Source organism: Roseateles sp. UC29_93 (genome assembly GCF_042695725.1).
In the GTDB taxonomy this organism is placed as follows: domain Bacteria; phylum Pseudomonadota; class Gammaproteobacteria; order Burkholderiales; family Burkholderiaceae_C; genus Roseateles; species Roseateles noduli_A.
The window spans coordinates 2,955,035-3,182,586 of sequence record NZ_CP170545.1; the positions used below are offsets into that span (position 1 = coordinate 2,955,035).

General features: G+C 68.8%; 195 protein-coding genes, 5 tRNA genes and 2 pseudogenes (1 of these 202 cut by a window edge). 111 read left to right on the forward strand and 91 right to left on the reverse strand.

Going from position 1 to position 227,552, the window contains the following annotated elements; translation table 11 throughout:
* The first annotated feature begins 19 nt into the window (after positions 1-19).
* The 5 genes from ACFJIX_RS13745 to ACFJIX_RS13765 all read left to right on the forward strand — a co-directional run bounded on the left by ACFJIX_RS13745 (position 20) and on the right by ACFJIX_RS13765 (position 5,486).
* Entirely contained in the window at positions 20-580 is a 561-nt protein-coding gene (locus ACFJIX_RS13745) for an acyltransferase (protein ID WP_377160910.1), read from the forward strand.
* Between the two features lie 31 nt (positions 581-611).
* Entirely contained in the window at positions 612-1,691 is a 1,080-nt protein-coding gene (locus tag ACFJIX_RS13750) for an acyltransferase family protein (protein ID WP_377160912.1), read from the forward strand.
* A 200-nt stretch (positions 1,692-1,891) separates the two neighbouring features.
* Positions 1,892-2,992, forward strand: coding sequence for a glycosyltransferase family 2 protein (locus ACFJIX_RS13755; protein WP_377160914.1), 1,101 nt, complete (start codon positions 1,892-1,894; stop codon positions 2,990-2,992).
* A gap of 86 nt (positions 2,993-3,078) precedes the next feature.
* Complete coding sequence (locus ACFJIX_RS13760) at positions 3,079-4,086, forward strand: NAD-dependent epimerase (protein WP_377160916.1); 1,008 nt, start codon at positions 3,079-3,081, stop codon at positions 4,084-4,086.
* 59 nt (positions 4,087-4,145) lie between these two features.
* Positions 4,146-5,486, forward strand: a complete 1,341-nt coding sequence (locus ACFJIX_RS13765) for a UDP-glucose dehydrogenase family protein (RefSeq protein WP_377160918.1) — start codon at positions 4,146-4,148, stop codon at positions 5,484-5,486.
* 92 nt (positions 5,487-5,578) lie between these two features.
* Here ACFJIX_RS13765 and ACFJIX_RS13770 read toward each other — a convergent pair whose 3' ends face one another.
* Positions 5,579-7,210: an Atrophin-1 multi-domain protein gene (locus ACFJIX_RS13770; protein WP_377160920.1), complete on the reverse strand. Its 1,632-nt coding sequence runs from the start codon at positions 7,208-7,210 to the stop codon at positions 5,579-5,581.
* A 562-nt stretch (positions 7,211-7,772) separates the two neighbouring features.
* Here ACFJIX_RS13770 and kdsA point away from each other — a divergent pair.
* Positions 7,773-8,612, forward strand: a complete 840-nt coding sequence (kdsA, locus tag ACFJIX_RS13775; protein ID WP_377160922.1) for a 3-deoxy-8-phosphooctulonate synthase — start codon at positions 7,773-7,775, stop codon at positions 8,610-8,612.
* Between the two features lie 24 nt (positions 8,613-8,636).
* On the opposite strand, the gene ACFJIX_RS13780 is transcribed toward kdsA, so the two are convergent.
* From ACFJIX_RS13780 to ACFJIX_RS13830, 11 genes are all read right to left on the reverse strand, one after another.
* Positions 8,637-9,941, reverse strand: coding sequence for an acyltransferase family protein (locus ACFJIX_RS13780; RefSeq protein WP_377160924.1), 1,305 nt, complete (start codon positions 9,939-9,941; stop codon positions 8,637-8,639).
* 231 nt (positions 9,942-10,172) lie between these two features.
* A complete protein-coding gene (gene wecB, locus ACFJIX_RS13785) occupies positions 10,173-11,324 on the reverse strand; it encodes a non-hydrolyzing UDP-N-acetylglucosamine 2-epimerase (RefSeq protein ID WP_377160926.1) in 1,152 nt (383 codons plus the stop codon).
* Positions 11,325-11,331: 7 nt separating this feature from the next.
* Positions 11,332-11,883, reverse strand: coding sequence for a dTDP-4-dehydrorhamnose 3,5-epimerase (rfbC, locus tag ACFJIX_RS13790; protein WP_377160928.1), 552 nt, complete (start codon positions 11,881-11,883; stop codon positions 11,332-11,334).
* Positions 11,883-12,773 carry a glucose-1-phosphate thymidylyltransferase RfbA gene (gene rfbA, locus ACFJIX_RS13795; protein WP_377160930.1) on the reverse strand — a complete coding sequence of 297 codons (891 nt, stop codon included), beginning with the start codon at positions 12,771-12,773 and terminating at the stop codon, positions 11,883-11,885. The genes rfbC and rfbA overlap by 1 nt, the downstream gene beginning before the upstream one ends.
* Positions 12,774-12,787: 14 nt before the next feature.
* Positions 12,788-13,669 carry a dTDP-4-dehydrorhamnose reductase gene (rfbD, locus tag ACFJIX_RS13800; protein ID WP_377160932.1) on the reverse strand — a complete coding sequence of 294 codons (882 nt, stop codon included), beginning with the start codon at positions 13,667-13,669 and terminating at the stop codon, positions 12,788-12,790.
* Positions 13,670-13,756: 87 nt separating this feature from the next.
* Positions 13,757-14,821: a dTDP-glucose 4,6-dehydratase gene (gene rfbB, locus ACFJIX_RS13805; protein WP_377160934.1), complete on the reverse strand. Its 1,065-nt coding sequence runs from the start codon at positions 14,819-14,821 to the stop codon at positions 13,757-13,759.
* A gap of 85 nt (positions 14,822-14,906) precedes the next feature.
* Positions 14,907-16,187 (reverse strand): nucleotide sugar dehydrogenase, encoded by a 1,281-nt coding sequence (locus ACFJIX_RS13810; protein ID WP_377160936.1) that lies wholly within the window; start codon positions 16,185-16,187, stop codon positions 14,907-14,909.
* 106 nt (positions 16,188-16,293) lie between these two features.
* Positions 16,294-17,703: a mannose-1-phosphate guanylyltransferase/mannose-6-phosphate isomerase gene (locus ACFJIX_RS13815; RefSeq protein WP_377161772.1), complete on the reverse strand. Its 1,410-nt coding sequence runs from the start codon at positions 17,701-17,703 to the stop codon at positions 16,294-16,296.
* A 128-nt stretch (positions 17,704-17,831) separates the two neighbouring features.
* The gene (gene galE, locus ACFJIX_RS13820) at positions 17,832-18,854 is read right to left on the reverse strand and encodes a UDP-glucose 4-epimerase GalE (RefSeq protein WP_377160938.1); all 1,023 of its coding nucleotides are present in this window, start codon (positions 18,852-18,854) and stop codon (positions 17,832-17,834) included.
* Between the two features lie 16 nt (positions 18,855-18,870).
* Complete coding sequence (locus tag ACFJIX_RS13825) at positions 18,871-20,043, reverse strand: hypothetical protein (RefSeq protein WP_377160940.1); 1,173 nt, start codon at positions 20,041-20,043, stop codon at positions 18,871-18,873.
* Positions 20,044-20,084: 41 nt separating this feature from the next.
* Positions 20,085-21,479, reverse strand: a complete 1,395-nt coding sequence (locus tag ACFJIX_RS13830; RefSeq protein ID WP_377160942.1) for an undecaprenyl-phosphate glucose phosphotransferase — start codon at positions 21,477-21,479, stop codon at positions 20,085-20,087.
* A gap of 135 nt (positions 21,480-21,614) precedes the next feature.
* On the opposite strand from ACFJIX_RS13830, the gene ACFJIX_RS13835 reads away from it, so the two are divergent.
* Together ACFJIX_RS13835 and ubiB are read left to right on the forward strand one after the other, a co-directional pair.
* Complete coding sequence (locus ACFJIX_RS13835; protein ID WP_377160944.1) at positions 21,615-22,148, forward strand: hypothetical protein; 534 nt, start codon at positions 21,615-21,617, stop codon at positions 22,146-22,148.
* A gap of 22 nt (positions 22,149-22,170) precedes the next feature.
* Positions 22,171-23,724 carry a ubiquinone biosynthesis regulatory protein kinase UbiB gene (gene ubiB / locus ACFJIX_RS13840; protein ID WP_377160946.1) on the forward strand — a complete coding sequence of 518 codons (1,554 nt, stop codon included), beginning with the start codon at positions 22,171-22,173 and terminating at the stop codon, positions 23,722-23,724.
* A gap of 152 nt (positions 23,725-23,876) precedes the next feature.
* On the opposite strand, the gene ACFJIX_RS13845 is transcribed toward ubiB, so the two are convergent.
* The 3 genes from ACFJIX_RS13845 to ACFJIX_RS13855 all read right to left on the reverse strand — a co-directional run bounded on the left by ACFJIX_RS13845 (position 23,877) and on the right by ACFJIX_RS13855 (position 24,836).
* Positions 23,877-24,155: a sigma factor-like helix-turn-helix DNA-binding protein gene (locus tag ACFJIX_RS13845; protein ID WP_377160948.1), complete on the reverse strand. Its 279-nt coding sequence runs from the start codon at positions 24,153-24,155 to the stop codon at positions 23,877-23,879.
* 181 nt (positions 24,156-24,336) lie between these two features.
* Positions 24,337-24,540, reverse strand: coding sequence for a hypothetical protein (locus tag ACFJIX_RS13850; RefSeq protein WP_377160950.1), 204 nt, complete (start codon positions 24,538-24,540; stop codon positions 24,337-24,339).
* Positions 24,541-24,629: 89 nt separating this feature from the next.
* Positions 24,630-24,836 (reverse strand): hypothetical protein, encoded by a 207-nt coding sequence (locus ACFJIX_RS13855; protein WP_377160952.1) that lies wholly within the window; start codon positions 24,834-24,836, stop codon positions 24,630-24,632.
* Between the two features lie 180 nt (positions 24,837-25,016).
* On the opposite strand from ACFJIX_RS13855, the gene ACFJIX_RS13860 reads away from it, so the two are divergent.
* The 4 genes from ACFJIX_RS13860 to aspS all read left to right on the forward strand — a co-directional run bounded on the left by ACFJIX_RS13860 (position 25,017) and on the right by aspS (position 29,593).
* Positions 25,017-26,462 (forward strand): sodium:solute symporter family protein, encoded by a 1,446-nt coding sequence (locus tag ACFJIX_RS13860; RefSeq protein ID WP_377160954.1) that lies wholly within the window; start codon positions 25,017-25,019, stop codon positions 26,460-26,462.
* Between the two features lie 136 nt (positions 26,463-26,598).
* Positions 26,599-26,937 carry an FmdB family zinc ribbon protein gene (locus tag ACFJIX_RS13865; RefSeq protein WP_377160956.1) on the forward strand — a complete coding sequence of 113 codons (339 nt, stop codon included), beginning with the start codon at positions 26,599-26,601 and terminating at the stop codon, positions 26,935-26,937.
* 21 nt (positions 26,938-26,958) lie between these two features.
* Entirely contained in the window at positions 26,959-27,633 is a 675-nt protein-coding gene (locus ACFJIX_RS13870; protein WP_377160958.1) for a DUF502 domain-containing protein, read from the forward strand.
* Between the two features lie 166 nt (positions 27,634-27,799).
* Positions 27,800-29,593 (forward strand): aspartate--tRNA ligase, encoded by a 1,794-nt coding sequence (aspS, locus tag ACFJIX_RS13875; RefSeq protein WP_377160960.1) that lies wholly within the window; start codon positions 27,800-27,802, stop codon positions 29,591-29,593.
* 95 nt (positions 29,594-29,688) lie between these two features.
* Here the strand turns inward: aspS and ACFJIX_RS13880 are convergent, their stop codons facing one another.
* On the reverse strand, positions 29,689-30,141 hold the full coding sequence (locus ACFJIX_RS13880; protein WP_377160962.1) for a hypothetical protein: 453 nt from the start codon (positions 30,139-30,141) through the stop codon (positions 29,689-29,691).
* Positions 30,142-30,419: 278 nt separating this feature from the next.
* On the opposite strand from ACFJIX_RS13880, the gene ACFJIX_RS13885 reads away from it, so the two are divergent.
* Positions 30,420-32,012, forward strand: a complete 1,593-nt coding sequence (locus tag ACFJIX_RS13885) for a hypothetical protein (protein WP_377160964.1) — start codon at positions 30,420-30,422, stop codon at positions 32,010-32,012.
* A gap of 46 nt (positions 32,013-32,058) precedes the next feature.
* Here the strand turns inward: ACFJIX_RS13885 and ACFJIX_RS13890 are convergent, their stop codons facing one another.
* From ACFJIX_RS13890 to ACFJIX_RS13900, 3 genes are all read right to left on the reverse strand, one after another.
* Positions 32,059-32,586: a flagellar basal body L-ring protein FlgH gene (locus tag ACFJIX_RS13890; protein ID WP_377160966.1), complete on the reverse strand. Its 528-nt coding sequence runs from the start codon at positions 32,584-32,586 to the stop codon at positions 32,059-32,061.
* Between the two features lie 286 nt (positions 32,587-32,872).
* A complete protein-coding gene (locus ACFJIX_RS13895) occupies positions 32,873-33,502 on the reverse strand; it encodes a cell division protein FtsI (RefSeq protein ID WP_377160968.1) in 630 nt (209 codons plus the stop codon).
* 2 nt (positions 33,503-33,504) lie between these two features.
* Entirely contained in the window at positions 33,505-33,918 is a 414-nt protein-coding gene (locus ACFJIX_RS13900; protein WP_377160970.1) for a hypothetical protein, read from the reverse strand.
* Between the two features lie 303 nt (positions 33,919-34,221).
* Between ACFJIX_RS13900 and nudB the strand changes: the two genes are divergently transcribed.
* The 3 genes from nudB (at position 34,222) to clsB (ending at position 36,895) form a co-directional block, all read left to right on the forward strand.
* Positions 34,222-34,800, forward strand: a complete 579-nt coding sequence (gene nudB, locus ACFJIX_RS13905) for a dihydroneopterin triphosphate diphosphatase (RefSeq protein WP_377160972.1) — start codon at positions 34,222-34,224, stop codon at positions 34,798-34,800.
* A 119-nt stretch (positions 34,801-34,919) separates the two neighbouring features.
* Complete coding sequence (locus ACFJIX_RS13910) at positions 34,920-35,624, forward strand: endonuclease/exonuclease/phosphatase family protein (RefSeq protein WP_377161774.1); 705 nt, start codon at positions 34,920-34,922, stop codon at positions 35,622-35,624.
* On the forward strand, positions 35,621-36,895 hold the full coding sequence (clsB, locus tag ACFJIX_RS13915) for a cardiolipin synthase ClsB (RefSeq protein WP_377160974.1): 1,275 nt from the start codon (positions 35,621-35,623) through the stop codon (positions 36,893-36,895). The genes ACFJIX_RS13910 and clsB overlap by 4 nt, the downstream gene beginning before the upstream one ends.
* Before the next feature lie 208 nt (positions 36,896-37,103).
* Here clsB and ACFJIX_RS13920 read toward each other — a convergent pair whose 3' ends face one another.
* From ACFJIX_RS13920 to hutU, 3 genes are all read right to left on the reverse strand, one after another.
* Positions 37,104-38,477 carry an alpha/beta hydrolase gene (locus ACFJIX_RS13920; RefSeq protein ID WP_377160976.1) on the reverse strand — a complete coding sequence of 458 codons (1,374 nt, stop codon included), beginning with the start codon at positions 38,475-38,477 and terminating at the stop codon, positions 37,104-37,106.
* A 49-nt stretch (positions 38,478-38,526) separates the two neighbouring features.
* On the reverse strand, positions 38,527-40,086 hold the full coding sequence (gene hutH / locus ACFJIX_RS13925) for a histidine ammonia-lyase (RefSeq protein WP_377160978.1): 1,560 nt from the start codon (positions 40,084-40,086) through the stop codon (positions 38,527-38,529).
* 75 nt (positions 40,087-40,161) lie between these two features.
* Positions 40,162-41,877: a urocanate hydratase gene (hutU, locus tag ACFJIX_RS13930; protein WP_377160983.1), complete on the reverse strand. Its 1,716-nt coding sequence runs from the start codon at positions 41,875-41,877 to the stop codon at positions 40,162-40,164.
* Positions 41,878-42,018: 141 nt separating this feature from the next.
* Between hutU and hutC the strand changes: the two genes are divergently transcribed.
* The 7 genes from hutC to ACFJIX_RS13965 all read left to right on the forward strand — a co-directional run bounded on the left by hutC (position 42,019) and on the right by ACFJIX_RS13965 (position 50,384).
* A complete protein-coding gene (gene hutC, locus ACFJIX_RS13935) occupies positions 42,019-42,753 on the forward strand; it encodes a histidine utilization repressor (protein ID WP_377160985.1) in 735 nt (244 codons plus the stop codon).
* 122 nt (positions 42,754-42,875) lie between these two features.
* A complete protein-coding gene (locus ACFJIX_RS13940; protein ID WP_377160987.1) occupies positions 42,876-43,430 on the forward strand; it encodes a HutD family protein in 555 nt (184 codons plus the stop codon).
* Entirely contained in the window at positions 43,427-44,680 is a 1,254-nt protein-coding gene (gene hutI, locus ACFJIX_RS13945; RefSeq protein ID WP_377160989.1) for an imidazolonepropionase, read from the forward strand. The genes ACFJIX_RS13940 and hutI overlap by 4 nt, the downstream gene beginning before the upstream one ends.
* A 69-nt stretch (positions 44,681-44,749) precedes the next feature.
* Positions 44,750-45,574, forward strand: a complete 825-nt coding sequence (hutG, locus tag ACFJIX_RS13950; RefSeq protein ID WP_377160991.1) for an N-formylglutamate deformylase — start codon at positions 44,750-44,752, stop codon at positions 45,572-45,574.
* Positions 45,571-46,926 (forward strand): formimidoylglutamate deiminase, encoded by a 1,356-nt coding sequence (hutF, locus tag ACFJIX_RS13955; RefSeq protein ID WP_377160993.1) that lies wholly within the window; start codon positions 45,571-45,573, stop codon positions 46,924-46,926. Before hutG ends, hutF begins: the two co-directional genes overlap by 4 nt.
* Positions 46,927-47,005: 79 nt before the next feature.
* Complete coding sequence (locus ACFJIX_RS13960; protein WP_377160995.1) at positions 47,006-48,562, forward strand: methyl-accepting chemotaxis protein; 1,557 nt, start codon at positions 47,006-47,008, stop codon at positions 48,560-48,562.
* Positions 48,563-48,827: 265 nt separating this feature from the next.
* Positions 48,828-50,384: a methyl-accepting chemotaxis protein gene (locus ACFJIX_RS13965; RefSeq protein ID WP_377160997.1), complete on the forward strand. Its 1,557-nt coding sequence runs from the start codon at positions 48,828-48,830 to the stop codon at positions 50,382-50,384.
* Between the two features lies 1 nt (position 50,385).
* Here the strand turns inward: ACFJIX_RS13965 and ACFJIX_RS13970 are convergent, their stop codons facing one another.
* Positions 50,386-52,068, reverse strand: a complete 1,683-nt coding sequence (locus ACFJIX_RS13970; protein WP_377160999.1) for a diguanylate cyclase — start codon at positions 52,066-52,068, stop codon at positions 50,386-50,388.
* 110 nt (positions 52,069-52,178) lie between these two features.
* Here ACFJIX_RS13970 and ACFJIX_RS13975 point away from each other — a divergent pair, with 110 nt between their 5' ends.
* Together ACFJIX_RS13975 and ACFJIX_RS13980 are read left to right on the forward strand one after the other, a co-directional pair.
* On the forward strand, positions 52,179-53,063 hold the full coding sequence (locus ACFJIX_RS13975) for a DUF429 domain-containing protein (protein WP_377161001.1): 885 nt from the start codon (positions 52,179-52,181) through the stop codon (positions 53,061-53,063).
* A 78-nt stretch (positions 53,064-53,141) separates the two neighbouring features.
* Complete coding sequence (locus tag ACFJIX_RS13980; protein ID WP_377161003.1) at positions 53,142-54,074, forward strand: ketopantoate reductase family protein; 933 nt, start codon at positions 53,142-53,144, stop codon at positions 54,072-54,074.
* Positions 54,075-54,149: 75 nt separating this feature from the next.
* Here ACFJIX_RS13980 and rocF read toward each other — a convergent pair whose 3' ends face one another.
* The 4 genes from rocF to ACFJIX_RS14000 form a co-directional block, all read right to left on the reverse strand.
* On the reverse strand, positions 54,150-55,070 hold the full coding sequence (rocF, locus tag ACFJIX_RS13985; protein ID WP_377161005.1) for an arginase: 921 nt from the start codon (positions 55,068-55,070) through the stop codon (positions 54,150-54,152).
* A 44-nt stretch (positions 55,071-55,114) separates the two neighbouring features.
* A complete protein-coding gene (locus tag ACFJIX_RS13990; RefSeq protein ID WP_377161007.1) occupies positions 55,115-56,062 on the reverse strand; it encodes an LOG family protein in 948 nt (315 codons plus the stop codon).
* Between the two features lie 120 nt (positions 56,063-56,182).
* On the reverse strand, positions 56,183-56,932 hold the full coding sequence (locus ACFJIX_RS13995) for a HesA/MoeB/ThiF family protein (RefSeq protein ID WP_377161009.1): 750 nt from the start codon (positions 56,930-56,932) through the stop codon (positions 56,183-56,185).
* A 14-nt stretch (positions 56,933-56,946) separates the two neighbouring features.
* Positions 56,947-58,107, reverse strand: coding sequence for a trypsin-like peptidase domain-containing protein (locus ACFJIX_RS14000; RefSeq protein WP_377161011.1), 1,161 nt, complete (start codon positions 58,105-58,107; stop codon positions 56,947-56,949).
* A gap of 13 nt (positions 58,108-58,120) precedes the next feature.
* Here ACFJIX_RS14000 and ACFJIX_RS14005 point away from each other — a divergent pair, with 13 nt between their 5' ends.
* Together ACFJIX_RS14005 and pdxA are read left to right on the forward strand one after the other, a co-directional pair.
* Positions 58,121-58,873, forward strand: coding sequence for a Nif3-like dinuclear metal center hexameric protein (locus ACFJIX_RS14005; protein ID WP_377161013.1), 753 nt, complete (start codon positions 58,121-58,123; stop codon positions 58,871-58,873).
* Positions 58,870-59,898 (forward strand): 4-hydroxythreonine-4-phosphate dehydrogenase PdxA, encoded by a 1,029-nt coding sequence (gene pdxA, locus ACFJIX_RS14010; protein ID WP_377161016.1) that lies wholly within the window; start codon positions 58,870-58,872, stop codon positions 59,896-59,898. The genes ACFJIX_RS14005 and pdxA overlap by 4 nt, the downstream gene beginning before the upstream one ends.
* A gap of 47 nt (positions 59,899-59,945) precedes the next feature.
* On the opposite strand, the gene ACFJIX_RS14015 is transcribed toward pdxA, so the two are convergent.
* Positions 59,946-62,363, reverse strand: coding sequence for a DUF1631 family protein (locus tag ACFJIX_RS14015; protein WP_377161018.1), 2,418 nt, complete (start codon positions 62,361-62,363; stop codon positions 59,946-59,948).
* A 117-nt stretch (positions 62,364-62,480) separates the two neighbouring features.
* The gene (gene mscL / locus ACFJIX_RS14020) at positions 62,481-62,924 is read right to left on the reverse strand and encodes a large conductance mechanosensitive channel protein MscL (RefSeq protein ID WP_377161020.1); all 444 of its coding nucleotides are present in this window, start codon (positions 62,922-62,924) and stop codon (positions 62,481-62,483) included.
* Positions 62,925-63,145: 221 nt separating this feature from the next.
* Between mscL and petA the strand changes: the two genes are divergently transcribed.
* The 7 genes from petA (at position 63,146) to ACFJIX_RS14055 (ending at position 68,476) form a co-directional block, all read left to right on the forward strand.
* A complete protein-coding gene (gene petA, locus ACFJIX_RS14025) occupies positions 63,146-63,742 on the forward strand; it encodes a ubiquinol-cytochrome c reductase iron-sulfur subunit (protein ID WP_297529861.1) in 597 nt (198 codons plus the stop codon).
* Between the two features lie 32 nt (positions 63,743-63,774).
* Positions 63,775-65,175, forward strand: a complete 1,401-nt coding sequence (locus ACFJIX_RS14030) for a cytochrome bc complex cytochrome b subunit (RefSeq protein WP_377161023.1) — start codon at positions 63,775-63,777, stop codon at positions 65,173-65,175.
* 26 nt (positions 65,176-65,201) lie between these two features.
* Entirely contained in the window at positions 65,202-65,984 is a 783-nt protein-coding gene (locus ACFJIX_RS14035; RefSeq protein WP_377161776.1) for a cytochrome c1, read from the forward strand.
* A gap of 166 nt (positions 65,985-66,150) precedes the next feature.
* Complete coding sequence (locus ACFJIX_RS14040) at positions 66,151-66,768, forward strand: glutathione S-transferase N-terminal domain-containing protein (RefSeq protein ID WP_067276593.1); 618 nt, start codon at positions 66,151-66,153, stop codon at positions 66,766-66,768.
* A 13-nt stretch (positions 66,769-66,781) separates the two neighbouring features.
* A complete protein-coding gene (locus ACFJIX_RS14045) occupies positions 66,782-67,321 on the forward strand; it encodes a ClpXP protease specificity-enhancing factor (RefSeq protein ID WP_377161026.1) in 540 nt (179 codons plus the stop codon).
* Between the two features lie 130 nt (positions 67,322-67,451).
* A tRNA-Thr gene (locus ACFJIX_RS14050) sits at positions 67,452-67,527 on the forward strand.
* 268 nt (positions 67,528-67,795) lie between these two features.
* Positions 67,796-68,476: a DVUA0089 family protein gene (locus ACFJIX_RS14055; RefSeq protein ID WP_377161028.1), complete on the forward strand. Its 681-nt coding sequence runs from the start codon at positions 67,796-67,798 to the stop codon at positions 68,474-68,476.
* Between the two features lie 100 nt (positions 68,477-68,576).
* On the opposite strand, the gene ACFJIX_RS14060 is transcribed toward ACFJIX_RS14055, so the two are convergent.
* Positions 68,577-68,912: a hypothetical protein gene (locus ACFJIX_RS14060; protein ID WP_088403237.1), complete on the reverse strand. Its 336-nt coding sequence runs from the start codon at positions 68,910-68,912 to the stop codon at positions 68,577-68,579.
* 256 nt (positions 68,913-69,168) lie between these two features.
* Here ACFJIX_RS14060 and secA point away from each other — a divergent pair, with 256 nt between their 5' ends.
* Positions 69,169-71,928, forward strand: coding sequence for a preprotein translocase subunit SecA (gene secA / locus ACFJIX_RS14065; RefSeq protein ID WP_377161031.1), 2,760 nt, complete (start codon positions 69,169-69,171; stop codon positions 71,926-71,928).
* A 348-nt stretch (positions 71,929-72,276) separates the two neighbouring features.
* Positions 72,277-73,374: an FxDxF family double-cut PEP-CTERM protein gene (locus ACFJIX_RS14070; protein WP_377161033.1), complete on the forward strand. Its 1,098-nt coding sequence runs from the start codon at positions 72,277-72,279 to the stop codon at positions 73,372-73,374.
* Here ACFJIX_RS14070 and ACFJIX_RS14075 read toward each other — a convergent pair whose 3' ends face one another.
* Positions 73,375-74,643 carry a hypothetical protein gene (locus ACFJIX_RS14075; protein ID WP_377161035.1) on the reverse strand — a complete coding sequence of 423 codons (1,269 nt, stop codon included), beginning with the start codon at positions 74,641-74,643 and terminating at the stop codon, positions 73,375-73,377. It lies immediately after the preceding gene.
* A gap of 138 nt (positions 74,644-74,781) precedes the next feature.
* Here ACFJIX_RS14075 and argJ point away from each other — a divergent pair, with 138 nt between their 5' ends.
* Complete coding sequence (gene argJ / locus ACFJIX_RS14080) at positions 74,782-76,011, forward strand: bifunctional glutamate N-acetyltransferase/amino-acid acetyltransferase ArgJ (RefSeq protein WP_377161037.1); 1,230 nt, start codon at positions 74,782-74,784, stop codon at positions 76,009-76,011.
* Between the two features lie 81 nt (positions 76,012-76,092).
* Here the strand turns inward: argJ and ACFJIX_RS14085 are convergent, their stop codons facing one another.
* A complete protein-coding gene (locus ACFJIX_RS14085; protein WP_377161039.1) occupies positions 76,093-77,502 on the reverse strand; it encodes a hypothetical protein in 1,410 nt (469 codons plus the stop codon).
* Positions 77,503-77,648: 146 nt separating this feature from the next.
* On the opposite strand from ACFJIX_RS14085, the gene ACFJIX_RS14090 reads away from it, so the two are divergent.
* A complete protein-coding gene (locus ACFJIX_RS14090; protein ID WP_377161041.1) occupies positions 77,649-78,626 on the forward strand; it encodes a response regulator in 978 nt (325 codons plus the stop codon).
* A gap of 49 nt (positions 78,627-78,675) precedes the next feature.
* Here the strand turns inward: ACFJIX_RS14090 and ACFJIX_RS14095 are convergent, their stop codons facing one another.
* Positions 78,676-81,735: a hypothetical protein gene (locus ACFJIX_RS14095; protein WP_377161043.1), complete on the reverse strand. Its 3,060-nt coding sequence runs from the start codon at positions 81,733-81,735 to the stop codon at positions 78,676-78,678.
* 750 nt (positions 81,736-82,485) lie between these two features.
* On the opposite strand from ACFJIX_RS14095, the gene ACFJIX_RS14100 reads away from it, so the two are divergent.
* Positions 82,486-83,793 (forward strand): class I SAM-dependent methyltransferase, encoded by a 1,308-nt coding sequence (locus tag ACFJIX_RS14100; protein WP_377161045.1) that lies wholly within the window; start codon positions 82,486-82,488, stop codon positions 83,791-83,793.
* Here the strand turns inward: ACFJIX_RS14100 and ACFJIX_RS14105 are convergent.
* Complete coding sequence (locus ACFJIX_RS14105) at positions 83,742-85,355, reverse strand: hypothetical protein (RefSeq protein WP_377161047.1); 1,614 nt, start codon at positions 85,353-85,355, stop codon at positions 83,742-83,744. The two genes, ACFJIX_RS14100 and ACFJIX_RS14105, sit on opposite strands and share 52 nt — an antisense overlap.
* Positions 85,356-85,362: 7 nt before the next feature.
* On the opposite strand from ACFJIX_RS14105, the gene ACFJIX_RS14110 reads away from it, so the two are divergent.
* Together ACFJIX_RS14110 and ACFJIX_RS14115 are read left to right on the forward strand one after the other, a co-directional pair.
* Complete coding sequence (locus ACFJIX_RS14110; protein WP_377161049.1) at positions 85,363-86,319, forward strand: hypothetical protein; 957 nt, start codon at positions 85,363-85,365, stop codon at positions 86,317-86,319.
* A 50-nt stretch (positions 86,320-86,369) separates the two neighbouring features.
* On the forward strand, positions 86,370-88,802 hold the full coding sequence (locus ACFJIX_RS14115; protein WP_377161051.1) for a membrane-bound PQQ-dependent dehydrogenase, glucose/quinate/shikimate family: 2,433 nt from the start codon (positions 86,370-86,372) through the stop codon (positions 88,800-88,802).
* 11 nt (positions 88,803-88,813) lie between these two features.
* Here the strand turns inward: ACFJIX_RS14115 and ACFJIX_RS14120 are convergent, their stop codons facing one another.
* Both ACFJIX_RS14120 and ACFJIX_RS14125 read right to left on the reverse strand, forming a co-directional pair.
* The gene (locus ACFJIX_RS14120) at positions 88,814-89,290 is read right to left on the reverse strand and encodes a hypothetical protein (protein ID WP_377161053.1); all 477 of its coding nucleotides are present in this window, start codon (positions 89,288-89,290) and stop codon (positions 88,814-88,816) included.
* Positions 89,291-90,217: 927 nt separating this feature from the next.
* A complete protein-coding gene (locus tag ACFJIX_RS14125; RefSeq protein ID WP_377161055.1) occupies positions 90,218-92,419 on the reverse strand; it encodes a prolyl oligopeptidase family protein in 2,202 nt (733 codons plus the stop codon).
* A gap of 323 nt (positions 92,420-92,742) precedes the next feature.
* Between ACFJIX_RS14125 and ACFJIX_RS14130 the strand changes: the two genes are divergently transcribed.
* Positions 92,743-93,051, forward strand: coding sequence for a hypothetical protein (locus ACFJIX_RS14130; protein WP_377161057.1), 309 nt, complete (start codon positions 92,743-92,745; stop codon positions 93,049-93,051).
* An 11-nt stretch (positions 93,052-93,062) separates the two neighbouring features.
* Positions 93,063-93,335, forward strand: a complete 273-nt coding sequence (locus ACFJIX_RS14135; RefSeq protein ID WP_377161778.1) for a type II toxin-antitoxin system RelE/ParE family toxin — start codon at positions 93,063-93,065, stop codon at positions 93,333-93,335.
* Here the strand turns inward: ACFJIX_RS14135 and ACFJIX_RS14140 are convergent.
* The 6 genes from ACFJIX_RS14140 to ACFJIX_RS14165 form a co-directional block, all read right to left on the reverse strand.
* Entirely contained in the window at positions 93,332-95,656 is a 2,325-nt protein-coding gene (locus ACFJIX_RS14140) for a TonB-dependent receptor (RefSeq protein WP_377161059.1), read from the reverse strand. The genes ACFJIX_RS14135 and ACFJIX_RS14140 overlap by 4 nt on opposite strands.
* Positions 95,657-95,711: 55 nt before the next feature.
* Positions 95,712-96,074, reverse strand: a complete 363-nt coding sequence (locus ACFJIX_RS14145) for a DUF2946 domain-containing protein (RefSeq protein ID WP_377161061.1) — start codon at positions 96,072-96,074, stop codon at positions 95,712-95,714.
* Between the two features lie 233 nt (positions 96,075-96,307).
* Positions 96,308-97,582 (reverse strand): M20 family metallopeptidase, encoded by a 1,275-nt coding sequence (locus ACFJIX_RS14150; protein WP_377161063.1) that lies wholly within the window; start codon positions 97,580-97,582, stop codon positions 96,308-96,310.
* Positions 97,583-97,613: 31 nt separating this feature from the next.
* Positions 97,614-99,434 (reverse strand): 2-oxo-4-hydroxy-4-carboxy-5-ureidoimidazoline decarboxylase, encoded by a 1,821-nt coding sequence (uraD, locus tag ACFJIX_RS14155; RefSeq protein WP_377161065.1) that lies wholly within the window; start codon positions 99,432-99,434, stop codon positions 97,614-97,616.
* Between the two features lie 15 nt (positions 99,435-99,449).
* Complete coding sequence (gene puuE / locus ACFJIX_RS14160; protein WP_377161067.1) at positions 99,450-100,406, reverse strand: allantoinase PuuE; 957 nt, start codon at positions 100,404-100,406, stop codon at positions 99,450-99,452.
* Between the two features lie 61 nt (positions 100,407-100,467).
* Positions 100,468-101,151, reverse strand: coding sequence for a GntR family transcriptional regulator (locus ACFJIX_RS14165; protein ID WP_067276517.1), 684 nt, complete (start codon positions 101,149-101,151; stop codon positions 100,468-100,470).
* A 57-nt stretch (positions 101,152-101,208) separates the two neighbouring features.
* Here ACFJIX_RS14165 and uraH point away from each other — a divergent pair, with 57 nt between their 5' ends.
* The 3 genes from uraH (at position 101,209) to ACFJIX_RS14180 (ending at position 103,819) form a co-directional block, all read left to right on the forward strand.
* Positions 101,209-101,562 (forward strand): hydroxyisourate hydrolase, encoded by a 354-nt coding sequence (uraH, locus tag ACFJIX_RS14170; RefSeq protein WP_377161070.1) that lies wholly within the window; start codon positions 101,209-101,211, stop codon positions 101,560-101,562.
* 9 nt (positions 101,563-101,571) lie between these two features.
* Positions 101,572-102,390 carry a xanthine dehydrogenase accessory protein XdhC gene (gene xdhC / locus ACFJIX_RS14175; protein WP_377161072.1) on the forward strand — a complete coding sequence of 273 codons (819 nt, stop codon included), beginning with the start codon at positions 101,572-101,574 and terminating at the stop codon, positions 102,388-102,390.
* Between the two features lie 178 nt (positions 102,391-102,568).
* Positions 102,569-103,819 carry a urate hydroxylase PuuD gene (locus tag ACFJIX_RS14180; protein WP_377161074.1) on the forward strand — a complete coding sequence of 417 codons (1,251 nt, stop codon included), beginning with the start codon at positions 102,569-102,571 and terminating at the stop codon, positions 103,817-103,819.
* A 61-nt stretch (positions 103,820-103,880) separates the two neighbouring features.
* Here ACFJIX_RS14180 and ACFJIX_RS14185 read toward each other — a convergent pair whose 3' ends face one another.
* Both ACFJIX_RS14185 and ACFJIX_RS14190 read right to left on the reverse strand, forming a co-directional pair.
* Entirely contained in the window at positions 103,881-104,666 is a 786-nt protein-coding gene (locus tag ACFJIX_RS14185; protein WP_377161076.1) for a hypothetical protein, read from the reverse strand.
* A 45-nt stretch (positions 104,667-104,711) separates the two neighbouring features.
* The gene (locus ACFJIX_RS14190; protein ID WP_377161078.1) at positions 104,712-105,080 is read right to left on the reverse strand and encodes a hypothetical protein; all 369 of its coding nucleotides are present in this window, start codon (positions 105,078-105,080) and stop codon (positions 104,712-104,714) included.
* Between the two features lie 517 nt (positions 105,081-105,597).
* On the opposite strand from ACFJIX_RS14190, the gene ACFJIX_RS14195 reads away from it, so the two are divergent.
* The 4 genes from ACFJIX_RS14195 (at position 105,598) to ACFJIX_RS14210 (ending at position 107,544) form a co-directional block, all read left to right on the forward strand.
* Positions 105,598-105,683: transfer RNA gene (locus ACFJIX_RS14195), tRNA-Cys, on the forward strand.
* A gap of 8 nt (positions 105,684-105,691) precedes the next feature.
* A tRNA-His gene (locus ACFJIX_RS14200) sits at positions 105,692-105,768 on the forward strand.
* 113 nt (positions 105,769-105,881) lie between these two features.
* Positions 105,882-106,385: a hypothetical protein gene (locus ACFJIX_RS14205; RefSeq protein ID WP_377161080.1), complete on the forward strand. Its 504-nt coding sequence runs from the start codon at positions 105,882-105,884 to the stop codon at positions 106,383-106,385.
* Between the two features lie 154 nt (positions 106,386-106,539).
* On the forward strand, positions 106,540-107,544 hold the full coding sequence (locus ACFJIX_RS14210; protein ID WP_377161082.1) for a sugar kinase: 1,005 nt from the start codon (positions 106,540-106,542) through the stop codon (positions 107,542-107,544).
* A gap of 73 nt (positions 107,545-107,617) precedes the next feature.
* Here the strand turns inward: ACFJIX_RS14210 and ACFJIX_RS14215 are convergent, their stop codons facing one another.
* The 3 genes from ACFJIX_RS14215 to ACFJIX_RS14225 form a co-directional block, all read right to left on the reverse strand.
* On the reverse strand, positions 107,618-108,382 hold the full coding sequence (locus ACFJIX_RS14215; RefSeq protein ID WP_377161084.1) for a rhamnogalacturonan acetylesterase: 765 nt from the start codon (positions 108,380-108,382) through the stop codon (positions 107,618-107,620).
* A gap of 174 nt (positions 108,383-108,556) precedes the next feature.
* Entirely contained in the window at positions 108,557-111,643 is a 3,087-nt protein-coding gene (locus ACFJIX_RS14220; protein WP_377161086.1) for a TonB-dependent receptor, read from the reverse strand.
* 197 nt (positions 111,644-111,840) lie between these two features.
* On the reverse strand, positions 111,841-112,176 hold the full coding sequence (locus ACFJIX_RS14225; protein WP_377161088.1) for a cupin domain-containing protein: 336 nt from the start codon (positions 112,174-112,176) through the stop codon (positions 111,841-111,843).
* A 192-nt stretch (positions 112,177-112,368) separates the two neighbouring features.
* On the opposite strand from ACFJIX_RS14225, the gene kduI reads away from it, so the two are divergent.
* The 10 genes from kduI (at position 112,369) to ACFJIX_RS14275 (ending at position 123,997) form a co-directional block, all read left to right on the forward strand.
* Complete coding sequence (kduI, locus tag ACFJIX_RS14230; RefSeq protein ID WP_377161090.1) at positions 112,369-113,205, forward strand: 5-dehydro-4-deoxy-D-glucuronate isomerase; 837 nt, start codon at positions 112,369-112,371, stop codon at positions 113,203-113,205.
* A gap of 41 nt (positions 113,206-113,246) precedes the next feature.
* The gene (gene kduD, locus ACFJIX_RS14235) at positions 113,247-114,008 is read left to right on the forward strand and encodes a 2-dehydro-3-deoxy-D-gluconate 5-dehydrogenase KduD (RefSeq protein WP_377161092.1); all 762 of its coding nucleotides are present in this window, start codon (positions 113,247-113,249) and stop codon (positions 114,006-114,008) included.
* A gap of 140 nt (positions 114,009-114,148) precedes the next feature.
* On the forward strand, positions 114,149-115,036 hold the full coding sequence (locus ACFJIX_RS14240; RefSeq protein ID WP_377161094.1) for a carbohydrate ABC transporter permease: 888 nt from the start codon (positions 114,149-114,151) through the stop codon (positions 115,034-115,036).
* Complete coding sequence (locus ACFJIX_RS14245) at positions 115,033-115,980, forward strand: carbohydrate ABC transporter permease (RefSeq protein WP_377161096.1); 948 nt, start codon at positions 115,033-115,035, stop codon at positions 115,978-115,980. The genes ACFJIX_RS14240 and ACFJIX_RS14245 overlap by 4 nt, the downstream gene beginning before the upstream one ends.
* 157 nt (positions 115,981-116,137) lie before the next feature.
* Positions 116,138-117,307, forward strand: a complete 1,170-nt coding sequence (locus ACFJIX_RS14250; RefSeq protein WP_377161098.1) for an ABC transporter ATP-binding protein — start codon at positions 116,138-116,140, stop codon at positions 117,305-117,307.
* A complete protein-coding gene (locus ACFJIX_RS14255; protein WP_377161100.1) occupies positions 117,304-118,641 on the forward strand; it encodes an ABC transporter substrate-binding protein in 1,338 nt (445 codons plus the stop codon). The genes ACFJIX_RS14250 and ACFJIX_RS14255 overlap by 4 nt, the downstream gene beginning before the upstream one ends.
* A 9-nt stretch (positions 118,642-118,650) precedes the next feature.
* Positions 118,651-119,802, forward strand: coding sequence for an oligogalacturonate lyase family protein (locus ACFJIX_RS14260; RefSeq protein ID WP_377161102.1), 1,152 nt, complete (start codon positions 118,651-118,653; stop codon positions 119,800-119,802).
* Complete coding sequence (locus ACFJIX_RS14265; RefSeq protein WP_377161104.1) at positions 119,802-122,249, forward strand: pectinesterase family protein; 2,448 nt, start codon at positions 119,802-119,804, stop codon at positions 122,247-122,249. Before ACFJIX_RS14260 ends, ACFJIX_RS14265 begins: the two co-directional genes overlap by 1 nt.
* 29 nt (positions 122,250-122,278) lie before the next feature.
* Positions 122,279-123,085 (forward strand): DNA-binding transcriptional regulator KdgR, encoded by an 807-nt coding sequence (gene kdgR / locus ACFJIX_RS14270; RefSeq protein ID WP_377161106.1) that lies wholly within the window; start codon positions 122,279-122,281, stop codon positions 123,083-123,085.
* A 165-nt stretch (positions 123,086-123,250) separates the two neighbouring features.
* Positions 123,251-123,997, forward strand: a complete 747-nt coding sequence (locus ACFJIX_RS14275; protein ID WP_377161108.1) for a FadR/GntR family transcriptional regulator — start codon at positions 123,251-123,253, stop codon at positions 123,995-123,997.
* Between the two features lie 23 nt (positions 123,998-124,020).
* Here the strand turns inward: ACFJIX_RS14275 and ACFJIX_RS14280 are convergent, their stop codons facing one another.
* Together ACFJIX_RS14280 and ACFJIX_RS14285 are read right to left on the reverse strand one after the other, a co-directional pair.
* Positions 124,021-124,407, reverse strand: coding sequence for a helix-turn-helix domain-containing protein (locus ACFJIX_RS14280; protein WP_377161110.1), 387 nt, complete (start codon positions 124,405-124,407; stop codon positions 124,021-124,023).
* A gap of 102 nt (positions 124,408-124,509) precedes the next feature.
* Positions 124,510-124,812 (reverse strand): DUF4258 domain-containing protein, encoded by a 303-nt coding sequence (locus tag ACFJIX_RS14285; RefSeq protein ID WP_377161112.1) that lies wholly within the window; start codon positions 124,810-124,812, stop codon positions 124,510-124,512.
* A 472-nt stretch (positions 124,813-125,284) separates the two neighbouring features.
* On the opposite strand from ACFJIX_RS14285, the pseudogene ACFJIX_RS14290 reads away from it, so the two are divergent.
* The 9 genes and pseudogenes from ACFJIX_RS14290 to ACFJIX_RS14330 form a co-directional block, all read left to right on the forward strand.
* Positions 125,285-125,899: pseudogene (locus tag ACFJIX_RS14290) on the forward strand (Bug family tripartite tricarboxylate transporter substrate binding protein); the annotation flags it as partial.
* 327 nt (positions 125,900-126,226) lie between these two features.
* Positions 126,227-127,513: an enolase C-terminal domain-like protein gene (locus ACFJIX_RS14295; RefSeq protein WP_377161780.1), complete on the forward strand. Its 1,287-nt coding sequence runs from the start codon at positions 126,227-126,229 to the stop codon at positions 127,511-127,513.
* A 32-nt stretch (positions 127,514-127,545) separates the two neighbouring features.
* The gene (locus ACFJIX_RS14300) at positions 127,546-128,541 is read left to right on the forward strand and encodes a Bug family tripartite tricarboxylate transporter substrate binding protein (RefSeq protein WP_377161114.1); all 996 of its coding nucleotides are present in this window, start codon (positions 127,546-127,548) and stop codon (positions 128,539-128,541) included.
* Positions 128,542-128,640: 99 nt separating this feature from the next.
* Positions 128,641-129,426: a 2-dehydro-3-deoxyglucarate aldolase gene (gene garL, locus ACFJIX_RS14305; protein ID WP_377161116.1), complete on the forward strand. Its 786-nt coding sequence runs from the start codon at positions 128,641-128,643 to the stop codon at positions 129,424-129,426.
* 10 nt (positions 129,427-129,436) lie between these two features.
* The gene (gene glxR / locus ACFJIX_RS14310; protein WP_377161118.1) at positions 129,437-130,357 is read left to right on the forward strand and encodes a 2-hydroxy-3-oxopropionate reductase; all 921 of its coding nucleotides are present in this window, start codon (positions 129,437-129,439) and stop codon (positions 130,355-130,357) included.
* A 27-nt stretch (positions 130,358-130,384) separates the two neighbouring features.
* A complete protein-coding gene (locus ACFJIX_RS14315; protein WP_377161120.1) occupies positions 130,385-131,797 on the forward strand; it encodes a glycerate kinase in 1,413 nt (470 codons plus the stop codon).
* A 240-nt stretch (positions 131,798-132,037) separates the two neighbouring features.
* On the forward strand, positions 132,038-132,649 hold the full coding sequence (locus tag ACFJIX_RS14320) for a Crp/Fnr family transcriptional regulator (protein WP_377161122.1): 612 nt from the start codon (positions 132,038-132,040) through the stop codon (positions 132,647-132,649).
* A gap of 83 nt (positions 132,650-132,732) precedes the next feature.
* A complete protein-coding gene (locus tag ACFJIX_RS14325; protein ID WP_377161124.1) occupies positions 132,733-133,572 on the forward strand; it encodes an HDOD domain-containing protein in 840 nt (279 codons plus the stop codon).
* A 57-nt stretch (positions 133,573-133,629) separates the two neighbouring features.
* The gene (locus tag ACFJIX_RS14330; protein ID WP_377161126.1) at positions 133,630-133,980 is read left to right on the forward strand and encodes a GFA family protein; all 351 of its coding nucleotides are present in this window, start codon (positions 133,630-133,632) and stop codon (positions 133,978-133,980) included.
* A gap of 90 nt (positions 133,981-134,070) precedes the next feature.
* Here the strand turns inward: ACFJIX_RS14330 and ACFJIX_RS14335 are convergent, their stop codons facing one another.
* The gene (locus ACFJIX_RS14335; protein WP_377161128.1) at positions 134,071-135,477 is read right to left on the reverse strand and encodes a carbohydrate-binding protein; all 1,407 of its coding nucleotides are present in this window, start codon (positions 135,475-135,477) and stop codon (positions 134,071-134,073) included.
* 311 nt (positions 135,478-135,788) lie between these two features.
* On the opposite strand from ACFJIX_RS14335, the gene ACFJIX_RS14340 reads away from it, so the two are divergent.
* From ACFJIX_RS14340 to ACFJIX_RS14355, 4 genes are all read left to right on the forward strand, one after another.
* The gene (locus ACFJIX_RS14340; RefSeq protein ID WP_377161130.1) at positions 135,789-137,804 is read left to right on the forward strand and encodes a peptidase inhibitor family I36 protein; all 2,016 of its coding nucleotides are present in this window, start codon (positions 135,789-135,791) and stop codon (positions 137,802-137,804) included.
* Positions 137,805-137,943: 139 nt separating this feature from the next.
* Entirely contained in the window at positions 137,944-138,177 is a 234-nt protein-coding gene (locus ACFJIX_RS14345) for a hypothetical protein (protein WP_377161132.1), read from the forward strand.
* Positions 138,178-138,202: 25 nt separating this feature from the next.
* A complete protein-coding gene (locus tag ACFJIX_RS14350; protein WP_377161134.1) occupies positions 138,203-138,610 on the forward strand; it encodes a hypothetical protein in 408 nt (135 codons plus the stop codon).
* Positions 138,611-138,720: 110 nt separating this feature from the next.
* A complete protein-coding gene (locus ACFJIX_RS14355; protein WP_377161136.1) occupies positions 138,721-141,357 on the forward strand; it encodes a DUF2339 domain-containing protein in 2,637 nt (878 codons plus the stop codon).
* Between the two features lie 23 nt (positions 141,358-141,380).
* Here the strand turns inward: ACFJIX_RS14355 and ACFJIX_RS14360 are convergent, their stop codons facing one another.
* Positions 141,381-142,331 carry a GlxA family transcriptional regulator gene (locus tag ACFJIX_RS14360; protein WP_377161138.1) on the reverse strand — a complete coding sequence of 317 codons (951 nt, stop codon included), beginning with the start codon at positions 142,329-142,331 and terminating at the stop codon, positions 141,381-141,383.
* A gap of 140 nt (positions 142,332-142,471) precedes the next feature.
* Between ACFJIX_RS14360 and ACFJIX_RS14365 the strand changes: the two genes are divergently transcribed.
* From ACFJIX_RS14365 to ACFJIX_RS14380, 4 genes are all read left to right on the forward strand, one after another.
* Positions 142,472-143,479, forward strand: a complete 1,008-nt coding sequence (locus ACFJIX_RS14365) for an SLAC1 anion channel family protein (RefSeq protein ID WP_377161140.1) — start codon at positions 142,472-142,474, stop codon at positions 143,477-143,479.
* 164 nt (positions 143,480-143,643) lie between these two features.
* On the forward strand, positions 143,644-147,780 hold the full coding sequence (locus tag ACFJIX_RS14370; protein WP_377161142.1) for an RHS repeat-associated core domain-containing protein: 4,137 nt from the start codon (positions 143,644-143,646) through the stop codon (positions 147,778-147,780).
* 18 nt (positions 147,781-147,798) lie between these two features.
* Positions 147,799-148,170, forward strand: a complete 372-nt coding sequence (locus tag ACFJIX_RS14375) for a hypothetical protein (protein WP_377161144.1) — start codon at positions 147,799-147,801, stop codon at positions 148,168-148,170.
* A 46-nt stretch (positions 148,171-148,216) separates the two neighbouring features.
* Positions 148,217-148,510 carry a hypothetical protein gene (locus tag ACFJIX_RS14380; protein WP_377161146.1) on the forward strand — a complete coding sequence of 98 codons (294 nt, stop codon included), beginning with the start codon at positions 148,217-148,219 and terminating at the stop codon, positions 148,508-148,510.
* A gap of 159 nt (positions 148,511-148,669) precedes the next feature.
* Here ACFJIX_RS14380 and xdhB read toward each other — a convergent pair whose 3' ends face one another.
* Both xdhB and xdhA read right to left on the reverse strand, forming a co-directional pair.
* Positions 148,670-151,093 carry a xanthine dehydrogenase molybdopterin binding subunit gene (gene xdhB, locus ACFJIX_RS14385; RefSeq protein WP_377161148.1) on the reverse strand — a complete coding sequence of 808 codons (2,424 nt, stop codon included), beginning with the start codon at positions 151,091-151,093 and terminating at the stop codon, positions 148,670-148,672.
* Positions 151,090-152,613: a xanthine dehydrogenase small subunit gene (gene xdhA / locus ACFJIX_RS14390; protein ID WP_377161150.1), complete on the reverse strand. Its 1,524-nt coding sequence runs from the start codon at positions 152,611-152,613 to the stop codon at positions 151,090-151,092. Before xdhA ends, xdhB begins: the two co-directional genes overlap by 4 nt.
* 162 nt (positions 152,614-152,775) lie before the next feature.
* On the opposite strand from xdhA, the gene ACFJIX_RS14395 reads away from it, so the two are divergent.
* The 4 genes from ACFJIX_RS14395 to ACFJIX_RS14410 all read left to right on the forward strand — a co-directional run bounded on the left by ACFJIX_RS14395 (position 152,776) and on the right by ACFJIX_RS14410 (position 157,833).
* On the forward strand, positions 152,776-153,723 hold the full coding sequence (locus ACFJIX_RS14395) for a LysR family transcriptional regulator (protein WP_377161152.1): 948 nt from the start codon (positions 152,776-152,778) through the stop codon (positions 153,721-153,723).
* Positions 153,724-153,751: 28 nt separating this feature from the next.
* On the forward strand, positions 153,752-155,065 hold the full coding sequence (gene guaD, locus ACFJIX_RS14400) for a guanine deaminase (protein ID WP_377161154.1): 1,314 nt from the start codon (positions 153,752-153,754) through the stop codon (positions 155,063-155,065).
* 352 nt (positions 155,066-155,417) lie between these two features.
* Positions 155,418-157,208: a prolyl oligopeptidase family serine peptidase gene (locus ACFJIX_RS14405; protein WP_377161156.1), complete on the forward strand. Its 1,791-nt coding sequence runs from the start codon at positions 155,418-155,420 to the stop codon at positions 157,206-157,208.
* A gap of 202 nt (positions 157,209-157,410) precedes the next feature.
* Entirely contained in the window at positions 157,411-157,833 is a 423-nt protein-coding gene (locus ACFJIX_RS14410) for a cold-shock protein (protein ID WP_377161158.1), read from the forward strand.
* A 105-nt stretch (positions 157,834-157,938) separates the two neighbouring features.
* Here the strand turns inward: ACFJIX_RS14410 and ACFJIX_RS14415 are convergent, their stop codons facing one another.
* Together ACFJIX_RS14415 and ACFJIX_RS14420 are read right to left on the reverse strand one after the other, a co-directional pair.
* The gene (locus ACFJIX_RS14415) at positions 157,939-160,260 is read right to left on the reverse strand and encodes a TonB-dependent receptor plug domain-containing protein (protein WP_377161782.1); all 2,322 of its coding nucleotides are present in this window, start codon (positions 160,258-160,260) and stop codon (positions 157,939-157,941) included.
* Between the two features lie 522 nt (positions 160,261-160,782).
* Positions 160,783-161,832: a LacI family DNA-binding transcriptional regulator gene (locus ACFJIX_RS14420; protein ID WP_377161160.1), complete on the reverse strand. Its 1,050-nt coding sequence runs from the start codon at positions 161,830-161,832 to the stop codon at positions 160,783-160,785.
* A gap of 122 nt (positions 161,833-161,954) precedes the next feature.
* Here ACFJIX_RS14420 and ACFJIX_RS14425 point away from each other — a divergent pair, with 122 nt between their 5' ends.
* From ACFJIX_RS14425 to ACFJIX_RS14440, 4 genes are all read left to right on the forward strand, one after another.
* The gene (locus ACFJIX_RS14425) at positions 161,955-162,701 is read left to right on the forward strand and encodes a sulfite exporter TauE/SafE family protein (RefSeq protein WP_377161162.1); all 747 of its coding nucleotides are present in this window, start codon (positions 161,955-161,957) and stop codon (positions 162,699-162,701) included.
* Positions 162,702-162,753: 52 nt separating this feature from the next.
* The gene (locus tag ACFJIX_RS14430; RefSeq protein WP_377161164.1) at positions 162,754-163,146 is read left to right on the forward strand and encodes a response regulator; all 393 of its coding nucleotides are present in this window, start codon (positions 162,754-162,756) and stop codon (positions 163,144-163,146) included.
* A gap of 74 nt (positions 163,147-163,220) precedes the next feature.
* A complete protein-coding gene (locus ACFJIX_RS14435) occupies positions 163,221-163,982 on the forward strand; it encodes a YoaK family protein (protein ID WP_377161166.1) in 762 nt (253 codons plus the stop codon).
* Between the two features lie 35 nt (positions 163,983-164,017).
* Positions 164,018-164,647: a hypothetical protein gene (locus tag ACFJIX_RS14440; protein ID WP_377161168.1), complete on the forward strand. Its 630-nt coding sequence runs from the start codon at positions 164,018-164,020 to the stop codon at positions 164,645-164,647.
* A gap of 4 nt (positions 164,648-164,651) precedes the next feature.
* Here the strand turns inward: ACFJIX_RS14440 and ACFJIX_RS14445 are convergent, their stop codons facing one another.
* Together ACFJIX_RS14445 and ACFJIX_RS14450 are read right to left on the reverse strand one after the other, a co-directional pair.
* Entirely contained in the window at positions 164,652-165,407 is a 756-nt protein-coding gene (locus tag ACFJIX_RS14445; RefSeq protein ID WP_377161170.1) for an NYN domain-containing protein, read from the reverse strand.
* A 39-nt stretch (positions 165,408-165,446) separates the two neighbouring features.
* Positions 165,447-166,061 (reverse strand): DUF4124 domain-containing protein, encoded by a 615-nt coding sequence (locus ACFJIX_RS14450; RefSeq protein ID WP_377161172.1) that lies wholly within the window; start codon positions 166,059-166,061, stop codon positions 165,447-165,449.
* Positions 166,062-166,263: 202 nt separating this feature from the next.
* Here ACFJIX_RS14450 and ACFJIX_RS14455 point away from each other — a divergent pair, with 202 nt between their 5' ends.
* A complete protein-coding gene (locus ACFJIX_RS14455; protein ID WP_377161174.1) occupies positions 166,264-166,929 on the forward strand; it encodes a PEP-CTERM sorting domain-containing protein in 666 nt (221 codons plus the stop codon).
* On the opposite strand, the gene ACFJIX_RS14460 is transcribed toward ACFJIX_RS14455, so the two are convergent.
* Entirely contained in the window at positions 166,905-168,011 is a 1,107-nt protein-coding gene (locus ACFJIX_RS14460) for a type I restriction endonuclease (RefSeq protein ID WP_377161176.1), read from the reverse strand. The genes ACFJIX_RS14455 and ACFJIX_RS14460 overlap by 25 nt on opposite strands.
* Positions 168,012-168,187: 176 nt before the next feature.
* On the opposite strand from ACFJIX_RS14460, the gene ACFJIX_RS14465 reads away from it, so the two are divergent.
* Complete coding sequence (locus ACFJIX_RS14465) at positions 168,188-169,252, forward strand: alpha/beta fold hydrolase (RefSeq protein WP_377161178.1); 1,065 nt, start codon at positions 168,188-168,190, stop codon at positions 169,250-169,252.
* 68 nt (positions 169,253-169,320) lie between these two features.
* Here the strand turns inward: ACFJIX_RS14465 and ACFJIX_RS14470 are convergent.
* The 3 genes from ACFJIX_RS14470 to ACFJIX_RS14480 all read right to left on the reverse strand — a co-directional run bounded on the left by ACFJIX_RS14470 (position 169,321) and on the right by ACFJIX_RS14480 (position 171,855).
* Positions 169,321-169,396: transfer RNA gene (locus ACFJIX_RS14470), tRNA-Asn, on the reverse strand.
* A 103-nt stretch (positions 169,397-169,499) separates the two neighbouring features.
* Positions 169,500-169,575: transfer RNA gene (locus ACFJIX_RS14475), tRNA-Asn, on the reverse strand.
* Positions 169,576-169,611: 36 nt separating this feature from the next.
* The gene (locus tag ACFJIX_RS14480) at positions 169,612-171,855 is read right to left on the reverse strand and encodes a TonB-dependent siderophore receptor (protein ID WP_377161180.1); all 2,244 of its coding nucleotides are present in this window, start codon (positions 171,853-171,855) and stop codon (positions 169,612-169,614) included.
* Positions 171,856-172,304: 449 nt separating this feature from the next.
* Here ACFJIX_RS14480 and ACFJIX_RS14485 point away from each other — a divergent pair, with 449 nt between their 5' ends.
* From ACFJIX_RS14485 to ACFJIX_RS14495, 3 genes are all read left to right on the forward strand, one after another.
* Positions 172,305-172,556, forward strand: a complete 252-nt coding sequence (locus tag ACFJIX_RS14485; protein WP_331615332.1) for a hypothetical protein — start codon at positions 172,305-172,307, stop codon at positions 172,554-172,556.
* Positions 172,557-172,807: 251 nt separating this feature from the next.
* On the forward strand, positions 172,808-173,137 hold the full coding sequence (locus ACFJIX_RS14490; protein ID WP_377161182.1) for a DUF4148 domain-containing protein: 330 nt from the start codon (positions 172,808-172,810) through the stop codon (positions 173,135-173,137).
* A 206-nt stretch (positions 173,138-173,343) separates the two neighbouring features.
* On the forward strand, positions 173,344-173,595 hold the full coding sequence (locus ACFJIX_RS14495) for a hypothetical protein (protein WP_377161184.1): 252 nt from the start codon (positions 173,344-173,346) through the stop codon (positions 173,593-173,595).
* A 116-nt stretch (positions 173,596-173,711) separates the two neighbouring features.
* Here ACFJIX_RS14495 and ACFJIX_RS14500 read toward each other — a convergent pair whose 3' ends face one another.
* Both ACFJIX_RS14500 and ACFJIX_RS14505 read right to left on the reverse strand, forming a co-directional pair.
* Entirely contained in the window at positions 173,712-174,113 is a 402-nt protein-coding gene (locus tag ACFJIX_RS14500; RefSeq protein WP_377161186.1) for a HEAT repeat domain-containing protein, read from the reverse strand.
* Positions 174,114-174,118: 5 nt separating this feature from the next.
* Entirely contained in the window at positions 174,119-174,451 is a 333-nt protein-coding gene (locus ACFJIX_RS14505) for a DUF3658 domain-containing protein (RefSeq protein ID WP_377161188.1), read from the reverse strand.
* A 256-nt stretch (positions 174,452-174,707) separates the two neighbouring features.
* On the opposite strand from ACFJIX_RS14505, the gene ACFJIX_RS14510 reads away from it, so the two are divergent.
* Positions 174,708-175,037: a DUF4148 domain-containing protein gene (locus ACFJIX_RS14510; RefSeq protein WP_377161182.1), complete on the forward strand. Its 330-nt coding sequence runs from the start codon at positions 174,708-174,710 to the stop codon at positions 175,035-175,037.
* 205 nt (positions 175,038-175,242) lie between these two features.
* On the forward strand, positions 175,243-175,494 hold the full coding sequence (locus ACFJIX_RS14515) for a hypothetical protein (RefSeq protein ID WP_377161190.1): 252 nt from the start codon (positions 175,243-175,245) through the stop codon (positions 175,492-175,494).
* Positions 175,495-175,668: 174 nt separating this feature from the next.
* On the opposite strand, the gene ACFJIX_RS14520 is transcribed toward ACFJIX_RS14515, so the two are convergent.
* The 3 genes from ACFJIX_RS14520 to ACFJIX_RS14530 form a co-directional block, all read right to left on the reverse strand.
* Complete coding sequence (locus ACFJIX_RS14520; protein WP_377161192.1) at positions 175,669-176,004, reverse strand: hypothetical protein; 336 nt, start codon at positions 176,002-176,004, stop codon at positions 175,669-175,671.
* A 102-nt stretch (positions 176,005-176,106) separates the two neighbouring features.
* On the reverse strand, positions 176,107-176,580 hold the full coding sequence (locus tag ACFJIX_RS14525; RefSeq protein ID WP_377161194.1) for a hypothetical protein: 474 nt from the start codon (positions 176,578-176,580) through the stop codon (positions 176,107-176,109).
* Between the two features lie 50 nt (positions 176,581-176,630).
* Positions 176,631-176,789 (reverse strand): DUF4160 domain-containing protein, encoded by a 159-nt coding sequence (locus ACFJIX_RS14530; RefSeq protein ID WP_377161196.1) that lies wholly within the window; start codon positions 176,787-176,789, stop codon positions 176,631-176,633.
* A gap of 239 nt (positions 176,790-177,028) precedes the next feature.
* On the opposite strand from ACFJIX_RS14530, the gene ACFJIX_RS14535 reads away from it, so the two are divergent.
* From ACFJIX_RS14535 to ACFJIX_RS14550, 4 genes are all read left to right on the forward strand, one after another.
* Complete coding sequence (locus ACFJIX_RS14535) at positions 177,029-177,520, forward strand: hypothetical protein (protein ID WP_377161198.1); 492 nt, start codon at positions 177,029-177,031, stop codon at positions 177,518-177,520.
* Between the two features lies 1 nt (position 177,521).
* Entirely contained in the window at positions 177,522-178,202 is a 681-nt protein-coding gene (locus ACFJIX_RS14540) for a PspA/IM30 family protein (RefSeq protein ID WP_377161200.1), read from the forward strand.
* On the forward strand, positions 178,199-178,825 hold the full coding sequence (locus tag ACFJIX_RS14545; RefSeq protein ID WP_377161202.1) for a YqiJ family protein: 627 nt from the start codon (positions 178,199-178,201) through the stop codon (positions 178,823-178,825). Before ACFJIX_RS14540 ends, ACFJIX_RS14545 begins: the two co-directional genes overlap by 4 nt.
* Positions 178,826-178,929: 104 nt before the next feature.
* Entirely contained in the window at positions 178,930-180,669 is a 1,740-nt protein-coding gene (locus tag ACFJIX_RS14550; protein ID WP_377161204.1) for a flotillin family protein, read from the forward strand.
* A 152-nt stretch (positions 180,670-180,821) separates the two neighbouring features.
* On the opposite strand, the gene ACFJIX_RS14555 is transcribed toward ACFJIX_RS14550, so the two are convergent.
* The 10 genes from ACFJIX_RS14555 to ACFJIX_RS14600 all read right to left on the reverse strand — a co-directional run bounded on the left by ACFJIX_RS14555 (position 180,822) and on the right by ACFJIX_RS14600 (position 190,961).
* Positions 180,822-181,913: an NAD(P)/FAD-dependent oxidoreductase gene (locus ACFJIX_RS14555; protein ID WP_377161206.1), complete on the reverse strand. Its 1,092-nt coding sequence runs from the start codon at positions 181,911-181,913 to the stop codon at positions 180,822-180,824.
* 66 nt (positions 181,914-181,979) lie between these two features.
* On the reverse strand, positions 181,980-182,303 hold the full coding sequence (fdxA, locus tag ACFJIX_RS14560) for a ferredoxin FdxA (protein ID WP_297529664.1): 324 nt from the start codon (positions 182,301-182,303) through the stop codon (positions 181,980-181,982).
* A gap of 96 nt (positions 182,304-182,399) precedes the next feature.
* Positions 182,400-183,194: a uroporphyrinogen-III C-methyltransferase gene (gene cobA, locus ACFJIX_RS14565; protein WP_377161208.1), complete on the reverse strand. Its 795-nt coding sequence runs from the start codon at positions 183,192-183,194 to the stop codon at positions 182,400-182,402.
* Positions 183,195-183,231: 37 nt separating this feature from the next.
* Positions 183,232-184,524: a sulfate adenylyltransferase subunit 1 gene (locus ACFJIX_RS14570; RefSeq protein WP_377161210.1), complete on the reverse strand. Its 1,293-nt coding sequence runs from the start codon at positions 184,522-184,524 to the stop codon at positions 183,232-183,234.
* An 84-nt stretch (positions 184,525-184,608) separates the two neighbouring features.
* Positions 184,609-185,556, reverse strand: a complete 948-nt coding sequence (cysD, locus tag ACFJIX_RS14575) for a sulfate adenylyltransferase subunit CysD (protein WP_377161212.1) — start codon at positions 185,554-185,556, stop codon at positions 184,609-184,611.
* A 9-nt stretch (positions 185,557-185,565) separates the two neighbouring features.
* The gene (locus ACFJIX_RS14580; protein WP_377161214.1) at positions 185,566-186,465 is read right to left on the reverse strand and encodes a phosphoadenylyl-sulfate reductase; all 900 of its coding nucleotides are present in this window, start codon (positions 186,463-186,465) and stop codon (positions 185,566-185,568) included.
* A gap of 2 nt (positions 186,466-186,467) precedes the next feature.
* A complete protein-coding gene (locus ACFJIX_RS14585; protein WP_377161216.1) occupies positions 186,468-186,968 on the reverse strand; it encodes a DUF934 domain-containing protein in 501 nt (166 codons plus the stop codon).
* 26 nt (positions 186,969-186,994) lie between these two features.
* Positions 186,995-188,683: a nitrite/sulfite reductase gene (locus ACFJIX_RS14590; RefSeq protein ID WP_377161218.1), complete on the reverse strand. Its 1,689-nt coding sequence runs from the start codon at positions 188,681-188,683 to the stop codon at positions 186,995-186,997.
* 257 nt (positions 188,684-188,940) lie between these two features.
* Positions 188,941-189,861, reverse strand: coding sequence for a DNA-binding protein YbiB (gene ybiB, locus ACFJIX_RS14595; protein WP_377161220.1), 921 nt, complete (start codon positions 189,859-189,861; stop codon positions 188,941-188,943).
* Positions 189,801-190,961, reverse strand: coding sequence for an ornithine cyclodeaminase (locus ACFJIX_RS14600; RefSeq protein ID WP_377161222.1), 1,161 nt, complete (start codon positions 190,959-190,961; stop codon positions 189,801-189,803). The genes ybiB and ACFJIX_RS14600 overlap by 61 nt, the downstream gene beginning before the upstream one ends.
* Positions 190,962-191,142: 181 nt before the next feature.
* Between ACFJIX_RS14600 and ACFJIX_RS14605 the strand changes: the two genes are divergently transcribed.
* The gene (locus ACFJIX_RS14605) at positions 191,143-191,568 is read left to right on the forward strand and encodes an Lrp/AsnC family transcriptional regulator (RefSeq protein ID WP_377161224.1); all 426 of its coding nucleotides are present in this window, start codon (positions 191,143-191,145) and stop codon (positions 191,566-191,568) included.
* Positions 191,569-191,597: 29 nt separating this feature from the next.
* Here the strand turns inward: ACFJIX_RS14605 and ACFJIX_RS14610 are convergent, their stop codons facing one another.
* Positions 191,598-192,449: a hypothetical protein gene (locus ACFJIX_RS14610; protein ID WP_377161226.1), complete on the reverse strand. Its 852-nt coding sequence runs from the start codon at positions 192,447-192,449 to the stop codon at positions 191,598-191,600.
* 74 nt (positions 192,450-192,523) lie between these two features.
* Between ACFJIX_RS14610 and pncB the strand changes: the two genes are divergently transcribed.
* On the forward strand, positions 192,524-193,741 hold the full coding sequence (pncB, locus tag ACFJIX_RS14615) for a nicotinate phosphoribosyltransferase (protein WP_377161228.1): 1,218 nt from the start codon (positions 192,524-192,526) through the stop codon (positions 193,739-193,741).
* A 98-nt stretch (positions 193,742-193,839) separates the two neighbouring features.
* Here pncB and ACFJIX_RS14620 read toward each other — a convergent pair whose 3' ends face one another.
* A complete protein-coding gene (locus ACFJIX_RS14620; protein WP_377161230.1) occupies positions 193,840-196,233 on the reverse strand; it encodes a penicillin acylase family protein in 2,394 nt (797 codons plus the stop codon).
* A 116-nt stretch (positions 196,234-196,349) separates the two neighbouring features.
* Here ACFJIX_RS14620 and ACFJIX_RS14625 point away from each other — a divergent pair, with 116 nt between their 5' ends.
* Entirely contained in the window at positions 196,350-197,333 is a 984-nt protein-coding gene (locus ACFJIX_RS14625; protein ID WP_377161232.1) for a patatin-like phospholipase family protein, read from the forward strand.
* A 75-nt stretch (positions 197,334-197,408) separates the two neighbouring features.
* Here ACFJIX_RS14625 and ACFJIX_RS14630 read toward each other — a convergent pair whose 3' ends face one another.
* Together ACFJIX_RS14630 and ACFJIX_RS14635 are read right to left on the reverse strand one after the other, a co-directional pair.
* The gene (locus tag ACFJIX_RS14630; protein WP_377161234.1) at positions 197,409-197,978 is read right to left on the reverse strand and encodes a YdeI family protein; all 570 of its coding nucleotides are present in this window, start codon (positions 197,976-197,978) and stop codon (positions 197,409-197,411) included.
* 121 nt (positions 197,979-198,099) lie between these two features.
* Positions 198,100-199,638 carry a methyl-accepting chemotaxis protein gene (locus ACFJIX_RS14635; RefSeq protein WP_377161236.1) on the reverse strand — a complete coding sequence of 513 codons (1,539 nt, stop codon included), beginning with the start codon at positions 199,636-199,638 and terminating at the stop codon, positions 198,100-198,102.
* A 179-nt stretch (positions 199,639-199,817) separates the two neighbouring features.
* Between ACFJIX_RS14635 and ACFJIX_RS14640 the strand changes: the two genes are divergently transcribed.
* Complete coding sequence (locus ACFJIX_RS14640; RefSeq protein WP_377161238.1) at positions 199,818-200,534, forward strand: TetR/AcrR family transcriptional regulator; 717 nt, start codon at positions 199,818-199,820, stop codon at positions 200,532-200,534.
* A 243-nt stretch (positions 200,535-200,777) separates the two neighbouring features.
* Here the strand turns inward: ACFJIX_RS14640 and phaP are convergent, their stop codons facing one another.
* Positions 200,778-201,335, reverse strand: coding sequence for a TIGR01841 family phasin (phaP, locus tag ACFJIX_RS14645; RefSeq protein WP_377161240.1), 558 nt, complete (start codon positions 201,333-201,335; stop codon positions 200,778-200,780).
* Positions 201,336-201,555: 220 nt separating this feature from the next.
* On the opposite strand from phaP, the gene ACFJIX_RS14650 reads away from it, so the two are divergent.
* The 6 genes from ACFJIX_RS14650 to ACFJIX_RS14675 all read left to right on the forward strand — a co-directional run bounded on the left by ACFJIX_RS14650 (position 201,556) and on the right by ACFJIX_RS14675 (position 207,471).
* Positions 201,556-202,545 (forward strand): histone deacetylase, encoded by a 990-nt coding sequence (locus tag ACFJIX_RS14650; protein WP_377161242.1) that lies wholly within the window; start codon positions 201,556-201,558, stop codon positions 202,543-202,545.
* Positions 202,546-202,573: 28 nt separating this feature from the next.
* Positions 202,574-203,044, forward strand: coding sequence for an acyl-CoA thioesterase (locus ACFJIX_RS14655; protein WP_377161244.1), 471 nt, complete (start codon positions 202,574-202,576; stop codon positions 203,042-203,044).
* Entirely contained in the window at positions 203,041-203,772 is a 732-nt protein-coding gene (locus ACFJIX_RS14660; RefSeq protein WP_377161246.1) for a nitroreductase, read from the forward strand. Before ACFJIX_RS14655 ends, ACFJIX_RS14660 begins: the two co-directional genes overlap by 4 nt.
* A 120-nt stretch (positions 203,773-203,892) precedes the next feature.
* Positions 203,893-204,876 (forward strand): 2-hydroxyacid dehydrogenase, encoded by a 984-nt coding sequence (locus tag ACFJIX_RS14665; RefSeq protein ID WP_377161248.1) that lies wholly within the window; start codon positions 203,893-203,895, stop codon positions 204,874-204,876.
* 13 nt (positions 204,877-204,889) lie between these two features.
* Positions 204,890-206,281, forward strand: coding sequence for a DNA recombination protein RmuC (locus tag ACFJIX_RS14670; RefSeq protein ID WP_377161250.1), 1,392 nt, complete (start codon positions 204,890-204,892; stop codon positions 206,279-206,281).
* The gene (locus tag ACFJIX_RS14675; RefSeq protein ID WP_377161252.1) at positions 206,278-207,471 is read left to right on the forward strand and encodes an MFS transporter; all 1,194 of its coding nucleotides are present in this window, start codon (positions 206,278-206,280) and stop codon (positions 207,469-207,471) included. Before ACFJIX_RS14670 ends, ACFJIX_RS14675 begins: the two co-directional genes overlap by 4 nt.
* Positions 207,472-207,475: 4 nt before the next feature.
* Here ACFJIX_RS14675 and ACFJIX_RS14680 read toward each other — a convergent pair whose 3' ends face one another.
* The 3 genes from ACFJIX_RS14680 to ACFJIX_RS14690 all read right to left on the reverse strand — a co-directional run bounded on the left by ACFJIX_RS14680 (position 207,476) and on the right by ACFJIX_RS14690 (position 210,371).
* Positions 207,476-208,438, reverse strand: coding sequence for a hypothetical protein (locus tag ACFJIX_RS14680; RefSeq protein WP_377161254.1), 963 nt, complete (start codon positions 208,436-208,438; stop codon positions 207,476-207,478).
* A gap of 112 nt (positions 208,439-208,550) precedes the next feature.
* Positions 208,551-209,591, reverse strand: coding sequence for a hypothetical protein (locus ACFJIX_RS14685; protein WP_377161256.1), 1,041 nt, complete (start codon positions 209,589-209,591; stop codon positions 208,551-208,553).
* A 24-nt stretch (positions 209,592-209,615) separates the two neighbouring features.
* Positions 209,616-210,371 (reverse strand): hypothetical protein, encoded by a 756-nt coding sequence (locus ACFJIX_RS14690; RefSeq protein ID WP_377161258.1) that lies wholly within the window; start codon positions 210,369-210,371, stop codon positions 209,616-209,618.
* Positions 210,372-210,600: 229 nt separating this feature from the next.
* On the opposite strand from ACFJIX_RS14690, the gene ACFJIX_RS14695 reads away from it, so the two are divergent.
* From ACFJIX_RS14695 to ACFJIX_RS14710, 4 genes are read left to right on the forward strand one after another with little or no spacing between them, the layout of a single operon-like run.
* Complete coding sequence (locus ACFJIX_RS14695; RefSeq protein WP_377161260.1) at positions 210,601-212,496, forward strand: tetratricopeptide repeat protein; 1,896 nt, start codon at positions 210,601-210,603, stop codon at positions 212,494-212,496.
* On the forward strand, positions 212,480-213,655 hold the full coding sequence (locus ACFJIX_RS14700) for a CHAT domain-containing protein (protein WP_377161262.1): 1,176 nt from the start codon (positions 212,480-212,482) through the stop codon (positions 213,653-213,655). The genes ACFJIX_RS14695 and ACFJIX_RS14700 overlap by 17 nt, the downstream gene beginning before the upstream one ends.
* Positions 213,656-213,693: 38 nt before the next feature.
* A complete protein-coding gene (locus ACFJIX_RS14705; RefSeq protein WP_377161264.1) occupies positions 213,694-214,368 on the forward strand; it encodes a FecR domain-containing protein in 675 nt (224 codons plus the stop codon).
* Positions 214,368-217,535, forward strand: coding sequence for an EAL domain-containing protein (locus ACFJIX_RS14710; RefSeq protein ID WP_377161266.1), 3,168 nt, complete (start codon positions 214,368-214,370; stop codon positions 217,533-217,535). The genes ACFJIX_RS14705 and ACFJIX_RS14710 overlap by 1 nt, the downstream gene beginning before the upstream one ends.
* 54 nt (positions 217,536-217,589) lie before the next feature.
* On the opposite strand, the pseudogene ACFJIX_RS14715 reads toward ACFJIX_RS14710, so the two are convergent.
* A pseudogene (locus ACFJIX_RS14715) lies at positions 217,590-219,576 on the reverse strand (M3 family metallopeptidase).
* Here ACFJIX_RS14715 and ACFJIX_RS14720 point away from each other — a divergent pair.
* Positions 219,503-219,679 carry a hypothetical protein gene (locus ACFJIX_RS14720; RefSeq protein WP_377162158.1) on the forward strand — a complete coding sequence of 59 codons (177 nt, stop codon included), beginning with the start codon at positions 219,503-219,505 and terminating at the stop codon, positions 219,677-219,679. The pseudogene ACFJIX_RS14715 and the gene ACFJIX_RS14720 overlap by 74 nt on opposite strands.
* An 85-nt stretch (positions 219,680-219,764) precedes the next feature.
* On the opposite strand, the gene ACFJIX_RS14725 is transcribed toward ACFJIX_RS14720, so the two are convergent.
* From ACFJIX_RS14725 to ACFJIX_RS14750, 6 genes are all read right to left on the reverse strand, one after another.
* Complete coding sequence (locus tag ACFJIX_RS14725; protein ID WP_377161268.1) at positions 219,765-221,885, reverse strand: methyl-accepting chemotaxis protein; 2,121 nt, start codon at positions 221,883-221,885, stop codon at positions 219,765-219,767.
* Between the two features lie 158 nt (positions 221,886-222,043).
* Positions 222,044-222,556 carry a chemotaxis protein CheW gene (locus ACFJIX_RS14730; protein WP_377161270.1) on the reverse strand — a complete coding sequence of 171 codons (513 nt, stop codon included), beginning with the start codon at positions 222,554-222,556 and terminating at the stop codon, positions 222,044-222,046.
* A gap of 54 nt (positions 222,557-222,610) precedes the next feature.
* Positions 222,611-224,515: a methyl-accepting chemotaxis protein gene (locus tag ACFJIX_RS14735; RefSeq protein WP_377161272.1), complete on the reverse strand. Its 1,905-nt coding sequence runs from the start codon at positions 224,513-224,515 to the stop codon at positions 222,611-222,613.
* Between the two features lie 71 nt (positions 224,516-224,586).
* Positions 224,587-226,728, reverse strand: a complete 2,142-nt coding sequence (locus ACFJIX_RS14740; protein WP_377161274.1) for a chemotaxis protein CheA — start codon at positions 226,726-226,728, stop codon at positions 224,587-224,589.
* Between the two features lie 19 nt (positions 226,729-226,747).
* Complete coding sequence (locus ACFJIX_RS14745) at positions 226,748-227,110, reverse strand: response regulator (protein WP_067068294.1); 363 nt, start codon at positions 227,108-227,110, stop codon at positions 226,748-226,750.
* A 121-nt stretch (positions 227,111-227,231) separates the two neighbouring features.
* Positions 227,232-227,552 carry the 3' portion of a hypothetical protein gene (locus ACFJIX_RS14750; RefSeq protein WP_377161784.1) on the reverse strand. The gene runs 138 nt beyond the window's last position, so only the last 321 of its 459 coding nucleotides appear in the window; the start codon falls outside the window, past its right edge — the gene reads right to left on this strand; it ends in the stop codon at positions 227,232-227,234.

A 227,552-nucleotide genomic window follows, 5' to 3' on the forward strand; every position in this document is an offset into this window, starting at 1 on the left:
GACAACGGAGAAACACGGCATGGGAAGGCTCTCGAGGATGGTGCGGCGCCTGCTGGGACGACCGGCGCCGACGGTGACGTTCAAGTCGCGCGGCGACGGTTGCGGCATCGCCGGCCGCAACGATTTCGTATTCCCGGAACGGATCTCGCTCGGCCACCACGTCCACATCGAGGGCGGTGGCTATTTCAACGGGCAGGGCGGGCTGACGATCGGCGACCACGTCATCTTCGCGCCCGGTGTCGCGGTGATGACCTCGATGCATCGCTACAAGGACGCGACGATGGTCCCGTACGACGAGGTCGACCTGTTGCGTCCGGTCACCATCGAGCGCTTCGTCTGGGTCGGCATGCGGGCGATGATTCTGCCCGGCGTGACGTTGCGCGAGGGCACCATCGTGGGCGCCGGCGCGGTGGTCACGAAGTCCCATCCGCCCGGCGCGATCCTCGGCGGGAATCCCGCGGTGCAGATCGGCACGCGCGACATGGCGGCCTTCCAGGCGATGGTCGACGGCGGCCGGCACTACCTGAAGCTCAAGCAGGAGCAGGGCCTGCGCAAGCGCGAGGTCCTGGATCCGCGTTAGGCAGTTCAAGGACGTTCAAGGCAGTACGACGATGACGACGGCGCGGCTCTCCTCTCCCGACGCGGCGCGATCCGACTGGGTCGACATCGCCAAGGGCTTCGGCATCCTGCTGGTGGTGTATGGCCACGTCGCGCGCGGGCTGGTCAACGGCGGCGTGGCGATGGATCCGTGGTGGTTCACGACGCTGGACTCGGCGATCTACAGCTTTCACATGCCGCTGTTCTTCCTGCTGTCGGGCTGGTTCTTCGTCGGCTCGCTGACGCGGCGTGGCCCGCGCGACTACCTCGCCGGCCGCGTGGCCACCGTCCTCTATCCCTACGTGCTGTGGTCGCTGCTGCAAGGCGGCATCGAGTTGCTGATGTCGCGCTGGACCAGCAAGCCCGTCTCGCTGGCCGAGGTGCTCGCGCTGGGCTGGACGCCGCGGGCGCAGTTCTGGTTCCTCTACGCGCTGTTCCTGATGAGCCTGCTCGGCGTCGCGATGTGCTGGCGCCGCCCGAAGGCCGGCGTCGCCGCGTTGACGCTCACGGGCGCGGCGCTGATGGCCCTGCAGCAGCGCGACTGGCCGATGCCGGCGGCGCTGGTGTCCAGCCACCTGCTGTACTTCGCCGCCGGCGCGTGGCTCGGCGCACGCGGGCTCGGCACGGCGACCGCCTCGCGGCTCGCGCTGGCGGGCGTGCTCGCGGGCGGAGTCGCCCTCATCGCGTTGCAGGCCGCGGGCATCGGCGAAGCCAAGCTGCTGCGGCTCGCCGCCGCGACGCTGGGGCTGTCGCTCGTGTGCGTGCTGGCCATCGCGCTGGCCACCGGCGGCCACGGGCAGCGGATGGCGGCCCTGGGGCGGGCGTCGATGGCCATCTTCCTGGCCCACATCCTCGTGGCCAGCGGTGTCCGCATCGTGTTGACCAAGGTGCTCGGCATCACCAGTCCCTGGCCGCACCTGATCGTCGGCGTTGCCGCAGGCACGCTGCTGCCCTGGTGGTTCTGGCGCGCCGCCCAGGGGCGTGCCGCGATGGTGCTGTTCGAATTGCCCGCCGTCTGGCGCCGGCGCCTGGCCGGTTCCGCGCCACGCCGCCATGACGCGCCTGTGACCGCCGCCGCCCACGGCGAGCGCTGAAGGCTCGCCGCCGAGCCGTCCTTCGGGGACAACGCCGCCATGACGCCGCGTTGGTGCGGCGTTAACCTCTTTGGTGCGTATGGCGTGCAGCCGGCACCAGGCCGGGGCAAATCCAAGCTCCCGCGGCAACAACGTGGAGCGCCGACGTCCTTGCCGGGCTCGCGGGCTCCCGGTCGCGTGTGATCGCCACCGGGACTGCCATGAGCACCTCGTCCATTCCTGCGACTGCGTCCGACGACGTGCGTCTGTCCGTCGTCATCCCGCTCTACAACAAGGAAGGGCAGATCGTCCGCGCGCTCGACTCGGTTTGCGCGCAGACGGTCCGTGACTTCGAGGTGGTCGTCGTCGACGACGGTTCCACCGACGGCGGCGCCGCGCTGGTCCAGGCGTACGGCGATCCACGCGTGCGTCTTCTCCGGCAGCCCAACGGCGGCGTGTCCTCCGCCCGCAACCTCGGCGTCGAGGCGGCGCGATGCCCGGTGGTGGCCTTCCTGGACGCCGACGACACCTGGTACCCCGACCACCTCGAGCGGCTCTGGCGCCTGCGCCTCGAGTACCCGCAGGCCGTCGGCTGGGCCACGAACTACGAGGTCGCCTCCCCCGATGGCCGCCGCACGCCCGGCGTGAGCTCCGAGACCGCGCCGCGCGTCGTGCTGACGCCGGCGAACTACTACCGCATCGCGCTGCAGGGCTCGCCGGTGTGCTCGTCAGCGGTGATGGTGGACAAGGCCGCCCTGGCGAACGTCGGCGGCTTCCCGGTCGGCGTGCGGCTGGGCGAGGACCTCGACACCTGGATCCGCCTGATGTTCACCGGGCCCATCGTCTTCGACCCGAAGCCCGGCGCCTGCTACCACGCCGACGGCGACGACCGGGCGCTCAACCGCCATGCGCCGCCGGCCCGCTACCGGTTCTTCGAGACCGGCGAGGCCTGGCGCCGTGCCCATCCGGAGGCGGTCCAGGTCGGCGCGGACATGGAAGAGTTCCACAACTTCTTCCGCATCTCCCATGCGCACCACCAGATCAAGTACGGCGACAAGTTCGCCGGTCGCTCGGTGCTCAAGGGCGTCCAGACGCAGGTCTTCGCCGACGAGCGCCGCCGCCTGCTGCGCATGAGCCTGATGCCGCAGGCGCTCTACCAGGGGCTGACCCGCCTCAAGCGCGCGCTGCGCCCGCCGCCCGGCGCGGCGGCAACGGATTCCGCCTTCGATTCGACGCTCGATTCGACCCTGGGCGCGACTCCGGCCGCCGCGGCAGGCACGGCGACCGCTCCCGGGAAGCCGGCCGCCCGCGTTTACCCCTGACTGAGCGGGGCCGGGGACGCGGCGGCGTCATCCGGCTGGGTGAGAATCGGCGCCTTCGCGTTACGTCTCATCCCCGGGGAGCAGGTTTGAAAGTTCTCGTCACCGGCGCCGCCGGCTTCATCGGCATGCACGTGAGCCAGATCCTGCTGGCCCGCGGCGACCAGGTCGTCGGCCTGGACAACCTCAACGACTACTACGACCCGACGCTCAAGCACGCCCGCCTGGCGCGGCTGAGCGGGAAGCCGGGCTTCGAGTTCGTGCAGATGGACGTCGCCGACCGCGCGGGCATCGCCGAGCTGTTCGCCAAGCACGGCTTCGATCGCGTCGTGCACCTGGCCGCGCAGGCCGGCGTGCGCTACTCGCTGGTGAACCCGCATGCCTACATCGAGTCCAACATCGTCGGCTTCACCAACATCCTCGAGGGCTGCCGCCATTCGGGCGTGAAGCACCTGGCCTACGCGTCCAGCTCCAGCGTCTACGGCGGCAACACGCACATGCCCTTCAGCGAGCATCACGGCGTGGACCACCCGGTCAGCCTGTACGCCGCGACCAAGAAGGCCAACGAGCTGATGGCCCACACCTACAGCCACCTGTTCAACCTGCCGACGACGGGGCTGCGCTTCTTCACCGTGTACGGGCCCTGGGGCCGGCCGGACATGGCGCTGTTCCTGTTCACGAAGGCGATCCTCGCGGGCGAGCCGATCAAGGTGTTCAACCACGGGAAGATGATCCGCGACTTCACCTACATCGACGACATCGCCGAAGGCGTGGTGCGCGTGCTCGACCGCACCGCGACGGCCGACCCGGCCTACGACCCGGTGCAGGCGGATCCGGCGCGCTCCAACGCGCCGTACCGCGTCTTCAACATCGGCAACCACGACCCGATCCCGCTGATGGACTTCATCGGCGCGATCGAGCAGGCCGTGGGCCGCGAGGCGGTCAAGGAGTTCCTGCCGCTGCAGGACGGCGACGTGCCGGCCACGCATGCGGACGTCGAGGAACTGGCCGCGTGGACGGGCTTCCGTCCCGCGATGCCGGTGCCCGAGGGCATCCGCCGCTTCGTCGCGTGGTACCGCGACTACTACCAGGTCTGACCGGCCGCCGCCACCGGCCGCCACCACCGACCGCCACTGCTTCCAGCTGGAGAGAACGAATGAAAGTGACGACCATCGGCACCGGCTACGTGGGTCTCGTGACCGGCGCGTGCCTGGCCGAAATGGGCAACCATGTGGTGTGCCTCGACGTGAACCCCGACAAGATCCAGGTCCTCAACGACGGGGGCATCCCCATCCACGAGCCGGGCCTGGACGCGGTCGTGGCGCGCAACCGCGCCGCGGGCCGGCTGCAGTTCACCACCGACGTCGACGCCGCCGTCGCGCACGGCACGCTGCTGTTCATCGCCGTGGGCACGCCTCCGGGCGAGGACGGCTCGGCCGACCTGCAGTACGTGCTGGCCGCGGCGCGCTCGATCGGCGAGCGCATGACCGACTACAAGGTCATCGTCGACAAGAGCACCGTGCCGGTCGGCACCGCGGACAAGGTCCGCGCCGCCGTCGCCGAGGCCCTGGCCCGGCGCGGCGTCGACGTGAACTTCTCGGTGGTCTCCAACCCGGAGTTCCTGAAGGAAGGCGCGGCGCTGGAAGACTTCATGAAGCCGGACCGCATCGTCGTCGGCTCCGACGACGAGCAGGCCACGCTGATGATGCGCGCGCTGTACGCGCCGTTCACCCGCAGCCACGACCGGCTGATGGTGATGGACGTCAGGAGCGCCGAGTTCACCAAGTACGCCGCCAACGCGATGCTGGCCACGCGCATCAGCTTCATGAACGAGCTGGCGCTGCTGGCCGAGAAGGTCGGCGCCGACATCGAGCTGGTGCGCCGCGGCATCGGCTCCGATCCGCGCATCGGCTACCAGTTCCTGTACGCGGGCGCCGGCTACGGCGGCTCGTGTTTCCCCAAGGACGTGAAGGCGCTGGTGCGCACCGGCCGCGAACACGGCCAGGACCTGAAGGTGCTGAACGCCGTCGAGGAAGCCAACGACCGCCAGAAGCTGGTGCTCGTGGACAAGGTGGTGGAGCGCTTCGGCCCGGACCTGAGCGGCCGGCGCTTCGCGCTGTGGGGCCTGGCCTTCAAGCCCAACACCGACGACATGCGCGAGGCGCCGTCGCTGGTGGTGGTGGAGGAACTGGCGCGGCGCGGCGCGGCGGTCGCGGCCTACGACCCCGTCGCGATGGGCGAGGCCGCGAAGCTGCTGAGCCAGGTGCCCGGCGTCAGCTTCTGCGAGCGTGCCGAGCACGCGCTGAGCGACTCCGACGCGCTGATCGTGATCACCGAGTGGAAGGAGTTCCGCACGCCGGACTTCGACCGCATCAAGACCGCGCTGAAGCAGCCGGTGGTCTTCGACGGCCGCAACCTGTACGAGCCGGCGACGATGGCGATGCTCGGCATCGAGCATCACGCGATCGGCCGCGGCACCGGGCCCAAGCCCGTCTGATCAGTCCTGCCCAAGCCCGGCTGACCGTCGCGCTGCCGACCGCCTGATCCAGCGCCGCGGCAGGCTGCATCAGCCCGCCGCGGCCAGTCCGGTCAACCGGCGCAGACGCTGCCGGCCGGTCCGCCGGTCTTGACCAGCGTCGGACGCAGCGTCGATTCGACGTTGTCCACGCCGCTGCGGGCCCAGGTGGTCACCTTGAAGCTGGCCACGTTGGGCCAGACCAGCGTGGTCGACTGCCCGTCGGTCAGGTAGCCGCTGTCGTAGACCACGGCGCCGCTGACCTTGTCCGCGATGGTCATGCGGAACGAGGCCCCGCCGGTCGCGTCGACGTCCAGGCGGAAGGTCTCGCCGGTGGCCGGGACGGCCCAGGTGACCGGATTCATGGCGCGGCCGGTGGCGTTGGCCTGCTCGATCTGCGTGATCGTCGCCGGGAACACCAGCGCCTGGCGCCAGGTGTCGAACTCGCCGCTGACCGTGCCCTTGGTGCGCCACCAGCCGCCGCGCATCGACAGCAGGTTCAGCGCCGTGCTGGTCACCGTCGAGCTGGTGTTGCCGTTGCCGTCCTTCCAGGCCGAGGCGCTTTCCACCGGGCGCATCGCCGCGCGCATCAGCTCCAGGTCGTTCGCGGTGGCGTTGCTCCAGCCGTTGCGGTGCAGCTTGAGGTCGGCACCGATCTCGACGTAGATGACGAAGGGCGTGCCGGTGTTGCGGTCCACCACGTAGGCGCCGTAGGCCTTCAGCGTTTCGGCCACCTTGCGCAGCTCGGGCGTCGCCAGGGCCTGCGCGTTGAAGCTGGCCGGCAGCATCATCAACGTGCCCATCGGGATCTGGCCGCTGTTGGTCGTCGCGGCATTGCTGTCGGCGGACGTGGCCGGGAAGCGGTAGGTCGGCGCGGCGCTCAGGCCGGTGGCGTCCAGCGACATGGCCAGCGCGTGGCGGTACATCGTGTCGCCGTCGACGGCCTCGGCGGTGCGGATCAGGCCGCCGAGCGTCGACACGCCGGCCGCGCGCGCGCCCTGGTAGTAGTGCGAGGGATCGCCCATGCCGCGACCGGCCAGCGGGGTCCAGGCGTACTGCTTCGCGACCCAGGCGCCGTTGACCTGCTTGAGGCCCCAGAACGAATGGACGATGCCGGTGCTCGGGTCGACGATCTCGGCGTGGCCGTCGGTGCCGGTGGCCGGCGTGGTCGTGGCCGGCCAGTGGGCGATGGTGACGCTGGGGCGATAGACCTCGCTGTCCGGGTCCCAGACGCCTTGCGTGGTGGCGCCGGTGACGACCATCGGCGCGTCGCCGGCGGAGGCCTCGAAGGCGGCGCTCGACCAGGCGCCGGCGGCGACGGTCGGGGTGTACAGCGCGGTGGGAATCGTCGCTGTGCCGAGCACCGGCGAGACCGGACGGCTGTTCCACGGCGAGTCCGGGCTGAACGGGCGGGCGAAGCTGCCGAAGTTGCCGGCCGTGCAGGCGGCCGCCGCGGCGGGGCGGGCGGTCGTGGCCAGCACCACGGACACGCCGGCGACGGCCTCGCTGGCCGCGGGGCTGACCGGCGTGCCGGCCGTGGCGGCGGGTACCGACGCCACGATGGGCGGCGTTTCCAGCGATTGGATGGCGACCGTGGCGCCACTGCCGCCGCCACCACCGCCGCAACCGGTCAGCAGCAGGCCGACCGCCAGGGCGCAGGCGCTCAGGCCGGTGGAAACTCGCAGGGAAGAAGAGATATTCGTCATGGTGATTGAATTACTGCTGATGCGCGTGAGCGCGTTGACGATTAATAGGCCTCGATCTCTTCTTCTTGCGCGCCGCGAATGACACGTCATTCGTCGGGCGGGATTCTTGTTACTGGATGTTGGCGACCCGGATATCTGGCTGCTGATTTCCTCCATGCCCGGGAGGTGTTGCAGCCATGAGTCAGTATGGGGAGAGGACGCGGCGGTTCTCCACCCGCTCGTCGGGTCGCGTGGCGTGATTCCGTGGAATATTCGGCGCCTCTCGGGACGTACTGTTTGAAACATCCGGGTCGAGGATTGACAACCCCACGAATGTCTCGGATCACGGGGTTATTGCGGTCCGTTACATACTCGGAGATCGGGAGGGATATTCCGTTCGATATTCGAAATTGAAACCCGCAAAACGCACGGAAACGCGTCGGGAAAAACCGCCGGGACGTGTCGGCGAAACGCTGTCATCACGCCAGCGCGGGTCGGCGCGCCCGCCGATCGAGGGGGTGGACACGGGGCGGGCCCGCCGGGGGCGCGTGGGATACTGCCGCCTTCGTCTGAGGGAATCGAGATGGTCAAGATCAATGACATCGTGGTCGACAACGCCAAGCCGTTCGTGCTGTTCGGCGGGGTCAACGTGCTGGAGTCGGAGCAGTTCGCCGTCGACGTCTGCGGCGAGTACGTCCGCGTGACGAAGGAACTGGGCATCCCCTACGTGTTCAAGGCCTCGTTCGACAAGGCCAACCGCTCCTCGATCAAGAGCTATCGCGGTCCCGGCCTGGAAGCCGGCCTGAAGATCTTCGAGGCGGTCAAGAAGGCCCACGGCGTGGCCGTGCTGACGGACGTGCATGAGCCCCACCAGGCCGCCGAAGTGGCCGCCGTGTGCGAGGTGCTCCAGTTGCCGGCCTTCCTGGCGCGCCAGACCGATCTGGTGATCGCGCTGGCCAAGACCGGCCGGGTCATCAACATCAAGAAACCGCAGTTCGTCAGCCCGCCGCAGATGAAGAACATCGTCGAGAAGTTCCAGGAGGGCGGCAACCCGAACGTGATGCTGTGCGATCGTGGCGCGCAGTTCGGCTACGACAACCTGGTCGTCGACATGCTGGGCTTCGGCGTGATGAAGCAGGTCAGCGGCGGCAAGCCGGTGATCTTCGACGTGACCCATGCGCTGCAGCAGCGCGAGTCCGGGGCCGCCGCGTCGGGCGGCCGCCGCGGCCAGGTGACGGAACTGGCCCGCGCCGGCATGGCGATCGGCCTGGCGGGGCTGTTCCTGGAAGCGCATCCGGACCCGGAGAAGGCGCTCTGCGACGGTCCCAGCGCGCTGCGCCTGTCGCAGCTCAAGCCCTTCCTGGAACAGGTCAAGGCCGTCGACGACCTGGTCAAGGGTTTCCCGGCGCTCGACACGCAGTGAGGCGTGCGGCGGCGCGGCCGCCCGTCAGGCCCGTCCTGGCGTGGGGGTGACGGGCTGCGCTTGCGCGGTCGCCGGCAGGCGGCCGTTGAACAGCAGCCGGGTCACGGCGAAAGGCCGCACCACCCAGCGGTGGAAGGCCAGGCTCAGCGCCAGCGTGCCGCAGGCGATGAGCGCGAACTTCAGTGCCGCGGGCCAGTCCAGCGGCAGCAGCAGCAGCGCCAGCGCCACCACCATCAGGTGGTGGACCAGGAAGATCGTGTAGCTCGCGTCGGCGAGCGCGCTGCTCAGACGCTCGCCCACACCGCCGTGCGGGCGTCCCCGCCACCGGGCGAGCAGGCCGATGGCCGCCCCGGTGGCCAGCCAGATGCCGAGCAGTTCCACCGCCAGCGCCAACTCGCGCGCCAGCGCGTGGGGCAACGTGCCGCTGGCGGCGTCGCCCCAGTTGGCGGCGAAGGCCGCCACCGGCAGCAGCCACCACGGCGTGCGCAGCCAGCCGTCCAGCCATGTCGGGTGCTGTCGCATCGCCAGTCCGGCCAGGAACATCGGTGCATGGAAAGCCAGGTTGAACAGCGTCAGGCCGCCCGGACCTGGCGCATAGGCCAGGCCGCTCAGCCGGACGAGGACGAGCAGGGCGTGGCTCAGCAGGGCGCCGGCCAGTGCGACGGTCAGCCAATGGATCGGGGTCGCCGCGCCGCCGCTGAATCCGGCCAGCCGCTGCGCCGGCTTCCGGGTGATCCGGGTCATCCATCGCGGAGCGATGCCCCGCGCGGCCGGTTGCGCGGCCGGTGTCGGCATGGCGCCGCGGATGGCCACGCACCCCAGTACCAGCAGGTTCATCACCAGCAGGTCGCGAATGAACCAGAGGTGGGACATCGGCGTCGATAACGACGCCAGCGCGGCCCAGGGATCGCCGCCGCGGTACCAGGCCAGCAGGGCGGTCTGCGCGGCGTTGAGCAGGGCCCAGCAGGTCAGCAGCGGCACGCCCAGGCGCACCATCTGGCGCAGCACCAGGTCCGGTGCCGCATGGCGCGTCAGGCTGCCGGCGAAGAGCAGTCCCGACAGCAGGAAGAAGCCGGGAACCCGGAAACTGTGGATCAGCGCGACCAGCGCGTCGAAGGCGACGCCGCGGTGCGTGTCGGCGACCAGCCAGTCCCCGGCGCTGACGAAGACGTCCGCGGCATGCAAGGCGATGCCCAGCACCATCAGGGTGGCGCGGATCCTGTCGAAGTCGATGCCGGCCGAGCCGGCTGCCGCGGTTGTCGCGGTGGTGGACGGCCCGCCAACGGCGGAACCGGCCACCTCCCCGTGCGGGGCGATGGGAACGTGCATGGCTTACCTCCTCTGCACCAGCCGGCGCCTCTCCGTGCGCCTGAGCCCGCGACTGTACGAGGCGCGCACCGCTCACGTGCATCCACCTGTAAGCAGTTCTTTCAGAGCCCCCCGGAACGAGGGGAAACTCAGCGGAGCAGGTCCTCGGCAAGCCGGGAGACGATGCGCGTGGCGGTGTGGCCGTCCCACAGTGGCGGGCGGCGCACTTCAACGTTGGGCTGGCCCTCACCCTCACCCTCTCCCGCAAGCGGGAGAGGGAGTTCTGCACTGCGCCTGCCACCCCCTCTCCCGCTTGCGGGAGAGGGCAGGGGGTGAGGGCCTGCGGCCGTCGATGTCATCGAGCCGTTGCAGCGCCAAAGCCAGGATCCGCGCCGGATCGGTGCCGGCGATCTGGTTGGTGCCGAGGTCCACCGTCACCGGCCGCTCGGTGTTGTCGCGCAGCGTGAGGCAGGGGATGCCCAACGCGGTGGTCTCTTCCTGGAGTCCGCCGCTGTCGGTGAGGACCAGCGCCGCGCGGCGCCACAGGGCCAGGAACGGGCGGTAGGGCAGGGGAGGCAACAGGTGAAGCCCCGGCGCGGGCGTGAGGCTGAGTGCCTCCAAACGAGCGCGCGTGCGCGGATGCACCGGGAACAGCAGCGGCAGCCGGGCCGCCAGCGTGCCGAGCGCCTGCATCAGTGCGGCGAGCTGCGCCGGATCGTCCACGTTGGCCGGCCGGTGGAGCGTGACGACACCGAATCGGCCCAGGGTCGCATTGGTGGCGCGAGCGGCGGCGAGCGCCGCCTGCGCCGCTGCTTCGGCGGTCTGCGCGTCGGCATCGCCGGCATCGAGCCGCTGCAGCTGGAAGAGCAGGTTGTCGACCATGACGTGGCCGACCTCGACGATGCGGGCGTCCGGATGCCCTTCTCGACGGAGGTGCGCGGCCGCGCTGGGTTCGGTCGTGAAGAGCCAGTCCGCGATCGCATCGGTCGCGCGGCGGTTGATCTCTTCGGGCATGGTCATGTCGCCGCTGCGCAGTCCGGCTTCGACGTGCGCCACCGGCACGCCGAGCTTGCGCGCCGTCAGCGCGCAGGCCAGCGTGGAATCGACATCGCCGACGACGATGCAGGCCGCGGGACGGTCCGCGATCACGTGCGGCTCATAGGCCTGCATGATCCGCGCGGTCAGCTGCGCATGACCGCCGCCATGGCAGTCCAGCGAGACGTCGGGCGGCGGCAGGCCGAGTTCGTCGAAGAACACGCCGCTCATCGCGGCGTCGTGGTGCTGCCCGGTGTGGATCAGTTTCCACGCGAGCCGGCCGTCGGCCCGCAGCGCTCGCACCAGCGGCGCGAGCTTCATGAAATTCGGTCGCGCGCCGGCGATCAGATGAATCAGCGGCGCGGCCATCGGCAGCTCAGTCGAAATATTTCGCGTCGGCGAGCAACGGCGCCTTGGCGTCCTTCTCGGCGAGCTTGAATTCGACGGGCAGCTTCGGCCAGTCGATGCCGATCGCCGGATCGTCCCAGCGCACGGAGCCCTCGGCCTGCGGGGCGTAGAGGTCGGTGGTCTTGTAGAGGAAGTCGGCCGTCTCGCTCAGCACCAGGAAGCCGTGCGCGAAGCCCGGCGGGATCCACAGCTGGCGGTGGTTCTCGCCGGTCAGCTCGACACCGACCCACTGGCCGAAGTTGGCGCTGGAGCGGCGCATGTCGACGGCGACGTCGAACACCGCGCCCGCCGTGCAACGCACCAGCTTGCCCTGCGCATGCGGCGGCAACTGGAAGTGCAGGCCGCGCAGCACGCCCTGGCTGGAGCGCGAATGGTTGTCCTGCACGAAGCGCACGTCATCGCCGGCGGCGGCGTTGAACTTCGGCTCGGTCCAGCTTTCCATGAAGAAGCCGCGCGCATCGCCGAAGACCTTCGGCTCGATGATCAGCACCTCGGGCAGCGCGGTCGGAATCACATTCATCAGAACACCTTCTCGTTGAGCACCTGCTTCAGGTATTGCCCGTAACCGTTCTTGAGCATCGGCTGCGCCAGCTTCTCAAGCTGCTCGGCCGTGATCCAGCCCTTGCGGAAGGCAATCTCCTCGGGGCAGGCGACCTTCAGGCCCTGGCGCTTCTCCAGCGTCGCGATGAACTGGCCGGCTTCCATCAGGCTGTCGTGCGTGCCGGTGTCCAGCCACGCGTAACCGCGGCCCATGATCTCGACACGCAGCTGCTGCTGCGCGAGGTAGCGCGCATTGACGTCGGTGATCTCGAGCTCGCCGCGCGGGCTGGGCTGGATGTCGGCGGCGATGTCGCAGACCTGGCGGTCGTAGAAGTACAGGCCGGTGACGGCGTAATGGCTCTTCGGCGCCTTGGGCTTTTCCTCGATGCTGACCGCGCGCTTGGCGGCGTCGAACTCGACCACGCCGTAGCGCTCCGGATCGTGCACGTGGTACGCGAAGACGGTGGCGCCGTCGGTCTGCACGTCGGCGCTGTCCAGCAGACCGGCGAAGTCGTGGCCGTAGAAGATGTTGTCGCCCAGCACCAGCGCGCTCGGGGCGCCGCCGATGAAGTCCTTGCCCAGGATGAAGGCCTGCGCCAGGCCGTCCGGGCTGGGCTGCACGCAGTACTGCAGGTTGATGCCCCAGCGCGCGCCGTCGCCCAGCAGGGCCTCGAAGCGCGGCAGGTCCTGCGGCGTGCTGATCAGCAGGATGTCGCGCATGCCCGCCAGCATCAGCGTGCTGAGCGGGTAGTAGACCATCGGCTTGTCGTAGACCGGCAGCAGCTGCTTGCTGATCGCCAGCGTCGCCGGATGCAGCCGGGTGCCGGAGCCGCCGGCCAGGATGATGCCCTTGCGGGTGTCGTTGCCCATCGTGCTGTCTCCTCTCACAGGATCTCGTCGAGCAGCCGGTCCACGCCGGTCTGCCAGTGCGGCAGCACCAGGCCGAAACGGTCCTGCAGCTTGTGGTTGTCCAGGCGCGAATTCAGCGGGCGCGGGGCCGGCGTCGGGTAGGCGCTGCTGGGCAGCGCCTCGACCTGCTCGGGCTGGACCTTCAGCGCCACGCCCTTGTCCCGCGCGCGCGTCAGCACGTGTTTCGCGTACTGGTGCCAGCTGGTCTCGCCGCTGGCGACCGCGTGATAGGTGCCGCACAGGGCGCGGTCCTGCAGCGTCGCGCGGATCAGGTGCGCGGTGATGTCGGCGAGCAGGTCCGCGCCGGTGGGCGCGCCGATCTGGTCGGCGACGACCTTCAACTGCTCGCGCTCGGCGGCGAGCCGCAGCATCGTCCTGGCGAAGTTGCCGCCGCGCGCCGCGTAGACCCAGCTGGTGCGCAGCACCAGCGCGTCCGCGCCGCTCGCGGCGATCAGTTGCTCGCCTTCGAGCTTGGTCTTGCCGTAGACGCTCAGCGGACCGGTGGGCGCGTCCTCGAAGCGCCAGTCGTCGCCGGCGCCGTCGAAGACGTAGTCGGTCGAGTAATGCACCAGCAGCGCGCCGAGTGCCTTGGCCTCCTCGGCCAGCACGCCGGTGGCGAGCGCATTGATCTGGCGGGCGGCGTCGGGCTCGCTTTCGGCCTTGTCGACGGCCGTGTAGGCCGCGGCATTGACGATGACGTCCGGCGCGACGCGGCGCACCGTGGCGCGCAGCGTGTCGCTGTCGCCGAGGTCGCCGCCTTCGCTGCGGTCCAGCGCGATCAGCTCACCGAGCGGGACGAGCGCGCGCTGGAGTTCCCAACCCAGCTGGCCGTTCTTTCCAAGCAGCAGGACTTTCATGTCAGCCCCTCGCGTGCCGGGTACGGCCCGCGATCCCCCGAGGGGATGCGAGTCGGCTTGGGGCGGCCCGGCGCTCGACTCGCGCGTTCATGGGGTGCTCCCGTACTGCTTGGACACCCACTCGCGGTACGCGCCCGAGAGCACGCGCGAGGACCATTCCTCATTCGCGAGGTACCACTGCACCGTCTTGCGGATGCCGGTCTCGAAGGTCTCGGCGGGGCGCCAGCCCAGGTCGCGTTCGATCTTGCGGGCGTCGATCGCGTAGCGGCGGTCATGGCCAGGGCGGTCCTTGACGTAGGTGATGAGGCGGGCATATGGACCGGCCAGATCGGGGCGAAGCTCGTCGAGCAGCGCGCACACCGTCTTCACGATGTCGATGTTGGCCTGCTCGTTCCAGCCGCCGATGTTGTAGGTCTCGCCCAGCGTGCCGCCGGCCAGCACCGCGCGGATGCCCGAGCAGTGGTCGGTGACGTAGAGCCAGTCGCGGATCTGCTGGCCGTCGCCGTACACGGGCAGCGGTTTGCCGGCCAGCGCGTTGACGATCATCAGCGGGATCAGCTTCTCGGGGAAGTGGTACGGGCCGTAGTTGTTGCTGCAGTTGGTCGTGACCACCGGCAGGCCGTAGGTGTGGTGCCAGGCGCGGACCAGATGGTCGCTGGCCGCCTTGGAGGCCGAGTACGGGCTGTTGGGCTCGTAGGGGTTCGTCTCGGCGAAGGGCGGGTCCTCGGCCTTCAGCGAGCCGTAGACCTCGTCGGTCGAGACGTGGTGGAAGCGGAAGGCCGCCTTGGCGTCGCCCTCGAGCGCCGACCAGAACGCGCGCGCCGCCTCGAGCAGCGTGAACGTGCCCTCGACGTTGGTGCGCATGAAGGCGCCGGGACCGTGGATGGAGCGGTCGACGTGCGACTCGGCGGCGAAGTGCACGATCGCGCGCGGCTGGTGCGTGGCGAGCAGCTGGTCGACGAGCGCGCGGTCGCAGATGTCGCCCTGGACGAAGACGTGTCGCGCGTCGTCCTTCAGCGAGGCCAGGTTCTCGAGGTTGCCCGCGTAGGTGAGGGTGTCGAGGTTGACCACCGGCTCGTCCGACGTCTTGAACCAGTCGAGCACGAAATTGCTGCCGATGAAGCCGGCGCCGCCGGTGACGAGGATCGTCATGGAACTTCCCTGAAATGTCTGTGATCCAAACGGATCGTCGGTGATGAAGGCTGGCGCGGCGACGGCGACCCCACGCCGTCCGGCGTCACAGTCGCCAGACCCGCAGGCCCGCCGCGCGCAGATTGTCGCTGTTAAAAGCGGCCTTCACGTCGATGAAGGCGCCGCCCTCGACCAGCTTGCCCGCGAGGTCGGCGGCGCCCAGCGCCTTGTACTCGCGGTGGGCCACCGCGGCGACGATCGCATCGGCGCGCGGCAGGTCCTCGTAGGCGTGCAGCTGCACGCCGTACTCGTGCATCGCCTCATCGGCCTCGGCGGCGGGGTCGGTCACGAAGACCTCGACGCCGTAGCTGCGCAGCTCATGGATGATGTCGATGACCTTGGAGTTGCGCAGGTCGCCGCAGTCCTCCTTGAAGGTCAGGCCCAGCACGTTGACCTTGGCGCCCTTGACGTGCGAGCCCGCGGCGATCATCTGCTTGATGGTCTGCTCCGCGATGAACTTGCCCATGCCATCGTTGATGCGCCGGCCCGCCAGGATGACCTGCGGGTGGTAGCCCAGCATGTCGGCCTTGTGGGTCAGGTAGTACGGATCCACCCCGATGCAGTGGCCGCCGACCAGGCCCGGCTTGAACTTGAGGAAGTTCCACTTCGTGCCCGCGGCCTCCAGCACCTCGGAGGTGTCCAGGCCGAGGCGCTCGAAGATGATCGCCAGCTCGTTCATCAGCGCGATGTTCAGGTCGCGCTGCGTGTTCTCGATGACCTTGGCGGCCTCCGCCGTCTTGATGCTCGACGCGCGGTGCACGCCGGGCACGATGATCTTCTCGTAGGTCTTCGCGACGATGTCCAGCGTCTGCGGCGTGTCACCGGAGACGATCTTGAGGATCTTCGTCAGCGTGTGGGCCTTGTCCCCCGGGTTGATGCGCTCCGGGCTGTAGCCGACGAAGAAGTCCTGTTTCCATTTCAGGCCGGATTCGCGTTCCAGCACCGGGATGCAGACCTCCTCGGTCGCACCGGGGTAGACGGTCGATTCGTAGACGACGACGGCGCCGCGCTTCATGTGGCGCCCGACGCTGGTGGACGAGCCGATCAGCGGCTTGAAGTCGGGGATATGAGCCTCGTCGACCGGCGTCGGCACGGCCACGATGATGACGTCGGCCTCGGCCAGGCAGGCCGGATCGCTGTGGTATTCGGCGTGGACGGCGGCCCGGACTTCCTCGTCCGTCAGTTCCCGCGAGGGGTCGGTGCCTGCGCGGCACTTGGCGACCTTGTCCACCGCGATGTCGAAGCCGATCGTCCGGCCGTGCTTGCCGAATTCGACCACCAGCGGCAGTCCCACATATCCCAACCCGACGACGGCGATCACGGACACGGCCTTCTCCTGTTCTTTCCGAGGACGGCTTTGTATCCGACTTTCGTCCGTCTTTCGTGTCGCTGCCCGAACCGTCCCCCCGGGTGAGGGTCCGGGCGGGACGAGCTCAGTTCCGGCCGTAGGTGTCCTGGTAACGCACGATGTCGTCCTCGCCCAGGTAGGAGCCGGACTGGACCTCGATGATCTCCAGCGGCAGCTTGCCGGGGTTGGACAGCCGGTGCACCTGGCCCAGCGGGATGTAGGTGGACTGGTTCTCGGTCAGCAGCAGGGTCTTGTCGCCGTTGACGATCTCGGCCGTGCCCTGCACGACGATCCAGTGCTCCGCGCGGTGGTGGTGCATCTGCAGGCTCAGCGACGCGCCGGGCTTGACCATGATGCGCTTGACCTGGAAGCGCTCGCCCATGTCGATGCTGTCGTACCAGCCCCAGGGGCGGTGCACCTTGCGGTGCAGGTTCTGCTCGCCGCGCTGCGTGGCGGTCAGCTGGTTGACGATCTTCTTGACGTCCTGGCTCTTGCTGCGGTCGGCGACCAGCACCGCGTCCGGCGTCTCGACGACGACGATGTTGTCCAGCCCCACCGCGGACACCAGGCGGCTGGTGGCGTGCACCAGCGTGTTGCGGCTGTCCGCGATGATTGCGTCGCCGCGGCTCGCGTTGCCGGATTCATCCTTGTCCGCGACCTGCCAGACAGCCTCCCACGCGCCCAGGTCGTTCCAGCCGGCGTCCAGCGGCACCATGCGCAGCGCGATCGCGCTGCCGGGGCAGCGCTCCATCACGGCGTAGTCGATCGATTCCGACGGCACGGCCGCGAAAGCGTCCTTGGCCGGCCGCACGAAGGCGCCGTCCACCGCCTTGGCGGCGAAGGCGACGCGCGTGGCCTGGTCGATGTCGGGGCGGAACTGCTGCAGCGCCTGCAGCCAGACGCTGGCGCGCAGCACGAACATGCCGCTGTTCCAGTAATAGCCGCCCTGGTCGAGGTACTTCTGCGCGGTCGCCGCGTCGGGCTTCTCGACGAAGGCCTCGACGCGCAGGCCGGCGCCCTCGGCACCGGCGCGGATGTAGCCGTAGCCGGTTTCCGGCCGGTCGGGCGTGATGCCCAGGATCACGATGGCACCGTCCCTGGCCTGACGCACCGCGTCCTGCAAGGCGGCGGTGAAGGCCGGGCTGTCGGTGACGGTCTGGTCCGCGGGGGTGACGACGAGCACCGGGTCCTCGCCGCCTTCGATCGCCTGCAGTGCCGCCAGCGTGATGGCCGGCGCGGTGTTGCGGCCGACCGGCTCCAGCACGACGGCGCCAGGCACGAGCTTCTGCTCACGCAACTGGTCCAGCACCATGAAGCGGTGCTCCTCGTTGCCGACGACGATCGGGGCCTTCACCGCGATGTCCTCGGCGGACAGCGCGGCCAGCCGCTCCGCGGCCTGCTGGAACAGGCTGTTGTTGCCGCTCAGCACGAGGAACTGCTTTGGGTAGCCGGCACGCGAGAGCGGCCACAGCCGTGTGCCGCTGCCGCCGGCCATGATCACTGGTTGCGTGTCGATTTTGCTCAAGGTACTGCTCCCTCTGTCTGGGCGCGCCCGTCCGTCGAACGAGGGCGCGTGTGGTTCTGCGGATTCTGGAAAAGGGCGGTAGTGTCGCCGACGGCCGATCAGCCTTCGAAGCCGTTCGGATTGGCCGACTGCCAGCGCCAGCTGTCCTCGCACATGCGCTGCAGGTCGAACCGGGCGGTCCAGCCGAGCTTGTCCCGCGCCAGCGCCGGATCGGCGTAGCAGGCGGCGACGTCGCCGGGGCGGCGGGCGACGACCTCGTACGGGACCTCGCGGCCGCTGGCGGCGGCGAAGGCCTGGACCAGTTCCAGCACGCTGTAGCCGCGGCCGGTGCCGAGGTTGACCCAGATCGATTCGTCGCCGCGCAGCAGGAAGTTCAGCGCCGCGACGTGGCCTTCGGCCAGGTCGACGACGTGGATGTAGTCGCGCACGCCGGTGCCGTCGGGGGTGTCATAGTCGTCGCCGAAGACCGACAGCTTCGCGCGCCGTCCCACGGCCACCTGCGTCACGTAGGGCATCAGGTTGTTGGGGATGCCGCGCGGGTCCTCGCCGATGCGGCCGCTCTCGTGCGCGCCGACCGGGTTGAAGTAGCGCAGGCAGGCGGTCTGCCAGCGCAGATCCGACGCGCCCAGGTCGCGCAGGATGCCTTCGCCGATCAGCTTGGTCGCGCCGTACGGGTTGACGGCCATCAGCTCCGCGTCTTCGCGCAGCGGCAGGGTCTTGGGCTGGCCGTAGACGGTCGCGCTGGACGAGAAGACGATGCGCTTGCACTCGTGGCGGCGCATCGTCTCGCAGACGGTCAGCAGGCCGTCGATGTTGTTGCGGTAGTAGCTCAGCGGCTTGGTCGTGGACTCGCCGACCGCCTTGTAGGCGGCGAAGTGCACCACGGCCGCGGGCTGGTACTCGCTGAAGACGGCGTCCAGCGCCGCGCCGTCGCAGACGTCGAGCTTCTCGAACAGCGGCGTCTGGCCGCTGAGTTCGGCCAGGCGCTCCAGCACCTTGGGCGAGCTGTTGCTGAAGTTGTCCACGCCGACGACGCGGTACCCGGCGGCCTGCAGCGCGAGCCAGGTGTGGGAGGCGATGTAGCCGGTCGCGCCCGTCAGCAGGATGGTGTCGTTGGCCATGTGGGAGTCCCGGGTCTCAGCGGATCATGCCTTGCACGTAGCAGCCGGCGGTGTAGGCGTTGTAGGAGTAAAGCACGTTGGACGTGTCGCGATCGAATCGCGTGTACGAACAGCCCACGGTCACGTTGCGCAGCGCCTCCCAGGCCAGGCCCAGGCTGTACTGCTTGGAGTCGTCCCTGGCGCCGGCGCCGGGCAGGGCGATGTCGCCGTTGCGGCTCAGCTTCGTGATGCCCAGGCCGGCCGTCGCGGTGACCTTGCCGCTCAGCCGGTAGCTGAGCTGCGACTGCAGCGCGGTCTGCACGCGGTTGAAGTCCGCCAGGCCGTTGTTGATGCCGAGGTAGTAGGCCTCGACGCCGGTGTCGCGCGACAGCTTGGTGTTGAGCGACCAGCGCCCGCCGGGGGACAGGTTCCAGCTCAGCGAGCCGGTGACGCCGGTGAAGGAGTCCGAGGTGCTGCGGCTGATCCGCGCGTCCAGGCTGCTGGAGCCCGTGGCCCGCCAGCGCGCGGTGAGGTCGATGTCCTTGCGGTCCCACTCGAAGCCGTTGGACGGCACGCGGCCCTTGGTGTAGCGCCCCGCCACGCCGAAGCGCCACGCGCTGCTGGCGTTGTAGAGCACCCCCAGCGACGACATGTTCTGGCGGTACTCCTGGCTGTCCCAGAGCGCCAGCGAGTAGTCGCGCTCCCGGCGCGAGAACGTGCCTTCCAGCGTGAACGGCGAGAGGTTGGGCAGGCCCAGCCGGATGCTGCCGCCCAGGCTGCGGTCGGTCTGCAGGTTGCGCTCGGTGGTGGGGGCGATGCCGGTGTTGCTGTTGAAGTCGGCCAGGGTGCGTGCGGTGGTGTAGTCCAGCGTGCCGGACAGGTTGCCTGCGGTCTCCCAGTCGAGACCCGTGTCGATGTTGTAGCCGCGGTTGTTCAGGCTGCTGTTGTGCTGGTAGCGCGTGTCGTTGAAGCGCGCGTCGGCATGGACGCGTTGACGACCCAGTCGCGTGTCGGCGCCTGCCAGCAGGCTCAGCGAGGTCAGCTGGTCGCTGTTGGAGGCGGCATTCGAGCGGAACACGTTGTCCGTGTAGTAGTGACCCAGCGAGGCCCCGAGGTACCAGGGGCTGCCGGCATCGCTCTGCGCCCGGACGGTCCCGGAGGCGGCGGCCAGGAGGACGGCCGGCAGGGCCAGGCGGTGGAGTCGCTTCATCGGTGGGGTCCCCTTCTTGTGGTCGTCATCTGCTGTCGTCATCAATAGGCATGGCGATCGAACAGCATCAGCCGGACCGTCCGGACGATGATCTGGAGATCCAGTCCCAGCGACCAGTTGCGCAGGTACTCGAGATCGTATTCGACGCGCGCCTTCATCTTGTCCACGGTGTCCGTCTCGCCGCGCAGGCCGTTGACCTGCGCCCAGCCGGTGATGCCCGGCTTGACCTTGTGGCGGACCATGTAGGCCTTGATGATCTGGCGGTATTCCTCGTTGTGCGCGACCGCGTGCGGGCGCGGTCCGACGATGCTCATGCGTCCCTGCAGCACGTTGATGAACTGCGGCAGCTCGTCCAGCGAGGTCTTGCGGATGAAGGCGCCGAACGGCGTGATGCGCGGGTCGCCCTTGGTCGCCTGCTTGACGACCGCGCCGTTGTCCATCGAGCGCATCGAGCGGAACTTGTAGACCATGATCTCTTCGCCGTCCAGGCCGTTGCGGCGCTGGCGGAAGATCACCGGCCCTGGCGAGCTCATCTTCACGCCGATGGCCAGCATCACCAGGATCGGCGAGATCAGCACCAGGATCAGCGACGCCAGCACGATGTCGCTGATCCGCTTGACGACTTCGTTCACGCCGGTGAACGGCGTTTCCAGGATGCCGACGACGGGCACGCCGTTCACGTCCTGCAAGCGGCCCTGGATGATGCTGATGCCGAAGACGTCGGGCACGAAGAACAGCGACGCGGTCGTGCCCTGCAACTGCTCCAGCAGGCGCAGGATGCGCGGCTGCGAGCCCAGCGGCAGCGTGATGTAGACCTCCCGCACGCCGTGCGTGCGGACGTAGTCGCTGAGCTGCGGCAGCGTGCCCAGCACGCGGCCCAGGCAGTCGGGATGCAGCCGGTCGTCGGTGCGGTCCTCGAAGAAGCCCAGGCAGTCCGCGCCGCCGACGGGGCCGAACTGCAGCGCCCGCGCGACCTTCGCCCCCAGCGGCCCCGCGCCGATGATCACCGCGGTGCGCCGGATCCACGGCTGGCGCGAACGCCAGCGCAGCACGCGCCGGCCGATCTCGACCGCGATGATCTGCGCCAGCGGCGTCAGCAGCGCCCACCACAGCAGCACCGGCCGCTCGAAGTAATGGAAGCTGCTGGTCGCGTAGGCGAACATGCCCAGGATCAGCAGCAGCATCAACCACGAACCGACGATGTCGGTGACGGCACTGGCGGGATGGTCGGCAAAGCGGTTGCGTCCCGGGAAGGTCAGTGCGAACACCAGCATGCACAGCGTGTACGTGGAACGCATCACCGGCTCGCCGAACCAGGCCAGCAGGGTCAGATAGACCAGGACGATCAGTGTCGGTTCCAGGAAGGCCGCGATGAAGGATTGGACCGACTGCGGCGCGCTGTAGAAGGTTCTTTTGTAATTTCGGTCCTCAAACATCACCCAGTGGTCCTTCCCGGCCAAGAGCCGGAAATTCTCGCTCAATAAGTTGCGCGGACTCGTAACCGGACCCCTAGCTTGTCACCGGTTCCGCCGCGGCCGGGCCATTCTCGCGCCCTGCCTACAATCCGCCCCATGCTTCAAGAATGGTCCAAGCTCCTCGCCCCCGCGGTCCAGGATCGCATCACGCTGTTGCTCAACCATGTCATGTCCCGCGAGCCCGTCGCCACCGCGCGCCTGGCCCCGCATACGGGCAAGACCTTGCGACTGCGTCTGGCCGGCTGGCCGGCGATGCTGCCGGCCGCGCCGGATCTGCGCCTGCGCATCACCCCGGCCGGTCTTCTGGAACGGTTGGGCGACGAGGATGCCCCTAGGCAAGAACCGGACCTGCTCATCGAGCTGGACGCGTCCAACCCCGCCGCCGCGGCCTTCGCGGCGCTGTCGGGCGCGCGTCCGGATGTACGGGTGCAGGGCGACGCGCAACTGGCCGGCGACTTCAACTGGCTGATCGACCACGTGCGCTGGGACATCGAGGACGACCTCGCGGCCATCACCGGTCCGGCCGTGGCGCACCAGCTCGGCCGTGTCGGCCGCGCGGCCGCCGGGGCGATGGCGACGCTGGCCCGGCAGGCGGGTCGCTTCATGCCCGACGGCCAGGGCCGGACATGAGCGCCCGGACCGAGATCCGGGCATGAGGTATCTGTCCCGCCTGCTGGTCATCGTCTGGACCCTCTATCGACACGGGCTGGACGAGCTGGCGCTGTCCACGCTCAAGCGCCGGCGGTTCCGCTTCCTGCGCCGGCTGATCACGGTCGGCCGCGCCTGGGACCAACCCCGCGGCATGCGCCTGCGGCTGGCGCTGGAGCGGCTGGGGCCGATCTTCGTCAAGTTCGGCCAGTTGCTGTCCACGCGGCGCGACCTGGTGCCGCCGGACATGATCGAGGAACTGTCCCGGCTGCAGGACAACGTGCCGCCGTTCCCCGCCGAGCTCTCGCGCGAACTGATCGAGCGCGCCTTCGGCCGCCGCATCGAGGAGCTGTTCGCCACCTTCGACGCCGAGCCGGTGGCCAGCGCCTCGATCGCGCAGGTGCACTTCGCGACGCTGCACGACGGGCGTGAAGTCGCCGTCAAGGTGCTGCGGCCGGGCATGCTCGACATCATCGAGGACGACCTGGCGCTGATGCGCACGCTGGCGGGCTGGGTGGAGCGTTTCTCCGCCGACGGCCGACGGCTGAAGCCGCGCGAGGTCGTCGCCGAGTTCAACACCTACCTGCACGACGAGCTGGACCTGGTGCGCGAGGCCGCCAACGCGGCCCAGCTCCGTCGCAACATGCAGGACCTGCAGCTGGTGATGGTGCCGGAGATGATCTGGGAGCTCTGCCGGAGCGAGGTCATCGTGATGGAGCGCATGCGCGGCGTGCCGATCTCGCAGCTGGAGCGGTTGCGCGAGGCGGGCGTGGACATCAGGAAGCTGGCCCGCGACGGGGTGACGATCTTCTTCACGCAGGTGTTCCGCGACGGCTTCTTCCATGCCGACATGCACCCCGGGAACATCCAGGTCAGCCTGGAGCCGCACACCTTCGGCCGTTACATCGCGTTGGACTTCGGGATCATCGGCACGCTGACCGAGGTCGACAAGGACTACTTGGCGCAGAACTTCATCGCCTTCTTCCGCCGCGACTACAAGCGCGTCGCCGAGTTGCACATCGAATCCGGCTGGGTGCCGCCCGAGACCCGCGTCGATGAACTCGAGGGCGCGGTGCGCACCGTCTGCGAGCCGCATTTCGACAAGCCGCTGAAGGACATCTCGCTGGGCCAGGTGTTGATGCGCCTGTTTCAGATCTCCCGCAGATTTAACGTGGAGATTCAGCCTCAGCTGGTTTTGCTGCAAAAAACGCTGCTCAACATTGAAGGTTTGGGCAGGCAGCTCGATCCCGAACTGGACCTCTGGGCGACGGCCAAGCCGTTCCTCGAGCGCTGGATGGACGAGCAGATCGGCTGGCGAGCCTTCCTGCGCCAGTTGAAGAAGGAGGCGCCGCGCTTTGCGCAGATGGTGCCGGAGTTCCCCCGGCTGATGCACGAGGTGCTGCGCCAGCGCGCCGAGGACGGCCATGCCGACCTGACGCGTCAGCTGCTGGTGGAGCAGCGCCGCACCAATCACCTGTTGCAGGCACTGCTGTGGGGCGTGGGCGGCTTCATGCTGGCGCTCGTGCTCACCCAGCTGGCGATGCGCTGGATCGACTGAGGATCGTTCGCCGCGCCGTGGCCACGCAAACCGCCCCTCGTGGGGGCGGTGGACGGGTGGGGAAGGGGCCCCTCGGGGGCTTTCTGGGGAAGCGGAAGGGAAAGCCGGCTTTCGAGTCAGGTCGTGCGTCAGGTCGTGCGTCAGGTCGCGCGTCAGGTGGCGTAGTCGGCGAAGCCCTGCTTCAGGCGCGAGCGCAGCAGCGTCCGCACGCGGTTCACGCGCGAGCGCACCGTGCCGATCGGGATCGCCTGGATCTCGGCGACATCGCGGTAGGACTCCTCCTGCAGGCAGGCCAGGTCGAAGGTGCCTCGCAGGTCGGGCGACAGTCCGGACAGCGTCACGTCGACGATGCCGGCCAGTTGCCGGTAGGCGACCTGCTGGCTGACATCCATCGACGACTCGCGCGGCCGGTGCGCCGATTCGGAATCCATGGCTGTCCATGAAGGCGGCGATGCAGGCGCGCTTTTCCAGGACGTGCGCCGGTACGGGGGCCTGTTCGGCTGCGGGAGCAAGATCGATCATGGCGTTGGCGGATGAAGAGCGGCGCCGTGCGCCGCGGGAGCGGGCGGCGCCGCGCGGCGCCGCCCAGCGGGGAGGTCGACGACTGAACCGTTACCAGCCGAAGCCTCGGCCGAAGCCGCCGCCGAAGCCGCGGAAGCAGTTCGCCATGTTGGCGGCGCAGCTGCCCATGAACGAGCCGCAGAAGCCGGACGCGAAGTCCATGCCGCGGCCGAAGAAGCCGCGCTGGCTGGTCATGGCGCCTTGTTGTCGCATGCCGTCGTTGAGGCCCCTCTGATAGGCCAGTTCCTGTTTCACTGCGTGGATTTCTCCGGACATAAAAGTTCCTTCTTTCTTGATGTTTAAGGGGGGTAGAGCGAGCGCGTCTGGCGCTCGTGAGGGAGACGTCAGCGCATGCTGACCTTGTCGATGAGGGCGATCTGGGCGTTGGCCATTTCGATGCGCATGCCGGTCTTGGCGTTTGCCAATTGCTGCTGCGACTTCATCTGCTGCAGTTCCCCGGCTTCCGCTGCGTTTTCGTCGCTTTGGAACTGGCTCGATTGGGATTGCATCTGCTGATTGGCAAAGTTGCCGTAGTCATAATTCGAGGGCATTGAATTCCTTTCAAAGGCGCGCGCGGCGCTGAAACGATCAGTAGGGGCGACGGAAAGCGGAGTTCGCGGGGCGGGAGGACCCTGGGCAACCCGATGTGAGGTTCCGGGGATAATCCGCGCGCTTTTTTGTGTGTGGACCCCCCACGCGTTTGCATCCCCGCATTCCCAAGGCCCGCTGCCATGCTCCTGACCCTGGTCATCCTCTACCTGCTTGTCACCATCGCGATCGGCCTGTGGGCCGCCAAGCGGGTGAAGAACACGGCGGACTTCGCCATTGCCGGGCGACACCTGCCCTTGGTGATGATCATCACGACGACGTTCGCGACGTGGTTCGGCTCCGAGACCGTGCTGGGCATCCCGGCCAAGTTCGTGCAGACGGGGCTGAACGGCGTCGTGGAGGACCCGTTCGGGGCCGGGTCGTGCCTGATCCTGGTGGGCCTGTTCTTCGCGGCCAAGCTCTACAGGATGACGCTGCTGACGATCAGCGACTACTACCGCGAGCGCTACGGCCGCGTGGTCGAGGTGGTCTGCAGCTTCATCATCATCCTGTCCTACCTCGGCTGGGTGGCGGCGCAGGTGACGGCGCTGGGCCTGGTGTTCAAGCTGCTGTCGGGCGGCGCGATCAGCATCCCCGTGGGCATGATGATCGGCACCGCGTCCATCCTGGCCTACACGCTGTTCGGCGGCATGTGGTCGGTGGCCGTGACCGACTTCATCCAGATGATCATCCTGGTGGTCGGCCTGTCCATCATTGCCTGGTTCGCCGCCGACATGGCCGGCGGCGCCGACAAGGTCATCACGCTGGCCAGCAGCCAGGACATGTTCCGCTTCCTGCCCGAGCCGAGCTTCCACGACATCGTGTTCTTCCTCGGCGCGGCCGTGACGATGATGCTGGGCTCGATCCCGCAGCAGGACGTGTTCCAGCGCGTGATGTCGGCCAAGGACATCAAGGCCGCGACGCGCGGTCCGGTCATCGGCGGCATCTGCTACATCCTGTTCGCCTTCGTGCCGATGTTCATCGTCGTCAGCGCGCTGATCATCATGCCGGAGGCCGCCAAGCAGCTGATCGCCGAGGACCCGCAGCAGGTCATCCCGCGCCTGGTGATGGACCGCATGCCCTTCATCATGCAGGTGATCTTCTTCGGCGCGCTGCTGTCGGCGCTGAAGTCGACCGCCTCGGCCACGCTGCTGGCGCCGTCGGTGACCTTCGTCGAGAACATCTGGCGCCAGTTCTTCCCGCGCGTCTCGGACAAGCAGGAACTGCGCACGATGCGCATCGCGGTGCTGCTGTTCTCGGTCTGCGTCTGCGGCTACGCGATCGCGCTGCAGGGCACCTCGATCTACGAGATGGTCTCCAGCGCCTACCAGGTCACCCTGGTCGGCGCCTTCGTCCCGCTGGTCTTCGGCCTGTACTGGCAGCGCGCGACGACGCAGGGGGCCATCTTCGCGATCGTGCTGGGCGTGATCACCTGGCTGCTGTTCCTCGTGACGCCCGCGGGCGAGCAGTTCCCGGCGCAGCTGGCGGGCCTGCTGGCGGGCATCGTCGGCATGCTGGTCGGGTCGCTGGGGCCGCAGGCGATCCGGGATTCCCACGGATCGCACCACCGCCTGGCCGGCGGGGCCTGAGCCCGGAGCGGGCCCGGCGAGCCCGGCAGGCGCCGGGCAAGAGGGCAGCATGAGGCGGGCATGAGTCGGGCATGAGTCAGCCGTCAGCGGCGCCCTCTATATAATTTCGGGTTTTTGACCCGGTAGTCCCCACAACATGCCGATCTACGCTTACCGCTGCGGCGCCTGCGGCCACGCCAAAGACGTGCTGCAGAAGCTGTCCGACGCCCCGCTGACCGTCTGCCCCGCCTGTGGCGCGGAGAGCTTCTCGAAGCAGGTGACCGCCGCCGGCTTCCAGTTGAAGGGATCCGGCTGGTACGCGACCGACTTCCGGGGCGGCTCGACCGCGGCCGCGGCGACGTCCGCCGCCGCGCCGGCCGCCGGAGCCGAAGGCGCGTCGACGTCGGGCGGTGCTCCCGCCGCCGCGTCCGAGTCGTCCTCCGGCTCGGCGTCGTCGTCGGGCACGGCCTGCGGCGGCTCCTGCGCCTGCCACTGAGATCGAGGCCCGGACCCAGGCATGCGCAAGTACATCATCACCGGCCTGCTGGTCTGGCTCCCGCTCGCGATCACCGTCTGGGTGCTCCTCTGGGTGCTCGGCATGATCGACGGCGTCTTCATGTGGCTGCTGTCGGCCGTCGGCGCGGTGCTGCCGCTGGCCGCCCAGGAATCGCTCAAGCAGCTGCACGACATCCCCGGCCTGGGGGTGGTCGTCATGGTCGCGCTGCTGATGCTGACCGGCATGTTCGTCGCGAACATCTTCGGCCAGTGGTGGCTGCGCCAGTGGGACCGGCTGCTCTACAAGATCCCCATCGTCAAGAGCATCTACAGCTCGGTCAAGCAGGTCTCGGACACGCTGTTCTCGTCCAGCGGCAACGCCTTCCGCGAGGCGGTGCTGGTGCCGTATCCGCACCAGGGTTCCTGGACCATCGCCTTCGTCACCGGCACGCCGCGCGGCGAGGTCGCCCAGCAGCTGGGCACGCTCAGCGGCGCCGAGGCCGACGAGCACGTGGCGCTGTACGTGCCCACGACGCCCAACCCGACCTCGGGCTTCTTCCTGATGATGCCCCGGGCGCAGTTGCGGCCTTTGGCGATGAGCGTGGACGAAGCGCTCAAATACATCATCTCGATGGGCGTCGTCGCTCCTCAAGGGGATCCCGCGATCGTCCTGCCGAGCGAAGCCACCCGAAATTGACCGGGCTGAGCGCCCCGGCAAGCGCTCAGTCCTGAGGGTCCGCAGGACCCCGCCAGCGCCCTTTTGAATCGCTGGCCGCGCCCGTCGTCGAGCCCCGTGCCGACAACGTCTTGAAGGCGCGCCGCCAGCCCCGCCCCGAACACTGAAGAATTTCCGGAGAACCCCCATGCGTACCTGCTATGCCGGCCAAGTCAGCGAGAAGCTGCTGGACCAGACCGTGACCCTGATGGGCTGGGCCCATCGCAGCCGCGACCACGGCGGCGTCATCTTCATCGAACTGCGCGACCGCGAAGGCCTCGTGCAGGTCGTCTGCGACCCCGACCGCCCCGAGATGTTCAAGGTGGCCGAAAGCGTGCGCAGCGAGTTCTGCATCAAGGTCGTCGGCAAGGTGCGCGCGCGCCCGGCCGACAAGCAGAACGCCAACGTCGCCAGCGGCAAGGTCGAAGTCCTGTGCCATGAGCTGGAAGTGCTGAACCCGTCGGTGACGCCGGCCTTCCCGCTGGACGATGAGAACATCTCCGAGACCACGCGCCTGACGCACCGCGTGCTGGACCTGCGCCGCCCGTACATGCAGAACAACCTGATGCTGCGCTACCGCGTGGCGATGGAAGCGCGCAAGTTCCTGGACGAGCACGGCTTCGTCGACATCGAGACGCCGATGCTCACGAAGAGCACCCCGGAAGGCGCCCGCGACTACCTGGTCCCGTCGCGTGTCCATGACGGCATGTTCTTCGCGCTGCCGCAGTCGCCGCAGCTGTTCAAGCAGCTGCTGATGGTGGCGGGCTTCGACCGCTACTACCAGATCACGAAGTGCTTCCGCGACGAGGACCTGCGCGCCGACCGCCAGCCCGAGTTCACGCAGATCGACATCGAGACCTCGTTCCTGGGCGAGGAAGAGATCCGCGCGATGTTCGAGGGCATGATCCGCCACGTCTTCCGCAAGGCGCTGAATGTCGAGCTGGGCGACTACCCGGTGATGAAGTACGCCGAGGCGATGCACCGCTTCGGCTCCGACAAGCCGGACCTGCGCGTCAAGCTCGAGTTCACCGAGCTGACCGACGTGATGGGCGACGTCGACTTCAAGGTCTTCTCCGGCCCGGCCACGACGCCCGGCGGTCGCGTGGTCGCGCTGCGCGTGCCCGGCGGCGCACAGATGAGCCGCGGCGAGATCGACAGCTACACCGAGTTCGTCAAGATCTACGGCGCCAAGGGCCTGGCCTGGATCAAGGTCAACGAGACGGCCAAGGGCCGCGAGGGCCTGCAGTCCCCGATCGTGAAGAACCTGCACGACAAGGCGGTCGCGGACATCCTGTCGCGCACCGGCGCGCAGGACGGCGACCTGATCTTCTTCGGCGCGGACAAGGCCAAGGTCGTCAACGACGCGATCGGCGGGCTGCGCCTGAAGATCGGTCACAGCGAGTTCGGCAAGACCAGCGGCCTGTTCGAGGACAAGTGGGCGCCGCTGTGGGTCGTCGACTTCCCGATGTTCGAGGAAGACGAGGAGAACAAGCGCTGGGCCGCCGTGCACCACCCGTTCACCGCGCCGAAGGACGGCCATGAGGACCTGATGGTCACGGATCCGGGCAAGTGCGTGGCCAAGGCCTACGACATGGTGCTCAACGGCTGGGAGCTGGGCGGCGGTTCGGTGCGGATCCACAAGGCCGACGTGCAGGCCAAGGTCTTCGAGGCGCTCAACATCAGCCCCGAGGAACAGCGCGTGAAGTTCGGCTTCCTGCTGGACGCGCTGCAGTACGGCGCGCCGCCGCACGGTGGCCTGGCCTTCGGCCTGGACCGCCTGGTGACGCTGATGACCAAGGCCGAGTCGATCCGCGACGTGATCGCGTTCCCGAAGACGCAGCGCGCGCAGTGCCTGCTGACCGGCGCGCCGTCCTTCGTCGACGAGAAACAGCTGCGCGAGCTGCACATCCGCCTGCGCAACCCGGGCGCCGCGACGGCCTGACGATCGCCCACCGGTGGCGCTGAAGGCGCCGCCGCACGAAGCACAACGCCCCGAGGCTCAAGCCGTCGGGGCGTTGTCTTTTCAATCCGGACCCATCAATCGAGCTTGAGCCTGTATCCGTATCGGAACGATTCGACGCTGGTGGGTGTGTCGGCGCCGCGGCCCTGCAGACTGCGTTCGCGCGAAGGGCCGTAGTTGATGCCGGGAGCGCCGGTCTGTTGATCGCCGACGAGTCGCGTGTCGTGGTGGCGCAGGACGGTCCGGGTTTCCACCGTCGTGTTGCCCGACGAGGACGTCACGGTGCGATGCTCGAGGACATCGCCGTCGACGCCGCGCTCCCGGCTCGTGACCTCGGTGCCGGCGAACGTCGAGCGCGTCGGTCCACGGGTCAGGAGGCGCGTGACGAGGGGCGGTCGATGCAGGCTCGACGCGGGGCCGGCCAGCTTGTTGTGCTGGGCGGCGGACGCGACCGGATGCGCCGGGATCGGCGGCGTCTCCGCTTTCGCCGGCAGGACGATGACCAGGCCGAAGATCGCGGCGGTGATCACCGTGGACAGGACGATGGCGCAGGCGGCGCGGGTGGGCTGGAGAGGCGGTGTTGTCATGTGCATGGGGATGTCGAACAGAGATGGCGATCCTCCTGTTTTGACGTGATCCCCTTCAATGGCACGAGTGAGTGAGAGTGGGTCCTCTACCGACTTGAATGAGTGTGCTCAACCCGGTTATCAGTCGGAATCGTTGAAAGAGCGCCCCGGGCGGCGTGATCCATCGGGGCGTTTATGCTCCGGTCGTTCCCCGCAGCGGGGCGGCATTGAACGGGACGGACATGGCGACGGGCGAGCGAGGCGAACGCGGGAGCAAGGGCAGGGACGGGCGCACGCGGCAGGCGGGCGCACGACGCGGCACCGGTGCGGGGGGACGCCTGCCCTTGACGCCGCAGGCGCGCTGGGAACGGCTGGTGATGCGTCGCCCCGGCCTGGCCCTGCCGCGGCTGCAGCGCCTGATCGCGCGCGAGGGCGAGCCGCCGTTCCAGGCCCTGCTCGGCGCCTTCTTCATCCTTGAGCGCTGGGGCCGCGGACCGGAACTGCAGGCCGAACTGGAACGCGCCATCGCCCGCGCGTTGCAGCACCGGCTGCTGGAGGAGGCGGCGGAGCTCAGCGAGGCGCTGGGCCGCATGCACTACCAGCGCGGCGACTACGTCCAGGCCTGCAACGCCTGGAGCCAGACGCTGGAGCTGGCCGACGACGAGACCCGCTGGGCCTGCCTGGCCCGGATCGGCCTGGCGCACCTGTGTTTCGCGCTCGGCGACTGGGCGCGCGGCGGCCGGGTGCTGGATCAAGCCGAGCTGCACTATCCGCAGCTGGGCGACGACCCCTACATGCGCTCCAAGATCGCGCTGAACCGCGCCGTCTCGCTGCGCGCGACGCAGGGCCCGCAGGCCGCGCTGCCGCGCCTGGACGAGGCCCGCGCCGACGCGCGCGCCGTCGGCCACCGCGACTACGAGGCCGAGGCGATGTGGCACCACGCGCGCTGCGCGCGCGACAGCGGCGCGGTGGAGCACGCCCTGACCCTGGCGGCGGAGGCGGAAGATCTTTCGCGGCGCTGCCGCTACCGCTGGTTGCAGGCGCAGACGCTGCTGCTGATCAGCGAGCTGCGACGCGGGACCGAGGCCGTGCCGCCCGCGCAGCAGGCGCTCGCGCTGGGCGAGGAGATCCAGTCGAGGTCCTTGCAGGCAGCGGCGCACGGGCGGCTGGGACAGCTGATGGCGGAGCAGGAGCAGCTCGGGCCGAGCTGGTATCACCAGCAGCAGCGGCAGCGCCTGGAGGCGACGCTCGGGCAGACGGAACTGCCGGCGCGGCTGGAACAGCTCGCGCGCTTCGACACGGATCCGCACGGTGCGGAAGGATTGCTGCTGACGCTGGGACGTTCCGGCGCGGCGGTGGCGACGACCGCGGACGTCGAATCGCAATGGGGCCAGGCGCGGCCGCGGCTGTTGGAAGCCTTGGCGCTGACGGGCCTGGATCTGCGCTGGACCGCGGGGGGCTCCGCCTCGCTCGTGGGCGCCGCGGCGCGCGCGGGCCGCTCGTCGCAGACGCTGTCGCTGAGGAACGCGGCCGGCGCGGTGGTCGGGGAACTGGTGCTGGAACGGGCGGAAGGCGCCGTCTGGTCGCGCGCCGACCGCAGCCGGGCCGAGCGGCTCGCCGGCTGGCTGCAGCGCCTGATCGCCCAACTGCCCGCGCCGCAGGCGCCGGGCGGCACGTCCGATGCCGCCGACCCGGGGGCGCAGGCGCGGACGCTGGTGGCGGTGCTGGAGCGGCTCGCCAGCAGCCCCGGCGATGCCGCGGACGCCGACGCGGGACGTGCCGGTCTGACGGAAGCGCTCGAGCTCGCGCGGCGGCTCGCCGCGCGGCTCGCCTGAGCCGACGTCCTGACGTGCCTGGCGGAACGCGCTTCGCGGGACGCGGTCACCAGATGGCGAGGCTCGACGTCAGCACGCGTTGAAGCCAGCTGCGGCGGGCCGCGTCTGATACCTCGCCCTTGCCGGCGATCTCCATCCTCGCATTGACGACGTCCGCGGACTGGACCTGGTTGCCCGTTCGGATGTCCTGCGGATTGACGACGCCCGAGAAGCGCAGCGTCTGCAGCCCGCCGTTCATCGCGATGCTGCGCTCGCCGGCCACGACGAGGTGGCCGTTGGGCAGCACGTTGATCACGGAGACGGCCATCTGTCCGCTCAGGCTGCCGCTGGCCTCGGTATCGCCGGAGCCCTTGTACGAATCGCTGCCCGACGCGGTGGCGTCGGCCTTGAGCAGACGGTCGACGATGCCGACGTTGCTGGAGCCGCCCGGTCCCTTGACCGCGAGCTTGTTGTCGCGGCTGGTGTCGGTCTTGCTCTTCTGCGTGGCGCTGAGCGACTCGCTGATGGCGACCTTCAGCGAATCGCCGACCTGGCGCGCGCGGCGCTCGGTGGTGAAGAGCGAGGCCGCGGCCATGCCGGGCTGGTAGATCGCGCCGTTGTTGACGCGCTCGACATAGGCGCCGTCCCGGCACCGGCATCACCTGCACCGGACCCTGGACCAGCGCGTCGTGCGAGGCGCAGGCGCTCAGGACCGCGGCGCCCAGCAGCGCCAACAGCCGCGGCAACAGCAATGACGCCAGCAGTGATGGCAGGAGCATGCCGCGTCGCGCGGCCGTGGAGACGTTGACCATGATTCCCTCGTCGATGCGATCGTTGTTCTGGAGTTCTTCCGGGCGCGGTCCTGATGTCCGGCGCCGCGCTCAGCCTTCGAAGCCGGTCAGCAGCGCCCGCACCACCGGCGCGAGCTTGTTGCGCGTGCTGGCCCACTTGCCCATGCCCAGCGCCGCGTCGTCGCTGCGGTAGCTGCTGGCGGCCATCAGGCGGCCGCCGGCGTCGTGCAGGCTCAGCGTCGCCTGCGCGAGGTAGGGCCGGATCTGGTCCGACAGCGGCGGCCTGTCCCACTGCTGCAGGCCCTGGTAGTGCACCCAGGCGGGGCAGGCCTCGTCGCCGGGCCGCACGCCGGCTTCGAAGACGCGGGCCTGGACCTCGTGCTCGCGCAGTTCGGCGATCAGCGCCGGGACGAATTCGGGCAGCGCGAGCGAGCGGTTGTATTCGATGCAGACGCGCTCCGGCAGCGCCGCGTCGTGGAACACCGTCTGCGTCGCCCGCGTCGGCCCCTGGCCGATCGCCATCGTCGCCATGCCGGCCGTCGCCTTGGCCAGCTCGACGGTGGGCATCGGGCTCAGCAGCGAGCAGCCGGCCAGCGGCATCGCGGTGCCGATCACGAGCGCGGTCGTGAAGACGCCGGCGAGCGCGCGGGCACTGGCGCGGGCCCGGGCAACGGCGCGGGCCACGGCGACGGCGCTGGCCAGGGCGACGGCGGCGCGCATGGTCAGAGGATCTCGTCGATCAGCGCCTTGCCCGCGACGGCGCCCGCGGCGAGGTAGCCGCCGACGGTGCTGCCGAACTCGCCGGCTTCCTTCATGACCGTGCTGGTGCCGCTGGCGACGGAATCCCTCACGTCGCCGGCCAGCTCCTTCACCTCGGACAGGCCGGTCGAGATCGCGTGGCCCACGTCCTTGGCGCCGTCCTCGAGCGCCTGCAGGCCTTCCTCGCTCCAATGCACGACGGTGCTGACGGCGTTCTCGCCGCCCTGATACGCGGCCTGCGCCAGGCCGATCGCGCCGGCGGCGACGGTGCCGTACTCGCGGGCGTTGATCTCGAAGCTGCCGCTCGGGCGGTTCACGAGTTGACGGGAGGCGACCAGCGGAGCGCCGGTGCCGGTCGTGGTGGGGACGGTGGACATGACTTCTCCTGGGTGGTGGTGACGATGGAAGCCATTCTTCCGGGGGCCGGCACGGCGGATGCCCTCATGAACAGCGGCGTCCGACGGCTCTACAAACTTTCTATATTTCCTGCCGCACATCTGCCGACGCCGTTGTTCGCCGACTGTGAACAAGCGTTGCCCGCGCACGCGGCCCGCGTGTCAGGCACCGCGATGCGCCCGTTCGTGTCGGCTGTTTGTCGCGCGTGTGGGAGTCCATGTCGGCGGCGTGCCAGGCCCGGCACACGCCGGCCGCGCCATGACCCTGGGATATGCTTGCCTGCTATGAGCGACGTGCCTCTCGCCCCTGCCGCCACCCCGCTCCCGGCCGCCGCCGAAACGGTCACTGCCGAAACGGCCGACGCCGAACCGGCCGCGCGCGCCTACAAGATCCCCGAGTCCGTGCTGGTCGTGATCCACACCGACGCGTTGGACGTGCTGATGCTGGAACGGGCCGACCGGCCCGGTTTCTGGCAGTGCGTGACCGGGTCGAAGGACACGCCCGACGAGCCCTTGAGCGAGACCGCCCGGCGCGAGGTGCTGGAGGAAACCGGCATCCGCGTGCAAGACCTGGCCCCGGCGGCGCTCGTCGACTGGCAGGTGGCCAACGTCTACGACATCTACCCGGTCTGGCGCCACCGCTACGCGCCGGGCGTGACGCGCAACACCGAACATGTCTTCGGCCTGACGGTGCCGTCGGGCACGGCGGTGACGCTGGCGCCGCGCGAGCACCTCGATTTCCGCTGGCTGCCGTGGCGCGAGGCGGCGGACCTGTGCTTCTCGCCGTCCAACGCGGAAGCCATCCTCCAACTGCCCGCCCACATCGCGTCGATCCGGGCGCGCCACGAAAAGGCCGCGCCATGATCCGCCGAACGCCGCGTCACGCGGCCCTGACCAATTCGGCGACCACGGACACCTCGCCCGCCGACAGCGTCGGCCGCCTGCGCGTCGCGACCTACAACATCCACAAGGGCGTGCGCGGGATGGGCCCGGGCAAGCGGCTGGAGATCCACAACCTCGGCATGGGCGTGCAGGCGCTGGACGCGGACCTGGTGTTCCTGCAGGAGGTCCGGCTGTTCCATCACCGCGAGGCGCGCCAGTTCGACCGCAGCTGGTTCGGCTGGCCGGAGCAGGGGCAGGCGGAGTTCCTCGCGCCGGAAGGCTACGAGGTGGCCTACCGCACCAACGCGGTCACGCGCCACGGCGAGCACGGCAATGCGCTGCTGTCGCGTTATCCGCTGGGAGACATCGGCCATCACGACGTGTCGGACCACCGCTTCGAGCAGCGCGGCCTGCTGCACGTGCCGGTGCATTGGCAGGGCACCGAGGTGCACGCGGTGGTGGCGCACCTGGGCCTGATCCATGGCAGCCGCGTGCGCCAGATCCAGAAGCTGGCGGCCTTCATCGAGGACCACGTGCCGCACGGCGCGCCGCTGGTGGTGGCCGGCGACTTCAACGACTGGGGCGAGCGGCTGGACGAGCCCATGCGCGCGACCGGCCTGGGCCGGGCGATGCTGCCCGGCGCGAAGCGCTCGCTGCCGACCTTCCCGTCGCGGGTGCCGGTGTTCTCGCTGGACCGGATCTACATGCGCGGCCTGCGCTGCGTCGACATGAAGGTCCCGCGCGGTCCGGCGTGGGCGCGCATGTCCGACCACCTGCCGCTGCTCGCCGAGCTCGTGCTGACTTGAAGCGGCCGCAGGAACCCCTCTTTCCCTGGACCCTCGGGTCCCAGCCCAGCTTCACCGGCGGGAACGCGGTGCGGCTGCTGTGCGGCGGCGATGCGCTGTTCCCGGCGCAGATCGAGGCGATCGATCGGGCCGAGCAGGAGGTCTGGCTCGCGACCTATATCTTCCACGACGACGAGGCCGGTGCCGCGACCGTGGCGGCGCTGAAGCGCGCCGCGTTACGCGGCGTGCGGGTGAGGGTGGTGGTGGACGGCTTCGGCTCGAAGGGCAGCCTGGGCTGGCTGCGGGGGGAAGTCGACGGCACGCCGGTGGCGCTGGCGGTGTTCCGTCCGATCGACCGGTGGTGGAACTGGCTGCATCCCGGTCAATTGCGGCGGCTGCACCAGAAGCTGTGCGTGGTCGATGGTCGCGTGGGGTTCGTCGGCGGCATCAACGTGATCGACGACCGCGTCGACCTCCACCACGGCCGCACCGAGACGCCGCGGCTGGACTTCGCCGTCAGCGTCGGCGGGCCCGCGGTGCGGGCCATCGAGCAGGCGGCGCGTGCCGTGTGGACGCGCGCGTGGCTGGGCCACGACTTCGGCGACGAGATGCGGGCGATGATCCGCAGCGCTTCGCCGGCGCGGCGCGCGAAGCGCCTGATGCGGCGCATCCGGATGCCGCGCGGGGAACACCGCCGGCGCGACCCCACCCGCCTGCCGCCGGTGCGCGCGGCCTTCGTGCTGCGCGACAACCTGCGCCAGCGCCGAACCATCGAGCGCGCCTACGTCGACGCGATCCGCGCCGCGACCGCCCGCGTGGACCTGATCACGCCGTACTTCTATCCGGGGCAGCGCTTCCGTCGCGCCCTGAAGGACGCGGCGCAGCGCGGGGTCCAGGTGCGGCTGCTGCTCCAGGGCAAGGTCGACTACCGGATCGCCGCGCTGGCCGCGCATGCGCTCTATGACGAGCTGCTCGGGCACGGCGTCCAGATCTACGAGTACACGCCGGCCTTCCTGCACGCCAAGATCTGCGTCGTCGACAACGACTGGGCCACCATCGGCAGCTCCAACATCGATCCGCTGTCGTTGCTGCTCAACCTCGAAGCCAACGTCGTCGTGCGCGACGCCGCCTTCGCGGGCGATGTCGCGCGAGAGTTCGATGCGGCGGTGGCGAAGTCCCACCGCGTCGAGCCGACGGCCGGGCGCGGGCTGCGGGGCTTCCTCGGCCGCGCGCTCGTCGCGTGGGTCGCCTACGTCTACCTGCGGGTGGCGGGGGCGACCGGGCGCTACTGACGCGGGTCTGACTCCCTCTCCCGCTTGCGGGAGAGGGCAGGGGTGAGGGCCAGCAGCCTCACGCACGAACCAAAAGCGCTATTGACTGCGGGTCGCCAAGCGCGGGCTCTCCACGCATCAGGGGGCGTCCCTCCGGGAACCCCCAGAAGCATTCCGGCCCCACTCCCTCTCGCTGACTCCGTCGGTCTGGGACCGATGGTTGCGAGGGCTACTTGGTGTAGGTGCCGGGGCCCGGCGGCATCGACGGCCGCACGCCGGTGGGGAAGGGATCCTGCTGCGTCTTGTTGCCGTTGCTCGCCGGCGCATTGAACTGCTTGTCGACGAATCTCAGCATCGGCTCGACGCGCGCCGCCCAACTGCCCTCGTCATGTCCGGCACCCTCGGCTTCGAGGTAACCGATGTCGGCGCCGGCCCAGCCTCGCGCGGACAGCACCGAGCGCAGCTTGCGCAGCTGCTTGATCGAGTCCGGACCTTCGTTCGTGCCCATGTCCAGCCACAGCTTCGGTCGCGGCAGCGACATCGGCAGCGGGGTCTTCTGCGTGTCGCGGATCGGGAACTCGTCGTCCCACCACAGCGACGGCGACACCACCAGCGCCGTGCCGAAGACGTCGCCGTGATGCACCGCCAGCCACAGGCTCATGATGCCGCCCAGCGAGGAGCCGCCCACCGCCGTGTGCGCCGCGTCGGGCAGCGTGCGGTAGCGCGCGTCGATCGACGGCTTGAGCTGCTCGATCAGGTAGCGCGCGTAGGCCGGCGCGAGACCGCCCCGCGTCTGGCCCTCGTACGTCCTCGCCGTCGCGGTGTACTCGTCGATGCGGCGCGAGGTGTTGTTGACCGCCACGATGATCAGCGGCTGGATCTGGCCATCGACGACCAGGCGTTGCGCGGTCTCGTCGACCTGCCACTCGGCGCCCGCCGCGGCGGCGTCGAAGACGTTCTGGCCATCGTGGAGGTAGAGCACGGGGTAGCGGCGCTCGGTGTTGCGCTCGTAGTCGGGCGGCAGCCAGACCTGCACCGGACGCTGCGCGACGAAGTTGCCGGGCAGCGGCGCCAGCCGCTCGATCGTGCCGGCGCGGCTCAGCGAGATCGGCGCGCCCGGCGCGTTGAACGCGCGCGTGACGCGCACCTCGTCGGAGACCAGTTCCAGCGACCGGTTGGAGCCGGTCTCCCAGTCGCCTTCGGGATCGTTCTGGCCGGGGTGCTCGACGTGGAACTTGTAGGGCACGTTGCCGCCGGCCGGGATGCGCTCGAAGACGGCGGTGGCGCTGTACCAGCCCTCGCGTCCCAGGCCCGCGGCCGGCGCGACCAGCGAGCGCCCCCAGTTGAGCGGCGCCGCGCCGCCGCGCACGCCGACGATGTCCTTGGCGGGATCGAAGCGGCCGGCGGCGATCTCCTCGCGCATGTCGATGTCGAAGACGACCTTGGTCGCGGCGAAGGCGTGCGGCGCGACGAGCATCGCCGCGATCAGCAGCAACAGGCCCGCAACGAAGCGCACAAGCTGGGGCGAGGCGCGTTCCGGCACGGGCAGGGTGGAAACGCGAACGGCGCGCGGAGAGCGCGCCGTCGAGGCGGTGTGTGGCATGCGGGACTCGCGAGGCAGTGGCGGGCGAGGCCCGCCGAGGCCTCGGATATTAGTCCAGCACGACCATCTCCGTGCGCGCGCGCAGCAGCGCGGCCGGACCGCGCGGGCCGTCGTCGTTGACCAGCACGAAGGCGCGCTCGATGTCGGGCGCCAGGTAGTGGTCGGTGGGCATCGCCGGGCAGCGCTCGCGCAGCAGCGCGTGCACGTCCTCCAGCGGCGCGGAGCTGCGCAGCGGCCGCAGGAACTCGATGCCCTGCGCGGCGGCCAGCAGTTCGATGGCGACGATGTGCGCGGTGTTGTCCAGCATCGGCCCCAGGCGACGGGCGCCGAAGGTGGCCATCGAGACGTGGTCCTCCTGGTTGGCGGAGGTCGGCAGGCTGTCGACGCTCGCCGGATGCGCGAGCGACTTGTTCTCGCTGGCCAGCGCCGCGGCGGTGACGTGCGCGATCATGAAGCCGGAGTTCAGGCCGGCGTTCTCGGTCAGGAAGGCGGGCAGGCGCGAGACGCCGGTGTCGATCAGCATCGCGATGCGACGCTCGGCGATGGCGCCGACTTCGGCGATCGCGCAGGCCAGCGCGTCGGCGGCCAGCGCCACCGGCTCCGCGTGGAAGTTGCCGCCGGAGACCATCGCGGCGGGGCCGTCCTCCGACGCGAACACCAGCGGGTTGTCCGTCACCGCGTTGGCCTCGCGCAGCAGCACGTCGCGGACGTAGCGCGACTGGTCCAGGCAGGCGCCCATGACCTGCGGCTGGCAGCGCAGGCAGTACGGGTCCTGCACGCGGTCGTCGCCGTCGCGATGCGACTGGCGGATCGGGCTGCCGGCGAGCAGCGCGCGGTAGGCGGCCGCGGCCTCGATCTGGCCGGGCTGGCCGCGCACCTCATGGATGCGGGGATCGAAGGGACCGTCGCTGCCGCGCGCGGCGTCCAGGCTCAGCGCGCCGCTGACGACAGCGGCGGCGTAGACGGTCTCGAAGCGCAGCAGGCCTTCCAGCGCCAGCGCCGTCGAGGTCTGCGTGCCGTTGATCAGCGCCAGGCCTTCCTTGGCCTCGAGCACCAAAGGCTTCAGGCCGGCCTTCTCCAGCGCCGCCAGCGCGGGCTGGCGCTGGCCGTCGACCAGCATCTCGCCTTCGCCCATCAGCGCCAGCGTCATGTGCGACAGCGGCGCCAGGTCGCCCGACGCGCCCACCGAGCCTTGCGCCGGCACGTAGGGCACGAGGCCGGCGTTGAAGGCGTCGAGGATGCTCTGCACCACCGATTCGCGCACGCCGGAGAAACCGCGCGCCAGCGAGGCGGCCTTCGTCGCCAGCATCAGCCGCACGACCGGCGGCGCCAGCGGCGCGCCGACGCCGACGCAGTGCGAGCGGATCAGGTTGCGCTGCAGGGCGGCCAGTTCGTCCTTGCCGATGCGCTTGGACGCGAGCTTGCCGAAGCCGGTGTTGACGCCGTAGACCGGGTCGTCGCCGGCCGCGGCGGCCTGCACGACGGCGGCGCCGCGGCGGATCGCCGGCCAGGCGCCGGCGTGCAGCGCGAGCGTCACGCCGCCGGCGCGGATGCGGCGAAGCTGCTCCAGCGAGAGCTTGCCGGGGATGAGTTCAAGGGAGGTCGTCATGGGATCTCGGATCGAAGTCTGAGCGGAGTCTGGGGCGGGCGGGTTCAGGAGACGCGGGGCCGGGCCGGCAGGGGCTCAGCGGCCCAGCATCGGCAGCTTCAGGCCGCGCTCCTGCGCGGTCTTCTCCGCCAGCTCGTAGCCCGCGTCGGCGTGGCGCATGACGCCGGTGCCGGGGTCGTTCCACAGCACGCGGGAGAGGCGCTTGTCGGCCGCTTCCGTGCCGTCGCACACGATCACCACGCCGCTGTGCTGCGAGTAGCCCATGCCCACGCCGCCGCCGTGATGCAGCGAGACCCAGGTCGCGCCGCCGGCGGTGTTGAGCATGGCGTTGAGCAGCGGCCAGTCGGAGACGGCGTCGGAACCGTCCCGCATCGATTCGGTCTCGCGGTTGGGGCTGGCCACCGAGCCGGAGTCCAGGTGGTCGCGGCCGATGACGATCGGCGCCTTCAGCTCGCCGGTGCGGACCATCTCGTTGAAGGCCAGGCCGGCCTTGTGACGCTCGCCCAGGCCCAGCCAGCAGATGCGCGCGGGCAGACCCTGGAAGGCGATGCGCTCGCGCGCCATGTCCAGCCAGCGGTGCACGCCGGCATGGTGCGGGAACAGTTCCTTGATCTTGGCGTCGGTCTTGTAGATGTCCTCCGGATCGCCGGACAGCGCGACCCAGCGGAACGGGCCGCGGCCTTCGCAGAACTGCGGGCGCACGTAGGCGGGCACGAAGCCGGGGAAGTCGAAGGCGTTCTTCACGCCCTGGTCGAAGGCGACCTGGCGGATGTTGTTGCCGTAGTCGACGGTCGCGATGCCCATGGCCTGGAAGTCCAGCATCGCCTGCACATGCACCGCGCAGCCGCGCGCGGCGGCGGCCTTCAGGTCGGCGTGCTTGGCCGGATCGGCGGCCGCGGCCTTCCATTGCTCGACGCTCCAGCCCACCGGCAGGTAGCCGTTGATCAGGTCGTGCGCCGAGGTCTGGTCGGTGACCAGGTCCGGCTTGATCGCGCTGCCGGCCTTCACGCGCGCGACCAGCGCGGGCAGGACCTCCGCCGCGTTGCCCAGCAGGGCGATGGAGACGGCCTTCTTCTCGGCCGTGTACCTGGCGATGCGCGCCAGCGCGTCGTCGAGGTCCGTCGCCTGCTCGTCGACGTAGCGCGTCTTGAGGCGGAAATCGATGCGCGACTGCTGGCACTCGATGGTCAGCGAGCAGGCGCCGGCGAAGGTCGCCGCCAGCGGCTGCGCGCCGCCCATGCCGCCCAGGCCCGCGGTCAGCACCCAGCGGCCGACCATGTCGCCGCCGAAGTGCTGGCGGCCAGCTTCCGCGAAGGTCTCGTACGTGCCCTGCACGATGCCCTGCGAGCCGATGTAGATCCACGAGCCGGCCGTCATCTGGCCGTACATCATCAGGCCCTTGCGGTCGAGCTCGTTGAAGTGCTCCCAGTTCGCCCACGCCGGCACGAGGTTGGAGTTGGCCAGCAGCACGCGCGGCGCGTCGACATGCGACGGGAACACGCCGACCGGCTTGCCCGACTGGATCAGCAGCGTCTCGTCCTCGTTGAGGTTTTTCAGCGAGCTCAGGATCTGCTCGAAGCAGTCCCAGTTGCGCGCCGCCTTGCCGATGCCGCCGTAGACCACGAGCGCATCGGGGTTCTCCGCCACGGCCGGATCCAGGTTGTTCTGGATCATCCGGTAGGCGGCCTCGATCAGCCAGTTCTTGCAGCTCAGCTGCGTGCCGGTGGGGGCGCGCACCGGGCGCGGCTGGGCGGAGTGGATGGGCGTCGTGGTCGTCGGTGTCGTCGTCATCGAGATCTCCTGGTCTGAGCTGCGAGGTCCGGCCGCCGTGGATGGCTCGGCCGGCCGGTGCTGTGCGGTCCGATGGGGCGCGATCATAGGATCGCTTTCCGTGGTTGTCTATACAAGTACAGTCAAGTAGGATGCCGCCCCATGGCGACCCCCTCATCGAGCCCGGGCGGCGGCGGTCCCGCGCCGCAATACCTGAAGGTGAAGACGCATCTGCGCAAAGGCATCGCCAGCGGACGCTGGCGCCCGGGCGAGCGCCTGCCGTCCGAGGCGGAACTGACCGGGACCTTCGGCGTCAGCCGGATGACGGTGAACCGCGCGCTGCGCGAGTTGCATCAGGAAGGCATGATCGACCGCGTGCAGGGCGTGGGCACCTTCGTCGCGGAGCTGCACCGGATCGCCTCGACGCTGACGGTGCGCGACGTGCATGAGGAGATCGCCGAGCGCGGTCACCGGCACGAGGCCAAGGTCCATGTGCTGGAGACCTTGAAGGCGAGCGCCGAACAGGCCTCGATGCTCGGCCTGCGCACCGGCGCGACGCTGTTCCACAGCGTCATCGTGCACCGCGAGAACGGCATCGCGATCCAGTGCGAGGATCGCCTCGTCAATCCGGCCTGCGCCCCGGGCTACATGGACCAGGATTTCGAGCGCGTGACCCCGACGCATTACCTGCTGGAGGTCGCACCGCTGTCGGAGGCCCGCTATACGATCGAGGCGGCCATGCCCAATGCCCTCGAGGCGAAACTGCTGGGCATGCCGCGCGGCGAGCCCTGCCTCGTGGTCAAGCGCGCCACGTCGAGCCAGGGCCGCACGGTGACGGCGGTGCGGCTGGTGCACCCGGCCAGTCGCTATTTCCTTGAAGGCAGCTTCCAGGCGTGACGCTGTTCACGAGTTGGCGGGCAAGTTGTGGCAGGAGGGCGGATGTGACGTTTCGTGACGTGACGAGATGGATGAGTCTTCGAAAATCCCGGGCTTCAACAAAAACCAACAAGCTGCCGGACATGAGCTGGATGAGGATCACCGCCGATGATGTCGCGCCCACCCCGTGGCGCAACGGGGGAGGCCGGACGCGCGAGTTGCTCGCCTGGCCGCACGTGGCGGATTGGAAGGTCCGCGTCAGCATCGCGGACATCGACCGCGACGGGCCGTTCTCCGCCTTCCCGGGCGTGGACCGCTGGTTCGGCGTGCTGTCGGGCGCAGGCGTGATCCTGCGCGGCCGGGCGCTGAAACCCAACGAGGGCATCGTGCAGTTCGCCGGCGAAGACGCGCCGAATTGCGTGCTCATCGACGGTCCGACGCAGGACTTCAACGCGATGCACCGCCGCGACGCGGGCGTGTTCCGCGTGCAGCCGGCCGACCGGCCCGTGATCCCGCACGGGGCGCAGTGGCTGGGGCTGTTCACGCAGGAGGGCGGGATGATCATCCACGGTCATCGTTCGGTGCCGCTGGCGCCGCACACGCTCGCGTGGTGCGAGTCGCCGGCCTCGCAGAGCTGCGTCTTCGACGATGGCGATCAACACGGCCCCGCCTGGTGGCTGATCTGGAGCGAGTCATGACGATCGAGTCCTCGACGGCCGCGGCGGCGTCGGCAGGTGCGCCACGGCGCGTGCTGTACGCCAATGCGACGCTGACCACCCTGGCGGGCGACCGCGACTGGGGCCTGGTGAACGACGGCGCACTGCTGGTCGAGGGCGAACAACTGCGCTGGGTCGGCCCGATGGCGGACCTGCCCGCCGACCTGCGCGACAGCGCGGGCGAACTGCGCGACCTGGGCGGCCTGCTGGTGACGCCGGGCTTGATCGATTGCCACACGCACCTGGTCTATGGCGGTGAGCGCTCGGCGGAATTCGAGCTGCGCCTGCAGGGCGCGGCCTACGAGGAGATCGCGCGCGCCGGCGGCGGTATCCGCTCGACGGTCGCCGCGACGCGGGCGGCGAGCGAGCCGACGCTGCACGCGCTCGCCGTGGCGCGTGCCCGGGCGCTGATGGCCGAGGGGCTGACGACGCTGGAGGTGAAGTCCGGCTACGGCCTGTCGCTGGCGGACGAGGCCAAGTGCCTGCGCGTCGCGCGCCAGCTGGGCGAGCTCGGCTTGACGGTGAAGACGACCTACCTCGGCGCGCATGCGCTGCCGCCCGAATTCGACGGCCGTCAGGACGATTACGTCGACGCCGTCTGCGCGTGGTTGCCGGAGCTGCATCAGCAGGGCCTGGTCGATGCGGTCGATGCCTTCTGCGAACGCATCGGCTTCACGCCGGAGCAGACGCGTCGCGTGTTCGAGGCGGCCCGCGCGCTCGGCCTGCCGGTGAAGCTGCATGCGGAGCAACTCAGCGACCAGGGCGGCGCCGCGCTCGCGGCCGGGTTCAACGCGCTCTCCTGCGACCACCTCGAATACCTGAGCGATGCGGGCATCGCCGCGATGGCCCGGGCCGGCACGGTGGCGGTGCTGCTGCCCGGCGCCTTCTACTTCCTGCGCGAGACGAAGCTGCCGCCGATCCAGGCGCTGCGCGACGCCGGCGTGCCGATCGCGCTGGCCACCGATCACAACCCGGGCAGTTCGCCGGGGCTGTCGCTGCTGCTGATGCTGAACATGGCCTGCACCTTCTTCCGGATGACGCCGGAGGAGGCGCTGCGCGGCCTCACGACGAACGCGGCTCGGGCCCTCGGTTTGCCCGATCGCGGGCGGCTGGCGGCAGGCCAGCGCGCCGATTTCTGCGTCTGGGACGCGACGCACCCGCGCGAGCTGAGCTATTGGTTCGGCCGCAATCCGCTGCGGCAGACGGTCGTGGGCGGCCGGCCGCGCGGCTGAGACGAACAATGAGCCCGCGGCGCGCCCGAGGCGCCTGCCGCGGCCTCATGGAGACAAGAGGAACGAGCGATGAAGCACGACGTCTTTGAACTGCGGCGCGGCCGCACCCCGCTGCTGATCAGCATGCCGCACGTGGGCCGCGAGATCCCGGCCGACCAGCACCACCGCTACGTCGAGCGCGCGCTCGGCAGCGAGGACACCGACTGGCACCTGGAGCCGCTGTACGCGCCGATCGCCGAGCAGCTCGGCGCGGGGCGGCTGGTGCCGCGCTTCTCGCGTTACCTGATCGACCTGAACCGCCCGCCCGAGGACACGCCGATGTACCCCGGCGCCTCCAACACCGAGCTGTGCCCGACGCGCTTCTTCACCGGCGAGCAGCTCTACAAGGACGGCCTCGCGCCCGACGCCGAGGAGAAGCAGCGCCGCATCGAGACCTACTGGGCGCCGTACCACCAGGCGCTGCAGGGCGAGCTGCAGCGGCTGCGCCAGGAGCACGGCTTCGCGCTGCTGTTCGAGGCGCACAGCATCCGCTCGGAACTGCCCTGGCTCTTCGAGGGCCGCTTGCCCGACCTGAACATCGGCACGGTCGAGGGCAAGTCCTGCAAGCAGGTCACGCGCCAGGCGATGGAGATCGCGCTGCAGGCGCAGGACCGCTTCAGCTGGGTGGTCGACGGGCGCTTCAAGGGCGGCTACATCACGCGTCAGTACGGGCGGCCGGAACTCGGCCAGCAGGCCGTGCAGCTGGAGATGTGCTATCGCTGCTACATGGTCGAGAACGACCTGGGCTACACCGGTTATGAGCTCGACGCGGCCTGCGTCGAGAGCGTCCGGCCCGTGCTGACGACGCTGCTGCAGGCCTACCTGCTGGCCAATCCGACGCGGAACGCCGCATGAGTCCGACGACCTTCCACGCGGCGCTGGTCTGGCTCGACGGGCGCTGGCAGGCGGACGTGCTGATGCGCGTCGGGGCCGATGGCCATTGGGTCGAGCTGGTCGCCGGCACGCCGGCCCCGGTGGACGCCGTGCGCCTGGGCGGGCCGGTGATGCCGACGCTGGTTGACGCGCACAGCCATGCGTTCCAACGCGCCTTCGCGGGACTGGCCGAGCAGCGCGACAGCGACAGCGACGACTTCTGGTCCTGGCGCGACCGCATGTACGGCGTCGCGCTGCGCGTGACGCCGGCGCAGCTGAAGACCATCGCGGCGCAGCTCTACACCGAGCTGCTGGCCGGCGGCTACACGCAGGTCTGCGAGTTCCACTACCTGCATCACCGCGAGGACGGGACGCCGTACGAGGACGAACTCGCCATGGCGATGGCGCTGGCCGAGGCGGCCCAGGAGACCGGCATCGGCCTGACGCTGCTGCCGGTGCTGTACGCGCATGCCGGCTTCGCGCACCAGGGCCTGCGGGACACGCAGCGGCGCTTCCGCACCGATGCGGCATGGGTGTGGCGCGCCTGCGAGCGCATCAACGCGGCGGGCCTGCCGCTGGTGCGCGCCGGCGTGGCGGTGCACTCGCTGCGGGCGGCCCATGCCGAGGATGTGCGGGCGCTGCAGGCGCTCGTCGGCGACGCGGACATCCCCATCCACGTGCACGTCGCGGAGCAGCAGCAGGAAGTCGACGATTGCCTGTCGGCGACCGGGAAGCGGCCGATCGACCTGCTGGCCGACTATGGGCTGGATCCGCGCTGGCACCTGGTGCACGCGACGCACAGCACGCGGGACGAGATCGCGCGCATCGCCGCGAGCGGTGCCGGCGTGGTGATCTGTCCGGGCACCGAAGGCAACCTCGGCGACGGACTGGCGGACCTGCCCGGCTGGCTGGCGGCGGACGTGCCGCTGACGGTGGGGTCGGACAGCCAGGTCACGCGCGGCTGGGTCGAGGAGCTGCGCTGGCTGGAGTACGGCCAGCGCCTCGGCCTGCAACGGCGCAACGTGGCGGCGCGGCCGGGGCGGCAACCGTCGACGGCGGCCCGGCTGTTCGACGCCTGCGTCGCGGGCAGCGCGCGGGCGGCGGGCTTGTCCGCATGGGGCCTGAAGGCCGGCGCGCGCGCGGACTTCCTCGTGCTCGACACGGCCGCGAGCGGCCTGGCCGGACTGCCGGAGGCGGCGCTGCTCGATGGCCTGGTCTTCGCCAGCCAGGGGCCGACCTGGCGCGAGGTCTACGTCGCCGGCCAGCGGCGCGCGATCGACGATGCCGGCCGCCGCGAGGACTTCGTCGCGACGATGAACACGCTCTGGCGCTGACCCCCCGTTTCCGCAGGATGTCCGGCAGGCACGCCGGCTGCTAGGCTTTTCCCACTCCTTCTTCAACGGTGGGAATGCCATGTGGTCCATGCGTAACTTCACGATCCGGACGCGCCTCATGGCGCTCGGCCTGTTGTCGGTGTTCGCGATGCTGCTGATCGGCGGCGACGGGCTGTGGGCGATGGCCCGCACGAAACAGGACGTCGAGCACTACGTGAAGCACGATGTCGAGTCGCTGGTGCAGCTCTCCGAGATCCGGGCCGGCGTCGGCAACCTGCGGCGCTACGAGAAGGACATGCTGATCAACATCGGCGACGACGCCGCCGTGAGGCGCTACCAGGAGGATTGGCGCAAGGCCTTCGAGGGCGTCAACAAGAGCCTGGACGCCATCGGCCAGCTCGACATCCTGCCGGAGATCAAGTCGATGCCGTCGGCGATGAAGGCCTCGCTGGGGAGTTATCGCAGCGGACTCGACGGCATCGTCGAGCGCATCCTGAAGCAGGAGTTCGTCGATTCCGCCGAGGCCAACCGGCAGACCGAGCCGATCAAGGGCCCGGTCCGCGAGATGGACAAGCAGCTCGGCGCCATGACGAAGGCGATCATGGAACGCGGCAACCAGGAGGTGCAGCGCATCGACGCCGAAGAGACCCGCATCCGGATGGCGCTGGGCGGCGTGATGCTCGTGGGCGTGCTGGTGATCGGGACCTTCACCTTCTTCAACATCGCGTCCATCCTGACGCCGCTGGCCCAGGCGGTCAGCACGACCGAGCGCATCGCGCGCCAGGACCTGAGCGAACGTCTCGACGTGCTCGGCACCGACGAGACCGCCGCGATGATGCGCGGCGTGCAGGGGATGCAGACCTCGATCCGCGACGTGGTCAGCGGCGTGCGCAGCGCCACCGACAGCATCGCGACGGCCTCGCGCGAGGTCGCGGCCGGGGCGCACGACCTCAGCTACCGCACGGAGCAGGCCGCCTCCAACCTCGAGGAGACCGCGTCGGCGATGGAGCAGCTCACCGCGAGCGTGCAGCACAACGCGGACTCGGCGCGGCAGGCCAATGCACTGGCGGAAGAGGCGGCCGGCGCCGCCGGACGCGGCGTCAACGTGGTGGGCGAGGTGGTCCAGACCATGGGCAGGATCAGCGCGTCGTCCGCGCGCATCGGCGACATCATCGGCACCATCGACGGGATCGCGTTCCAGACCAACATCCTCGCGCTGAACGCGGCCGTCGAGGCGGCCCGCGCGGGCGAGCAGGGGCGCGGCTTCGCCGTCGTCGCCAGCGAGGTGCGCTCGCTCGCCCAGCGCAGCGCCGAAGCGGCCAAGGAGATCAAGCAGCTGATCACCGCCAGCGGGGACAGCGTCTCCAGCGGCGCCGCCCTTGTCGAACGCGCGGGGCAGACGATGAACGAGATCTCCGATTCGATCACCCGTGTGTCGCGCATCGTGGCCGAGATCAGCCACGCCACCACCGAGCAGAGCGGCGGCATCAACCAGATCGGCTCGGCGATCTCGCAGCTGGATCAGATGACGCAGCAGAACGCCGCCCTCGTCGAGGAGTCGGCGGCGGCGGCGCAGAGTCTCCAGCATCAGGCGGATGCGCTGTCTCAGTCGGTGGCGGTGTTCAAGCTGGGTTGAATGCCTGTCCTTCGACTGTCGGGGCGTTGGCCGCCATGTCATGGGGCCTTGGCGGCAAGCGCCAAAACCCCACGACATGCCGTCCCCGATCACTGTCGTACTTCCGCGGTTTTGCGACCGAGGACTGCGGGCGCTCGGGCGGGCCGTCGGGTGTGACATCGGTGCGGGAGAACTCCACGCTTGTCAGGCTTTAGAGTGCAGCGTCCTCGGGCGGTGGCATGGCGGCTGCTAGGCTTTTCCCATCGATCCATCTCGTTGGGAAAACATGCAGTCTCTGCGCAACTACACGATCCGGACGCGCCTGCTCGGCCTGGGCCTCCTGTCCGTCCTCGCACTCCTGGTCATCGGCGGCGCCGGCCTCTGGGCCATGGGCAGCTCGCGGTCCGACTTCCAGCAGTACGTCGCGCAGGACGTCGGCGCACTGACGCAACTCTCCGAAGTCCGCGCCGGCATCGGCAACCTGCGCCGCTTCGAGAAGGACATGCTCATCAACATCGGCGACGACGGCACCGTCAAGCAGGCACAGGCCGATTGGCAGAAGACCTACGCCGGCGTGATCCGCTCGCTCGACACGCTGGCCACGCTCGAGATCAGCCCGGAGATCCGCGGACTGCCGCCCAAGCTCAAGCAGTCGCTCGAGGCCTACAAGGCCGGCGTCGATGACATCGCCAAACGCATCCTGAACGCCGACTTCGTGGACGCCGCCGAGGCGAACCGCTCCACCGACGTCATCAAGACGCCCGTGCAAGCGATGGACAGCGGCGTCGGTGAGATGACGCAAGCCATCCTGCGGCACGGCCAGGATGAGGTCGAACGCCTTGGCACGCGGGAATCGAGCGTGCGCGGCGTGCTCGGTATCGTGATGCTGATCGGCGCGGCGCTGATCGGCCTGCTCACCGTGCTGAACATCCGCTCCATCCTGGCGCCGCTGGCCCAGGCCGTGAGCACGACCGAACGCATCGCCCGCAAGGACCTGAGCCAGCCCGTCGAGGCGGAAGGCGCCGACGAGACCGCCGCGATGGCGCGCGGGGTGCAGGGCATGCAGGCCTCGATCCGGGAGGTCGTCAGCGGCGTGCGCAACGCCACCGACAGCATCGCGACGGCGTCGCGCGAAGTCGCCGCCGGCGCGCACGACCTGAGCCAGCGGACCGAGCAGGCCGCGTCGAATCTGCAGGCCACCGCCTCGGCAATGGGGCAGTTGACCTCGAGCGTGCAGCACAACGCGGCGTCCGCCGGCGAGGCGAAGGCGCTGGCCGAGCAGGCCGCCGAGGTCGCCGTCCGCGGCGTGAGCGTGGTGGGCGAGGTCGTGCAGACGATGGGCAGGATCAGCACCTCGTCGGCACGCATCGGCGACATCATCGGCACGATCGACGGCATCGCCTTCCAGACCAATATCCTGGCGCTGAACGCGGCGGTGGAAGCGGCCCGCGCCGGGGAGCAGGGCCGTGGTTTCGCGGTGGTCGCGAGCGAGGTCCGATCGCTCGCGCAGCGCAGCGCCGAAGCCGCCAAGGAAATCAAGCAGCTGATCACCGCCAGCGGCGAGAGCGTCTCCAGCGGCGCCGTGCTCGTCGAGCGCGCCGGCCAGACGATCAACGAGATCTCCGACTCGATCTCGCGGGTGTCGCGCATCGTGGCGGAGATCAGCCACGCCACCGCGGAGCAGAGCGGCGGCATCAACCAGATCGGCTCGGCGATCTCGCAGCTGGATCAGATGACGCAGCAGAACGCGGCGCTCGTCGAGGAGTCCGCGGCCGCCGCGCAGAGCCTGCAGCATCAGGCCGACGCGCTCGCCCAGTCGGTCGCGGTCTTCAAGCTCCACTGATTCAGCAGGCCATGAACTGCACGCGGTTGCGCCCCGCGTGCTTCGCGGCATAGAGCGCCTGGTCGGCGGTTTCGACCAGGAGGGACGGTTTCGCGGGCGGCTCGCCCGCGGCCAGGCCGATGGAGACGGTGACCTGCAAGCCCGCCACCAGTTCGCCCCAGTCGTGGCTGGCGATCGCGCCGCGCAGCCGCTCGCAGATGTCCTGCGCGCGCTCGGGCGGAACGCCGACGAAGACCAGCATGAATTCTTCCCCGCCGACCCGCGCCAGCAGGTCCGCGCTGCGCAACTGACGCCGCAGCAACTGCGCGACCTTCTGCAGCGCCTGATCGCCGGCGCCATGGCCGAACGCGTCATTGACCTGCTTGAAGTGGTCGATGTCCAGCAAGCCCAGCGAGATCGGCTTGTCCTCCTGACGCGCGCGCTCCAGCAGCAAGGGCAGCGCGAACTCCGCATGCCGGCGGTTGTTGAGCCCCGTCAGCGCGTCCTCATGCGCCATGCGACCGAGCTCGGCCGCCTGACGCCGCAGGCGTTGCTGCTCCTGTTCCGCGAGGTCCGCGCGCTCGCGCTCGCGCCGCGCGTCCTGCATGGCGTGCTCGGCGCGCGCCTGCGCCTGCTGGAACTCCTGCCGGATCAGCATCGCCTCGGTCTGCAAGGCCATCGCGTTGCGTGCCGACTGGCGCTCCAGCGCGGTCAGCTGCTCGTGCGCCGCCAGTGCTTTCACCGCGTCGCCGCGGAGCTTGTAGCCGCGATAGATCGCCAGGGTGAGCTGCCGCCGCAAGCGGGCCGGCAGCGATTGCGGCGCCTGCTGGCCGACCAGGTCCTGGAGCGTCTCGAGCGCGGGCAAGGCGTCTCGCGCGCCCGCGGCGTCGTCGCGCTTGAGCTGCAGCAGCGCCCGCTGCGCCCGCGCCTGCAGCACCATGCCGGCATAACCGTGCCGCTGCGCGAGACGCTCGTATTCATCGGCGATCTGGAGCGCTTCCTCGATTGCGCCGGTGCCGAGCTGCAGTTCGACCAGATTGGACAGGGAGACGACGACCAGGAAGGGATTGCCTTCCTCCCGCACCAGCGTGGCGGCCCGCACCGCGTAGGGCTCGGCCTGGGCGAGCGCCTCGGCGGAGGCGGTCCTGTCCTCGTCCCGGATGGCTTCCCCATGCGCCTGCAACCAGAAATGGGCGAGGTTGTTCAGGCACGACAGCAGCAGTTCCCGCTCGCCGGGCGCCTGCTGCTGGACGATCTCCAGCGCCTGCAGCGTGTGCTGGCAGGCCTGCTCGACCTGGTCCGACACCGCGAAGGCCACGGCCAGCCGGTTCAGCGCCCAGGCCTCGCGGGCCGGATCCTCGGCGCGACGGGCCGCCGCGAGGGCCTGCCAACCGGCCTGCATCGCGTCCCGCCCCATCTGGAACTGCGCGTAGACGTAACAGAGCTCGGTGAGCGCCTCGGCCGTCCAGGCGTCCTGGTCGTCGCCGTCGATCAGCCGGACCAGCGCCGCGGCCTCGCTCGCGCGCCGCAGCGCGCCCTGCAGGTCACCCTGGCGGGGCAGGTTGTGGGCGATGAGGATCAGCGCCCGCGCCCGGTCGCGCACCGTGTCGGCGGCCACCAGGGACAGCTCCAGCGCATCGGTAGCGTCGCGGTAGGCACCGCGGCGGCTCAGATGCAGGGCTCGGGCCAGTTCGCGTTGGAACAAGGCGGACTCTCCTCCGTCGATGTTGTCGACCTTGATGCCGCAGCATTCGCCGCCGCATAGCGCACGTCAATGGCGACTGGCCCCAGTGGACGATGGATACAGTCGCAGGCATGCCAAAAGTCTCGAAAGCGCCTGCCGCATCCGGCCTCATCGCGGAGCCGCCTGCGGCCCGGCCGGCGACCGCGGTGAACCGGGCGCTGGTGGGCGTCGACTTCACCAGCGCGCCGACGGCCCGCAAGCCGATCCGGCTGGCCTTCGGCCGTCGGCAAGGGAGCGTCCTGAAGCTGGAACGCCAGGTGGCGATCGCGAGCCTGGACGCCTTCGAGGCGTGGCTCGCGGAACCCGCGCCCTGGCTCGGCGGCTTCGACCTGCCGTTCGGCCTGCCGCGCGAGCTCGTCGTCACCCTGGGCTGGCCGACCGAGTGGGCGGCGCTGATCGCGCATTACGCGAGCCTGTCGCGCGCGCAGATCCGGGACACCTTCGCCGCGTTCTGTGATGCTCGCCCGGTCGGCGGCAAGTTCGCGCACCGCGCCTGCGACGGTCCGGCGGGTTCGTCGCCGAGCATGAAGTGGGTCAATCCCCCGGTGGCCTACATGCTGCATGCCGGCGTGCCGCGTCTGCTGCGGGCGGGCGTCCATCTGCCGGGGCTGCATGCCGGCGACGAGACGCGCGTGGCCCTGGAGGCCTATCCGGGCCTGCTGGCGCGCGAGTTGATCGGCACACGCAGCTACAAGAGCGACGATCGCGCCAAGCAGACGCCCGACCGGTTGATCGCCCGCAAGGATCTGCTCGAAGCGCTGGAGCAAGGGCGCAGCCGTCTGGGCCTGCGCCTGAAGCTCAGCCACGCGCAGCGGGACGAACTCGCCGACGACGGCAGCGGCGACAAGCTCGACGCGGTGCTGTGCCTGATGCAGGCCGCCTGGGCCGATGCGCGCCCGGACTACGGCCTGCCCGCCGGGATGGATCCGCTCGAGGGCTGGATCGTCTGTGCCTGACGGCCTGTCCGTTCCCCGCCCACTTCCTTGCCCACTTCTCCGCCCACTTTCCCGACTTCCAACCACGAGGATGACGCCATGACCCGCATCGATGACACGCCGGCCCCGCAGACGCCGCTCCAGGTCGCCGTGATGGGCGCGGGCGCCGTGGGCTGCTTCTTCGGCGGCATGCTGGCCCGCGCCGGGCACGATGTGACGCTGATCGGCCGCCCCGGCCATGTGGAAGCGATCCGTGACCGTGGCCTGCGCATGGAGACGCGGATGTTCGATGAGCAGGTCCGTCTGCGCGCCGACACCGAGCCTTCCGCCGCGCGCGGCGCGCAGGTGGTGCTGTTCTGCGTGAAGTCGACCGACACGGTGTCCGCCGCGCAGGCACTGGCGCCGTACATCGGCGTGGACACGCTGCTGCTGTCGATGCAGAACGGTGTCGACAACGCCGAACGGCTGCGCGACACGGTGCCGCAACCCGTGTCGGCGGCGGTGGTCTATGTGGCGACGGAGATGGCCGGTCCCGGCCATGTGAAGCACCACGGGCGCGGCGAACTGGTCATCGAGCCGGCCCCCGGCGCCGAGCGCGTCGCGCAGGCGCTGATCGCGGCAGGCGTGCCCACCGAGGTCTCGGACAACGTGCGAGGCGCGCTGTGGTCCAAGCTGCTGATCAACTGCGCCTACAACGCGCTGTCGGCGCTGGCGCAGCAGCCCTACGGCGAGCTGGTGAAGGGCGAGGGCGTGTGGACGGTGATGGACCAGCTCGTCGACGAGGGCCTGGCGGTGGCCGCGGCGGATGGCGTCACGCTGGTGGGGGACGTGCGCCAGGCCGTGCGCAGGATCGCCGAGACGATGCCGGGACAGTTCTCCTCGACCGCGCAGGACATGAGCCGTGGCAAGCGCACCGAGATCGATCATCTCAACGGCTTTCTGGTCCGCCGTGGCGAGGTGCTGGGCGTGCCCACGCCTGCCAACCGCGTGTTGCACACGCTGGTGCGACTCGCCGAACTCAGTCGGGACTGAGAAGGGCAGGCGCGAGCTCGGATACCGACCGCGCGTGCATGAAGCGCGCGGCGGTGGCGGGTCGCCCGTCGCCCGTCACTTGCGCATCAGCGTCGACTTGCCGAACAGCGATTCGACAAGGTCCACCGCGACCAGCGCCGTCTTGTTCCGGACATCCAGCGCCGGGTTGAGCTCCATGATGTCCAGCGACCCCAGCCGCCCGGTGTCGGCGATCATCTCCATGCAGAGCTGGGCTTCGCGATAGGTCGGGCCGCCGGGGATCGTGGTGCCGACGCCGGGCGCGACGTCCGGATCGAGGAAGTCGACGTCGAAGCTCACATGCAGATGGGTGTTGGCGTCCATCGTCGCCAGCGCCAGTTCCATCGTGTGGCGCATGCCCATCTCGTCGATGTAGCGCATGTCGAAGACCTCGAGGCCGACCTCGTGCACGAAGCGCTTCTCGCCCTCGTCCACGCTGCGGATGCCGATCTGGCGGATCCACTTCGGATCGATGGCCGGGACCTTGCCGCCGATCTCGATCAGCTCCTGCGGACCGTAGCCGCACAGGCAGGCGACCGGCATGCCGTGGATGTTGCCGCTGGGCGTGAGCTTGCTGGTGTTGAAGTCGGCATGCGCGTCCAGCCACAGCACGCGCAGCTTCTTGCCGGTGTCGCGGCAGTGGTGGGCCACCGCGGCGATCGATCCCAGTCCCAGGCAGTGGTCGCCGCCGAGCAGGACGGACATGCGCCCGCCGTTGAGCTCCGCGTAGACCGCGTCGTGCACGGCCTGGTTCCAGGCCGTCACTTCGTCCAGGTGGCGGTAGCCGTCGGTCGGCGGCTGCCACGGATTGGACGGCCCCACGAGGTTGCCGCAGTCCTTGACCTCGACGCCGTGCGCCCGCAGCGCTTCGGCCAGTCCGGCGACCCGCAGGGCCTCCGGTCCCATGCTGGCGCCTCGGGCGCCGGCGCCCACGTCGGTCGGGGCGCCGATCAGGCTCACGTGTCGTGCTGCGGTCATGGTCGAACCTCTCTTGCTTGCTGGATGGCCCCGCGGGGCCGGAATCAGGGGCTGTCGCCCGCGACCGCGCCGGTCCCGGGGCTGCCAGTCGTGCCGCTCGTACCGCTCGTGCCGTTCGTGGCTCCGCCGATGTCGTATTCCTTCTTCAGCAGGGCCCACGCCTCGTCGGCGGTTTCAACGTAGTGGAAGAGCTGCTCGTCGCCGGGGCTGATCATGCCGGTGTCGATCAGCAGCTCGAAGTCGATCAGGCGCGACCAGAAGTCGCGTCCGAACAGCAGGATCGGACGCCGACGGCACTTGCCGGTCTGGATCAGCGTCAGCGTCTCGAAGAGCTCGTCCAGCGTCCCGTAGCCGCCCGGGAACGCCGCCAGCGCCACCGAGCGCATCAGGAAGTGCATCTTGCGCAGCCCGAAGTAGTGGAAGCGGAAGCAGAGCTCCGGCGTGATGTACTGGTTCGGACGCTGCTCGTGCGGCAGCACGATGTTCAGTCCGATGCTGCGGCCGCCGGCCTCGTGCGCGCCGCGGTTGCCCGCTTCCATGATGCCGGGCCCGCCGCCGGTGACCACATACAGCGGATGGGCGAAGTCCTTGGTCGTCTCGGTGACCAGCCGCGCGAACTTGCGCGCTTCCTCGTAATAGCCGCTCATCACCAGGCGGCGCTCGGCGCGTTGCACCGCCGCCTCGTCCTTGGCGGCGCGGGCGGCGTCGACGGCAGCCTGCGCCGACTCGCGGTCGGCGATGCGCGCGCTGCCGAAGATCACCACCGTCGACTGGATGTTCAGCTCCTGCTGGATCAGCTCCGGCTTCAGCAGTTCCAGCTGCATGCGCACCGGGCGAAGTTCGGGGCGGACCAGGAAGTCGGTGTCGGTGAACGCCAACTGGTAGGCCGCGGGCGGATTCGCGTCGAAGGTCGTTTCGAAAGAGGCCTGCTGTTGGACCTCCTCCTGCGCGGAGGGGAAGTTGCGGGCGGTGAGTTTGTCGCTTCTGATCATGATTCGATGGCCCGAGAGATTACGGGCGTTGGCACTTAATTTCCGTTCGTTCGCCGGCGCCGTGCGCGACCCCGGGCGGTGGTTTGTTGCGCGGGGGCGCCTGCGTGCTCCTCGACGGGGTCAGTCCGTGCCACAGCACGGGCAGCGCGGGTCGCGAGCGACCTTCAGGTCGGTCCATTCCATGCGGCGCGCGTCCAGCATCAGCAGCCGACCCGGGAGCGTCGAGCCCATCCCCGCCAGCAGCTTCAGGGCCTCGGCCGCCTGCATGCTGCCGATGATCCCGACCAGTGGCGCGAAGACGCCCATCACCGCGCAGCGCTGTTCCTCGGGCGGCTGGTCGGCAGGGAACAGGCAGGCATAGCAGGGGAACGCACGATCGCGGCTGTCGTAGACGCTCAGCTGTGCGTCGAAGCCCAGCGCCGCACCGGAGACCAGCGGCTTGCCGTGCTTCACGCAGGCGGCATTGACCAGGTGGCGCGTGGGGAAGTTGTCGGTGCAGTCGAGGACGACGTCGGCCGACGGCACCAGTTCGTCCAGCAGCGCCGCATCGGCGCGTTCGGTGACGGCCCGGACGCGCGGTTCCGGATTGATCGCCGCGATGCCGGCCGCGGCCGATTCGGCCTTGGGCTGGTCCACCCGCGCGAGGCTGTGGGCGATCTGGCGCTGCAGATTGGTCACGTCGACGCGGTCGTGATCCACCAGCGTGATGCGGCCGACGCCCGCCGTGCCCAGGAACAGCGCCGCGGGCGATCCGAGCCCCCCCGCGCCGATCACCATCGCGTGCGCCTCCATCAGGCGCTGCTGGCCCTCGACACCGATGTCGTCCAGCAGGATGTGGCGCGAATAGCGCAGCAGTTGGTCGTCATCCATGGATCACTCCGCCTTCATTCCGGCACGGCGTCGTCCGTCGTCTGCGGCTGCCGCAGGCCGACCTGCAGCGGCAGCTTCAGCGATTCCTTGCCGCGTTGCACCGAGATCAGCGTCTGGCTCTCCGGCTTCAGTGCCGCGACGACGTTGACCAGCTCGCGCGGCGAGCGCACGGCCTGGCCGGCCACCGCGGTGACGACGTCGCCCGCCTCCAGGCCGGCCTTGGCCGCCGGACTGGCCTTGAAGACTTCCTTGACCAGCACGCCGTGGTCGACCGACAGCTTGAGCGTGTCGACGACCTCCGGGTTGATGTCACCGGTGATCACGCCCAGCCAGCCGCGCGAGACCTTGCCGTCCTTCACCAGCGCCTCCAGCACCTGGTACGCCGAGTCCACCGGGATCGCGAACCCGATGCCCAGGCTGCCGCCGCCGGTGCGCGAATAGATCGCCGTGTTGATGCCGACCAGCCGCCCCTGCACGTCGACGAGCGCGCCGCCGGAGTTGCCGGGGTTGATCGCGGCGTCGGTCTGGATGAAGTTCTCGAAGGTGCTCAGGCCGAGCTGGGTGCGGCCCAGCGCGCTGATGATGCCGGAGGTGACGGTCTGGCCGACGTTGAACGGATTGCCGATGGCCAGCACCACGTCGCCGACCTGCAGCTCGCCGGCCTTGCCGGGATGGATCACCGGCAGCGGCGCCGGCAGCGTGATGCGCAGGACGGCCAGGTCGGTTTCCGGATCGGTGCCGACCAGGCGCGCCGGCGTGTCGCGGCCGTCGGCGAGCTGCACGCGGATCTCGGTCGCACCGGCGACGACATGGTTGTTGGTCAGCACGTAGCCTTCGGGCGAGACGATCACGCCGGAGCCCAGGCCCGTCTGCGGGCGCTGCTGCTGCGGCCGCTTGCCGAAGTGGAAACGCAGCCAGGGATCGGCGTCGATCTCGCGCTGGCTGGGCGCGGGCTTGTTGGCCAGCACCGCGACCACCGCCGGCGACGCCGCCTGCGCCGCCGCGGCGAAGCTGAACTGGACCGACGCGCGCGGCGGCGCGCCCGCGGCGGCCGGCAGCGTGGGCACGATCCTGGGGGCCTCGTGCAACCATTCGGGCTTGAGCGTCGACACGACGAAATAGCCGGCCAGCGCCACCGTGGTGGCCTGGGAGAAAATCAGCCAAGTTTGACGCAAGAGAGATCCTGTCATGGCACATCGCACGGAGCTGGAGCGGCTGCTCGCCGCCACGCTGGAGCCCACGCGCTTCAAGGATTATGGGCCGAACGGTCTTCAGGTCGAGGGCCGCGACCAGATCCGGCAACTGGTGTGCGGGGTCACCGCGAGCCTCGCGCTGATCGACGCCGCCATCGAGTCGGGCGCCGATGCGATCCTGGTCCACCACGGCCTGTTCTGGCGCGGCCAGGACGGTCGCGTCACCGGCTGGATGAAGCAGCGCCTGTCGCGGCTGCTGACCCACGAGGTCAACCTGTTCGCCTACCACCTGCCGCTGGATGCGCATCCGGAACTCGGCAACAACGCGCAACTCGCGAAACATCTGGGCTGGGCCGCCGAGGGCCGGTTCGGCGACCAGGATCTGGGCTGCATCGGCGCGCTGCCGACGGCGTTCGAGTCGCTGGATGCGCTGAGCGCCCATGTCGAGCAGCGGCTCGGCCGCGCGACGATCCAGGCCGCCGGGGATGGTCGTCCGCTCAAGCGAGTCGCCTGGTGCACCGGCGGGGCGCAGGGCTACTTCGAGGCCGCGATCGCCGCGGGCGCGGACGTGTTCATCACCGGCGAGATCTCCGAGCCGCAGGCGCATTACGCGGCCGAGACCGGTGTCGCGTTCATCGCCGCCGGACACCATGCGACCGAACGCTACGGCGTGCAGGCGTTGGGCCGTCAGGTGGCCGAACAGCTGGGCCTGCAGTACCGCTTCATCGACATCCCGAACCCCGCATGAGCACCGTCATCGAGAGTTCCCGCCCGTTGCTGCTGACGATGGGCGATGCCTGCGGCATTGGCCCCGAGATCGCCGTCGCGGCCTGGTCGAAGGATCGCGGGACGGACCTGCGTCTGGTCGGCGACGTCGAGGTCTTCCGACGGGCGCTGGGCTTCGTGGGTTTGCGTTTGCCGGTGGCGGTGCTTGAGCGCGCCGACGATCCGGCTCCCCCCGATTGCCTGCCCGTGTGGCAGCCGTCGGGATTGCCGGGCGATCTGCTTGCGCAGCCGCTGGGCCGGGTGAGCGCCGCCGCCGGCGCCGCGGCGGCGCGCTGCATCGTCGCCGCCACGCAGGAGCAACGGGCGGGACGATCCCGCGCGCTGGTGACGGCGCCGATCCACAAGGAAGCCCTGCATGCCGCGGGCATCGATCATCCCGGCCACACCGAGCTGCTCCAGGCGCTGTGCGCGGATCCGGACGGTCGGCTTCCGCCGGTGCGGATGATGCTCGCCAACGAGGAGCTTCGCGTCGTGCTGGTGACCATCCACGTGGCACTGCGGCAGGCGGTCGATCAGATCACCACGGGCCGTGTGCTGCAGACGATCCGCATCGCCGATGCCGCGCTGCGTCGCGCGGGCATCGCCGCGCCGCGCATCGCGGTGGCGGGCCTGAATCCGCATGCCGGGGAAGGCGGCCTGTTCGGCGGCGAAGAGATCGAGCACATCGCCCCGGCGATCGGGCAGGCGCGCACGCTGGGCATCGATGCGCGCGGTCCGTTCGCGCCGGACACGGTGTTCATGCGGGCGCGCCATGCACCGCCCAAGCATCCGGGCGAGTTCGACGTGGTGGTCGCGATGACGCACGACCAGGGGTTGATCCCGGTGAAGTACCTCGGCGTGGAAGAGGGCGTCAACGTGACGCTGGGCCTGCCGCTGGTACGGACGAGTCCCGATCACGGCACCGCCTTCGACATCGCCGGGACGGGCCGCGCGGACCCGTCGAGCATGTCCGCGGCGATCCGCATGGCTCGCGCGCTGGCGGGCTGAGCCTCAGTCCGGATTAAATCCGGATCCAATCCGGGTTCAGCCCGGCGTCAGTGCTTGGCGCCGAGCGCCGCCAGCTGCTGACGCGCGCGCGCCGTGGCGCGTTCCAACAGGTGGGCGTGTTCGAACGCCCGCAGCCGGCCGGCCTCGCACAGCTTGTGCAGCATGCGCGAGGTCATCGTCAGCGTCTCCTGGTGCTTCGTCCCGTGGGTGAAGATGAAGAAGCTGCGCGTGGCGCTGATGTGGGCGAGCCGCACCTTGATCCAGTCGCCGTCGCGGTGCATCCGGTAGGCGGTGCCGATCTGCAGGTGGTCGATCAGCAGCTCGCCCGTGGGCGGGGAAGGGGCCTCCTCCGCGGCGGGCAGGCCGTCGATGCTGATGTCCACCGCCTGCAGCGGCTGGTGTTCGTCGGCGCCGAGGTCGAGGTCGATGTCGACATGCCCGTCCCAGTCGACGTGCTCGTCCTCCATCAGGCCGAGCCGCTTGGCTTCCTCATCGGAGAGCTTCTCGCTCAGGTCGAGGTCCAGCGGCGTCGAACCGGCCGCGGGCAGGTCCTGCTCGCGCGGAGGCGCCATGCCGAAGACGGACTCCAGCTGCTTGGCCAGCAGGTTGTATTCGAGCGGGCTGAGGGCTTGTCCCTTCAGCGAATCGGCATGCGCCGGCAGCAGCTCGGCGAAGAATTTCTTGCGGTCCGACTCGGGCCAGCGCACCAGGTCCAGGCCCTCGTTGAGCGTGCGCATCAGCACCGGCAGCGAGGCCAGGAAGCCTTGTCGCTGCTGCGGTGTCGTCTTCGGCTGGACCGACAGGACCAGGTCGCGACCCATGTTGCGCAGCCGCTCGACCAGGGCCGCGTCCAGGTCCGGATGGCGCGAGGCGTGCACCAGGACCTCGCTCCAGGTCTGGGTCAGGAAGTCGCGCAGGAAATCGCGCATGTCCACGCTGGACATCGCCTGCTGCAGCTGCTGCATGTAGCGGCGCTGCAGGCGGAGCTCGGTCTCCTTGCGCTCCAGCAAGGCCGCCGTGTCGCCCTGCGACTTCAGCGTCTGGGCGGTCTGGTCCTGGATGAACTGTTCGAGCTGGCCCAGCTTGGACTCGTACAGCTCCATCCGGTCGAAGTCGCCGCTGACGACGTCCTGGATCAGGTCGCGCACCAGCGTCAGGTAGGACTTGCCGGGATCTTCGGTGAAGTCGTCGTAGGCGGCGGCCAGTGTCGCGATGCGATTGACCAGCCGTCGCACCGGGTGCCGGCGCGAAGAGAAGAAGGAGCGATCCCCCAGCGCCGCGCGCAGCACCGGGAGCTGCAGTCGCGCGATCTGCTGCGCCATCAGCGGCGGCAGCTTGGCGTCGGACAGGATCTGGTCGAACAGGCCGGCGACGACGTCGATCACCATGTGATCGAGCGAGCCGCTGGCCGCCTGCCGCAGTTCGTCGCGGTGCAGGTGGATCAGGTTGGGCGGCAGCACGATCGGGCCGCCTTCGACATAACTGCCGGGATCGCCGTCCCAGCCCTGCCATTGGCTGTTCACGGGCAGCGCGCCGCTGCCGGTCACGGGCATGCCGACGGACGGGCTCATGGCCAGCCGCCGCATCAGGTCCATCAGTTGCGGATCGACCGACCATCCGCCCATGCCGCCACCGGCAGGACCGCCGCCGGTCGTTGCGTAGCCTTCGTGGCTGCCGCCGTGGAATCCACCGGCCATGCTGTGCAGACCGCCCGCGCGGCTGCCGTGGACGGCGGGATGCAGCGCGCCGGGCAGGGTGGCGTAGCGGCTGTCGTGCAGCGGCACGCCGGATGTCGTGCCGCCATGCAAGGACTGACCCCGCGAGGTTCCCGCCGTCGCCCGCACGCGCAGGTCCTGCGGACGCAGGCCGCGACTGCGGAACAGGCCGGCGATGTCGGCATAGCAGGCGCGCATCTCCAGCGCCAGCGCCCGGGTGAGTTCGTCGGTCAGGACCTGGCGCGTGTCCGGATCGTCGGTGACGGCGTTGACGCCCTCGATCAGCGCCTGCGCGATCGCCTGCGGGCGCAGCGGGTGGCGGTCCTCGGCGATGCCGGGGATGTCGCCCATGTAGGAATTGACCTCGCGCAGCTCCCACTCGCTCTGGTGACCGAGCGCCAGGCCGATCCGGTCGGTCGCGACCATCGTGTTGACCTGGTCGTCGTCCATCAGCGAGAGCTCGTCCCACTGCGTCGCCTTGGGCGCCGCGCGCGACGGGGTGGTCGGGGCGGACCCGGCGCCCGGCGTTTCAGCGGCCTGCTGGCGCATCGACTGGTCGAAGCGCTGGGAGAACAGGGCCTGGTGCTTGCGGAAGAGGAATTGCGCGGACAGCAGCGCATCCCGCCGCTTGGCCTGTCCAGAGGACAGGGCGGCGAGACCGAGACCTTCAGCGCCGCGTTCCGCGGCTTGTTCCGCCGCGAGGCGTACGCGTTGGAGCGCAGCGTCGACGTGGGGGTTCAGACGGTTCATCGAGGCATCGAGCACATTGTGGTGACCGCACCACACGCCAAGTATCGGCGATGGCCATCCCCCGTCCGGGTGGGGCTCACCCGGCTTGTGCGCAAAAGGTGACGAATGAGAGCAGCTTTACGCTTTGTCACGCCTCAGCGCGTCGCGGATCTCGCGCAGCAGCTGGATGTCTTCCGGCGTCGCGGCGGGTTCCGCCGGCGCTGCGGGGGTGTCGCGCTTCAGGCGGTTCACCTGCTTCACCATGATGAAGATGATGAAGGCCAGGATGATGAAGTTCAACAGCACCGTCAGGAAGTTGCCGTAGGCGAAGAGCGGCACGCCCGCCTTGGTGAGGGCCTCGTAGGTCATCGGCCCCGCGTAGTTGGCCGGCGGGTCCGACAGGGTGATGAAGTAGCTGCTGAAGTCCAGTCCGCCGACCGCCTTGCCGACGATCGGCATGATGAGGTCCTTGACCACCGAGTCGACGATCTTTCCGAAGGCGGCGCCGATGATCACGCCCACGGCGAGGTCCATCACGTTGCCCTTGACGGCGAACTCACGGAATTCGGTCAAAAAACCCATCGCTTGCTCCTTGTGCTCCACGTGTGCGAAGGCGCCAACTACCAAGCGCTTTCCCGGGGGCGCCCTCCGCCTCCGGGCAAGCATCCTAACGGCGTTTGCACCACGACAAATGTCAACGTGGTGCACCGATGCACATCGGTAGAGCGCCTAGGGGCGGACCGGCACTTTCTTACCTAGAATCTTTGGTTGCCCCTGATCAGAAGTTCCCTGTAAGGACCCTCATGAGTGACCCACAAGTGGACCAAGGCAAGCGCACCTGGCTGATCGCCACCGGTTGCGCGGGAGCAGTAGGCGGCGTGGCCACCGCCGTCCCGTTCGTCAGTACCTTCGCTCCGAGCGAGCGCGCCAAGGCGGCCGGTGCCGCCGTCGAGGTGGACATCGGCGGCCTCGCCCCCGGTCAGAAGCTGACCGTCGAATGGCGTGGCAAGCCGGTGTGGATCGTCCGCCGGACCAAGGAGCAGCTCGACGCGCTCAAAGGCAACGATCCGGAACTGGCCGACCCGCAGTCCGATCGCAAGGCGTTCCCCATCCCGGAGTACGCGAAGAACGAATGGCGCTCCCTCAAGCCGGAGTACCTGGTCGTCGTGGGCATCTGCAGCCACCTCGGCTGCTCGCCCAGCGACAAGTTCCAGTCCGGTCCGCAGCCCTCGCTGCCGGACAACTGGCACGGCGGCTTCCTCTGCCCCTGCCACGGCTCGACCTTCGACATGGCCGGTCGCGTCTTCAAGAACAAGCCCGCGCCCGACAACCTCGAGGTGCCGCCGTACGCGTTCCTGTCCGACACCCGGCTGTTGATCGGTGAAGACAAGAAAGCCTAACTCCCCAGGAACAGGACCGAGGCAGACAACACATGGCTGAATTCAAGGAAGCACCCGCCGGAGCCCCCTTGGGCGTCAAGCTGATGACCTGGGTGGACAACCGGTTCCCCGCGTCCAAGCTCTACAAGGAGCACATGTCGGAGTACTACGCTCCGAAGAACTTCAACTGGTGGTACATCTTCGGCTCGCTGGCGCTGCTGGTGCTGGTGATCCAGATCGTCACCGGGATCTTCCTGGTGATGCACTACAAGCCGGACTCGACGCTCGCGTTCGCGTCGGTCGAATACATCATGCGGGACGTCCCCTGGGGATGGCTGATCCGCTACATGCACTCGACGGGCGCGTCGGCGTTCTTCGTCGTCGTCTACCTGCACATGTTCCGCGGGCTGCTGTACGGCTCGTACCGCAAGCCGCGCGAACTGGTGTGGATCTTCGGCTGCGCGATCTTCCTGTGCCTGATGGCCGAGGCCTTCATGGGCTACCTGCTGCCGTGGGGCCAGATGTCCTACTGGGGCGCGCAGGTGATCGTGAACCTGTTCGCCGCCGTGCCCTTCGTCGGCAACGACCTGGCGCTGCTGATCCGCGGCGACTACGTGGTCGGGGACGCGACGCTGAACCGCTTCTTCAGCTTCCACGTGATCGCGGTGCCGCTGGTGCTGCTGGGGCTGGTCGTCGCGCACATCATCGCGCTGCACGAGGTGGGCTCGAACAACCCGGACGGCGTGGAGATCAAGGCGAAGAAGGGACCGGACGGCCATCCGCTGGACGGCATCCCGTTCCATCCGTACTACACGGTGCACGACATCTTCGGCGTGGGCCTGTTCCTGATGGCCTTCTCGGCGGTGATCTTCTTCGCGCCGGAACTGGGCGGCTACTTCCTGGAGTACAACAACTTCATCCCCGCCGACCCGCTGAAGACGCCGCCGCATATCGCGCCGGTCTGGTACTTCACGCCGTTCTATTCGATGCTGCGCGCCACGACCGACGTGATGGTGCAGGTGCTGTGCGGCGTGATCGCGCTGTCGGCGATCATCACGCTGCTGCGCGGCGGACTCTCGGTCCTGGGCAAGGGGATCGTCGTGGTCGGCGCGGTGGTCGGCATCGCGCTACTGCTGACCTTCGACGCGAAGTTCTGGGGCGTGGTCGTCATGGGCGGAGCGGTCATCATCCTGTTCTTCCTGCCCTGGCTGGATCACAGCCCGGTCAAGTCGATCCGCTACCGGCCCGACTGGCACAAGTACCTCTACGGCATCTTCGTGCTGCTCTTCCTTGTGCTGGGCTACCTGGGCGTCAAGCCGCCGTCGGATGCGGGAACGATCGTGTCGCAGATCGGCACGCTGTACTACTTCGGCTTCTTCCTGCTGATGCCGTGGTGGAGCAAGGCCGGCCAGTTCAAGCCGGTGCCCGATCGCGTCACGTTTCACCCGCACTGAACCGCCAACGTCACGGAGTCGAACGAATGAAGAAAATCATCGCCACGCTGCTGACGTCGCTGTGCCTGGGCGCGGGTCTGACGTCGACGGCGCTCGCGTCTGAGGGCGGCATCGAGTGGGACCGTTTCCCGACGTCGAAGATGAACGATCTGGCCGCGCTGCAGCATGGGGCCAAGATCTTCGTCAACTACTGCCTGAACTGCCACAGCGCGAACTTCATGCGCTACAACCGGCTGAAGGACATCGGCCTGACCGACGAGCAGATCAAGGGCAACCTGCTGTTCGCCGGAGAGAAGGTGGGCGAGACGATGAAGGTCTCGCTGGACCCGAAACAGGCCAAGGAATGGTTCGGCGCACTGCCGCCGGACCTCACCGTGATCGCCCGTTCGCGGGCCGACGGCGCCAAGGGAACAGGGGCTGATTACCTCTATACCTACCTCAGAAAATACTACCGCGACGAAACCAAGGCCACGGGATGGAATAATCTCGCTTTCCCCAGCGTTGCCATGCCGCATGTGCTGTGGGAGCTCCAGGGCGTCCGCACCGCCAGGTTCGAGGAAGAAAAAGACCCGCATGACCCGAGCAAGGTCACGCATGTCTTCAAGGACTTCGTACAGGTGACGCCCGGGACGATGACGCCGCAGCAATACGACGAGTCCGTTGCCGACCTGGTCGCCTATCTCCAGTGGATGGGTGAACCGGCGCAAGGGACGCGTTTCCGGCTCGGGATCATCGTGGTGCTGTTCCTGCTGGGGTTCACCGTGTTCGCCTGGCGCTTGAATGCCTCCTTCTGGAAGGACATCAAGTAAGAACCGATGACTCGGCCGAAGGCCGGGTCCTCAAGCGCAGTGGGGCGCCGAACAGGCTCCCACTGCGTTGTCGTTTGTCTGTTCGGTCTTTGACCGCGCTGGCGTTGAACTGTGTTGTTTGTAGAAATCGATGAAGCCGAGAGGCTTCGATCAGGAGTCCACTGCCATGATGGTGCTTTATTCCGGAACCACTTGCCCCTACTCGCACCGTTGCCGGTTCGTGCTGTTCGAGAAGGGCATGGACTTCGAGATCCGTGACGTCGACCTGTTCGCCAAGCCCGAAGACATCGCGCTGATGAACCCGTACAACGAGGTGCCCATCCTCGTGGAACGCGACCTCATCCTGTATGAGTCGCACATCATCAACGAGTACATCGACGAGCGCTTCCCGCATCCGCAGCTGATGCCCGGCGACCCGGTGGCCCGCGCCCGCGTGCGCCTGTTCCTGTTCAACTTCGAGAAGGAGCTGTTCGCCCACGTCAACGTGCTGGAGAACCGCGGCCAGACGGTCAAGCCGACCGAGAAGCAGCTGGAAAAGGCGCGTTCGCAGATCCGCGACCGCCTGACGCAGCTCGCGCCGATCTTCCTGAAGAACAAGTACATGCTGGGCGACGACTTCTCGATGCTGGACGTCGCGATCGCCCCGCTGCTGTGGCGCCTGGATTACTACGGCATCGACATGTCGAAGAACGCCGTGCCGCTGCTCAAGTACGCGGAACGGATCTTCTCGCGTCCGGCCTACATCGAGGCGCTGACGCCGTCCGAGAAGGTGATGCGCAAGTAATACACTGGCTCCCATGGATGACAGCAAGGACGGCGGCGGTCTCGCCGCCAGCTCGACGCGGCCGTACCTGATCCGCGCCCTGCACGAATGGTGCACCGACAACGGGTTCACGCCCTATGTCGCGGTTCACGTGGATCGCACGGTGCAGGTGCCGCTGGAGTACGTCAGCAACAACGAGATCGTGCTCAACGTCGGTTTCGACGCGACCAGCAACCTGGACCTGGGCAATGAACTGATCCAGTTCAAGGCCCGGTTCGGTGGCGTGGCGCGCGAGATCATCGTGCCGGTCGATCACGTGGTGGCGATCTATGCGCGCGAGAACGGCCAGGGCATGGCCTTCCCGCCGCCGAATCCGGAAGATGCCGCCACGCGTCAGCCGGCGCCGAACGCGCCGCGAGGTCTGCGCCTGGCATCCGACGTCAACGGCGGTACGCCGCAAGGCGAGTCCAAGCCGGAGCCGGTCGCACCGGCAGCGGCGGCAACGCCGTCCGACGACGACGATCCGGGCGCGGGTCCGTCGGGCGGTCGCCCGGCGCTCAAGCGCATCAAGTGATCATCCGAACCCCGTCCAAGTGCGGGGGGCGAGTCGAGAGGGAAGGCGCGGTTTTTTGCTCCGGACCTCTCGAAGCTGCGTCTAGAATGCAGCCCGCGCCGCAGCTTCTGCGGCGCTCCAGTTTCCTAGTGCCGGCTTAGCTCAGTTGGTAGAGCAACCGCCTTGTAAGCGGTAGGTCATCAGTTCGAATCCGATAGCCGGCACCATCGAACATCACAGGCGCCGAGCCTGTTCTGAAGCCCCGTTTCGTCGACCGACGAGCCGGGGCTTCGGTCTTTTCGCCTTCGCACCTTGAGCCCGAGCACCCCCAAAAGGCGGTGTCGCCGCGCTTGACACTTGTGTGACGTTACTCGCGTAACCGCATGTACGTTATTGATTTCAAAAGGAAATCAGTCGTGGCATAGCCTTTGCTGTGGCCGCCCCCGTATTCAACATGCCGGTGACCTCCTTGCACCGGCTCTCACGGGAAACTTCATGCACAGCTTGTTCCGTCGTGGTGTCGCCGCCCTGGCCGCCGTCGCAGCCCTTGGCATCTCTGTCGTCGCGCATGCGGCGCCGACCAACTTCTCGTTCGCCGGCAGCTTCGCGCAGGCCAACGATGTCCAGACCTTCACCTTCACGGCGAACGGCTCGTCGGCGGTCCGTCTGATCACCTACAGCTACGCGGGCGGCACGCAGTCCAACGGCAACGTGGTCGCCGCCGGCGGCTTCGACCCGATCCTGGCGCTGTTCAACGCCAGCGGCGTGCTGGTCGGCCAGAACGACGATGCCACCAGCAGCACGCCCGGCACCTGCGGCGGCGCCGCGGTGAATCCCGATCCGGCGGGCGGCATGCGTTGGGACACCTGCCTGGACCTCACCCTGGGCGCCGGGGTCTACACGGTCGCCGTCATGCAGTTCGACAACTTCGCCCTCGGCCCCAACCTGGCCAACGGCTTCACCTATGACGGCAACCCCAACTTTCTGAACGGCAAGTGCGCCAACGGCGTGTTCTGCGATGCCGGCGGCCGTGAGCGCAACGCGCTGTGGGCCTTCGACATCCTGAACGTCGAAGGCGCCCAGCAGAACGATGTGCCGGAACCGGCCTCGCTGGCTCTGGCCGTCATCGCCCTGGCTGGCCTGGGCGGCGCGCGCCGTCTGCGTCGCAAGGCCTGACCCCGACGCGGGGGAACGACAAGGGACCGCCTCGGCGGTCCCTTTCCTTTTGTTGAGCGAAGTGAGGTTGGAAAGGCAGGCGGCGGGAAAGGCGGGCGGATCAGGATTGCCTGACGCGGATCCGCAGTTCGCCTTCCAGCAACAGGCCTTCCTCGCGCAGCAGGCGCAGCAGGGTGGGCTGCAGGTGCCGCAGCTTGGCCGCGATGGCGGCGTTGTCGGCCACCAGGGTCCAGCCCTGCTCGTCGAGCGTGCCGGCCTGGACGAAGCGCTTCATCGCGCCCGGCAGCGCCACGCTCACCGCCGCCAGATGCCGCCGCGACAGCGCCAACTGGTTCCCCAACCTGGCCAGCATCCCGTTCTGCGACATGGCCCGGCCGAAGTCCAGCGGATCGGGCGCATCGGGCTTGGCGCGGGGGGGCAGATAGCGGGTGGCCATGGGGCGTCAGTGTAGTGCCGCCGCTCGGAAACCCGGAGTCCGCCGCCGGTCCGGGGCGGTGGCCGCCGCCCGGTGCCGCCAGGGGCCCGGTGCTAAACTCCGCCGGTTTTTCTCCGCGCAGACGCTTGCAACCCGAGGCTCCCGTCCTCATGTGCACCGGTCGCGCGGCGCTGCCCTCATCAGGCCGCCCACGAGGCGGTCCGCCGGGCGTCCAGGCCCGGTCGACCGGGCCTTCCACAGAACTTCAAAAAGCCGCATGTTGCCCAAGCTTTTGACCCAGATTTTCGGCAGTCGCAACGAGCGCCTGCTCAAGACCTATCGCAAGGACGTCGAGCGCATCAATGCGCTGGAACCGCAGTTCGAGGGCCTGAGCGACGACCAGTTGCGCGCGAAGACCGAGGAGTTCAAGCAGCGCATCGCCAACGGCGAGACCGTCGACGACATCCTGCCGGAGGCGTTCGCCGTCTGCCGCGAGGGCAGCAAGCGCGTCCTCAAGATGCGTCACTTCGACGTGCAGCTGATCGGCGGCATGGTCCTGAACGCCGGCAAGATCGCTGAAATGCGCACCGGCGAAGGCAAGACGCTGATGGCGACGCTGCCGGTCTACCTGAACGCGCTGACCGGCAAGGGCGTGCACGTCGTGACGGTCAACGACTACCTGGCCCGCCGCGACGCCGAATGGATGGGTCGCCTGTACCGCTTCCTCGGCCTGACCGTGGGCATCAACTACTCGGGCCTGCCGCGCGACGAGAAGCAGGCCGCCTACGGCGCCGACGTCACCTACGGCACCAACAACGAGTACGGCTTCGACCACCTGCGCGACAACATGGTCTACGAGGTCCGCGACCGCGTGCAGCGCAGCCTGGCCTACGCGATCGTCGACGAGGTGGACTCGATCCTGATCGACGAGGCGCGCACCCCGCTGATCATCTCCGGCCAGGCCGAGGACCACACCCAGATGTACGTGGCGATCAACGCGGTGTCGCCGCAGTTGAAGCGCCAGGTCGGCGAACTGGATCCCCGCACCGGCGAGGGCGTGATCGAGCCGGGCGACTTCACCGTCGACGAGAAGTCGCACCAGATCTACCTGACCGAGGACGGCCACGAGAACGCCGAGCGCCTGCTGAGCCAGGCCGGCCTGCTGGCCGAGGGCGCGTCGCTGTACGACGCCGCCAACATCACGCTGATGCACCACCTGTACGCGTCGCTGCGCGCACACCACGTGTATCACCGCGATACCAACTACGTCGTGCAGAACGGCGAGGTCATCATCGTCGACGAGTTCACCGGCCGCCTGATGACCGGCCGCCGCTGGAGCGACGGCCTGCACCAGGCTGTCGAGGCCAAGGAAGGCGTGCAGATCCAGGCCGAGAACCAGACGCTGGCCTCGGTCACCTTCCAGAATTACTTCCGCATGTACGGCAAACTGTCGGGCATGACCGGCACGGCCGACACCGAGGCCTACGAGTTCCAGGAGATCTACGGCCTCGAGACCGTGGTGATCCCGCCGAACCGCCCGACGGTGCGCAAGGACGAGCTGGACCTGGTCTACAAGACGACCAAGGAGAAGTACGACGCCGTCACGCAGGACGTGCGCGACTGCCACGAGCGCGGCCAGCCGGTGCTGGTGGGCACGACCTCGATCGAGAACTCCGAGAAGGTCGCCGAGCTGCTGACCAAGGCCAAGCTGCCGCACCAGGTGCTGAACGCCAAGCAGCACGCCAGAGAGGCCGACATCATCACGCAGGCCGGTCGTCCGGGCGTGATCACGATCGCGACCAACATGGCCGGCCGCGGCACGGACATCGTGCTGGGCGGCAGCATCGAGAAGGACGTCGTCGCCATCGAGAACGACGAGTCGCTGTCGGAGTCCGACAAGCAGGCGAAGATCGCCGCGCTGAAGGCCGAGTGGCAGAAGCTGCACGAGCAGGTGAAGGCCGCGGGCGGCCTGCGCGTGATCTCGACCGAACGTCATGAGAGCCGCCGCATCGACAACCAGCTGCGCGGCCGTTCCGGTCGCCAGGGCGATCCGGGCTCGTCGCGCTTCTACCTGTCGCTGGACGACCAGCTGATGCGCATCTTCGCCGGCGACCGCGTCCGCGCGATCATGGACCGGCTCAAGATGCCGGAAGGCGAGGCGATCGAGGCCGGCATCGTCACGCGCTCCATCGAGAGCGCGCAGCGCAAGGTCGAGGCCCGCAACTTCGACATCCGCAAGCAGCTGCTCGAGTACGACGACGTGTCGAACGACCAGCGCAAGGTCATCTACCAGCAGCGCAACGAGATCCTTGAGGCGCAGGAAGTGCTGGAGCAGATCACCCACCTGCGCAAGGGCACGCTGACGGACGTGGTCCGCGGTTTCGTCCCCGAGGAATCGCTGGAAGAGCAGTGGGACCTGGCCGCGCTGGAGCGCGTGCTGCGCGACGAGTGGAAGCTCGAGGTGCCGCTGGCCGAGATGCTCAAGAAGAGCGAGACGCTGACCGACGAGGACGTGCTGGACGCCGTGCTGAAGGCGGGCGACGCGTCCTTCCAGGACAAGCTGGACCGTGTCGGCCTGGAGCAGTTCACGCCGTTCATGCGCATGGTGCTGCTGCAGAGCATCGACCAGCACTGGCGCGAGCATCTGGCCTCGCTGGACTACCTGCGCCAGGGCATCCACCTGCGCGGTTACGCCCAGAAGAACCCGAAGCAGGAATACAAGCGCGAGGCCTTCGAGCTGTTCTCGCAACTGCTGGACGCGGTGAAGCTGGAAGTGACGCGCGTGCTGCTGAATGTGCGCATCCAGTCGCAGGAGGAGGCCTCCGCCGCCGCCGAAGCGATCGAACAGCGCGCCGAGAGCGTCGGCAACGTGACCTACACGCATCCGAACGAGGACGGGTCGGTGTCGCAGGACGCGGCGCCGATCGCGGGCGGTACCGAGGCCGTGCCCGCCGAATGGGGCCACGTCGGCCGCAACGACCCCTGCCCGTGCGGCAGCGGCAAGAAGTTCAAGAGCTGCCACGGCAAGCTGGCCTGATCGGTCGCTTCCCCCCCAATCGACGGCGCCCTTCGGGGCGCCGTCGTCGTTTCCGGCCGGGAACCTGCTCGGGGATCCGCTCGGGGATCCGCTCGGGGATCCGCCGGGCGTGCGGCAAGGGACCGTGCAGCGGCACCGTGCCGGGGTCAGTTCTTGCGTGAGGCGTCGTGGATCGTGCGTGGTGCCCGGCCGACGCGGCGTGTTCGCCCTGTGCGCTTTCTCACGGGAACGGCGCGCACGCGCGTCGCTCCCCCCGTGGCGCGGGGGACACCGTACGGCACCCCCTCGATAGAGTCCGCCGCATCGACCTGCCGCCGCGGGTCTCCGAGGTCCCCGGACCGCATCGCCATGAAGCTCACGACCCGTCTCTTCGCCGCTGCCATCCTGACCGCTGCCGCCGCTTCCGCCGCGCTGGCCGCGCCGGTGACCGCGGCCCAGTCCGTCGCGCTCCAGCAGGGCGCGAGCGCCGATACCAAGACGGCGGGCTTCAGCATCGTGCATTCGACGGCCGGGGAGTTCGTCGACACCTTCACCTTCACCGGCATCGATCGCTGGGGCATGGTCAACGCCAGCCTGACGACGATCGGCATGTCGGCCGCGTTCGACATCAACTTCGTCAGCGCGGTGCTCAACGGCGCGACCTACAACTTCACGCGCTCGACGATGGGCGGCTACAGGAACGCGCTCGAGATCGCCGCGCTGCCCGATGCGCGCCTGAGCGGGCCGCTGGTGCTGACCGTGCGCGGCTACGCCGGGCAGGGCCTGGCGGCGGGCACGCCGATCAGCGCGAGCTACTCCGGCACGCTCAACGTCACGCAGGTCCCCGAGCCCGGCACGCTGGCGCTGGCCGTGCTGGCGCTGCTGGGCGGCGGCCTGATCGTGGCGCGCCGTCGGCAAGCCCTGGTCCGTGGCGGTGCCGCGGCAGCGCTGCTGGCCGTGGCCGCGACCGGCGCCCAGGCGGTGGACCTGACCCAGAACGTCCCGTTGGCCGGCGCGGGCGCGGGCCTGACCGCGGCACCGTTCGCGATCCACACCGAGGTCGGCAGCTTCGTCGACACCTTCCACTTCAGCTTCACCGGCAATGGCTGGGTCGATGCGTCGCTGATCACCGTGTACTCGGGTCAGTCGCAGCAGATCAGCTTCAGCGAAGCCACGCTGAACGGCCAAGCGCTGTCCATCGGTGCGCCGGACGGCGACGGCAATGGCACCAGTTGGATCAGCGCCAGCCTGCCCAGCAAGCTCGTCGCCGGCGACTACACGCTGATCGTCAAGGGCTACGCCGGCGGCAACCTGGCGGCCGGCACCAACGGCATTGCCGCGAGCTACTCGGGCACCTTCAACGTGCTGCCGGCCAGCGCCGTGCCGGAACCGCAGAGCTACGCGATGTTCATCGGCGGACTCGTGTTGGTGACGGCGATGCTCGGACGCCGCCGCCGCCAGTCCTGATCAGGCGCGACGACCGACGAAGCAACTGAGCAGGTTGCTGCGCCTCGCCTGACGACTGTGCGCGGCCTGTCGCGCTGGAGCGGCCGCGGTGGCGCCTTCCTTCGGCGCGGCCGGAGACGGCGGGACGCGGTCCCACGAGCTGCGCGTCTGCATCGGTTCCGCCCGGCCGGTGGTTGTCAGATCCGTCGCTTCCTTCTGACTCAGCCATCCTTGCAACAGGGCGCGATCGATGCACTTGATCAGCAGCGCATGGCAGGCGGGCTGACGCTGGGCCAGTTCGCCCATGGACCAACCGCGTGGCAAGCAGCGGCTGAACGCCTCCCGCAGGCCGTCAACGGGCAACTCGTGGTGTTGGGCGGCATCGAAGAGCCGCTTGAAGTAGAGGCTGAGGTGGGCGCCTTTCCCCGATCGGAATGCTTCACGCAAGGGAGCGTTCGATGCGGTATCGGATGGCAATGCCATGCTCAGATACTGCGACGCGTCGATGTCCAACAGGCCATTGCTGTAGACGCGCTGGTCGCGGCATCGCTTGAGGTGATGGCCATGCAGGCCCAGCAGATGACTCATGTAAGCGCCTAGGAGCTTCGCTTCGGGATGATCGAACGCCGCGTCGAGCGTCGTACCTTGAGGACCTTTTCCGAGCATCAGGGTGGCGACTTGTTCGCTGCGCAGGCCGAATGTCCAGTTGTTGCAGCGGCGCATCTCTGTCAGAAAGGCATCGAAGGCATCGGCGGAGCAACGACCGCGGATGACGTCCTGAAGCAACGTGCCGCATTGCGGCGAACCGATGAGCACCGTTGCCATGTCCGATTCATTCAGCCAGTGCTTCTCGCGTTTCGCGTCCATGCACGCATCCATGTGCATGGCGACGAGTGAGCGGGGAGCCGTCGACGCCAGCACGTGAAAGAGCCCGCGTTCCGTCGACGAGCGACCCGACTCCGCACCGCGCCCGGCCAGCAATCGCATGAAGCTGCCATCGCCGATGGCGCGGCACGCGCGCAATTCCGACAAGGTGCGGTACCAATGCCCCGCCGCCGCACTGTCGCCGTCCTGCATCCACTGGACGATCATGGCGGGCGATCCGGGACGCTGCCAGTCGGTGAGCCGGCGCACGATGGCGTCCTCGTCCAAGCGGGCTGCGCGCGCCTCGGCCAACACCGCGTCGAGGCAGGCACTGGCGTAACCCGGAGGTTCATCCGGCGGCGCGGACGCTTCACGATCAGGCGGCGTCACGAGCAGAGAGGCATCCGGCAACGGGAGCTTGAACATCGGGTAGGCCTTTGGCAGTCATGTCAGAGACTGGGATCAGTGGGCCCTTCTACAATTCCGTGCACTGATGCTGTCGATTGATCTCATCCCGAACGCATCTGTCCGGACATCGTCTCTCCTTACCTTCTTCGCCCTGCCATGCCCGTCAACCTGACCGCTCCCGATCCGCAAGCCTTGCTGCCCGTGCCCGGCGTCCGCCTCGGCGTCACGATGGCGGGGGTGCGCAAGGCCAATCGCCGCGACCTGACCGTGATCGCGCTCGACGAAGGCGCCAGCGTCGCGGGCGTGTTCACCGCCAACCGCTTCTGCGCCGCGCCGGTCCAGGTCTGCCGCGAGCACCTCGCCGCCGGCAGCGCGATCCGCGCGATCGTGATCAACACCGGCAATGCCAACGCCGGCACCGGCGCTGACGGCCTGGCCCGTGCGCGCCAGACCTGTGACGCGCTCGCCGCCGAACTCCAGCTCGATGCGCGGCAGGTGCTGCCGTTCTCGACCGGCGTGATCATGGAGACGCTGCCGGTCGACCGCATCATCGCGGGCCTCCCGGCCGCGATCGCCGCGCTGAAGGCCGACAACTGGGCCGAGGCCGCCGCCGGCATCATGACCACGGACACGCTGCCCAAGGCCTGTTCGAAGCAGGTCTCGATCGGGGGCAAGACGGTCACGATCTCCGGTGTCTCCAAAGGCGCCGGCATGATCCGTCCGAACATGGCGACGATGCTGGGCTTCGTCGCCACCGACGCGGTCCTGGCACCGGAGCTGCTGCAGCCGCTGGTCAAGGAAGCGGCGGACCTGTCCTTCAACCGCATCACGATCGACGGCGACACGTCGACGAACGACTCGTTCGTGCTGATCGCGACGCATCAGGCCGGCCACGCCCCGATCACCTCGCTGACCAGCGCCGAAGGCCGCGCGCTGCGCGACGCGGTCGTGGCGGTGTCGCAGCAGCTGGCGCAGGCCATCGTGCGCGACGGCGAGGGCGCGACCAAGTTCATCTCGGTGGTGATCGAGGGCGGCAGGGACGAGGCCGAGTGCCGCAAGGCCGCCTATGCGATCGCGCACTCGCCGCTGGTCAAGACCGCCTTCTTCGCCAGCGATCCCAACCTGGGTCGCATCCTGGCGGCGGTCGGTTATGCCGGCATCGACGACCTCGACCAGAGCCTGATCGACCTGCACCTGGACGACGTCCACGTGGTCACGCAGGGCGGCCGCCGCCCCGAGTACAAAGAAGAGGACGGTCAGCGCGTCATGAAGCAGAGCGAGATCACCGTGCGCGTGGGCCTGAACCGCGGATCGGCCCAGACCACGGTCTGGACCTGCGACTTCAGCCACGAGTACGTGACGATCAACGCCGACTACCGGTCCTGAGTGTCCTGGGTGTCCTGGGTGTCCTGAGGCTCCAGGGCGCGTGGGATCCCGAGCGGTCCTGAGGCGCCCTGAGGGGCCCGATCAGAAGTCGACGGCCCGGGTCCCGCGGATCCCGCGGGCCAGCAGCGTGGCGTTGATCAGCTGCGCTTCCTCGCGGCTGCCGAAGGGCCACACGGCCGCGCGCCAGCCGTCCTTGGTCTGGAAGACCTCGCCGTTCGGGACCGTGCGGCCGCCGAGCGTGGCGCCGATCATCTCGCGCATGCGCGCCAGTTGTGCTTCGGCGTCGGCCTTGTCCTTGTGCGGCTGGCCCACCAGCGCCACCAGCTTGGCGCCGGGCGCGGCGTCGCGCCTCATGAGACTGGTCAGCCCGGCGTCGTCGACGCTCACGCGGCGCTCGGCGTCGGACGTCGGGGCGGAGGCGCCCGGCCGGGCCGGATCGGCAGCGGCCGTTGCACCCGCCGACCCTGAGGGTGCCGTCGTTGCCGGTGCCGGCGGCTTCTCACCTGCGGCGCGTTCGACGGCGCCCTGTAGCGTCGGACGGATGTTGGGGATCGCCCCGGCGGGCGTCGAGGCGGCGGGGCTCTGCGCCGGCGCGGAGGCCGAAGCGCTCGCGGCCGAAGCCGGCTCGGTGGCCGTGACGGCGGATGCGGATGCAGATGCAGATGCGGCGGAGGCGGCTTGCGCGGCCAGCGCCGCCTGACCGGCCGCGGCAGTCAGGGCGGCTGCTGAGGCGGCCTGGGCGGCGGACGCGGCGGAGGCCGCTTCGGCGGCCGCCAGCGCGGCCAGCGCCTCCTTGGAGGGCTTCGACGAGGGCCACAGGGCCCAGATCGCCGCGATCAGCACCAAGGCCGCCACGCTGCCGGCCACGCCCAGCCGCGCCGGATCCAGCGCGCGTTGTCCCAGCACCTGGTCGCGACGCCCCACGAGCACGCGTCGCCGCGCCGGACCTGCATCGAAAGCGGCGCTCAGCAGCACCAATTCCATCGGCCACGCACCAGGCTGGTTCGCGTCGGCGGCCAGTGCCCGCTCGTCGATGTCGACGCGGCGCAGCGGCAACTCGTCGGGCGCGGTGGTGAAGCCGTTGTCCAGGGCCATCGTGGCGACCGCCGCAGTCTTCAGGCCGGGAATGAATTCGTCGATCCACGCAGGCCGCGGCCCCGCGCCCGCGGCCTTCCGCTGCCAGGGCAGGCGGCGACGGGGCGGGGAGGGCGCCGCCTCGGCGGGCGTGCCGCCCTCGAGGCTGGGCTCCTTGGGCAGCGCCTGCGCCATGAAGGGCAGGGCCACGGCGCCGACCGTGTGGACGTCGGCGATGGCGAGCCGGCGCGCCAGCGGATGCTTGTTGTGCCAGTTCACCAGCAGCCAGGCGACGACATCGGGCGACGGCCCTTCCCACGGCGCCGCGGGGGCGGCGGGTGCGGGGACGGGCGCGGCGGCCCCGCCGGTGGGCGGGGCGGTCGGATCGATGTCGGGCGAGGCGGGGGTATCGTCCATGGCGCCGGCCATTGTGCGTCAGCGCTCGCGGCGCCGATCGTCGCGGGACGGGGGCGATCGCCCCGGAGTTCGCGGCTTCGGCCCCGCGTCTTTCCCGCGACGGCGGCGTCTTGAGAGGCGGGCACGGGACTTGTATGGTGAAGGCCATGCCCATGCCGCCGCCCGCCGACCTGCCCCTTCCGCGCACCACCGCGCCGGCGCGACTCCTGGTCGTCCAGTCGCTGGCCGTGCAGCCGCTCGCGGCGGTGCTGGAGGAGAGCGGTTATGAGCTCCTGCGCGCGGCGGATGCGATCGCCGCGATGCAAGGTCTGGGCGCGGGACCGGCGCTGGTGATCATGGACATGGAGCTGCCGGAGCTGCCCGGCGACGGTCCGCTGGAGCTGCTGCGTCGCCTGGGCGGCGGTGGTGTCCCGGTGCTGACGCTGAGCCGCCCGCGCGATCCCCTGCGGCTCGGCGCCCTGCTGGCGGCGGGGGCCGCGGAGTGCCTCGTCAAGCCCGTGCGGTTGAGCGAACTGCTCGCGCGCGTCGAACGCCTGCTGCACCCCGCGCCCGCGGCGGGACCCGCGGCGCCGCGCCGGCCCACGGCCAGCATGACCGTGCGGGAACGCGACGGCCATTGCGCGTGGCAGACGCCGCAGGCGCGCGCCCTGATGGCGGCGTACTTCCCGCCGCCCTGGTCGGAGCACGCGCGTCTGCCGCCGGAGGTGCTGGCCTGGCTGCATCGCGAGGCGCTGCGTCGGCGCGCGGGCGCGCCGCCCTCGTCGCTGACGATCGCGCCGCCGTCGGGGGCGCCGCGGCAGCGCCTGAGCTTCACGCTGATGATGGCGGACGCCGCCGTCATCGGCGACGGACACTGGCTGCTGGTGCTCCACGAGGCCGACGAGGCCGCGAGCCTGGCGACCCTGGCCAAGGCGCTGGACCTGCCGCTGTCGGACGCGGAGCTGCTGTTCGGCCTGCTCGGCGAACCCGCGCCGGACCAGCAGGCCCGGGCGCTGGGACTGGGGGACGCGGCCTATCGCGTGCGGCTGGAGGAGCTGTGCCGGCGCCTGGGCGTGCCTGACGTCGGTCATGCCTTGGCACGTGCCCGCTCGGCCCTGGGAACGTCCAAGCTCGCGGAACGATGACGGGCGCGTCGCTCCGGGCGGTCCCCTGCGTCGCGGACCGGGTCAGGCCTCAGGCGGCGTCTGCGCCGGGATCGAGCGCCGCCAGATCGTCGGCACTGAGCCACCCGCGCCGGGCGCCCCGCCGCAAGGCCTCGCGCCAGACCTCGAGGCAGCGGGGATGACCGCCCTGCGATGCCGCGTCGCGACCGGGTCGCTCATCCGCGCCATAGGCGATGAGCAGTTCCCGCAGGTCGCCGTCGTCCAGCAGCTTGTCGGCGCGGGCCTGCAGGACCGAGTCCAGCCACACGGTCAACGCCTCGTCGTATCCACGCGCGAAGGCGACATGCGCGCCGGCGCCGTCGGACGCGGATCCCGCTTCGAGCAGGCGCCGCACGAGCGGCTGAGACAACCGGGCTTCGCGTCCGGCACGCAGCGTCGCCCTGGCGACGGCCTCGATCACATCGGGCCGGTTGCGTTCGAAGGCGAGCGCCAGCGGCGGGCGCGTTCCGTGCCGGCCCTCCAGACGCAGGCGCAGCGTCGCGCGGTCGATCCACCGCTGTGAGACGGCAGAGACGAGCGCCTGCAGCACATCGGGGAGACCGGGGTAGCGCACCGCCGTCGTGGCGAGGTCGTCCAGTTCGTCGATGTCGAGCACGGCCGCCAGCGCCGGCACATGACGGTCCGACCGCCGCGGCCATGACATGAGTTCGTCCAGACATTGCGTGAGCATCGAGCGATCCTCGAGGCTCATCAGCCGGCCCAGCAGCGAGGGGGCGTCGACGGACCGAGTCGCCAGCAGCGAGCGCAGTTGCGGCGGGGACAGGCGCCGGTCTTCGACGAGCGCGCGCAGGCCTCGCAGGTAGCGCTTGAGCATCGGCCAGCCGTCGGTCGGACTGATGCCGGGCGGCGGCCAGAACAGACGGCCCCCGGCGTCGCGCAGATCCAGCCAGCCGAGCTGCTGCGCCGACATCGGCTCCGAACCGACCACGGCGGTCTGCACCAGGGCCATGTACCGGTCGAGGGCGCCGGGGATCCGATGTTCGAAGGCTTCCGCGAGCGCCGGCACGCCGCCGGCGCTCTCCGCCCGCAGCAGGGGGCGGACCTGATCCGCGGGCAGGATTCCCCGCGCCTGCATCTCGAGGATGCGCTGCCAGTAGAGCTCGACCGTGCCCAGGTGACCCTGGCGCAGCGCGAGGGCCAGGGCACCGGTGCCGTCGCCGTCCGGTGGCGGTTCGATGCGCAGCAGATCGATGGCCTGCGGCAGCGACAGCAGCCGCCGGCCCAGCGCGACGGTGACCGCCTGCAGATAGAAGGCCAGCGCCGTCGTGGCGCCGTGAGACAGCCCCTGCACCAGGGCGGTGGTCCCGGCTCCGCCCTCCGACGCGCGCAACATCCGCTGGAGCCACACGCCATCGCCGGCGTCCGGCCGGCACAGCGCCAGCAGGCAGCCGAGCACCGCCAGGACCGAGGCATCGTGGTCGCCCGCCATGCCCTCGCACAAGGGCCAGGCGCGGCGTGCCGGGGTGGCTTGCAAGGAGCCGTCCCCGGTGTCGTCCCGGAACGCCTCCGGCTCGATCAGCAGTTGTCCGATCAGCGCCCTGTCCAGATGCCCACGTTGATGGAGGCGCCCCAAGGTGCCCAGGATCGTCGCCAGCCGCGAGGCCTGCGCGCCCTGCGTCATCAGGACGCGCAGCCAGTGCGGCCGGTCCCGGGGCGCGCTGGACAGCGCCGCGGCCAATGCGGGACCGCGCGCCTTGTTCTCCCGGGCCGCCGCTTCCACCAGTGTCAGGTAGCGGTCGAGGACGGTCGGGCCGGCCGCCTGCAGCAGTGGCCGGACCGACCCTTCGGCGCGAACCGCCAGCAGCAGCATGGCGACCGTGGGTGCGTCGAGCAGGGGCAGCGCGGTCGCCAGCGAATCCAGGTAGGCCTCCGCCACCGGATCCTGGCCCCGCGCGAGCTGGGCGAGGTAGTGAGGCAGCACGGCGCCGTTGTGCCAGAGCTGGAGGCTTCGCTGCGCGCCCACGTTCTTCAGCAGGGAGACGATGAGCTCGACGTCCCCCCGCGACTCGGCCACGGCGATCAGCATCCGCGCGGCCTCGACGGGCAGCGTGTCCTCCCACCGGAGCTTGCACCAGCATCGGAAGCGGTCGTCTCCGAGCCGCCGCGCCATCGCGAGGGCGTCCTCCACGCGGGCGAACCAGAGGGCAGGCAGGCGGGTGATCTCGTCCACGGGGGCATGCCGCAGCACGACCTCGAGCAGGGCGGCTCGCGCGGGGGCATCGAGGCGTCCGCCAGGGTCGGCGGTCGACGGGCTCCCCAGCAGGCCCGGGCGCTCCACGCGGCGGAGATGGCGCGCCTCGGGCAAGGTGTCCACCGGCGCGTCTCCCGTCTGCGCGCTCACCACCGCCAGGTCGTCGTCCAGCAGGACCAGGCGACGCGGACCGCCCGTGCCGGGCCACTCATGGAGCGAACGCTCGCGCATCGGCAGGGTCAGGTCTTGCCTGGCGAGGTTGCGGCGGATCTGGGCGCCCACGAGCGTGGCATCGCGGTGGAGCGTCATCGCGCCGTCGCTGTCCGTCCGGACGAAGGCGTCCATCTTGAGCGGCCCGTACGCCGCCTCCAGCCCCTGCACCAGCATCGAGAGACGCGCGCAATGCGAGGTGTCGCCGTCGTCCTCCTTCCGCGTTCCGGACCTCAGATCCAGTGGCTGGTCACCCAGCCAGCCCGCGAGGTCCGCCGACACGCGCGACACGCATTCTTCCGCCAGATGCCGCGCCACGCGCATCGGCGTCAGCGTTGTTGCCAGGCGTTCCCGCAGCGGTTCGACCAGGTCCGCGACACGTCCGTCGTGCGGGGTGAACACATCGTCCCTGCGCGGCGCGCGCCCGCCCAGCCGGAGTTCCTCGATGGCGGCGGCGACCAGGTGGACCTCCAGCGACGTCGTCCGCTGCTGCCCCGGCCGGTACGGGGTGCGGTGCTCCGCCCAGCGGGCTTCCTGCTCCAGGATGCCCCGGATCGCGGCACCGGTCCGGCGGCGCAGGCTGCCGTCGCGCAGCAGGTCCAGCGCGGCCCGGGCGCGCGCGAAGTCGTCGACGATGCGCATCCCGCACAGGCCCATGCCGGCGACCATCCGGCGGAAGATCCCGCACCGTTCCCTGGCCGGGAGATCCTCGTTCGACAAGCCCTCGACGCATGCCGCGAGCAGGCGTTTGCCCCGTCCGAAGAGCTGGGCAGGTAGGACTCGTAGTAGGCCCCGTCGTTGTCCATCAGGTGCTGGTGGAAGACCCCCAAGGGTTCCGGCGCCACGGGATGCCGACGCGCGAACGCCTGGAGCGTCGCGATGGAGGCCTGCATCTGCGCCCGCGCGCGCGGCCAGTCGGGGCCGGCACGGAACGCGAGGAACTCCGGCGGCAGACGCCCCGAGGCGTCGCAGGGGCCGTCGTAGTCCACGATGTCGGCCACGGCGCTCGCGTCGATGTGCCCGGCATGTCCGGAGCGGCGGGCGCCGGACGGCGCATCGTCGTCGGGGTCGAAGAGCGTCGCATCGAAACCGAACGGAAATGCCGAGGGAGAGGACGGTTGCATGGCCCGATCAGTGGCGCGGGCTCGCCGCATTGGCGGGACGATCGCAGCGTCCGCCGCGCTCCCGCGAGCCCGGCAGGCCCCGGCGTCCAGCGCCCCGGTCTATCAAGTCAGGCTGATCAGCCCACGCTGGTCGTCGAGATCGAGCGGTCCCGCATCGATGGCGGGCTGGCGAAGAACAAGTTCGAGCATCCGGCTGTGTGCATCGCCATCCCGGAACGGTTTCCTGGTCGGCAACAGGTCGCCAGGCGGTCATCCGGCTTTGGCGGGACAATCACGGATTGCCCCAGGACCGCCGATGTTCAGTTCCCTGATTGCCCCCGATGCCGGCGCCGCGCCGTCCGACGCGCGCGAACGCTTCCTCCGCCTGCTGCGCACCGCGCTGGCGGAGCGCCGTTTCCAGCGCCTGCTGCTGAACCGTCACGAGGGCGAGGACGCCTCGCTCGAACGGCTGACCGTGCGCGACATCGAGCTGCGCGGCGAGCGCGCGTTGAGCTTCCTGTGGCGGCACAAGACGAAGGACGTCACCAAGAACCATCCGCTGGACGAAGGCCTCGCGCTGATCGACGGCCTGCTGGGGCGCGACTTCCAGCAGGCGCATCTGGACACGCTCGGCGAGGAGGTGCAACTGCGCTTCAGCCGCAAGGGCAAGCCGCTGTTGCAGGTGGGGAAGAAGGCGGGTGCGGGCGCTCCCGCCGCGGCCGACGGCAGCGACTCCGAGGCGGATGCGGACGGCTCGGTCGCTGGATCGGCGCCCGGCGGGCATGACCGCGCCAAGCCCCGGGAGTTGTCGACCGGCAGCCCGTTCTGGCGCGACCTCGGCGTCACGCACGAGCTCAAGGGCCAGCCCGCGCTGGTGCCGGCGATGGCGCGCAAGTGGAAGCAGATCAACAAGTTCATCGAGATCTTCGGCGCGGCGGTCCGCAAGGCCGGGCTGGACGAACCCGGCACGCCCGTGCGGCTGGCCGACTTCGGCTCGGGCAAGGGCTACCTGACCTTCGCCATGCACGACTGGCTGCGCGCGCAAGGCCTGGCACCGCGGGTGCAGGGCGTCGAGCTCAAGCAGGACATGGTGGCGCTGGGCAACGCGGCGGCGGCGCGTCACGGGCTCGAGGGCCTGAGCTTCGAGCATGGCGACGTGCGCGAGCGCGGCGACCAGCCGCTGGACGTGATGGTCGCGCTGCATGCCTGCGACATCGCGACCGACTACGCGATGCACTTCGGCCTGCGCAGCGGCGCGCGCATCATCATGTGCGCCCCGTGCTGCCACAAGGAGATCCGGCCGCAGATGACGACGCCAGCCGCGCTGCGGCCGCTGCTGCAGCACGGCATCCACCTCGGCCAGGAGGCGGAGATGGTGACCGACTCGCTGCGGGCGCTGCTGCTGGAGCTGATGGGCTACGACACGCAGGTGATCGAGTTCATCGCGCTGGAGCACACCAGCAAGAACAAGATGGTGCTGGCCGTGAAGCGCCCGCAAGACCCGACCCCGGCGCGGCGCGCGGAGCTGCTGGCGCAGCTCGACGAGATCAAGCGCTTCTACGGCCTGCGCAGTCAGGCGCTGGAGACGTTGCTGCGCGTGGAAGGCAGGCTCGAGCCCGTCTGAGCGGCCAGCAGGCCCGGGAGCGACGCGCGCCAGGCCTGGAGGTCGGCCTCGCCGCCGCCGCGCGCCGCGGCGGCGCGCAGCAAGGTGCAGGGAGTGCCCTTGGGATACCCGGCGGCGGACAGCAGATCCACCGGCCGCAGTACGCCCGCCGCGCACGCGGTGTCCAATCCGGAGAGGTAACGGGTCAAGGCCGCGTGCACATGCGGCTCCTTGACGGTGGACACGACCTGCTCCGCTTCCCGTGCGTCGGCCAGCAGGATGCGCCGAGCCGCGGCACTGTCGAGCCGCTCCTCCCGCACCATGGCGGTCACCCACTTGAACAGGCTGTCCACCAGGAAGGGCTTCCCGGCGATCAGCGCGGCGCTCATGAGCGGTGACGGCACCGGGTATTGGGCGGTGCCGCTGACCTGCAGCAGGGCGGCGGTCTCCTCGGCGCTCAGATCGAGCTGGATCGAGAGCCGGCGGATCAGGGCGAGTTCCACCAGCAGACGCTCCGGACCGCCTTGGTAGAACGTCGTTTCCAGCGCGTCGGACAAGCCAGCGGACTCGTTGAGCATCGGCGCCGTCAATCGGCGTCCGGGCCCGCTGCGCAGCGACTGCAGCGCTGAGATCAGGCCATCCCAGGCGGGTCCGCCGACCCTGGATCGATCGCTGCCGAGCGGATAGGCACTCTTGAAACGGACCAGTCCAACGCGCGCGGGGAAAACGGGAACGGTGCGTCCGAGTTGTTTCGCGAAGCGGCCGATCAACTGGCGTTGCGGCGAGGGGCGGTCGACGACCTCCGCGTCGCCGTCCTCGACCCCGTCCCCGCCCCGGACCCGCGCCTCGGTGTTCAACGACCGGTCGCGCACCGCCTGCTCGTGCAACTGACGCTGCCAGCTGTCGGTGAAACCCTCGGCGTCCCAGGACGCCAGCAGCGCTGCGAGCGGAGCGCCCCCGTGTCCGCGGAGCAGCAGATGCAGCGCGTGGTCGAAGGCGTCGGCTTCCCAATTCGGCGCGGCCTGGCTCAGCCACGAGGCCAGTGTCAGGTCGTCCAGTCCCTGGCGCTCGATCACGGTCTCGAGGCCCGCGGCGGTGGGGCAGGCGGCGACGCGCTCACGCGTCGCCTCCGGGTCTGATCGCGCCGCCGACGACGAGTCGGCGAATGCCCTCAGCGCCTGCCGGGTCCGTGCGTCGAGCCCGCGCGGCAGCCCGGTGGGCCGGAGCAGCGCGTCGATCTCCTGGCGATTCAGGAAGCGTCGCGGCGGATTCAATTCCTCTCCGGTTCCGTCGTCGAGCGCGATGTACGGCCATCGGCCTTCGAACAGCACGATGCGTTCGCGCTTGCCGTGGACGCGACGCTCCTGGAGCACCTGCTCCTGCGGGGGCGGGGCGATGTGCTGTTCCGCCATGTTGTGGCGGATGCCGATGGCCAGGAGGCGCGGATCGTCGGTCAGGCCGCCTGTGAGATCGCCCTCGTCGTCCAGCGCCGCGACCTGGTGGACATGCAGATCGCCGAAGCGCGGGACGAACGCTTGCAGGGCCTTTTCCAGCAGGGGCCAGTGGTCGAGGTCCTCCCACACGGCGAGCGTGGCCCCCCTTCAGTTCGTCCTCCAGCTTCTGGCCGACTTCCATCAGACAGTCGTCGGCGAGATGCTCCGCGATCGTCGTCATGTCCATGCGCTGCGCCAGGCCGTCGGCGCAACGCCTGATCTCGTCCGCATGGGCGCGGACGTCGATGATGAAGGTGTCGGTCAACTCCGACGCCAGCGAGAAGCCCGGCAGGCGCAAGGCGGCGGCGAAGGGGTCCAGCGCGTGGGGGGTCGAAAGATCATGGTGCGCGAGCCTGGCTTCGCCGCGCAGCAGCTCCCTCAGATGAACGAGGGCCACGTCGGAGAACGCGGACCAGACCGAGGCGCCGAGCCCGCCGGCCAGCCCCGCGAGCCGCAGCGCCGCCCGTTTGAGCTCCGAGGCGTGGCGCTGCGGACACTCTTTGAGTCCCTCGATGCGCAGGAGCGTCTGGCAGCGGTGCTGCAGGCTGATGTCTTCGTTGCCGAGATGACGGACCACCGCTTCCAGGGCCTGCTTGCACTCGGGTCGATAGAGCTCGATCTCCCCTTGGGGCTTCGGCCCCGCGTGCTTCTTGCGGAACGCGAGCAGATGCGACAGTTCCGTCGTGGCCGCCGTCAGGCGATGTTTCCCGGTGAACTCGAGGACCGCCGTGATCGCCGTCTGCCATTCCTCCCGTGCGCGATGGCCGTCGGGACTCTCGAGGAACTCGCGGTTCTGCCTCTTCAGCATCGGCTTGAACTCGCTGATTTCCGAATTCGGCGGCGGGGGCGGGGCATACGCCGGCGCGGGTCCGGCATCGAGGCCATCGGCCCGGGCGCCGTCCAGCCTGCTCTCCTCGGCGTGCTTGCTGTCGAAGAACGCCGGTTCGAAGCTGTAAGAGGTCTGGACGCTGGGCGCCCAGGAAGACGAAGAAGGAAAGGTCATGAGTCCTGGGTGTGCAAGCGCCCGGGACGGTTCGCGAAGTTGCCGGAATGAAACTTGCCATGCGGGGCCATGGCCGTGCTTGCGGCGCTCCAGGCGACTCGATGTCCAACCTCCTTGCACCGTCCCCCGCTCCCGTCCCCTGGCTGGCCCGCGTCCTCGGCGCCGCGCTGCTGATCCTCGGCTTCGTCATGCTCGCCGCGGGCGGCCTGCTGGCCTCGCTCGGCGGCAGCTGGTATTACGCGTTGTCGGGACTGGCCTGGGCCGTCATCGGCGCGTTGATGTGGGGGCGGCTGCGCGAGGCGGTGCTCGGTTATGCGCTCTACTTCCTCGCCACGCTCGTGTGGAGCCTATGGGAAGTGGGCCTGGACTGGTGGCCGCTGGGCGCGCGCATCGGCGTGCCCTTCCTCATCGGCGCGGTGCTGCTCGCGCTGGTGCCGACGATGCGCCGTCATCTGCCCGTCGACGATCTCCGACGCGTCGCCTGGCGCAGTCCGCCGGCGCTCGCGCTCGCAGCGGTGCTCGGGATTTTCGTTGTCGTCGCGTTGACGTCGTGGACACGCGACCTTCATGCCGTCGAAGGCACGATGCCGGCCAACGGCGCCGCGCGTCCGCCCGGGGTGCCGGCCTCCGGCGCGGCATCGGTGCCCGACGGGGAGTGGCACGCCTACGGCCGCACCGGCTTCGGCCAGCGCTGGTCGCCGCTGGCGCAGATCACGCCGGCCAATGTCGGCGATCTCAAGCTGGCCTGGGACTTCCGCACCGGCGATGTCCGCGGCCGGCCCGGCGACCCCGTGGAGACCACCTTCGAGGTCACGCCCCTGAAGGTCGGCGAGCGGCTCTTCCTCTGCACGCCCCACCAGACGGTGCTGGCGCTCGACGCGACCACGGGCCGCGAGCTGTGGCGCTTCGATCCGCAGGTGCGCGGACAGCTGGCGCTGCAGCATCTGACCTGCCGCGGCCTGTCCTACCAGCCGCCGGCGGACACGATGGCCGCGGCCGGGGCGCAGCCTGCCGCCTGCGCGGCCAAGCTCTTCATGCCCACCGCCGACGCGCGGCTGATCGCCCTGGATCCGGCGACGGGCAAGACCTGCCCCTCGTTCGGGCAGCAGGGCGCGGTCAGCCTGATGGCCGGCATGCCCAACGCCAAGCCGGGCGCCTACTACTCGACCTCGCCGGTGGTGGTGACCCGCAAGCTGGTGATCGTCGGCGGCACGGTGCTCGACAACGCGTCGACGAAGGAGCAGTCCGGCGTGATCCGCGCCTATGACATCGAGACCGGCGCGCTGGTCTGGAACTGGGATTCCGCCAACCCCGACGCCACCGCGCCGATCACGGCCGGGCAGACCTACACGGCCAACTCGCCCAACAGCTGGTCGGTGGCCAGCGTCGACGAGTCGCTCGGCCTGGTCTACCTGCCGATGGGCAACCAGCCGCCCGACCAGTGGGGCGGCAAGCGCTCCGCGGCGGTGGAGAGGCACTCGTCGTCGGTGGTGGCGCTCGACCTCGCGACGGGGCAGGTGCGCTGGGTCTTCCAGACCGTGCATCACGACCTGTGGGACTACGACGTGCCCGCGCAGCCGGTGCTGGTGGACCTGACGGTGAAGGGGCGGCGCGTGCCCGCGCTCGTGCAGCCGACCAAGCAGGGCGAGCTCTTCGTGCTGGACCGCCGCGACGGCAAGCCGGTGTTCCCGGTGACCGAGACGCCGGCGCCGCAGGGCGCGGCGGCGGGCGACTTCAGCGCGCCGACGCAGCCGGTGTCGGCGATCTCGTTCAACCCGCCGGCGCTGCGCGAGCGCGACATGTGGGGCGTGTCGATGTTCGACCAGCTCTGGTGCCGCATCGCCTTCCACAGGCTGCGCTACGAGGGCCGCTTCACGCCGCCGTCGGAGCAGGGCTCGCTGATCAACCCGGGCAACTTCGGCGTCTTCAACTGGGGCAGCATCGCCGTCGATCCGGTGCGCGGCATCGCGTTCACGACGCCCGCGATCCTGGGCTTCACCTCGACGCTGGTGCCGCGGCGCGACGACACCTCGCTGCTGGTGCAGGACGGCGGGCCGCCCAAGGGCGCGCTGCCGGCGCTCAACGAGAACTTCGGCGCGCCGTTCGCCGCGAAGATGAAGCCCTTCACCTCGCCGCTGGGCATCCCGTGCCAGGCGCCGCCGTGGGGCACGGTGGCCGGGGTCGACCTGAACGAGGGCAAGGTCGTCTGGCGCCATCGCAACGGGACCGTGCGCGATCTGTCGCCGGTGCCGGTGCCGTTCAAGCTCGGCGTGCCGAGCCTGGGCGGACCGATGATGACGGCCGGCGGCGTGGCCTTCCTGTCAGGCAGCATGGACGACTATGTCCGCGCCTACGACGTCAACGACGGCCGCGTGCTGTGGGAAAGCCGCCTGCCCGCCGGCGGTCAGGCCACGCCGATGACCTACCTCGGCGCGGACGGGCGGCAGTACGTGCTGGTCATCGCGGGCGGCCACGGGTCGACAGGGACGAAGCCCGGCGACCATGTACGCGCGTATGCGCTGGAGAAGCGCTGAGCGAACCCGGGTCAGCCCTTGGCCGCCACGATGGCCTGTGCATCCATGTAGGCCGCCAGCGCCTCGGGTTTGTTGCTTCGCTCCAGCATGGTCTTCAACGTCGTGTTGTAGGGGCCCTGCAGCACTGTCCGAGCTTCCTTCGCGGTGATCAGGCCGGTGGCCTGCGCCTGCGAGATCAACGTGCCCCACTGACGCAGGCGATCGGCCTTCCCCGGATCCACCGCCCATGTCCGGATGTCGGCGTGATATCTCAAGCTGGTCGGCAGCAGGGCCTGCTTGGCCTCCCTGGCGTTCATGCGGCCGCCATCGACGGCCAGCTTGAGCGCCTGCAGCCAGGGCGCGAAGACGTCCGGATGGTCGAGCGCCTCGTTGCTCATCGCCTCGGTCAGCAACTTGCGTTCGTCCTCGACCCCGATCGCCTTGTCCTTCCGGAGCACGCCGGCGGCGGAGAGCAGCAACTGCACCGATGCTTCGTGGCCGTTCGCCATGGCCCCACGCAGTGCGCTCTGACGATGGTGACCAGACGGCTCTTTCAAGAGTCGGGCGAGCTCGACGGGCGATGCGTGCAGCGCCTGCAGCGAGGCGCTGAGCGATGGTGCGTCGCCGGCTTTGAGCGCTGCCAGGAACGATTGGCGGGCCGCGTTCAAGTCGACTTCGGAGTCGGGCAAGGACGCGGGGAGAAGGGGGGCGACGGGGGGCAAGTACATGGCAGTCTCGGCGTGACGAAAGAGTGTCAGTCGACGCTGTTCGTCGCCGGTTCACCGAGGACATCCGGTTGCCCGACGCCGAAGAGACGAAAAAAAGCCCGGCCCCTCGTGGAGAGGCCGGGCAAGGGCGCTGTGACGCCGCCTGAACGCCCTGACTGCTGAGGGCGTGGCGCTGCGGCGTGGCGAATGGGAAGCGCTTGCGCGCCGGCCATGAGGCGACCCGCGACGGGACGCGGCCTGGGCGCGTGGATCGTGAGAACTCAGGTCCGCGGGGGCGGGACCGGCGCCGGGGCTGGCTTTCCGGGGCAGGGACGCGGGGGCGTGGACTGCGGGGAGGCGGGCGTGCGGCGTGTCGTCATGCTTCGCATCATCGCCGCGGCCGGAAAAGCCGAGACGGAAAGAACAGGGCGCAAATCCGGCCAAACAAGTGGCCGGTTTTTTCGTCCATTTCCGGGCCTTCAGGGAATCGGCGGGCGCCAGGGCACCTGGAAGGCATGGCGACGTCGGAGGCGGTGGTTGGAAGGATCAGTTGTCGTCCGAGACCCCTCGGTTCGATCAAAGTCGGGTCCACCAACGACAAGCCCGGCGCGTACGAGACGGGCCGGGCCTGAAGATGATCCGGTCCGGTGCGCGCAAGCGCACCGACGGGTCAGCGCGTCGCCCTGTCGGGCATCTCGCGCAGGTCGCTCATCACGTGCATCACGCGCATCACTTGACGTCCATCCCGAACGTGTTCGCGATGAAGGCCAGGATGTCCGCGCGCTCCTCGATGATCTTGGAGGTCGGCTTGCCGGCGCCGTGGCCGGCCTGCGTCTCGATGCGGATCAGCTTGGGCGCGGGGCCGGTGTCGGCGGCCTGCAGCGTCGCGGTGTACTTGAAGCTGTGGGCCGGGACGACGCGGTCGTCATGGTCGCCGGTGGTCACCAGGATGGCCGGATAACGCGCGCCGCTCTTGATCGTGTGCAGCGGCGAATAGGCCTTCAGCCACTGGAAGTCGGCGGCGTTCTCCGAGCTGCCGTAATCCGAGGTCCACGCCCAGCCGATGGTGAACTTGTGGAAGCGCAGCATGTCCATCACGCCGACCTGCGGCACGGCGGCGCCGAACAGGTCCGGACGCTGGTTCACGACCGCCCCCACCAGCAGGCCGCCGTTGGAGCCGCCGTTGATGGCGAGCTTCGCGGGCTGCGTGTACTTGCTGGACACCAGGTACTCGCCGGCGGCGATGAAGTCGTCGAAGACGTTCTGCTTCTTGGCCTTGGTGCCGGCTTCGTGCCAGGCGGCGCCGTACTCGCCGCCGCCGCGCAGCACGGCCAGCACGTAGACGCCGCCCATCTTCATCCAGGTCGCGGCGGTGACGCCGTAGCCCGGCGTCATCGGCACGTTGAAGCCGCCGTAGCCGTAGAGCAGCGTCGGGTTGCTGCCGTCCAGCTTCAGGCCCTTGCGGTGGGCGATGAAGATCGGCAGCCTGGTGCCGTCCTTGCTGGTGACGAAGACGCGCTTGCTCTCGAATTCGCTCGCGTCGAACGCGGTCTGCGCGCGCTTGAACAGCTCGGCCTTGCCGGTCTTCGCGTCCAGGCGCCAGATCTCGCCGGGCGTGGTCAGGCTGGTGTAGCTGAAGAAGGTCTCCGGGTCGTTCCACTTGCCGCCGAAGCCGGCGGCGGTGCCGACGCCGGGCAGCTGGATGTCGCGCACATGCTTGCCGCTGGGGGCGTGCACGCGCACCAGCGTGGCGGCGTCCTGCAGGTAGCTCAGCACCAGCTGGCCGCCGACGCCGTTGGCGGCGTTCAGCGCGTCCTTGGTCTCGGGCACCAGCGTGGTCCAGGTCTTCGGATCCTTGGCCGTCCAGTCCTTGTCCAGGTCGATCGCGATCAGGCGGCCGCGCGGCGCGTCCTTGTCGGTCTTGACGATCAGGCGCTGGCCGTCCAGCACGACGGGCGCGTACTCGGCGTCGAAGCTGACGGTCAGCGGCACCGGCTTGGCGCCGGCGTAGCCGCCCTTGCCGTCCAGCGGCAGCAGCATCAGGCCGTTCTTGCGGGCGGAGCCCTTCCACACGTTGATCAGCCCCAGGCGGCCGTCGTCGGTGACGTCGACGTTGAAGCCCCATTCCTTCTCGGCCGGGTTCTCCACGACCAGCGTGTCGGCGGACTGCGGCGTGCCCAGGCGGTGGTAGTAGACCTTCTGGAAGTAGTTGGCGCCGGTCAGGGCCGCGCCTTCCTTGGGCGCGTCGTAGCGCGAATAGAAGAAGCCCTTGCCGTCCGGCGTCCAGGACGCGCCGGAGAACTTGACCCACTCGATGGTGTCGTCCAGGTCCTTGCCGGCGTCGAGGTCGCGGACCTTCCAGGTCTGCCAGTCGGAGCCGGCGCCGGCGGTGCCGTAGGCCAGCAGGCGGCCGTCCTTGGACACGACGCTGCCGGTCAGGGCCACGGTGCCGTCCTTGGACAGCGTGTTGGGGTCGAGCGCGACCTGCGGCGTGTCCTTCAGGCTGCGTGCGGTGTAGAGCACCGCCTGCTGCTGCAGGCCGTTGTTGCGGGTCCAGAAGTAGCGGCCGCCTTCCTTGTAGGGGACGCCGAACTTCTCGAAGTTGTAGAGGTCGGTGTAGAGCTTGCGCGCGGGCAGGCGCTGCGGCATCGCGGCGAGGAACTTGTCGGTGACCGCGTTCTCGGCCTGGACCCAGGCCTTGGTGTCGGCGCTGTTGTCGTCCTCGAGCCAGCGGTAGGGATCGGCGACGGTGGTGCCGTGGTAGTTGTCGGTCTGGTCGACCTTGCGGGTGACCGGGTAGGTCAGGCCCTGCGAGGCGGCCGACGCATTGGCGGAGGTCGTGGCGGGGGCCGAGGCGGTTTGCGCGGTGGCGGCCGTCGCGGCGCCGAGCCCGACCACCAGCGCGGCGGTCAACGAAAGACGGGAATGCATGCGATGTGCTCCTGGAGTCGGGAAGCCGCCCCGCGTGGCTCGTGGCCGTTCGGGGCGGTGGGCGGGAATTGTGCCCCGCTGTCCGTGGGGTGCCTTTGGTCAGGGCGGGGAAGTACGGGGTGGACGAACTTCATCGAATCCATCGCGGCGACCGTGGCTCAAAGTGATCGTCTTTCGCGGACGACTGACTTGTCCTGGTTGTTTTGGCCTTTGGCTCGAATGCCGCGGTGCCGGATCGTTCTCAGAATCCCGCATCCCTCTTCATTGGAAAGTGCAGGTGCAGAATGAACGCTGTCCTAAAGCGCATCGACTTCAGTCCGCCTATGACCGACACCAACCCCAATACCTTGACCGTCCGTATCGATCCGGAGCTCAAGCAGCAGTTGGAAGCGTTCGCCGCGGAGGTCCACTTCAAGTTGGACGATCTGGTCGACCAGATGATCCGCGAGATGCTGTTCCGGAACTCTCCGGAGTTTGCGGACCCCACCAATCCGCGTACCGTCGCGTATCGAGCCGTGGAGGCGAGCCTGCTCCAAGGCATTCGTGGCGAACTGATCTCCGAGGAGGAACTCGACAAGTTCCTGGACGACAACTATGGGACGGTGGACAAGGGTTCACCGCAAGAGCCTTGAGCTTCAAGCTTTTGCCCCCAGCGATCCAAGACCTGGCTGTCATCCTCAATCGAATCCGTGCGGACAACCCGCCAGCCGCAGAGCGGTACGGCAGGTTGTTCCGAAAGACGTTCGGCACTCTCGCGGCGATGCCTGGCATCGGGACGCGATCGGATGCGACGGGGATGTTGGAGTTCACGTTCCAGCGCAACTACCGCATCTACTACCGACGCGTTGGGGCGGTCATCTGGATCGTGCACGTGGTGCACGTGGCTCGGCTGTGGCCGCCCCCGCGATCAGGTTAGTAGTCCCACCTCGCCTCCACCTGGAACGTCCGCCCCGGATACGGATGGAAGTTCCAGTACTGGTAGTTGTTGAGGTTGTCGACGCCGGCCGCGAGCGTCCACTGCCTGTCGAGTCGCCACTGGGCCCGCACGTCGACGGTGAAGTACTTGCTCGCCGCCATGTAGGCGAAGCCGTTCACATCGCTGTTGTCCAGCGTGCTGAACTGCTTGCCGCTGTAGCGCGCGCCGAGGCTCAGGCTCAGGTCGTCGCGTGCCTGCCACTGCGCGAGCATCGTGGCGCGCCAGCGCGGCACGCGCGGCTGCCACTTGCCGATCGTGTCGCCGGGCACCGTCGCATAACCGGCGTTGGCCAGGATGATCGAATCGGCGAAGGTCACGCTGCCCGTCAGGCTCACGCGCCGAGGCAGTCCCGCCGTTCCGCTGAGCTCGACGCCCCGCGTCCGGATGCGGTCGATGTTCTGCACCGTGTTCGCATTGGTCGCGACGTTCAGCTGCGAATACAGCGCATCGCGGCTGTCCTCGTGGAAGAGCGTGACCCGCAGCGCGTCGCGATCCTTGCCGGTCCATTCGGCGCTGAGCTCGCTGGTCCAGCTGCGCTCGGCCTTCAGGTTGGGATCGTTGTTGATGAACTGTCCCGCGGCGTTGAAGCCGCCCTGGAACAGCTCGCTGACCGTCGGGAAGCGCACCGCGCGGCCGGTGCTGGCCTTGATCACCCACTGATCGCTCAGTCCGTACGACAGCGCCGCCTTCGGCGACCACGCGGTCTGCGCGCGTGACGGGTGGTTCTGCAAGTTCGTCGTCGACTGGGTCACGCCATCGAACGACTGCCAGTGCTCGCCGCGCAGGCCCAGCACCGCGGTCCAGTCGGGCGCGAAGGCCCAGGCGTCCTGCGCGAAGACGGCCCGCACGCGCGTGTCACCCTCGAAGCGCGAGATCAGCGCGCCGGCATCGCCATCTCGCCAATCCGCCAACGCGGAGACCCGCGTGCGCAGCCGATAGCGCTCCTGCGACACGCCCGCATCGATCGTGTGATCGCTGCCGTCGGGCGTCCAGGTGAGCTTCCCCGACAGCGTGTTCCACCCGGTGCCCGCCTGGTCGGTGAGCCGCCCGGCGTCGGGGGATGCGCTCGTCGGCGCGTAGGCGCGCGAGCGGTCGGCGAGGTAGTCGTACAGGCTGCCCGAGACCTCCCAGCCGAGCCCGTCGCGCACGCGGCGCTTCAGCGAGATCGCATGCATGCGGTGCTCGAGCTCGTCGCGCGTCTGCGGGAAGTCGCTCGCGCTCAGCGAATAGCCCTTGCCGTCGATGCTGACCGGCTGGGTGATGCCGCCGCCGGAACGGTGATCGATCGTCCGCCCGTTCGCGTCCGTCAGGAAGCTCTGCGAGCGGCCGTCGGAGTTGTTGCTCCACAGCCCGAAGACATACATCGCCCGCAGGCCGGGATCGATGTCGTAGGCGAGCTTCAGCTTTGCCTGGTCCTGCACCGTGTCGTATTGCGTGCCGCTGCCCAGCAGCAGCCACGGCTGGTTGGCGCGGTTGAGCCCTGCCACCGCGCCCGAGACCGGCACCGCGCCGGACGCCGGCGCGGCCGAGCTCAGGGTCCTGTTCGCGAAGGTCTGCGGCTGGCCCTCGCTGTCGGTGCGGCCGGCGTGCAGCCACCACGAGAACGCGCCGTCCGCACTGCCGATCGACGCGCTCGCCTGCTTCGCGTCGTAGTCGCGCTTGTGTCCGTAGAGGTCGTTGGGCTGATGGCTGTAGCCCACCCGCGCGTGCGCCTCGAAACGCGTCGGCATGCGCGTCTGGTAGTCGACGACGGCACCGACCGCATTGCCCGAATACGCCGCCGAGAACGGCCCGTACATCACGTCGACGCGGGCGATCTCCTCCGGCGACACGAGGCCCCACCGCGGGGCGAAGGTCGCGCCGTTGCCCAGCAGGTTGGACAGCAGGGTGCCGTCCGCATAAACCAGCGAGCGCGCGCTGTTGCCGGTGCCCGACGCGCGCGTCGACAGCACGGCATGGTTGTAGTCGCCGATGTAGCGCTTGCGCACCAGCAGGCTGGGCAGATACTCGAGCGCGTCCTCGGCATCGGTGGCATTGATGTCGCGGGCGATGGCCTCGCCGGTGACGCCCTCCATCGTCGTGGGAATGCGGCTCGGGAGCGAGGTCGGCGCGGCACCGTCGACACGGACGATGCCCAGGGAAAGAGCGCGGACGTCGGCGTCCTCCGCGGCGTACACGATCGTGGACGCGGCAGCGGAAGCGGACGCCAGCACCGTCAGCGCACCGGCTCTCAGCCGGCGCGCACGGGAAATGCTGTGCATGGAAAGAAACTCCAACGGAATGAAGGAGCACCGGCGCAAGCCGGCGCGGCAAACTTCAGACCGTCAGAGGAGGCGCACGGGCCGGCGCGCTGCGCCAGGCGTGCGCGGTGACCGCGGCGCTGTAGAAGCGCTCCGGCAGGCCGTGGCGCAGCTCGGTGCGCAGCGGCAGCACCCCCGGCACCGGCGGCAGCGGCAGCACGTCCTGGTGCAGATGGCAGAACGCGCAGTGCTGGAACAACGCATGGTCCTGGTCGTCGACGCCGCTGTCCGCCAACCCCGCGCGCAACTCGGCAGCGCGAGGGCCGACGACGCTGGAGCGGCAGATCTGCGTCCAAGGCGCCAAATCCCCGTTCAACGCCTGCGCACCCATCGACGCCGCAGGCAGCAGCGCCGCTAGCCAGAAGACCAAAACGGTCATCCAGCGGGCGAAGACAGGGGGGGAATGCGGGTGCATCACGCAGGGCATTCTAGGGGGAGCGCGCGAAGCAGGCATGGCCGGGGCCGGCGGCTCACGCCTCGCTTGGCGCGCCAACTCGTTCCGTTCACCTGCGGCTCACTGCACTCAAACAGACGGCGCTCAAGTCAGTCTTGAACGCTCGGCTTCGCCGCCGGCCCCGGCCATGCCCGCTTCGCGTTCGACGAGTCGCGGACTCAGGTCGGACTCAACAGATCGAAGAGGGTGCGCGCGACAACCTTCGTCGCGCGGCGCAGGTCGTCCAAGTCGACTCGCTCGTCCGAACGCTTGGCATGCGACTCCAGCACGGTGCGAGGACCCGCACCATAAATCGCCGCAGGGATGCCGTGCTCGCCGTAGAGACGCACATCGGTGTACAGCGGCGTGCCCGAGGTCGGGATCGGCTCGTCGAAGACCGCCTCGCCATGACGCTGCAATGCGTCGACCAGCGGTTGATTGCCAGGCAGCGGCTTGAGCGCGCGCGCCAGCAGCAGGCGCTTCACGTCGAGCGTGATGCCAGGGAACGAGGCCGCGGCCTTCGCGATGGTGTCCCGGATCTCCGCCTCGACGACGACCGGATCCTCTTCCGGAATCATCCGGCGATCCAGCTTCAACGTGACCTTGCCCGGCACGACATTGGTGTTCGTGCCGCCCTCGATGCGGCCCACGTTCAGGTAAGGATGCTGGATGCCCTCGACCTTCGACGTGACCTCGCGGTACGCGACGTTGCGCGCGTAGAGCGCGTTCAGGATCACGACCGCGCCCTGCAGCGCATCGATGCCGGTGTCCGGGATCGCGGCATGCGCCATCTTGCCGTGAACCGTGACCTCCATCTGCAGGCAGCCGTTGTGCGCAGTGACCACCTGGTAGCTGAAGCCGGCAGCAAGCAGCAGATCGGGCTTCGTCAGCCCCTGTTGCAGCAGCCAGCCGGGGCCGAGCTCGCCGCCGAATTCCTCGTCGTAGGTGAAGTGCAGTTCGACGCCGCCCTTGAGTGCTGCGCCTTGCGCGGCCAACGCTTCCACCGCGCGCAGCGCGAAGGTGTAGGTCGAGAAGTCACTCTTGCTGACGGCCGACGCGCGCCCGAAGAGCTGGCCGTCGACCACTTCGCCGCCGTACGGGTCGTGCGTCCAGCCATCCCCGGGCGGCACCACGTCGCCGTGCGCGTTCAGGGCGATCACCGGGCCGCCGCCTTCGGCGCCGAAGCGGCGGCGGACGATCAGGTTGGTCAGCGATTCCAGCCCGTACTCGCGCACCTGCGCCTGGGGCACCGGGTGCTTCTCGGCGACGTAGCCCATCTCGGCGAGCAGCTCGGCCGTGCGCTCGGCATGCGGCGCGTTGTTGCCGGGCGGCGTGTCGGTGGGCACGCGCACCAGCGCCTGCAGGTAGCGGACCTGTTCGTCGAAGTGGGCGTCGATCCACGCGTCGAGCGTGTCGTAGGCGATCTGGGAGGAGGTGGGTGCGGAAGCGGTCATGGGAGGTCTGTTCCAGGAGATCGGGCGGCGTTCACAGCCGGTCGAGCAGCGCGAGGAAGGCCTGCACGCAGAGTTCGGTGTCGTCGTTGCTGATCGCTTCGAGCGGGTTGTGGCTGATGCCGAGGTTCAGTCCGCGCTGGAACAGCATGGCCTGCGGCATCGCCTGATGGAGCTTCATCGCGTCGTGGCCGGCGCCCGAGGGCATGCGGTGCACCGGCAGACCGAGCGTGTCGACGGCTGCCTCCCAGCGCGCCTGCCACGCCGCATCGCTCGGCGCGGCGGCGGCGGCCTCGGTGCGTTCCAGCGTGAAGCTGACGCCGCGGCGCTCGCAGATCTCGGCGAGACGGGCGCGCACGTCGGCGTCGAGCGCATCGCGCGCCGCATCGGTCGTCGCGCGCAGGTCGAGGCTGAATCGGCAGCGGCCCGGGATCACGTTGATGGACCCGTTGGGCACCTGCAGTTGCCCGACGGTGCCGACGACCTCGGGCACCGCGCCCGCGCGTTCCTCGACGTGGAGGATCAACTCCGCGACCGCGGCGGCGGCATCGCGGCGGCGGTCCATCGGCGTCGTGCCCGCGTGCGAGGCGAGCCCGCGCACTTCGCCGACGTAGCGGATGCTGCCGTTGATCGAGGTGACGATGCCCAGCGGCAGGTCGAGCTCGTTGAGCACAGGCCCCTGTTCGATGTGCACCTCGATGAAACCGAGGTAGCGCGCCGGATCCCGCTTCAAGGCCTGGATCGCCGCCATCGTGCCGGGCAGGCCGGCGTCGCGCATCAGGTCGCGCAGCACGACGCCGTCGGCATCGGCCTGATCCAGCCACGCAGGATCGAAGCGGCCGACCAGCGCGCTGGAGCCGAGGAAGGTCGCCTTGTAGCGCTGGCCTTCCTCTTCGGAGAAGCCGATGACCTCGATGCTGTGCCTGAGTCGTCGCCCTTGGCGCTTGAGCTCGCGCACGCAGGCCATCGGCACGAGGATGCCGAGCCGACCGTCGTACTTGCCGCCGTTGCGTACGGTGTCGTAATGGCTGCCGGTGAGCAGCCGCGGAGGCTCGTCGACCTGGCCGTGGTGTTCGCCGTGATAGACGCCGACGACGTTGCCGACCGCGTCGATGCCGACCTCGTCGAAACCGCACTCGCGCATCCAGTCGGCGAGTTGCGCCGCCGCGGCGCGATGGGCGTCGGTCAGGTACAGGACGGTGAGCTGGCCGTTCTCCGCGAAGCCGGGATCGGAGAACCGCGCCAGCGACTCCGCCCAGTCCCAGACCTGGTTGCCCAGGGTCGGCGCCACGCCGAACTTGTCGTTGAGCCGGATTTCCGCGATGCGATGGATGTTGCGCAGGCACTCGGCGCGCTCGATGTCCGGGTGCGCGTTCAGGCGCCGCGCGAAGGTCTCGATGATCTGCTGTCGCGTCAGGCCATCGCCGCGTGGGCCGCGCACGGCGAGGATGAAGGGCCAGCCGAAGCGCGCGTTGTAGTCCGCGTTCAGTTGCTGCAGGCGCGCGAACTCCTCCGGCGAACAGTTCGTGAGGCCGGCACGGCTCTGCTCGTTCGTGGACTCGGCGGTCAGGGCCTGCGCCACCATCGCCTTGCCGGCGAGTTCCGGATGCGCGCGGATCAGGCCGAGCTGCTCGTCGAGCGCGGCCTCGCGCACGACGGTCGCCATCGCATGCTTCAGCGCCGCGAGGCTCGGGAAGCCGCCCGCGGGACGCCGGGCGAAGGCGCGTCGCGCGATCCACGGCGAGTGCTCGTAGACGCCGTCCAGCAGCGCGACGAAGGCGTCCTCACCGGCCGCGTCCAGCGCGGCGAGGGACAGGGACGGCGAGGGCGGAAGTGTTGGCGAAGAGGTGCTCATCGGATGCTCAGCGATTCAGCCCCACACGAAGGCCTGGTCCGCATCGAACGGATGCGTGGCGCGCCAGTGGCGGGCGATGTCGACGCGGCGGGCGACCCAGACACGGTCGTGCTTCTCGACGTGATCGAGGAAACGCTGCAGCGCGCGCATCCGGCCCGGTCGGCCGAGCAGCCGGCAATGCATGCCGATGCTCATCATCTTGGGCGACTCGGCGCCCTCGGCGTAGAGCACGTCGAAGGTGTCGCGCAGGTACTCGAAGAACTCATCGCCATGGCTGAAGCCCTGCGGCAGCGCGAAGCGCATGTCATTGCAGTCCAGCGTGTAGGGCACGACCAGATGCGGTGTCAGCGCGCCGTCGGTCTTGCGGACGTTCAGCCAGAACGGCAGGTCGTCGCCGTAGTAGTCGCTGTCGTACTCGAAGCCGCCGAAGTCGGCCACCAGCCGGCGCGTGTGGGGGCTGTCGCGGCCGGTGTACCAGCCCGACGGCCGCTCGCCGGTCAGCTGCTGGATGATGTCCATGCCGATGTCCATGTGCTGGCGCTCGATGGATTCATCGACGCCCTGGTAATGGATCCATCGCCAGCCGTGGCACGCGATCTCGTGGTTCAGCTCGACGAAGGCCTTCGTCAGCTCCGGATGCCGCTCCAACGCCATCGACACGCCGAAGACCGTCAGCGGCAGCGCGCGTTTCTCGAACTCGCGCAGCAGCCGCCACACGCCGGCACGCGAGCCGTATTCGTAGATGCCTTCCATGCTCAGGTGGCGCGCGGGGAAGGCCGGCGGGTTGAACATCTCGGACAGGAACTGCTCGCTGCCGGCGTCGCCGTGCAGCACGGAGTTCTCGCCGCCTTCCTCGTAATTGAGGACGAACTGCACGGCGATGCGCGCCTGGCCCGGCCACTGCGCGTGCGGCGGATGCTCGCCGTAGCCGATGAGGTCGCGGGGATAACCGGGAGAGACAACGGGCTTCATGGGGCGAGTGTCATGCGACGGGTTGGGTGGAGGTCGGAGGAGTCGGAGGAGGGCGGCGCGATCAGCGTTGAAGGACCGACTTCAGGTCCTGCACACGCGGATCGAGCCGCAGGTTGGCCTCGACGTTGCCGAGGTGGGCATCGAGCAGCTTCAGCGCCGCGCGCTTGTCGCGGGCCTCCAGCGCATCGACGATGGCGTCGTGCTCGGCCTGCGACTCGGCGGCGGAATGGGAGCTCTGGTACATCAGCGCAATCAGCGAGCTGCGTGAGAGCAGGTCGGTGAGCAGCTGCGCCAGCACCTCGTTGCCTTGCATGCGGGCGAGCACGACGTGGAAATCCGCCAGCAGCCGCGTGCGGCCGGGGACGTCGGTGCGGGCGACGGCCTCGCGTTCCTGCTTCAGATGGGCGCGCAGCTGCTTGATCTGCGCGGGGGTGATGCGCTGGCAGAGGTCGGCCAGCATCGCGGCCTCGAGCATCTTGCGCACCTCGAAGACCTGGCGCGCTTCCTCGACGCTGGGCTGCGCGACGAAGGCGCCGCGCGCCGGTTCCAGCCGCACGAGCCGATCGCGACTGAGCTGGTTCAGCGCCTGCCGAACCAGCGTGCGCGAGCAGTCGAAGATGTCCGCCAGCTGCTGCTCCACCAGCTTGGTGCCCGGCATCAGCCGCCGCTCGACGATCGCCTGCGTGATGGCGGCGGTGATGCGTCCGGTGACGGAAGCGCTGGCATCGATGTCCCGGGCGTTCATGGTGTTCGCAAGTGTATACACTTTGTACTTTCATTCCCCTTTTCAACGAAGGCGCCGATGGGCAAGCTCACGACTCACGTCCTCGACACGATGCACGGCAGCCCGGCCGCGGGCATGGCCGTCCGGCTGTACCGGATCGAGTCCGGCGAGCCGCGCCTGCTGCAGGCGCTGACGCTGAACGCCGACGGCCGCGCGGACGGGCCGCTGCTCGACGGCGCGGCGCTGCAGGTCGGGCGCTACCGGCTGGTCTTCGCGGTGGCCGAGTACTTCCGCAGCCGCCTCGTGACGCTGCCGGAGCCGGCTTTCCTGGACGAGGTGCCGCTGGACTTCGGCATTGCCGACCCCGGCGCGCACTACCACGTGCCGCTGCTGGCGAGCCCCTGGTCGTACTCGACCTACCGAGGCAGCTGAGGTCCTCGCATGCGGTCCTGGCAGACACTGGCCCTGAGACTCGCGCGCGAGCCGGCGGTGCTGGTGCGCGTCGACGAGTTGCAGGGCAGCGGGCCGCGGGAGGTGGGCGCATGGATGGCCGTGACCGCCTCCGACGTCTTGAACACGATCGGCGGCGGACAGCTCGAATTCGACGCGATCGCCAAGGCGCGGGCCGCGCTGGCGTCGGGACGGGTAATGGAGCTGCGCCAGCGCTTCGCGCTCGGACCCTCGCTGGGGCAATGCTGCGGCGGTGTCGTCTGGCTGGCCTTCGAATGGCTGGATGCGCAGTCGATCGCCGGACTGGCCGATCGCCTGGGCGATCAGCGCGAGTGGCGGCGCATCGCGCTGTTCGGCGGCGGTCACGTGGGCCGGGCGATCGTCGACCTGCTGGCGAAGCTGCCGGCGACGGTGCACTGGATCGACAGCCGCGAGGGCGTGTTCCCGGAGCCGCTGCCGGACAACGTCCGCGCTGAACAGTCCGAGCCGGTGCAGGGCGCGGTGCCGACGCTGGCGGCGGGTTCGCATGTGCTGATCATGAGCTTCAGCCACGCGGAGGATCTCGACATCCTCGCCAGTTGCCTGAAGCGGCAGCGCGAGTCGCAGGATCTCCCGTACATCGGCCTGATCGGCAGCAAGAGCAAGTGGGCGACCTTCCGTCACCGGCTGGAAGCGCGCGGCTTCACGGCCGCCGAGCTGGCGCACGTCACGTGTCCGATCGGCATTCCCAACATCCCGGGCAAGCAACCGGAGATGGTGGCGTTGTCGGTGGTTGCGCAAGCGATGCAACAACCCGAAGAGCCCCGGTGAGACTCCCTTTCCCGCTTGCGGGAGAGGGCGGAGGTGACGGTCCGCGGCCTCCGCGGTCCGCACGCCAAACTGTATACACTTCCCCCTCAACGTCGCCGCGGCGCCCCGATCTTCAGCGCGACGCTTGCCGGTTCACAGCGCCCGCAGTGGTGGCCCGGATCTTGCTCGACGTTCGTTGATGGACAGCTACCTGCTTGACTGGGCCAATCTGCTGCTGCGCTGGCTGCACGTGATCGTGGCCATCGCCTGGATAGGCGCCTCGTTCTATTTCGTCTGGCTGGACAACCACCTGATGAAGCCCCAGGCCGAGGATCTCAAGTCCAAAGGCGTGGACGGCGAACTGTGGGCGGTGCATGGCGGCGGTTTCTACAACCCGCAGAAGTACATGGTCGCGCCGGCCAATCTGCCGCAGCACCTGCACTGGTTCTACTGGGAGAGCTACTGGACGTGGATGAGCGGCTTCGCGCTCTTCGCGCTGCTGTACCTCCTCAACGCCGATACCTACCTCATCGACAAGCGCGTCTTCGACTGGAGTCCGCCTGCGGCGATCGCCGGAGCGCTTGGCTTCCTGGCGGGCGGCTGGCTCGTCTACGACCAGATCTGCCGACGCTTCGGCCGCAAGGCCGACGGCTCGATCGGCAACGACGGCGTGGTGCTCGGGCTGATCGCGGTGGCCGTCGTCGCTGCCGCCTGGGGCGCATGCCAGCTCTTCGCGGGTCGCGCGGCCTTCCTCATCACCGGCGCCATGATCGCCACGATGATGAGCGCGAACGTCTTCTTCTGGATCATCCCCGGCCAGAAGCAGGTCATCGCCGACATGCGGGCGGGACGGCCGGTGGACCCGGTCCACGGCCAGCGCGGCAAGCAGCGCAGCGTGCACAACACGTACTTCACGCTGCCGGTGCTGATCGCGATGCTGTCCAACCACTACGGCATGCTCTACAGCCACGCGCACAACTGGCTGGTACTGGTGATGCTGATGCTGACCGGCGCTCTGGTGCGCACCTGGTTCGTGAAGCGCCACAAGGGCGTCGACGCCTGGCCGCTGCTGGTGGCGGTGGTCATGCTGCTCGCGGTGCTGATCGCCTGGCTGGCGCCGCAGCCGGCCACGGTGCCCGTCACGATGGCGCCGCCGGCGGCGACGTCGCCGGCAACACCTGGCACTGACGCGACCACGCCGGCGGTGGCCGGTTCGACCGTCGTGTCCTTCGAGCAGGTGAAGACCATCGTCAACGCGCGGTGCCTTGCGTGTCACAACGCGGCGCTGGCACCCAAGCGCATCCAGTTCCACGAGCCGCAGATGATCGAGCAGCACGCCGCTGAAATCTACCAGCAGGTCGTGGTCCAGAAGACCATGCCGCTGAACAACGCGACCGGCATCACCGATGAGGAGCGGGCGGCGTTGGGACGGTGGTTCAAGGCGAGGTGAGGGTTGCTGTCAATTCAGCGGGGTCGTGCGGCGTTGACCGAGGGATTGGAGCGATAGCCCGTCACGCGATCTCGGTGACAGGCGTGTCCTCGTAGGCTCCGGGCATCACCTCGGACAACCTCGAGACGACGATGGCGCGTCCATTCTTTGGATGCCACTCGTTGATGACGCCGACAATGGACAGCGACAAGCGCGGTCGACCATCGACTTCTTGCCCGAGAAGAACCTCAAAGCAAGGCCCGCCGCTCATTCCATGGAGTCTTACGGGGCTGCCCGCCGGCTGTCCGTCGGTCGTCAGCGTCTTCTTGGGATCGTAGTCGAGCACCAGCGCATTCGGAATCGTCGTGACCACGCGTCCTGGCGGTGCCTCCCGCAACGACAGGCAATGCAAGTGCCGTTGCGTCTTTCCATGGAATGCCTGAAGCGTGTTTTTCGTGACCGGATATCCCATGCACAGAAAGACACCGGTGGACAACATGTCGGGCCGGCGCAGCCCGACCTGGGCGACATTAACCCGTTCCGGCAGATGGGCGGCTTGCCAGTCCGGCGGCGTCATGATGACGGCGACGTCCTGAACGCGGCTCTGCCTTGCGCTGAGGCCGCTCAGGTGGAGACTCTTGCCGCGAATCACCGCGATATGCGCCTTGGACGCCTGCAGCTGGTGCATCACATGCAGCGACGACACCAGCACGATCTGTCCCTTGACCTCGGCGACAAATCCGGTGCCGATAGATTCGGCAGCACCAGGCTGATGCTTGGGAACGATGATGGGAAACGCAATGTGTCCCCAGAGTCCGGCGAGGTCGTGGACAGCTTGGCGGAAATCGCTTTCGTCGAGATCGAACATGGGGCGTGTGAACTCACTTGCACGGGCGTCCATTGTCAGCTTGCGCTAAACCGACCAGGTCTTCAGCAGCTGACGCAGCTTCTTTCGCCCGTCGCTGTTGGTCTCCCGATAGGTCTTCAGCGCCAACGCGATGAACTGCTGTTCGGCCTGGCTCATGCCCTTGGGGACGCGCTCCTCGTCGAGCCATCCCGAAGGATGGCCGCAGCGGTCCTCGAACTGGCGCGCGAGCTTGTCGCCGATCGGGCGTTCGCCCGACTTGGCCATGCTCCAGGTGGCGCGGCTCACTTCGAGCTTCTCGGCGAACGCGGCTTCGAGCCCCTTCGGCGATCCGCCCGTGGCGATGCTCTGCTCGACGAACTCCTGGAAGAGCGACAGGACGTTCTGGCGTCGGATGGTCGAAGTGGGCGTGGTCACGAGGTGATGTGAAAGGTATTCACAAATTCTAGGTGACGACGATGTGAACGGTGTTCACAATCCACTTCATTCCAGAACCCCGAAGTCAACGAACCGATCATGAACCGCGCCACCGCCCTCCAGACCAACGCACTGCCTGTCGGCGGTGTGGCTGCGTCCCTGGTGAGCGCGCATCACTGCCTCTGTCATTGCCATGCAACCGAAAGCCATCCTCGCTGGATGGCTGGTGCGGATGACGGGGCGGATCACTCAGTGCGCAAGGCTTAGCCGACAAGCGCGCCGCGATTCGCAGGACTCGAAAGAGGCCCGGACTCCGCAAGGATCCGGGCCTTCCTGTTTTCCGTTTCTTGTTTTCCTTTTCATTCTTCTTCTCTCGGGTGTGTCCGTGCACAAGCGGCGGGCCGGCTCGACGTGCATGTGTGCCGACGCGGCCGCGTCGCCATGCAGCGAGACGCACCGTGCAAGCGGCCGGGCTCGCGTGCGGACACAGCCGAGAGAGGATTTCTAGAACGTTCATCTCGACGTAGCCAAGAGGTTCAAGGCGACGGATTGCAAATCCGTTGGCGCAAGCCGTCCCCGGTTCGAATCCGGGCGTCGAGTCCAGTTCAAGGGTGGCCGTAGCGCAGTCGGTCAGCGCGCCGGGTTGTGACCCCGGAGGCCGTCGATTCGATCCCGACCGGTCACCCCATTCATTGCTCCGGTCGGTCTGGTTCAGCAACCGGGATCTCCACAAGACTGAGGATGCGCGATCGTTCCGGAAGATTCCAAGATATGACGATCTGCTTTTCCCGGAGGCGAGTTATGCCAGTCAACGATGTCAATGTGCGGCGGATCATCGACGACTATCTGAAGAAGCACGGCGGTGTTGATGATCGTTGGGCAGCCGATCACATTCGGGCCGCCTGGGAAGAGTTGAAGGAGTGGCGGGACGCCAAGCCATCGGGAGGAAAACCTGCAAATTCACTCGACCTGGATCACGCTGCCGCAGAGAACTATCTCTATGCACGCTCCGAAGTCGCGGTTGCCTTCGTGAGTGAAGCGCAGATGCATGTCCTGGCCGTCGGCAACTATGCAGCCAAGCGGGTGGGAATCAAGATGCCTTCGAGCAAGAACCCACAATCAGAACCCGATCTGGATGTCTTGCGTTGGGGATCGATCGGCGCCCGCGAAGGGGAGGCGGATCGGATCCGCTATCGCCCGAAAGAGGACGCACCGCTGTGGCGACCGGTCAACGAGGTGTTCCCGTTGTTGCCCTCGTGGCTCCGTGGGATAGGAGCCGTGGGTTCCCGGTACCCGCGAGGCTGACAAAGCCCTGTCCCGGCGGGCGCAGAGACGCGTTTGAATCGCTGTCTTGTGTCGCTGAGCGCAGGGAACTTGGGGTCACCCCCGTGGCGTTATCCGCCCACGACCATCAGAATCCAAAACATCGTTTCAAAAACAAGAAACGAAGAGGATTCCGATGACCAAGCGCGTGGCCGTGATCGGCGAATGCATGCTGGAGCTCAAGGGCGAAGCCTTCGGCGCGATGACGCTGGGCTACGGCGGGGACACGTTCAACACCGCCGTCTATCTGCGCCGCTGCGGCGCGACGGCTGGCCTGGAGGTGGCGTATGCGACGGCCCTCGGCGACGACGGTCTCAGCGCCGGCCTGCTCGATCGCTGGCGCGAGCAGGGCATCGACACGCGCCTGGTGCGGCGCCTTGCGGGCCGCATGCCGGGGCTCTACATGATCGAGGTCGACGGCCGCGGCGAGCGCAGCTTCCACTACTGGCGCGACACCGCCGCGGCGAAGGCGTACTTCGAGGTCGAACGCACGCCGCTGGAGGCGCACGCGGAAGACTTCGACGCGCTCTACCTCAGCGGCATCACGCTCGCGATCCTGCCGCCGGCGGGGCGGGAACGTCTCTATGCATTGATGGCCGCGATGCGCGAGCGCGGCGCTCATGTCGTCTTCGACAACAACTACCGGCCTCGCCTGTGGGCGGACCGGCATGCGGCGCGTGTCGAGTTCGAGCGGGCCTTCTCGCTCGCCACGATCGCGCTCGTGACCGCGGACGATCATCAGGCGCTGATGGACCTGCCGGACCTCGACGCGGCCATTGCTCATGCGAAGGCCTTGTCGACACCCGAAGTGCTGATCAAGCGCGGCGCTTCATCGACGCTCGTTCGTGCTGCCGACGCGCAAGGGCGGCCTGCGCAGGTCGCTGGCCCTCACCCCAGCCCTCTCCCGCAAGCGGGAGAGGGGGAGGGACGGGGCGTGTGGCTCGAAGCGCCGACGCAATGGGTCGAGCGCGTCGTCGACACGACGGCGGCCGGTGACTCCTTCGCGGGCGGCTATCTGGCGCGTCGGCTGTCGGGGCACGATGCCGTGAGCGCGGCGGCGCATGGGAACCGGGTGGCGGCGCGCGTGATCGGTCACCCCGGCGCGATCATTCCCGCCGAGGCGATGGCAGATCTGCTCTGAATGCGCGCCGGGTCCGGGCCGACTCCGCGCCGAGTCGCGCTGAAGTCTGCGTTGGAGGTCTGGAACGTCGCGCTCAGCGCATCCAGCGCTTGAGCTCCGGCATCACGACGACCAATTGCTCGGCGACCATCGCCGAGAACACCTGCGCGCCCTTGGCGCCCAGGTGCGTGCGGTCGAAGACGGGATTCGCGGCGCCCGCGCGCTCGGGCGAGGAGGCGGCCTGCGCAGGCGCATCGATCGGCTTCGGCGCCATCGCGAGCGTGTCGGCCTCGGTCTCGCCCATCGTCTGCACCGCCGCGTGGCTGATCGCGTTCAAGTCGATCAACGGGACCTGATGCTCGGTGCTGACGCGGATCGTCGCGTCGGCCCAGGGGCGCAGGTTGTTCTCGAGCCTGCCCTGCGCATCGAAGCTCCGGCGCGTGAGCGGCGTGAGCATCACCAGACGCGCGCCGGTCGGCGCGACGTCGGCGATGTAGCCGGCCAGGTTCACGGGGAATTCGGTCTGCAGGTCCGTGGAGCGGCCCGGCTTGCCGGGCTGGTCGTTGTGGCCGAACTGCATCAGCACCACGTCGGCCTGACCCGGCGGTCGATCACGCAGCAGCGTCAAGACCTGACCCCAGAGGCCTTCGGCGCGGAAGCTCTTCGTGCTGCGCCCGCCCTTGGCGACATTGAGGCAGGTGACCTCGGGTTTGAAGCGTGCGCAAAGCGCGTCGCCATAGCCGCTCTTCGTGGCCATCGTCGAATCGCCGACGAGGATCACACGCAACGAGGACGCCGTGTTCTGCGCATGCGCGGCGCCGGCCACAAGGACGAGCGCCGCGAGCCATGACTTCTTCATGAGTTCTCCGAGGTGATGCGACCGGAATGAGGCTTGGGGGTCCAGGAGGGATCCCCCATGCCTCGTGGAGAGTCGGCGCTCGTCCTTCGCAGTCGTTCGCGAATCCTCCACGGTGCTGCGAGAGGAACGGAGCGAAGCGTCGGCGCTCCGCCTCACGCAGTCAAGCAAGCAGACTCAGAACTTGTAGCTCGCCCCCAGCAGGAACTCCCGCCCTGTCACGTGATAGACCACGGGACTGTTGCGCGCCCGGGAGATGAACTGGTCGTTCGCCTCGTTGGTCAGGTTGACGCCCTCGAGCGTGATCGTGAGGTTGTCGTTGACCTTGTACGAGATCGACGCATCCACGTTGAGCGAGGCGTTCTTCCCTTCGACGTCGTTGTTGTTCTGCCCCGGCACTCGGGTCAGGAACGACGAGCGCTTGGACGCCGACACCCGTGCGCTGAAGATGTTGTCGTCGTAGTACAGCGTCGCGTTCCACGACTTCGGCGACATGTTGAGCAGGTCGTCGGTGATGGTCGTGTTGCTGGTCGGCGAGATCAGGTAGGTGATCTTGGACTTCACGTAGGTGTAGTTGAGCACCGTGCCGAAGTTCTTTCCCCAGCTCGGCAGGAAGGTGAACGGCTGCTGGTAGTTCAGCTCGATGCCGCGCAGCTTGCCTCCGGGGGTGTTGATCGGCGTCGTGAGCTGGAACACTTCCTCGCCGGTGAAGTTGGACGGCAGCAGCGACAGCGGCAGCCCCGTCTGGTTGTACGGCGCGTTGGTGCGCAGGCTCTGGATGTAGGTGTCGATGTTCTTCTGGAACAGGCCCACGCCGATGAAGGCGTTGCGGCCGAAGTACCACTCCAGGCTGCCGTCGAAGGTCTTCGCGCGGAAGGGCTTCAGGTACGGGTTGCCCGTGGTGATGGACAGCGTGCCGGTCGTGCTGATCGTGCCGCCCGGATTCAGGTTGCCGAGCTGCGGACGCGCCATCACCTTGGCCGCGGCGAAGCGCGCGATCAGGTCCTTGGTCAGGTTGGCCGAGACGTTCAGCGCCGGCAGCCAGTCCTTGTACTTCTGTCCGATCACGACCTCGGTGCCGCCGCCGGTGGCCAGGTAGCCGGTGGCGTCCTGCTCGGTCACGACGTAGCGCACGCCGACGTTGCCCTGCAGGCGCAGGCCGAGCAGGCGACCTTCGAAGTCCGCCTGCACGAAGCCGCCGGTGTCCTTCTCCACCACCGCGCGGTTGTTGCCGCGCGCGTTGCCGTTGGTGGTCGAGGACAACGTGTAGTCGCCCGGGCCGCCCGCGGGACCGCTCTTGATGCAGTTGCAGTAGATGTCGTAGGCCGCCGCGATCGCGTTGAGGTCGGGAATGACCCACGAGGTGGGCGTTCCCGCCGGCAGGCTCAGGCCGCGGCCGAAGCCGGTCAGCATCTTCGTCAGCACGCCCGATCCCGCCGCCGGCGAGAAGATCGTGTCGTTCTGGTTGACGCGCCGGAATTCGAAGGTGTCGAAGCTGTACTTCTTGTAGTCGAAGCCAGCCTTCAGCGTCAGCGTGTCCGGCATCACTTCCCAGGCCAGGTCCAGGTGGGCGATGTCGTTGACGTTGTTGGCGCCCTGCGGCCGGATGCGGATCTCGCTGGTGGTCGTGTTGGTGACGGTCGTCGGCTGCGTGCCCGTCGTGACCTGCGGCACGCCGACGATCTGCAGCGCGCCGTTCTGCGCGGTCGGATCGAAGGGGTACTTGATGACCGGCAGCCGGTCGTTGTCGCGGAAGTCCAGCGTGTAGCCGTTGACGTTCAGCGCGTCCAGCGTCACCGTCGTCTGCACCGGGTTGCGGAACTTGGAATCCGCCCGGCCCACCTTGGCATTGAGCTTGAGGTGGTCGGTGATGTCCTGCTCCAGCGTCAGGCTCGGCTGGCGGAAGGTGGTCGTCAGCTCGTCGTAGCGCGACTCGGCGCGGATGTCGACGCCGTTGAACACGCCGTACTGCAGCGCGCCGTTGGGCGCGTACTGCGCCTCGACCACGCTGGTCTGCGGCTTGCCGCCCTGGCTCGCCGTGCGGCTGAACGAGATCGCCTCGAGGAAGTCCTCCCGCCGCGTCGCGTCGAGCTTCGAATACAGCATGTCGAAGGTCAGCAGCGTGCGGTCCGTCGGGCGGAACTGGATCGAGCCGGTCAGGCCGAGCCGGTCCTGGTCATGCGACAAGCGGCCGTAACGCGGCAGGCGAGGGTGGAAGTTGTCGGCGCTGCTGGCCGCGTTGTAGGCCGCGGTCGCGCCGGCCGACGCGGGCAGGCGCGGCACGCCCTGCGCGGCGGGGCCGCAGTTCGTGGCGGTGGTCGTCGGATTCGCCGGGGTCACGCCTTGCGGCGAGCACCAGCCGCCGGAAGACGCGCCGTTGTCCCAGCGCACCGTCGAGAAACCTTCCTCGAAGAGCCGGCGCTTGGAGTACGCGCCCGACACCAGCACGCCGAGCTTCTTGTCCAGGAACACGTCGCTGAGCAGGAAGGCCGCGCGCGGGTCGGTCTCGCGCGCCAGGTCGTTGTAGCGGGCCTTCACCGAGGCGGCGACGACGCGCTTGTTGAAGTCGAAGGGCCGCGCGGCCTGCAGGTCCACGGTCGCGCCGAGCGAGCCCTCGTCCACTTCGGCCGAGCTGCTCTTGCGCACGGTGATCGTGTTGAAGAGCTCGGCGGCGAAGACGTTGAAGTCGAAACCGCGCGAGCGGTTCGCGCCGCCGGAGCTGTCGGTGCCGCCGGTCGTGGCCAGCGCCTCGATGCCGTTGATGCGCACGCGCGTGAAGTCCGCGCCCAGGCCGCGCACGGTGATGTTGCGGCCTTCGCCGGCGTCGCGGTCGATCACGACGCCCGGGATGCGCTGCAGCGATTCGGCCAGGTTGGTGTCGGGGAACTTGGCGATGTCCTCGGCCTTGATCACGTCGACGATGCCGCGGTCCTGGCGCTTGGCGTTCAGCGCGCTTTCCAGCGAGGCGCGGATGCCGGTGATGACCACCGTGTCCAGCGCCTTGTCGGGCGCGGGAGAGGCGGCCGCGGGGGGCGTCGCGGGCGCCGGCGCGGGGGCAGCGGCAGAAGCGGCGGCGGCCGGCGCGGGCGCGGCCTGGTCCTGGCTCCACGCGGGCAGCGACAGGGTGGCCGTGCCCAGCAGGCAGGCGGCGAGGCGGGTCAGGCGAGGCGTCGGCGACGTCGCGGACGCGGGCTGGATGCGCTGTGCTCGACGCGGGCGGTCGGACGTGGACGTCCCGAGGCGAGTCCCAATACGGTGGGGCATGACGTTGTCTCCAAGGTTCTTCTGGCCGCGGGCACGGGATCGTGGCCCGTCGCTCTCGCGGCATCGGTCGGTCGCGGGCGCACGCAGGGCGCCGGCAGGGCGGGAGCGGCCATCGCTGCAGTGCGATCGCCACCTCGGTACTGCGGATGCGATCCGCGCCGCGCGCGGACCCTGGGGAACTGCGGGGACGGCGAGGCCTAGAGGTAGTCCTCGCGCCGCGGCGAGAACTGGTCCAACAGCGTGCTGCCGGCCTCCAGCGCGACGACGCCGTGCGTCGTCAGCCGCGGCGCGACGAAGGCGTCGCCCGGCTTGAGCACGCGCTTCACGCCGCCGACGTCGCATTCGAACGAGCCGCTGATCACGAACGCGATCTGGTCATGCGCGTCGTGCGCATGCGGCGTGCCGATGGCGTCCTGGTCGAACTGCACCAGCACCGACATCAGCTCCGGCGTGTGGCCGACGATCTTGCGGCGGATGCCGTCGCCGAGTTCGGTCCACGGCTCGGCGTCGTTCAGGAAATACGGGCTGGTCATCGGGGCGTCTCCTGGATTCAGGACGGTTCTCGGCCGTCGTTGCGAGCAACTATAACGACGCTGCGAAAAATTGAAACAGCGGTTCACTACATAGAAACCATAGTTCCGGGAAAGTCCGCAGGCCCGTACGCTGCGATCCCATCAGAGCCAACGAAGCCCTGCACACAGCCCCGGACAGTCAGGAGACGAGACATGGAAATCCGCCAACCCATCCACAGTGAACACGCCCGCACGCTGGACACCGAAGGCCTGCGCCGCCAGTTCCTGGTGGAGGACCTGTTCAAGCCCGACGAGGCGACGCTGACCTACAGCCAGATCGACCGGATCATCGTCGGCGGGATCATGCCGGTGACCAAGCCGGTGACCTTCTCGGCGGAGCTGGGCAAGCACACCGGCACCGACTACTTCCTGCAGCGGCGCGAGCTGGGCCTGATCAACATCGGCGGGGCGGCGCGCGTCTTCGTCGACGACACGCAATACGAGGTCGGCCCGCGCGAGGCGCTCTACATCGGCCAGGGCGCCAAGATCGTCGAGTTCAAGAGCGTCGACGCGACGAACCCGGCCAAGCTCTACTTCAACTGCGCGCCGGCGCACACCGCGTATCCGACGCGCAAGGTCACGCTGGCCGAGGCGTCGCCGGAGACGCTGGGCTCGCCCGAGACCAGCAACCGCCGCACCATCCACAAGTTCCTGGTGCCCGACGTGCTGCCGACCTGCCAGCTGCTGATGGGCATGACGCAGCTGGAGCCGGGCAGCCTCTGGAACACGATGCCCTGCCACCAGCACGACCGCCGCATGGAGGTGTACTTCTACTTCGACATGAAGTCCGACGCGGTGGTGTTCCACATGCTGGGCGAGCCGACGCAGACCCGCCACCTGGTCGTGCGCAACGAGCAGGCGGTCATCAGCCCCAGCTGGTCCATCCACTCCGGCGTCGGCACGCAGGCCTACACCTTCATCTGGGGCATGGTCGGCGAGAACCAGGTGTTCAAGGACATGGACCACGTGCCGATGACGACGCTGCGCTGAGCGCGGATCGTGGTGTCACGGCAATCAACGGAACGAATCACATGATCCTGGACAACTTCCAACTGGACGGCCGCGTGGCCATCGTCTCGGGCTGCAACACCGGCCTGGGGCAGGGGATGGCGGTCGCGCTGGCGCAGGCCGGCGCGCACATCGTCGGCGTCAACGTGTCCGACCCGGCGGAGACGCGCACCGAGGTCGAGCGGCTGGGGCGCCGCTTCCTCGACCTGCGCGCCAACCTGGGCGACATCAGCTGCATCGAGGGCCTCGTGGCCGAGGCCAAGTCGCTCACCGGCCGCGTCGACATCCTGGTCAACAACGCCGGCATCATCCGGCGCGAGGACGCGATCCGCTTCAGCGAGAAGGACTGGGACGACGTCGTCGACCTCAACCTGAAGACGGTGTTCTTCTTCTCGCAGGCGGTCGCGAAGCAATACCTGGCACAGGGCGGCGGCGGCAAGATCATCAACGTCGCGTCGATGCTGTCCTTCCAGGGCGGCGTGCGGGTGCCGTCGTACACGGCCAGCAAGAGCGGCGTGATGGGCATCACCCGGCTGATGGCCAACGAGTGGGCCTCGCACGGCATCAACGTCAACGCGATCGCGCCCGGCTACATGGCGACCAACAACACCGCCGCGCTGCGCCAGGACGAGACGCGCAACGCCGCGATCCTCGACCGCATCCCGGCCGGTCGCTGGGGCAGCCCGGACGATCTCGCCGGACCGGTCGTGTTCCTCGCCTCCAAGGCCTCGGACTATGTCAACGGCTACACCGTCGCCGTGGACGGCGGCTGGTTGGCTCGATAACCCTGTAGGACGGCCGTCCCGACGGCTACACCATCACCTACGCGCCCGGTCCAACCAAGCGGAGCTCATGGACCGGCTCTGCCGGGTCATCGAGCTCGCCCCCTCGAGGGGGCGCGCGCAGCGCGTAGGGGGGGAGACATATGTACGAGAACAAGAAGCTGGGCTTTCTGTTCGTCCTGCCATTCGTGCTGGGCGTGCTGCTGTTCAAGCTTTTCCCTTTCGTGATGAGCTTCGCGCTCAGCTTCACGCAGTACGACCTGATCGATCCGCCGACCTTCGTCGGGCTGCGGAACTATGAGGAGCTCGCCACCGCGGATCCGCTGTTCCGCAAGTCGCTGGGCGTGACGCTGCTCTTCGCGCTGCTGGCGGTGCCGCTGCGCGTGGGCTTTGCCCTGTTCATCGCGCACGTGCTCAACTTCAAGCTGCGCGGCATCAACTTCTTCCGCGCCGCGTTCTACATCCCGTCCATCCTCGGCGGCTCGATCGCGGTGGCGGTGCTGTGGCGCTTCGTCTTCGCGCGCAACGGGCTCGTCAACCTGGTGCTGATCAAGCTCGGCATCGAGCCGATCGCTTGGCTCGCCGACGAGCACTACTCGATGTGGACCATCGTGCTGCTGTTCACGTGGCAGTTCGGCTCGGCGATGGTGATCTTCCTGGCGGCGCTGCAGAACGTGTCGATCTCGCTCTACGAAGCCGCCGAGTGCGACGGCGCCAGCAAGATGCAGCAGTTCTGGAAGATCACCGTGCCGCTGATCACGCCGGTGATCTTCTTCAACGTGATCATGCAGATGGTGCACGCGTTCCAGGAGTTCAACGGCCCGTACATGATCACCGAGGGCGGCCCGCTGCACTCGACCTACGTGCTGGCGCTGTACATCTACGACCAGAGCTTCCGCTTCTTCAACCTCGGCTACGGCGCGGCGCTGTCGTGGGTGCTGTTCGCGCTGGTCGGCGGCCTGGCGGCGCTGTCCTTCTGGAGCTCGAAGTACTGGGTCTTCTACTCCGGCGAGAAGGAGACCAAGCGATGAGCCGCCATCCCGTGAGCGCCCGCGGTGGACCGTCACTCCCTCTCCCGCTGGCGGGAGAGGGCGGGGGTGAGGGCCGCGGTAGTGGCAATGCACCCACCCTGATCCTGGGCCGCGACCGCGGCCACCGCACGCTGCGCTACCTCGCGCTGGCCGCGGTCGCCATCGTGATGCTCTACCCGCTGCTGTGGCTGATTGGCGCCTCCTTCAAGAGCAATGCGGAGATCTTCAGCTCCGCCGGCTTCTGGCCCGAGCGCTTCGACTTCGACGCCTACGCCAAAGGCTGGAAGACCAGCACCGAGTACACCTTCGCGACCTACTTCCTGAACAGCTTCCTGATCACCATCCCGCGCATCATCGTGACGGTGATCTCCTGCGTGCTGGTGGCCTACGCCTTCGCGCGCTTCGAGTTCTGGGGCCGCAAGACGCTGTTCAGCATCATGATCGCCACGATGATGCTGCCGCTGATCGTGCTGCGGCTGCCGCAGTACCTGGTGTTCCGCGAGATCGGCTGGCTCGATTCCTACCTGCCGCTGATCGTGCCCTCGGCCTTCGCGACGGACACCTTCTTCGTGTTCATGCTGGTGCAGTTCCTGCGCGGCATCCCGCGCGACATGGAAGAGGCCGCGCAGATCGACGGCTGCAACGCGCTGCAGCTGCTGTGGCACATCATCGTGCCGCTGCTCAAGCCGGCCATCATCTCCGTGGTCGTCTTCCAGTTCATCTGGACGATGAACGACTTCATGGGCCCGCTGATCTACCTCGCCTCGGTCGAGAAGTACCCCGTCTCCCTCGCGCTGAAGATGAGCATCGGCGCGACCGAGGAGGTCGAGTGGGCCAACGTCATCGCGATCTCGGTGGTGGCGCTGATCCCGTCGGTGGCGGTGTTCTTCGCGGCGCAGAAGCACTTCATCGAAGGCGCCACCTCCTCCGGGGTGAAAGGATGAGTGCTCGGTACTGCGCGTCGGGACGCCCTCTGGGCCCCTCCCACGGAAGTATTAGGAGGAGCCCGCGGAGCGGGCGGGGGACATGGAGTGGGAGGGGCCCAGAGGGCGGCCCGACACCGCTCGATGCAACGAAGTACGAGAGCTGGAGACAAGCATCGTGGCAAGACTGAGCCTCAACAAGATCGAGAAGGTGTACCCGAACGGCTTCAAGGCCGTGCACGGGGTGGACCTGGAAGTGCGGGACGGCGAGTTCATGGTCTTCGTCGGCCCGTCGGGCTGCGCGAAGTCGACGCTGCTGCGGATGATCGCGGGGCTGGAGAGCATCACCGGCGGCGAGCTGCGCATCGGCGACCGCGCCGTCAACGCGCTGCCGCCCAAGCAGCGCGGCATCGCGATGGTGTTCCAGAACTACGCGCTGTACCCGCACATGAAGGTCTACGACAACCTGGCCTTCGGCCTGAAGCTGGCCGGCACGCCGAAGGCGGAGCTGGACCAGCGCGTGCGCCACGCCGCGGGCCTGCTGGAGATGGAGCATCTGCTGGACCGTTATCCGAAGCAGCTGTCCGGCGGCCAGGCGCAGCGCGTCGCGGTGGGGCGCGCGATCGTGAAGAAGCCCGACGTGTTCCTCTTCGACGAGCCGCTGTCCAACCTCGACGCCAAGCTGCGCGCCGCGATGCGCGTGCGGCTCACCGAACTGCACCGCACCTTGCGCGAGAGCCGCCAGCCGGCCACGACCGTCTACGTCACCCACGACCAGGTCGAGGCGATGACGATGGGCGAGCGCATCTGCGTGCTCAAGGACGGCGTGATCCAGCAGGTCGACACGCCGACGGCGCTCTACGACCGGCCGGCGAATGCCTTCGTGGCGAGCTTCATCGGCTCGCCGGAAATGAACCTGCTGGACGCCCGGCTGGTCGCGACCGACGTCGGCCTGGCCGTCGAGGTCGGCGGCGCGCGGCTGCCGCTGCCGGCGGAGAAGTCGGCGGGCGTCGCCGCGCTGCCGCGCCTGGCGGACGGCGCGGTGACCTTCGGTCTGCGGCCCGAGCACATCGGCCTCGCGCCGCGCGCGCAGGGCGACAGCGTCGCCGTCGGCGCGCGGCTGCGCTTCACCGAGCACATGGGGTCGGAGGTCTACCTGCACGCCGAGCTCGGTCCGCTGCCGATCACCGCGCGCGTGCCCGCGGAGCAGGCCGTGGCGCTGAACGGCCTCGCACGCGGCGACGCCTTGACGCTGCACCTGCAGATCTCGGCCTGCCACCTGTTCGACGCGACGAGCGGCCTGAATCTGCTGTCGACCTCGTCCTCGTCCTCTGGAAGCGACGCATGAGCCTGCCACGACGACAGCTGCTCGGCATCGCCGCGGGGTCGGCCGCGATCGCGGCGACCGCGGGCGTGACCGCGGCGCTGACCGCGCCGGCGCGCGCGCAGGACAAGCCCACCGTGCTGCGCTTTGCCTGGTGGGGCGGCGCGGGCCGGCACGAGGCGACGCTGAAGGCGCTCGCGCTCTTCGAGCGCCGCCACGGCGTGCGCGTGAAGGCCGAGTACATGGGCTTCAACGGCTACCTGGAGCGGCTGACGACGCAGATCGCCGGCGGCTCCGAGCCCGAGGTCATGCAGATCAACTGGGCCTGGCTGGCGATGTTCAGCAAGCGCGGCAACGGCTTCGCGGATCTGAACCGGCATGCGGGGCTGATGGACCTCGCGCAGTTCGACCGCGAGGACCTCGCCTACGGCGACGTCGCCGGCAAGCTGAACGCGCTGCCGGTGTCCTTCAGCGCGCGCGTGATGCTGTGGAACCAGGCGGCGTTCGATCGCGCCGGCCTCGCGCTGCCGAAGACCTGGGATGAACTCTTCGCGACGGGGCCGGCATTCCGTCGGATCCTCGGCGAGGACGCCTATCCGCTCGACGGCGAGCTCTACGACATGATGCTGCTGTCCCAGGCCTGGGTGCAGCAGCGGCACGGCACGGCCTACGTCGATCCGGCGCAGCCGCGCGTGGCGATGAGCGAAGGCGCGGCGCTCGACTGGGTGCGCACCTACAAGCGGCTGGTCACGGACCATGTCGCGACGCCGCTGCCGCTGCGCGCGAGCCTGGGCGGCGCCGAGAAGCCGACCGAGCAGCAGCCCGACTGGGTCGTCGGCCGCTGGGCCGGCAACTACACCTGGGACTCGGTCATCGCGCTGCGGGCGTCGACGCTGGACAAGCAGCAGAAGCTGGTGCTCGGCGAGTTCCCGACGCTGCCGGGCGCGCTCGACAGCGGCATGTTCGGACGTCCCACCGTGATGTACGCGGTCAGCCGCCATGCCGAGAAGAACGGCCGCGCGGAGATGGCCGCCAAGCTCGTCAACTTCCTGCTGACGGACCCCGAGGCCGCGGCGCTGCTCGGTCGCACGCGCGGCCTGCCGTCGGCGCGCGGCCCCTACGAGCAGTTGAAGGCCGCCGGCAAGCTGCCGCCGCTCGAGGTCGCGGCGCACGAGCAGATCAAGCTGCAGCGCGAGTCGGGCCGGCTCAAGCGTCCGGCGCCCTTGTTCGAGCACGCACGGCTGCACAAGTTCATGCGCGAGGTCTTCGAGACCGTCGCCTACAACAAGACCAGCGACGTCGACGCCGCGCGCCGCCTGGTCACCGAGGGTCAGGCCTTGCTGCAACGGATCAAGTGAAAAGCCATCATGAAAGCCAACGAACGACAGCTCCACTTCGTCACCCGCGAGGATCCGGACACCGGCGCGCGCGTCACCCGGCTGACGCCCACCGACGTGACCTGCCATCGCAACTACTTCTATCAGAAGTGCTTCACCAACGACGGGGCCCAGCTGATCTTCGGCGCCGAGTTCGGGCCGGGCACCAGCTGGAACTACCACCTGCTCGACCTGAAGACGCAGGTGGCGACGCAGCTCACCGACCAGCCGGGTGAGAACACCTTCGGCGGTTTCCTCAGCCCGGACGACCGGCATCTCTACTTCATCCGCGCGGAGCGGCAGTTGATCCGCCTGTCCATGCGGGATCTGGGCGAGGAGGTCGTCTACACCGTGCCGGAGGGCTGGGTCGGTTACGGCACCTGGGTCGCGAACACGGCCTGCACGAAGATGGTCGGCATCGAGATCGCCGCGAGCGACTGGTTCCCGCTCAGCGACTGGCAGAAGTTCCATCAGATGTTCCATGCGAAGCCGCGCTGCCGCCTGATCCGCATCGACCTGGCGACCGGCGCGCGCGAGGTGATCCTCGAGCAGCAGGGCTGGCTGGGCCATCCGCAGTACCGGCCCGGCGACGACCACACCGTCGCGTATTGCCACGAGGGGCCGCACGACCTCGTCGATGCGCGCATGTGGTTCATCGACGAGGATGGTCGCAACGTGCGCTGCGGCCGCCGCCACGATCCGGGCGAAAGCTGCACCCATGAGTTCTGGGTGCCGGACGGCTCCGCGATGATCTATGTCTCCTACCTGAAGGGACAGCGCGACCGCTGGATCTGCTCGCTCGATCCGGTGACGCTCGCATCGAAGCGCCTGACGCGGATGCCGCCGTGCTCGCACCTGATGAGCAACCAGGACGGCACGCTGCTGATCGGCGACGGCTGCGATTCGCCGGCCGACGTCGCCGACACCGGCAGCCACCAGATCGCGACGGATCCTTTCCTGCACCTCTTCGACCTGAAGGCGGGCACCGAGCGCCGCGTCGCGCGGCACGACAGCTCGTGGCGCGTCTACAAGGGCAACCGGCAGGTCACGCATCCGCATCCGTCGTTCACGCCGGATGAGAAGCAGGTGCTCTTCAGCGCGGACGCCGAGGGCGAACCGGCGCTGTACCTGGCGGACCTCTGATGCGAGTCCGGTCGGTGGTCGTGGCGGCGGGTGCGAGCCTGGCGGCGCTGTCGGGCGGCGCCGGTGCGGCACAGCCGGTGGCCGGCCCGGAAGCGATCCACGCGGCGGCACCGGTGGTTCCCGTCCAGGAACGTCCCCAACTGACCGATGCGCAGGCGGCCACGGCCACGGTGGCCGCCTACCTCGGCGACTGGCAGCCTGTGCCGCTCGATCCTTCGCGCTGGACGCCGACCTTCGTCGTCGCCGCCGACGGCAGCGGCACGCACCGCACGGTGCAGGCCGCGATCGACGCGCTGCCCGCGAGGGCGTCAGGCGCGGCATCGGCGCCACGCGCCTACGTGCTCGTGAAGCCCGGCACGTATCGCGAGCCGCTCTGCATCCAGGACAAGGCGCCGTTCACGCTCTACGGCGCGGGCGACCCGTCGCAGGTCGTGATCGTCGAGGGGCGCTACAACGCGCTGTCCAAGCCGCGTGGCACGGCGGCGCATCGCTGCATGCCGCTGTTCGACGCGGACACGCACGGCACCCCCGGCAGCGCGAGCGTGATGCTGTTCAGCGACGACGTGCAGCTCGCGCAACTGACGATCGCCAACGATGCGATGGACCGCGTGCGCGATGGGCAGGGCTATCCCGCCGGCGTCGGCGAGAGCGGCGGCGCGCAGGCCGTCGCGCTGATGACGCGCGGCGATCGCCTCCAGTTGGAACGGGTCCGCCTCATCGGACATCAGGACACGTTCTACGCGGAACGCGGCGCCGTCGGCACGGAGACCGCCGCGGGCGCCGCCCTCCCGGCCCGCGTGTTCGTGCATGCCAGCGAGATCCGCGGCGATGTCGACTTCATCTTCGGCGGCGCGACGCTGGTCATCGACGACAGCCTGATCGTCAGCCGCGCCGGTCGTCGCGTGCCGGGCCACGGCGGACACGTGATCGCGCCCAGCACGCCCAACGTGCAGTCGCGCGGGTTCCTGATTCAGCGTTCGCGTTGGGTCGCTGAGCCGGGCGTCACGGCGGGCAGCATCAGCCTGGGTCGCGCCTGGGATCGCGGCATCGCGCGCGGTGAATGGCGCGCGTCGCCGACCGTGCCGAACGGTCAGGCGGTGATCCGGGACAGCCTGCTGGGGCCGCACCTCGCGCCATGGTTCGCATCGACATCGCGCCGCCCGTTCAGCGCCACCGGCGAGGCCGCCAACCGCATGGCCGAGTACCGCAACGCCGCGCTGCCGGTGGCGCTGCCCGCCGCGGCGTTCGACGCGATCGCGCCGGGCGACGGCTGGGCGTCGATGAACGGCGGCACCCTCGGCGGCGCGCAGGCGAAGATCGACGCGATCCGAGTCGTGCGCACGCGCGCGGAGCTCGATGTGGCGCTCGCGCTCGGCGACACGCCCAAGCTGATCGCGCTCGCCGCGCGCATCGACCTCGCGGCGGATGCCACGGGCCGGCGCCTAGGCTTCGAGGACTTCCGCGATCCCGCCTTCGACCTGGACGCTTTCGTCCGGCAATACGACCCCGCGACCTGGGGCCGTCGCGCGCCCGAGGGTCCGCTGGAGGAAGCCCGCAGGCGCTCCGTGAAGAAGCAGGCCGCGCAGGTCGTGATCAAGGTGCCGTCGAACACGACGATCGTCGGTGTCACGCCTGACGCCGGCTTCGACGGCGGCTCGCTGATGCTGGACAAGGTGTCGCAGGTGATCCTGCGCAACCTGCGTTTCTCCGATGCCTACGATTTCTTCCCTGCCTGGGACCCGAACGACAACGGCCACGGCGAGTGGAACTCCGAGTACGACACCGTCTCGCTGCGCGAGGCCACGCAGGTGTGGATCGACCACTGCGCCTTCGACGACGGCGAACGGCCCGATCCGCGCGAGCCGGTGGCGCTGGGCCAGCGCCTGCAGCGGCACGACGGGCTGCTCGACATCACGCGCCGCTCGGACTTCGTGACCGTGTCCTGGAACGTCTTCCGCCGCCACGACAAGACGATGCTGATCGGCGGCGGCGACGGCCATCGCGACGATCGCGGCCACCTGCGCGTGACGCTGCACCACAACCTCTGGGAGCAGGTGAAGGAGCGCACGCCGCGCGTGCGCTACGGGCAGGTGCACGTCGCCAACAACCTCTATGTCGCCGCCGCCGGCGGGGACTATCCCTATGCTTACTCGATCGGGGTCGGCATCGAATCGCAGGTGCTGAGCGAGGCCAACGCCTGGGAGGCCGCGGCCGGCATCGGCCCGGAGCGCGTCGTGCGTCTGCTCAAGGGCGAGCGCTTCGAGGATCGAGGTTCGAACTTCAACGACGCGCCGATCGATCCGGTGCGCTGGCTGCGTGCCGCGAACCCTGACAAGGCTGTCGTCGGCGAGGCCGGCTGGACGCCGCCATACCGGCTGCCCATCGAGCTTGCGGGCGAGGTGGCGGCACGGGTTCGCGCGGGCGCGGGGACGGGCCGGCTGTGGTGAAATCTTCCCTTTCCAAGAACACCTTGCGCATGGATGACGAACTGAACGATGGCAAGCAGCAGCCCGAGTCCGTGGCCGCGGTGCTCAAGGTCTTTGCCATCCTGCAGGCCTTGTCGGAACGCAGCGACACCGGCATCTCGGAGCTGTCCGTGCGGCTGGCGATGCCCAAGGCGACGGTCTACCGTTTCCTGCAGACGATGAAGACGCTGGGCTACGTGCGCCAGGAGACCGACAGCGAGCGCTACGGCCTGGCGATGAAGGTCTTCGAGATCGGCGCGAGGGCGCTGCAGTATCCGGACCTGGTCGACCTGTCCAAGCACCACATGCAGATGCTGGCCGACGCCACCGGCGAGACGGTGCACCTGGGCACGCTGATCGACAGCGAGATCATCTACGTCCACAAGGTCGATTCGAAGCACATGCTGGGCATGTACTCGCGCATCGGGCGGCGCGCGCCCTTGCACTGCACGGCGATCGGCAAGGTGCTGATGGCCTGGGAGCATCCGGAGCGCCGGGCGCGCGTGCTGGCGGGGGCTGAGTTCCAGCGCTTCCGCGACAAGACCATCACCGAGCCGGCGGCCTTCCAGGCCGAACTCGAGCGGGTGAAGCGCCAGGGCTTCGGCGAGGACCGCGAGGAATTCGACGATCACATCCGCTGCCTGGGCGTGCCGATCTTCGACCGGCTGGGTCAGCCGATCGCCGGCATGAGCGTCAGCTTCCCGACCTTCCGCTACGACGACGCCAAGGCGCCTGAGGTCGTGGCGATGCTGCAGGCGGCCAGCCGGGACATTTCGGCCCGCCTGGGTTGCACGGCGTTCCCGCTGGACGCCGCCTGACGCACTCAGCGCGGCCGGGTCCGGGACAATCCCAACCCGCTTCTCGCTTCCCCGCTCCCGGGGGCGAGTCCTGTCGCCTCCTTTCGAAAGACACGCTGCATCGGCGCGACACCGCGATAACGCGGTTGTCGTTGAGGCCTATGTTGTCGTACAACTGACCCTGTGATGAATGCTTCGTTGACCCGTTCCCGCCCGAAATCGCTGGCACTCGGACTTGTCCGTGCGCTGGAGGACCGGATCCGTGCGGGTGCGCTCGCCAACGGCGACAAGCTGCCGACCGAGGCGGCGATCATGGCCGAGTTCGAGGTCAGCCGGACGGTGGTCCGGGAGGCGATCTCGAAGATGCAGGCGGCGGGGCTGGTCGAGACCCGGCACGGCATCGGGACCTTCGTCCTGGGGCTGGGGGAGGGCGGGCCGTTCCGGATCGGCGCGGAGCAGATGGCGACATTGCACGATGTCGTCGCGGTGCTGGAGCTGCGGATCGGCATCGAGACCGAGGCGGCGGCGCTGGCCGCGCAGCGGCGCACCGACGCGCACCTGCTGAACATGCGGGCCGCGCTGTCGGCCTTCGCGGAGGCGGCGCTGGCGGGCCGCGACGCGGTGGCCTCGGACTTCCAGTTCCACCTCGAGATTGCCCGCGCGACCGGCAACCCGCACTTCGAGCAGCTGATGGCGACGCTGGGCGCGCCGAGCATCCCGCGCGCGCGCCTGGCGAGCCTGGCGGCCGCGGGCGACGAAGACCCCGTGGCGCAGCGCGACTACCTGCTGCGCGTGAACGCGGAGCACGAGAGCATCCTCGACGCAATCGCCGCGCGCGACACCGAGGCCGCCCGCGCTGCCATGCGGACGCACCTGGCCAACAGCCGCGAACGTCGCCGGCGCGCGGCGTTGGCGTTGCAGGACAAGCGCTGAGCGGGTCCCAGCAAGCCCTGGGGTCAGGCTTCGACAGCCGCCTCGCTCGTTCCCTGTTCCGTTTCCTCGACCTTGAACCGCCAGCCCGCCCGGCCGGCGGTGGCGACGATCTTCTGATGGACGAGGCGCTCGACGGTCATGATGCGGTCGAGCGCCGACTTCACGAGGTCGTCGCCTGCCGCATGCGCGACGTAGCACATGCGCAGCACGGTGTCGTTCGCCTTGGGCACCTTGCCCCGACGTTCCCAGAGGCTGATGTTCTGCTCGCTGACGCCCTGCACCTTGGCGAGGGCGGCTTGGGAGAGGCCGAGCTCCACGCGCAGGAAGCGGAACTCCTTGCCCGTCAGGCGCGACGGCTTGCGCACGAGGTGAACGGCGATCTGGTCAAGAAGCTTGTCGGCGGCCTTCACGGACACGCCTTTTCCGTACGGGGTGTCCACCACCTCGTAGCCGTTCTCGAGCCAGACATTGTCGAGTCCGCATTCCCGGTATTGATACATGGTCGGATTCCTCTAAACGATCACCGTGATGACCAGCAGCTTGGGGTCGTCGTCGTCCAGACCGACGCAAACCGCCAGGTTCCGCGCGGTCCCATACCGTTGCATGCGGCAGATCAACCGACCGGTCTTCATGTCCTCTTCCGGCGGCAGGTCGATGCGACCCGTCTGAAGACATGCGAACACCTCGCGCGCCAACACGCCGCGCTGACGCATCCTTGAAAACGCATGTCCAGTGATGACGATGTTGTGGACATCTCCTGCGGTCTGACGGATATGTCGCTCCAGCTGGTCCCGAGTCTGCTTCTTGAACGTCACGTCAGTCGTGCCTTCGCGCCTGATTGCTCCCCATAATTTTTATGGGTTTAATCCTAGACGCGTCCGAGGTGGCGGCGCGAAAGCGGTGTTGCGTTCTTCCCATAGTTTTTATGGGTTGCTGTCCTACTGCAATCGGTAGTTCTGCGTGTTTTCCCTCATCGATGAGCGATTGATGCCGCCTTGTCATCCGCTCGACTCAACTTGTATGATGACTGACAACAAGACCGCCAAATCGTCGACGGGTTGAGTCCCGGTGTCGCACCAAGAGCGGTTTCCACGGTTCCTTCCCCGGAGACAAACCATGACCGTTCTGACCCGCCGCCTGGCCGTCAAAGCCGGAGCCGCCCTCGGCGCCGCCGTCCTCTCCACCTTCGCGGCCGGCCTGGCCCACGCCAGCGGCTTCCCCGATCGACCGGTGACCATCGTCGTGCCGTTCCCCGCCGGCGGTTCCACCGACATGCTGGCCCGCGCCATGGGCGCCGAGCTGCAGAAGAAGTGGGGCCAGACCGTCATCGTCGACAACCGCCCCGGCGCCACGGGCACCCTCGGCACCTCGCAGGTCAGGCGCGCCGCGCCCGACGGCTACACGCTGCTCGTGTCCTCGCTCGGGCCGTTCGTGATCGCGCCGCATCTGCTCAAGGCCGTCCAGTACGACGCCCTCAAGGACATCGACCTGCTGACCGTCGCCATCCAGGCGCCCAACGTGCTGGTCGTGCCCGCCGCCTCGCCGCTGAAGAGCGTCAAGGACGTCGTCGACACGCTCAAGAAGGACCCGGGCAAGATGAGCTTCGCCTCGTCGGGCAACGGCTCCTCCGACCATCTGACCGCCGAGCTGTTCTGGCTGCAGACCGGCACCAACGGCCTCCACGTCCCCTACAAGGGCGGCGCGCCGGCGATCAGCGATCTGCTGGGCGCCCAGGTCGACGCGTCCTTCCAGAACATCAACGCGGTGCTGCCGCACATCATCGGCGGCAAGCTGCGCGCGCTGGCCGTGACCGGCGACAAGCGCTCCGCCGTGCTGCCCAACGTGCCCACGCTGTCCGAGTCCGGCATCAAGGGCGCGGACGTCTACTCCTGGCAAGGCGTGGCCGCGCCCCGGGGCCTGCCGCCCGCCGTCGCGCGCGCAGCTGCAGAAGGACATCGTCGCCGCGCTGCACGACCCGTCGGTGAAGCAGAAGTTCTCCGACATCGGCATCGAGACCGTCGCCAACACGCCCGACCAGGCGCAGGCCTTCCAGAAGACCGAGTTCGCGCGCTGGAAGCAGGTCATCGAGACCCGCAAGATCACCGCCGATTGATCCCATTGTCGGATCGTGTCGTCCGATCCCCGCAGACCGACCAGGAGTTCCGCGTGAGCGCAAGCAGTCCCATCGTCACCTCCGCCCGCGCGATCCCGGTCGCCGGCCGCGACGGCATGCTCATGAACCTGAGCGGCGCCCACGCGCCGTTCTTCACCCGCAACCTGCTGATCCTCGAGGACGACGCCGGCCATGTCGGCATCGCCGAGATCCCCGGCGGCGAGCCCATCCGCAAGACGCTCGAACAGGCCGGCGAGCTGCTCGTCGGCCAGCCGGTCGCGAAGTGGAACGCGCTGCTGGCGCAGGTCCGCGAGAAGTTCAATGGCCTCGACAGCGGCGGCCGCGGCCTGCAGACCTTCGACCTGCGGACCACGATCCACGTGCTCACCGCCGTCGAATGCGCGCTGCTGGACCTGCTGGGCCAGCACCTCGGCGTGCCGGTCTGCGAGCTGCTCGGCGAAGGCAAGCAGCGCGACAGCGTCGCGATGCTGGGCTACCTGTTCTTCGTCGGCGACCGCACGAAGACGGGCCTGGCCTACAAGACCCCCGAGGACGAGGCCGGCAGCGATGCCGCCGCCGACGCCTGGCTGAAGGTCCGCCACCACGTCGCGATGACGCCGGAGACCATCGTCGAGCAGGCCGCCGCCGCGCAGGCGCGTTACGGCTTCAAGGACTTCAAGCTCAAGGGCGGCGTGCTGCGCGGCGAGGAAGAGGTCGAGGCCATCCAGGCGCTGAAGGCGCGCTTCCCCGAGGCGCGCGTCACGCTCGATCCCAACGGCGGCTGGCTGTTGAAGGACGCGATCCGCCTGCTGCGCGACCTGGGCGGCGTGCTCGCCTATGCCGAGGATCCCTGCGGCGCCGAGGAAGGCTTCTCCGGCCGCGAGGTGATGGCCGAGTTCCGCCGCGCCACCGGCCTGCCGACGGCCACCAACATGGTCGCCACCGACTGGCGCCAGTTCACCCACGCGCTGAGCCTGCAGTCGGTCGACATCCCGCTGGCCGATCCGCACTTCTGGACCATGTCCGGCGCGGTCCGCGTCGCGCAGACCTGCCGCGACTTCGGCCTGACCTGGGGCTCGCATTCCAACAACCACTTCGACGTGTCGCTGGCGATGTTCACGCATGCCGCCGCCGCCGCGCCGGGGCGCCTCACCGCGATCGACACGCACTGGATCTGGCAGGACGGCCAGTTCCTGACCGAGAAGCCGCTGCGGATCGTGGACGGCGAAGTCGCCGTGCCGACCGCGCCCGGCCTGGGCGTCACGCTCGACATGAAGGCCGTCGACGCCGCCCACCAGCTCTACCTGCAGCACGGCCTGGGCGCGCGCGACGACGCCATCGCCATGCAGCACCTGATCCCCAACTGGAAGTTCGATCCCAAGCGGCCCTGCATGGTCCGCTGAACGATCCCCCCGAACGACACCCGGAGAGAGACATGCACGAACACAAGAAGACGTCCCCCATCACCCGCCGCGCGCTGATCGCCGCAGCCGCCGTCGCCGCGGTGGCAGGTGTGGCCCCGAGCGCCTTCGCGCAGGCCGCCTGGCCCAGCAAGCCGCTGAAGATCATCGTCCCGTACACGCCGGGCGGCTCCTCGGACATCATCGCCCGCATCATTTCGCCGATGCTCGGCGAAGCGCTCAAGCAGACCGTCATCGTCGAGAACAAGCCCGGCGCCAGCGGCAACATGGGCGCCGACCAGACCGCCAAGGCCAACGACGGCTACACCATCATGCTGTGCGACGTCAGCGCGCTGGCCATCAGCCCGTCGCTGTACACCAAGCTCGCCTTCGACCCGTCCAAGGACCTGAAGGGCGTGGCGATGCTGGCCTACTCGCCGCACATGCTGGTCGTCCATCCGTCGGTGCCGGCCAACAACCTGAAGGAACTGGTCGAGCTGTCCAAGAAGTCCAAGATCGACTTCGCCGTCACCGCGATGGGCAGCGCGCCGCACCTGGCCGGCTTCCAGGTCGCCAACCTGACCGGCGCCAAGTGGGAATACATCCCGTACAAGGGTGGCTCGCAGGCCGTCACCGACACCATCGCCGGCCAGACGCAGGTGCTGATGAACGGCATGCTCGCGACGCTGCCCTTCGTGCAGCAGAACAAGCTCAAGGTCATCGGCGTCAGCAAGGCGACCCGCGTGCCGCTGCTGCCCAACGTGCCGACGCTGGCCGAGCAGGGCGCCACCGGCTTCGAGTCCGGCACCTGGCAAGGCATCCTGGCCCCGGCCAACATGCCCAAGGCCAACATCGACAAGCTGTCGGCCGCGCTGATCAGCATCATCCGCTCGCCGGAAGTCCGCGCGCGTCTGGCCGCGCAGGGCGCCGAGGTCAGCACGATGAACCCGACCGAGATGGATACCTTCTTCAACGCCGAGCGCAAGAAGTGGGCGGGTGTCGTGAGCAAGAGCGGACTCAAGCTCGACTGACCCGCGATCGACCCGCGATCGAGCCGCGACTGATGCATCGATTTCTGCTCGATTGCCGCTCGATTGATCCCGTTTGATCTCGACCCGAGGATCCCTGCCATGCCGACGCCGACCACGCCTTACTCCGCCTTCCCCAACACGCTGCGGCAACGCCTGATCGCGGGCGAACGCCTGATCGGCTGCTGGTGCTCGCTCGCCAGTCCGATCAGCACCGAGGTGCTGGGCGTGGCCGGTTTCGACTGGCTGCTGCTGGACGGCGAGCATTCGCCCAACGAGGTCAGCAGCTTCGTGCCGCAGCTGATGGCATTGAAGGACAGCGTCAGCGCGCCGGTCGTGCGGCCGAGCAGCAACAACGCCGTCGAGATCAAGCGCCTGCTCGACGCGGGCTTCTCCAACCTGCTGATCCCCTTCGTCGAGACGGCCGAGGAGGCGGCGCGCGCCGTCGCCGCGACGCGTTATCCGCCGCAGGGCATCCGCGGCGTGTCGGTCTCGCAGCGCAACAACCGCTATGGCACGGTGCCGGGCTACTTCCAGGGCATCAACGAGCAGATCGCCGTGATCGTCCAGATCGAGAGCCCGGCGGGCGTGGCCGCGGTCGCGGACATCGCGGCGGTGGCGGGCGTGGACGCCGTGTTCATCGGCCCGTCCGACCTGGCGGCCGGCTACGGCCACCTGGGCAACCCGCAGCACCCCGACGTGCAGGCGGCGATGGCGACGATCTACGCCGCCTGCAAGGCGGCCGGCAAGCCCGTCGGCATCCTGGCGCCGGTCGAGGCCGACGCGCGCCGCTATATCGAGCAGGGCGCGACCTTCGTCGCCGTCGGCAGCGACCTCGGGGTCTTCCGCGCCGCGACGCAGGGCCTGCGTGACAAGTTCAAGGATTGATTCAGGAGCAATGGCAATGAGCATCAAGATCGGTTTCATCGGCCTGGGCATCATGGGCGCGCCCATGGCGGTGCGTCTCGCGCAAGGCGGACATCAGCTGTTCGTCCACACCCGTTCCAAAGTCCGTGAGGACGTCGCCGCCGTCGGTGTCACCGTCTGCGACAGCGCCACGGAAGTCGCGCAGCAGGCCGAGGTGATCTTCACGATGGTCCCGGACACGCCGGACGTCGAACGCGTGCTGTTCGGCGAAGGCGGCATCGCCGCCGCGTTCGCCGGCGGCAAGGGCGCGGGCAAGACGGTCGTGGACATGAGCTCGATCTCGCCGATCGCGACCAAGGACTTCGCGCAGCGCATCGAGGCGCTCGGCGCCGAGTGGCTGGACGCGCCGGTCTCCGGCGGCGAGGTCGGCGCCAAGGCCGGCACGCTGTCGATCATGGTCGGCGGCAAGGAAGCCACTTTCGCGCGCATCAAACCGCTGTTCGAGCTGATGGGCAAGAACATCACGCTGGTCGGCGGCGCGAGCGCGGGCCAGGTCACCAAGGTCGCCAACCAGATCATCGTGGCGCTGAACATCGCCGCCGTGAGCGAGGCGCTGGTCTTCGCGTCCAGGGCCGGCGCCGATCCGGCCAAGGTGCGCGAGGCGCTGATGGGCGGCTTCGCCTCCAGCCGCATCCTCGAGGTGCACGGCGAGCGCATGATCAAGCGCACCTTCAACCCGGGCTTCCGGATCGCGCTGCACCAGAAGGACCTGAACCTCGCGCTGCAGAGCGCCAAGGCGATGAGCGTGGCGTTGCCCAACACGGCCAACACCGCCCAGCTGATGCAGGCCGCCGCGGCGCAGGGCTGGGACCAGCTCGACCACTCGGCGCTGGTGCGGGCGCTGGAAGTGCTGGCCAACCACGAGGTCGGTAGCACTACGGACGCCGGCTGAGGGGACAGGTCTCCACAATCGCCGGTCATGAGCCAGCCCCACGACGATTCCGCTTCCCCGGCCGCTTCCCCGGCCGCCTCGGCCTCCCCGACGTCCAGCCTCGGTTCGCCCGGTCCGGACTCGCCAGTCGCCGGATCGCCGGCGGCTGAGGCCCTGCTCGCGGATCCCCGCGCGCTGCTCAAGCATCTCTACCGCGTGGCGGTGGATCGGGCGTTGCCGGGCAAGATCCTCGCCAGCCACCTGCCGCCGCCGCCGAAGGGCCGGACGCTGGTGATCGGCGCGGGCAAGGGCGGCGGATCGATGGCGCAGGCGTTCGAGGCCGCCTGGCCGGCGAGCGCGCCCATGACCGGGCTGGTGATCACGCGTTACGGCCACATTCCGCCGGACTACCGGCCGCGCCGCATCGAGATGGTCGAGGCCGCGCACCCGGTGCCCGACGCCGCCGGCGAGCGCGCCGCGGCCCGGATGATGCAGAAGGTGCGCGACTTCAACCCCACCGTCGACGATCAGGTGATCTGCCTGATCTCGGGCGGCGGCTCGGCGCTGATGCCGCTGCCGGCGCCGGGGCTGACGCTGGCCGACAAGCAGGCGGTCAACCGCGCGCTGCTGGCCAGCGGCGCCAACATCGTCGAGATGAACTGCGTGCGCAAGCACCTCAGCGGGATCAAGGGCGGGCGGCTGGCCGCCGCCTGCGCGCCGGCCAAGGTGCTGACGCTGATGATCTCCGACGTGCCGGGCGACGATCCGCAGGTGATCGCCTCCGGCCCGACGGTGCCCGACGCGAGCACCTGCGCCGAGGCGCTGGCGATCTGCCGCCGCTACCGCATCGCGCTGCCGCAGCTCGCCGTCGACGCACTGGAACGCGGCGAGTGGGAGACGCCCAAGCCCGGCGATCCCTGCTTCGACGGTCATGAGCAGCGCATCATCGCCGCGCCGCGCCAGAGCCTGCTGGCGGCCGCCGAAGCGGCCCGCGCGCTCGGCATCACCGCGCATGTGCTCTCCGACGAGATCGAAGGCGAGTCGCGCGAGGTCGGCCGCGTGCATGCGGCGCTGGCGCGCTCGGCCGCGCGACACGGCGAGCCCTTCGCCAAGCCCTGCCTGATCCTGTCCGGCGGCGAGACGACGGTGACGCTGGTGCCGCAGCCGGGACGCGGCGGACGCGCCGGCGAGTTCGTGCTCGGCTGCGCGATCGCGCTGGACGGGCAGCCGGAGGTCTGGGGCCTGGCCGCGGACACCGACGGCATCGACGGCGTCGAGGACAACGCGGGGGCCTTCCTCAGCCCCAGCACCCTGGAGCGCGCCCGCGCGCTCGGCCTGAAACCGGCGGACCTGCTGGCGGCCAACAACGGCTACGCGCTGTTCGAGGCCCTGGGCGATCTGCTGATCACCGGGCCGACGCAGACCAACGTCAACGACTTCCGCGCGCTGCTGATCCGCTGAGGCGTTTCACAGATCTCCCCCCATCGAGCGAATCGACGGGGGAAATTGAACGGATGTTGACGCGCCTCAAGGCAATTTCCGTTCAGGGCGAGGACAGTCCGGCATTTCCGGTTTCCGAGAGTGCCCGTGATCGCCCATCTGACGTCTGATCCCGACGGATCCGCTGACCCCAGCGATGTTGCTTTTCCCCCTGCCGGCGCCGGACTCGTTCCCGGGCCTGGCCATCCGATCCCCTGGCGCGTGTTGCTGGGCGACCTGCTGCTGGATGGCGAGAGCTGGTCCGCGCTGGCCGCCATGACGCAGCTGCGCCGCTGCAAGGCCGGCGAGCTGGCGATCCGCCGCGGCGATGCCGCGGTGGCCATGCTGGCGCTGTGCGAGGGCAAGGTCGCCGCGCGCGCGCCGCTGACCGGCCCGCTGTGGCTGGACCTGCACACCGCCTGGCTCGAGGGCCGCTACGAGGAGGACGTCAGCGTCGTCTCCGCGTCGGCGGTGGTGATGGTCTGGCCGATGTCTGTCGCGGCGATGTGGCTGCGCTCGCAGCCGCTGGTGCTGGAGGCGCTGGTGCGGGCGGTCGCCACGCAGCTGCGGGACGCGCAGGACGCGATCCGCGGCCTGACGATGAAGGACGCCACCGGCCGCGTGGCCGCCTGGCTGCTGGCGCAGGCCGGCGCCGCCGGAGAGGTGCAGTTCAGCGAGCGCAAGCGCGACGTGGCGGCGCAGCTGTCGATCTCGCCGGAGACGCTGTCGCGCACGCTGCGGCAGCTCGCCGATCGGGGCGTGCTGGCGGTCCAGGGCTACCGCATCGGGCTGCTGGACCGGGTCGAGTTGCTGGCGCTGGCGCGCGGTCGCTGAGCGGCTTAGACTCGCTGCCACACTTGTCGTTACGTCCCGAGGAGGCCAATGTGACGATCGCCAGCGTGACCCCCCTGACTGCCGTGACCACTGCCGGTTCCAGCGCGGAACGTTTCCTCGGGGGGCACGCCAGCCTCCCCGTGATGCCCGAGGTCGGACGCAAGCTGCTGCGCAGCCTGGACGACGACGGCGTCTCGCTCGGGCAGATCGCCGAGCTGATCGGCAAGGACTCGACGCTCGCGGCCAAGGTGCTGCGCCTGGCCAACTCGGCGCGCTACAGCCCGTCGCACACGATCAGCACGCTGCAGGACGCGGCGATGGCGCTGGGGCTGGAGACGCTGCGCAACCTCGCGATGGCGGCCAGCTTGTCCGGCACCTTCCCCGACGTGAAGGGCCTCGACCGCCAGCGCTTCTGGCGGCACAGCGTGCGCACGGCCGGGCATGCGCGGCTGCTGGCCAAGCTGCTGCAGGGCGACGCGGACGCCGCCTACCTCGCGGGCCTGATGCTGCGCACGGGCCAGCTGATGATGGCGATGAGCGAGCCCGACCAGGTCGCCGACGTCGAAGCCCACGCGGGCGAGCCCGGCAGCCGCTTCTCGCTGGAGTCGCACCGCTTCGGCTGCACGCATGCCGACGTGACGGCGGCGCTCGCGGCGCACTGGCACTTCCCGGCGGATCTGGTCGAGGCCTTCAAGGACACGAACGCGCCGCTGGACGTGCGGCCGTTCTCGATGCTCGCCGCGATCCTGCACCTGGCCGAGGTGGTCGCCGACGCCTGCGACCAGGACGTCGACCGCATCGACGCGCTCACGACCGCGGTGCCCGAGCTGGTCGAGCATCTCCACCTGGACCTCGACTTCCTGCGCCTGCGCCTGGACGGCTGCGGGGATCCGGGACAGGACGTCGAGCTGATGCTCAAGTGACGCGGCGCTGAGGTAAGGTCGGCCGCTTCAAGATCCAGGAAAAGATTTGGAGACGGCATGACGACCTACCAGGGAAGCTGCCACTGCGGCCGCGTGGCTTACGAGGTGGACGGCGAGATCGACGGCGCGATGTCGTGCAACTGCTCGATGTGCCAGCGCAAGGGCTCGCTGCTGTGGTTCGTGCCGCGTGCGCAGTTCCGCTTGAAGACCGACGAGTCGGCGGCCGCCACCTACCTCTTCAACAAGCACGCGATCAAGCACCGCTTCTGCGCGGTCTGCGGGATCCACCCGTATGCCGAGGGCACGGACCCGAAGGGCAACGCGATGGCGGCGATCAACGTCCGCTGCCTCGAAGGCATCGAGCTGGAAAGCATCCCGGTCACGCACTACAACGGCCGGGATTCCTGATGCGGCGCTGATGCGCGCGCGACGCGGCACTCTTACTCCCTCTCCCGCAAGCGGGAGAGGGAGTCATCCCGGCGGTCTGTCAGCGCGCGCTCACAGCTTCGTGATCCGCACCCAGTTCAGGTTCCAGCCGCTGGCCGGCGCGTAGACGCCGAGCGCATAGGTGCCGGCGTTGACGTTCACGGTGTGCGACACCGTGGTCCAGTTCTGCCAGCCGCCGGTGGCCGGGATCGCGACTTGGCCGAGCTGGATGCTGCCGGCGTTCAGGTCCAGCGAGAGCCGTGCGCCGCTCGGGCTGGCGACGCGGTACTCGACGCGATAGCTGCCGCTGGTCGGGAAGTTGACGTTGGCGTAGGCCATCCAGTCGCCGGTGTCGATCCAGCCGACGTTGCTGCCGCCTTCGCTGCAGGCCTCGGTCTGCACGCCGCTCTGGCTGGTGAAGCTCTCGGCCTCGATCAGGCGGCTCGTCGTCGGCGGCGTGGTGCCGCCGATCTCGGCGCGGATCGCGCTCAGCAGGCTGTTGGCGCCGGTGCCGTCCTGCGACAGCTCCCAGATCATCACGCCCGAGCCCTGCTGCAGCGCCAGCCGTGTCTTGGCCTTGATCGTCGGGATGCCGTTGTAGGTGATGTAGCCGCAGCTGGCGCACAGCGTGCCGACCAGGTCTTTCTGCGCCGCCGCCGCGCCGAACTGGTTGACGATGTCGTTGAAGCCGTAGTCCGACGCGTAGCCGTTGAAGCCGTAGCCGTAGAACGGCACGCCCAGCACCAGCTTTTCCTTGGGAAGACCGCGCGACTGCCAGGTCGCGACGTCCTTCTGCGCGAGCGAATACGACGAGTGCTCCGTGCCGACCTGGCCCCAGCTCGGTCCCACGTTGTCGTAGGACATGATGGTCACGAAGTCGAAGTGCGGGATCGAGGAGACCGGGATCATCCCGCCCTCGTAGGTGGCCGTGGCCGCGGTGATCAGCTTGCCGGGCAGCGCGGCGCGCAAGGCCTGGATGAAGGGCGTGTAGTTGCCGGCGCGGTCGATGGCGGTCAGCACGCCGCCTTCGATGTCGATGTCCGCGCCGTCCAGCCCGAAGGTGTTCACGAACTGCGCCAGGCCGTTGACCGTGGCCGCGCGGTTGCCCGGCTGCAGCAGCGTCTGCCAGTTGCCGGAGCAGCCGGGGATCGCGCCGCCGGCCACCGAGATCAGCACCTTCGCGCCGGCCGCGTGGGCCTTCTGCACGACGTACTGGATGTCGGCGGCGGAGGCGTCCATGCAGGTCGGATTGCCGTTGCTGAGGAAGGCGCCGCTGCCCGACGGATTCGCGAAGGCGAGGTTCACGTGGGTGAGCTTGGTCAGGTCGGTGCGGTCGGCCACGGCGCGCAGGCCCTTCCAGCCCGGGATGTAGCCGACCACCTTGGTCTGGGCGAGGGCGCTGGACGCGACGCCGCACAAGGCGAGCGCGGCCAGCAGGCCGGTGAGGACAGGACGGCGGAACGATTCGGACAGTGTCATCGCAAGCTCCCTTGGGGTTGAAGGACCGGCCGGGCTTGCGCGACCTCCGCGCGGCCTCGGTCGATCGCCGGCGATTCTGTGGCGTTTCGTGAAATCGCTTTCATGGTTGTCCCTGAATCGGCGACGCGCGTTCCGTATCGAGTGCAACGAGGCGTTGCGCCGTTCCACGCTCGTGCGGGCCCGTGTCCGCCTTGTAAAGCGCGAAACGCTGGAAACCTGCTTGCGCCCGCTTACCAATCGGCGCGACCCGTTGCACGGCGTGCGCAGGGCGCTCCGAATAATCCGCCGCCTACCTCCAAAGGACGGATTCCATGACGATCACCACCGCGCGCCAGGACGGCGCTCTCCGCCTGCATCCGCTGGCCCTGTCGCTCGCCCTGGCCGGCGTGCTCGTCGGCTGCGGGGGCGGCAGCGATGGCGCCGGCGCCCTGGTGTCCGCGGCTCAGCAGAACGGCGGCGGCACCGCGTCCGCGGGCGCCGTCACGGCGGCGGCCGATCCGCAGGTCTGCTTCTACGAGAACGCCAACTACGCCGGCGCCGGCCTGTGCCGCAGCACCACGACGAGCTGGATCGGCCCGACCTGGAACGACCGCATCTCGTCCATCCGCGTGCCCGCGGGCTTCAAGGTCGAGCTCTTCGCCGACATCAACTTCGGCGGCCGCTCGGTGACGCTGACGGCGGACAACGCCAACCTGACCGCGGTCAGCCTCAACGACGCGGTCTCGTCGATGCGCGTCACGAAGGTGGTGGCGTCGAACGTGACGCTGGCCTCCGTGCAATTCGCGCAGTCCATGCTCTACGGCAGCACGGACAACCAGCTGGTGCTGGTCGCCAACAAGCCGGCGCTGCTGAAGGTCAACGTGACCGCGCCGGCCGGCACCGCCGCGCCGACAGGCCTCGTGCGTGTCGACAACACCGTCGACGGCAGCAGCCGCGACCTGGTGCTGGCGGCACCGCGCCGCGGGCTGCCCACGACGGTGTCGGACACCCAGTCCTTCGACGACGCCTACACCGTCACCGTGCCGGCCGAGCTGGTGAAGAACGGCCTGAAGGTGACGGTGACCGTCGCCGGCGCCGCGGCGCAGAGCTTCACGCCGCGCGTGGGCGGCGGCACGCCGATGCGTTTCGTGCCGATCCCGGTGCGCATCGCCGGCACGACGGGTCAGTTGCCGACGGACCAGAGCGCGCATCTGCGCGCGCTGTTCCCGGTGTCGACGGTCACGTTGCAATCGCACCCGGCCTTCGTGTCGAGCAAGGTCACCACGCTGCCGAGCACCGACGCGCAGTGGAGCGACGCCTTCGGCAAGATCCTGGGCGAGCTCGCCGACCTGCACCGCATCGAGGGCGCGGCCCGTCACGACTACTACTTCGGCTTCATCCCGAAGCGCACCTGGGGCCTGGCGGGTCTGGGCTACGTGCCGGGCAACTCGGCGGTCGGCTTCGACATGCCGAGCAATCCGGACACGGTGCGCGACGTCGTCGCGCACGAGCTGGGCCACAACTTCTCGCTGCCGCACGCGGCCTGCGGCGGCGCCGGATCGCCGGATCCGAAGTACCCGTACCCGGACGCCAACCTGGGCAAGCCGGGTCGCTACATCTGGAGCTACCTGTCGGACACGAACACGTTCTACGACCCGCGCCCGACGGACCGCCACGACATCATGAGCTACTGCGGCGGCACGGTGTTCTCGGACTACAACTACCGCATCATGCAGACCTTCCTGACGCCGGCCGACACGGCCAAGGCGCAGGCGGCGGAGGCCAAGGCGGTGGCGCAGGACGTGCTGCTGGTGAGCGGCAGCATCAACGGCCGTCAGGTCGAGATCAACCCGGTGAAGGCGCTGTTCGCCAAGCCTGACGCGGCGTCCGGCCCGTACGTGCTGCGCGTGCAGACGACGGGCGGCCAGATCCAGGACCAGGCTTTCACGGCGATGGCGCTGGACCATGACGGCGACAACCAGCACTTCAGCGTGCTGGTGCCCAAGGTCGACAACATCGCCAGCATCAGCGTGATCAAGGACGGCGTGACGCTGGCGCAGGCCCAGGCGAAGGTGACCAACGCCCGTGCGAAGTCGCTGGCGGCCGGCGGCAGCCGCGCGCAGGTGACGGTGAAGGAAGCCGGCGGCAAGGCCACGCTGCGCTGGGACGCGGAGTCCGCGCCGTTCCTGAGCGTGACCTGGACGGACGGCACCCGCCGCCTGAACCTGGCGCAGGACCTGCAGGGCGGCGAAGCGACGCTGGACACGCATGAACTGCCGGCCGGCGGCCGCTTCGAGTTCATCGTGTCGGATGGCTTGAACGCGCAGCGGATCGAGTCGGCGCGCTGAGACGGCTGAGCGCGCGCGAGCGCGCAAACGGTCAGACGGGGGATCGGGCTTGAGGGCTCGGTTCCCCGTTGTCGTTGGGGCCTCCACAGCCGCGGACGGTGCCTGCGGGCACCTGCAGGCTTGTCGCAGAATGCGCCGCATGAATGTCGACGTCGATTTCGAGGCCGACGGATTCGCGTTGATCGAGTCCGTGATGGATCCCGAGGCGCTGAAGGCGCTTGCACCGGTCGTGCTGCGCGAGGGCGCCGTGGGCGGCTCCCGCTGCCTGCTGGCCCGACCGCAGATCGCCGCACTGGCGGCAACGCTGCGGGGACAGGGCTCGCATCTGTACCTCTGGCTCGGCTACGAGGTGGAGTCGCCAACCTGCCGGTGATGCCAGGGCACAGGGAGAGGACCCCATGAATTCAGTGACCAGTCGCAAGAAGTCCGTGACGTTGATCTTCCGAGGCTTTGACATGAAGGCCGAGGATGTGGTCCGCCTCGTCGGCGGGGCGGCGTCATGCGGGAATCGGGGAGAGCCGGTGAAACCGGGCGTCAGCACATTGCTGAGCCGGTCGTACGCGAGGTTCTCAATGGACTTCACCAGTGATGACGAACTGAACGACATGCTGCCCGCGCTGCTGGCCCTGCTCGGAGGGGGCGATCGGATCAGGCAGCTCAGAGAGCAGGTGCAGCCGGAGTTCCTCGAATTCCACGTTGATCTGCCGGCTCGAACGTCGGAGGATTCGCAAGAGGGCTACCTGGATGAATCCGTCATCGCCTCACTGTTCCAACTGAAGGCCACGATCTCGTTCGGGTTCTTCTAGAGAGCCGGCCGGTACCGCCTCGCGATACCCCAGGACTTTCGTCCATTGACGCGGCGCGCCCCTGAAAGACACTGCGGGCCTTCTCCCGACCTGCTCCGGCCGCGCGCGACATGGACACCTTCGAAGCTTTCTGCCTGCTCGCCGCCCTGGGCTATCTGTGGTGGCAGCTCACCAACGTGAAGCGGCGCGTCCGGTTCCTGGAAGAGCAACTCGCAGCGAAGGACGCGGTGCGACCGCAGCCCGCGTCCGCCGAGGCGGCACGGCAGCCGCAGCCACAACCGGTGCCGGTGCCGGTGCCGGTGCCAGCAACGCTTGAGCCGATTGCTCCGCTTCCCGCCGCCGCTGTTCCGGGTCCCGTCACGCCGCTGCCCGCCGCGCCGCTACCCATCACGCCCGCCGTGCTCGCCGCGCCAGTGCCCGCGCCGACGACAGTACGCGCGCCAGCGGTACCGCGCGCCGCGCCGACTCCGTCCTCCCCTCCGCAGTGGCAGGTCGCCTTCTTCGACCTGCTGCGCAAGAACCTCTTCGCGGTCGCTGGCATCGTCCTGCTGCTGCTGGGCTTCGTCGTGCTGTTCCGCTCCATCGAGCGGGGCCATCTGCTCTCGCCGCTGGCCAAGGTGTCGTTGGGCTGGGTCGCTGCGGCCGCGCTGGGCTTCGCCGGCATCAAGCTGAGCGCGCGCAACGGGTTGTGGGGTCAGGTCGTGCAGGGCGGGGCGGCGGCCATCGGCTTCCTCGCGACCTACGTCGGCGCTTCGGGCTACGAGGTGATCTCGCCCACGATCTCGCTGGTGCTCTTCACCGCGATCTCCGGCGTGCTCGTGTATCGCGCACTGAAGGAGGACGCCAAGGTCCTGGCCGGCGTCGGCTTCCTGGGCGCCTACGCGGCGCCGCTGCTGGCGATGTACGGCCACGCCGGGCTGCTCTTCAACCTCGGCTATGGCCTCATCGTCACGGCCTTCGCACTGTGGGTGAGCCTGTCGCGCCGCTGGCAGGAAATCGGCATCCACGCGCATGTTTGCGCGACGGGCCTGGCCTCGCTGGCCTATGCAGGCGCGAACCACGAGCCCGCGCTGCCCGCATGGCAGCAGCAGGCGCTGCTGCTGGCCTACGTCGCGCAGTTCGCCGGCTGGGCCCTGGCCTGGGCGCAGCGACACAGTCCCGCCGCGTTGGCGAGCGGCGATGTGTCCTCGCCACCGGCGCGCGAGATCCCGATCCTGAGCGCCTGCTTCTCGACGACCACCGTCGTGTTCATCGCGCTGGAGAGCTGGCTGCTGGCGCCGACCCCCTTCATGGTCGTCGCTTTCGTCACGGCGGCGGTTCTCGCCTTCATCGGGCTCAGGGTGTTCCGGCAGCAGGCGCTGCGCGAGACCGCCTGGGTGCTGAGCGCGCTGAGTGTCGCCGCCGGACTGGTGCAGGGCGACCTCGCGCGTTCGGTCGCGAGCTTCGGTCTGTTCGCCGAAGGCGCCATCCTGATGCTGACGACGCGCGCGCAGTCCGTCATCCGGCGCGTGCTGGCGCGCGTGCTCTTCGTCGTGGGCGCTGTCGCCGTGATGGACGTGCCGGCGCTGTGGCCGATCGCGCTGCTGCTGGTGGCAGGTCTTGCCATGTCCCTGCGCATGCAGCGCGAGGGCAGGGCGGTGGACGCGGCGCTCGCTGCGGCTGTGACGGTCTCGGCCGCCGCGGCGTTCTCGTACCGGTATGCCGGGCTCGATTTCCGCCTCCTGCCCGTGTTCACCCTGATCATGCTCGGAGCGACCGCGCTGGCGCATGTGCTGGGCCGATCGTCGGTCGCGTCGGTCGCGTCGGTCGTGTCGGACGAAGCCGGTGATGCGATGCACGTGTCCTCCGCGAAGCATGCGGAGGATTCGAAGAACGCTGGCGTCGGAATCGTGCCGACGATCTACGCGACCGTCCTGGCGCTGGGATGGCTGCTCACGCTGACGGTGGCGCGGGAAGCGCCGCGAAGTCTGACGCTCGGCGCACTGGTGACGCCGGTGGTCTTCGGCGCGGTGGTGGCGTTGAGGTCGTTGCGCAGGACGCTCAGCCCCGGCGCGGCCGAGCGCGCGAAGGCGCTGCTCTGGCAGGCGCATCTGCTGCCGGCGCTCGTGGCCTTCATCTTCAACAGCAGTTGGGCGCTGATCGCCTTGCTCGCGGTCGCGGGTACCGCCGCCTTCGCGCATGTGCTGCTTGGACTGAGGGTCGATGCGCCGGCGGCCAAGGCGTTCTACGTCACGCCCTACAGCGTGGCGCACGCGGCGCTGCTGGGATCGCCGGTCCCGCTGGTGCTGGCGGCTTGGCCCCATGTCGGCACGAACAGTCTGGAATGGGTGATGGCGGCAGCGTCGTTCTATGCCGCGCTGGTCACCTGGTGGAAGCTCGGCGAGGGCGTGCCCGCGCAGGTCCGCAGCGTCGCCGCTTTGGCGGCGGGCGTGGCGATGGGCTACGTCGTCGTCCGTGGCCTCACGGATCCGCCGCAACTCGCGTTCGAGCTCGCGTGGAACAGCTACCTGCTGCCGGTGGCGTTGGCCGCCGTCGGCGTGGGCTTCCTGTTCCTGAGCACGCGCAGCGGTCGTCGCCTGGCGTGGCAGGTCTCGGCCGTCGTCCTGGCGGGCTCGGCGGTGAAGCTGCTGCTGTCGCTGGGCAGCCTGGCCCTCTCGCCGATGGGCATCGTCGGCAGCCTGCTCGGCATGGGAGCGCTGTTCCTGCTGGCGGGATATCTGGCGCCGCAGCCACCGGCCAGGGAGTAGACACGCCAACGCGCCCAGCGGGCCTAGGCGAAGCGCTTGCGGTACTCGACCAGGCTCAACCCCAGCCTTCGGCTGAACGCCCGCCGGAAGCCGTCCACGTTCGCGTAGCCGACCGCGTCGGCCAGGCGCTTCGCCGGCAGGTCTGAGTCCTCCGCCATGCGGCGCGCGGCATCGATGCGGGCGTTCTCGACGAACTCCGCGGGTGTCGTGCCCGTCTCGCTGCGGAACACGCGCGCGAAGGTGCGCTCGCTCATGCCCGCGCGGCGCGCGAGCGCCGGGATGGACAGGTCCGCGCGCAGATGGGCGAGCACGTAGTCCTGGATCGTGCTCACGTCGGAGCGCTCCGCCGTCTGCGCGGCCAGATGGGCGCTGAACTGGCTCTGTCCACCGGGGCGCTTCAGGAACATCACCAGCTGGCGCGCGACGCGCAGTGCGAGCTCTCGTCCGTGGTCGTCCTCGACCATCGCGAGCGCCAGGTCCATGCCCGCGGTCACGCCCGCCGAAGTGAAGAGATTCCCGTCCTTCACGTAGATCGCGTCGGGCTCGACGCAGGCGTCCGGATGCTCGGCCGCGAGACGGTCGGACGAGTTCCAGTGCGTTGCCACGCGTTTGCCGTCCAGGAGGCCTGCGGAGGCCAGCGCAAAGGCGCCTGTGCACACCGAGCCGTAGCGACGCGCCGTGCGTGCCTGGCGTTGCAGCCAACGCCGCAGGTCCTCGTCGATCGCCATGTCGTCGCGCCGGGGGCTGCCCGCGACGAGCAGCGTATCGATGCGCCCGCGATGCGTCGCCACCGTCGCGTCGACCGCCATGCGCAGTCCGCTGCTGCTGCGGAGCAGGCCCGCGTCCGTGCTGATGACGCTCACCTGATACGCCTTGGCATCGTCGAGCTGCTGGGACGCTTCCGCGAAGACATCGGCAGGTCCGGCGACGTCGAGCAGCTGGAAGCGGGGGAAGGCGAGGATGGCGATGCGCATGGCGGTGAATGCCCGGTGATTGGCAGGAAACGCCGTGCCGTGGATGGGCACGTCCCAGGGAGCTTGGCAGAAAATAACAGCACACGCAAATTCAGCCAAGGACGCCCGCCATGCACGCCTCGCCTCCCATGCCCCCGCCCATGTCCCCGCCCATGTCCGTGACGCCGAGCCTGCCGGGCCCGTCGGCGTCTTCCGCTCACGCCGGCGCCTCGATCCGTCACCTGCCGGTGAACCTCTTCGCGTCCGTGATGGGCTTGTCCGGCCTGGCGCTGGCCTGGCGCCTCGCGCACCGCAACCTCGACGTGCCCGCGTTCATCGGCGAGGCGGTCGGCGCGCTCGCGGTCGCCGTGTTCGTGGTGATGGCAGCGGCTTATCTGGCGAAGCTGGCGAAGCATCCGGACGCCGTGCGCGCGGAGTTCCACCACCCGGTGGGCGGCAACTTCTTCGGCACGATCGCGATCTCGCTGCTGCTGCTGTCGTCGCTGATCGAGCCCTACAGCGCGACGACGGCCCATGCGCTGTGGACGCTCGGCGGGCTGGGTGCGTTCACGCTCGCGTTCATCGCGGTCTCGCGGCTGCTGAAGGGCCAGCTGGAGTCCGCGCTCGTCATGCCCGCGTGGCTGCTTTCCGGCGTGGCGACGCTCGACATCGCGGTCACGGGCCGCGACATGCCCATGGCGTGGGCGCCGGAGATGAACCTGATCGCCGGCGCGCTCGGCGCCATGCTGGCGCCGGTGCTGTTCGTGATGATCGTGAGCCGCCTCGTCCACCGCGATCCGCTGGCGCCGGGGGTGACGCCGTCGTTGATGATGCTGGTCGCGCCGTTCGAGGTGGGCTTCCTCGCGTACACCAACATCGTCGGTGGCGTCGATCGGTTCGCGGCAGTGCTCTTCTACTTCGGGCTGTTCCTGTTCCTCGTGATCGCGCCGAAGGTGTTCCGCCCGAGCATCGCGTTCTCACCAGCCTGGTGGGGGATCAGCTTCCCGATCGCGGCGCTGGCGAGCGCGGCGCTGAAGTACGCGCATCACGCGGGCGGACTGCCGCTCCAGGGGCTGGCGATCGCGCTGCTCGGCGCGTTGAGCGTGGCGTTGGCGGTGCTGTTCGTGAGGACAGTGCGGATCGTGTTGAACGGACAGTTGTTCCGCTGAACGGCCGCGACGGATCGGGCGCACGCCCAGCGCGAATGAAGTTCCCGTTACGACGCGAGCGATTGTTGAATGCGCCGTGTCAGGTCTTGCGGGTATCCCAGGAGGAGTGCCCGAAGACCCGCTGATAGCGTCTCCCACACAAAAACGCGCATCAGGGAGAGAGCGTGAAATCAGCGATTGGACTGGTCGTCTTGTTGGCGGCCGGGGTGCATGGCGTCGCCCATGCTCAGGACGACGACGGCAAGCCACATCCGAAGTGGGATGACGGCACGAACATCATCACCCTGCCGAAATGGGACATCTCGGGGAAGTCGATCGGCTACATCAAGTACACGTCGGTTGATCAGGGGCTGATCCGGAACGTGCCGCCACTCGGCGGTGACGCTGGCTCTCCGCTCAAGAGCAACAAGGAGAAGCCGGCGGGAGCGAATGGTGGCACGGACGATCCGTGCACCACGCCGCAGACCACCAACCCGGTGATGATCGCCACCGGCGAAAAGTTCAAGGTCGAGCAGGACATCGTCGCCAACGGGTCCTACGGACTGGGCTTGAGCCGCACCTATCGCAGCTTCTCCAGCACGCCGGGCATGTTCGGTCCGAAGTGGACATCGAGCTACGACTACGCGCCGCTGACGCCGCTGGGCGCCTGCAACACGAATTCCGACTACCCGGGCAAGTGCGTCCCGAGTTCGATCCGCTTCACTCGGCCCGATGGCGCGAGCTACACGTTCACGCCCGATCCGACCAACAACATGGTCTATCACGTGAGCGGCTCGTCGGCGATGGGCAAGCTCACGATCGTGCCGCGTGATTGGTCGTTCGTCATCAATATGGATGGCGTCAGCTATTTCTACAACAACACCTACACGATCCGCAGCATCACCACCCGCGGCAGCTCGCCACTGGTGACCTACACCTACCCGTTCGCGGGCTCGACCTCGCCGTCGCGCATCGCCAATGCCGCCGGGCATTACATCGACTTCACCTACAACGCTGCCAGCGCGGTCACTCAGGCCAAAGACCAGGACGGCAACATCTGGACCTACGGCTACGACGCGCAGGGCATGTTGGCGACGGTCACCGCGCCGAGCGGCGCACCGGACGTCCGGACCTACTTCTACGAAGCCGGCGCGATCGATGCCAAGCTGCTGACCGGCATCGCCATCAACGGCGTGCGGTACAGCACCTACGGCTACTACGCGGACAAGCGCGTGCAGTTCAGCGGGTTGACCGGCGACGAGGAACGCGACAGCTTCAGCTACGGCACCAACACCACGACGCTCACCGACGCGCGCGGGCAGGCCACGATCTACACCTTCGCGTCGCTGCAGGGCGGGAAGAAGCTGACCTCGGTCTCGCGCCAGCCGACCTCGTCGTGCCCGGCCGCTTCCGCGACTACGGTCTACGACGCCAACGGCTGGACGGACTACACGCTCGACTGGAACGGGAACAAGGACGACTACAGCTACGACGCCGCCGGCAAGCTGCTGCAGCTCACGACGGCGATCGGCACCAGTTCGGCGAGCACGCAGGTCAACACCTGGAACGGCGACCTGCTCGCGAGCTCGCTCTTCAAGGACGCGAACGGCGCGTCGCTGTACCGGGTCGACTACACCTACTTCACGACGGGCAATGCGCTGAACAACGTGCAGACGATCGTGACCACGGACCTCGTCAACGGCGGCACGCGAACGACGACCTTCGGCTACACGTACGCCGCGTCCGCGGTGCTGACGAGCAAGACGGTGACGCAGACCCTGCCGGGCGGCAGCGCCACGACCACTTGGCTCTTCGACGCCGCGGGCAACCTCACGTCGGTCACCGATCCGGTGGGGCGGCAGTGGAGCTACTCGGGCTACAACGGACGCGGGCTTCCGTCCCACGTCGTCGATGCCAACGGGGTCGCGACCGACCTCGTCTACGACGCCAAGAGCAACGTCAGCACGTCCACGACGACCATCAACGGCGTCGCCCGCACGACGACCTACGCCTACAACGCCGATCGGCTGATGACGGATGCCAGCTATCCGGACGGCTCGGCGCAGCGGTGGCGGTACACGGCCTCGATGCGCCTTTCCGACGTCGGCAACGTGCGCGGCGAATACGTGCACACGGCAGTGGCGGTGCCGCCGTTGTCGAGCTCGACGAGCTCCGCGCGCAACACGCCGGCGTCCAGCGGCGGGACACCAGTGGTCGGCGGAACGGGGAGCTTCGCCACGGCGGCGCAGTACGACAGTCTTGGGCGCACGCTCACGACGCTCTGGAGCGACGGCGTCAACGCGCGGCAGACCTTCAGCTACGACAACAACGGCAACCTGCTGACGAGCACGAGCTCGGGGCACACGACGTCCATGGCGTACGACGCCGTAGACCGTGTCACGCGCATCACGGCGCCGGATTCGGGGATCACCCAATTGGGCTACGACCCGGCCGGCAACCTGCAGACCGTGCAGGATCCGCGCGGGTTGACGACGCGCTACGGCTACAACGGGCTGGGCCAGCGCGTGTCGTTGACCAGCCCGGACACGGGCGTGACGAGCTATGCCTACGACAGCGCGGGACGACTCGCCAGCGAGTCGCGTGCCAACGGTCAGGTCTGGACCTACGGCTGGGATGCGATCGGCCGCATGACGAGTCGGTCGTCGGGCGGGCAGGTCGAATCGTTCACCTACGACGGCGGCGCCAACGGCAAGGGCCATCTGACGCAGATGAACGACCTGTCCGGCCAGACGAGCTTCGCCTACAACGCGGATGGCCAGCTCGCCACGCAGACCGTGACGATCGCGGGTCAGACCTACTCGACGTCCTACAGCTATGACAACGCCGGTCGCGTTACCGGCATGACGTATCCGACGGGCGTGAGCGTGAGCTACCAGTACGACGCCTACGGACGGCTCAGCGCAGTGCTGGGGACGCCGACGGTGCCGTGGTCGACGGTGGCGAGCAACTTCCTCTATCAACCGGCGACGGACCGCCCCTATGCCTGGCGATTCGGGAACGGTCTGCCGCGCATGGAGACGTGGGACGCCGATGGGTTGCTGCAGCGCCTGGAGAGCCCGGGGGTGCACAACCTCGGCTACGGCCATCTCGGAGAGAACATCTCGCAGATCACCGACTCGGTGTATTCGGCGCAGACGAGCGCGTTCGGCTACGACGCCAATGATCGGCTGACGTCGGTCGGCAAGTCCGGCGACGACCAGACCATCGCGGTGGACAACGTCGATAACAGGACCCTGCTGATTCGGGCGGGTGCGTCGACCAGCTACGGCCTGGCCTCAGACAGCAATCGCCTGATGAGCGTGGGCGGCGCTAACTGGCGGAATTTCTCGTACGACGCGGTGGGCAACCTCTCCAGCGAGTCGCGTTGGGATGGGAGCCGCGGCTACGGCTATGACGCGTTCAACCGTCTCAACAGCGCGACGATCAGTGGCGTGACGATCGGGCAGTACCTGAACAACGGCATGAACCAGCGCGTCATGAAGACCAGCGCGGCGGGGCAGACGCGCTACTTCTACGGACCCGGCGGCGAGCTGCTCGCCGAGATCGGACCGCAGACGACGATCTACCTCTGGGCGGCAGGCGAGCTGCTGGGGATCTCGCGCGACGGCCAGTTCTACGCGAGTCACAACGATCACCTCGGCCGGCCGGAAGTGCTGACCGGATCGTCAGGCAACGTGGTCTGGCGGGCCAACAACGCGGCTTTTGATCGCAGCGTCGTCGTCGATGCCATCGGCGGGATGAATATCGGCTTCCCAGGGCAGTACTACGACGCGGAGACGGGGCTGTGGCAGAACTGGAACCGGTATTACGATGCGGCGGTGGGGCGGTACATTCAATCTGACCCCATCGGGCTACAGGGTGGCATCAACACCTACGCATATGCGGGGGGGAATTCGCTCAGCTCGGTTGATCCGTTTGGACTAAATTACGCCGATTCGTGGGCGATTGGTGGCGCATTCGTTGGCGGTGGGCTTACAGCGGCTGGCTCCGTGGTAGTAGATGCCGCGACTGGAGGATTGAATATTCTCGCAACTCCGGCGGAAATTGGTGCAGGTGCCGCGGTTGGTGGAGGTATTGGCTTTGTGCTGGGTTCGGCCGCCGATTGGCTTGATTCGGTGACGTTTTCAAAAGGTGGTAGGCAAAATATTCGCGATAATGGACTCGTCGGCGTGTCCGATGACGAAATCGAACGGCGCCTTAAAGACCCAAATACTCCAGCCGCAGAAAAGGAACGATTGAAGAAGGAGCAGAAGGCGAGGGGTACGCGGAACCGGCGCAAAGATGGACGAAAGAAGTGTTAACAGGATCGGAGGATTGATATGTGGTTCTGTGCTCACGCAATCATGTACTTCAAATTAATAGACGCCGCTCAAGAGTCATTTTTGATCCATGAGAATGTCTATCTTGTCGAAGCGAAAGGCACGGATGAGGCGGATTTGATTGCTCGGAAAATCGGCCAGTCGAGTGAAGATCCTAATGAGGATGGACATCTGGAACTGAATGAACAAAAGGCCGCCTATCTATTTGCAGGAATTCGCAAGATAATCGAGGTGGAAATTAGTTCGGAGACGATCTCTGCGATAAATCTCAGCGGGCGGGAAGTCACATATTCCGTATATGAGGTTGATACATTTGAAGATGTCTGTTCTCTGGCGAATGGTGATATGGTAGATGTCTTGTATCGAGAATAGGTATTAAGGTTGGTGTGCCTGTGCGGGTGTTAAATCGATCGGCCGCATGAAAAGATTATTCGTCGGAATTCTGAAGCTTGTCATCGCTGGCTCCGGGCCAGTTCTCATCTGGCATGGCATCAGTCTCTTTGAGAAGTACTTCGCTGCCTGGAAGGAAGATCCTGTTGGACTCCATACCGTGATTGCAAACAATCATGGCGTCTACAGATACATCACCGAAGCGCAAAACGACGAAATCCGCTTCTTTCTAAAAGCCGGAGCCGCCCTCGCGCTTGTGATGTTCGCAATGATCTTTCTAGAGCTCAAGAAGAACGGGAAACTGCGCGGCTGGCGCTCATAGAGTGCGCAACGGCAGGATGGCGCGCTGTTCGACAGGCGTGTTCAAGCGAGAGGCGAAAGATGTTCTTCTTCGGCGGCGGTGGCTACAAGAAGCCGGGGTATAGATTGCCCATCTGGATCAAGGTCCTCATGCTCCTGACCTTCATCCTTGGCTTCGTCGTCATTTGGTTGAAGTCCGGGCGTTGATTCGATGCTGGACGGCTTCCACCGCATCCAGCACCGCCTCCGGCGTCGCCGGCGCGCGCAGCGGCGGATCGCAGCGCTCGGGCCCGCAGGCCGCGACCGCGTCCTTGATCGCGAGCAGCACCGAGAACGGCAGCAGCAGCGGCGGCTCGCCGACCGCCTTCGAGCGGTGGATGCTGTCCGCCGCGTTCGGCGCGTCGTAGAGCGCGACGCGGAAGTCCTGCGGCATGTCGTTGGCCGTCGGGATCTTGTAGGTGCTCGGCGCGTGCGTCAGCAGCAGCCCCGACTGCGGATGCCACACGAGCTCCTCGCTCGTGAGCCAGCCCTGGCCCTGCACGAACGCGCCTTCGACCTGGCCGATGTCCAGCGCCGGGTTCAGCGACCGGCCGACGTCGTGCAGCACGTCGGCCCGCAGCACGCGGGTCTCGCCGGTCAGCGTGTCGATCAGGACCTCGGCCACCGCCGCGCCGAAGGCGAAGTAGTAGAACGGCCGACCCTGCAGCTTCGCGCGGTCCCAGTGCAGGCCCGGCGTCGCGTAGAAGCCGTCGCTCCACAGCTGGATGCGCTCCAGGTAGGCCTTGGCGACAAGCTCCTTGAAGCCGATCGCCTTCGGGCCGTCGAGGCCCTCGCGATGCCCGTCGCCGTTGCCGTCGGCGCGTCCGTCGACGCGCACCTCGCCGCCGTCGAAGACGAGCGCTTCCTCGTCGCAGCCGAGCAGCCGCGCCGCCAGCGGCAGCAGGCGCTGCTTGATCTTGCGCGCCGCATCCTGTGCCGCCTTGCCGTTGAGGTCCGAGCCAGTCGACGCCGCCGTCGCCGAGGTGTTGGCGACCTTGCTCGTGTCGGTGGCGCTCGCGCGCACTTGCGACGCGGGCACGCCCAGCTCGTGCGCCACCACCTGCGCGACCTTGGTGTTGAGCCCCTGGCCCATCTCCGTGCCGCCGTGGTTCACCAGCACCGAGCCGTCCGTGTAGACATGCACCAGCGCGCCCGCCTGGTTCAGGTGGACGACGTTGAACGAGATGCCGAACTTCACCGGCGTCAGCGCCAGGCCGCGCTTGAGCACGGGATTGGCGGCGTTGAAGGCGGTGATCTCCGCGCGTCGCGCGTGGTAGCCGGAGGTCTCGATCAGGTGATCCGTCAGCGGCTGGATCTGGTTGTCCTCGACGCGCTGCCCGTAGGGCGTGACGTCCTGACCGTCGCGATAGAAGTTGCGCTGCCGCACCGTGAGCGGATCGAGGCCGAGGCGCCGCGCGACGCCGTCGAGGATCATCTCGATCGCCAGCGCGCCCTGCGGGCCGCCGAAGCCGCGGAAGGCCGTGTTGCTCTGCGTGTTCGTCTTCGCGGCGTAGCCGTGCATGGCGACGTTCGGCAGCCAGTAGGCGTTGTCGAAGTGGCACAGCGCGCGCGCCATCACCGGTCCCGACAGGTCGGCGCTGTGGCCGCAGTTGGAGATCAGGTCGATCTCGGCGCCGAGGATCCGGCCCTCGTCGTCGAAGCCGACCGACCAGCGGTAGTCGAAGCCGTGACGGCGGCCGGTGACGAGGAAGTCGTCGTCGCGATCGACGCGCAGCTTGACCGGCCGGCGCAGCTTGTGCGCCGCGATCGCGGCGACGCAGGCGAAGAGCGCCGACTGCGATTCCTTGCCGCCGAAGCCGCCGCCCATGCGCCGGCACTGCACGGTGACCTGGTGTGCCTGCCAGCCCATTGCGTGGGAGACCAACTGCTGCATCTCCGACGGATGCTGCGTCGAGCAGTGGATCAGCAGCGCCTGGTTCTCCTGCGGCAGCGCGTAGCTGATCTGGCCTTCCAGGTAGAACTGCTCCTGGCCGCCGACGGCCCATTCGCCGTCGAGTCGGTGGGGCGCGGCAGCCAGCGCCGTCTGTGCGTCGCCGCGTGCCAGGTGCATCGGCGGAATGACGTATTGGCCGATGGCATGGGCCTCGCGCGCGGTCAGCACCGCCGGCAAGGGCGTGCTGACGACGGCCTGCTTCGCCATCGCGGCGGCGCGGCGCGCGAGCTCGCGGTCGGTGGCGATCACCGCGTAGACCGGCTGGCCGACGTATCGCAGCTCGCCGTCGGCGAGGATCGGATCGTCGTGGAGCAGGGGGCCGCAGTTGTTCTCGGCGGGGATGTCGGCGGCGGTCAGCACCGCGACGACGCCCGGCTGGCGGCGCAGCAGGTCGACATCGATGGAGACGAGCGTCCCGTGCGCCACCGGCGACAGCCCCAGCGCCGCGTGCAGGGTGCCCTGCGCTTCGGCGATGTCGTCGATGTAGGTGGCTTCGCCGCTGACGTGCAGGTGCGCCGCCTCGTGCGCGCGGCTGATGCCGACCTGCGGCCGCAGGGCTGGCGCCGGTGCGTCGACGTCGAAGCCGACCGGCAGTTCCGAGGGCTTGTTCATGCGACGCTCCGCTGCAGGTTGACGGCCTGCCAGACGCTGGCCGACTCGGCCGCGACGGGCGCGTTGGCGCGGGTCTCCAGCCAGAACCGCCGGATCAGGTTCGCGGCGGTGCGCTCGCGGTAGCTCGCGCTGGCGCGCAGGTCGGTCATCGGTTTGAAGTCCTCGCGCAGCGCCGCGGCCGCGTCGCTCGAGGCGGCCTCGTCCCAGGCGCGGCCGGTCACGGCGGCCTCGGCCTTCGCCGCGCGCTTGACGATCGCGGCCATGCCGCCGAACGCGAAGCGGGCATCGCGCACGACGCCGTCCTCGAGCCGCAGGCTGAGCACCGCGCAGACGGCGGAGATGTCGCTGTCGTAGCGCTTGGCGAGCTTGTAGCCGCGCAGCCGCGTGCCGGGCGGCGGGGTGGGGACCTCGAGCGCTTCGACGAACTCGCCGGGCTCAAGGGCGTTCTTCATGTAGTCGAGATAGAAGTCCTCGAGCGGCAGCGAGCGCCGCGTCGCGCCGCGGCGCAGCACGATGCGCGCGCCCATCGCGATCAAGGCCGGCGCGCCGTCCCCGATGGGCGAGCCGTTGGCGATGTTGCCGCCCAGCGTGCCGGCGTGCCGCACCGGCGGCGACGCGAAGCGCAGCCACAGCTCGCGCAGGGCGGGCACGCGCGCGGTCAGCGCGGACCAGGCGTCTTCCAGCGGAACCGCCGCGCCGATGCGCAGCGTGGTGCTCTCCTGCACCGTGACCGTGTCGATATGCCGGAGTTCCTCGACGCGACCCGTGAGGATCACGTCGCCAAGCTCGCGCTGCTGCTTGTTGACCCACAGGCCGACGTCGGTCGCGCCGGCGACGAGCCGCGCCTGCGGCATCGATTCGCGCAGCGCGGCGAACTCATCGATGGAGCGCGGCGCGAAGACACGCTGCGGCGAACCGGCGCGCGAAGGCGCCTCGTAATGGAGCGGCGGATCCTCGGCCAGCACACGCAGCGCTTCGACGATCGGCGCGCGATCGATCGCGCGCGCCGGCGCATCGAACATGCGCTCGCCCGCGTCCAGGATCGGCCGGTAGCCGGTGCAACGGCACAGGTTGCCCGACAGGTCGTCGGCGAGCGCTTGACGCCCGGGCCGCGTGCCGCAGGCCTGGTGCCGCTCATAGACCGCCTGCATCGTCATCGCGAAGCCGGGCGTGCAGAACCCGCATTGCGAGCCGTGGCAGTCGACCAGCGCCTGCTGGACCGGGTTCAGGTCGGCGCTGTCGCCGAGGTCCTCGACCGTCAGCAGCGCCTTGCCATCGAGCATCGGCAGGAACTGGATGCAGGCGTTGACGTTGCGCAGCTCGACGGCCTTGCCGTCCGCATCCAGCTCGCCGACCAGCACCGTGCAGGCGCCGCAGTCGCCTTCGGCGCAGCCTTCCTTGGTGCCGGCGCAGCGGGCGTGCTCGCGCAGGTACTGCAGCACCGTGGTGGTCGGCGGCAGCCCGGTGACGGACTGCAGCCGGCCCTGGTGGAAGAAGCGGATCGGGCGGGGATCGGTCATGGACGGGAAGAGGGCTGGAGGCGCCGAAAGGGCGCTGGCTGGCAAGCAAGAAGCGGGCGAGCTTCGCAGCAGGCGAGGCCGGATGCAATTAACCGGAACGGTACTCCTCCGACGTCGCTATGGTTATACGATGGGGCTTATGACATCTATACGCTATCGGCCATGTCGGAAGCGCTGAACTTCGACAAGATCGACCTTCTTCTGGTGCGGGTCCTGCATACCTTGATTTCCGAGCGCAGTGTGTCCAGGGCCGCCATGCGGCTCGGCAGCACGCAGCCCGCCTTGAGCGCGCAGCTGCGGCGTCTGCGCACCCTGACGGGCGATCCGCTGCTGGTGCGCAGCGGCGCCGGCATGACGCCGACCGCGACCGCGCTGGAGCTCCTCGCGCCCGCCGAGCGCCTGCTGCGCGAGGCCGACGAGCTGTTCGGCGCGCGGCTGCGCAAGTCCGGTTTCGACCCCGCGACCGCCGAGCTGCGGCTGCGCGTCGCGGCCAGCGACTACCTCGACCCGCTGTTCCTGCCGATGCTGGTGGCGCACCTGCAGCGCCTCGCGCCGGGCGTGCAGCTCGACCTGCAACCGCTGAACGCCGATTTCGACTACCGGACCTCGCTCGCCCGCGGCGAGGTGGACCTGGTGATTGGCAACTGGCTGGAGCCGCCCGGCGAGCTTCACATGGGCCGGCTGCTGGTGGACGAGGTCGTCTGCCTGGTCAGCAACGATCATCCCGCGGCGCGGATGGCACCGCGCGCCTGGACGCAGGAGCGCTACCTCGACTGCCAGCACCTGGCGCCGATGCCGCTGAGCCGCGGCCAGCCGGGCGTGATCGAGCAGCACCTGGCCTCGCTCGGCCTGGAGCGCCGCATCGCGGTGCGCTGCGCCCATTTCGGACAGCTGCCGCAGATGGTGGCGCGCAGCTTGCTGGTGCTGACCACCGGCCGGCTGTTCTGCAACCGCTACCTGGACCAGTTGCCGGTGACGGTGTTGCGCTGCCCGGTGGCGTTCCCGCCGATGACGTATTACCAGCTGTGGCACGACGTCAGCCACAACAGCGCGCCGCTGCGCTGGCTGCGCGAGCAGGTGCGCGAAGTCGCGCGCGAACTCGTGAAGTGATGTTCCTGAACCCCTTTCCTCTGAACGCATGACGACCGACCGATCCGCCGCTCCCGCACGCCTGGCCCTGAAGGGCGATCTGCTGGACTTCACCGCCGCGCCGCAATGGGCGCGCGTGGACGACCCCGCCGTGCGCTTCCGTCCGGATCACTGGCTGCTGATCGAGGACGGTCGCATCGTCGGCGCGCAGCCCGAGGACCCGGGCGAGGGCTGGGTCCGCCATGACCACAGCGGCCGGCTGATCCTGCCGGGCTTCGTGGACACGCACGTGCACAGCCCGCAGCTGGACGTGATCGCGTCCTACGGCACGGAGCTGCTGGACTGGCTCAACACCTACACCTTCCCGGCGGAACAGCGCTACATGGACCCTGGGGTCGCGCACGTGGGCGCGGGCCGGTTCCTCGACGCGCTGCTGGCGCACGGCACGACCTCGGCTGTGGTTTATCCGACGGTGCACAAGGTCTCGGCCGATGCACTGTTCGATGCCGCCGCCGAGCGCGGCATGCGCCTCATCACCGGCAAGGTGCTGATGGACCGCAACGCGCCGGAGGCGCTGCGCGACGATGTCGTGCAGGCCGAGCGCGACTGTCTCGACCTGATCGCGAAGCACCACCAGCGCGGACGCCTGTCCTATGCCGTGACGGTGCGCTTCGCGCCGACGAGCACGCCGGAGCAACTCGCGATGGCCGGCGCGTTGTGCCGCGCCGATGCCAGCCTCTACATGCAGACCCACGTGGCCGAGAACCGCGGCGAGGTCGAGTGGGTCGCCAAGCTCTTCCCCGAAGCGCGCAGCTACCTCGACGTCTACGACCGCGTCGGCCTGCTGCATCCGCGCGCGGTGCTGGCGCACGGCATCTGGCTGGACGACGAGGACCGCCGCGTGATCGCGCGCACGGGCGCGCACATCGCGCACTGCCCGTCGTCCAACCTCTTCCTGGGCAGCGGGCTGTTCGACTGGCCCGGCGCGCTCGCCGCCGGCGTGCGCGTGAGCGCGGCCAGCGACGTGGGCGGCGGGACCTCGCTCTCGGCGCAGCGCACGCTGGCGGACGGCTACAAGGTGCAGGCGCTCAACGGCCAGCGCCTGACCGCCTGGGCGGGGCTGCATGCCGCGACGCTCGGGGCCGCCGAGGCGCTGGGGCTGTCGGACGAACTGGGCCACTTCGGCGCGAAGACCCTGGCCGACGTCTGCATCTGGGACTGGGCCGCCGGCCCGGTGGCGGAGGCCCGCATGGCGCTGGCGCGCGATCCGCATGAGCGCGCCTTCGCCTGGATGACGCTGTCGGACGACCGCAACCTGGTGGCGAGCTACGTCGCGGGCGTGCCGCGCTATCGCCGGCCCTGAGAAGGCCGCGGCCCGCCGTTCGTCGCGCCGGCATGCGTCCTGTCGCGGCAGCGCGCAGCGCGTGGATCCCGGGATAGTCAAATCCTGACCCTGATGCCTACAGTCGGGGGTTCCCGGGACGTCCCCGGGACCGATCAGGAGAGGAGATCCCCGATGACGAAGTTGTCCCCGATGGGCGCGCCGCGTGTGGCGCTGACGGCGCTGTGCCTGGCGCTGGGCGCGATGGCGGCGATGCCGGCGCAGGCCGCGACGGAGAAGGTCGCGAAGACCCCCCGCGACCGCCGCCACTGCCAAGGCTCAAGCCAGGCCCTCGCAGCCGCGACCGGCCAAGCCCTACACGATCGAGCAGTTCATGGCGACGACGTCCGTCCGCGGCGCGTCGTTCTCGCAGGACGAGCGCCGCATCCTGTTCAGCAGCAATGCGACCGGGATCTTCAACGTCTACAGCCAGTCCGTCGACGGCGGCGAGCCGGTGGCGCTGACCCAGTCCACGACGGAGAGCCACTACGCGGTCAGCTATTTCCGCAACGACGACCGCGTGCTGTTCACGCGCGACCAGGGCGGCAACGAGAACAACCACCTGATCGTGCGCGAGCTCGACGGCAGCGAGCGCGACCTGACCCCCGGCGACAAGGTCAAGGCCGGCTTCTCCGGCTGGAGCCGCGACGGCGACGCTTTCTTCGTCACGACCAACGAGCGCGACGCGCGCTACATCGACGTCTACCGCTACGACGCCAAGACCTACGCGCGCACGCTGATCTACCAGAACAACGACGGCAACGCGGTGTTCGACGTCAGCGGTGACGGCCGCTGGGTGGCGCTGGGCAAGACCAACACGACGGCGGATTCGGACGTCTACCTGTACGACACGCAGTCGAAGGAGACCAAGCACCTGACGCCGCACCAGGGCGTGGCCTCGTTCAGCACGACGGACTTCGATCCGGAGTCGAAGACGCTGCTGATCCTGTCCAACGAGGGCTCCGAGTTCCAGCGCCTGATCGCCTACGACCTGGCCTCGGGCCAGAAGCGCGACCTGGAGAAGGCGGACTGGGACATCGTCTACAGCAGCTACTCGCGCGACGGCCGCTACCGCGTGACCGGCGTCAACGCCGATGCCAGCCTGGAACTGCGCATCGTGCAGACCGCCGACGGCAAGCCGGTCGTGCTGCCCAAGCTGCCCGGCGGCGAGCTGCGCGGCGTGACCTTCTCGAAGAGCAGCCAGCGCATGGCGTTCTATCTGAACGGCGACCGCTCGCCGAGCAATCTCTACGTCTACGACTTCGGCACGAAGCAGGTCAAGCAGCTGACGCGCACGCTGTCCAAGGACATCGATCCGGAGGAGCTCGTCGAGGGCCGCATCTTGCGCTTCCGCTCCTTCGACGGGATGGTCATCCCCTCGGTCTACTACGAGCCGAAGGAGGCGTCGCCGACCCACAAGGTGCCGGCCGTCGTGATGGTGCACGGCGGCCCGGGCGGGCAGACCACGCGCGGCTACTCGGCGATGGTGCAGTACCTGGTCAACCACGGCTATGCGGTGCTGGGCATCAACAACCGCGGCAGCTCCGGCTACGGCAAGACCTTCTTCACCGCGGACGACGGCAAGCACGGCCGCGAACCGCTGTGGGACTGCATCGAGGCCAAGACCTACCTCGCCGGCACAGGGCTCATCGATCCCGAGCGCATCGGCATCATGGGCGGCAGCTACGGCGGCTACATGACGCTGGCGGCGATGGCCTTCCGGCCGGAGGCCTTCAAGGTCGGCATCGACATCTTCGGCGTGTCCAACTGGCTGCGCACGCTGGAGTCGATCCCGCCGTACTGGGAGAGCTTCCGCAAGGCGCTGTACCTGGAGATCGGCGATCCGGTGAAGGACAAGGACTTCCTGGTCGCGACCTCGCCGCTGTTCCATGCCAAGGAGATCCGCAAGCCGCTGCTGGTGATCCAGGGCAAGAACGACCCGCGCGTCATCAAGCCGGAAAGCGATGAGATCGTCGATGCGGTGAAGAAGAACGGCGTGCCGGTCGAGTACGTGGTCTTCGACGACGAGGGCCACGGGTTCTCCAAGAAGAAGAACCAGATCGAGGCCAACCAGAAGATGCTCGAGTTCCTCGACAAGTACCTGAAGCCCGGCTTGAAGAATTAAAACCGTGTGAAGTTGCACGGTTTACAGGCTGTTGCCGGGCTTCGCCCCGGCATAGGCAGGATGCCCCCAGAAGCAAAAAGCGCCCGGCCAAGTGCCGGGCCTTTTCTGTCCAGACAGAGAAAGAAGCGCCCGGTCCAGGACGCCCGAGCAGGCCACAAGCTTGCGGGGCTCGTCGGGCTTCTACACGATGGGGGATCAGATCATGCGATTCGAAGGCACGTTGGACAGCTGGTATGCCGAGCGCGGTCACGGGATGCTCAAGCCGGCGCAGGGCGGTGATGCCCTGTTCGTGCATGTGTCGGCCTTTCCGATGGACGGCCAGACACCCCAGGAAGGCGAGCGCCTGAGCTTCGAGGTTGTGTCCAGAAGTGACGGCAGCAAACAGGCGGTGCGGCTGCAGCGCCTGCAGGAATTCAAGCTGCCATCGCAGTTGCGCCCCGCGCGCATGGCCTCGCGGCCGCCGCGGCCGATCGCCCGTCGTCGCACCTCGCCGCTGACATGGACGGTCCTGGCCCTGCTGGTGCTGGGCGTCGGCGCCACCGTGTGGGCACCGGCCAGCCATGCAATCGGCGGCAAGTTCCTGAGCCAGGCGCAAGACCTGACCCAAGGCCAGGCCCGCCGCTGACAAGTTGACTCCTTGGGGCTGGCACCTGCAGCCCCGTCGCCCTCGCGGAGGCCCTCTCGCTCCGCATTTTTCAGGCTGCCCCCGCGGGCAGCCTTTTTTGCGTCCTCAGACCTTCAGTTCGAGGCGCACCGTCCACACGGTGAAGCTGCGACCGGTGCTCTCGCTGGTGACGATGCGGCCCGGCGTCGTGGCGATGCTGCCGTTGCCGTAGGTCAAGGGGACGAGGTTGCTGGCGGCCACGCGCATGGCCACGGTGGGCGAGAAGGTCCACATCGCGGAGAGGTCGATGACGCGCTTCTTGTCGATGTCGTTGAGCACCTGGTCGCTCTGCTGCAGCAGCGTCGTCGGCGTGTAGTTCAGCGAGGCGCCCAGCGTCAGCGGCACCGAGCGCAACCGGTAGTCGGCACCCAGGTTGGCCGTGTAGCGCGGCTGCTGGTCCAGCTTGTTGTTGGGACCGGGGATGCCGTCCACGGCCGAATGGAACAGCGAGAGGTTGCTGCGCACGTTGACCGGGAGTGCGTCGGTCAGGTACTCGTCGAGACGGAACTTGGCCTCGAGCTCGACGCCGTAGGTCTTGGCGTTGCCGATGTTGCGCGGCCGGATGACCCAGCGCTGCTCGGTGGCGTAGGGCACCGTCTCGAGTTGCGCCTGGCTGCGGATCAGGTCGGTGATGCGGCGGTAGAAGACATTGGCGCTGAGCAGGCCGCCCTTCGAAAGGTATTTCTCGTAACCGATCTCGACACCGGTGGCCATCTCCGGCTTCAGGTCGGGGTTGCCGAAGCGGTCCGGGTAGTTGATCAGGTTGGGACCGCAGAGCACGTCCGGCGGCTGGCACGTGAACTGGTTGTTGATGCTGAGCCGGCCGATGACGTCGTTCAGGTTGGGCGCCTTGTAGCTGCGCGTGAGGCTGGCGCGGATCTGCTCGCGGCTCTTCTCGTCGATCTTGTAGACGCCGTGCAGCAGCGGCGTGAGGACGCTGGAGGTGTTCTTCACCGGCCCCTGGTTGTTGGTGCTGTCGGTCTGGATGCCTTCCCAGCGCAGGCCGGCATAGAAGCCCCACTGCTTGCCGACGCTCCACTCGTCCTGCCCGTAGACGGCCAGGCGGCGCGTGGAGGCGCTGACGTTCTCGCCGAAGTCGGCGAGGAAGGCGCAGTTGTTGCCGCTCATGGTCTGCCCGAAGACCTCGTAGCAGCCGCGCGTCTGGGTGCGCTCCGTGCCTTCGCCTTCCACGCCGGCGACGAGGCTGTGCTCGTTGTCCATCTGGTGCGTGAGCTTGAGGTTGACGCTCCACTGCGTGTCGCGGCTTTTGGTCGTGTCGTCCTGTGTGCGATAGAAGACGCCGGGCGTGGCGTCGAGGTCTTCCTCGCGATGGGCGCTGCTGTTCATCGTCATGCGCCCGGCGCCGAGGCGCGTTTCCATGCGGGTGCGCTCGTCGATGCGCTTGTTCCACTGCAGGTTCAGACGCGCCATGGCGGAGCGGCTGGTGCTGTCGTTCGTGGCGGTGTCGTACTTGATGCGTTCGAAGGCGTTCTCGTCGGGTACGGCGGACTGGGTCTGCCGGGAGCTGCTGCCGCCGCTGCCGCGGTTGACCATCACGAAGGGCTGCAGGGCGATGGTGTCGCCGCCGTCCAGGCGCAGCTGCAGGCGGCCGGTCATGTTGAGCGACTTGCGCTCGTCGGCGGTCTGTCCGCGGGTCTGGAGCAGGGTCTGGCTCTGAGGCGCGCCGGTGGTCGGGTCGAAGCGCTGCGTGAACGACTGCGAGTCGATGTCGTCCAGCCGCTTGTGCTGCATCGCGTTGACGGTGAAGTTGTAGGCGTCGCCGTTGTCGCCGATCTTGTCGTTGCGGGTCCAGTTGAAGTGCGGGGTGACGTGGTCGCGCTCGAAGGTTGTGGCCAGGCGCACCTCGTTGAGCCGTCGCTGGATGGCTTCGCGCAGGACGACGTTGATGGTGCCGGCGATGGCGCGCGCGCCGAATTCGGCGGTGGGGGCGCGCATGACCTCGATGCGTTCGATCTGTTCGGGCGGGAGCTCGTCGAGCGAGAAGCCCGGCGGCATGCGTTCGCCGTTGACGAGGATCTGGGTGTAGCCGCCGCCCATGCCGCGCATGCGGACCTCGCCGCCGCGGCCGGGGCGGCCGCCGGTGGTGACGCCGGGCAGGCGCTTGAGCACCTCGCCGATGGTGGCGTCGCCGTAGCGTTCGATCTCCTCGCGGCCGATGATGATCTTCGAGGCGGTGGAGGCGCGACGTTGGTCGTCGTCGCGCGAGGTGCCCTGGACCTCGACGCGGTCGAGCTGCGTGGGGTTGTCGGCTTGCCTGGGGGCGGACGGCGGCGCCGCGGGTCGCGAGCGCTCAGGGACGGGCGCGGGTGCTTTCGCGGGCGCGGTGGCGGGTGTCGGTGGCGTGGCCTGGGACCAGGCGGAGGAAATTCAGGCCCAGCATCAAGGCGAAGGAGAGCGGATGCAGGGCAGGTCGGCGGGTGCTTGTCATCGGAAGCAATGGCAGGAGCAAGCGCGGCCCGATCTGGCGATGGCTGGGACGGTGGCGCGGAAGGTGGTGAGGGTGTCGCGGACGATGCGCAGGGCGATGCGTCGCGGCTTGGTCGAAAGGATCGCACGCTGTACGTTTCGTGACGGAGGCGAGCGCGGACTTTCAAAGTTCTTTACCCAAGGTGATGGGCGGGCGCGACGCAGGGGTGGGGAAACCCGAGGGTGGCGCCCTTCGCCTGGGGGTTGCGGCGCGGCGATCGTCGTTCGACGCCCCCAATGAAAGAAGCCACCCGATCGGGTGGCTTCGTTTCTGAAAAGGGTATCCGTGACGCTGGTGACGGGTTCCAGCTCTCTGCCCAGTAGTGCAGCCGGTTGTTGTCTCGGATGCATTGCATTCTGCCGAGGTTTTGTGACGGGCAGTTGACGAAAAGCAAGGCGAGAAGGGGTCAGTTCCTGATTCGATCAACAGACGCTGGCCGCCGTTGACGGCAAGCGCCGGGTCGACTCCCGCACGATCAGCTGCGGCATCGGCGGCTCGATCGTCGAGCCGCCGGTCCGCAGCAGATCCAGCATCGCGGAGGCCGCGCGCCGGCCAAGTTCGGCGATGTGGACGTCGACTGTCGTGCGCGGCGGGCTCGCATGCGCGGTGTTCAGGAGATCGTCGTAGCCGACGAGCGAGACGTCCTCCGGCACGCGGAAGCCGCGGCTGTGCAGCACGCGCGCGGCGCCGGCCGCCATCTGGTCGTTGGCGGCGAACACCGCCGTGAACTGCGCGCCGTGGTCGAGCATCCGCGTCATCGCCGCGGCGCCGCCGACCTCGCAATAGTTGCCGCCGCCGATCAAGTTCTCGTCGACGGCGAGACCCGCTTCGGTGAACGCCGCGCGGTAGCCGCGCTCGCGCTCCGCGGCATCCGCATGCGAGGCGTCTCCACCGATGAAGGCGATGCGCGTGTGTCCGCGCTCGATCAGGTGTCGCGTCGCCACGCGCGCGCCTTCGACGTCGTCGGTCTTCAACGCATGAAGCCCGGCTGCCTGCAGCGCGCGACCGGTCACGACGACGGGCAGCTCCCGCGCGAGCGCGGCGAGGAACTCATCGCTCAGGCCACCGGTCAACACGATGATTCCGTCCACGCGCCGCGATCGCAGCGAGGCGATGCAGCGCTGCTCCTCATCCGGCTGCCAGTGTCCGCTCGCCACGACGAGACCGTAGCCCGCGGGCGTCAGCACTTCCTCGATGCCGCGCAGCATCAGCGCGTAGAACGGGCTCTCGAAGTACTGCGCGAGCAGCCCGACGTTGAACGTCCGGCCGTCCGCGAGCGCGCGGGCGATGGTGTTGGGGACGAAGCCCAGCGCGTCGATCGCGCGCCGGACGCGCTCGGCCTTGTCCGAGCTCACCTGCGCGCTGCCGCTGAGGACGCGCGACACGGTGCTCGGCGAGACGCCGCTGGCGGTGGCGACCATGCCCAGCGTGACCTCGCTGGACGTCGGTAGGAGGGGCTTCTTTCTCTTCATTGGAAAGCGCTTTCAAGAACCCGTCGATCCTACTCCCGCGCCCGTCTGATGGAAGAATGCGCCGCAGGTCAGGCGACGGATTTCCCGGACGCTCCGTCCTCCCGTTCCTCACATCGCACCGCATGGACTCTCTCGGCATCGTGATCCTGGGCGCCGTCTGCGCCGGCTTCGTCCAGGGCCTGTCCGGCTTCGGCTTCGGACTGACCGCCATGTCCTTCTGGGCCTGGACGCTGGATCCGCGCCTGGCGGCGGCGCTGGCGGTGTTCGGCTCGCTCACCGGCCAGATCATCGCGGCGGTGACGGTGCGTCGCGGCTTCGACTGGCGGCGGCTGGCGCCGTTCCTGGTCGGCGGACTCGTCGGCGTGCCGATCGGGACGGCGTTGCTGCCGCTACTCGACATCCAGATGTTCAAGGCCATCCTCGGCGGGCTGCTCGTCGTCTGGTGCCCGGCGATGCTGATGGCGGCGCGGCTGCCGCGCGTCCGGTTCGGCGGGCGCTTGGCCGATGGTGTCGTCGGCGGCATCGGCGGGGTGATGGGCGGGCTCGGCGGTTTCACCGGCACCGTCCCGACGCTCTGGTGCACCCTTCGCGGGCTTCCGAAGGACGAGCAGCGCTCGATCATCCAGAACTTCAACCTCTCGGCGCTGGCCGTCACGATGGCGGTCTACGTCTCCAGCGGCGTCGTGACGAGGGACATGCTGCCGATGTTCGGCGTCGTCGCGCCGGCGATGCTGGTGCCGACGCTGCTCGGCGGGCGGCTGTACCACGGCATCTCCGACCAGCGCTTTCGCCAGATCGTGCTGAGCCTGCTGACCGCGTCCGGCGTGGCGCTGCTGGGGTCGTCGCTGCCGGCGCTGCTGTCGCGCTGAAGCGGGCCCGCCAATTGCTCCGGCCGTTCAAATCTCTGCTCTCTTCCAAACCATGTCGGAACGCCTCAAGGTGCTGGTCGCCGATGACCAGCCGGACTCGCTCGATCTCCTGCGCGAACTGCTCACGGTCTACAACTTCGAGTTGCGGGTGGCGCGCAGCGGGCTGGAGGCGATCGGCATCGGGCTGAAGTGGGAGCCGGACATCCTGATCACCGACATCGACATGCCGGACGCCGACGGCCGGCATCTGGCGGGGCGGCTGAAGCTCAGCCTGCCGGCGCTGATCGCGATCGCGGTCAGCGGCACGCCGCTGAACACGGACTTCGAGTCCGCCGAGGATCTGATCTTCGACGACTACTTCGTCAAGCCGATCGACTTCGGCCGCCTGCACAAGACGCTGACCAAGTACGGCGCGAAGCTCGACGGCCATCCCTCGACCTACTGAGGGCATCCGACCGCCGGCGTTGGACGGGCGCGCCCGTATCATCGGCCGCACCGTGAACGACATCGGGAGGCGCCGTGAGGCGACTGCTGCACCTGACGAGCCGCCATCGCGCGCCGTCGACGAACCAGGCGCTGGGGCTGCTGCTCGCGTTCAACGCGGGGGCGGTGAATGCGGGCGGGTTCCTGGTCCTGCAGCGCTACACATCGCACATGACGGGCTTCGCTTCGCAGCTGGCGGATGGCGCGGTGATGGGGCAGGGGACGCTGGTGCTGAACGCGCTGGGGGCGATCCTGGCCTTCCTGGCCGGCGCGGCGGTGTGCGCGGTGCTGGTGAACTGGGCGAGGCAGCACGGCCTGCGCAGCGTCTATGCGCTGCCGCTGATGCTGGAGGCGGCGCTGCTGTTCCCGTTCGGGCTGATGGGCGCGATCACGCTCACGTGGCACACGCCGTTCGCGGTGCCGCTGACGGTGCTGCTGCTGGCGTTCATCATGGGACTGCAGAACGCGGTGGGATCGAAGACCTCGGGCGGGAGCATCCGCACCACCCACATGACGGGGAACATCACCGACCTCGGGATGGAGCTCGGCAAGATGCTTTATTGGAACCGGCAGCCGTCGGTGAAGCGCGCGGCGGTGCGGCATGACCGGCTGCGGGCGAAACGCGCGGGCGGCTTGCTGACGGCGTTCGTGCTCGGCGGCGGCGCGGGGGCGCTGGGGTTCAAATACGTCGGGTTCGTGTGCGTGGTGCCGCTGGCGACGGTGCTGTTCGTGCTGGCATTGCCGCCGGTGACCAAGGATTGGGAGCGGTGGCGGGGGCTGTTGACGCGAAGACGTTGAAGGCCGACGCACAATCGCGCCGATTGGAGCCTCGCATGCAAGACCACCTCGACGTCGACCTCAACCCTCAACAGATCAATGCCTTCTGGACCTGGCTGGTGTCGCGCCAGTCAGACCTGGATGCCATGGAATCGCCGGACGACCCGTTCTGGGACGAGTTGCTGGAACGTCTTCAAGCGTTGAACGAAGGCCTGTGGTTCGAGGTCTCGGCGGCCGGCGACAAGGACCGCGAGTTCGTCATCACCGCTCAGGGCGACTGGGAGCTGTTCCCGCTGGTCGAGGCGATGGTCTCGGTGGCGCCGGAGTTGCCGGGATGGACGGCAGTGCCGTTGAAGCCGCCGATGGGCTTCGGCTTCAGCATCGGCTATCGAGGCTTGGAACTGAACCCGGAAGACATGTGGTTCGAGCCACTCGTGGATCCCGATTCGCCGGAGGTGCTCGGCCTGCGTGTTGCCGTGCAAGGCTTCAACGACGACCAGGAAGAGGACTTCGCCAACGGGCTGCTGCTGATCCTGGACACCGCGCTGGGAGAGAAGGCTGCGGCGACGGACGTCGACCTGGTGGAAGTCTGCGAAGTGCCCGCGGATCCCGATGACGAGGGCTTCCTGCCGTTGCCGGAACTGGGCAGCTACCTGGCTTGGCGGAAGAGCCGGTTGACGCATTGAGCCGTCATGCGGCGTTGTTGCCGGCGGCGAGCGCGACGGTCCAGTGGCCACCGGGTTCTTGCCGCACATTCAGCAAGTCGTAGGTCTTCAGCATGCTGACCAGACCGGAGTGCCCGAACGTCTGGGGTGAGAAGCCAGGATCAGTGCGGCGCAGATAGGAGCCCAGCGTTCCGACATGGACGCGGCCATCGGGGGTATCAGCCGCCATCAGCTTGACGGCGTTGACCAGTGCCTTCGGTCGTTGCTTGGGCTTGGACGCTGCTGCAGGTGCTGCCGGCTTGGCCGCCGCAGGCCCCGCAACGGCGGGTGCGACGACCTCGGGCGGTGCCCACTCGAAGAATTGGTCGCTCGCGTTGCGGAGCGCCGCCGGCGTCTTCGCCTCGCCCACGATGAGCACGGTCGATCCGCGCTCTCGCAGCTTGCGGCAGAGGTAGGCGAAGTCCGAATCGCTGGTGACGATGCAGAAGGTGTCCGCGCGTCGGTCGAAGAGCGCCTCGATGGCATCGAGCGCGAGTGCGATGTCGGCGGTGTTCTTGCCCGCCGCGTACTGGTACTGCAGGCAGGGCGTGAAAGCGAGGCGCACGAGCGCCTCCTGCCACTTGTTCGCGAGCGTCGTGTGATTCCCGTAACCGCGCCGGATGATCACGCGCCCGAACTGGGCGACGACGCTCAAGGCGTGCTCGAGGATCTCCGGCGTGGTGTTGTCGCAGTCGACGAGGACGGCGACCTTGGCATCGGTACGGATGTCGGTGGTGTCCACTCTGCCTCTCCCTGGAGTTTGGCGGAGTGTCCAACACCTTCAGCGATCGCGCAGCGGTTGCTGCTGGTTCACTCGGCGCTGGGCATTGCGGTCGTCGACTTCGCGCTGACGCGCGATGCGGTCGCCCTCGCTGGCGTTGGCGGCGCTGTGCATCGCCTCGGCGCGACGGCGGGCGTCGGCACCGCCGGTCAGGCTGCTCTGCGCGTCGACGGCCTGCTTGCTCACGTTCCAGTCGGAGGCGGTGTAGTTGCCCTGGCCCTTCTGGCATTGGCGCGCGCGTCGGATCTCGTCCTGGACGAAGCGCTTGGCGTCCGCGCTCAGCGAGATGGAACTGGCCTTGGTCTCCATCGCGGTGATGTCGCGATCGGAGGGGCAGTAGTTGGACGGCGCGGTCGGTGCTGAAGCCTGAGGCGCGTTGGCCTGCTGTTGTTCAGCCGCTGCTCTGGAACGCTCTGCAGCCGCACGGTCCGCCGACGTATCAATGACATTGCCTTGCAGCGATTGCGGCTTCATCTGCTCGCCCTTCGCCGCGCACGGCTGGTCCGAGTAGTGGGTCTTGCCGTCGACGGTGCATTTCCAGACCTGGGCGTGGGCGCCCATCGCGGCGCAGACGCCGAGCAGCACGCCGATGAAGGTTGGCCGGATCTTTTTCATATGAAGTCTCCCTGAAACGAATCGAACGCACCGATGCACGCTGCAGTTGACCTGAGATGTTGCCGATGGTGTCCCGACGATCTTCCCTCGTCGACATTCGCGTTGGCGTGCCTGCCCCTGTCGCTGGAAATTTCGATGCGCGTGCCTTGCGTCCAGCCCGTCGCGTGGACAAGCTTCTGCTCCGACCCAATGGGAGATCGCAATGAAACTGATGCGTCTGTTGATCCTGTGTCTCGCCTGGTTGAGCGGTGCCGCGCAGTCGGCGCCGGCCGTGACTGGAGACGTCACGTTCAGCCAATTGACGGGGCTGTACACCTACACCTATGTCCTCGACACCAGCCAGCTTCCGTCGGGCGGGTTCCATGAGTTCGGCGTGCTCTCGAACAGCACGCCCAGCCATGACGCGCCGCGTTGGGTATCGCATACCGAGCCGGCGGGTTGGGACCTCTACCTTGCAGTTGGCGGCTGGACGCAGCCGGGCATTGAGGTCGCGGGCTCGTTCTGGATGTGGGTGACTTTGACGCCCGAAACGGACCCCGGAAAGCTGATGACGTTTTCATTCAGCACGACCCATGCGCCCGACACGGGGACGGCCAACAACTTCTTCATCTATTCCGGCGCCAATGCCGGTCCGGAGAATCTGCCGGTCGATTTCGGGCGCATCGTCGGGCCTGATCTGACTGTGCCGATTCCAATTGCCGTGCCGGAACCGGCCACGATGCTGCTGTGGGTGGTCGGGCTGGCGGCGCTGGGTTGGATGCAAAGAAAAAGCCCCATCCGCTTCCGCGAATGGGGCTTCAATTCAGCTTTCCTCGACCTCAGGTCAAGTGAGAAAACCGGCGATCAACTGGCCGCCGGCTGTAGATAGGAGGCAACGGTAGCTCGCAGCTGATCCGCGAAATTGTGGATGTCATCGACGGATTCCAGCGAAAACTGTTCCTCGCTTTTGTCTGCGCTGAAGAGCCCGAGCCGAAGTTTCTGCGTGTTATTGAATCTCAGTCGGCAAACTGGCTTGCGATTATTGTCATCCAACAGGATCGCGCAGTAGCTTTGAGCGTCGCGCATGACCACGCGCTTGGATGGAACCAAGTTCCGGACAAGCGCGCGCACCGTATGGAATGCCTCCAGCTCTTCTGGGGTGGTCACCACCTGCGGCTCGTCTGGGATGGAGGCTGGCGGTAGGACTGGAGCAGAGGGCGCTGCGACGACGATCGGGTCTGGCACCGACACCGTCTCAGGGGCCATCGCACCTTTCAGTCGATCGTTGATCCGCTCGCCTAGCAGTTGCTCAAATGCACGCCTGGTAATCAGCGTGAACTGATCCTTGATTGCAGGCGTGAACCTGCGCGTGCCGAGAAGATCGCTGGATACCAGCCTGACAAATTCCTCGGCTGGATTGATCATCCACTCGGCCAGGCGCGTCTGGATCGCTCGTGTGTACTTGAGCTCGTTGGCCGTCGTGAGGATCGTCTCCAGGTCGAATGCTGCCTTCGCGAACTTCTTCAGTTCCTCGACGTCTCTCTCGTTGAAATCGAGAATGTTGAACTCGAAGAACGGTTTCTCGTCCATCTTGTTCGGTTGTTCGAGGTCGGTGAAGAAGCGGTAGACCAAGCCGTTCGTGAGCACACCGAAGCGCGCCTCGGTGACGTGGAAGTACCGGAACAACTGACCCGCGTGATTGATGCTCAGGTCGCCACCAGCTTTCTTGCACTCGAAAAGCATGATCGGCTTGCCCGCTCGAAGAATGGCGTAGTCGACCTTTTCGCCCTTCTTGGTGCCCACGTCAGCCACAAGTTCGGGCGTGACCTCGAGCGGGTCGAAGACGTTGTATCCGAGCGCTTGAATGAATGGCATGACCATGGCGTTCTTCGTCGCCTCTTCGGTCTGGATCAGTGCTTTGGTATTCGCGATGCGTGTTGACAGTACGCGCAGTTGATCAATGAAGTCCATTTTTTCCTCCCTGGATTTGCTGGACCGAGTGGTTGTATCACCTGACTCGCGAGTTGCCATCGGGGCTGGCCTTGATCACTCGTTGAGATACCTGCCCGCCGCGTCATCAAACTGAATGATTCGGCGCCGGCTCAGTTCCTGCACGCTGCCACCTTTCGCTCATGCCGGGAGGTGGAATGGCCGCGATCGACTACACATACCTGATTACCACGCGGGAGATCGACCGCAGAGGTCGATTTGGCACCGAACCCGGTGAGACGCATTTCATCCGCGTACCCTTCGGACAGAAGTCCTATGACCCGTCGCACGTGATCAAGGATCCAACGCGTTGGCGCAGGCTTGTCTGTGCTGCGGCCGATGGCGAGGAGGACGAAATCACCGGCACCAAGGGCGATGTTCTGGTTTTCGTCCATGGGTACAACAACGATATCGAGACAGTGCTCTGGCGCACCGAGATGCTGGAGACATCGCTGCGGGAACAGGGCTGGCGGGGTGCCGTCGTGGCCTTCGACTGGCCGAGCGCGAACTCGACGCTGAACTACCTGGAAGACCGCTCCGATGCGGCCGCAGTGTCGGACCGCATGGTGAAGGACGCCATCGGTCTGCTGATCGACGCGCAGAACGATCCTCAGAGCCCCTGTCGATTGAACACCCATCTGGTCGGCCATTCGACGGGCGCGTACGTGATCCTCGAAGCCTTCAATCAGGCGCAGAAGCGCGGCGATCTCTACAGGGCGGACTGGCGTGTCGCGCAGGTCGCGCTGATCGGGGGCGACATTGCATCCTCTGCACTCGATGCCTCCAGCGAATGGGGTCGAGCCATGTTCGATCGCTGCGTCAGAGTGACCAACTACGCCAACCGATTCGACAAGGTGCTGGGCGTCTCGAATGCAAAGCGGCTCGGGACAGCACCGCGTGCCGGGCGAGTCGGGCTTCCGCCGACGGCGCACTCGAAGGCGATCAATGTGGATTGCTCGACCTACTTCGCGAGCAAGGACCCGCGGACATCGGTGTTCCGCGGCACCTTCAACCATTCATGGCACATCGGCGATTCGGTCTTCGCATTGGATCTGGCGATGACGCTGGAAGGCGAGATCGACCGGCACCAACTGCCCACGCGCATCGATGCCGGCGCCGGTTGGGGGCTATCGCTGCGTGCGGGCAAGCGTCCCGACTTCCAGGCCGGGTGGGATGTCGATACGCCGGCGCTCGCACGCCGGGCGCTGCCTGACCCTGTGTGAGGTCGCTCGAGGGGCCGAACTTCGCAAAGAAAAAGCCCCATCCGCTTGCGCGAATGGGGCTTCAATTTTGGCTCCTCGACCTGGGCTCGAACCAGGGACCTACGGATTAACAGTCCGGCGCTCTACCGACTGAGCTATCGAGGAAAAGTCTGCTCAGATCCAATCGATCTGAATTCTTGGGCCAGCGTCTTCGGTCGGACGCCGGCTGAAATAAAACGAAGGTCCGAAGACCTTCGTTGTCTGATCTTGGCTCCCCGACCTGGGCTCGAACCAGGGACCTACGGATTAACAGTCCGGCGCTCTACCGACTGAGCTATCGGGGATCAGAGCCTAAGAGTATACACAGAAAAATCAGACCATCACAAGACCCACTCCACCGACGCCCGCCATGTGCGATTGGCGAGCGGGTACAGGTAGACGTGTCCGTATTGGTAGGGCGACTCGCGCCACGCGCGACGGTCCGTCACGTTGTCCACGCCCACCCGCCAGATCAGCAGTTGCCGTCCGACGTTCTGCTCGTAGCGCGCGCCCAGGTCCAGTCGCGTCCAGCTCGGGATCGCCACCGAGTTGTCCGGCACCACCATCCGCTTGCCCTCGTAGACCACGCCCGCCAGCAACTCCAGCCCGGGGATGCCCGCGCTGTGCCGCGCCTGCAGCTTCAGCACCGTCTCCGGCACGTTCGTCGGCTTCAGGCCGTTGAGCGTCGCGTCCGCGCTGCCGTCGCGGCGCGCGTGCAGCTTCATGCCGCTCACCATCAGGCCGCCGCCCGTCCACTTCAGGTCGGCCTGGGCTTCCACGCCACGATGGTTCTGCTTGCCGTCGATGCGGCTCTCGAGTCTGTCCTCGCCGCCCACCACGACCGGCACATCGTTCGTCGCCGGCTTGCTGATGTCGAAGTAGTTGATCGACCAGTCCACCGTGCGGCTGCCCGACTTCAGACCGATCTCCCATTGCTTGCTGCGGATCGCCGCCAGCGGCCGGCCCGCATTCACGTAGATCGGCAGGTTGGGCGCGACCGCCGATTCGACGCCTTCACCCCAGCTCGCATAGGCTAGCAACTGCGGGTCGATCGCGTAGCTCACGCCCAGCCACGGCGTCGTGACCGACTGGCGATAGCTCGTCGCTTCGTCGCTCTCGCCGGCGGGCACGTTCACCTTGAACGACTCGCGATCCAGACGCGTGTGCCGCACACCCAGCCAGCCCTGCCATTGCGCGCTGAACTGCATCGCGTCGCGGAAGTAGAACTCGGTGCTGCGCTCGGTGCGGTCCGTGTTGGTCGAACCCAGCGTCGGATCGGCCACCGTGGGCAGCGTGCCGTCGATGTTGCCGGTGCCTGCCCAGTTGTAGGCCTGACCCTGCAGCCGGCTCTTGTAGCGCGAGAACAGCACGCCGGTCGACACCTGGTGCTCGATGCCCAGCAGGCTCAGCTTCCCTTGCGCCGACAGGTCGAGGGCATCGCTGTTGCGATGCTCGTTGTCGCTGCGGAAGTCGTATTGATCGAAGGTGCCGTCGGGGCAGTAGGTGCTCGGGTAGTAGGTGCCGTCGCCCGCGGTGCAGCCGAACGGATAGGCGAGGCGGTCGTCGTTCACCAGGCGCTGGATCGCCGCGTGCGCCTGCAGCTTCCAGTCGGCGTTCAGCTGATGCTGCACGCGCAGCGAAGCGGTGCGGCCCTCGAAGACCACCGGCTGGCTCCACGACTGGTTGTTCAGGTTGATGCGCGGGTCGATGGACTTCGCGTCGGGCAGCTTGTCGCCGAGCAGGCTGAAGCCGGGCTGGCTCGGCTGGGACTGGCGGCTGATCTCGACTTCCGCCTCGACCAGCGTGTCGCGCGTGACGCGCCAGTCGCCGGCGACGGCCATCATCCAGCGGTTGCCGTCGGCATCGCGCAGCTCAGGGCGCAGCTTGGCGGCCTCGATGTTGACGCGCAGGCCGAAGGCCTTGTCGTTGCCTTGACCGTCGCCGAAGCGGTGGCTCCAGTCCATCGCGGACTCGACGGTGCCGCGTTCGCTGACGCCCAGGCGCACGCTGGTGAGCTCCACCGTCGGGCGCTTCACGACGAGGTTGACCAGGCCGCCCGGCGCGCTCGTGCCGGCCTGGATGCCAGTCGTGCCCTTGATGACTTCGAGGCTGCTCTTGTTGGCCAGCGACCGCGCGGTTTCGGCGTTGATCGGCAGACCGTCGCGGCGGTAGTTGAAGCGGTTGTCGAGGTCGTAGCCGCGGATCTTCAGATAGGAGACGTAGCCCGCCGAGTTGTACGAGTCGCCCACGCTCGCGTCGAGCAGCGTGAGTCCGGCGATGCTGAACAGGCCGCGATCGGTGAGCTGCTCGGCGGTGACGATGCTCGCCTGGATCGGGAGCTTGGCGACGGGCGTGTCGCCGAAGCCGCCGGCCATGACGGGCGCTTCCGACGTGCCCTTGACGACGACGCTGGGCAGGGCGGGGGAGGTCGCCTGCGCGCTGGTCGACGTGTTGGCCGACGCAGTGGCGGGCGCGGCGCCCGACGTCGTCGACTGCGCACCGGCATGGACCGAGACGCCGCCGGCGATCAGCGCGATCGCGAGCCGATGCAGCGGGAAGGAATTCAGAGCGGACGAAGTTGCCATCGATGTGCCGAAGCCAGAAATGCGATGGCAGGTCGGCAAACCGGACACGCCGATGAGAAGGCGGCGTGCGGGACACGAGGCGTGTCGAAGGCATGCTTCCCTGCGCGAGGATTACCTCTGCCGCCAGAGGGCGGCATCGAAGTCCACCGTTGCCGGTGGCTTCAGAACAGGTTCAAAGGGACTTTCTCAGCCGTGCCGTCGACGGATCGATGGCGCAGCACCCCTAGCGAAACTCGCCGGACGGGCTGGCGAGTGGTGGTGATTCTAGTCGAGCATCACTGCCCGCATCGACGGCCAGGCCTGTCGCGCGCCGAGGGCCGTTCCCGTTTGTCCGCCGCCCAAGCAGTTCACGCCGCCGCCGCGCAGCTTCGTCTCCTGACGCTCGCAATGAGCCGGGCCGATGACGACACTGACTCCATCGACACAGCAAACGCCTTCAGGAGATCGACATGAACGCCACCCGCCTTAGCATCACTTCCGCCACCAGCACCACCGTCAAGGCCGTCGCCTTCGGTGCCATCGCGGCGCTGGCCCTGGGTCTCGGGATCGCTCATGCACAAGGGCAGCGCGAGATGCGTGCGTCGATCGTCACGCTGGATCCGGTGGTGATCACCGTGAAGCGCGAACAGCTGCCCACGGTCTACATCACCGGCCGTCGCAGCGCCGACGCGGTCGACACGCAAGTCGCCTCGGCCGAGTGAACGTCCCAGGTCGCGCTGTATCGGTGGAGCGATCCACGGACTGACGCCCTTCGGTTCGCTCCAATGCAAGACGCCCGGCAATGCCGGGCGTCTTGCTTTGTGCCGGCGATTGTTGCGGCGATCACAACGGCCCATTCCGACGCGGCCCGTTTATCCAGACGAGGCCCGCGCCTAACCTTCAGTCATCGGCAAACGACGCCGGCCCAAGACCCCAGACACCCCGATCCAACGCTCTCTCAAAGGAAACCATCATGACCGCCAAGACCCTGATCGCCACCGCCCTGATCGCCCTGTCTGCCGCTGCCGTGCCGGCCTTCGCGCAGAGCTACAGCCACCTCGACCCGATCACGCAGACCCAGAAGAGCCGTGCCGAAGTTCTGGCCGACCTGGCGATCTATCGTGAATCCGGCCTGGCCGCCGTGGACCGTACCGAGGACTTCGCCCTGAACGCCAACCAACGCGCCCAGGCTGAAGCCCGCTACGCGGCGCTGAAGTCCTCGCCGAAGTACGCCGAACTGGTGCAGCGCTTCGCTGCCAAGGAAGGCAAGGGCGCCGTCACGGAAGGCGTGTCCGCCCGCTGAGCCTCGATCCAGCCCCCCGCAGCGCCGCCCGGACGCAGGTCCTGGCGGCGTTTCTCATTGAGAGCGTCCGATGGCGCTGTCCGTTTGTCCGTCGCTGATGCAGTTCACGCCGCCGCCGTGCAGCTTCGTCTCCTGACGCTCGCAATGAGCCGGGCCGATGACGACACTGACTCCATCGACACAGCAAACGCCTTCAGGAGATCGACATGAACGCCACCCGCCTCAGCATCACTTCCGCCACCAGCACCACCGTCAAGGCCGTCGCCTTCGGTGCCATCGCGGCGCTGGCCCTGGGTCTCGGGATCGCTCATGCACAAGGTCAGCGCGAGATGCGCGCCTCGATCGTCACGCTGGATCCGGTGGTGATCACCGTGAAGCGCGAACAGCTGCCGACCGTCTATATCACTGGCCGCCGCGATACGTCGGCTGATGACATCCAGGTCGCTTCCGCCCAGTAAGCGCTGACGGTTGAGCTGTATCGATGGAGCAAGCCCCTGGCTGACACTGCCCCTGACGCTCCCCCCCAACGCCCGGCCCGTGCCGGGCGTTTTGCTTTCTGACTACCGGAGCTTGTCTACTCGGTCTGAAGAAGTTCCAGCAGGGCTTCAAGGGCCTCGACGTGGTGCTCTTGAGTCAGGCTTTCGACGGGATGCTGCGCCAGCTGCGCGCGTATGCGCTCCAGCGATCCAGTGGGGGCCGTGTTGTCCTCAAGAATGGCGAAAGCCCCCATGGAGACTTCAAAATTCCCCGTGAGGGCGAGAGACACGAGCGATTCCAGGTGCTCCGACTGATCGAAGGCCGACAACGCATGGACCAGCGTGCCGCGATGGTTAACGTTCTCTGGCCGATTGATGACCCTCCACAGGACGGGGACCGCTCGCGCGTCGCCGCGGTCCATCAGTTCGAGCGCCGCCACATGGCGAACGCCGGCATCCGTGCTCTCAACCTGCTGGAGCAGGGTGTCGATGGATTTCACGGGCGTCACTCGCTGGCGCCACCCGCAGGCTGATGTAGCCGGATCTCCGAGTATCTTGGCCTGAAGGGGTCGCCGGCGACCTCCAGCGTCCCAAGGCCTCCGAGCTCTTGCACGCGATAACTCAGGAACTCAAACGGCATATCCGGGAACCTCCGTTCGAAGTCGTTCATCACCGTGGCGATGACACGAGCGACCTTCTGCCATCTGGTGCTGGATGCGGCCAGCAACAGCGCATCCACCTGAGACGCCTCGGCAGGTGTCGGCGCGCGCATTGACGCCAGTTCCTCGTCGGAGAGTGCGTCCCAAGGGTGTTGATCGTCGTCCAAGTCGGATGCCATGGTGAAGGTTGTCGATGACAAGGGTACACGCCCTGATCGGCGCCACGCTCCAGCACCAGCGATTCGCCGGCCACTGGCCCGACCTGACGTACCGGCGCGGTTGAGCGCGGGCGATTGTTGCGGCGATCACAACGGCCCATTGCGACGGGGATCGTTTATCCAAACGGGGCCCGCACCTAACCTTCAGGCATCGGCAAACGACGCCGGCCAAAGACCCCAGACACCCTGATCCAACGCTCTCTCAAAGGAACCCATCATGACCGCCAAGACCCTGATCGCCACCGCCCTGATCGCCCTGTCCGCCGCTGCCGTGCCGGCCTTCGCGCAGAGCTACAGCCACCTCGACCCGATCACGCAGACCCAGAAGAGCCGTGCCGAAGTTCTGGCCGACCTGGCGATCTATCGTGAATCCGGCCTGGCCGCCGTGGACCGTACCGAGGACTTCGCCCTGAACGCCAACCAACGTGCCCAGGCTGAAGCGCGCTACGCGGCGCTGAAGTCCTCGCCGAAGTACGCCGAGCTGGTGCAGCGCTTCGCTGCCAAGGAAGGCAAGGGCGCCGTCACCGAGGGCGTGTCCGCCCGCTGAGCCTTGAATCAAGCCGCACAGCGCCGTCAGGACGCAGGTCCTGGCGGCGTTTTCCGTTGAGGACCGCCCGGAGCCGCTCCCGCTCGTCCGCCGCTGATGCAGTTCACGCCGCCGCCGCGCAGCTTCGTCTCCTGACGCTCGCAAGCAGCCGGGTCGATGACGAGACTGACTCCATCGACACAGCAAACCCCTTCAGGAGAACGACATGACCACCGACCGCTTCCACATCGCTTCCGCCACCGAAACCACCGTCAAGGCCGTCCTCTTCGGCGCCGTGACCGCCGTGGTGCTCGGCCTGGGCATCGCCCACGCCGAAGGCCAGCGCGAGATGCGCGCCTCGATCGTCACGCTGGATCCGGTGGTCATCACCGTCAAGCGCGAACAGCTGCCGACCGTGTACATCACCGGCCGCCGCGACACGTCGGCCGACGCTGTCCAGATCGCTTCGGCTCAGTAAGCCCTGACGGTTGCGCTGTAGCGATGGAGCAAGCCATCGGCTGACACAGCCCCTGACGCTCCCCACAAACGCCCGGCCCGTGCCGGGCGTTGTGCTTTCAGTCCTGTTGGGGGCGTGCCAGCCATTGGCATGTGGGCCGAGCTCGGGGTAATGGGTGTTTCGACAGCAGATGGCTTAAAACTTGATGCCGCCCGGGAGCAGGCGGAAGAACGTCCAGACCAGGAACGCGATCACCGGGATCACGATCGCATAGACGTTCAACACCTGTCGCCAGTTCAGCGGCACGGGCTCTGCGGCCACGGATTGTCCCGTGAGGCTGGCGCCGCTGCTGAGCAGATGCGAGTGATCCTGCGGGGCGCCATCATGGGGCGGAAAGACGCGCCATGAGCTGAGTGGCACCAGTGGCAGTCCGAGGAGGACGATCCACTTCGTCGTGATGTATCGACCGCCGCGATCGTGCTCGCGTTCGCCGACGTACTTCGTCCCGGTCCCGTTGAATGTGGATGGCATCGGTCTTTTCTCCCTCACAAGAAATGCCCGCATAACGCGGGTCTGGCGGGGATTCTCTGGCATCCGGTGAGGGGCTCGGGGATCTAGGCTGGCCGCGTGAGCTCACGCGGCCAGCGCGAATCGATCGTCGACCTGGCCCAGCTTCATCGCCCGCCAACCGAGGCAGGCCAATGCCACGGTCCGAGGAACAGCCTTCGCCCCGCTGCGGTAGTACGCGACCATGCGACGCGACATCCCCAAGGCGATGGCCGCCGTCTCCAGATCCAGCCCGTTCTCGTACATCCAACTGACGATGAACTCGTGGGAGATGCCGCCCGTCTGTTCGATGCCCATCGCGCGAAGGTTGTCGGCCGCGAGTTCCAACGCGCCATCCTCGTCCCAGACGACGGTGTCGTCGAACTCACCCAGGCGCGCTTTCATGAAGAGAGTCTGATCCTTCAACGGTTCGAGAGAGCGAAGCTTCGTGATGACGTCGACCAGATCGACCTCGAACTTCTCCCCGTCGGCGAAAGTCAGGAGCAACGACGCCCGTGGCGTCGGCGCGACGCTGATCAGAGTGAACTGCGGTGTCTTCATGAATTCAGTTCCTTCCATGCCTTCATTAGCAAGGGCCGCTTGGTCTCTGCCTAGGCCAGCGCTTCCGACAAGGCAGCGCGGGGCACGTTTCCCGCGATCACTTTCAGATCCCTGATGGCCACAACTGCCTTGCTGCCGTCGTTGGCGCGGATATGGAAATGCGGTGGGAGGTGATCGTTGGCGTAGGCATCGTCCCCTTCTTGTTCCACCCCTGCATTGACCAATCACAAGCTTGCGCCTCCCACCAATGGGGGAGGGTGATTGACTGCCGCGACCTCGCCCGGTCCACTCCGCTCTCGGAGCGGAAAGAGGACTTCGGAAAAATCTGAGGGGTCGCCAGAAAATGCGACTGAACTCGATTGTTGACGAGTGAATTCAGATGAATACACTGGACTCGTCCCAACGCTTTCCGGCCCCCGACATGACTCCGAGCAGTTCGCCCCCCACCATGGAGCCCCTGTCGGCCCGCGTCCCGAGCGACCTCTACTTCTGGCTGTCGCAGCTGCAGGTCGAAGGCGCGGCCACCAACAGCGACAAGCTCCGCGTGCTGCTCGGCCAGCTCAAGCGGCAGCACGACGGCGCCTTCGACTACGTGACCGCCCATGCCTGGACCCGCGACCTGACGGCGCGGCTCCGTGAGTCGCTGGTCCGGGTCGAGAACGATTCCGGCCAGCATTCCGAAGTCGTCAGCCTGCTGCTCGACCACTTCGTGGGCGCGCTCGCGCTGGCCATCAGCCAGGCGCCCGCCGACGCCGACGAGGCCCGCAAGTTCGAGGAAGCGCTGGTGCGCCGCGCCTCCGCGCTGAGTGAAACGCTGCTCAGACAGGGGACGCCGCTCACCGCCTCCGCCTACGACCCGCAGGTCGTGCGCCGTCACCTGGGCAACACGCTCGAACTCGCCCATCCCCTGCAATCCGCTCCGCTCCCGAAAGGCAACTGAGATGACCGACTCCCTGAAGACCCGCGTCGGCCGCGTGATCGCCGGCGGCGTCCATGCCCTCCTTGATCGCATCGAGGACCAGGCTCCCGAGGCCACGATGGAGCAGTCGATCCGCGAGGCCGATGCCGTGATCGACGACGTGCGCCACGAGCTGGGCACCGTCTCCGCCAACCGGCATCTGTCCCAGCGCCAGCACGCCAACCTCAACCAGCTGCACGCGTCGCTGTCGTCGCAGATCGACGAGGCGATGACCGCCGGCCGCGAAGACCTCGCCCGCGCCGCGGTCGCTCGTCAGCTCGACATCGAGGCGCAACTGCCCGTGCTGGAGACCACGCTCGCCGAGCACGCCCGCCAGGAAAACGAGCTGACCGGCTTCGTCGCCGCCTTGCTGGCGAAGAAGCGCGAGATGCAGGACGCGCTCGCCGAATTCCGCAGGAGCCGCGCTGCCGCTGCCGCCACCGTGACGGCTCCTGCGGGCGTCGGCGGCGCCGCCGGTGCCGCCCACCGCATCGGCAAGGTCACCGACGCCTTCGACCGCGTCTACGAACGCCAGACGGGCCTGGCCGGCACCGCGCGCCAGAACAGCCTGCAGCAGGCCGCCCAGCTCAAGGAGCTGGACGACCTCGTCCGCGACAACAAGATCGCCGAGCGCATGGCGCAACTGAAGGCCACGAAGTCATGAGCCTGTTCACCGCGCCGCAGAACCTGCCGTTCGGCATCGGGTTCGCGCTGATCGTCGGTGTCGCGCTCGTCGAGGGCGCGGGCATGCTGATCTCGTTCAGCCCGAGCAACCTGATCGACGACTGGCTGCCCGACATCCATGGCGACAGCGCACTCGACCGCGTGCTCGGCTGGCTGCATCTGGGCAAGGTGCCGGCGCTCGTGCTGCTGCTGCTTTTCCTGACCGGCTACACGGTCTTCGGCTACAGCCTGCAGGTCGTGATGAACGGGCTCTTCGGCGGCTACCTGCCGGCCGCCGCCGCCGGCATCGCCGCCGTGCCCGCCGGACTGGCCACCGTCCGCGGCCTGGGCGCGCTGATCGCGCACATCATTCCGCAGGACGAGACCAGCGCCATCAGCGAGCAGAGCCTCGTCGGCCGGGTCGGTGTCGTCGTTGCCGGCGCCGCCCGCCGCGGCCTTGCCGCGCAGGCCAGGGTCAAGGACGTGCACGGTCGTTCGCACTACCTGATGGTCGAGCCCGATGTCGACGACGAGGTCTTCGAGGAAGGCGTGCAGGTGCTCATCGTCAGCAAGGTCGGCGCCTTCTACCGCTGCATCCACAACCCGCATCCGACGCTGATGTAGACCGTCGCCCGCCGCAACGAACGCCCGGCACGTTCCTCCGTTCCAGAGCGCCGGATCCACCGGCCCACCCGAATTCAAAGTTTCATCGAGGGAGCAAACAGTCCATGGACAACCTGATCGAGCTGCTGGTCATCTCCGGCATCGCCCTGCTGGCGCTGCTCACGATCGGCATCATCTTCGCGCGCCTCTACAAGCGCTCGACGAAGGAAACCGCCTTCGTCCGTACCGGTCTCGGCGGCCAGAAAGTGATCATGGACGGCGGCGCCATCGTGCTGCCGGTCTTCCACGAGCGCGTGCTGGTCAACATGAACACGCTCAAGCTCGAGGTCGTGCGTCGCGAGCGCGAGAGCTTGATCACCCGTGACCGCATGCGCGTCGACGTGACCGCCGCGTTCTTCGTCCGGGTGAAGCAGACGGAGGAAGCCGTGAGCATCGCCGCCCAGACGCTGGGTGCCCGCACGCTGAGCCCGAACGAGCTCAAGGCGCTGGTCGAAGACAAGTTCGTCGACTCGCTGCGCGCGACCGCCGCGACGATGTCGATCCAGGAGCTGCAGGACAAGCGCCGCGACTTCGTGCAGGCCGTGCAGAACGCCGTCGCCGAAGACCTGGAGAAGAACGGCCTGGAACTGGAGTCGGTCTCGTTGACCAGCCTGGACCAGACGGACAAGCAGTTCTTCAACCCGAACAACGCCTTCGATGCGGAGGGCCTGACGCGGTTGACCGAGCAGACCGAGGCGCGCCGCAAGCAGCGCAACGACGTCGAGCAGGACACCGAGGTGCAGGTCCGGACCAAGAACCTGGACGCCACGCGCCAGAAGCTGACGATCGACAAGGATCAAGAGTTCGCGAGCCTGGCGCAGCAGCGTGAGATCGAGATCACCCGCGCCGAGCAGGTCGCGTTGATCGCGTCGCAGCAGGCCGAGCGCGGCCGCCAGGCCGAAGCCGCCAAGATCGAGGCCGAACGTCAGGTGAGCCAGAAGCGCATCGAAGCCGATCGCGAGATCAAGTCGGCGGAGATCGAAAAGAATCTGGTCCTCCAGACCCGCGAGATCGAATTGGAGCGCAAGACCGAGATGCAGCGCGCCGAGCAGCGCAAGCAGGTCGAGATGGCGCGTCAGGACACGCAGATCGCGATCGCGACGAAGTCGCGCGAGCAGTCCGACGCGGACGCGGCCGCCAACCTGGCGCGCTCCGAGGCCGTGAAGGCAGAGGAACTCGTGAACACGGCGCGTCAGGTCGCGGTGGCGGAGCGGGAAAAGAGCATCCAGCTGATCGAGGCCTCGAAGGAAGCCGAACAACTGGCCATCGCGGTCCGCGTGTCGGCCTCCGCCGAGAAGGAGGCCGCGTTGGACCGTGCCGAGGCGCTGACCATCGAAGCCACGGCCAAGCAGGCCGCGGCGCTGGCGGAGGCCGAAGGTCGCCGCGCGATCAACGAAGCGCTGAACACCTTGTCTGCCGCTCAGATCGACCTGCAGGTCCGCACGATGCTGCTGCAGCAGCTGCCCAACATCCTGGAGCAGGCCGTGCGTCCGATGGAGAAGATCGACTCGATCCGCATCTTCCAGGTCAACGGCATGCCGGGTGCGGGCGGCGACGGCACAGGCGCGGCGAACGGCCAGGGCGCCCATGGCGCGGCCGGCGGCGCGACCTTCCCCGAACAGGTCATGAACTCGGCGCTGCAGTACCAGATCGCCAAGCCCATCGTCGACGCGGTGATGAAGGACGCGGGGCTGTCCAACGAAGGCATCACCGGCGTTGCGCAGTCGCTGGCCGGCATGCTCTCGCAGGGCAGTGGCGCGTTGCCGCACGCCGCGAAGCCGGCGATTGAAGGTCCGCAGGCCTGATCGAGAGCGGCGTGCCTTCACGGCGCGCCCGCTCACTCGATCGCGCGCTGGATCGACCGTGCGCTGTCAAGCAACAACAAAGGAAAAAGCCCGCAGGCATCGCCAGGCGGGCATTCTTTCTGTCGGGGACCTGCGGTCCTGCGAGGTGGGACTCAGTCGAAATTCGGCGTCTCGACGCCCAGCACCTTGTGCAGCTTCGGGCTGGTGGTCGTGTACTGCAGGTGCACGCGCTTGTCCGGGTTGATGATCGGCATCGCGCCGAACGCGGCCAGCGCGGCCTCGTGGAAGCCCGACAGGATCAGCTTCTTCTTGCCCGGGTAGGTGTTGATGTCACCCACCGCGAAGATGCCCGGCACGCTGGTCTGGAACTTCTCGGTGTCGACCTGGATCTGCTTCTTCTCCAGCGCCAGACCCCATTCGGCGATCGGGCCCAGCTTCGGCGACAGGCCGAAGAACACCAGCACCTGGTCCGCCGGCACGATGCGCGTCACGCCGTCCGCGCCCGTGACCTTCAGGCCCTTCAACGAATCCTCGCCCTCGTCCAGGTCGCTGACCTGACCGACGATGAACTGCATCTCGTAGGCGTCGCACAGCTCCTTCATCTTGGCGACCGACGCCGGCGCGGCACGGAAGCCGTCTCGACGGTGCACCAGGATCACGCTCTCCGCCTTGTGCGGATTGCCATCGTCATTGGCCGCGCAGAAGTTCAGCGCCCAGTCCAGCGCCGAGTCGCCGCCGCCGATGATCACCAGGTTCTTGCCCGCGAATTGCGACGGGTTGCGCACGCGGTAATGGACCTGCGAGCCCTCGAACTTGTCGATGCCCTCGATCTTCAGCGTGCGGGGCTGGAACGAGCCCACGCCGCCCGCGATGAAGATGGTCTTGGTCAGGAACTGCGTGCCCTTGCTGGTCGCGACGAAGAAACGCCCGTCGTCCTGCTTCTCGACCGTCGTGACCTCCTGGCCCAGATGGAAGGTCGCGCCGAACGGCTCGATCTGCTTCATCAGGTTGTCGGTCAGCTCCTTGCCCGTCACCACCGGCAGCGCCGGGATGTCGTAGATCGGCTTGTCCGGGTACAGCTCGATGCATTGGCCGCCGGGATAGGCCAGCGAATCGATGATGTGGGCCTTGATCTCGAGCAGGCCCAGTTCGAACACCTGGAACAGGCCCACCGGGCCCGCGCCGACGATGACGGCATCGGTCTCGATCACGCCCGCGTGCGGGGCGGAGGTCGCTTCAGTCACTTGCGTTTCCATTCTTGTGTGGGGCGGCCGCCGGCAGGGTCCGACGCCGCGGGATGAGGGGATCGGTCAGCGGACCAGCTGATCGATCTTGCCCGTCTTGTCCTTCCACTCCTCGGCGTCCGGGAGCGGGGCCTTGCGCTTGGTGATGCTGGGCCACTTCTTCGCCAGGTCGGCGTTCAGCTTGATCATGATCTGCTGGTCGCCGGGCACGTCTTCCTCCGGCACGATCGCGTTCACCGGGCACTCCGGGATGCAGACCGCGCAGTCGATGCATTCATCGGGGTCGATGGTCAGGAAGTTCGGACCTTCGCGGAAGCAGTCGACGGGACAGACATCGACGCAATCGGTGTATTTGCAGCGAATGCAGGCTTCGGTGACGACGTGGGTCATGGCGGCTCTTCTAGTGGCGGGGCCGGCGGAGGGGCCCTCGAAAATCAGCGATCCCCTGGCTATGGGCGAGGTCGCGCTGACGGAAAACGGGAGATTTTAAACGTTCGGTGTTTGGACCAGGGATTCCGGCCCGCGCGGCTCAAGGTCTTGGCGTGAGGACGGCGTCGCGTAATCGCCCAGATCGGCACGCGGCGCCCCGGCCAGCGGGGCCGCGCCCGCCCCGACGATCACCACCGTCGGCCGCCCCTTGTGCAGCATCGACGCCGCGCCCAGCGACGCCACCTCGTGCTCGCTGGACAGCGCATCGGCGCAGCCCGCCCGCGACACGACGCTCACCGGCGTCGCGGCCTCCCAGCCCGCGGCGAGCAGCCGGCGGGAGAGGGCGGCCAACTGCTGGCCGGCCATGTAGAAGACTTCGGTGTCGGCGGACCTGCCGGCCTGGAGCTCGCCCTCGCGCGTCATCGCGGTCGTCAGCGCGACGCTGCGGCCCGCGCCGCGCCGCGTGAGCGGGCGCCCGGTCTGCGCCGCGGCTGCGATCGCAGCCGTGACGCCAGGGACGATCTCGTACGGAATGTCCGCTTCGGCCAGCGCCAGCAGTTCCTCCTCGAGGCGACCGAAGACGCTGGCATCGCCGCCCTTCAGGCGGACGACGGTGTCATGCGACTTGGCCTCGCGGACCAGCGCGGCATTGATCGCCGTCTGCTTGGTGGAATGGCAGAAGCCGCGCTTGCCGACGTCGAGCCACTTCGCCTGCGGCGCGAGGTCGCGCAGCGCGGGGTCGGTGAGCGCGTCGAAGAGCACGACGTCCGCCAGCGCGAGCGCCCGCGCGCCGCGCAGCGTGATCAGGTCGGCGGCGCCGGGGCCGGCGCTGACGAAGAGGACACGTCCCATGGCGATGGCTCCTGGCGGTCGTTCGGGGTGGACGAGGTCAGCGGACCAGCAGCGCGCCGCTGGTGCGGTTGCTGGTGGGATCCACGACGATCAGCGCGCCGCCGACGCGGTTGTCCGCGTACGGCTGCAGCGGCAGCTCGGCCTGGAGCTCGATGGTGACGTGGCCGATCTCGTTGACCGACAGCTCATGCGCCTCGGTCTCGGCCAGCGTCTGGATGTCGAGCCGGTGGTCGATGGCGGCGATGCGGGCCTGGACCCAGCGGTTGCCGTGGCGCACCCAGTACTTGCGGCCGAGGACGGCGGGCTCGGTGTCGAGCCAGGCCAAGGTGGCTTCGAAGGTGCGCCGGGGCGTGGCCGCGCCCGGGGCGACGATCCAGTCGCCGCGCGAGACATCGACCTGGCGGTCCAGCAGCAGGCCGGCCGATTCGCCGGCGACCGAGGCGGCCACCGGCTCGCCGGCGCGGCGCAGTTCGCCGACGATGGCGGTCTGGCCGCTCGGCAGGATCTGCACTTCATCGCCGACCTGCACCTGGCCTTGCGCGATCCGGCCCCACAGCACGCGCGGGTTGTTGCCGGTGCCGTCGCCGTCCTTGGCCACGTACTGGACCGGCAGCGCCAGCGGCGCCTCGACCGTTTCCTGCACCGTCGGCAGCGACTCCAGCACCTGCAGCAGCGACGGGCCGTCGTACCAGTCCGCTTCGAGCGGCTGCGTCACGTTGTCGCCGCGCAGCGCCGAGACCGGCACGATCGCGGTCACGCGGATGCCGGCGGCCGACGCGAATTTCTCCAGCGCGGCCGAGACCTTGCGGAACGCGTCGCCCGGATTCGCGGCGGCGTCGATCTTGTTGATCGCGAAGACGATGCCCGGCACGCGCAGCAGGTGCGCGAGCAGGCTGTGGCGGCGCGTCTGCGGCAGCAGCGGGACGTCGTCGACCGCCAGGTCCAGCTTGGTCACGTCGACCAGCACCACGGCGGCATCGCTGCCCGCGGCGGCGGTGACCATGTTGCGCGTGTACTGCTCATGGCCCGGCGCGTCGGCAATGATGAACTTGCGCTGCTTGGTCGCGAAGTAGCGGTAGGCCACGTCGATCGTGATGCCCTGTTCGCGCTCGGCTTCGAGGCCGTCGGTCAGCAGGCTCAGATCGATCGGCTGGCCGGCGGCGCGCTTGGCCAGCGTGTCGAGCTGGTCGGCGAGGATCGCGCGGCTGTCGAAGAGCAGGCGCCCGATCAGCGTGCTCTTGCCGTCGTCGACGCTGCCGGCGGTCAGGAAGCGCAGCGCGCGGTGCGTCGTGTCGACGTCGGATTGCTGAATCTTGTGAAGGACGGTCATCGGGACTCCTGCCGGGCCGCCCCAAAGGAGGCCCGCGCCCCCTCGGGGGGCAGTGAACGAAGTGAACGTGGGGGCTGCGTCATTTCAGAAGTAGCCCTCTTTCTTGCGACGTTCCATCGAGGCGTCGGAGGTGCGGTCGTCCATGCGCGTGGCGCCGCGCTCGGACACGGTGACCGTCAGCGTCTCGGCGACGATGTCGGCGGCATTGGCGGCGGGGCTCTCGACCGGGCAGGTGCAGGTCATGTCGCCGACGGTGCGGAAACGCACCTGCGCCGTCTCGACGGTCTCGCCGGCTTCCGGCGGGGTCACGTCGGTCAGCGGCACCAGCAGGCCCTTGCGACGGATCACCTGGCGGTCGTGCGCGAAGTACAGCGACGGCAGCGGGATGTTCTCGCGGGCGATGTAGAGCCACACGTCCAGCTCGGTCCAGTTGCTGATCGGGAAGGCGCGGAAGTGCTCGCCCGGACGGATGCGGGTGTTGAAGAGGTTCCACAGCTCGGGCCGCTGCTCCTTCGGCTGCCATTGGCCGAAGCTGTCGCGGTGGCTGAAGATGCGCTCCTTGGCGCGCGCCTTCTCTTCGTCGCGGCGGGCGCCGCCGATGAGCACGTCGAAGCGGTGTTCCTCGATCGTCTCCAGCAGCGTCACCGTCTGGTGGCCGTTGCGCGATTCCAGCGGATGCGCCAGGCGGATCGTGCCCTTCTTGATGGAATCTTCCAGGTGGCCGACGACCAGGCGCTCGCCCATCTCTTCGACGCGGCGGTCGCGGAACTCGATCACCTCCGGGAAGTTGTGGCCGGTGTCCACGTGGACCAGCGGGAAGGGCAGCTTGCCGGCGAACTCGTTGCCGGCGATGCGGCGCTTGAAGGCCTTCTCGGCCAGACGCAGCACGACGCACGAATCCTTGCCGCCCGAGAACAGCAGGGCGGGGCGCTCGAAGGCGGCGGCCACCTCGCGCAGGATGAAGATGGCCTCTTCTTCGAGGTGGTCCAGATGGCGGTGGTCCGCCAGCGGCAGCAGTTGTTCGAGGTTCACGGGGGGCGTTCATGCCGGGGCTCCGGAGGTCGCGTTCAACGTCGGGGGGGACGCTTCGGGTTCAGATGCGGTGTCAGGCTCGGCGTGCGTGGCGTGCAGGCCGCATTCCTTGGCGGAGTCCTCCCACCACCAGCGGCCGGCGCGGAAGTCCTCGCCGACGGCGATCGCGCGGGTGCAGGGCGCGCAGCCGATGCTGGGCATGAACTGGTCATGCAGCGGGTTGTAGGGGACCACGTGCTGCTGCACGTAGTACCAGACGTCGGCCCAGGTCCACTCGGCCAGCGGATTGATCTTGGTGCGGACCTGGCCGTCGCCAGTCGTTTCGGTTTCGCGGAACGGGACCTCGGCGCGGTTGGCGCTCTGCTCGCGGCGCAGGCCGGTGATCCACGCGCTGCGGCCGGCCAGCATGCGCGACAGCGGCTCCAGCTTGCGCACGCCGCAGCAAGCCTTGCGGAGGTCGACGCTGCGGTACATCGGTTCCTCGCCGTTGGCGCGGACGAAGTGGACGACCTGCTCGTTCACCGGCGCGAAGACTTCCACCGCGATGCCGTAGCGTTCATGGATGCGCGGGATCAGCGCCAGCGTCTGCTCGTGCAGCTTGCCGGTGTCCAGCGTCGCCAGCGCGATGGGCAGGCCGTGGCGCGCGATCAGGTCGGTGATGACCATGTCCTCGACGCCCAGCGAGGTCGACTGCAGCGTGCCCGGACCGAAGTCCGCCGCGGCCTGCTTCAGGACCTCGACCGTGCGCGCGACGCGTTCGTCGAAGCCGGCGGTCTTGCGGGCATAGAGGCCGATGGCCGAGCCGACGCCCGCATCGGCGGCGCCGGGCAGCGCGGACACGCCGTTCGACGGGGTACCGGAGACGCCGCCGATCGGCGCGAAGTCCAGCGAAGACAGCTCGCCGCTCATGCTCAGGCCTCGGCCTTGTGCCCCTGGCGGGCGAACAGCGGGCGCGTCTCGTTGACGTCCGCCTGGTAGTGGCCGGGGAAGAAGCCGAGCGCGCGCTCGGCCGCTTCCTGGTTCTGATCGCCGCGCAGCTGGACCGCGTCGACGCCGCAGCGCTGCAGCAGCGGCAGCATGTCGACGAGGACTTCGCCGATCGCGCGCACCTCGCCGGCGTAACGCAGCCGCGAGCGCAGCACATGCGCCTGGCTGTAGGCGCGGCCGTCGACCCACTTCGGGAACTGCAGCACGACCAGCGCGAGGCGCGGCAGGTCGGCCTTCAGGTCGAGCACGTCGATGTCGTTGGGCAGGATCACGCCGGTGGCCAGGCCTTCCGGCCAGGTGTCGCGCACGGCGTGCCACTGCTCCAGCGTCAGCAGCTTGTGGTCGGCGGCGGCGGGGTGCGGCTGCGGGCCGTCCTCGCCCGCGCAGGTGTGCCAGGGATCTTGGGCCTTGGAGACGAACTTCATGATGCGGCGGCGGTCCGTGTTCGGGGTCAGTGCTTGGCGGTGGTGCGGCGGATCTCGTTGGTCGCCTGCTTGAAGGCGTCCAGGCCGATGCGGCGGACCGTCTGGAGGAAGCGTTCGCCGGCCTCGCGCTCGCGGCGGTAGGTGGCGATCACGGCTTCGACCGCGTCGGCCGCCTCATCGGCGGCGAAGGACGGGCCGATCACCTTGCCCGGCACCGCGGTGCCCGACAGCGTCGAGCCGTCCGAGCCCCCCAGCGTGATCTGGTACCACTCGCTGCCGTCCTTGTCGACGCCGAGCACGCCGATGTGCCCGCTGTGGTGGTGACCGCAGCTGTTGATGCAGCCGCTGATGTGCAGGTCGATGTCGCCGATGTCCCAGAGCTCGTCCAGGTCCTGGAAGCGGTCGGTGATCTCCGCCGCGACCGGGATCGAGCGCGCGTTGGCCAGCGCGCAGAAGTCGCCGCCGGGGCAGACGATCATGTCGGTCAGCAGGCCGATGTTGGGCGTGGCGAAACCGTGTTCCTTGGCGGCCTCGAAGAGCGCGGGCAGGTCGCTCTCGCGCACCCAGGGCAGCAGTAGGTTCTGGTCGTGAGAGACGCGCAGCTCGCCGTGGCTGTACGCGTCGGACAGCGCGGCGGCCGCGTCCATCTGCGCGTCGGTGATGTCGCCCGGCGGCAGGCCGACGCGCTTGAGCGACAGCGTCACCGACCGGTAGCCGCTGACGCGGTGCGCGTGGACGTTGCGCTCCAGCCAGCGGCGGTAGGCCGGCGAGGCGCCGTCGAAGATGTCGACGCCCGGCACCGGGGTCACGCCTTGCGGCTCGACGAAGCTGGCGGCGACGCGCGCCAGTTCGGCCTCGGGGATGATCTGTTCGTGGCTGCCGGTGTCGTCGCTCAGGATGGCCTGGTACTCGGCGTTGACCGCGTCGAAGTAGGCCTGGCCCTCGGCCTTCACCAGGATCTTGATGCGCGCCTTGTACATGTTGTCGCGGCGGCCGAAGCGGTTGTAGGTGCGCACGATCGCCTCGAGGTACAGCAGGATGTGCTGCCACGGCACGAAGGGGCTGATCTCCTGGCCGATGATCGGCGTGCGGCCCATGCCGCCGCCGACGAAGACCTGGAAGCCGATCTCGCCGGCGTCGTTCTTGCGCAGTTGCAGGCCGATGTCGTGCCATGCGATCGCGGCGCGGTCTTCCTTCGCGCCGGAGATCGCGATCTTGAACTTGCGCGGCAGGAAAGCGAATTCCGGATGCAGCGTCGACCACTGGCGCAGCACCTCGGCATAGGGGCGCGGATCGATCAGCTCGTCCGCGGCCACGCCGGCGGTGACGTCGCTGGTGATGTTGCGGATGCAGTTGCCGCTGGTCTGGATGCCGTGCATATCGACATCGGCCAGCAGGTCCATCACATCGGCCGACTGCGGCAGCGGGATCCAGTTGAACTGCAGATTCTGGCGCGTGGTGAAGTGGCCGTAGCCGCGGTCATGCTCACGGGCGATGCGCGCGAGCTGGCGCAGCTGGCGGCTGTCCAGCACCCCGTACGGCACGGCGATGCGCAGCATCGGCGCATGGCGCTGGATGTACCAGCCGTTCTGCAGGCGCAGCGCGCGGAAGTCGTCGTCGGGAAGCTGACCCGCCAGATGGCGTTCGAGCTGGTCGCGGAACTGGGCCGCGCGGGCGTGGACGAACTGGCGGTCGAAATCGGTATAGGCGTACATGGCGTCAGCTAGGGCCCGGCCGGGTTTCACAGGGGTCCCCGCCGCGTCGACTGACACCGCGGCTGGCCCAGGGCTGGCCGGGAGTCTGCACTCTATGAACGCTTTATATATATGAGAACTACAAATTCGTAGATTGCTTATGGCCAGATAAGCATATGAAGAATCCTGCAAAGGGCCGGACGCGGCTTGATTTCCTCTCCCGCAGGGGCGGGGGAGAGGGCGGGGTGGGGGGCGGGATTGGCGGCCGCAGGCCGCGCTCAGTCCCGCGCCAGCCGGCTCAGGGCCGCGATCTGATCGGCGATCCGCGGCGGCAGCGGCTCGGTGCCGGCCAGGATCGCGCGGATGAAGGCGGCGTTGGCGGCGGGCTCGCAGGCGGTCGAGAGCGGCCAGTCCAGATCCTCGTTGCTTGCCGGGTTGAGATCCAGACCTTGCCCGTTCGCGAAGCCTTGCAGGTGGGCCTTGCGTCGGAGGTGCAGGTAGGCCTCGCCCTCGCTGGCGCGCATGAGCAACGCGCGGCCGCCGTCGGCGCTCAGCCGCGGCAGCGCCTGGCCCATGCTGTCCACGTATTCCGGATGGGTCACCGCGACGACGCGCACGCTGCGACCCGGCAGCGGGTCCAGCAGCTTGGCGACGCTGTGACTGCTGTTGCGCAAGCCCATGCGGGGGCGCAAGGCCATCATGGCGTCCAGGCCGGGATGAAGGACGTCGGTCGGCAGGATCGCCAGGCGGTGCGAAGCCAGGCGCTGGCCGGCTTCGGTCACGTTCCGGGCGACGGGAAGTTCCAGGGCCTCGAAGAGTTCGAACGGACTGATGCGGCTGTCGAAGTCGTGCCGGCCGTGGATCAGCACCGGGATGCCGTCGCGCGCCAGCAGCATCGCCACCAGCGGCATCAGGTTGGCCTGCTTGCGTGCGCCATTGAAGGTCGGCAGCACGACGGTCCGGGGGCCGTCTGGCGCGTCCACGCGGGCCGCGCCGGCCTGCATGGCCTCGACGAAACCCAGCAGTTCATCGAGGCTCTCACCCTTGATGCGCATCGCGATCAGGATGGCGCCGCGCTCCAGGTCCGGCACGGTGCCGTCCAGCAGCGCGGCGAACAGCGTGCGTGCCTGCTCGCGCGTCAGGTCGCGGGCGCCACGAGCGCCTCGGCCGATTTCCTTGAGGAGGGGGGCGTAGTCCATGCGTCCTTCCGGTGAGGGACGCAGTTTAAGAGGGCCGCCCGGAGGCCCGCCGGGACGCCTGTCGCGGTCTCGGCGACGGGCGTCAGGTCCAGTTCGCCGAACAGGTCCTTCGGGTCGTCCATCTCGGGCACCAGCGCGAGCTCGCGACCCAGGCCGAGGGCCTCGGCGCGGTCGCCCAACCAGCGCAGCGTCGCGAAGTCCTCGAGCGCGAAGCCGACCGAATCGAAGACGGTGACCTCGTCGGCGCTGCGCCGGCCGGCCGCCTCGCCGCGCAGCACGCGCCAGAACTCGGTGACCGCGAAGTCCGCCGGCATCTGTTGCACGTCGCCTTCGATGCGCGACTGGGGCTCGTACTCGACGAACACGTTGGCTCGTGCCAGGACGTCGCGATGCAGCTCGGTCTTGCCGGGGCAATCGCCGCCCACGCCGTTCACGTGCATGCCGGGCTCGATCATGTCGGGCGTCACGATGGTCGCGTTGCGCTTGTCGGCCGTCACCGTCGTGACGATGTCGGCACCGCGCACGGCCTCGGCGGTGTCGCGGCAGCGGATCAGCGTCAGCCCGTCGATGCGCGACAGGTGACGGACGAGCTTGTCGGTCGCGGCCGGGTCGACGTCGAAGAGGCGGATCTCATCGATGCCCAGCAGGTGGTGGAAGGCCAGCGCCTGGAACTCGCTCTGCGCGCCGTTGCCGATCAAGGCCATCTTGCGCGAGCTGGGTCGTGCCAGGTGTTGCGCGACCAGCGCGGAGGTGGCCGCGGTGCGCAGCGCCGTGCTGAGCGTCAGCTCCGACAGCAGCCGCGGCGTGCCGGTCGCGACGTCGGCGAGCACGCCGAAAGCCATCACGGTGGGCAGGCCCACGAGGTGGTTTTTGGGGTGGCCGTTGACGTACTTGAAGCTGTAGAGCGAGGCGTCAGAGATCGGCATCAGCTCGATCACGCCGTCGTCCGAGTGGTTGGCGACACGGGCGCTCTTGTCGAACTGGCTCCATCGGACGTAGTCGTCGGCGATGTAGCGGGCGAGGGTCTGGAAGCTCTGGGCGATGCCGTCGTGCCGGACGACGCGGGCGACGTCGGGCGTGAGGAGGAGGCGGGTCGTCATCGGCAGTCTCATGGCTGTGGGAATGCCTCCATTCTTCGGATCGGCGTGTCAGCAGGAAGCCGGAGAACTGATCAATAATCGAAGCGCCTTGTGCATTTCGTCAGCGAACTCTGACGAAATGCCGTGAAATCCGGGTTAACCCAGGGCGGTCCGCGCGCAAGGCGGCCGTCGGCGCACCAACATGGACACACTCGACCATCAATTGATCGCGCTGCTGCGCCAGGACGCCCGCGCCAGCATCGCGACGCTGGCGCACAAGCTGAAGGTCTCGCGCGGAACCGTGACCAACCGGCTGACGCGACTGGAGGACAGCGGGCAGATCGTCGGCTACACGGTGAAGCTGCGGGCCGACGTGGTCCAGCCGCACATCACGGCGTGGATGAGCATCGCCGTGGAGGGCAACCGCACGCGCGAGGTCGTCGGCATCCTGCTCGGCGAGCCCGGCGTGGCGGGACTGTTCGATACCAACGGACGCTGGGACCTGCTGGCCGAGCTGCGCGCGGACAGCCTCAACGAGCTGGCCGAGATCCTGGAACGCGTGCGCCTGATCAAGGGCATCGGCGCGACCGAGACCAGCATCCACCTGCAGACGTACAAGCTGGCCTGAGCGCTTCTGCGCTTCAACGCTTCAACGCTTCAGCGCCTCTGCGGCTCCACGCTTCGGGCGGACGTCGGCGCATCGTCGTCGTCCGGCTCGGGCGCATCCGGTTCGAGCTGGAAGCGGCCGTCGCGCAGCTCCATGCGCGTGCGCTGCACCACCGCGCGGAGCGCGTTGCACGCACCCTCGTTGAAGCGCAGCACGATCTCGACACGCGGGCCGCGTCCGGGGCTCAGCACGCTGACGCCCGACGTCTGCGGCGCCGCATTCGCGCCGCAGGCGAGCGGCCCGGGTTTGTTGTCGAAGCCGAGTTCCGCGCCGAGCTGCATCTCGCCGTCGCGCTCGAGCACCAGCCGTTCGGTGCGGCTTTCGCGCCCGCGGTCGACGTCGTAGCGGCGGCTGCGCAGGATCCAGCGCTCGTCGGCGATCTGCAGCAGCTGCAGGTCCTCGTCGCCGGAGCCGGGCGCGCCCGGCATCAGCAGCAGGCCCTTGGCGCGGAGCTTCCAGCGGCCGGCCTCGTCGGCAGCCAGCACGGCGGCGCCGAGCGCCGGCACGCATGCGGCGCAGCGGAACTGGTCGCGCGGGCCGGGCGTCAGCTGGTAGACCAGCATCAGCTTGTCGACGTTCGATTCGACGTAACGCGCGCGGAAGACCTCGCGGACCTCGGCGCGCAGCGTCGGCGACCGCCCGCCGAAGAAGGCGGCCGCGCGTTCGTGGCGCCAGGTGTTGCCCCCGTAGACCAGCTTCATCGCCGTGGCGGCATCGGGCGGCTTGTCGATGGCGATGGGGATCTGGGCGCGCACCGCCGCCGTGACGAGCAGCAGCAACGCCGCGGCGCACAGGCGACGAAGGAAGCCGAGGCTGCGGCGGTGGGCGAGGGGCTCGTGCACGAAGGGCGGGCTCGGCGTGTGGCGAAGTCGCGATCATCGCCGAGCCGCGCGGCCCCCGGGTACAGTCCCCGCCCATGAGCCGTCCCGACGCCACTGCCCCCGTGATCCGCAGCCTGCTGGAGACCGATCTCTACAAGTTCACGATGTGGCAGGCGATGCTGCATCGCTATCCGCAGGCGCAGGCCGAGTACCGCTTCGCCTGCCGCAACACGCCGCAGTACCCGCTGGCGGAGCTGGTCGCGGACCTGGAACGCGAGATCGACCACCTCTGCGCGCTGACCTTCCGCGCCGACGAGCTCGAGTACCTGAGCGGCCTGCGCTTCATGAAGCCGGACTTCATCGACCTGCTGCGCATCTTCCGCTTCCAGCGCGCGTTCATCACGGTGCGCGCGGACGGCGAGAAGCTCGACATCGTCGTGCGCGGCCCGCAGGTCCACGTGATGGCCTTCGAGATCTTCGTGCTGGCGATGGTCAACGAGCTGTACTTCCGTCGCTTCGACCAGGCGGCCGCGATCGAGGAGGGGCGCCGACGGCTGGCGGAGAAGATCGCCTCGATCCGGACCTTCGCGCGCGACGAGGCGCCGCGCCGCCACCCGTTCCAGTTCTTCGACTTCGGCCTGCGGCGGCGTTTCTCCGGCGCCTGGCACGAGGAGGTCCTGCGCACGCTGCGCGACGAGTTGCCGGAGACCTTCCGCGGCACCTCCAACGTGCTGCTGGCCAAGGAGCTCGGGCTGGTGCCGATCGGCACGATGGCGCACGAGTACCTGCAGGCCTACCAGGCCACCGGCGTGCGGCTGCGCGACCACCAGAAGGCCGCGCTCGAGGACTGGGTCCAGGAGTACCGCGGCGACCTCGGCATCGCGCTGACGGACGTCATCGGCATGGACGCGTTCCTGGCCGACTTCGATCTCTACTTCGCCAAGCTGTTCGACGGACTGCGCCACGATTCGGGCGATCCGGTCGAATGGGGCGAGAAGGCGCTGGCGCACTACGACCAACTGCGCATCGACGCCAACACCAAGCGCCTGGTGTTCTCCGACGCGCTCGACATGCCCAAGGCGCTGGCGCTGTACCGGCACTTCGCGGACCGCGTCCAGCTGGGCTTCGGCATCGGGACCAAGCTCAGCAACGACGTGGGCCTGCCGACGCTCAACATCGTCATCAAGCTCACCCACGTCAACGGTCAGCCGGTGGCCAAGCTCTCGGACAGTCCCGGCAAGACCATGTGCGAGGACCAGACCTTCCTGGCCTACCTGAGGCAGGTGTTCAACGTGAAGCCGGCCAACGGCTGACGGCTGACGGCTGACGGCTGACGGCTGACGGCTGTCACGCCGGTGCGGGACGGCGGTGCCGACCTCTGTCGGCGCGCGGCCGGCCGGATGCGCGCCGCTCAGTCGCGATGCGCCGTGATCCGATGGACGATGGGACCGGCCAGCAGTGGCGTGGGTTTGCCTTCGACCCAGTCCTGATGTCCCGCGCCGTAGAACGGCGACATCGGATGGCCGCTCTGTCCGCCCGGCATCGACAGCCAACCCTGCTCCTCGCGGCCCGGCGACACGACCAGCCGTTCCGACTGTCCGAACGCGGGTCCGGCGACATGGGGCAGGTTGCTGTCGCCGCTCTGCGGCAGCGACGGCATGTCGAGCCAGCGGGACAACGCCGGGATGGCCTTGGCCAGCGGATGCTGGATGCGGCTCGCGTTCTGCGCGCCCCAGGTGGCGCCGCCGAGGTTGCCGTCCGGCGCGATCTCGCGGGCCGCGCCGTCCAGTTGCGCCAGCAGCAGCGCATCCCAGCTCGCGAACGCGGCCGGCAACAGGTGCGGTGGCCGTTCGTCAACGGCGCGCGCGGCGCTGTACTCGAACTGGTTGCGCCAGCGCATGCGCCGTGCCGGGTCGAGCTGCCGCTCGCCGAGCGCTGGCAGCGTCCACGCATCCCACAAGGTGTCCAGCACCCGCAGGCGCGTCTGGCGCACCAGCCGGTAGGCCGCCGAATCCGCATCGGCGCGGCCGTTCCAGTTCTCCAGCAGCTGCACGAAGGCGCGGTGCGTCGGATTGGCGCCGGCATCGGTGCGGGACGCCGCCAGCAGGCGCGCCGCCCAGGTCTTCATGAAGCGCGCCTCGTCGTCCTGGTGGATGGCGCCGATCGAGGCCTCGTCGTGCTTCTCCCGGGCCGAGAGCCGGTCGCGGATCTGCTGCGCGCGCGCGCCCAGGTCGAAGCCGCCGTCGCCCAGCAGCTCGCCCGGCGCGCCGTCGAGCTGGCGGTTGTTGGCGGTCCACAACTGACCCTGGGCAGGAGAGAGCACCTGCGGCGCACGATCCGGATCGAGCCAGTCGCGCCGCATCGCCGACGGTGCGATGAACCGGCCGTAGCCCTCGGGCAGAGCCGGCTGCGCCCACAGGCGTCCGGCGACGGTCCAACCGATCTGGCCATCGCGATCGGCGGCGAGCAGGTTCTGGTGCGGCATGCCGGCGCGTTGTGCGAGCGCCAGCGCCTCGCTGACGTGACGCACCTGCAGCATGCGGTCGAGTTCCAGGTTGTAAGCCGCGCCCTGGTGCGCAATCCAGTGCAGCGCGAAGCGGCGTCCGCCGTCGACGGTCACGATCGGCGCGTCGTCGATCTCGTTCACGTCCAGCGTCACCGCCGGACCGCCGTGGACCTCGATCGTTTCGGTGCGCGTCGAGACCTTCGCATCGGGCGGGACCTCGATCCAGTCGAACCATTGCCCGTAGGCATTGGTGAATCCCCAGGCGACGGCCCCGTTGGAGCCCACCACCAGCGCCGGCAGGCCGGGCAGCGTCACGCCCGCCGCGCGCAGGCCGCCCGGTCCGGCACCGATCTGGAACTGCGCTCGGTACCAGATGCTGGGCACGCCCAGGCCCAGGTGCATGTCGTCGGCCAGGATCGCGCCGCCATGCGTGGAGCGGGAACCGGCGACCGCCCACTGGTTGCTGCCCAGGACCGGCAACTCTCCGCTCGAGCGGGCGCTGGCCGGCGTGCCCGCCGGGATGCTGGCGGGTGCGCTGGCCGACGTGGCGGGCGTCGCCGGGGCGCGGGCCTGGCTCACGTCGAGCTGTTCCGGCGTCGGCATTGGTGGCGAGGGCAACTGGCTGCCGTCGAGCGCCGCGTCCCAGCGACCGCCGCGCGGGCTGAGCCAGTCGAAGAGCGCATCGCCGGCGTGCTCGCGCAGCGTCGCGCGGTCGAAGCCCGCCTCGAAGCTGCCGGACTGCAGCATGAAGTACATCTCCGAGATCACCAGCAAGGAGTCCACCGGCGTCCAGTCCTGCGGCCTGGCGCGTAGCAGCAGGTACTGCCAGGGGCGCATCGGCAACGCGTGGAGGCCGGCGTTGACGCCCTCCGTGTACGCGAGCAGCAGCAGCCGGTCCTCGCCGGACAGTCCTTCGAAGCGGTCGGTCAGCCGCGCGCGCAGGCGGTGGACGCGGCGGGCGCGGTCGCGCTCCAGCGCCTTGGCGCCGAACAGCGCGGACAGCTCGCCGGCCGCGGAACGGCGCGTCAGGTCCATCTCGAAGAAGCGTTCCTGCGCATGCGCGAAACCCAGCCCGCGAGCGACGTCCAGTCGCGTGCGGCCCTCGACCACCAGCGTGCCCAGCGCGTCGCGGCCCAGGCTGACCGGCGCGCTCAGGCCGGGGATCTCGGCGTCGCCCTCCAACTGCGGCAGGCTGGCGCGTACGCAGGCCCAGGTCGCGATGACCAGCGCCACCAGCAGGAACGGCAGCCCGACCAGGCTCCGCACGGTCCAGCGCCGCAGCGCGCTCTTTCCACTCATGTGCTCTCCTGCTCGGGCCCTGATGGCGGCCTCGATGTCGGGTCCTGATTTCGGGCCGCGATTGTGCGTGCGCGCTGCAACAGCATTGCTACAGAGCTTCCCTAGAATCCCGCGCCATGCCCCGAGACGACCGCGACCATACCAAGCCTGTCCCCGCCCTGCCGGCGCTGCCTTCCCGCCGACGCTGGCTGACCGCCGCCGGCGCGCTGGGGTTGAGCGCGCTGAGCGCCTGCTCGACGCTCACCACGTCCCCGGCGCCGCCGCCGGTCGTGGCAACACCCGACCCCGAACTGCCGACGCCCGTCACGCCCAAGCCCATTCCCAAGCCGCCGCGCGTGGGCCTGGCGCTGGGCGGCGGCGCGGCGCGCGGCTTCGCGCACATCGGCGTGATCCAGGTGATGGAGGAGAACGGCATCAAGGTCGACCTCGTCTGCGGCACGTCGGCCGGCAGCCTGGTCGGCGCGCTGTATGCGGCGGGTCGCACCGGCAAGGAACTGCAGACCGTCGCCGAGGCGATGGACGAGGGAGCCATCACCGACTGGACCTTCCCGATGCGCGGCCTGATCCGCGGCGAGGCGCTGGCGCGCTACGTCCGGCAGATGACGGGCAACCGCGGGCTGGAGCAGTTGCCGCTGCCGCTGGGCATCGTCGCGACGGACCTGGGCGACGGCTCGCCGATCCTGTTCCGGCAGGGCGACGTGGGCACGGCGGTGCGCGCGTCGAGCGCGGTGCCGGCGGTGTTCCAGCCGGTCAAGATCGGCAACCGCGAGTACGTGGACGGCGGCCTGGTCGCGCCAGTGCCGGTGCGCTTCGCCAAGCAGATGGGCGCCGAGTTCGTCATCGCCGTCGACATCGGCGAACCGCCCGATCCCAAGATCCCCGGCGACGCGATGCGCATGCTGCTGCAGACCTTCTCGATCATGGGCAAGTCGATCAACCAGTACGAGCTGCAGGGCGCGGACGTCGTGCTGCGGCCCAAGCTGGACGGCTTCAGCGGCTCGGACTTCACCACGCGCCGCCGCGCCATCGCGCTCGGGCGCGAGGTGGCGACGGCGATGCTGCCGGAGATCCGCAGGAAGATCGCGGCGAAGACGCGTTGAGCGCCGCCTTGGCACGGCCTCCGTGTCGCTGATCGGATCGGCGATGGTGGCGGACCGGGGCCGCCGTCGCACGGCTCAGAGCCGTTCGCCGCGCGCGCTCGCCTCGATCAGCTTGTCCAGGCGGGCGAGCTGCGTCTCGGGCTTCTTCGCGCTGAGGATGTGCCAGATGCTGGTGCGGCGGTAGCCGTCCGGCTGCGCCTGGAAGAACGCCCAGGCCTTGGCGTCGCGCATGAAGATGACCTCGTGCGACGGCGAGAGCTCGACCAGTTCCTTGGGTTGCTCGAACGCGTAGACGCGCGAGCGCTCTTCCTGCCGGCGCTCGAACGCCGCGAGGCCGGCGGGCTTCATCCGGCCCTCCTGGATCAGCGCCTCGGCGCGACCGATGTTCACGGCGCTCCAGATCGACACCGCCTTGCGCGGCGTGAAGCGGATCTTGTAGCGCTTGTCGTCGATGCGGGTACGCACGCCATCGATCCAGCCGTGGCACAGCGCCTCGTCGACCGACTCGGGCCAGGCCAGGCTGGGCTCGCCGGTCGCGCGCTTGTGGAAGCCGACCAGGACCTCCGTGGCCGTGGCGGCATGCTCGTCGAGCCAGGCGCGGAACGCCGCGGCGCTGGCGAAGAAGATCGGGGTGCGGGTGGCCATGGGGCGCCAGTATGCCAACCCTCACCCCCGCCTCTCCCGCAGGCGAGTAGAGGGCGCATCGTCGGTGTCTGGATCTCCGTCGCCCGCTCGCGGCGAGGGCAGGAAGGCGGGGCGTTCGCGTTCAGGCGACCTTGAACACGGACACCACCTCGGACAGACGCTGCGCCTGCTCGCGCAGCGAGCCGGAGGCGGCGGTCGATTCCTCGACCAGCGCGGCGTTCTGCTGCGTCATCTGGTCCAGGTTCGCGACGGCCTGGTTGACTTGCGAAATGCCGTCGCGCTGCTCGATGGCGGCGGCGGAGATCTCGGCCATCAGGTCGGTGACGCGGCGCACGCCATGGACGATCTCGTCCATCGTGCGGCCCGCTTCGGCGACGTCCGACGAGCCGGCCTCGACCGTCTCCACCGAGCGGTTGATCAGCGTCTTGATTTCCTTGGCCGCCTCCGCGCTGCGCTGCGCCAGCGTGCGAACCTCCGACGCCACGACGGCGAAGCCCTTGCCGTGCTCGCCCGCGCGCGCCGCCTCGACGGCCGCGTTCAAGGCGAGGATGTTGGTCTGGAACGCGATGCCGTCGATGGTGCCGATGATGTCGGCGATGCGGATCGAGGAGGCGCTGATCTCCTGCATCCGCGACACGACCTGTCCGACGACGTGGCCGCCGCGCGTCGCCGCGGCGGCGGCGCTGTCGGCCAGCTGGTTGGCCTGCCGCGCCGTGTCGGCGGACTGGCCGACCGCGCCGGTCAGCTGTTCCATGCTCGACGCGGTCTCCTCCAGATTGGCCGCCGTCTGCTCGGTGCGCGCCGACAGGTCCTGGTTGCCGACGGCGATCTGCGACGAGGCGCTCGACACCGACTCCACGCCGTCGCGCACCTGCGCCACCACGGACTGCAGCTGACCGACCATGCGCATCAACGCGGTCTGCAATTGGGCCACCTCGTCGCGGCCTTGCACGCGCAGCGTGCGGGTCAGATCGCCCGCAGCGACCGCCTCGGCGATCACGACCGAGGCCGCCAGCGGCCGGGTGATCTTGCGGGTGATGGCCAGGCCCAGCGCCGCGCCGATCGCGACGGCCAGCAGGGTCATGCCGACGATCATCCACTGGCTGCGGGCGTAGATCCGGTCGCCCAGATCGTCGGCCGCGGCGGCGCCGGCGGTGTTGATCTCGACCAGATCGTCCACGGCCTTGCCCATGGCCTCGTACGTCGGCAGGCTGTCGACGGCGAGCAGGCGCCTGGCCGTGTCGTCCTCGCCGTGCAGCGCGGCCTCGACCAGCTTGACGTTGTCCGCCCGGTACGCGTCCCACAGGCCAAGGAGCTGCCGCAGCTTCTCGCCCTCGGCGGGCGACGACACCATCGGCTCGTAGGCCTTCAGCCGCTGTTCGATGCCCTGGCGGCCTTGCACGACCTTCTCGGCATAGGTGGCGCGTGCATTGCCCTCCGTCAGCAGGAGCCGGTACTCCCGGGTGCGCAGCCGCGTGACCTCCTGGTTGATCGACTGCGCGGCGCGGGACGAGGGCAGCCAGTTCGATGCCATGTCGGTGGCGGTGTCGTTGACGCGACCGAGCTGGAACAGGGCCAGGGCGCCCAGCAGCACGGTGATCAGGAGAACGCAGGAAAAGGCCAGGCTGAGCTTGGCGCCCACGGACAGGCGGTCGAGCATGAGGAACTCTTTGCAGGTGGAGGAACCCGCAAAAGAGGCGCGGGCATGCCGTTTGCAGCTATTTTCGTACGCGTACGTGATTAGCAATGATGCTTAACAACCAGGGTTCGTGAGTATTTAACGTGGTCCCCGGTGTGAGATAACGTACGCCGACAATAACCTTCAGAGACAGGAACGCCGTGCGAAACAACGATCAGGACCCCGACCGCGAGCGGCCCCGGCTGCGGCGCGGTCCGGCCGAGATGGCCGCGCTCAAGCGCGAGATGCTGGAGCGCGCGCGCAAGATCTACCGCGACGAAGGCGTCGAAGCGCTCAGCATGCGCCGGCTGGCGCATGAGCTCGGCATCTCGACGATGGCGATCTACAGCTACTTCGAGAGCAAGAAGGCGCTGCTGGACGGCCTGTGGATCGAGGTGTTCGAGTCGCTGACCGATGAACTGCTGGATGCATCCAAGGACCAGCGCGGGCCGCGCAAGGTGCTGGAGGCGCACACGCGCTGCCTGCTCGACTTCTGGGAGCGACACCCGGAGCAGTTCCGCATGATCTACATGTCGCTGACGCAGACCGGCACGCTGGAGGAGATCGGCCAGGCCCAGCAGCCCGTGTACAACCGGTTGCTCGGGCTGATGCGGGAACGTGTCGCCGCCTGCGCGCCAGACGGCTTCGAGCCGGGTGAGGTCGCGATCCGCTCGATGTGCGACCAGATGTCGGTGCGGACCATGGGCTACCTGATGATGGTGATCGGCCTGCCGCGCTACCCGCTCTACGATCGGGAGGCGCTGCGCGAGTTCACCGTCCAGGGCGTGCTGCGCGACGTGGCGGACCAGTATGTGCGGTTCGCCGCGGGCGCCACCGTCCCCCCCGCGCCGGCGGCGTCATCGACGGCCGCGGACTGAAGCCCGCGGGCTCACTCGCCGGTCACGCGCCCATCACGCGGGCGCCTGGGCGATTGCCGGAGCACCGTCCCGGTGCCCGTGACACCCCGTGGGGCGCGGCAGAAGAGGCGCCGCGCGGAGACTGCGGCGATCCGATCCGTACAGGCGAAAAAAAAGCCCAGCATGAAGCTGGGCTTGAAGGGCACTTGGGAAGCTTGACTTCCTTGGGTACCGAGGAGACAACCGATACGGCAACTCGTTCGCTCAGGCCGTGGCGCGCTTGGCGCTGCGGGTGGCGTTCTGGGTCGCCTTCACCGCCGTGTTGGTCACGGCGTTGAAGTTGGATTCCGCGATGTCGGTGGCTTGCTTGGCGGCCTTGTTCAGGGTTTCGTAAGCGTTGTTGGCCGCAGCGACCGCCGACTTCACCAAAGCAACAGCATTTTCCGTGCCAGCCGGCGCGTTCTTGGTCGCGTTGTCGACGACGGCGCCGAACTTGACCTGGGCGTCAGCCACTTGCGACTCGGCCAGCTTGACGAACTCCGAGGAGGTCGACGTCGCGATGTCGTACAGGTGGCGGCTGTAGGCGACGGCCTTTTCAGCCGACGGTTGCAGCAGCGCGGCCTGCAGGGCCCACAGCTCTTGCGGATCCTTGACCGTGATCGCCTGCTGGGCGGTTTCGGCGGCTTCGCCGAGCGCGGTCTTGGCGACCTGCAGGTTCAGCTCGACCAGCTTTTCATAGCCTTCGAAGGCCTTGGCGGTCAGGCCGAACCACGAGGCTTGCAGGTTCTTTTGTTGGTCGAGCACTTGGTCAGCAGTCAGCATGCGAAATCTCCTTAAGGAATGAGGTCAGCCGGGGAAAACGCGGCGGGCTGAGCGCCGTCGCCACACATTTGTTGCGGTGCAGCATGTAATCAGTATAGGACCGCGTCCGATGATTGCAAGCACTTTTTGTGCATTGCAGCAAAGTTCGGCCACCGGCGCTCTCACGACGCCCTGGACGCCTGCCGGAGCGGGGTTCCGGGCCCTCTGCTAGGGTTGGACCATGCTCGCCTTCCATTACGACCATTTGACGCTGGCGCTGCCGCCAGGTCACCGCTTCCCCCAATCCAAGTACCAAATGCTGCGCGAGCGGGTCGAGCGGAACCCGGGCGTGATGCGGCCCCAGGTGGCGGAAGCTGCCGGGACGGAGGCGCTGGCACTGGTCCACACGCCCGACTACATCGACGCGGTCCTGCACGGCACCCTGAGCGCGGCGGCGCAGCGCGAGATCGGCTTCCCCTGGGCGCCGGGGCTGCCGCGGCGCTCGATGTGCTCCGTGGGGGCGACCATCGCCGCGGCGCGCGCCGCCCTGGAGGAGGGCGTCGCCGCCAGCCTGGCGGGCGGCACGCACCATGCGTATGCGGACAAGGGCAGCGGCTTCTGCGTGTTCAACGACGTCGCCGTCGCGGCGCGGCTGATGCAGGCCGAATGGCACCGTCGACATCCCGGGGGGCGGGGACTGCGCGTGCTGGTCGTCGACCTGGACGTCCACCAGGGCAACGGCACGGCGAGCATCTTCCGCGACGACGACAGCGTGTTCACCCTCTCGATCCACGGCGACAAGAACTTCCCCTTCCGCAAGGAGTCCAGCGACCTGGACGTCGGCCTGCCCGACGCCTGCGGCGACGCGGTCTACCTCGACGCGCTGGAGGCGGCGCTCGCCGAGGTCTGGCGACGGATGGCGGACTGGCCGCCCGGGCTGGCCTTCTACCTTGCCGGCGCCGACCCGCACGAGGGCGACCGGCTCGGCCGCCTCAAGCTCAGTGCCGACGGCCTGCTGCGCCGCGACGACCTCGTGCTGGAGGCGCTGTTCGAGCGCCGCATCCCGGTCGCGCTGAGCATGGCCGGCGGTTACGGCGAGGACCTGAACGTCACCGTCGACGTGCAGATGCGGACGCTGGACGCCGCGGCGCGTGCATGGGAGCGCTGGCGGCACGCCGACTTGAATCGGACGCCCGCCACGACGACCCGCAGTAGCCCGCGCGACACCTGACCCCGCGCGGCGGTGGAAGAATCGGCGCATGACCGCCGACACCACCGCTTCCGCCGCCGAGGCCCGTCCGGCCCCCGAGCCGCGCGAGGCCTTCGCCCGCTTCCTGCCGGTCCCGACGCGCTGGATGGACAACGATCTCTACGGCCACCTGAACAACGTCGTCTACTACAGCCTGTTCGACACGGCGGTGAATCGCTACCTGATCGAGCAGGGCGCGCTGGACCTGCACCAGGGCGAGGTCATCGGCCTCGTCATCGAGACGCACTGCAACTTCTTCGCGTCGCTGGCCTTCCCGCAGCATGTGGAGGCCGGCTTGAGGGTGGCCAGGCGCGGCCGCTCCAGCGTCCGCTACGAGATCGGCCTGTTCGCCGAAGGCGAGCCCTTGTGCGCGGCGCGCGGCCACTTCGTCCACGTGTATGTCGATCGCCAGACGCGACGCCCGGTGGCGCAACTGCCCGAGTCCTACGTGAAAGCGCTCAGCGCGCTGGAGATGCCATGACCTTCCCCGCTTCCTTCCCCGATCCCTTCGTCCCGCCCACGTCCGAGCAGGCCGCCGCCGTCGAGGCCGCGATCGTCACGCGGCATTCGATGCGCGCGTTCCTGCCGACGCCGGTGCCGCGCGCGCTGATCGAGGAGCTGCTGGCCGTCGCGGCCCGCGCGCCGTCGGGCACGAACACGCAGCCCTGGCAGGTCCACGTGCTGACGGGCGCGGCCAAGGACCGGCTGGTCACGCGCATCCAGGCGGCGTACGACGATCCCGAGGAACTCGCCACCCACGGCGAGGAGTACGCCTACTACCCGCGCGAGTGGATCTCGCCCTACATCGACCGCCGCCGCAAGGTCGGCTGGGACCTGTACGGCCTGCTGGGCATCACCAAGGGCGACAAGCTGCGCATGCACGAGCAGCACGGCCGCAACTACCGCTTCTTCGACGCGCCGGTCGGCCTGATGTTCACCATCGACCGCGTGATGCAGCAGGGCAGCTGGCTGGATTACGGCATGTTCCTGCAGAACCTCATGGTCGCCGCCCGCGGTCGCGGCCTGCACACCTGCCCGCAGGCGGCGTTCACCCAGTTCCACCGCGTGATCGCGGAGGAACTCGGCCTGTCGCCGCAACAGCAGCTGGTCTGCGGCATGTCCCTGGGCTACGCGGATCCGGCGGCCGTCGAGAACACGCTGGTCACCGAGCGCGACGCGGTCGCGTCGTTCACCCGCTTCCTCGAATGACCCGTCGGCGCTGAATCGCGCCAGCCGGTGGCGAGGCACGACGGACTCGTGGGCGATCCGCGAGCGGGCGCGGCGCCCGTCCGGCCTACAGTTGGCGCTTCCCTGCAAGGAGATGCGCCCATGAGCAAGCCCAGCGTCCTGGTGGCCCGCAAGACCTTCGACGACATCGTCGACCGGCTGCGCCCGCACTTCGAGGTCGAGACCAACGACAGCGACACCGGCTGGTCGCAGGACGAGCTGATCCGGCGCCTGCAGGGCAAGTCCGGCGCGTACATCGCCGGCGGCGACAAGATCGACGCGACGCTGCTCGACGCCTGTCCCGACCTGAAGGCCGTCTGCACGATGGCCGTCGGCTACAACAACATCGACGTGCCGGCCTGCACCGCGCGCGGGGTCGTCGTGACCAACGCGCCGGACGTGCTGACCGAGACCACCGCCGACTTCGGCTTCGCGCTGATGATGGCCACGGCCCGCCGCATCACCGAGAGCGAACACTTCCTGCGCCGCGGCGAATGGAAGCAATGGTCGGTGACGATGTTCGCCGGCGCCGACCTCCATGGCGCGACGCTGGGCGTGCTCGGCATGGGCCGCATCGGCGCGGCGATCGCGCGGCGCGGGCATCTCGGTTTCGGCATGCCGGTGCTGTATCACAACCGCTCGCGGCTGCCGGCGGACCAGGAAGGACCGCTGGGCGCGCAGTGGGTCGAGAAGGACGAGCTGCTGCAACGCGCCGACCACCTGGTCATCGTCGTGCCGTACAGCGCGTCCTCGCACCACCTGATCGGCCAGCGCGAGCTGCGCCTGATGAAGAAGACCGCGACGCTGACCAACATCGCGCGCGGCGGCGTCGTCGACGACGCGGCGCTGGCCGCCGAACTCCAGGCCGGCACCATCGCCGCCGCGGGCCTGGACGTGTTCGAAGGCGAACCGATGGTGCACCCGGCGCTGCTCGCCTGCACGAACGTCGTGCTCACGCCCCACATCGCCAGCGCCACGATCGCGACGCGTCGCGCGATGAGCGATCTGGCCGTGGACAACCTGATCGCCGCGCTGACCGGCGGCGTGCCGCCGACGGCGCTGAATCCCGAGGTGCTCAAGCGCTGAGAGAATCGGGCGCATGAATCTGCCGCTCCCGATGATCGTGGTCCTCGCGGGCCTGATCCTGATCTTCGTTGTCCTGGTTTTGCTCGCGGCCCTTCTGTTCCGGCGGCCCGTTCGCACCGATCCCGACGCGGTGCTCGCGCCGCTCCTGCAGCAGACGGGTGAGCGGCTCGATCGCCTGGAGCGCGCGCTGCGCGACGAACTCAATCGCGGCAACACCGGGCTGCGCCAGGAGACGCTCGCGACGCTGACGCAGTTCCAGCAGGTGCTGGCGCAGCAGGCCGCGAACGCGCGTGAAGCGCAGGACGCTGCCGCGTCCCGCATGACGACCGCATTGACCGAACAGCTGCAGGCCCTCGCCCAGCGCAACGAGGCCGGCATGGCCGAGACGCGTCGCACGGTGGAGGCGCGTCTGCAATCCATCCAGCAGGACAACGAGAAGAAGCTCGAGCAGATGCGGGCGACCGTCGATGAGAAGCTGCACGCCACGCTGGAGCATCGCCTGGGCGAGAGCTTCAAGCAGGTCGCGGAGCGGCTGGAGCAGGTCTACCGCGGCCTGGGCGAGATGCAGACGCTGGCGCGCGATGTCGGTTCGCTGAACCGCGTGCTGACCAACGTCAAGACGCGGGGCATCTTCGGCGAGGTGCAACTGGCGGCGCTGCTGGAGCAGGTCTTCACGCCCGAGCAGTTCGCCTCGAACGTCGAGACCGTGCCGGGCACCGGCGCCCGCGTCGAGTTCGCGCTCAAGCTGCCGGGCCAGCGCGACGACGGCCAGCCGATCTGGCTGCCGATCGACGCGAAGTTCCCGCGCGAGGACTACGAGCGCCTGCTCGACGCCCAGGAGCGCGCCGACGCCCCCGCGGCGGAACTGGCCGGCCGTGCGATCGAGACCCGGCTGCGGCTGGAGGCGAAGAGCATCCGGGAGAAGTACCTCGGCCCGCCGCACACGACCGACTTCGCGCTGCTGTTCATGCCGACCGAGGGCCTGTACGCCGAGGCACTGCGCCGTCCCGGCCTGAGCGAGGCCCTGCAGCGCGAGCACAAGGTGATGCTGGTCGGCCCGACGACGCTGCTGGCGACGCTGTCCAGCCTGCAGATGGGCTTCCGCACGCTGGCCCTGGAGAAGCGCTCCGCGGAGGTGTGGGACGTGCTGCGTGCCGTCAAGACGGAGTTCGGCAAGTTCGGCGACGTGCTGGCCAAGACGAAGAAGAAGCTCGACGAGGCCAGCAACAACATCGAGCTCGCCGAGCGGCGCACCCGCGTCATGACCCGCGAGCTGAAGTCCGTCGAGGCCCTGCCCGAGGACCAGGCCGCGCGCGTGCTGAAGCTGGGGGCCGGTGCCGTGGGCGACGCCGGCATCGGTACCGGAGGCGATGCCGAGCTCGAGGACGAAGGCGCCGCGGGATGAACGATGACGCGTCGGCGGCGAAGGGCTACACCGGGCTGAGCGCCGGTTTCGTGGCCGTGATCGCGTCACTCGTCGCGGTGCATGCCTGCATGGCGACGACGCGCGTCGCGGCCACGCTGTGGGTGCTGCACCAGGGCTACGGCGGCGGTTTCGTCGGCGTGCTGCTCAGCCTGTTCGCCGTCGCGCCGCTGGGCTTGTCGCTCTGGGCCGGCCGGCTGGCGGACCGCCACGGCTTCCATCGCCCCGTGGGCATCGGCGTGGCGATGGCCTTCGCCGGCGCGGTGCTGGCGCTGGTCGCGCAGGTGCTGGGCTGGATCTGGCTGCTGGCGTTGGGCTGTCTGCTGTGCGGCGGCGCGGTGGCGGTCGCGGCCGTGGCGATCCAGCGCGAGGCGGGCTTGATGGCGCGCGACGCCTCGCAGCTCAAGCGCGTGTTCAGCTGGGTGGCGCTCGGTCCGGCGCTGTCCAATGCGTTCGCGCCGGTCATCACCGGCATCGTCATCGACACGGCCGGCTTCACCGCGGCGCTGGTGTTGTCGACGCTGCTGCCGCTCGCGGCCTGGGCGATCGCGCGGCGCGTGCCGCGTCATGCGCCCGCGCCCGCCGCCGTCGGCGTCAAACCGCGGCCTGCATGGGACCTGCTGAAGGACCGCGGCCTGCGCAACCTGCTGATCGTCAACGTCGCGATGTCGTCGTGCTGGGACGCCCACAGCTTCGTCGTGCCTGTCGTGGGCCATGCGAAGGGGCTGTCGGCGTCGAGCATCGGCCTGGTGCTGGGCAGCTTCGCGGCGGCGGCGACGCTGGTCCGCCTGGCCATCGTGCGCTGGGCCCACCGGATCGACGACGTGAAGGCGCTGCGCCTCGCAATGGCGGTCGCGACCTTCACGCTCATCGTCTATGCGTGGCTGCCGGGCACGCTCGGGCTGATGCTCGGTTCGGCGGTGCTGGGACTGGCGCTCGGCGCGGTGCAGCCGATGGTGCTCGCGACGATGCATCAGGTGACGCCGCCGGACCGCCACGGTCAGGCGCTCGGGTTGCGGATGCTGGCGGCCAACGGCGCGACCGTGGCGATGCCGCTGGGCTTCGGCGTGCTGGCCGCGGCGAGCGTCGCGGCCGCGCCGCTGTGGCTGATGGCGTCGGTGCTGGTCGGCGCGCAATGGGCCGCGCGCCAGATCGAGGCCCCTCCGCGCTGAACGTTCAGCCGCCCGGCGCGATGGCGACCTGGCGGCGCGCTTCCTTGTGCTTCATGGCGACGTACTCATCGAGCGACTGCTCGTGGAGCTGACGGGCATAACGCTCGGTGGCCGCGAACCAGTCGCGCAGTCGCCGGTCGAGCCGCTGCTCGGGCGGCACGGGCAGCGTGTCGAGGTAGGACTCGATCGCCAGGAAGTAGCGCATCGTGTTGCGCTCCGCGATGCCCTGGATGCCGCCGACATAACGGGGCCGCCCCTCGTCGTCGCGTCCGACCACGGTGAAGCCGACCTTGTCGCGACCGGACGTGGAGAGGTAGGCGCTGGTGGCCACCCGCGCCGCGAGGTTGTTCATGTAGGCATAGCGCAGCCGCACGAACGAGCGCTTCGCGTCGATCGGCACCGCCTCCAGCGTCAGCCGGTAGTGGCTGGTGCCCATCGGGCCCTTGTTCGCGCTCATCTCGACGAGCAGGTACTGCGGCTGCGCCGCCAGCACCTGGAAGCGGAAGTCGAGCGCGTAGGCGTCCTCGATGGGCTGATCGAACTTGCGGCCGACGGCCATGTGCAGCGTCGCGCCGGGTGCCGGGTCGTCCTCGACCGCGCAGCGCTTGACGTTGGCCGGCAGCGTCAGCAGGTCGCACCAGGCATCGGCGCTGCGCAGCGCGCCGGACAGCGTGCCGAACGGATGCTGGACCACCGCGTGCATCTCGCCGGTGGGGCGCTCGGTGCTGTCGGCGGAATTCAGCACGATCGGCTTCTGGAACGGACTCTTCGCGAGCTGCGGCGCCATCTGCTCGTACTGCGCGCGCAGGCCCGCGCCCTGCTCGGCGGAGACCTCGGTCGCGATCAGCAGCAGCGCCAGCAGCACCGCGGCGTGGGACAGCCAGAACATCGGACCATGGTGCGGCGCCGCCGGCTTCCGAGGCCGGTCGTGATGGCCGAAGGACGAATGGGGAAGGATCGAACGCATGGCGAACTCCTCGCGCGGTCGAGGGACCGTTCTTCCAGCTTAGATGGGCGAGCGGCGTTCCCGGGTCGGCGCGCGGAGGCCGGCGCTGTCGGAGAACGCCGCGTCGCGGGCCTCAGGCCAATTTGGTGGGCGGCGCTGCGCCGGCGTGCAGGGCCGCTGCCTGTTCGACTTCCTTGTCCAGGCGCTGCGCTCGGGTGAACAAGCGCTCGGTGCGCTTGTGGATCAGGTCTTGAATCACAGGGTCGGGCTCGGGATCGATGGCAAAGGGCTCTGCTTCGGGGCGAGGCGCCAAGGCCGGCGCCTGACCCGCCGGCCACAGCGCCGTCCAGACGGCGGAAGGGAGCATCAGATCGTCATCCACCGCGCAGCGTGCCAGCGCCAGCAGCTTCGTCAGCTCGGGCGTGCGCCGGCCCGTCGTCGCGGATCGATCCACCTGGCTCGGCGTCGCGGGATCCTGGCCGGCGCGCTGGCACTGGGCCAGCAGACGCAGGGCCTGCACGGTGTCCGCCGACGACGCACGTTCCGCCAGGAACGCCGCGAGACGCGCCGGATCGAAGCGCAACGCAAGCAGGGCGTCCGGCAGCGAGGGGTCTTCCAGCTTGCCGGGACCCATGCGATCCAGCAGACCGCGCGTGACCAGGACCTCGCCCATCAGAAACGCCGGCCCGTCGTCTCCTGTGCTTGCAGCCGGGCGATGCAGTGCGTGGCGCGCGTTCCACCACGCGAGCAGCGGCTCCGCATGCTGGCCGCCGCTGAGGATGAAGCTGCGTCCGTCCTCGACCACCTTGGGTGTGGCTCGCACGGACTCACCGTCCAGGGTCAGCATCAAGGTGCCGCCAGGCTGTCGGTGTCGCAGATCGTCGCCCGGTCCCAGCACCAGCTTGCGGCCTGCGGCTGAACCTTCTCCGCTGCCGATCGCGTTGGTGCGGACGCTGGCCGACAGGCCGGGCCGGTCGAATCCTTGCGGTCCTGCCGCGGCGCGGAGGAAGCGTGGTCCGAAAGGTTCGAACACGTCGTTGTCCATGTAGCAGCTGACGAGGCTGATGTGATCCGGCAGGGCCGGCATCTCCAGCCCGTCTTCCTTCGACAGCGTCCTGACGGCCTCGACCGCCACCGCGGCCAGCGCCTCGGGGTCGCGACCGGACAGGCGCATGCCGCCGGTGGCGGGGTTGACGGATCAGCCGCCTCGCAGCACCACGCGCAGCGAGGGCGGACGGCTCGACGCCCAGGGCGCGACATGCGGGGCCGGCAGCACGCGGCTCTGGCCTGCGGCGTCGATCTGCAAGGCGCGCACGCGGGGCAAGTCCTGGCACTTGACGTCCGGGATGAGGTAGGGCGAGAACTGCACGATGTACACGCGCTCGTGCTTCGCGGCGATCGGCGAACCCCCGGTGGACGTGTCCGCGCCATAGAGGTTGATCGGCGCCCAGTTGGCGACGTGCCGCTGCGGGGGGCGGCCAGGACACAGGAGCGAACGCAGTTCCCGGAGGTGGTGGCGCGGAAAACACCACAAGTCCCGGGCGGGATTGAACCGGCCGACGACGAGCTTGCTGGTCTGCAGGACGTCGCCGTCCAGCGCGAGCCGGGGAGGCAGGGGCCAGTAGGTGTCGCCCACGTCCATCGGAGCGTTTTGGAGTCGTTTCAGCAGATGCAGCGTGCCGGCGGCGAGCCGTTCCAGCCGGGGCAGGCCGGTGCCGTCCGCGCCAGGCACGCGCGGGCGGAACCGGAGCTCGGTGGCGCGTCCAGGGTCGCCCCCTGTCAACCGGGCGAGCCCGGCGTCGAGATCGACCGCGCAGCGGCAATCCGGACCCAGGTAGTCGACGAGCGCTGCCAGGTGGGGACAGTCCTTGAGCGCGACGGATCCGGGCGCGGGCGAGGCCGGCTCCAACAGGGCGTCCGCGGGGTCGGCGGAGGCGGGGGTGAGGGAAGGCAAGGAAAGCAATCGAAGCTCCGAACGTTTTGGCGGGCCGGCTGAGTGGTGCTTTCCCTGCCGATGGACACTGAGTCGCGGTGTTGGGCGGTGCAGATCGTTCGGCCTAGGATGGTCGCCAACCCGGCGATGTCCGGGACAGGAGCCGCACAAGATGTTGGGAACGCGCCGGACACCGACGCGGCGTCGATGCGCGCCGACACGAGCCTTCGGACAGCGAACGGCGGCGTGGGTGATCGCCGGCGCGGCGCTCATGGGGTTCGCCTCGGGCGTGCGCGCGCAGGAGGAGGCGTCCGGCAGCGCGGCCACCGAGGACGTGGATCCGCAGGACGCCCTGGCGGGCGGGCTCAGTGTGGAGGAGGCGCGTCGGCTGCTCGCCGAGCCGCTGCCCGATGCGCCGGATGCGCGTTATGCGCTCCTCCAACGGCAATGGCCGGCCGCGCGACGGATCGAGGACCGCGCCCGCCAGATCGAGATCGCCCGGGCGCTGATGACGCTGGGCCGCGGGAGGCCCGACGGCGAGGGCTGGATCCGGCTCTACCTGATCACCGAATACACCTGGGGCAGCTCCGGCGCCGCGCTGGCGGCCTGCGAGCCGCTGCTGGCCGACCGGCAGCTCAGCCCGGCCGTGCGCGCGGGCGTCGCGCTGCGCCAGACCTACTTCCTGGCCAACGGGAGCCAGGATCGCAATGTGATGCTGCGGGCCTGGAGCCGCGCCGACGCGCTGGCGGCGGAGGCGCTCAAGCAGCAGCCCGCGCTGCCGCTGACGATCGACCGGCTGCAGGTGCGCTCCGAGGTCGAACGCCTGACCGGCGACGGCGCTGCGGCGGTCGCGACCTTGCGCCAGGCCGTCGCGCGCTCGCGGGAACTGGTCCGCAGCGACCGCGAGCAGCGCGTCACTGCGGAGACGATGCGGCAATGGCAAGGCTGGCTCGACGGCTCTCAGGGGATGCTGGTCTATGCACTGGTCGCGCAGGGGCGCACGCGCGAGGCGGCCGACATCGCGCAGGACAACCTTGCCCTGTGGCGGTCCGGTCAGCTGGAGGAAGGCCCCGGCGCCCGCTGGCACTACCGCGCCGCGACGGCGCTCAACGCCTCGCAGCAGCACGAGGAGGCGCTGGCCGCCGCTCGGCAGTCCGAGGCGATGCTCGCCAAGGCGAATGCGTCGGCGGCGAGCCAGACGCGCTGGCTCGCGCGCCAGGAGATCGTCCGGGCGCTGCTCGGCCTCAAGCGCTGGGTCGAGGCCGATCAGGCCTATCGTCAGTTCCTCGACGAGCTCGGCGGCGACGGCGTCGCGCGCAGCCGGGCGCAGGACAACCGGCTGAGCGCGCTGCTGGCGGCCAAGGCCGGCCGGCTGGACGAGGCGCTGGAGACGGCCGAGCGGACGCTGCGCTACCGCACGCGGATCTACGGACAGGACCATCCGCAGACGCGCGAGAGCGCCGGCGTGCGCGCGGTCGTGCGGCTGCTGCGCGGCGACACGGGCGGCGCGATCAGCGACTACGAGCAGCTCTTCGCCGCGACGCTGGACCGCAGCGACGGCTGGGTGGACCTGGACGCGCGCGGCTTCCGGGGCTTCGTGCTGGGACTGGCCTTCGACGAATTCCTCGCGCATGTGGCGCGGCGCGCGATCGCGGGCGAGACGCTGCCGCCGGCGATGGTCGACCGCGCGTTGCAGATCGCCGACCGGCGCAAGCTGGGCAGCACGCAACGCGCGTTGGCCGACAGCACCGCGCGGATGCTGGCGGCGACGCCGCAATTGCGGGGATGGCTCGATGAGGAGCAGACGCTGCGCAAGGCCGCGTCCGGGCAGTACAGCCAGGTGGCCACGTTGATCGCGGACGAGGACAAGCTGCGCAAGGAGTTGTCGGGCGAGGCCTTCAAGGCGCTGCCGAAGGAACAGCGCAAGCCGCGCGAGGATGCGCTGAAGGCGCTGCGCCAGCAGCTGCAGGCGCAGCAGGGCGTGGCCGCCACGGCGCGCGAGGCGCTCGCGGTGCACCGGCAGAAGCTGGCCGCGGCCTATCCCGCGTACGCGGACCTGATCACGCCGGCGACGCCCGGCGCGGCCGCGCTCGAGCGGCCGCCTGCGCGCGGGCGAGGGCCTGCTGGTCGTGCACGCGCTCGATGAACAGACGCTGGTCTGGCTGCTGCGCGCCGATGCGCCGGCGCAGTTCCGCGCGGTGCCGGAGGGCGCTGCCGCGCTGGCCCGGCGCGTGAAGGCGCTGCGTCAGCGGCTCGACCTCAGCGCAATGCCGGCCGGGCGCGAGACACCGCTCGCACAAGCGTTGCCGGAGCTGCACGCGCTCCATCGCGAACTGCTGGCCCCTCTCGACCGGCAGGGGCTCCAGACGCTGATCGTCGCGGGCGATGGACCGCTGGCGGGGCTGCCGCTCGCGGCGCTCGTGACCGAGACGCCCTCCGCCGGACGGCCCGCCGCCTGGTTGTTGCGGCAGCACGCGGTGGTGCAGCTGCCGTCGGGCGCCTCGCTGCAGGCGCTGCGCCGTGCCGGCCCGCTGGCGGCGGCGCCGAAGGCGCTCCTCGGGTTCGGCGATCCGGCGTTCGATCGCGGTGCCGCCTCGCAGACATCGCGGGTTTCGCAGACCCGGCAGGCCAAGCCCGGGGCCGACGCCCGCCCTCTGCTCGCCCCGACACCCACGCGCGCCGCCGGCAGCTACGACGCGCAGCTCGGCTTCCGTTATGCCGACATTCCGCCGCTGCCGGAGACGCGCGCGGAGCTGCTCGCGATCGCGCGCACGCTGGGCGCCGATCCGGTCGCCGATCTGCGCCTGGGCGCGGCCGCGACACGCACCGCCGTGCTGACGACGCCGCTGGCCGATCGGCGCGTCCTCGCCTTCGCGACGCACGGCCTGATGCCGGGCGAGCTGCCGGGCATCTCGAAGCCGGCGCTGGCGCTGGCGGCCGAGGCGGACGACGCCGCCTCGCCCTTGCTCGAACTCGACGACGTGCTGACGCTGCGCATGAACGCGCAGTGGGTGCTGCTGTCGGCCTGCAACACGGCGGCCGGCGAGCAGGGCGGCGCGGCGATGTCGGGGCTGGTGCGCGGCTTCTTCTTCGCCGGCGCGCGGTCGGTGCTGGCGACGCATTGGGCGGTGGAGTCCGCGTCCGCCGCCGCGCTGACCACCGCCGCGCTGCAGCCGGCCGAGACGCGCGCCGGTGGCCTGCGTCAGGCGCAGCTCCGGCTCGCCGACGGCCAGGAGGGGCAGGGGCGCTGGACGCATCCGTACTACTGGGCGGCCTACGCGCTGTTCGGCGACCCGGCGCAGTGATGATGTCGGCCGCCGCATTCACCCGCGATGAACACACCATGACCACAACGATGACACACGTGATGAGGGATGCCGCGCTGATCGCGGCGGTGACGATGGTCTCGCTGGCCGCGCGGGCGCAGGCCTGCGAGGTCGCCGCGCTGGCGGGCGACGCGACGCGCATCGTCTCGGGCCAGGCGCGGCCGCTGAAGCTCGGCGAGTCGGTGGGCGAGGGCGCCCAGCTGCGCACCGGCGACAGCGGCCGCGTGCGGCTGCGCTGCCCGGACGGATCGAGCCTGGTCGTCGGCGACCGCAGCCAGCTGACGCTGACGAAGCTGAACCTCGGCACCGGAGGCACACCGGGCTATGCGGACGGCGCGCGCGATGTGTCGCTGCTGTTGGAACGCGGCCTGCTGGGGCAGAAGGTCACGCCATCCCGTTCGGGCAAGTGGGAGGTCCGCACGCCGTCGGCGGTGACGGCGGTTCGCGGCACGGAGTTCCTCGTGGAGGTCGGCGACAACGAGCAGACCTCGGTGCACGTGCAGTCCGGGCAGGTCGCCGTGCTGCCGGGACCGCGCGCCGCGGGCCGCACCCGCGGACTGGGCGCGCAGTTGCCGGTCGTCGTCGACCGCGCCGGCGGCACGGAATGCGACGTGTCGCAAGGCTGTGCCGCCGCGACGCCATGGCCGGCGGACAAGGTGCGTGCAGTGCTGGATCGCCTGGCGGGGGTCTGATGCGCTGGCCCTCGCGTTGGGCATGGGCCCAGATGATCGTCGCGCTGCTGGTCACGGCGGCGGTGGCGATGCTGTGGCTCTCGCGCTTGCAGGCGGGGCCGCTGGCGCGCCTGGACGGGCTCGTGCAGGACGCGCAGGCGCAATGGCGCGGCAGGCTGGCGCCGGGCACGGCCTACCCGATCACGCTGGTGCGTTTCGACGACGCCAGCGCCGCGCGCTTCGGCGGCATGGCGCCTGGCCGCCCGCTGCTGGCCGACGCGATCACGCGGCTGCAGGCGGCCAAGCCGCGTCTGATCGCCGTCGACATGCTGCTGCTGGACGCGAAGCCGGACAGCGACGCGGTGCTCGCGGCCGCGATGCGCGGCGGCGCGCCGGTGCTGCTGCCGTTCGCGATGCCGCCGGGCACCGGTGGGATCGGCGGCAACGGCGGCAACGGCGGCGGCGTGGGCGTTGCCGCCGGTGGCGCTTCGGCGCCCTCCGGAGGTGTTCCGTCGGGCCTGCTGGCGCAGGCCTTCATGCGCGCCGAAGGGATGCCGCGCAGCGCGCTGCTGCCCGAGCGCGCCGATGCGCCACCGGAGCCGCTGCTGTCGGCGGCGAAGTCGCTCGGCCATGTCCAGGCCGAGCGCGACGTCGACGGGACCCTGCGTCACGACCTGCCGGCCTTGCCGCTGGACGGCGAGGTCTATCCGTCGCTGGCCGTGCGCATCGCCGGCGACGCGATGCGCCAGCCGTGGTCCGAGGCCACGCTGCGCTGGAGCCGCGACCTGCGCTGGGGCTCGTTGCGGGTGCCGCTGGATCTGCTGTCGCGTCAGGGCGTCAACTACTACGGTCCGGCAGGCACCTTCCCGTCGGTGACGGTGGCGGACCTCGTCGACGGCAAGGTGCCCGAGGAGGCGCTGCGCAACCGCATCGTGATCATCGGTGTGTCGGCACTCGGCGCCGGCGACCATTTCCCGAGTCCCTTCGACGCCGGCCTGCCCGGCATGGAGCGGCTCGCCACCGTCGTCGACAACATCCTCACCGGCCGCACGCTGACGCGGCCGTCGTGGGCGTCGCTCGCCGAGCTGGCAGCGCTGCTGGTGCTGCCGCTGCTGTGCGCGTTGCTGCTGGCGCGCGGATCGCTGTGGCGAGGGCTGCCGGTCGTGGCGCTGCTCGTCGGCGGCGGCCTCTACGGCGCGCAGTGGGCCTTCGAGGAAGAACACCTCGTCCTGGCGCTGGCCTATCCGCTGCTGGCGGTGGCTGCGGCGAGCCTGGCCGCGTTGACGTTGCGGGCCCTCGCGGATCAGTCCCGCCGGCGCGAGGCGCTCAAGCGCCTGACCGTGAGCGAGGGGCGTTACGCGCTGGCCGCGCTGGGCGCGAACGATGGGTTGTGGGACTGGGACATCGCCGCGGACCGGCTCGACGTGTCGGCGCGATGGCTCGCCTTGATGGGTGATGCCAGGGCGCCGGGCGAGGAGCCCGGTGGCGGCACGAAGCGGCGTTTCTGGCGTCGAGCGGCCAAGACTGCGGCGCAGGAGATGACGCGCGGCAGCATCGAGCGCTTCACGCGTCCGCTGGACGAGCCGGCGGCGGGGCTGTTCCGCGCCGATCTCGACGCGCACCTGCAAGGCCGCAGTTTCCAGTTCCACCATGTGCTGCACTTCGAGCAGGGCGGTCAGACGCGCGCGTTGCTGGCACGTGGCGTGGCGGTGCGCCAGGACGGCCGGCCGGTGCGCATGGCCGGCTCGCTGACCGACTTCAGCGAGAACGAACGCCTGCAGGCCCAGGTCGCGCACGAGGCGCTGCATGACCGGCTCACGGGACTGCCGAATCGCGCGTTGTTCGTCGAGCTGGTGGCGCAGCGGCTGGCCAATCCGACGCCCGGCGTGCCGATCGGCGTCGCGCTGGTGGGCCTGGACGATTTCCGCGCGTTCAACGAGCGTCACGGCCTGCTGGCCGGCGACGCCGTGCTGATCGAGAGCGCGCGTCGACTGGTCGGTGGAACGGGACGGACGGCCCGCGCCGGACGTGTGGTCGCGCGGCTGGGCGCGGACCAGTTCGGCCTGCTCTTCGAGGCTCGCATCGAGGCCGGCGCGCTCGTCGATCGCGTGCCCGAGTGGGCGCTGGCCCGCATCGAGGAGCCCTTCCTGTTCGAGGCCCTCGACGCTGGTCTGGGCGCGGAAGCGACGGCAGCCATGGCGGCGTCGCCGGGCGGTCCGGTCGCGCGCACCGGGGCCCATCGCCTGACCGCCTGCGCGGGCTGGGCGTTCACGGGGCAGGGCAACTTCAGTCCGGACGACCTGATGTCCGCCGCGGAGAGCGCGCTGGCGCGGGCCAAGGCGGCCGGTGCCGGCCATGCGCGCCTGTTCGATCCGGCGCAGCAACTGGTCGAGCAGTCGCGGCGCTGGGTGAAGGAGAACATCGCGCGCGGTCTGGAAGCGGGCGAGTTCCAGCTCCACTACCAGCCCTTCGTGAGGCTGTCGGACCGCGCGCTGCTCGGCTTCGAGGCCCTGATCCGCTGGAAGCATCCGACGCGCGGCATGGTGATGCCCGGGGACTTCATTCCCGTGGCCGAGGAGAGCGGCCAGATCGTCGAGATCGGCCGCTGGACGCTGATCGAGGCGGCCCTGCAGCTGCGACGCTGGCGCGAGATCGGCTTCAAGGGCGAGATCGCGGTCAACGTGTCGGGTGTTCAGCTGGAGCGGGACGACGAACTGCTCAACGACGCGCGCGAGACGCTCAAGGCGCTCGGCGACGTGCCGGCCGCGCAGCTCAAGCTCGAGGTCACCGAGAGCATGGCGATGGCCAATCCGCAGCGCAGCGCCGAGGTGCTGCAGGAACTGGCGCGTATGGGCTTCAAGCTGTCGATCGACGACTTCGGGACGGGGTACTCGTCACTGGCCTACCTGCACCGCTTCCCGTTCGACACGCTGAAGATCGACCGGAGCTTCGTGATGCGGCTGGGCGCCGGTCGCGAGTCCCGCGAGATCGTGCGAACGATCGTCGGTCTCGCCGACGCGCTCGGCAAGCAGACCTTGGCCGAGGGCGTCGAGGAGGAGGCGCAGGCCGCGCTGCTGGAGGAACTCGGCGTGCAGGTGGCGCAGGGCTGGCTGTTCGCCAAGGCGCTGCCGGCGGACGACGCGAAGCGGCTCATCCAGACGGTGCCGTGGAAGAAGCCGCCGGGCTGATCCCGAGGCCGGCGTCGATGCCGGCCCCCGGGGGGCCGGCTGACGCGGCGAACGTCAGGCCATGCCCTGATGCCTCAGCAGCGCGTCGATGCGCGGCTCGCGACCGCGGAAGGCCTTGAAGTTGTCCATCGCGTCGCGAACGCTGCCCATGGACAGGATCTCGTCGAGGTAGCGCCGGCCCGTCGCCGGGTTGAACACGCCTTCTTCCTCGAACGCGCTCCAGCAGTCGGCCGAGAGCACCTCCGCCCACTTGTAGCTGTAGTAGCCCGCCGCATACCCGCCGGCGAAGATGTGCGAGAAGCTGTGCTGGAAGCGGTTGAACGCCGGCGGCGGCAGCACGGCGACCTCGCCGCGCACCTCGTCCAGCAGTTCCTGCACGCGCGTCTCCGCGCCCGGCTCCGCATGCAGGCGCATGTCGAAGAGCGAGAACTCGATCTGGCGCAGCGTCTGCAGCCCGGCCTGGAAGTTCTTCGCCGCCAGCATCTTGTCGAACAGCGCGCGCGGCAGCGGTTCGTCGGTGTCCACGTGTGCGGACAGCTGCTGGATCACTTCCCACTCCCAGCAGAAGTTCTCCATGAACTGGCTCGGCAGTTCGACGGCGTCCCACTCGACGCCCGAGATGCCCGACACGCCCAGCTCAGCGACCCGCGTGAGGAGGTGGTGCAGGCCGTGGCCGCATTCGTGGAAAAGCGTCGTGACGTCGTCGTGCGTCAGCAGCGCCGGCTTGCCGTCGGCGCCCTGCGGGAAGTTGCACACCAGGTGCGCGACGGGGATCTGCTCGGCGCCCGTGCCCGCCAGGTCCGGCCGCGCCCAGCGGCTGCGGACCTCGTCCATCCAGGCGCCGGGTCGCTTGCCGGTGCGCGCATAGAGGTCCAGGTAGACCTGCCCGATCAGCCGCCCGTCGCGGCGCAGCTCGCAGAACTGCACCGACTCGTGCCACACCGATGCCTTCGCCGGCACCAGCTGCACGCCGAACAGACGGTCGACGATGCGGAACAGTCCGTCCAGGACGCGAGGCAGGGTCAGGTATTGCCGCACTTCCTGGTCGGAGAACGCGTAGCGCGCCTCCTTCAGCTTCTCGGACACGAACGGCAGGTCCCAGGCCTGCAGGTCGTCCATGTGCAGCGCGGCCTTGGCGAAGTCGCGGAGTTCGTCGAGATCGCGCAGCGCATACGGACGGGCACGGCCGGCCAGGTCGCGCAGGAACTCCAGCACCTGCGCGGGCGAGGTCGCCATCTTGGGCACGAGCGAGGCCTCGGCGAAGCTGGCGAAGCCCAGCAGGCGGGCTTCCTCCTGGCGCAGCATCAGCAGTTCCTGCATCAGCGGGCCGTTGTCCCAGTCCGGCTTGTCGCCGAGTTCGCTGGCGCGCGTCACGTAGGCGCGGTACAGCCGCTCGCGCAGTGCGCGGTCCTCGGCGTACTGCATCACCGGCATGTAGACGGGGAAATGCAGCGTCAGCTTGTGCGTGTCCGGATCGGTGCTGCCGTCCTTCTCCGCCGCGGCGCGCGCGTTGGCGATCACGTCGGCAGGGACGCCTTTCAGCTCCGACGCCTTCGCGAGGTAGCTCCAGCCGTCGGTGGCGTCCATCACGTGCTCGGAAAAGGCCTGGCCGAGTTCGGCGCTGCGTTCCTGGATCTTCGCGAAGCGTTCCTTGGCCTCGCCCTGCAGCTCGGCGCCGGACAGCACGAAGTCGCGGATGGCGTGCTTCAGCAGCTGGGCGCGCTCGGGCGTCAGGTCGGGGCAGGGCGGCGATGGCCTTGTACTTGGCGTAGAGCGCCTCGTTGGCGCCGAGCGCCGTGTAGAACTCGGTGACCGCCGGCAGCATCGCGTTGTAGGCCTCGCGCAGCGCCGGCGTGTTGGCGACCGCGTTCAGGTGGCCCACGGCGCCCCAGGCGGTGCCCAGGCGCTCGGAGGCCACGTTCAGCGTGCGGGACAGGAAGTCGTAGTCGGCGGGAGCGTCGGAGGCCGTGACCTGGTCGAGCGCTTTCTGGGCCTCGGTCAGCAGCTCGGCGATGGCGGGCTGGATGTGCGAAGGATCGATCGCGGCGAAATCGGGCAGCGGCGCGGTGGAGAGCAGGGGGTTCGCGGCAGGAGATGCGGCGGCTGGCGCGGCGGCGGTGGAGTCGGTCATGCAGGCCTCGTGAGTCTGACGAAATGCCGGGACAGTGTCTCAGCCTTTCGCGCGCGGATGCGCGGGAGGTTTCTATCGTGGGGGCGGCGTCCGGGCTATCAAGCCGGACCGGCCGCGCACGAGATCTGCATTCTCTGCCTCAGAACGTCTCCCAGTCGCCATCGTCGGCGGCCGGCGCGGGCCGGGGCGGCGGCGGGGCGACCGGCGCTGCGGGCTTCGGGGACGACTTCGGCAGCGGCTTCGGTGCGGCGGCCGACGACGCGGGGGAGCGCTTCGGCGAGGGGGCTGCCTTCTGCACCGCGTTCGGCGCGCCGGACTTCAGGGACTTCGAGGGCGCCGCAGGTGACGCGGCGGCGGACGTCGGTCGGGGCGCCGCCGCGGACTTCACAGGCCGGGCGACCGATGCCGTCCCGTCCGTGCCCAGGCGGAAGACCGACACGATCTCGGTCAGCCGGTGCGCCTGGTCCTTGAGGCTCTCCGCGGCGGCCGCCGATTCCTCGACCAGCGCCGCGTTCTGCTGCGTCATCCGGGTCCAGTTGCACGACGGCGTCGTTGACCTGCGCGATGCCGCTGCTCTGCTCGGTGGACGCGGCGGTGATCTCGCCGATGATGTCGGTCACCCGCTGCACGCTGCCCACGATGTCGCTCATCGACTCGCCCGCCGCCTGCACCAGCCGCGAACCGGCCTCGACGCTGGTGACGCTCGCGCCGATCAGCGTCTTGATCTCCTTGGCCGCCTCGGCGCTGCGCTGCGCCAGCGAGCGCACTTCGCTCGCGACCACGGCGAAACCGCGGCCCTGCTCGCCGGCTCGCGCGGCTTCCACCGCCGCGTTCAGCGCCAGGATGTTGGTCTGGAACGCGATGCCGTCGATGGTGCCGATGATGTCGTTGATCTTCCTGGAACTCGCGGTGATCTCGTCCATGGTCGAGACCACCTGGCCGACGACCTCGCCGCCGCGCGCCGCGGCGCTGGAGGCGCTCGACGCGAGCTGGTTGGCCGTCTGGGCCGCGTCGGCGGTCTGGCGCACCGTCGCGGTCAGTTCCTCCATCGACGACGCCGCCTGCTGCAGGTTGGATGCCGTCTCCTCGGTGCGCTGCGACAGGTCCTGCGAGCCGATCGCGATCTCGCTGGAAGCCGTCGTGATCGAGTTGCTGGCCGCGCGCACGTCCAGCAGCATGCGCTGGATCTTCTCGGCGAACAGGTTGAACGAGGACGCGATGCGGCCGACCTCGTCGCGGCCGCCGGCAGGCAGGCGCTGGGTCAGGTCGCCGTCGCCGGCGCTGATGTCGTCGAGCGCGGCGCGCACGCGGTCCACGCCGCGCAGCATCGCGCTGATCGTGCCCGTCATCGCCAACGCCGCGACCGCCATCATGACCAGTGCCGTGATCACGGCGGTGCGCAGCAGGGCGCTCAGGGACGCCAGCGCCTCATCCTTCTTCGCCGCGACGAAGAGCTGCCAGTCGGTGTCCGCGATCGGCGTGCCGCTCACGAGGAAAGTATCGCCACCAACGGCCGCCTCCACCCAGCCAGCGGCCGGATCGAGCGCCGTGGCCAGCGCCTGCGGCGTCAACTGCTCGGAGATGGCGGTGGCGTCTTTCAGCGCCAGCTTGGCGTCCGGGTGCGCGACGATCTTGCCGTCCTTGGACATCAGGAACGCGAAGCCGCCGGGCGTCGGCTTGATCGCCTGGACCGTCGCGACGACGTCGTCGAGGAACACGTCCGTCGCGATGACGGCCTTGGTGCCGCCGCCGCCCTTGTCCGCCGCGGCAAAGGTGACGACCAGCCGGCCCTTGGACGCATCCATGTAAGGCGCGGTCAGCACGGTGCCCGACGCACCCGCCGCGCCGGTGTACCAGGGCCGCCGCGTGGGGTCGTAGTCGGCCGGCAGGTTCTGCGGCGTATTGAAGACGATCTTCTTGTCGGCGAAACCGACGTAGGCGGCCTCCAGCCGGCCCGACTTCGCCGCCTGCTGCAGCAGCGGCACCGGATCGGCGGCCGCGACGGCCGGTTGCAAGGACGCGACGATGTCGCGTTGCGAGCGGACCCACTGGCGGATGGCGTCGGAGCGCGCCGCGGCCAGTTCATCGAGGGATTGGGACACTTGCTGGCGCGTATGGCCCCGCACGGTCACGTAGTTGGCGACGGTGATCGCCAGCAGCGTCAGGGCGACGATGCCGACGCCCAGCGCGATCAGCCGGGTCTTGATCGAGTCGAACATGAACGGGCTCCTTGGCTTGTGCCTGTTGCCTGCTGGCGGCGCCGGGCCATCCGCTCTCTGGCGCCATCCCCCCACGAACCACTCTCTCTGCACGCGCCTTGATGGCGCGGACCGACCAGAAAAAACGCCCGGTCAAGCCGGGCGTTGTCGTCGTTCGGTCAGGCGACCGTCATCGCGTCCATCAGTCCCATGTCCGCGCTGGACATCAGGCCCTCGATGTCGATCAGGATCAGCATGCGTTCGGCGACGGCGCCGATGCCCATGATGAAGCTGGTGTTGACGGTGCTGGCGCTGAGTTCCGGCGCCGGACGGATCACGTCGCGGTTCAGTTCCAGCACGTCGGACACCGAGTCCACCACCGCGCCGACGACGCGGTTCTTGACGTTCAGCACGATCACGACGGTGAAGCTGTTGTATTCAGCCGTCGCGCAGCCCAGCTTCAGGCGCAGGTCGACGATCGGCACGATCACGCCGCGCAAGTTCACGACGCCCTTGATGAAGTCGGGCGCGTTGGCGATGCGGGTCGGCTGCTCGTAGGAGCGGATCTCCTGGACCTTCAGGATGTCGATGCCGTACTCCTCCTGACCCAGGCGGAAGGTGAGGTACTCGCCACTGGCGGGGGCGGCATTCGCGGCACCTTGCGGGACCAGCGCGCCAGAGTTCGCTTGCACGACTTGCGTGCCGGTTTGTTGGACGATTTCCATGTGTTGACCTCGTGCGGCTGATTAGAAGGTTTCCCAGTCGCCGTCATCGGCGGTGGTGGCCGGTGTTGCCGGCTTGGGAGTGAACGGTGCGGGCGCGGCCTTGGGCGAGGCTGCGGGCTTGACGATGGCCGGCTGGGCCGCGGTCGTCGTGGTGGATCTGGCGGCGGCCGTTGCGGCCGGCTTGGCCTTGAACGCGGCCTTCGCGGCAGCGGGCTTGGCCGGCGCGGCCTTGCTCTCGAACCTGGCGGCCGGCTTGACCGGCGCCATCGTCGTGGCGGCTGCGACGGTGGACGGGGTGGCCGGCTTCGTCTCCATGCTCGACTTGGCGGTGAACGCCGTCGCCGAAAGCGCCGGCGCGTGGCCCGACACACGGAAGCGGTCGACCACGCCGCCCAGGCGCTCGGCCTGGTCCTTCAGGCTTTCGGCCGCGGCGGCGGACTGCTCGACCAGCGCCGCGTTCTGCTGCGTCATCTGGTCCAGGTTGCTGACGCCCTGGTTGACCTGGCTGATGCCGTCGCTCTGCTCGCTGGACGCGGCGGTGATCTCGCCGATGATGTCCGTCACGCGCTGCACGCTAGAGACAATGTCGCTCATCGTGCTGCCCGCTTCCTGCACCAGGCGCGAACCGGTCTCGACACGTTCGACGCTGGCGCCGATCAGGGTCTTGATCTCGCGCGCGGCTTCCGCGCTGCGCTGTGCCAGCGAGCGGACCTCGCCGGCCACGACCGCAAAGCCGCGACCCTGTTCCCCGGCGCGGGCCGCTTCCACGGCGGCGTTCAGCGCCAGGATGTTGGTCTGGAACGCGATGCCGTCGATCGTGCCGATGATGTCGCTGATGCGCTTGGAGCTGGCGTTGATCTCGTCCATCGTCGAGACGACCTGGCTCACCACCTCGCCACCCTTGGCCGCCGCGCCGGACGCGGAGGAGGCGAGCTGGTTGGCGGTGCGCGCCGAGTCGGCCGTCTGCTTGACGGTGCCGGTGAGCTGGACCAGCGAGGACGCGGCTTCCTGCAGGTTGGAGGCGGTCTGTTCGGTGCGGCTGGACAGGTCCTGGTTGCCCGTGGCGATCTCGACCGAAGCGGTGCGGATCGAATCGGCCGCCGTGCGCAACTGGCCGACCATCGATTGCAGCGCTTCCTGCATGTGGTGCAGCGAGCGCATCAGCTTGGACGCCTCGTCGACGCCTTCGACCGGCTTCATCGTGCGCGAGAGGTCACCCTCGGCAATCGCGGCGGCCAGGGCCTCGGCGTCGGCCAGCGGGGCGCAGATCGTCTGCATGTTGAGCAGCGTGAGCGGCACCACGACGATCGCCGCGAACACCAGCACCAGGCCGAAGGTCCACAGCACGCCGCCCTGGGTGCTTTCCATGCCCTTGCGCATCGATTCCGACTGGGCCTCGAGGCGCGTGGCCAGTTCTTCGAGCTGCTTCTCGGCCTCGACCACCTGGTCCTTGGCCGGTTGCAGCAGCCGGTCGGCGACCGCCGCGTGGTCGTACGCACCGGCTTCCAGTTGCGACACGACGTTCGCGGACTTCGCGCCGTAGGTCTCCAGCGCGGTCTGCAGCTTCTTGATCGCGTCCTGGTCGTCGGCACCGCTGAGCTTGGCGAGCTCGGCAAGCTGTTCCGAAGCCTTCTTGCGGGCGGCATCCCACTTGGCGTGGCGCTCCTTGACCACCTCGGGCTTCTCGTAGTTGATGATCATGTCCTTCTCATGGACACGGAGCTTGCCCATCGTGCCCGCGAGGTCGCCGAGCAGATTGCCGCGCGCGGTCGATTTCTCGAGGAACTCCTGCGTCTGGCCGCGCATCGATTGCATGCCGAACAGGCCCACGCTGCCGACCACCATCAGCAATGCGAGCACGATGCCGATCGCGCCGATCATGCGGGTCCGGATGCTGAATTGACGCATCAACGCGCTGAAATTCATGTCTACCTCTTATGCGTTGGGCGTCGGCCTTCCGGCCGACGTCCTCCCTGATTCAAAGACGCCCGGAAATCTCAGTGACGCGAGCGGCGCACCAGGCTGCCCACGTCCAGGATCAGCGCCACGCGGCCGTCGCCCATGATGGTGGCGCCGGAAACGTCCGTCACCTTGCGGTAGTTCGCCTCGAGGTTCTTCACCACGACCTGTTGCTGGCCGAGCAGTTCGTCCACCAGCATGGCGACCCGGCCCCCCTCGGCCTCCACGACGACCATGATCGAGCTGACATGCTCGAAGTCGAAACGGGGCACATTGAAGACCTGCTCCAGTTCGACGACGGGCATGTACTCGTCGCGGACCTCGACCACGCGGCCGGAGCCGCCGACGGTCTTGATCGTGTCGGACTGGACCTGGAAGGACTCGACCACCGACGACAGCGGGAGGATGTAGACCTCTTCACCGACGCCCACGCTCATGCCGTCCATGATGGCCAGCGTCAGCGGCAGGCGGACCGAGACCTTCATGCCGTAGCCCTCGGCGGAGTCGATCTCCACCGTGCCGCCCAGCGAGGTGATGTTCTTCTTCACCACGTCCATGCCGACGCCGCGGCCGGACACGTCGGTGACCTGATCGGCGGTCGAGAAGCCCGGGGCGAAGATCAGACCCCAGACCTCCTGGTCGGTCATCGTGTCCGGCGCGTCGATCCCTTTCTCGCGGGCCTTGCGGATCAGCTTCTCGCGGTTCAGGCCGCGGCCGTCGTCGCGCACCTCGATGACGATGGAGCCGCCCTGATGGGAGGCCACCAGCGTGATCGTGCCCTGTTCGGGCTTGCCCTTGGCGGCGCGGTCGGCGGGCGACTCGATGCCGTGGTCGCAGCTGTTGCGCACCAGGTGGGTCAGCGGGTCGGTGATCTTCTCGACCAGGCCCTTGTCCAGTTCCGTGGCTTCCCCTTGCGTGACCAGCTCGACCTTCTTGCCGAGCTTGGCCGCCAGGTCGCGCAGCATGCGCGGGAAGCGGTTGAACACGACCGACATCGGGATCATGCGGATCGACATGACCGATTCCTGGAGATCGCGCGTGTTGCGCTCCAGATCCGCCAGGCCGGAGGCCAGTTGCTGATACAGGCCCGGGTCCAGGTTGCGGCTGTTCTGCGCCAGCATCGCCTGCGTGATGACGAGTTCGCCGACCAGGTTGATCAACTGGTCGACCTTCTCGACGGACACGCGCAGCGTGGACTGGTCAGGGCTCGCGCCGCCGGCGCGCGGGGCGACCTCGGTGCGCGCGGGCGCCGTCGGCTTGGCGGTGGGGGCCGGCACGCTGGCCTTGGGCGCTTCGGCCCTGGCCTCGGCTGCGGTCGCTTCGGGCACGCCGGGCGCGTCGTCGAAGAAGCCGTAGCCGGGGTCTTCGTCCTTCTTGGTCTCCACCGGCGCGCCGGGCGCGCCCTCATGGAAGCCGAAGCCTTCGGTCAGTGGCAGCAGCTTGACCTGCTCGCGCGAGACATGGAAGGTGAACAGGTCCAGGAGGTCGTTGTCGGTGCTGCTCGTCAGCACTTTGAAGCGACGCATGCCATCGGCAGGAATGCCGCCGTCCAGCGGCTCGATCGTGCCGAGGTCGGTGATTTCCTTGAACAGCTCGACCAGGTTGTCTGCCTGCTCCGTGTTGCTCAGCGGGCCGACGAGCAGCTCGAGCTGCCGGACGTTCGACTTGAGCGGGGCCGGTGCCGGAGCCGTCGCGGGAGCCGCGGCGGGCGCGGCCGAGGCGGCCGGGGCCGCAGGCGCGCGAGCACCGTCCAGCGTGCCGCCTTCCACCAGCGTGCGGATGCTGCTCAGCAGGGCGGAGGTGTCCACCGCGTCGGCGCCCGAGCCCTGATGCCGGGCCAGTTGCGCCTTCAGCGCGTCGCCGGACTGCAGCAGCACGTCCACCATCGGCGAGGTCGGCGCCAGTTCATGGCGGCGAAGCTTGTCCAGCAGCGTTTCCATCTGGTGCGTCAGCTCGGCCACGTCGTTGAAGCCGAACGTCGCCGCGCCACCCTTGATCGAGTGGGCGCAACGGAAGATGGCGTTCATCTGCTCGTCGTCCGGGTTCTCGATGTCCAGGTTCAGCAGCAGCTGTTCCATGTTGTCGAGGTTCTCCCCGGCTTCCTCGAAGAAGACTTGGTAGAACTGGCTCAGGTCGATGCCTGCGCCCAGGTTTGCGCCTTCGGAGGTCATATCTCCCATGAATCTCTCCAGCTTGCCTTCAGCGGATCACCTTGCCGATCACTTCGATCAGCTTGGCCGGGTCGAAAGGCTTCACCAGCCAGCCTGTGGCGCCCGCCGCGCGGCCCGCCTGCTTCATCTGATCGCTGGACTCGGTGGTCAGGATCAGGATCGGCGTGGTCTTGAACTTGGGGTTGTCGCGCAGCTTCTTGGTCAGGCTGATGCCGTCCATCCGGGGCATGTTCTGGTCGGTCAGCACCAGGTCGAAATCGCGTTGCGACGACTTCTCCCAGGCATCCTGCCCGTCCACCGCCTCCACGACGTTGAAACCCGCATTCTTGAGGGTGAATGAGACCATCTGGCGCATGGAGGCCGAATCGTCTACGGCGAGGATCGAGGGCATTTTGAGTTCTCCGGATGACAAGCGGTTTTCGGGTGGACCTGAAGATTCTTGAGGACCTTGAGGGCGGTCTGGTGACGGTGCCCGGTGATTTCGTGACCTAACGGACGGATCGGGGGAACATTCAGAACAGTTCTATCGAACCGGCATCCATCTCGTCCTGCGTGACGGGATTGGGACGCAGGGGGGCGGTCTCGACAACGGCCAGACCGTCCTCATCATCTCCGAACGTATCGCGGGCGAGCTGGTCCGAGCAGTTGCGCAGCCGTTGGCTCGTGTGCGCGATCAACTGCGTCGACATGTCCTGGAACTGCAGCGCGGTGATCGCACCGGCCAGATGCAACATCAACTGCTGCAGCGCATCCTGGTCCTTGGCTTCTGGCAGACGTTCGCGCATCTGGTCCACGAGGCCTGATGCGCCGAAGAAATGCGTCGACAACGCTTC

Bases quoted from the DNA above. Each gene is read 5' to 3' on its own strand.
- ACFJIX_RS13745 (WP_377160910.1), top strand. From the start codon at position 20: ATGGGAAGGCTCTCGAGGATGGTGCGGCGCCTGCTGGGACGACCGGCG.
- ACFJIX_RS13750 (WP_377160912.1), top strand. From the start codon at position 612: ATGACGACGGCGCGGCTCTCCTCTCCCGACGCGGCGCGATCCGACTGG.
- ACFJIX_RS13755 (WP_377160914.1), top strand. From the start codon at position 1,892: ATGAGCACCTCGTCCATTCCTGCGACTGCGTCCGACGACGTGCGTCTG.
- ACFJIX_RS13765 (WP_377160918.1), top strand. From the start codon at position 4,146: ATGAAAGTGACGACCATCGGCACCGGCTACGTGGGTCTCGTGACCGGC.
- ACFJIX_RS13770 (WP_377160920.1), bottom strand. From the start codon at position 7,210: ATGACGAATATCTCTTCTTCCCTGCGAGTTTCCACCGGCCTGAGCGCC.
- kdsA (WP_377160922.1), top strand. From the start codon at position 7,773: ATGGTCAAGATCAATGACATCGTGGTCGACAACGCCAAGCCGTTCGTG.
- ACFJIX_RS13780 (WP_377160924.1), bottom strand. From the start codon at position 9,941: ATGCACGTTCCCATCGCCCCGCACGGGGAGGTGGCCGGTTCCGCCGTT.
- wecB (WP_377160926.1), bottom strand. From the start codon at position 11,324: ATGGCCGCGCCGCTGATTCATCTGATCGCCGGCGCGCGACCGAATTTC.
- rfbC (WP_377160928.1), bottom strand. From the start codon at position 11,883: ATGAATGTGATTCCGACCGCGCTGCCCGAGGTGCTGATCATCGAGCCG.
- rfbA (WP_377160930.1), bottom strand. From the start codon at position 12,773: ATGGGCAACGACACCCGCAAGGGCATCATCCTGGCCGGCGGCTCCGGC.
- rfbD (WP_377160932.1), bottom strand. From the start codon at position 13,669: ATGAAAGTCCTGCTGCTTGGAAAGAACGGCCAGCTGGGTTGGGAACTC.
- rfbB (WP_377160934.1), bottom strand. From the start codon at position 14,821: ATGACGATCCTCGTCACCGGCGGCGCCGGCTTCATCGGCAGCAATTTC.
- ACFJIX_RS13815 (WP_377161772.1), bottom strand. From the start codon at position 17,703: ATGGCCGGCGGCAGCGGCACACGGCTGTGGCCGCTCTCGCGTGCCGGC.
- galE (WP_377160938.1), bottom strand. From the start codon at position 18,854: ATGGCCAACGACACCATCCTGCTGACGGGCGCGACCGGCTACATCGCC.
- ACFJIX_RS13825 (WP_377160940.1), bottom strand. From the start codon at position 20,043: ATGAAGCGACTCCACCGCCTGGCCCTGCCGGCCGTCCTCCTGGCCGCC.
- ACFJIX_RS13830 (WP_377160942.1), bottom strand. From the start codon at position 21,479: ATGTTTGAGGACCGAAATTACAAAAGAACCTTCTACAGCGCGCCGCAG.
- ACFJIX_RS13835 (WP_377160944.1), top strand. From the start codon at position 21,615: ATGCTTCAAGAATGGTCCAAGCTCCTCGCCCCCGCGGTCCAGGATCGC.
- ubiB (WP_377160946.1), top strand. From the start codon at position 22,171: ATGAGGTATCTGTCCCGCCTGCTGGTCATCGTCTGGACCCTCTATCGA.
- ACFJIX_RS13845 (WP_377160948.1), bottom strand. From the start codon at position 24,155: ATGGATTCCGAATCGGCGCACCGGCCGCGCGAGTCGTCGATGGATGTC.
- ACFJIX_RS13855 (WP_377160952.1), bottom strand. From the start codon at position 24,836: ATGCCCTCGAATTATGACTACGGCAACTTTGCCAATCAGCAGATGCAA.
- ACFJIX_RS13860 (WP_377160954.1), top strand. From the start codon at position 25,017: ATGCTCCTGACCCTGGTCATCCTCTACCTGCTTGTCACCATCGCGATC.
- ACFJIX_RS13865 (WP_377160956.1), top strand. From the start codon at position 26,599: ATGCCGATCTACGCTTACCGCTGCGGCGCCTGCGGCCACGCCAAAGAC.
- ACFJIX_RS13870 (WP_377160958.1), top strand. From the start codon at position 26,959: ATGCGCAAGTACATCATCACCGGCCTGCTGGTCTGGCTCCCGCTCGCG.
- aspS (WP_377160960.1), top strand. From the start codon at position 27,800: ATGCGTACCTGCTATGCCGGCCAAGTCAGCGAGAAGCTGCTGGACCAG.
- ACFJIX_RS13885 (WP_377160964.1), top strand. From the start codon at position 30,420: ATGGCGACGGGCGAGCGAGGCGAACGCGGGAGCAAGGGCAGGGACGGG.
- ACFJIX_RS13890 (WP_377160966.1), bottom strand. From the start codon at position 32,586: ATGGCCGCGGCCTCGCTCTTCACCACCGAGCGCCGCGCGCGCCAGGTC.
- ACFJIX_RS13895 (WP_377160968.1), bottom strand. From the start codon at position 33,502: ATGCGCGCCGCCGTCGCCCTGGCCAGCGCCGTCGCCGTGGCCCGCGCC.
- ACFJIX_RS13900 (WP_377160970.1), bottom strand. From the start codon at position 33,918: ATGTCCACCGTCCCCACCACGACCGGCACCGGCGCTCCGCTGGTCGCC.
- nudB (WP_377160972.1), top strand. From the start codon at position 34,222: ATGAGCGACGTGCCTCTCGCCCCTGCCGCCACCCCGCTCCCGGCCGCC.
- ACFJIX_RS13910 (WP_377161774.1), top strand. From the start codon at position 34,920: ATGGGCCCGGGCAAGCGGCTGGAGATCCACAACCTCGGCATGGGCGTG.
- ACFJIX_RS13920 (WP_377160976.1), bottom strand. From the start codon at position 38,477: ATGCCACACACCGCCTCGACGGCGCGCTCTCCGCGCGCCGTTCGCGTT.
- hutH (WP_377160978.1), bottom strand. From the start codon at position 40,086: ATGACGACCTCCCTTGAACTCATCCCCGGCAAGCTCTCGCTGGAGCAG.
- hutU (WP_377160983.1), bottom strand. From the start codon at position 41,877: ATGACGACGACACCGACGACCACGACGCCCATCCACTCCGCCCAGCCG.
- hutC (WP_377160985.1), top strand. From the start codon at position 42,019: ATGGCGACCCCCTCATCGAGCCCGGGCGGCGGCGGTCCCGCGCCGCAA.
- ACFJIX_RS13940 (WP_377160987.1), top strand. From the start codon at position 42,876: ATGAGCTGGATGAGGATCACCGCCGATGATGTCGCGCCCACCCCGTGG.
- hutI (WP_377160989.1), top strand. From the start codon at position 43,427: ATGACGATCGAGTCCTCGACGGCCGCGGCGGCGTCGGCAGGTGCGCCA.
- hutG (WP_377160991.1), top strand. From the start codon at position 44,750: ATGAAGCACGACGTCTTTGAACTGCGGCGCGGCCGCACCCCGCTGCTG.
- hutF (WP_377160993.1), top strand. From the start codon at position 45,571: ATGAGTCCGACGACCTTCCACGCGGCGCTGGTCTGGCTCGACGGGCGC.
- ACFJIX_RS13960 (WP_377160995.1), top strand. From the start codon at position 47,006: ATGTGGTCCATGCGTAACTTCACGATCCGGACGCGCCTCATGGCGCTC.
- ACFJIX_RS13965 (WP_377160997.1), top strand. From the start codon at position 48,828: ATGCAGTCTCTGCGCAACTACACGATCCGGACGCGCCTGCTCGGCCTG.
- ACFJIX_RS13975 (WP_377161001.1), top strand. From the start codon at position 52,179: ATGCCAAAAGTCTCGAAAGCGCCTGCCGCATCCGGCCTCATCGCGGAG.
- ACFJIX_RS13980 (WP_377161003.1), top strand. From the start codon at position 53,142: ATGACCCGCATCGATGACACGCCGGCCCCGCAGACGCCGCTCCAGGTC.
- rocF (WP_377161005.1), bottom strand. From the start codon at position 55,070: ATGACCGCAGCACGACACGTGAGCCTGATCGGCGCCCCGACCGACGTG.
- ACFJIX_RS13990 (WP_377161007.1), bottom strand. From the start codon at position 56,062: ATGATCAGAAGCGACAAACTCACCGCCCGCAACTTCCCCTCCGCGCAG.
- ACFJIX_RS13995 (WP_377161009.1), bottom strand. From the start codon at position 56,932: ATGGATGACGACCAACTGCTGCGCTATTCGCGCCACATCCTGCTGGAC.
- ACFJIX_RS14005 (WP_377161013.1), top strand. From the start codon at position 58,121: ATGGCACATCGCACGGAGCTGGAGCGGCTGCTCGCCGCCACGCTGGAG.
- pdxA (WP_377161016.1), top strand. From the start codon at position 58,870: ATGAGCACCGTCATCGAGAGTTCCCGCCCGTTGCTGCTGACGATGGGC.
- ACFJIX_RS14015 (WP_377161018.1), bottom strand. From the start codon at position 62,363: ATGAACCGTCTGAACCCCCACGTCGACGCTGCGCTCCAACGCGTACGC.
- mscL (WP_377161020.1), bottom strand. From the start codon at position 62,924: ATGGGTTTTTTGACCGAATTCCGTGAGTTCGCCGTCAAGGGCAACGTG.
- petA (WP_297529861.1), top strand. From the start codon at position 63,146: ATGAGTGACCCACAAGTGGACCAAGGCAAGCGCACCTGGCTGATCGCC.
- ACFJIX_RS14030 (WP_377161023.1), top strand. From the start codon at position 63,775: ATGGCTGAATTCAAGGAAGCACCCGCCGGAGCCCCCTTGGGCGTCAAG.
- ACFJIX_RS14035 (WP_377161776.1), top strand. From the start codon at position 65,202: ATGAAGAAAATCATCGCCACGCTGCTGACGTCGCTGTGCCTGGGCGCG.
- ACFJIX_RS14040 (WP_067276593.1), top strand. From the start codon at position 66,151: ATGATGGTGCTTTATTCCGGAACCACTTGCCCCTACTCGCACCGTTGC.
- ACFJIX_RS14045 (WP_377161026.1), top strand. From the start codon at position 66,782: ATGGATGACAGCAAGGACGGCGGCGGTCTCGCCGCCAGCTCGACGCGG.
- ACFJIX_RS14055 (WP_377161028.1), top strand. From the start codon at position 67,796: ATGCACAGCTTGTTCCGTCGTGGTGTCGCCGCCCTGGCCGCCGTCGCA.
- ACFJIX_RS14060 (WP_088403237.1), bottom strand. From the start codon at position 68,912: ATGGCCACCCGCTATCTGCCCCCCCGCGCCAAGCCCGATGCGCCCGAT.
- secA (WP_377161031.1), top strand. From the start codon at position 69,169: ATGTTGCCCAAGCTTTTGACCCAGATTTTCGGCAGTCGCAACGAGCGC.
- ACFJIX_RS14070 (WP_377161033.1), top strand. From the start codon at position 72,277: ATGAAGCTCACGACCCGTCTCTTCGCCGCTGCCATCCTGACCGCTGCC.
- ACFJIX_RS14075 (WP_377161035.1), bottom strand. From the start codon at position 74,643: ATGTTCAAGCTCCCGTTGCCGGATGCCTCTCTGCTCGTGACGCCGCCT.
- argJ (WP_377161037.1), top strand. From the start codon at position 74,782: ATGCCCGTCAACCTGACCGCTCCCGATCCGCAAGCCTTGCTGCCCGTG.
- ACFJIX_RS14085 (WP_377161039.1), bottom strand. From the start codon at position 77,502: ATGGACGATACCCCCGCCTCGCCCGACATCGATCCGACCGCCCCGCCC.
- ACFJIX_RS14090 (WP_377161041.1), top strand. From the start codon at position 77,649: ATGCCCATGCCGCCGCCCGCCGACCTGCCCCTTCCGCGCACCACCGCG.
- ACFJIX_RS14095 (WP_377161043.1), bottom strand. From the start codon at position 81,735: ATGGTCGCCGGCATGGGCCTGTGCGGGATGCGCATCGTCGACGACTTC.
- ACFJIX_RS14100 (WP_377161045.1), top strand. From the start codon at position 82,486: ATGTTCAGTTCCCTGATTGCCCCCGATGCCGGCGCCGCGCCGTCCGAC.
- ACFJIX_RS14115 (WP_377161051.1), top strand. From the start codon at position 86,370: ATGTCCAACCTCCTTGCACCGTCCCCCGCTCCCGTCCCCTGGCTGGCC.
- ACFJIX_RS14120 (WP_377161053.1), bottom strand. From the start codon at position 89,290: ATGGCGAACGGCCACGAAGCATCGGTGCAGTTGCTGCTCTCCGCCGCC.
- ACFJIX_RS14125 (WP_377161055.1), bottom strand. From the start codon at position 92,419: ATGCATTCCCGTCTTTCGTTGACCGCCGCGCTGGTGGTCGGGCTCGGC.
- ACFJIX_RS14130 (WP_377161057.1), top strand. From the start codon at position 92,743: ATGACCGACACCAACCCCAATACCTTGACCGTCCGTATCGATCCGGAG.
- ACFJIX_RS14140 (WP_377161059.1), bottom strand. From the start codon at position 95,656: ATGCACAGCATTTCCCGTGCGCGCCGGCTGAGAGCCGGTGCGCTGACG.
- ACFJIX_RS14145 (WP_377161061.1), bottom strand. From the start codon at position 96,074: ATGACCGTTTTGGTCTTCTGGCTAGCGGCGCTGCTGCCTGCGGCGTCG.
- ACFJIX_RS14150 (WP_377161063.1), bottom strand. From the start codon at position 97,582: ATGACCGCTTCCGCACCCACCTCCTCCCAGATCGCCTACGACACGCTC.
- uraD (WP_377161065.1), bottom strand. From the start codon at position 99,434: ATGAGCACCTCTTCGCCAACACTTCCGCCCTCGCCGTCCCTGTCCCTC.
- puuE (WP_377161067.1), bottom strand. From the start codon at position 100,406: ATGAAGCCCGTTGTCTCTCCCGGTTATCCCCGCGACCTCATCGGCTAC.
- ACFJIX_RS14165 (WP_067276517.1), bottom strand. From the start codon at position 101,151: ATGAACGCCCGGGACATCGATGCCAGCGCTTCCGTCACCGGACGCATC.
- uraH (WP_377161070.1), top strand. From the start codon at position 101,209: ATGGGCAAGCTCACGACTCACGTCCTCGACACGATGCACGGCAGCCCG.
- xdhC (WP_377161072.1), top strand. From the start codon at position 101,572: ATGCGGTCCTGGCAGACACTGGCCCTGAGACTCGCGCGCGAGCCGGCG.
- ACFJIX_RS14180 (WP_377161074.1), top strand. From the start codon at position 102,569: ATGGACAGCTACCTGCTTGACTGGGCCAATCTGCTGCTGCGCTGGCTG.
- ACFJIX_RS14185 (WP_377161076.1), bottom strand. From the start codon at position 104,666: ATGTTCGATCTCGACGAAAGCGATTTCCGCCAAGCTGTCCACGACCTC.
- ACFJIX_RS14205 (WP_377161080.1), top strand. From the start codon at position 105,882: ATGCCAGTCAACGATGTCAATGTGCGGCGGATCATCGACGACTATCTG.
- ACFJIX_RS14210 (WP_377161082.1), top strand. From the start codon at position 106,540: ATGACCAAGCGCGTGGCCGTGATCGGCGAATGCATGCTGGAGCTCAAG.
- ACFJIX_RS14215 (WP_377161084.1), bottom strand. From the start codon at position 108,382: ATGAAGAAGTCATGGCTCGCGGCGCTCGTCCTTGTGGCCGGCGCCGCG.
- ACFJIX_RS14220 (WP_377161086.1), bottom strand. From the start codon at position 111,643: ATGCCCCACCGTATTGGGACTCGCCTCGGGACGTCCACGTCCGACCGC.
- ACFJIX_RS14225 (WP_377161088.1), bottom strand. From the start codon at position 112,176: ATGACCAGCCCGTATTTCCTGAACGACGCCGAGCCGTGGACCGAACTC.
- kduI (WP_377161090.1), top strand. From the start codon at position 112,369: ATGGAAATCCGCCAACCCATCCACAGTGAACACGCCCGCACGCTGGAC.
- kduD (WP_377161092.1), top strand. From the start codon at position 113,247: ATGATCCTGGACAACTTCCAACTGGACGGCCGCGTGGCCATCGTCTCG.
- ACFJIX_RS14240 (WP_377161094.1), top strand. From the start codon at position 114,149: ATGTACGAGAACAAGAAGCTGGGCTTTCTGTTCGTCCTGCCATTCGTG.
- ACFJIX_RS14245 (WP_377161096.1), top strand. From the start codon at position 115,033: ATGAGCCGCCATCCCGTGAGCGCCCGCGGTGGACCGTCACTCCCTCTC.
- ACFJIX_RS14255 (WP_377161100.1), top strand. From the start codon at position 117,304: ATGAGCCTGCCACGACGACAGCTGCTCGGCATCGCCGCGGGGTCGGCC.
- ACFJIX_RS14260 (WP_377161102.1), top strand. From the start codon at position 118,651: ATGAAAGCCAACGAACGACAGCTCCACTTCGTCACCCGCGAGGATCCG.
- ACFJIX_RS14265 (WP_377161104.1), top strand. From the start codon at position 119,802: ATGCGAGTCCGGTCGGTGGTCGTGGCGGCGGGTGCGAGCCTGGCGGCG.
- kdgR (WP_377161106.1), top strand. From the start codon at position 122,279: ATGGATGACGAACTGAACGATGGCAAGCAGCAGCCCGAGTCCGTGGCC.
- ACFJIX_RS14275 (WP_377161108.1), top strand. From the start codon at position 123,251: ATGAATGCTTCGTTGACCCGTTCCCGCCCGAAATCGCTGGCACTCGGA.
- ACFJIX_RS14295 (WP_377161780.1), top strand. From the start codon at position 126,227: ATGCTCATGAACCTGAGCGGCGCCCACGCGCCGTTCTTCACCCGCAAC.
- ACFJIX_RS14300 (WP_377161114.1), top strand. From the start codon at position 127,546: ATGCACGAACACAAGAAGACGTCCCCCATCACCCGCCGCGCGCTGATC.
- garL (WP_377161116.1), top strand. From the start codon at position 128,641: ATGCCGACGCCGACCACGCCTTACTCCGCCTTCCCCAACACGCTGCGG.
- glxR (WP_377161118.1), top strand. From the start codon at position 129,437: ATGGCAATGAGCATCAAGATCGGTTTCATCGGCCTGGGCATCATGGGC.
- ACFJIX_RS14315 (WP_377161120.1), top strand. From the start codon at position 130,385: ATGAGCCAGCCCCACGACGATTCCGCTTCCCCGGCCGCTTCCCCGGCC.
- ACFJIX_RS14330 (WP_377161126.1), top strand. From the start codon at position 133,630: ATGACGACCTACCAGGGAAGCTGCCACTGCGGCCGCGTGGCTTACGAG.
- ACFJIX_RS14335 (WP_377161128.1), bottom strand. From the start codon at position 135,477: ATGACACTGTCCGAATCGTTCCGCCGTCCTGTCCTCACCGGCCTGCTG.
- ACFJIX_RS14340 (WP_377161130.1), top strand. From the start codon at position 135,789: ATGACGATCACCACCGCGCGCCAGGACGGCGCTCTCCGCCTGCATCCG.
- ACFJIX_RS14345 (WP_377161132.1), top strand. From the start codon at position 137,944: ATGAATGTCGACGTCGATTTCGAGGCCGACGGATTCGCGTTGATCGAG.
- ACFJIX_RS14350 (WP_377161134.1), top strand. From the start codon at position 138,203: ATGAATTCAGTGACCAGTCGCAAGAAGTCCGTGACGTTGATCTTCCGA.
- ACFJIX_RS14355 (WP_377161136.1), top strand. From the start codon at position 138,721: ATGGACACCTTCGAAGCTTTCTGCCTGCTCGCCGCCCTGGGCTATCTG.
- ACFJIX_RS14360 (WP_377161138.1), bottom strand. From the start codon at position 142,331: ATGCGCATCGCCATCCTCGCCTTCCCCCGCTTCCAGCTGCTCGACGTC.
- ACFJIX_RS14365 (WP_377161140.1), top strand. From the start codon at position 142,472: ATGTCCCCGCCCATGTCCGTGACGCCGAGCCTGCCGGGCCCGTCGGCG.
- ACFJIX_RS14375 (WP_377161144.1), top strand. From the start codon at position 147,799: ATGTGGTTCTGTGCTCACGCAATCATGTACTTCAAATTAATAGACGCC.
- ACFJIX_RS14380 (WP_377161146.1), top strand. From the start codon at position 148,217: ATGAAAAGATTATTCGTCGGAATTCTGAAGCTTGTCATCGCTGGCTCC.
- xdhB (WP_377161148.1), bottom strand. From the start codon at position 151,093: ATGAACAAGCCCTCGGAACTGCCGGTCGGCTTCGACGTCGACGCACCG.
- xdhA (WP_377161150.1), bottom strand. From the start codon at position 152,613: ATGACCGATCCCCGCCCGATCCGCTTCTTCCACCAGGGCCGGCTGCAG.
- ACFJIX_RS14395 (WP_377161152.1), top strand. From the start codon at position 152,776: ATGTCGGAAGCGCTGAACTTCGACAAGATCGACCTTCTTCTGGTGCGG.
- guaD (WP_377161154.1), top strand. From the start codon at position 153,752: ATGACGACCGACCGATCCGCCGCTCCCGCACGCCTGGCCCTGAAGGGC.
- ACFJIX_RS14405 (WP_377161156.1), top strand. From the start codon at position 155,418: ATGGCGACGACGTCCGTCCGCGGCGCGTCGTTCTCGCAGGACGAGCGC.
- ACFJIX_RS14410 (WP_377161158.1), top strand. From the start codon at position 157,411: ATGCGATTCGAAGGCACGTTGGACAGCTGGTATGCCGAGCGCGGTCAC.
- ACFJIX_RS14420 (WP_377161160.1), bottom strand. From the start codon at position 161,832: ATGAAGAGAAAGAAGCCCCTCCTACCGACGTCCAGCGAGGTCACGCTG.
- ACFJIX_RS14425 (WP_377161162.1), top strand. From the start codon at position 161,955: ATGGACTCTCTCGGCATCGTGATCCTGGGCGCCGTCTGCGCCGGCTTC.
- ACFJIX_RS14430 (WP_377161164.1), top strand. From the start codon at position 162,754: ATGTCGGAACGCCTCAAGGTGCTGGTCGCCGATGACCAGCCGGACTCG.
- ACFJIX_RS14440 (WP_377161168.1), top strand. From the start codon at position 164,018: ATGCAAGACCACCTCGACGTCGACCTCAACCCTCAACAGATCAATGCC.
- ACFJIX_RS14450 (WP_377161172.1), bottom strand. From the start codon at position 166,061: ATGAAAAAGATCCGGCCAACCTTCATCGGCGTGCTGCTCGGCGTCTGC.
- ACFJIX_RS14455 (WP_377161174.1), top strand. From the start codon at position 166,264: ATGAAACTGATGCGTCTGTTGATCCTGTGTCTCGCCTGGTTGAGCGGT.
- ACFJIX_RS14460 (WP_377161176.1), bottom strand. From the start codon at position 168,011: ATGGACTTCATTGATCAACTGCGCGTACTGTCAACACGCATCGCGAAT.
- ACFJIX_RS14465 (WP_377161178.1), top strand. From the start codon at position 168,188: ATGGCCGCGATCGACTACACATACCTGATTACCACGCGGGAGATCGAC.
- ACFJIX_RS14480 (WP_377161180.1), bottom strand. From the start codon at position 171,855: ATGGCAACTTCGTCCGCTCTGAATTCCTTCCCGCTGCATCGGCTCGCG.
- ACFJIX_RS14485 (WP_331615332.1), top strand. From the start codon at position 172,305: ATGAACGCCACCCGCCTTAGCATCACTTCCGCCACCAGCACCACCGTC.
- ACFJIX_RS14490 (WP_377161182.1), top strand. From the start codon at position 172,808: ATGACCGCCAAGACCCTGATCGCCACCGCCCTGATCGCCCTGTCTGCC.
- ACFJIX_RS14495 (WP_377161184.1), top strand. From the start codon at position 173,344: ATGAACGCCACCCGCCTCAGCATCACTTCCGCCACCAGCACCACCGTC.
- ACFJIX_RS14505 (WP_377161188.1), bottom strand. From the start codon at position 174,451: ATGGCATCCGACTTGGACGACGATCAACACCCTTGGGACGCACTCTCC.
- ACFJIX_RS14510 (WP_377161182.1), top strand. From the start codon at position 174,708: ATGACCGCCAAGACCCTGATCGCCACCGCCCTGATCGCCCTGTCCGCC.
- ACFJIX_RS14515 (WP_377161190.1), top strand. From the start codon at position 175,243: ATGACCACCGACCGCTTCCACATCGCTTCCGCCACCGAAACCACCGTC.
- ACFJIX_RS14520 (WP_377161192.1), bottom strand. From the start codon at position 176,004: ATGCCATCCACATTCAACGGGACCGGGACGAAGTACGTCGGCGAACGC.
- ACFJIX_RS14525 (WP_377161194.1), bottom strand. From the start codon at position 176,580: ATGAAGACACCGCAGTTCACTCTGATCAGCGTCGCGCCGACGCCACGG.
- ACFJIX_RS14535 (WP_377161198.1), top strand. From the start codon at position 177,029: ATGGAGCCCCTGTCGGCCCGCGTCCCGAGCGACCTCTACTTCTGGCTG.
- ACFJIX_RS14540 (WP_377161200.1), top strand. From the start codon at position 177,522: ATGACCGACTCCCTGAAGACCCGCGTCGGCCGCGTGATCGCCGGCGGC.
- ACFJIX_RS14545 (WP_377161202.1), top strand. From the start codon at position 178,199: ATGAGCCTGTTCACCGCGCCGCAGAACCTGCCGTTCGGCATCGGGTTC.
- ACFJIX_RS14550 (WP_377161204.1), top strand. From the start codon at position 178,930: ATGGACAACCTGATCGAGCTGCTGGTCATCTCCGGCATCGCCCTGCTG.
- fdxA (WP_297529664.1), bottom strand. From the start codon at position 182,303: ATGACCCACGTCGTCACCGAAGCCTGCATTCGCTGCAAATACACCGAT.
- cobA (WP_377161208.1), bottom strand. From the start codon at position 183,194: ATGGGACGTGTCCTCTTCGTCAGCGCCGGCCCCGGCGCCGCCGACCTG.
- ACFJIX_RS14570 (WP_377161210.1), bottom strand. From the start codon at position 184,524: ATGACCGTCCTTCACAAGATTCAGCAATCCGACGTCGACACGACGCAC.
- ACFJIX_RS14580 (WP_377161214.1), bottom strand. From the start codon at position 186,465: ATGAGCGGCGAGCTGTCTTCGCTGGACTTCGCGCCGATCGGCGGCGTC.
- ACFJIX_RS14585 (WP_377161216.1), bottom strand. From the start codon at position 186,968: ATGAAGTTCGTCTCCAAGGCCCAAGATCCCTGGCACACCTGCGCGGGC.
- ACFJIX_RS14590 (WP_377161218.1), bottom strand. From the start codon at position 188,683: ATGTACGCCTATACCGATTTCGACCGCCAGTTCGTCCACGCCCGCGCG.
- ybiB (WP_377161220.1), bottom strand. From the start codon at position 189,861: ATGGACTACGCCCCCCTCCTCAAGGAAATCGGCCGAGGCGCTCGTGGC.
- ACFJIX_RS14600 (WP_377161222.1), bottom strand. From the start codon at position 190,961: ATGACGACCCGCCTCCTCCTCACGCCCGACGTCGCCCGCGTCGTCCGG.
- ACFJIX_RS14605 (WP_377161224.1), top strand. From the start codon at position 191,143: ATGGACACACTCGACCATCAATTGATCGCGCTGCTGCGCCAGGACGCC.
- pncB (WP_377161228.1), top strand. From the start codon at position 192,524: ATGAGCCGTCCCGACGCCACTGCCCCCGTGATCCGCAGCCTGCTGGAG.
- ACFJIX_RS14620 (WP_377161230.1), bottom strand. From the start codon at position 196,233: ATGAGTGGAAAGAGCGCGCTGCGGCGCTGGACCGTGCGGAGCCTGGTC.
- ACFJIX_RS14625 (WP_377161232.1), top strand. From the start codon at position 196,350: ATGCCCCGAGACGACCGCGACCATACCAAGCCTGTCCCCGCCCTGCCG.
- ACFJIX_RS14630 (WP_377161234.1), bottom strand. From the start codon at position 197,978: ATGGCCACCCGCACCCCGATCTTCTTCGCCAGCGCCGCGGCGTTCCGC.
- ACFJIX_RS14635 (WP_377161236.1), bottom strand. From the start codon at position 199,638: ATGCTCGACCGCCTGTCCGTGGGCGCCAAGCTCAGCCTGGCCTTTTCC.
- phaP (WP_377161240.1), bottom strand. From the start codon at position 201,335: ATGCTGACTGCTGACCAAGTGCTCGACCAACAAAAGAACCTGCAAGCC.
- ACFJIX_RS14650 (WP_377161242.1), top strand. From the start codon at position 201,556: ATGCTCGCCTTCCATTACGACCATTTGACGCTGGCGCTGCCGCCAGGT.
- ACFJIX_RS14655 (WP_377161244.1), top strand. From the start codon at position 202,574: ATGACCGCCGACACCACCGCTTCCGCCGCCGAGGCCCGTCCGGCCCCC.
- ACFJIX_RS14660 (WP_377161246.1), top strand. From the start codon at position 203,041: ATGACCTTCCCCGCTTCCTTCCCCGATCCCTTCGTCCCGCCCACGTCC.
- ACFJIX_RS14665 (WP_377161248.1), top strand. From the start codon at position 203,893: ATGAGCAAGCCCAGCGTCCTGGTGGCCCGCAAGACCTTCGACGACATC.
- ACFJIX_RS14670 (WP_377161250.1), top strand. From the start codon at position 204,890: ATGAATCTGCCGCTCCCGATGATCGTGGTCCTCGCGGGCCTGATCCTG.
- ACFJIX_RS14675 (WP_377161252.1), top strand. From the start codon at position 206,278: ATGAACGATGACGCGTCGGCGGCGAAGGGCTACACCGGGCTGAGCGCC.
- ACFJIX_RS14680 (WP_377161254.1), bottom strand. From the start codon at position 208,438: ATGCGTTCGATCCTTCCCCATTCGTCCTTCGGCCATCACGACCGGCCT.
- ACFJIX_RS14685 (WP_377161256.1), bottom strand. From the start codon at position 209,591: ATGCGCCTGTCCGGTCGCGACCCCGAGGCGCTGGCCGCGGTGGCGGTC.
- ACFJIX_RS14705 (WP_377161264.1), top strand. From the start codon at position 213,694: ATGACCACAACGATGACACACGTGATGAGGGATGCCGCGCTGATCGCG.
- ACFJIX_RS14710 (WP_377161266.1), top strand. From the start codon at position 214,368: ATGCGCTGGCCCTCGCGTTGGGCATGGGCCCAGATGATCGTCGCGCTG.
- ACFJIX_RS14725 (WP_377161268.1), bottom strand. From the start codon at position 221,885: ATGTTCGACTCGATCAAGACCCGGCTGATCGCGCTGGGCGTCGGCATC.
- ACFJIX_RS14735 (WP_377161272.1), bottom strand. From the start codon at position 224,515: ATGAATTTCAGCGCGTTGATGCGTCAATTCAGCATCCGGACCCGCATG.
- ACFJIX_RS14740 (WP_377161274.1), bottom strand. From the start codon at position 226,728: ATGGGAGATATGACCTCCGAAGGCGCAAACCTGGGCGCAGGCATCGAC.
- ACFJIX_RS14745 (WP_067068294.1), bottom strand. From the start codon at position 227,110: ATGCCCTCGATCCTCGCCGTAGACGATTCGGCCTCCATGCGCCAGATG.